At 40.7% G+C, this 229789-nt stretch carries 268 protein-coding genes, 1 tRNA gene, 1 pseudogene and 2 riboswitches (2 of these 272 only partly in view); of the genes and pseudogenes, 226 read left to right on the forward strand and 44 right to left on the reverse strand.

What is annotated here, in order from left to right:
• Window positions 1-1000, forward strand: partial view of an FRG domain-containing protein gene (locus tag MHH23_RS08825; RefSeq protein WP_340959331.1) — the 3' portion only. It extends 146 nt beyond the left edge of the window; 1000 of the gene's 1146 nt are visible here — the last part of the coding sequence; the start codon falls outside the window, past its left edge; its stop codon occupies window positions 998-1000.
• Window positions 1001-1180: 180 nt separating this feature from the next.
• Here MHH23_RS08825 and MHH23_RS08830 read toward each other — a convergent pair.
• Window positions 1181-1585, reverse strand: a pseudogene (locus MHH23_RS08830) (sigma-70 family RNA polymerase sigma factor); the annotation flags it as partial.
• 84 nt (window positions 1586-1669) lie between these two features.
• Here MHH23_RS08830 and MHH23_RS08835 point away from each other — a divergent pair.
• On the forward strand, window positions 1670-3121 hold the full coding sequence (locus MHH23_RS08835) for a PIN domain-containing protein (protein WP_340959332.1): 1452 nt from the start codon (window positions 1670-1672) through the stop codon (window positions 3119-3121).
• 59 nt (window positions 3122-3180) lie between these two features.
• Here MHH23_RS08835 and MHH23_RS08840 read toward each other — a convergent pair whose 3' ends face one another.
• From MHH23_RS08840 to MHH23_RS08850, 3 genes are all read right to left on the reverse strand, one after another.
• A complete protein-coding gene (locus MHH23_RS08840; RefSeq protein ID WP_340959333.1) occupies window positions 3181-3633 on the reverse strand; it encodes an ImmA/IrrE family metallo-endopeptidase in 453 nt (150 codons plus the stop codon).
• A 72-nt stretch (window positions 3634-3705) separates the two neighbouring features.
• Window positions 3706-4356, reverse strand: a complete 651-nt coding sequence (locus MHH23_RS08845) for a hypothetical protein (RefSeq protein ID WP_340959334.1) — start codon at window positions 4354-4356, stop codon at window positions 3706-3708.
• Between the two features lie 96 nt (window positions 4357-4452).
• Complete coding sequence (locus tag MHH23_RS08850) at window positions 4453-4788, reverse strand: helix-turn-helix domain-containing protein (RefSeq protein WP_340959335.1); 336 nt, start codon at window positions 4786-4788, stop codon at window positions 4453-4455.
• Window positions 4789-4949: 161 nt separating this feature from the next.
• On the opposite strand from MHH23_RS08850, the gene MHH23_RS08855 reads away from it, so the two are divergent.
• From MHH23_RS08855 to MHH23_RS09060, 42 genes are all read left to right on the forward strand, one after another.
• The gene (locus MHH23_RS08855; protein WP_181891708.1) at window positions 4950-5168 is read left to right on the forward strand and encodes a helix-turn-helix domain-containing protein; all 219 of its coding nucleotides are present in this window, start codon (window positions 4950-4952) and stop codon (window positions 5166-5168) included.
• Window positions 5169-5184: 16 nt separating this feature from the next.
• Window positions 5185-5334 carry a hypothetical protein gene (locus tag MHH23_RS08860; RefSeq protein ID WP_181185473.1) on the forward strand — a complete coding sequence of 50 codons (150 nt, stop codon included), beginning with the start codon at window positions 5185-5187 and terminating at the stop codon, window positions 5332-5334.
• A gap of 87 nt (window positions 5335-5421) precedes the next feature.
• Window positions 5422-5664, forward strand: coding sequence for a helix-turn-helix domain-containing protein (locus MHH23_RS08865; RefSeq protein ID WP_223251388.1), 243 nt, complete (start codon window positions 5422-5424; stop codon window positions 5662-5664).
• Window positions 5665-5666: 2 nt separating this feature from the next.
• Window positions 5667-5936, forward strand: coding sequence for a hypothetical protein (locus tag MHH23_RS08870; RefSeq protein WP_340959339.1), 270 nt, complete (start codon window positions 5667-5669; stop codon window positions 5934-5936).
• Window positions 5937-6107, forward strand: coding sequence for a hypothetical protein (locus MHH23_RS08875; protein ID WP_155267116.1), 171 nt, complete (start codon window positions 5937-5939; stop codon window positions 6105-6107).
• A gap of 189 nt (window positions 6108-6296) precedes the next feature.
• Window positions 6297-6488 carry a hypothetical protein gene (locus MHH23_RS08880; protein WP_340959341.1) on the forward strand — a complete coding sequence of 64 codons (192 nt, stop codon included), beginning with the start codon at window positions 6297-6299 and terminating at the stop codon, window positions 6486-6488.
• A gap of 32 nt (window positions 6489-6520) precedes the next feature.
• A complete protein-coding gene (locus tag MHH23_RS08885) occupies window positions 6521-6742 on the forward strand; it encodes a YqaI family protein (RefSeq protein WP_025092875.1) in 222 nt (73 codons plus the stop codon).
• A 107-nt stretch (window positions 6743-6849) separates the two neighbouring features.
• Complete coding sequence (locus MHH23_RS08890; RefSeq protein WP_125586474.1) at window positions 6850-7761, forward strand: hypothetical protein; 912 nt, start codon at window positions 6850-6852, stop codon at window positions 7759-7761.
• Window positions 7721-8521, forward strand: coding sequence for a PD-(D/E)XK nuclease-like domain-containing protein (locus MHH23_RS08895; RefSeq protein ID WP_125586472.1), 801 nt, complete (start codon window positions 7721-7723; stop codon window positions 8519-8521). The genes MHH23_RS08890 and MHH23_RS08895 overlap by 41 nt, the downstream gene beginning before the upstream one ends.
• Before the next feature lie 213 nt (window positions 8522-8734).
• Window positions 8735-9595, forward strand: coding sequence for a hypothetical protein (locus MHH23_RS08900; protein WP_125586468.1), 861 nt, complete (start codon window positions 8735-8737; stop codon window positions 9593-9595).
• 5 nt (window positions 9596-9600) lie between these two features.
• The gene (locus MHH23_RS08905) at window positions 9601-9888 is read left to right on the forward strand and encodes a replicative helicase loader/inhibitor (protein WP_095285472.1); all 288 of its coding nucleotides are present in this window, start codon (window positions 9601-9603) and stop codon (window positions 9886-9888) included.
• A complete protein-coding gene (dnaB, locus tag MHH23_RS08910; protein ID WP_340959344.1) occupies window positions 9860-11152 on the forward strand; it encodes a replicative DNA helicase in 1293 nt (430 codons plus the stop codon). The genes MHH23_RS08905 and dnaB overlap by 29 nt, the downstream gene beginning before the upstream one ends.
• 205 nt (window positions 11153-11357) lie before the next feature.
• Complete coding sequence (locus tag MHH23_RS08915; protein WP_340959345.1) at window positions 11358-11816, forward strand: RusA family crossover junction endodeoxyribonuclease; 459 nt, start codon at window positions 11358-11360, stop codon at window positions 11814-11816.
• Window positions 11795-12175 carry a hypothetical protein gene (locus MHH23_RS08920; RefSeq protein ID WP_046343227.1) on the forward strand — a complete coding sequence of 127 codons (381 nt, stop codon included), beginning with the start codon at window positions 11795-11797 and terminating at the stop codon, window positions 12173-12175. Before MHH23_RS08915 ends, MHH23_RS08920 begins: the two co-directional genes overlap by 22 nt.
• Before the next feature lie 31 nt (window positions 12176-12206).
• Window positions 12207-12914, forward strand: coding sequence for a hypothetical protein (locus MHH23_RS08925; RefSeq protein WP_340959346.1), 708 nt, complete (start codon window positions 12207-12209; stop codon window positions 12912-12914).
• A 285-nt stretch (window positions 12915-13199) separates the two neighbouring features.
• Entirely contained in the window at window positions 13200-13481 is a 282-nt protein-coding gene (locus MHH23_RS08930) for a hypothetical protein (protein ID WP_340959348.1), read from the forward strand.
• Window positions 13482-13552: 71 nt separating this feature from the next.
• Entirely contained in the window at window positions 13553-13756 is a 204-nt protein-coding gene (locus MHH23_RS08935; protein ID WP_340959349.1) for an XtrA/YqaO family protein, read from the forward strand.
• A 341-nt stretch (window positions 13757-14097) separates the two neighbouring features.
• Window positions 14098-14481 carry an ArpU family phage packaging/lysis transcriptional regulator gene (locus MHH23_RS08940; RefSeq protein WP_340959350.1) on the forward strand — a complete coding sequence of 128 codons (384 nt, stop codon included), beginning with the start codon at window positions 14098-14100 and terminating at the stop codon, window positions 14479-14481.
• A 100-nt stretch (window positions 14482-14581) separates the two neighbouring features.
• Window positions 14582-15550, forward strand: a complete 969-nt coding sequence (locus MHH23_RS08945; protein ID WP_180309199.1) for an HNH endonuclease signature motif containing protein — start codon at window positions 14582-14584, stop codon at window positions 15548-15550.
• A 23-nt stretch (window positions 15551-15573) separates the two neighbouring features.
• Window positions 15574-16047: an SMI1/KNR4 family protein gene (locus MHH23_RS08950; protein ID WP_340959352.1), complete on the forward strand. Its 474-nt coding sequence runs from the start codon at window positions 15574-15576 to the stop codon at window positions 16045-16047.
• 219 nt (window positions 16048-16266) lie between these two features.
• Complete coding sequence (locus MHH23_RS08955; RefSeq protein WP_142374251.1) at window positions 16267-16695, forward strand: MarR family winged helix-turn-helix transcriptional regulator; 429 nt, start codon at window positions 16267-16269, stop codon at window positions 16693-16695.
• Between the two features lie 11 nt (window positions 16696-16706).
• On the forward strand, window positions 16707-17276 hold the full coding sequence (locus MHH23_RS08960) for a flavin reductase family protein (RefSeq protein ID WP_101677342.1): 570 nt from the start codon (window positions 16707-16709) through the stop codon (window positions 17274-17276).
• Window positions 17277-17845: 569 nt separating this feature from the next.
• Window positions 17846-18028, forward strand: a complete 183-nt coding sequence (locus MHH23_RS08965; RefSeq protein ID WP_008362098.1) for a hypothetical protein — start codon at window positions 17846-17848, stop codon at window positions 18026-18028.
• 90 nt (window positions 18029-18118) lie between these two features.
• The gene (locus tag MHH23_RS08970) at window positions 18119-18463 is read left to right on the forward strand and encodes a structural protein (protein WP_340959355.1); all 345 of its coding nucleotides are present in this window, start codon (window positions 18119-18121) and stop codon (window positions 18461-18463) included.
• A 66-nt stretch (window positions 18464-18529) separates the two neighbouring features.
• A complete protein-coding gene (locus MHH23_RS08975) occupies window positions 18530-19036 on the forward strand; it encodes a hypothetical protein (RefSeq protein ID WP_340959357.1) in 507 nt (168 codons plus the stop codon).
• A gap of 128 nt (window positions 19037-19164) precedes the next feature.
• On the forward strand, window positions 19165-19560 hold the full coding sequence (locus MHH23_RS08980; protein WP_340959359.1) for a hypothetical protein: 396 nt from the start codon (window positions 19165-19167) through the stop codon (window positions 19558-19560).
• A 90-nt stretch (window positions 19561-19650) separates the two neighbouring features.
• Window positions 19651-20217: a hypothetical protein gene (locus MHH23_RS08985; RefSeq protein WP_129548410.1), complete on the forward strand. Its 567-nt coding sequence runs from the start codon at window positions 19651-19653 to the stop codon at window positions 20215-20217.
• 57 nt (window positions 20218-20274) lie between these two features.
• Window positions 20275-21147, forward strand: a complete 873-nt coding sequence (gene terS / locus MHH23_RS08990; RefSeq protein ID WP_340959361.1) for a phage terminase small subunit — start codon at window positions 20275-20277, stop codon at window positions 21145-21147.
• 8 nt (window positions 21148-21155) lie between these two features.
• Window positions 21156-22460 carry a PBSX family phage terminase large subunit gene (locus MHH23_RS08995; RefSeq protein WP_340960138.1) on the forward strand — a complete coding sequence of 435 codons (1305 nt, stop codon included), beginning with the start codon at window positions 21156-21158 and terminating at the stop codon, window positions 22458-22460.
• A complete protein-coding gene (locus MHH23_RS09000) occupies window positions 22457-23986 on the forward strand; it encodes a phage portal protein (protein WP_340959362.1) in 1530 nt (509 codons plus the stop codon). Before MHH23_RS08995 ends, MHH23_RS09000 begins: the two co-directional genes overlap by 4 nt.
• On the forward strand, window positions 23983-24900 hold the full coding sequence (locus tag MHH23_RS09005; protein ID WP_340959363.1) for a phage minor head protein: 918 nt from the start codon (window positions 23983-23985) through the stop codon (window positions 24898-24900). The genes MHH23_RS09000 and MHH23_RS09005 overlap by 4 nt, the downstream gene beginning before the upstream one ends.
• 42 nt (window positions 24901-24942) lie before the next feature.
• Window positions 24943-25500 carry a hypothetical protein gene (locus MHH23_RS09010; RefSeq protein ID WP_340959364.1) on the forward strand — a complete coding sequence of 186 codons (558 nt, stop codon included), beginning with the start codon at window positions 24943-24945 and terminating at the stop codon, window positions 25498-25500.
• Between the two features lie 5 nt (window positions 25501-25505).
• Entirely contained in the window at window positions 25506-26669 is a 1164-nt protein-coding gene (locus tag MHH23_RS09015; protein WP_340959365.1) for an XkdF-like putative serine protease domain-containing protein, read from the forward strand.
• Window positions 26670-26691: 22 nt separating this feature from the next.
• A complete protein-coding gene (locus tag MHH23_RS09020; RefSeq protein WP_340959366.1) occupies window positions 26692-27615 on the forward strand; it encodes a phage major capsid protein in 924 nt (307 codons plus the stop codon).
• Window positions 27616-27620: 5 nt separating this feature from the next.
• Window positions 27621-27998 carry a YqbF domain-containing protein gene (locus MHH23_RS09025; RefSeq protein WP_340959367.1) on the forward strand — a complete coding sequence of 126 codons (378 nt, stop codon included), beginning with the start codon at window positions 27621-27623 and terminating at the stop codon, window positions 27996-27998.
• Window positions 27999-28003: 5 nt separating this feature from the next.
• Window positions 28004-28396 (forward strand): protein YqbG, encoded by a 393-nt coding sequence (gene yqbG, locus MHH23_RS09030; RefSeq protein WP_340959368.1) that lies wholly within the window; start codon window positions 28004-28006, stop codon window positions 28394-28396.
• Entirely contained in the window at window positions 28393-28749 is a 357-nt protein-coding gene (locus MHH23_RS09035; RefSeq protein WP_148942625.1) for a DUF3599 family protein, read from the forward strand. The genes yqbG and MHH23_RS09035 overlap by 4 nt, the downstream gene beginning before the upstream one ends.
• The gene (locus MHH23_RS09040; protein WP_047946066.1) at window positions 28746-29252 is read left to right on the forward strand and encodes an HK97 gp10 family phage protein; all 507 of its coding nucleotides are present in this window, start codon (window positions 28746-28748) and stop codon (window positions 29250-29252) included. Before MHH23_RS09035 ends, MHH23_RS09040 begins: the two co-directional genes overlap by 4 nt.
• A gap of 4 nt (window positions 29253-29256) precedes the next feature.
• Window positions 29257-29712, forward strand: coding sequence for a phage tail terminator family protein (locus MHH23_RS09045; protein WP_340959369.1), 456 nt, complete (start codon window positions 29257-29259; stop codon window positions 29710-29712).
• On the forward strand, window positions 29699-29923 hold the full coding sequence (locus tag MHH23_RS09050) for a hypothetical protein (protein ID WP_340959370.1): 225 nt from the start codon (window positions 29699-29701) through the stop codon (window positions 29921-29923). Before MHH23_RS09045 ends, MHH23_RS09050 begins: the two co-directional genes overlap by 14 nt.
• 2 nt (window positions 29924-29925) lie before the next feature.
• On the forward strand, window positions 29926-31272 hold the full coding sequence (locus MHH23_RS09055) for a phage tail sheath family protein (protein WP_340959371.1): 1347 nt from the start codon (window positions 29926-29928) through the stop codon (window positions 31270-31272).
• A 1-nt stretch (window position 31273) separates the two neighbouring features.
• Complete coding sequence (locus tag MHH23_RS09060) at window positions 31274-31717, forward strand: phage tail tube protein (protein WP_044139480.1); 444 nt, start codon at window positions 31274-31276, stop codon at window positions 31715-31717.
• Between the two features lie 309 nt (window positions 31718-32026).
• Here MHH23_RS09060 and MHH23_RS09065 read toward each other — a convergent pair whose 3' ends face one another.
• A complete protein-coding gene (locus MHH23_RS09065) occupies window positions 32027-32116 on the reverse strand; it encodes a putative holin-like toxin (protein ID WP_074041930.1) in 90 nt (29 codons plus the stop codon).
• A gap of 151 nt (window positions 32117-32267) precedes the next feature.
• Between MHH23_RS09065 and MHH23_RS09070 the strand changes: the two genes are divergently transcribed.
• The 16 genes from MHH23_RS09070 (at window position 32268) to MHH23_RS09145 (ending at window position 45537) form a co-directional block, all read left to right on the forward strand.
• Entirely contained in the window at window positions 32268-32717 is a 450-nt protein-coding gene (locus MHH23_RS09070; RefSeq protein ID WP_106025143.1) for a phage tail assembly chaperone, read from the forward strand.
• A gap of 23 nt (window positions 32718-32740) precedes the next feature.
• Entirely contained in the window at window positions 32741-32893 is a 153-nt protein-coding gene (locus tag MHH23_RS09075) for a hypothetical protein (protein WP_008361258.1), read from the forward strand.
• A 3-nt stretch (window positions 32894-32896) separates the two neighbouring features.
• Window positions 32897-37876: a transglycosylase SLT domain-containing protein gene (locus MHH23_RS09080; protein ID WP_340959375.1), complete on the forward strand. Its 4980-nt coding sequence runs from the start codon at window positions 32897-32899 to the stop codon at window positions 37874-37876.
• Complete coding sequence (locus MHH23_RS09085) at window positions 37869-38531, forward strand: LysM peptidoglycan-binding domain-containing protein (protein ID WP_340959376.1); 663 nt, start codon at window positions 37869-37871, stop codon at window positions 38529-38531. Before MHH23_RS09080 ends, MHH23_RS09085 begins: the two co-directional genes overlap by 8 nt.
• 11 nt (window positions 38532-38542) lie before the next feature.
• Window positions 38543-39634: an XkdQ/YqbQ family protein gene (locus tag MHH23_RS09090; protein ID WP_340959378.1), complete on the forward strand. Its 1092-nt coding sequence runs from the start codon at window positions 38543-38545 to the stop codon at window positions 39632-39634.
• A complete protein-coding gene (locus MHH23_RS09095; protein WP_191098116.1) occupies window positions 39631-39912 on the forward strand; it encodes a DUF2577 family protein in 282 nt (93 codons plus the stop codon). Before MHH23_RS09090 ends, MHH23_RS09095 begins: the two co-directional genes overlap by 4 nt.
• On the forward strand, window positions 39912-40340 hold the full coding sequence (locus MHH23_RS09100) for a DUF2634 domain-containing protein (protein ID WP_340959380.1): 429 nt from the start codon (window positions 39912-39914) through the stop codon (window positions 40338-40340). The genes MHH23_RS09095 and MHH23_RS09100 overlap by 1 nt, the downstream gene beginning before the upstream one ends.
• On the forward strand, window positions 40333-41379 hold the full coding sequence (locus tag MHH23_RS09105; RefSeq protein ID WP_340959382.1) for a baseplate J/gp47 family protein: 1047 nt from the start codon (window positions 40333-40335) through the stop codon (window positions 41377-41379). The genes MHH23_RS09100 and MHH23_RS09105 overlap by 8 nt, the downstream gene beginning before the upstream one ends.
• Window positions 41366-42289, forward strand: coding sequence for a YmfQ family protein (locus MHH23_RS09110; protein WP_340959383.1), 924 nt, complete (start codon window positions 41366-41368; stop codon window positions 42287-42289). Before MHH23_RS09105 ends, MHH23_RS09110 begins: the two co-directional genes overlap by 14 nt.
• A gap of 12 nt (window positions 42290-42301) precedes the next feature.
• Window positions 42302-42685 (forward strand): phage tail-collar fiber domain-containing protein, encoded by a 384-nt coding sequence (locus MHH23_RS09115; RefSeq protein ID WP_008361274.1) that lies wholly within the window; start codon window positions 42302-42304, stop codon window positions 42683-42685.
• A gap of 17 nt (window positions 42686-42702) precedes the next feature.
• Entirely contained in the window at window positions 42703-43587 is an 885-nt protein-coding gene (locus MHH23_RS09120; RefSeq protein ID WP_340959385.1) for a hypothetical protein, read from the forward strand.
• Window positions 43588-43597: 10 nt separating this feature from the next.
• A complete protein-coding gene (locus MHH23_RS09125; RefSeq protein ID WP_340959386.1) occupies window positions 43598-43945 on the forward strand; it encodes an XkdW family protein in 348 nt (115 codons plus the stop codon).
• Window positions 43935-44123 carry an XkdX family protein gene (locus tag MHH23_RS09130; protein WP_191098110.1) on the forward strand — a complete coding sequence of 63 codons (189 nt, stop codon included), beginning with the start codon at window positions 43935-43937 and terminating at the stop codon, window positions 44121-44123. Before MHH23_RS09125 ends, MHH23_RS09130 begins: the two co-directional genes overlap by 11 nt.
• A gap of 61 nt (window positions 44124-44184) precedes the next feature.
• Window positions 44185-44397 (forward strand): BhlA/UviB family holin-like peptide, encoded by a 213-nt coding sequence (locus MHH23_RS09135; protein ID WP_034620157.1) that lies wholly within the window; start codon window positions 44185-44187, stop codon window positions 44395-44397.
• 11 nt (window positions 44398-44408) lie between these two features.
• The gene (locus MHH23_RS09140) at window positions 44409-44672 is read left to right on the forward strand and encodes a phage holin (protein WP_340959387.1); all 264 of its coding nucleotides are present in this window, start codon (window positions 44409-44411) and stop codon (window positions 44670-44672) included.
• Between the two features lie 52 nt (window positions 44673-44724).
• Window positions 44725-45537: a peptidoglycan recognition protein family protein gene (locus MHH23_RS09145; protein WP_340959389.1), complete on the forward strand. Its 813-nt coding sequence runs from the start codon at window positions 44725-44727 to the stop codon at window positions 45535-45537.
• Between the two features lie 39 nt (window positions 45538-45576).
• Here the strand turns inward: MHH23_RS09145 and MHH23_RS09150 are convergent, their stop codons facing one another.
• The 3 genes from MHH23_RS09150 to MHH23_RS09160 form a co-directional block, all read right to left on the reverse strand.
• A complete protein-coding gene (locus MHH23_RS09150) occupies window positions 45577-45807 on the reverse strand; it encodes a hypothetical protein (protein WP_340959391.1) in 231 nt (76 codons plus the stop codon).
• 286 nt (window positions 45808-46093) lie between these two features.
• Window positions 46094-47470: a M6 family metalloprotease domain-containing protein gene (locus tag MHH23_RS09155; protein ID WP_340959393.1), complete on the reverse strand. Its 1377-nt coding sequence runs from the start codon at window positions 47468-47470 to the stop codon at window positions 46094-46096.
• Window positions 47471-47635: 165 nt separating this feature from the next.
• Complete coding sequence (locus MHH23_RS09160; protein ID WP_340959394.1) at window positions 47636-48340, reverse strand: endonuclease; 705 nt, start codon at window positions 48338-48340, stop codon at window positions 47636-47638.
• Window positions 48341-48834: 494 nt separating this feature from the next.
• On the opposite strand from MHH23_RS09160, the gene MHH23_RS09165 reads away from it, so the two are divergent.
• The 3 genes from MHH23_RS09165 to MHH23_RS09175 all read left to right on the forward strand — a co-directional run bounded on the left by MHH23_RS09165 (window position 48835) and on the right by MHH23_RS09175 (window position 50548).
• Complete coding sequence (locus tag MHH23_RS09165) at window positions 48835-49425, forward strand: hypothetical protein (protein ID WP_257474529.1); 591 nt, start codon at window positions 48835-48837, stop codon at window positions 49423-49425.
• 54 nt (window positions 49426-49479) lie between these two features.
• Complete coding sequence (locus MHH23_RS09170; RefSeq protein WP_135009268.1) at window positions 49480-49674, forward strand: hypothetical protein; 195 nt, start codon at window positions 49480-49482, stop codon at window positions 49672-49674.
• A gap of 187 nt (window positions 49675-49861) precedes the next feature.
• The gene (locus MHH23_RS09175) at window positions 49862-50548 is read left to right on the forward strand and encodes a hypothetical protein (protein WP_106071846.1); all 687 of its coding nucleotides are present in this window, start codon (window positions 49862-49864) and stop codon (window positions 50546-50548) included.
• Between the two features lie 507 nt (window positions 50549-51055).
• On the opposite strand, the gene MHH23_RS09180 is transcribed toward MHH23_RS09175, so the two are convergent.
• Complete coding sequence (locus tag MHH23_RS09180; RefSeq protein WP_340959396.1) at window positions 51056-51646, reverse strand: hypothetical protein; 591 nt, start codon at window positions 51644-51646, stop codon at window positions 51056-51058.
• 252 nt (window positions 51647-51898) lie between these two features.
• On the opposite strand from MHH23_RS09180, the gene MHH23_RS09185 reads away from it, so the two are divergent.
• Together MHH23_RS09185 and MHH23_RS09190 are read left to right on the forward strand one after the other, a co-directional pair.
• Window positions 51899-52066, forward strand: coding sequence for a hypothetical protein (locus tag MHH23_RS09185; RefSeq protein WP_164999010.1), 168 nt, complete (start codon window positions 51899-51901; stop codon window positions 52064-52066).
• Window positions 52008-53495, forward strand: coding sequence for a recombinase family protein (locus tag MHH23_RS09190; protein WP_445285664.1), 1488 nt, complete (start codon window positions 52008-52010; stop codon window positions 53493-53495). The genes MHH23_RS09185 and MHH23_RS09190 overlap by 59 nt, the downstream gene beginning before the upstream one ends.
• 14 nt (window positions 53496-53509) lie before the next feature.
• Here MHH23_RS09190 and MHH23_RS09195 read toward each other — a convergent pair whose 3' ends face one another.
• Window positions 53510-53878, reverse strand: a complete 369-nt coding sequence (locus MHH23_RS09195) for a sigma-70 family RNA polymerase sigma factor (RefSeq protein ID WP_082136008.1) — start codon at window positions 53876-53878, stop codon at window positions 53510-53512.
• A 234-nt stretch (window positions 53879-54112) separates the two neighbouring features.
• On the opposite strand from MHH23_RS09195, the gene MHH23_RS09200 reads away from it, so the two are divergent.
• From MHH23_RS09200 to MHH23_RS09215, 4 genes are all read left to right on the forward strand, one after another.
• Window positions 54113-55234 (forward strand): response regulator aspartate phosphatase, encoded by a 1122-nt coding sequence (locus MHH23_RS09200; protein WP_007501361.1) that lies wholly within the window; start codon window positions 54113-54115, stop codon window positions 55232-55234.
• A gap of 166 nt (window positions 55235-55400) precedes the next feature.
• Window positions 55401-56141 (forward strand): polysaccharide deacetylase family protein, encoded by a 741-nt coding sequence (locus MHH23_RS09205; protein ID WP_024718802.1) that lies wholly within the window; start codon window positions 55401-55403, stop codon window positions 56139-56141.
• A 71-nt stretch (window positions 56142-56212) separates the two neighbouring features.
• Window positions 56213-56941 carry an SGNH/GDSL hydrolase family protein gene (locus tag MHH23_RS09210; protein ID WP_169476094.1) on the forward strand — a complete coding sequence of 243 codons (729 nt, stop codon included), beginning with the start codon at window positions 56213-56215 and terminating at the stop codon, window positions 56939-56941.
• Between the two features lie 78 nt (window positions 56942-57019).
• Window positions 57020-57169: a hypothetical protein gene (locus MHH23_RS09215; RefSeq protein WP_340959399.1), complete on the forward strand. Its 150-nt coding sequence runs from the start codon at window positions 57020-57022 to the stop codon at window positions 57167-57169.
• Between the two features lie 136 nt (window positions 57170-57305).
• On the opposite strand, the gene MHH23_RS09220 is transcribed toward MHH23_RS09215, so the two are convergent.
• Complete coding sequence (locus MHH23_RS09220) at window positions 57306-57446, reverse strand: sporulation histidine kinase inhibitor Sda (protein WP_003217327.1); 141 nt, start codon at window positions 57444-57446, stop codon at window positions 57306-57308.
• Between the two features lie 362 nt (window positions 57447-57808).
• Between MHH23_RS09220 and MHH23_RS09225 the strand changes: the two genes are divergently transcribed.
• The 8 genes from MHH23_RS09225 to MHH23_RS09260 are packed head-to-tail and all read left to right on the forward strand — an operon-like array spanning window position 57809 to window position 62826.
• Window positions 57809-58330, forward strand: coding sequence for a YqeG family HAD IIIA-type phosphatase (locus MHH23_RS09225; RefSeq protein ID WP_008356191.1), 522 nt, complete (start codon window positions 57809-57811; stop codon window positions 58328-58330).
• 2 nt (window positions 58331-58332) lie between these two features.
• A complete protein-coding gene (yqeH, locus tag MHH23_RS09230) occupies window positions 58333-59433 on the forward strand; it encodes a ribosome biogenesis GTPase YqeH (RefSeq protein WP_007501357.1) in 1101 nt (366 codons plus the stop codon).
• Between the two features lie 21 nt (window positions 59434-59454).
• On the forward strand, window positions 59455-60297 hold the full coding sequence (gene aroE, locus MHH23_RS09235) for a shikimate dehydrogenase (protein WP_047945491.1): 843 nt from the start codon (window positions 59455-59457) through the stop codon (window positions 60295-60297).
• Window positions 60291-60581, forward strand: coding sequence for a ribosome assembly RNA-binding protein YhbY (gene yhbY / locus MHH23_RS09240; protein WP_008342507.1), 291 nt, complete (start codon window positions 60291-60293; stop codon window positions 60579-60581). Before aroE ends, yhbY begins: the two co-directional genes overlap by 7 nt.
• Window positions 60582-60594: 13 nt before the next feature.
• Window positions 60595-61164 carry a nicotinate-nucleotide adenylyltransferase gene (locus MHH23_RS09245; protein ID WP_327878409.1) on the forward strand — a complete coding sequence of 190 codons (570 nt, stop codon included), beginning with the start codon at window positions 60595-60597 and terminating at the stop codon, window positions 61162-61164.
• The gene (gene yqeK, locus MHH23_RS09250; protein WP_058336622.1) at window positions 61154-61717 is read left to right on the forward strand and encodes a bis(5'-nucleosyl)-tetraphosphatase (symmetrical) YqeK; all 564 of its coding nucleotides are present in this window, start codon (window positions 61154-61156) and stop codon (window positions 61715-61717) included. The genes MHH23_RS09245 and yqeK overlap by 11 nt, the downstream gene beginning before the upstream one ends.
• A gap of 12 nt (window positions 61718-61729) precedes the next feature.
• Window positions 61730-62086 carry a ribosome silencing factor gene (rsfS, locus tag MHH23_RS09255; protein ID WP_008342502.1) on the forward strand — a complete coding sequence of 119 codons (357 nt, stop codon included), beginning with the start codon at window positions 61730-61732 and terminating at the stop codon, window positions 62084-62086.
• Entirely contained in the window at window positions 62083-62826 is a 744-nt protein-coding gene (locus MHH23_RS09260) for a class I SAM-dependent DNA methyltransferase (protein ID WP_144668045.1), read from the forward strand. Before rsfS ends, MHH23_RS09260 begins: the two co-directional genes overlap by 4 nt.
• A gap of 48 nt (window positions 62827-62874) precedes the next feature.
• Here MHH23_RS09260 and comER read toward each other — a convergent pair whose 3' ends face one another.
• Window positions 62875-63723, reverse strand: coding sequence for a late competence protein ComER (gene comER, locus MHH23_RS09265; protein WP_135009259.1), 849 nt, complete (start codon window positions 63721-63723; stop codon window positions 62875-62877).
• Between the two features lie 90 nt (window positions 63724-63813).
• Here comER and MHH23_RS09270 point away from each other — a divergent pair, with 90 nt between their 5' ends.
• The 3 genes from MHH23_RS09270 to MHH23_RS09280 all read left to right on the forward strand — a co-directional run bounded on the left by MHH23_RS09270 (window position 63814) and on the right by MHH23_RS09280 (window position 67398).
• Window positions 63814-64443 carry a ComEA family DNA-binding protein gene (locus tag MHH23_RS09270; protein ID WP_340959402.1) on the forward strand — a complete coding sequence of 210 codons (630 nt, stop codon included), beginning with the start codon at window positions 63814-63816 and terminating at the stop codon, window positions 64441-64443.
• 65 nt (window positions 64444-64508) lie between these two features.
• Entirely contained in the window at window positions 64509-65078 is a 570-nt protein-coding gene (locus tag MHH23_RS09275; protein ID WP_008356210.1) for a ComE operon protein 2, read from the forward strand.
• Window positions 65071-67398, forward strand: a complete 2328-nt coding sequence (locus MHH23_RS09280; RefSeq protein ID WP_340959404.1) for a DNA internalization-related competence protein ComEC/Rec2 — start codon at window positions 65071-65073, stop codon at window positions 67396-67398. The genes MHH23_RS09275 and MHH23_RS09280 overlap by 8 nt, the downstream gene beginning before the upstream one ends.
• Before the next feature lie 39 nt (window positions 67399-67437).
• Here the strand turns inward: MHH23_RS09280 and MHH23_RS09285 are convergent, their stop codons facing one another.
• The gene (locus MHH23_RS09285) at window positions 67438-67572 is read right to left on the reverse strand and encodes a YqzM family protein (protein WP_008342491.1); all 135 of its coding nucleotides are present in this window, start codon (window positions 67570-67572) and stop codon (window positions 67438-67440) included.
• A 238-nt stretch (window positions 67573-67810) separates the two neighbouring features.
• On the opposite strand from MHH23_RS09285, the gene holA reads away from it, so the two are divergent.
• Window positions 67811-68830: a DNA polymerase III subunit delta gene (holA, locus tag MHH23_RS09290; RefSeq protein ID WP_340959405.1), complete on the forward strand. Its 1020-nt coding sequence runs from the start codon at window positions 67811-67813 to the stop codon at window positions 68828-68830.
• A gap of 134 nt (window positions 68831-68964) precedes the next feature.
• Here the strand turns inward: holA and rpsT are convergent, their stop codons facing one another.
• Entirely contained in the window at window positions 68965-69231 is a 267-nt protein-coding gene (gene rpsT, locus MHH23_RS09295) for a 30S ribosomal protein S20 (protein ID WP_008342485.1), read from the reverse strand.
• Window positions 69232-69429: 198 nt separating this feature from the next.
• Between rpsT and gpr the strand changes: the two genes are divergently transcribed.
• The 12 genes from gpr to mtaB all read left to right on the forward strand — a co-directional run bounded on the left by gpr (window position 69430) and on the right by mtaB (window position 83431).
• Entirely contained in the window at window positions 69430-70545 is a 1116-nt protein-coding gene (gene gpr / locus MHH23_RS09300; RefSeq protein WP_008342483.1) for a GPR endopeptidase, read from the forward strand.
• 66 nt (window positions 70546-70611) lie between these two features.
• Window positions 70612-71820, forward strand: coding sequence for a stage II sporulation protein P (locus MHH23_RS09305; RefSeq protein ID WP_007501337.1), 1209 nt, complete (start codon window positions 70612-70614; stop codon window positions 71818-71820).
• Window positions 71821-71833: 13 nt separating this feature from the next.
• Window positions 71834-72166, forward strand: coding sequence for a YqxA family protein (locus tag MHH23_RS09310; protein WP_017358024.1), 333 nt, complete (start codon window positions 71834-71836; stop codon window positions 72164-72166).
• 165 nt (window positions 72167-72331) lie between these two features.
• Window positions 72332-74170, forward strand: a complete 1839-nt coding sequence (gene lepA, locus MHH23_RS09315) for a translation elongation factor 4 (RefSeq protein ID WP_008342476.1) — start codon at window positions 72332-72334, stop codon at window positions 74168-74170.
• A 114-nt stretch (window positions 74171-74284) separates the two neighbouring features.
• Window positions 74285-75424 (forward strand): radical SAM family heme chaperone HemW, encoded by a 1140-nt coding sequence (gene hemW / locus MHH23_RS09320; RefSeq protein ID WP_335352634.1) that lies wholly within the window; start codon window positions 74285-74287, stop codon window positions 75422-75424.
• An 81-nt stretch (window positions 75425-75505) separates the two neighbouring features.
• A complete protein-coding gene (hrcA, locus tag MHH23_RS09325; protein WP_008342473.1) occupies window positions 75506-76537 on the forward strand; it encodes a heat-inducible transcriptional repressor HrcA in 1032 nt (343 codons plus the stop codon).
• A 64-nt stretch (window positions 76538-76601) separates the two neighbouring features.
• Window positions 76602-77159: a nucleotide exchange factor GrpE gene (gene grpE, locus MHH23_RS09330; protein WP_008342471.1), complete on the forward strand. Its 558-nt coding sequence runs from the start codon at window positions 76602-76604 to the stop codon at window positions 77157-77159.
• 24 nt (window positions 77160-77183) lie between these two features.
• Window positions 77184-79022: a molecular chaperone DnaK gene (gene dnaK, locus MHH23_RS09335; protein ID WP_327878413.1), complete on the forward strand. Its 1839-nt coding sequence runs from the start codon at window positions 77184-77186 to the stop codon at window positions 79020-79022.
• Window positions 79023-79187: 165 nt separating this feature from the next.
• Window positions 79188-80321: a molecular chaperone DnaJ gene (gene dnaJ, locus MHH23_RS09340; protein ID WP_017367628.1), complete on the forward strand. Its 1134-nt coding sequence runs from the start codon at window positions 79188-79190 to the stop codon at window positions 80319-80321.
• 22 nt (window positions 80322-80343) lie between these two features.
• Window positions 80344-81279, forward strand: a complete 936-nt coding sequence (gene prmA, locus MHH23_RS09345; protein ID WP_340959406.1) for a 50S ribosomal protein L11 methyltransferase — start codon at window positions 80344-80346, stop codon at window positions 81277-81279.
• A 23-nt stretch (window positions 81280-81302) separates the two neighbouring features.
• Window positions 81303-82073 (forward strand): 16S rRNA (uracil(1498)-N(3))-methyltransferase, encoded by a 771-nt coding sequence (locus MHH23_RS09350; RefSeq protein WP_024718812.1) that lies wholly within the window; start codon window positions 81303-81305, stop codon window positions 82071-82073.
• The gene (gene mtaB / locus MHH23_RS09355) at window positions 82073-83431 is read left to right on the forward strand and encodes a tRNA (N(6)-L-threonylcarbamoyladenosine(37)-C(2))-methylthiotransferase MtaB (protein WP_017367626.1); all 1359 of its coding nucleotides are present in this window, start codon (window positions 82073-82075) and stop codon (window positions 83429-83431) included. Before MHH23_RS09350 ends, mtaB begins: the two co-directional genes overlap by 1 nt.
• 40 nt (window positions 83432-83471) lie before the next feature.
• On the opposite strand, the gene MHH23_RS09360 is transcribed toward mtaB, so the two are convergent.
• Complete coding sequence (locus tag MHH23_RS09360; protein ID WP_024718813.1) at window positions 83472-84401, reverse strand: Na/Pi symporter; 930 nt, start codon at window positions 84399-84401, stop codon at window positions 83472-83474.
• Between the two features lie 182 nt (window positions 84402-84583).
• Between MHH23_RS09360 and rpsU the strand changes: the two genes are divergently transcribed.
• The 25 genes from rpsU to MHH23_RS09485 all read left to right on the forward strand — a co-directional run bounded on the left by rpsU (window position 84584) and on the right by MHH23_RS09485 (window position 107931).
• A complete protein-coding gene (gene rpsU / locus MHH23_RS09365; RefSeq protein WP_003152957.1) occupies window positions 84584-84757 on the forward strand; it encodes a 30S ribosomal protein S21 in 174 nt (57 codons plus the stop codon).
• A gap of 14 nt (window positions 84758-84771) precedes the next feature.
• Entirely contained in the window at window positions 84772-85221 is a 450-nt protein-coding gene (locus MHH23_RS09370) for a GatB/YqeY domain-containing protein (protein WP_007501319.1), read from the forward strand.
• Window positions 85222-85362: 141 nt separating this feature from the next.
• Window positions 85363-86676 (forward strand): NfeD family protein, encoded by a 1314-nt coding sequence (locus MHH23_RS09375; protein WP_079919484.1) that lies wholly within the window; start codon window positions 85363-85365, stop codon window positions 86674-86676.
• A 27-nt stretch (window positions 86677-86703) separates the two neighbouring features.
• On the forward strand, window positions 86704-87696 hold the full coding sequence (floA, locus tag MHH23_RS09380) for a flotillin-like protein FloA (RefSeq protein WP_007501317.1): 993 nt from the start codon (window positions 86704-86706) through the stop codon (window positions 87694-87696).
• Between the two features lie 31 nt (window positions 87697-87727).
• Window positions 87728-88225, forward strand: a complete 498-nt coding sequence (locus tag MHH23_RS09385; RefSeq protein ID WP_024718815.1) for a hypothetical protein — start codon at window positions 87728-87730, stop codon at window positions 88223-88225.
• A 206-nt stretch (window positions 88226-88431) separates the two neighbouring features.
• The gene (gene yqfC / locus MHH23_RS09390; RefSeq protein ID WP_012010618.1) at window positions 88432-88713 is read left to right on the forward strand and encodes a sporulation protein YqfC; all 282 of its coding nucleotides are present in this window, start codon (window positions 88432-88434) and stop codon (window positions 88711-88713) included.
• Window positions 88714-88731: 18 nt separating this feature from the next.
• Entirely contained in the window at window positions 88732-89922 is a 1191-nt protein-coding gene (gene yqfD / locus MHH23_RS09395; protein WP_041506935.1) for a sporulation protein YqfD, read from the forward strand.
• A gap of 3 nt (window positions 89923-89925) precedes the next feature.
• A complete protein-coding gene (locus MHH23_RS09400; protein ID WP_008342419.1) occupies window positions 89926-90885 on the forward strand; it encodes a PhoH family protein in 960 nt (319 codons plus the stop codon).
• 114 nt (window positions 90886-90999) lie between these two features.
• Window positions 91000-93114 carry an HD family phosphohydrolase gene (locus MHH23_RS09405; protein WP_411231252.1) on the forward strand — a complete coding sequence of 705 codons (2115 nt, stop codon included), beginning with the start codon at window positions 91000-91002 and terminating at the stop codon, window positions 93112-93114.
• Window positions 93115-93594 carry an rRNA maturation RNase YbeY gene (gene ybeY, locus MHH23_RS09410; protein WP_007501310.1) on the forward strand — a complete coding sequence of 160 codons (480 nt, stop codon included), beginning with the start codon at window positions 93115-93117 and terminating at the stop codon, window positions 93592-93594. It begins immediately after the preceding gene.
• Window positions 93572-93958, forward strand: a complete 387-nt coding sequence (locus MHH23_RS09415; RefSeq protein ID WP_024718818.1) for a diacylglycerol kinase family protein — start codon at window positions 93572-93574, stop codon at window positions 93956-93958. The genes ybeY and MHH23_RS09415 overlap by 23 nt, the downstream gene beginning before the upstream one ends.
• 112 nt (window positions 93959-94070) lie before the next feature.
• Window positions 94071-94469, forward strand: coding sequence for a cytidine deaminase (locus tag MHH23_RS09420; protein WP_008342410.1), 399 nt, complete (start codon window positions 94071-94073; stop codon window positions 94467-94469).
• Complete coding sequence (gene era, locus MHH23_RS09425) at window positions 94462-95367, forward strand: GTPase Era (protein ID WP_007501305.1); 906 nt, start codon at window positions 94462-94464, stop codon at window positions 95365-95367. Before MHH23_RS09420 ends, era begins: the two co-directional genes overlap by 8 nt.
• 147 nt (window positions 95368-95514) lie before the next feature.
• Entirely contained in the window at window positions 95515-95658 is a 144-nt protein-coding gene (locus MHH23_RS09430; RefSeq protein ID WP_008342408.1) for a YqzL family protein, read from the forward strand.
• Between the two features lie 35 nt (window positions 95659-95693).
• Window positions 95694-96464, forward strand: a complete 771-nt coding sequence (gene recO / locus MHH23_RS09435; RefSeq protein ID WP_008342406.1) for a DNA repair protein RecO — start codon at window positions 95694-95696, stop codon at window positions 96462-96464.
• A gap of 329 nt (window positions 96465-96793) precedes the next feature.
• Window positions 96794-97681 (forward strand): glycine--tRNA ligase subunit alpha, encoded by an 888-nt coding sequence (gene glyQ, locus MHH23_RS09440; RefSeq protein WP_003217487.1) that lies wholly within the window; start codon window positions 96794-96796, stop codon window positions 97679-97681.
• Complete coding sequence (glyS, locus tag MHH23_RS09445) at window positions 97674-99719, forward strand: glycine--tRNA ligase subunit beta (protein ID WP_340959410.1); 2046 nt, start codon at window positions 97674-97676, stop codon at window positions 99717-99719. Before glyQ ends, glyS begins: the two co-directional genes overlap by 8 nt.
• A gap of 166 nt (window positions 99720-99885) precedes the next feature.
• On the forward strand, window positions 99886-100524 hold the full coding sequence (locus MHH23_RS09450) for a helix-turn-helix transcriptional regulator (RefSeq protein WP_024423017.1): 639 nt from the start codon (window positions 99886-99888) through the stop codon (window positions 100522-100524).
• A 25-nt stretch (window positions 100525-100549) separates the two neighbouring features.
• Window positions 100550-101371: a pyruvate, water dikinase regulatory protein gene (locus MHH23_RS09455; RefSeq protein ID WP_008342399.1), complete on the forward strand. Its 822-nt coding sequence runs from the start codon at window positions 100550-100552 to the stop codon at window positions 101369-101371.
• Window positions 101372-101632: 261 nt separating this feature from the next.
• Window positions 101633-102133 carry a YaiI/YqxD family protein gene (locus tag MHH23_RS09460; RefSeq protein ID WP_008342395.1) on the forward strand — a complete coding sequence of 167 codons (501 nt, stop codon included), beginning with the start codon at window positions 101633-101635 and terminating at the stop codon, window positions 102131-102133.
• Between the two features lie 33 nt (window positions 102134-102166).
• On the forward strand, window positions 102167-103996 hold the full coding sequence (gene dnaG / locus MHH23_RS09465) for a DNA primase (RefSeq protein WP_008342393.1): 1830 nt from the start codon (window positions 102167-102169) through the stop codon (window positions 103994-103996).
• A 201-nt stretch (window positions 103997-104197) separates the two neighbouring features.
• Window positions 104198-105319, forward strand: a complete 1122-nt coding sequence (rpoD, locus tag MHH23_RS09470; RefSeq protein ID WP_008342392.1) for an RNA polymerase sigma factor RpoD — start codon at window positions 104198-104200, stop codon at window positions 105317-105319.
• Window positions 105320-105620: 301 nt separating this feature from the next.
• Window positions 105621-105980, forward strand: coding sequence for a cytochrome c550 (cccA, locus tag MHH23_RS09475; protein ID WP_008342390.1), 360 nt, complete (start codon window positions 105621-105623; stop codon window positions 105978-105980).
• 120 nt (window positions 105981-106100) lie between these two features.
• Window positions 106101-106817, forward strand: coding sequence for a tRNA (adenine(22)-N(1))-methyltransferase (locus tag MHH23_RS09480; protein WP_047945475.1), 717 nt, complete (start codon window positions 106101-106103; stop codon window positions 106815-106817).
• Entirely contained in the window at window positions 106810-107931 is a 1122-nt protein-coding gene (locus MHH23_RS09485) for a Nif3-like dinuclear metal center hexameric protein (protein WP_340959411.1), read from the forward strand. Before MHH23_RS09480 ends, MHH23_RS09485 begins: the two co-directional genes overlap by 8 nt.
• A 36-nt stretch (window positions 107932-107967) precedes the next feature.
• On the opposite strand, the gene MHH23_RS09490 is transcribed toward MHH23_RS09485, so the two are convergent.
• The gene (locus MHH23_RS09490; RefSeq protein ID WP_007501283.1) at window positions 107968-108912 is read right to left on the reverse strand and encodes a 4-hydroxy-3-methylbut-2-enyl diphosphate reductase; all 945 of its coding nucleotides are present in this window, start codon (window positions 108910-108912) and stop codon (window positions 107968-107970) included.
• 156 nt (window positions 108913-109068) lie between these two features.
• Window positions 109069-109791: a VrrA/YqfQ family protein gene (gene vrrA, locus MHH23_RS09495; protein ID WP_073413909.1), complete on the reverse strand. Its 723-nt coding sequence runs from the start codon at window positions 109789-109791 to the stop codon at window positions 109069-109071.
• 155 nt (window positions 109792-109946) lie between these two features.
• Here vrrA and MHH23_RS09500 point away from each other — a divergent pair, with 155 nt between their 5' ends.
• Both MHH23_RS09500 and MHH23_RS09505 read left to right on the forward strand, forming a co-directional pair.
• Window positions 109947-111266, forward strand: coding sequence for a DEAD/DEAH box helicase (locus MHH23_RS09500; RefSeq protein WP_024718822.1), 1320 nt, complete (start codon window positions 109947-109949; stop codon window positions 111264-111266).
• Window positions 111267-111275: 9 nt separating this feature from the next.
• On the forward strand, window positions 111276-112169 hold the full coding sequence (locus MHH23_RS09505; RefSeq protein WP_017358005.1) for a deoxyribonuclease IV: 894 nt from the start codon (window positions 111276-111278) through the stop codon (window positions 112167-112169).
• A 49-nt stretch (window positions 112170-112218) separates the two neighbouring features.
• Here MHH23_RS09505 and MHH23_RS09510 read toward each other — a convergent pair whose 3' ends face one another.
• The gene (locus tag MHH23_RS09510) at window positions 112219-112473 is read right to left on the reverse strand and encodes a DUF2624 domain-containing protein (protein ID WP_008342377.1); all 255 of its coding nucleotides are present in this window, start codon (window positions 112471-112473) and stop codon (window positions 112219-112221) included.
• 140 nt (window positions 112474-112613) lie between these two features.
• Between MHH23_RS09510 and MHH23_RS09515 the strand changes: the two genes are divergently transcribed.
• The 5 genes from MHH23_RS09515 to MHH23_RS09535 all read left to right on the forward strand — a co-directional run bounded on the left by MHH23_RS09515 (window position 112614) and on the right by MHH23_RS09535 (window position 116732).
• Entirely contained in the window at window positions 112614-113495 is an 882-nt protein-coding gene (locus MHH23_RS09515; protein ID WP_017367617.1) for a YitT family protein, read from the forward strand.
• A gap of 135 nt (window positions 113496-113630) precedes the next feature.
• The gene (locus tag MHH23_RS09520; protein ID WP_008342368.1) at window positions 113631-114407 is read left to right on the forward strand and encodes a metal ABC transporter ATP-binding protein; all 777 of its coding nucleotides are present in this window, start codon (window positions 113631-113633) and stop codon (window positions 114405-114407) included.
• Entirely contained in the window at window positions 114407-115267 is an 861-nt protein-coding gene (locus MHH23_RS09525; RefSeq protein ID WP_007501274.1) for a metal ABC transporter permease, read from the forward strand. Before MHH23_RS09520 ends, MHH23_RS09525 begins: the two co-directional genes overlap by 1 nt.
• Window positions 115245-115673: a Fur family transcriptional regulator gene (locus MHH23_RS09530; RefSeq protein WP_003217433.1), complete on the forward strand. Its 429-nt coding sequence runs from the start codon at window positions 115245-115247 to the stop codon at window positions 115671-115673. The genes MHH23_RS09525 and MHH23_RS09530 overlap by 23 nt, the downstream gene beginning before the upstream one ends.
• 141 nt (window positions 115674-115814) lie before the next feature.
• Window positions 115815-116732 carry an ROK family protein gene (locus MHH23_RS09535; protein WP_268430305.1) on the forward strand — a complete coding sequence of 306 codons (918 nt, stop codon included), beginning with the start codon at window positions 115815-115817 and terminating at the stop codon, window positions 116730-116732.
• Between the two features lie 22 nt (window positions 116733-116754).
• Here MHH23_RS09535 and MHH23_RS09540 read toward each other — a convergent pair whose 3' ends face one another.
• Entirely contained in the window at window positions 116755-117333 is a 579-nt protein-coding gene (locus MHH23_RS09540; RefSeq protein WP_008342361.1) for a 5' nucleotidase, NT5C type, read from the reverse strand.
• A 139-nt stretch (window positions 117334-117472) separates the two neighbouring features.
• On the opposite strand from MHH23_RS09540, the gene MHH23_RS09545 reads away from it, so the two are divergent.
• The gene (locus tag MHH23_RS09545; protein WP_159145808.1) at window positions 117473-117835 is read left to right on the forward strand and encodes a DUF308 domain-containing protein; all 363 of its coding nucleotides are present in this window, start codon (window positions 117473-117475) and stop codon (window positions 117833-117835) included.
• A gap of 47 nt (window positions 117836-117882) precedes the next feature.
• Here MHH23_RS09545 and ispG read toward each other — a convergent pair whose 3' ends face one another.
• The gene (ispG, locus tag MHH23_RS09550; protein WP_008342357.1) at window positions 117883-118998 is read right to left on the reverse strand and encodes a flavodoxin-dependent (E)-4-hydroxy-3-methylbut-2-enyl-diphosphate synthase; all 1116 of its coding nucleotides are present in this window, start codon (window positions 118996-118998) and stop codon (window positions 117883-117885) included.
• 106 nt (window positions 118999-119104) lie between these two features.
• Complete coding sequence (locus tag MHH23_RS09555; RefSeq protein WP_340959416.1) at window positions 119105-119407, reverse strand: hypothetical protein; 303 nt, start codon at window positions 119405-119407, stop codon at window positions 119105-119107.
• Window positions 119408-119597: 190 nt separating this feature from the next.
• Here MHH23_RS09555 and MHH23_RS09560 point away from each other — a divergent pair, with 190 nt between their 5' ends.
• A complete protein-coding gene (locus MHH23_RS09560) occupies window positions 119598-120143 on the forward strand; it encodes a GNAT family N-acetyltransferase (RefSeq protein ID WP_286068003.1) in 546 nt (181 codons plus the stop codon).
• 235 nt (window positions 120144-120378) lie between these two features.
• Here MHH23_RS09560 and MHH23_RS09565 read toward each other — a convergent pair whose 3' ends face one another.
• Window positions 120379-121131, reverse strand: a complete 753-nt coding sequence (locus MHH23_RS09565; protein WP_007501266.1) for a DUF1189 domain-containing protein — start codon at window positions 121129-121131, stop codon at window positions 120379-120381.
• 143 nt (window positions 121132-121274) lie between these two features.
• Here MHH23_RS09565 and MHH23_RS09570 point away from each other — a divergent pair, with 143 nt between their 5' ends.
• The 9 genes from MHH23_RS09570 (at window position 121275) to pstB (MHH23_RS09610) (ending at window position 130876) form a co-directional block, all read left to right on the forward strand.
• Window positions 121275-121760, forward strand: a complete 486-nt coding sequence (locus MHH23_RS09570) for a DUF456 domain-containing protein (RefSeq protein ID WP_007501265.1) — start codon at window positions 121275-121277, stop codon at window positions 121758-121760.
• Between the two features lie 183 nt (window positions 121761-121943).
• Entirely contained in the window at window positions 121944-122552 is a 609-nt protein-coding gene (gene sodA / locus MHH23_RS09575; RefSeq protein WP_007501264.1) for a superoxide dismutase SodA, read from the forward strand.
• A 123-nt stretch (window positions 122553-122675) separates the two neighbouring features.
• Window positions 122676-123962, forward strand: coding sequence for an MFS transporter (locus MHH23_RS09580; RefSeq protein WP_008342348.1), 1287 nt, complete (start codon window positions 122676-122678; stop codon window positions 123960-123962).
• Window positions 123963-124084: 122 nt separating this feature from the next.
• Entirely contained in the window at window positions 124085-126220 is a 2136-nt protein-coding gene (locus tag MHH23_RS09585; protein ID WP_017358000.1) for a peptidoglycan D,D-transpeptidase FtsI family protein, read from the forward strand.
• A gap of 214 nt (window positions 126221-126434) precedes the next feature.
• Window positions 126435-127352 (forward strand): phosphate ABC transporter substrate-binding protein, encoded by a 918-nt coding sequence (locus MHH23_RS09590; RefSeq protein ID WP_017367609.1) that lies wholly within the window; start codon window positions 126435-126437, stop codon window positions 127350-127352.
• A gap of 79 nt (window positions 127353-127431) precedes the next feature.
• Window positions 127432-128358 carry a phosphate ABC transporter permease subunit PstC gene (gene pstC / locus MHH23_RS09595; RefSeq protein ID WP_017357999.1) on the forward strand — a complete coding sequence of 309 codons (927 nt, stop codon included), beginning with the start codon at window positions 127432-127434 and terminating at the stop codon, window positions 128356-128358.
• Window positions 128358-129242, forward strand: a complete 885-nt coding sequence (pstA, locus tag MHH23_RS09600; protein WP_007501259.1) for a phosphate ABC transporter permease PstA — start codon at window positions 128358-128360, stop codon at window positions 129240-129242. The genes pstC and pstA overlap by 1 nt, the downstream gene beginning before the upstream one ends.
• A gap of 23 nt (window positions 129243-129265) precedes the next feature.
• Window positions 129266-130078: a phosphate ABC transporter ATP-binding protein PstB gene (gene pstB / locus MHH23_RS09605; protein ID WP_007501258.1), complete on the forward strand. Its 813-nt coding sequence runs from the start codon at window positions 129266-129268 to the stop codon at window positions 130076-130078.
• 15 nt (window positions 130079-130093) lie between these two features.
• Window positions 130094-130876, forward strand: coding sequence for a phosphate ABC transporter ATP-binding protein PstB (gene pstB / locus MHH23_RS09610; protein ID WP_017367606.1), 783 nt, complete (start codon window positions 130094-130096; stop codon window positions 130874-130876).
• Window positions 130877-130920: 44 nt separating this feature from the next.
• Here pstB (MHH23_RS09610) and MHH23_RS09615 read toward each other — a convergent pair whose 3' ends face one another.
• Together MHH23_RS09615 and MHH23_RS09620 are read right to left on the reverse strand one after the other, a co-directional pair.
• Window positions 130921-131421, reverse strand: a complete 501-nt coding sequence (locus tag MHH23_RS09615; RefSeq protein ID WP_008342335.1) for an endolytic transglycosylase MltG — start codon at window positions 131419-131421, stop codon at window positions 130921-130923.
• Window positions 131418-131765 (reverse strand): hypothetical protein, encoded by a 348-nt coding sequence (locus MHH23_RS09620; RefSeq protein ID WP_003217285.1) that lies wholly within the window; start codon window positions 131763-131765, stop codon window positions 131418-131420. The genes MHH23_RS09615 and MHH23_RS09620 overlap by 4 nt, the downstream gene beginning before the upstream one ends.
• Before the next feature lie 451 nt (window positions 131766-132216).
• Between MHH23_RS09620 and rpmG the strand changes: the two genes are divergently transcribed.
• From rpmG to MHH23_RS09655, 7 genes are all read left to right on the forward strand, one after another.
• The gene (gene rpmG, locus MHH23_RS09625; protein ID WP_008360061.1) at window positions 132217-132366 is read left to right on the forward strand and encodes a 50S ribosomal protein L33; all 150 of its coding nucleotides are present in this window, start codon (window positions 132217-132219) and stop codon (window positions 132364-132366) included.
• A gap of 49 nt (window positions 132367-132415) precedes the next feature.
• Window positions 132416-132976: a 5-formyltetrahydrofolate cyclo-ligase gene (locus MHH23_RS09630; RefSeq protein WP_340959418.1), complete on the forward strand. Its 561-nt coding sequence runs from the start codon at window positions 132416-132418 to the stop codon at window positions 132974-132976.
• A 452-nt stretch (window positions 132977-133428) separates the two neighbouring features.
• Entirely contained in the window at window positions 133429-133602 is a 174-nt protein-coding gene (locus MHH23_RS09635) for a hypothetical protein (protein WP_017367602.1), read from the forward strand.
• A gap of 86 nt (window positions 133603-133688) precedes the next feature.
• Window positions 133689-135227: a rhomboid family intramembrane serine protease gene (locus MHH23_RS09640; RefSeq protein ID WP_340959419.1), complete on the forward strand. Its 1539-nt coding sequence runs from the start codon at window positions 133689-133691 to the stop codon at window positions 135225-135227.
• 70 nt (window positions 135228-135297) lie between these two features.
• Window positions 135298-135501, forward strand: coding sequence for a YqgQ family protein (locus MHH23_RS09645; protein WP_008342322.1), 204 nt, complete (start codon window positions 135298-135300; stop codon window positions 135499-135501).
• Between the two features lie 13 nt (window positions 135502-135514).
• Window positions 135515-136468, forward strand: a complete 954-nt coding sequence (locus MHH23_RS09650; RefSeq protein WP_024718834.1) for an ROK family glucokinase — start codon at window positions 135515-135517, stop codon at window positions 136466-136468.
• A 212-nt stretch (window positions 136469-136680) separates the two neighbouring features.
• Window positions 136681-138600 carry an LTA synthase family protein gene (locus MHH23_RS09655; protein WP_340959420.1) on the forward strand — a complete coding sequence of 640 codons (1920 nt, stop codon included), beginning with the start codon at window positions 136681-136683 and terminating at the stop codon, window positions 138598-138600.
• Between the two features lie 130 nt (window positions 138601-138730).
• On the opposite strand, the gene MHH23_RS09660 is transcribed toward MHH23_RS09655, so the two are convergent.
• Window positions 138731-140083, reverse strand: a complete 1353-nt coding sequence (locus MHH23_RS09660) for an IS1182 family transposase (protein ID WP_340958755.1) — start codon at window positions 140081-140083, stop codon at window positions 138731-138733.
• 175 nt (window positions 140084-140258) lie between these two features.
• Here MHH23_RS09660 and MHH23_RS09665 point away from each other — a divergent pair, with 175 nt between their 5' ends.
• From MHH23_RS09665 to MHH23_RS09675, 3 genes are all read left to right on the forward strand, one after another.
• On the forward strand, window positions 140259-141380 hold the full coding sequence (locus MHH23_RS09665) for a M14 family metallopeptidase (RefSeq protein ID WP_041506951.1): 1122 nt from the start codon (window positions 140259-140261) through the stop codon (window positions 141378-141380).
• Between the two features lie 330 nt (window positions 141381-141710).
• Window positions 141711-142964, forward strand: coding sequence for an MFS transporter (locus tag MHH23_RS09670; RefSeq protein ID WP_039170371.1), 1254 nt, complete (start codon window positions 141711-141713; stop codon window positions 142962-142964).
• A 77-nt stretch (window positions 142965-143041) separates the two neighbouring features.
• On the forward strand, window positions 143042-143356 hold the full coding sequence (locus MHH23_RS09675; RefSeq protein ID WP_017367597.1) for an MTH1187 family thiamine-binding protein: 315 nt from the start codon (window positions 143042-143044) through the stop codon (window positions 143354-143356).
• Between the two features lie 24 nt (window positions 143357-143380).
• Here MHH23_RS09675 and MHH23_RS09680 read toward each other — a convergent pair whose 3' ends face one another.
• On the reverse strand, window positions 143381-143554 hold the full coding sequence (locus MHH23_RS09680) for a DUF2759 domain-containing protein (RefSeq protein WP_003217333.1): 174 nt from the start codon (window positions 143552-143554) through the stop codon (window positions 143381-143383).
• Window positions 143555-143714: 160 nt separating this feature from the next.
• On the opposite strand from MHH23_RS09680, the gene MHH23_RS09685 reads away from it, so the two are divergent.
• The gene (locus MHH23_RS09685; RefSeq protein WP_017357989.1) at window positions 143715-144353 is read left to right on the forward strand and encodes an MBL fold metallo-hydrolase; all 639 of its coding nucleotides are present in this window, start codon (window positions 143715-143717) and stop codon (window positions 144351-144353) included.
• A gap of 48 nt (window positions 144354-144401) precedes the next feature.
• Here the strand turns inward: MHH23_RS09685 and MHH23_RS09690 are convergent, their stop codons facing one another.
• Entirely contained in the window at window positions 144402-144644 is a 243-nt protein-coding gene (locus tag MHH23_RS09690; protein ID WP_003217440.1) for a DUF2626 domain-containing protein, read from the reverse strand.
• Window positions 144645-144856: 212 nt separating this feature from the next.
• Here MHH23_RS09690 and MHH23_RS09695 point away from each other — a divergent pair, with 212 nt between their 5' ends.
• Window positions 144857-145237 carry a Spx/MgsR family RNA polymerase-binding regulatory protein gene (locus MHH23_RS09695; protein ID WP_007501232.1) on the forward strand — a complete coding sequence of 127 codons (381 nt, stop codon included), beginning with the start codon at window positions 144857-144859 and terminating at the stop codon, window positions 145235-145237.
• Window positions 145238-145292: 55 nt separating this feature from the next.
• On the opposite strand, the gene MHH23_RS09700 is transcribed toward MHH23_RS09695, so the two are convergent.
• A tRNA-Gln gene (locus MHH23_RS09700) sits at window positions 145293-145363 on the reverse strand.
• Window positions 145364-145462: 99 nt separating this feature from the next.
• Between MHH23_RS09700 and MHH23_RS09705 the strand changes: the two genes are divergently transcribed.
• From MHH23_RS09705 to MHH23_RS09745, 9 genes are all read left to right on the forward strand, one after another.
• Window positions 145463-146335 carry an STAS domain-containing protein gene (locus tag MHH23_RS09705; RefSeq protein ID WP_144668079.1) on the forward strand — a complete coding sequence of 291 codons (873 nt, stop codon included), beginning with the start codon at window positions 145463-145465 and terminating at the stop codon, window positions 146333-146335.
• Between the two features lie 458 nt (window positions 146336-146793).
• Window positions 146794-147864 (forward strand): competence type IV pilus ATPase ComGA, encoded by a 1071-nt coding sequence (comGA, locus tag MHH23_RS09710; RefSeq protein WP_024718839.1) that lies wholly within the window; start codon window positions 146794-146796, stop codon window positions 147862-147864.
• Complete coding sequence (gene comGB / locus MHH23_RS09715) at window positions 147845-148885, forward strand: competence type IV pilus assembly protein ComGB (protein ID WP_024718840.1); 1041 nt, start codon at window positions 147845-147847, stop codon at window positions 148883-148885. The genes comGA and comGB overlap by 20 nt, the downstream gene beginning before the upstream one ends.
• Before the next feature lie 16 nt (window positions 148886-148901).
• Window positions 148902-149195: a competence type IV pilus major pilin ComGC gene (gene comGC / locus MHH23_RS09720; protein WP_008342186.1), complete on the forward strand. Its 294-nt coding sequence runs from the start codon at window positions 148902-148904 to the stop codon at window positions 149193-149195.
• On the forward strand, window positions 149188-149634 hold the full coding sequence (gene comGD / locus MHH23_RS09725; protein ID WP_268432011.1) for a competence type IV pilus minor pilin ComGD: 447 nt from the start codon (window positions 149188-149190) through the stop codon (window positions 149632-149634). The genes comGC and comGD overlap by 8 nt, the downstream gene beginning before the upstream one ends.
• Before the next feature lie 19 nt (window positions 149635-149653).
• Window positions 149654-149932 carry a type II secretion system protein gene (locus MHH23_RS09730; RefSeq protein WP_255234198.1) on the forward strand — a complete coding sequence of 93 codons (279 nt, stop codon included), beginning with the start codon at window positions 149654-149656 and terminating at the stop codon, window positions 149930-149932.
• A complete protein-coding gene (gene comGF / locus MHH23_RS09735; RefSeq protein WP_268432012.1) occupies window positions 149874-150371 on the forward strand; it encodes a competence type IV pilus minor pilin ComGF in 498 nt (165 codons plus the stop codon). Before MHH23_RS09730 ends, comGF begins: the two co-directional genes overlap by 59 nt.
• A complete protein-coding gene (locus MHH23_RS09740; RefSeq protein WP_061419580.1) occupies window positions 150368-150751 on the forward strand; it encodes a competence type IV pilus minor pilin ComGG in 384 nt (127 codons plus the stop codon). Before comGF ends, MHH23_RS09740 begins: the two co-directional genes overlap by 4 nt.
• Before the next feature lie 60 nt (window positions 150752-150811).
• Complete coding sequence (locus MHH23_RS09745; protein ID WP_008342191.1) at window positions 150812-151006, forward strand: YqzE family protein; 195 nt, start codon at window positions 150812-150814, stop codon at window positions 151004-151006.
• A 34-nt stretch (window positions 151007-151040) separates the two neighbouring features.
• Here the strand turns inward: MHH23_RS09745 and MHH23_RS09750 are convergent, their stop codons facing one another.
• The gene (locus MHH23_RS09750; protein WP_047945459.1) at window positions 151041-151367 is read right to left on the reverse strand and encodes a DUF3889 domain-containing protein; all 327 of its coding nucleotides are present in this window, start codon (window positions 151365-151367) and stop codon (window positions 151041-151043) included.
• Window positions 151368-151619: 252 nt separating this feature from the next.
• Here MHH23_RS09750 and tapA point away from each other — a divergent pair, with 252 nt between their 5' ends.
• From tapA to tasA, 3 genes are read left to right on the forward strand one after another with little or no spacing between them, the layout of a single operon-like run.
• Window positions 151620-152147, forward strand: a complete 528-nt coding sequence (gene tapA / locus MHH23_RS09755) for an amyloid fiber anchoring/assembly protein TapA (RefSeq protein WP_058336654.1) — start codon at window positions 151620-151622, stop codon at window positions 152145-152147.
• Window positions 152148-152196: 49 nt separating this feature from the next.
• Window positions 152197-152769 carry a signal peptidase I SipW gene (gene sipW / locus MHH23_RS09760; RefSeq protein ID WP_017357979.1) on the forward strand — a complete coding sequence of 191 codons (573 nt, stop codon included), beginning with the start codon at window positions 152197-152199 and terminating at the stop codon, window positions 152767-152769.
• Between the two features lie 58 nt (window positions 152770-152827).
• Window positions 152828-153628, forward strand: coding sequence for a biofilm matrix protein TasA (tasA, locus tag MHH23_RS09765; protein ID WP_008342195.1), 801 nt, complete (start codon window positions 152828-152830; stop codon window positions 153626-153628).
• Between the two features lie 67 nt (window positions 153629-153695).
• Here tasA and sinR read toward each other — a convergent pair whose 3' ends face one another.
• The 4 genes from sinR to MHH23_RS09785 form a co-directional block, all read right to left on the reverse strand.
• The gene (gene sinR, locus MHH23_RS09770) at window positions 153696-154031 is read right to left on the reverse strand and encodes a transcriptional regulator SinR (RefSeq protein WP_017357978.1); all 336 of its coding nucleotides are present in this window, start codon (window positions 154029-154031) and stop codon (window positions 153696-153698) included.
• Between the two features lie 33 nt (window positions 154032-154064).
• Window positions 154065-154229: an anti-repressor SinI family protein gene (locus MHH23_RS09775; protein WP_008342197.1), complete on the reverse strand. Its 165-nt coding sequence runs from the start codon at window positions 154227-154229 to the stop codon at window positions 154065-154067.
• A gap of 184 nt (window positions 154230-154413) precedes the next feature.
• Window positions 154414-155211, reverse strand: coding sequence for a YqhG family protein (locus tag MHH23_RS09780; RefSeq protein ID WP_017367588.1), 798 nt, complete (start codon window positions 155209-155211; stop codon window positions 154414-154416).
• A 14-nt stretch (window positions 155212-155225) separates the two neighbouring features.
• A complete protein-coding gene (locus MHH23_RS09785) occupies window positions 155226-156896 on the reverse strand; it encodes a DEAD/DEAH box helicase (RefSeq protein ID WP_268432014.1) in 1671 nt (556 codons plus the stop codon).
• A gap of 250 nt (window positions 156897-157146) precedes the next feature.
• A riboswitch (glycine riboswitch) is annotated at window positions 157147-157254 on the forward strand.
• Between the two features lie 3 nt (window positions 157255-157257).
• Window positions 157258-157353, forward strand: a riboswitch (glycine riboswitch).
• Between the two features lie 104 nt (window positions 157354-157457).
• Here MHH23_RS09785 and gcvT point away from each other — a divergent pair.
• The 3 genes from gcvT to gcvPB are packed head-to-tail and all read left to right on the forward strand — an operon-like array spanning window position 157458 to window position 161371.
• On the forward strand, window positions 157458-158555 hold the full coding sequence (gene gcvT, locus MHH23_RS09790; RefSeq protein ID WP_340959423.1) for a glycine cleavage system aminomethyltransferase GcvT: 1098 nt from the start codon (window positions 157458-157460) through the stop codon (window positions 158553-158555).
• Window positions 158556-158571: 16 nt separating this feature from the next.
• Entirely contained in the window at window positions 158572-159918 is a 1347-nt protein-coding gene (gcvPA, locus tag MHH23_RS09795; protein ID WP_024718851.1) for an aminomethyl-transferring glycine dehydrogenase subunit GcvPA, read from the forward strand.
• Window positions 159911-161371, forward strand: a complete 1461-nt coding sequence (gcvPB, locus tag MHH23_RS09800) for an aminomethyl-transferring glycine dehydrogenase subunit GcvPB (protein WP_035390797.1) — start codon at window positions 159911-159913, stop codon at window positions 161369-161371. The genes gcvPA and gcvPB overlap by 8 nt, the downstream gene beginning before the upstream one ends.
• A gap of 39 nt (window positions 161372-161410) precedes the next feature.
• On the opposite strand, the gene MHH23_RS09805 is transcribed toward gcvPB, so the two are convergent.
• Window positions 161411-161791, reverse strand: a complete 381-nt coding sequence (locus MHH23_RS09805; protein WP_110487391.1) for a rhodanese-like domain-containing protein — start codon at window positions 161789-161791, stop codon at window positions 161411-161413.
• Window positions 161792-162010: 219 nt separating this feature from the next.
• Between MHH23_RS09805 and MHH23_RS09810 the strand changes: the two genes are divergently transcribed.
• The 3 genes from MHH23_RS09810 (at window position 162011) to MHH23_RS09820 (ending at window position 164543) form a co-directional block, all read left to right on the forward strand.
• Window positions 162011-162847, forward strand: coding sequence for a lipoate--protein ligase family protein (locus MHH23_RS09810; RefSeq protein WP_017357972.1), 837 nt, complete (start codon window positions 162011-162013; stop codon window positions 162845-162847).
• Between the two features lie 85 nt (window positions 162848-162932).
• Complete coding sequence (gene mntR / locus MHH23_RS09815; protein WP_003215946.1) at window positions 162933-163367, forward strand: transcriptional regulator MntR; 435 nt, start codon at window positions 162933-162935, stop codon at window positions 163365-163367.
• Between the two features lie 300 nt (window positions 163368-163667).
• Window positions 163668-164543, forward strand: coding sequence for a patatin-like phospholipase family protein (locus MHH23_RS09820; protein WP_041091753.1), 876 nt, complete (start codon window positions 163668-163670; stop codon window positions 164541-164543).
• Here MHH23_RS09820 and MHH23_RS09825 read toward each other — a convergent pair.
• A complete protein-coding gene (locus MHH23_RS09825; RefSeq protein WP_024422959.1) occupies window positions 164540-164935 on the reverse strand; it encodes an SA1362 family protein in 396 nt (131 codons plus the stop codon). The two genes, MHH23_RS09820 and MHH23_RS09825, sit on opposite strands and share 4 nt — an antisense overlap.
• Window positions 164936-164973: 38 nt before the next feature.
• Window positions 164974-165930 carry a DUF1385 domain-containing protein gene (locus tag MHH23_RS09830; RefSeq protein ID WP_039165998.1) on the reverse strand — a complete coding sequence of 319 codons (957 nt, stop codon included), beginning with the start codon at window positions 165928-165930 and terminating at the stop codon, window positions 164974-164976.
• Between the two features lie 221 nt (window positions 165931-166151).
• Between MHH23_RS09830 and MHH23_RS09835 the strand changes: the two genes are divergently transcribed.
• From MHH23_RS09835 to MHH23_RS09975, 29 genes are all read left to right on the forward strand, one after another.
• Complete coding sequence (locus tag MHH23_RS09835; protein ID WP_035390792.1) at window positions 166152-166679, forward strand: YqhR family membrane protein; 528 nt, start codon at window positions 166152-166154, stop codon at window positions 166677-166679.
• A 109-nt stretch (window positions 166680-166788) separates the two neighbouring features.
• Window positions 166789-167232 carry a type II 3-dehydroquinate dehydratase gene (aroQ, locus tag MHH23_RS09840; RefSeq protein WP_007501195.1) on the forward strand — a complete coding sequence of 148 codons (444 nt, stop codon included), beginning with the start codon at window positions 166789-166791 and terminating at the stop codon, window positions 167230-167232.
• Entirely contained in the window at window positions 167229-168290 is a 1062-nt protein-coding gene (locus MHH23_RS09845; RefSeq protein WP_007501193.1) for a M24 family metallopeptidase, read from the forward strand. The genes aroQ and MHH23_RS09845 overlap by 4 nt, the downstream gene beginning before the upstream one ends.
• A gap of 25 nt (window positions 168291-168315) precedes the next feature.
• Window positions 168316-168873 (forward strand): elongation factor P, encoded by a 558-nt coding sequence (efp, locus tag MHH23_RS09850; RefSeq protein ID WP_007501192.1) that lies wholly within the window; start codon window positions 168316-168318, stop codon window positions 168871-168873.
• 375 nt (window positions 168874-169248) lie between these two features.
• The gene (locus MHH23_RS09855) at window positions 169249-169530 is read left to right on the forward strand and encodes a YqhV family protein (protein WP_017367580.1); all 282 of its coding nucleotides are present in this window, start codon (window positions 169249-169251) and stop codon (window positions 169528-169530) included.
• A gap of 66 nt (window positions 169531-169596) precedes the next feature.
• A complete protein-coding gene (gene spoIIIAA / locus MHH23_RS09860) occupies window positions 169597-170520 on the forward strand; it encodes a stage III sporulation protein AA (RefSeq protein WP_024718857.1) in 924 nt (307 codons plus the stop codon).
• Window positions 170514-171029 (forward strand): stage III sporulation protein SpoIIIAB, encoded by a 516-nt coding sequence (gene spoIIIAB / locus MHH23_RS09865; protein ID WP_340937024.1) that lies wholly within the window; start codon window positions 170514-170516, stop codon window positions 171027-171029. Before spoIIIAA ends, spoIIIAB begins: the two co-directional genes overlap by 7 nt.
• Window positions 171030-171048: 19 nt before the next feature.
• A complete protein-coding gene (spoIIIAC, locus tag MHH23_RS09870) occupies window positions 171049-171255 on the forward strand; it encodes a stage III sporulation protein AC (RefSeq protein WP_003153142.1) in 207 nt (68 codons plus the stop codon).
• On the forward strand, window positions 171252-171665 hold the full coding sequence (gene spoIIIAD, locus MHH23_RS09875; protein WP_087978339.1) for a stage III sporulation protein AD: 414 nt from the start codon (window positions 171252-171254) through the stop codon (window positions 171663-171665). The genes spoIIIAC and spoIIIAD overlap by 4 nt, the downstream gene beginning before the upstream one ends.
• Window positions 171666-171684: 19 nt before the next feature.
• Window positions 171685-172878 (forward strand): stage III sporulation protein AE, encoded by a 1194-nt coding sequence (gene spoIIIAE, locus MHH23_RS09880; protein ID WP_017357967.1) that lies wholly within the window; start codon window positions 171685-171687, stop codon window positions 172876-172878.
• 14 nt (window positions 172879-172892) lie between these two features.
• Window positions 172893-173525: a stage III sporulation protein AF gene (gene spoIIIAF, locus MHH23_RS09885; RefSeq protein WP_024718859.1), complete on the forward strand. Its 633-nt coding sequence runs from the start codon at window positions 172893-172895 to the stop codon at window positions 173523-173525.
• 28 nt (window positions 173526-173553) lie between these two features.
• Window positions 173554-174189: a stage III sporulation protein AG gene (gene spoIIIAG, locus MHH23_RS09890; protein ID WP_370529232.1), complete on the forward strand. Its 636-nt coding sequence runs from the start codon at window positions 173554-173556 to the stop codon at window positions 174187-174189.
• Window positions 174189-174821, forward strand: a complete 633-nt coding sequence (locus MHH23_RS09895; protein ID WP_173408461.1) for a SpoIIIAH-like family protein — start codon at window positions 174189-174191, stop codon at window positions 174819-174821. Before spoIIIAG ends, MHH23_RS09895 begins: the two co-directional genes overlap by 1 nt.
• A 193-nt stretch (window positions 174822-175014) precedes the next feature.
• Window positions 175015-175497 (forward strand): acetyl-CoA carboxylase biotin carboxyl carrier protein, encoded by a 483-nt coding sequence (gene accB / locus MHH23_RS09900; protein WP_019743732.1) that lies wholly within the window; start codon window positions 175015-175017, stop codon window positions 175495-175497.
• Between the two features lie 11 nt (window positions 175498-175508).
• Window positions 175509-176858: an acetyl-CoA carboxylase biotin carboxylase subunit gene (gene accC / locus MHH23_RS09905; protein ID WP_024718863.1), complete on the forward strand. Its 1350-nt coding sequence runs from the start codon at window positions 175509-175511 to the stop codon at window positions 176856-176858.
• Between the two features lie 25 nt (window positions 176859-176883).
• A complete protein-coding gene (locus MHH23_RS09910) occupies window positions 176884-177291 on the forward strand; it encodes an Asp23/Gls24 family envelope stress response protein (RefSeq protein ID WP_017357965.1) in 408 nt (135 codons plus the stop codon).
• A 209-nt stretch (window positions 177292-177500) separates the two neighbouring features.
• Window positions 177501-177896 carry a transcription antitermination factor NusB gene (gene nusB, locus MHH23_RS09915; RefSeq protein ID WP_012010530.1) on the forward strand — a complete coding sequence of 132 codons (396 nt, stop codon included), beginning with the start codon at window positions 177501-177503 and terminating at the stop codon, window positions 177894-177896.
• Between the two features lie 11 nt (window positions 177897-177907).
• Window positions 177908-178759, forward strand: coding sequence for a bifunctional methylenetetrahydrofolate dehydrogenase/methenyltetrahydrofolate cyclohydrolase FolD (folD, locus tag MHH23_RS09920; RefSeq protein WP_007501171.1), 852 nt, complete (start codon window positions 177908-177910; stop codon window positions 178757-178759).
• Window positions 178760-178829: 70 nt separating this feature from the next.
• Window positions 178830-180188, forward strand: a complete 1359-nt coding sequence (gene xseA / locus MHH23_RS09925; protein WP_024718864.1) for an exodeoxyribonuclease VII large subunit — start codon at window positions 178830-178832, stop codon at window positions 180186-180188.
• Window positions 180172-180432 carry an exodeoxyribonuclease VII small subunit gene (locus MHH23_RS09930; protein WP_003215880.1) on the forward strand — a complete coding sequence of 87 codons (261 nt, stop codon included), beginning with the start codon at window positions 180172-180174 and terminating at the stop codon, window positions 180430-180432. The genes xseA and MHH23_RS09930 overlap by 17 nt, the downstream gene beginning before the upstream one ends.
• The gene (locus tag MHH23_RS09935; RefSeq protein ID WP_196760493.1) at window positions 180416-181312 is read left to right on the forward strand and encodes a polyprenyl synthetase family protein; all 897 of its coding nucleotides are present in this window, start codon (window positions 180416-180418) and stop codon (window positions 181310-181312) included. The genes MHH23_RS09930 and MHH23_RS09935 overlap by 17 nt, the downstream gene beginning before the upstream one ends.
• Window positions 181313-181463: 151 nt before the next feature.
• Window positions 181464-183365, forward strand: a complete 1902-nt coding sequence (dxs, locus tag MHH23_RS09940) for a 1-deoxy-D-xylulose-5-phosphate synthase (RefSeq protein ID WP_007501165.1) — start codon at window positions 181464-181466, stop codon at window positions 183363-183365.
• Window positions 183362-184216: a TlyA family RNA methyltransferase gene (locus MHH23_RS09945; protein ID WP_007501164.1), complete on the forward strand. Its 855-nt coding sequence runs from the start codon at window positions 183362-183364 to the stop codon at window positions 184214-184216. The genes dxs and MHH23_RS09945 overlap by 4 nt, the downstream gene beginning before the upstream one ends.
• A 161-nt stretch (window positions 184217-184377) precedes the next feature.
• Window positions 184378-184827 (forward strand): transcriptional regulator AhrC/ArgR, encoded by a 450-nt coding sequence (ahrC, locus tag MHH23_RS09950; RefSeq protein ID WP_007501163.1) that lies wholly within the window; start codon window positions 184378-184380, stop codon window positions 184825-184827.
• 34 nt (window positions 184828-184861) lie between these two features.
• Window positions 184862-186595 carry a DNA repair protein RecN gene (gene recN, locus MHH23_RS09955; RefSeq protein ID WP_008342224.1) on the forward strand — a complete coding sequence of 578 codons (1734 nt, stop codon included), beginning with the start codon at window positions 184862-184864 and terminating at the stop codon, window positions 186593-186595.
• A gap of 198 nt (window positions 186596-186793) precedes the next feature.
• Window positions 186794-188071 (forward strand): SpoIVB peptidase, encoded by a 1278-nt coding sequence (spoIVB, locus tag MHH23_RS09960; RefSeq protein WP_007501161.1) that lies wholly within the window; start codon window positions 186794-186796, stop codon window positions 188069-188071.
• 283 nt (window positions 188072-188354) lie between these two features.
• Window positions 188355-189158, forward strand: a complete 804-nt coding sequence (gene spo0A / locus MHH23_RS09965; protein WP_340959427.1) for a sporulation transcription factor Spo0A — start codon at window positions 188355-188357, stop codon at window positions 189156-189158.
• 449 nt (window positions 189159-189607) lie between these two features.
• Entirely contained in the window at window positions 189608-190708 is a 1101-nt protein-coding gene (locus tag MHH23_RS09970; protein ID WP_024718885.1) for a Rap family tetratricopeptide repeat protein, read from the forward strand.
• A gap of 231 nt (window positions 190709-190939) precedes the next feature.
• Window positions 190940-191677, forward strand: coding sequence for a glycerophosphodiester phosphodiesterase (locus MHH23_RS09975; RefSeq protein WP_024718886.1), 738 nt, complete (start codon window positions 190940-190942; stop codon window positions 191675-191677).
• Window positions 191678-191710: 33 nt separating this feature from the next.
• Here the strand turns inward: MHH23_RS09975 and MHH23_RS09980 are convergent, their stop codons facing one another.
• The gene (locus MHH23_RS09980) at window positions 191711-191947 is read right to left on the reverse strand and encodes a DUF2627 domain-containing protein (protein ID WP_017357960.1); all 237 of its coding nucleotides are present in this window, start codon (window positions 191945-191947) and stop codon (window positions 191711-191713) included.
• Between the two features lie 149 nt (window positions 191948-192096).
• On the opposite strand from MHH23_RS09980, the gene MHH23_RS09985 reads away from it, so the two are divergent.
• The 9 genes from MHH23_RS09985 to MHH23_RS10025 all read left to right on the forward strand — a co-directional run bounded on the left by MHH23_RS09985 (window position 192097) and on the right by MHH23_RS10025 (window position 202521).
• Window positions 192097-194169 (forward strand): sigma-54 interaction domain-containing protein, encoded by a 2073-nt coding sequence (locus tag MHH23_RS09985; protein ID WP_268431846.1) that lies wholly within the window; start codon window positions 192097-192099, stop codon window positions 194167-194169.
• Between the two features lie 125 nt (window positions 194170-194294).
• Window positions 194295-195188 (forward strand): phosphate butyryltransferase, encoded by an 894-nt coding sequence (gene yqiS / locus MHH23_RS09990; protein ID WP_008342231.1) that lies wholly within the window; start codon window positions 194295-194297, stop codon window positions 195186-195188.
• Window positions 195189-195213: 25 nt separating this feature from the next.
• Window positions 195214-196308 carry a branched-chain amino acid dehydrogenase gene (gene bcd, locus MHH23_RS09995; protein WP_268431848.1) on the forward strand — a complete coding sequence of 365 codons (1095 nt, stop codon included), beginning with the start codon at window positions 195214-195216 and terminating at the stop codon, window positions 196306-196308.
• Window positions 196309-196341: 33 nt separating this feature from the next.
• Window positions 196342-197463, forward strand: coding sequence for a butyrate kinase (gene buk, locus MHH23_RS10000; protein WP_017357958.1), 1122 nt, complete (start codon window positions 196342-196344; stop codon window positions 197461-197463).
• On the forward strand, window positions 197453-198877 hold the full coding sequence (gene lpdA / locus MHH23_RS10005; protein ID WP_268431850.1) for a dihydrolipoyl dehydrogenase: 1425 nt from the start codon (window positions 197453-197455) through the stop codon (window positions 198875-198877). The genes buk and lpdA overlap by 11 nt, the downstream gene beginning before the upstream one ends.
• Window positions 198878-198894: 17 nt before the next feature.
• On the forward strand, window positions 198895-199887 hold the full coding sequence (locus tag MHH23_RS10010) for a thiamine pyrophosphate-dependent dehydrogenase E1 component subunit alpha (protein ID WP_039165916.1): 993 nt from the start codon (window positions 198895-198897) through the stop codon (window positions 199885-199887).
• A 12-nt stretch (window positions 199888-199899) separates the two neighbouring features.
• Window positions 199900-200883 carry an alpha-ketoacid dehydrogenase subunit beta gene (locus MHH23_RS10015; protein WP_007501148.1) on the forward strand — a complete coding sequence of 328 codons (984 nt, stop codon included), beginning with the start codon at window positions 199900-199902 and terminating at the stop codon, window positions 200881-200883.
• A gap of 19 nt (window positions 200884-200902) precedes the next feature.
• Window positions 200903-202159, forward strand: coding sequence for a dihydrolipoamide acetyltransferase family protein (locus MHH23_RS10020; protein WP_340959429.1), 1257 nt, complete (start codon window positions 200903-200905; stop codon window positions 202157-202159).
• A 68-nt stretch (window positions 202160-202227) separates the two neighbouring features.
• Window positions 202228-202521, forward strand: a complete 294-nt coding sequence (locus MHH23_RS10025; RefSeq protein ID WP_008342236.1) for a YesK family protein — start codon at window positions 202228-202230, stop codon at window positions 202519-202521.
• A 13-nt stretch (window positions 202522-202534) separates the two neighbouring features.
• Here MHH23_RS10025 and MHH23_RS10030 read toward each other — a convergent pair whose 3' ends face one another.
• Window positions 202535-203428: a YegS/Rv2252/BmrU family lipid kinase gene (locus MHH23_RS10030; RefSeq protein WP_268431852.1), complete on the reverse strand. Its 894-nt coding sequence runs from the start codon at window positions 203426-203428 to the stop codon at window positions 202535-202537.
• Between the two features lie 167 nt (window positions 203429-203595).
• On the opposite strand from MHH23_RS10030, the gene MHH23_RS10035 reads away from it, so the two are divergent.
• The 6 genes from MHH23_RS10035 (at window position 203596) to MHH23_RS10060 (ending at window position 208114) form a co-directional block, all read left to right on the forward strand.
• On the forward strand, window positions 203596-204033 hold the full coding sequence (locus MHH23_RS10035; protein ID WP_024718894.1) for a BrxA/BrxB family bacilliredoxin: 438 nt from the start codon (window positions 203596-203598) through the stop codon (window positions 204031-204033).
• A gap of 195 nt (window positions 204034-204228) precedes the next feature.
• Window positions 204229-204993: a transporter substrate-binding domain-containing protein gene (locus MHH23_RS10040; protein ID WP_008342238.1), complete on the forward strand. Its 765-nt coding sequence runs from the start codon at window positions 204229-204231 to the stop codon at window positions 204991-204993.
• Between the two features lie 125 nt (window positions 204994-205118).
• The gene (locus MHH23_RS10045; protein WP_008342239.1) at window positions 205119-205772 is read left to right on the forward strand and encodes an amino acid ABC transporter permease; all 654 of its coding nucleotides are present in this window, start codon (window positions 205119-205121) and stop codon (window positions 205770-205772) included.
• Complete coding sequence (locus MHH23_RS10050) at window positions 205765-206487, forward strand: amino acid ABC transporter ATP-binding protein (protein WP_008342240.1); 723 nt, start codon at window positions 205765-205767, stop codon at window positions 206485-206487. The genes MHH23_RS10045 and MHH23_RS10050 overlap by 8 nt, the downstream gene beginning before the upstream one ends.
• 111 nt (window positions 206488-206598) lie before the next feature.
• Window positions 206599-207552 (forward strand): aromatic acid exporter family protein, encoded by a 954-nt coding sequence (locus MHH23_RS10055; protein WP_007501130.1) that lies wholly within the window; start codon window positions 206599-206601, stop codon window positions 207550-207552.
• Between the two features lie 52 nt (window positions 207553-207604).
• Window positions 207605-208114 carry a L,D-transpeptidase gene (locus MHH23_RS10060; RefSeq protein ID WP_008342241.1) on the forward strand — a complete coding sequence of 170 codons (510 nt, stop codon included), beginning with the start codon at window positions 207605-207607 and terminating at the stop codon, window positions 208112-208114.
• A gap of 39 nt (window positions 208115-208153) precedes the next feature.
• Here the strand turns inward: MHH23_RS10060 and prli42 are convergent, their stop codons facing one another.
• The gene (prli42, locus tag MHH23_RS10065) at window positions 208154-208246 is read right to left on the reverse strand and encodes a stressosome-associated protein Prli42 (RefSeq protein ID WP_017357951.1); all 93 of its coding nucleotides are present in this window, start codon (window positions 208244-208246) and stop codon (window positions 208154-208156) included.
• A gap of 100 nt (window positions 208247-208346) precedes the next feature.
• Between prli42 and mce the strand changes: the two genes are divergently transcribed.
• The 4 genes from mce to MHH23_RS10085 are packed head-to-tail and all read left to right on the forward strand — an operon-like array spanning window position 208347 to window position 211842.
• On the forward strand, window positions 208347-208769 hold the full coding sequence (gene mce / locus MHH23_RS10070) for a methylmalonyl-CoA epimerase (RefSeq protein ID WP_256688500.1): 423 nt from the start codon (window positions 208347-208349) through the stop codon (window positions 208767-208769).
• Complete coding sequence (locus MHH23_RS10075) at window positions 208762-210225, forward strand: acyl-CoA carboxylase subunit beta (protein ID WP_256688499.1); 1464 nt, start codon at window positions 208762-208764, stop codon at window positions 210223-210225. Before mce ends, MHH23_RS10075 begins: the two co-directional genes overlap by 8 nt.
• Window positions 210226-210241: 16 nt before the next feature.
• On the forward strand, window positions 210242-211363 hold the full coding sequence (locus MHH23_RS10080; protein ID WP_178896864.1) for a tripeptidase T: 1122 nt from the start codon (window positions 210242-210244) through the stop codon (window positions 211361-211363).
• A gap of 14 nt (window positions 211364-211377) precedes the next feature.
• Window positions 211378-211842, forward strand: coding sequence for a chemotaxis protein CheW (locus MHH23_RS10085; protein ID WP_008342245.1), 465 nt, complete (start codon window positions 211378-211380; stop codon window positions 211840-211842).
• Between the two features lie 126 nt (window positions 211843-211968).
• Here MHH23_RS10085 and MHH23_RS10090 read toward each other — a convergent pair whose 3' ends face one another.
• Both MHH23_RS10090 and MHH23_RS10095 read right to left on the reverse strand, forming a co-directional pair.
• Entirely contained in the window at window positions 211969-212787 is an 819-nt protein-coding gene (locus MHH23_RS10090; protein ID WP_178896865.1) for a membrane protein insertase YidC, read from the reverse strand.
• 25 nt (window positions 212788-212812) lie between these two features.
• On the reverse strand, window positions 212813-213094 hold the full coding sequence (locus MHH23_RS10095) for a hypothetical protein (RefSeq protein WP_008342247.1): 282 nt from the start codon (window positions 213092-213094) through the stop codon (window positions 212813-212815).
• Between the two features lie 120 nt (window positions 213095-213214).
• On the opposite strand from MHH23_RS10095, the gene MHH23_RS10100 reads away from it, so the two are divergent.
• The 9 genes from MHH23_RS10100 (at window position 213215) to MHH23_RS10140 (ending at window position 222824) form a co-directional block, all read left to right on the forward strand.
• Complete coding sequence (locus MHH23_RS10100) at window positions 213215-214471, forward strand: DNA polymerase IV (RefSeq protein ID WP_007501120.1); 1257 nt, start codon at window positions 213215-213217, stop codon at window positions 214469-214471.
• A 98-nt stretch (window positions 214472-214569) separates the two neighbouring features.
• On the forward strand, window positions 214570-215979 hold the full coding sequence (gndA, locus tag MHH23_RS10105; RefSeq protein ID WP_025207592.1) for an NADP-dependent phosphogluconate dehydrogenase: 1410 nt from the start codon (window positions 214570-214572) through the stop codon (window positions 215977-215979).
• A gap of 315 nt (window positions 215980-216294) precedes the next feature.
• Entirely contained in the window at window positions 216295-217140 is an 846-nt protein-coding gene (locus MHH23_RS10110; RefSeq protein ID WP_024718904.1) for a GRP family sugar transporter, read from the forward strand.
• A 13-nt stretch (window positions 217141-217153) separates the two neighbouring features.
• Window positions 217154-217939: an SDR family oxidoreductase gene (locus MHH23_RS10115; protein WP_008342255.1), complete on the forward strand. Its 786-nt coding sequence runs from the start codon at window positions 217154-217156 to the stop codon at window positions 217937-217939.
• Window positions 217940-218516: 577 nt separating this feature from the next.
• A complete protein-coding gene (locus MHH23_RS10120) occupies window positions 218517-218828 on the forward strand; it encodes a PTS sugar transporter subunit IIB (protein ID WP_008342261.1) in 312 nt (103 codons plus the stop codon).
• Window positions 218829-218831: 3 nt separating this feature from the next.
• The gene (locus tag MHH23_RS10125) at window positions 218832-219164 is read left to right on the forward strand and encodes a PTS lactose/cellobiose transporter subunit IIA (protein ID WP_017357943.1); all 333 of its coding nucleotides are present in this window, start codon (window positions 218832-218834) and stop codon (window positions 219162-219164) included.
• 25 nt (window positions 219165-219189) lie between these two features.
• Complete coding sequence (celB, locus tag MHH23_RS10130) at window positions 219190-220536, forward strand: PTS cellobiose transporter subunit IIC (RefSeq protein WP_039165893.1); 1347 nt, start codon at window positions 219190-219192, stop codon at window positions 220534-220536.
• On the forward strand, window positions 220520-221926 hold the full coding sequence (locus MHH23_RS10135; protein WP_039165890.1) for a glycoside hydrolase family 1 protein: 1407 nt from the start codon (window positions 220520-220522) through the stop codon (window positions 221924-221926). The genes celB and MHH23_RS10135 overlap by 17 nt, the downstream gene beginning before the upstream one ends.
• A gap of 175 nt (window positions 221927-222101) precedes the next feature.
• On the forward strand, window positions 222102-222824 hold the full coding sequence (locus MHH23_RS10140; RefSeq protein WP_008342268.1) for a GntR family transcriptional regulator: 723 nt from the start codon (window positions 222102-222104) through the stop codon (window positions 222822-222824).
• 50 nt (window positions 222825-222874) lie between these two features.
• Here the strand turns inward: MHH23_RS10140 and zwf are convergent, their stop codons facing one another.
• Window positions 222875-224350, reverse strand: a complete 1476-nt coding sequence (gene zwf / locus MHH23_RS10145; protein WP_058336671.1) for a glucose-6-phosphate dehydrogenase — start codon at window positions 224348-224350, stop codon at window positions 222875-222877.
• 222 nt (window positions 224351-224572) lie between these two features.
• Here zwf and rnz point away from each other — a divergent pair, with 222 nt between their 5' ends.
• Together rnz and MHH23_RS10155 are read left to right on the forward strand one after the other, a co-directional pair.
• Entirely contained in the window at window positions 224573-225502 is a 930-nt protein-coding gene (gene rnz, locus MHH23_RS10150) for a ribonuclease Z (RefSeq protein WP_047945440.1), read from the forward strand.
• Window positions 225503-225641: 139 nt separating this feature from the next.
• Window positions 225642-226949, forward strand: a complete 1308-nt coding sequence (locus MHH23_RS10155; RefSeq protein ID WP_340959435.1) for an aminotransferase class I/II-fold pyridoxal phosphate-dependent enzyme — start codon at window positions 225642-225644, stop codon at window positions 226947-226949.
• A 44-nt stretch (window positions 226950-226993) separates the two neighbouring features.
• Here MHH23_RS10155 and MHH23_RS10160 read toward each other — a convergent pair whose 3' ends face one another.
• The gene (locus MHH23_RS10160) at window positions 226994-227758 is read right to left on the reverse strand and encodes an alpha/beta fold hydrolase (RefSeq protein ID WP_340959437.1); all 765 of its coding nucleotides are present in this window, start codon (window positions 227756-227758) and stop codon (window positions 226994-226996) included.
• A 119-nt stretch (window positions 227759-227877) separates the two neighbouring features.
• Window positions 227878-228894 carry an NADPH dehydrogenase NamA gene (gene namA / locus MHH23_RS10165; protein ID WP_268431860.1) on the reverse strand — a complete coding sequence of 339 codons (1017 nt, stop codon included), beginning with the start codon at window positions 228892-228894 and terminating at the stop codon, window positions 227878-227880.
• Between the two features lie 140 nt (window positions 228895-229034).
• Here namA and MHH23_RS10170 point away from each other — a divergent pair, with 140 nt between their 5' ends.
• Window positions 229035-229789 carry the beginning of a M20/M25/M40 family metallo-hydrolase gene (locus MHH23_RS10170; RefSeq protein ID WP_144668114.1) on the forward strand. 859 nt of this gene lie beyond the right edge of the window, so 755 of the gene's 1614 nt are visible here — the first part of the coding sequence; the start codon lies at window positions 229035-229037; its stop codon lies off the right edge, out of view.

Genomic DNA, 229789 nt, shown 5'->3' on the forward strand with positions numbered 1-229789 from the left:
TAAAATATATTTGGATTCAGTAAAGATAATGCCAAATGAGTTCGAACATTTAAATGAACCTATTGATTATTTAGCTAAAATGCAACACTATAATATTCCTACTCGTTTAATTGATTTAACTGTAGACCCACTAGTAGCATTATTTTTTGCAGTAGAAAACGTCGATGATCCTAATGATGGGCTTGTTTATGTATTTAATACTAAAGGCCTAATGAAAGATAGTAAACATGTCCGTCTTCTTTCATTGTTAGCTAAAATTGTTGATTATAGCCACTCTAATATACAAAAAGAGTATGAAGAACATTATGGAGAAAAAATAACTGTTTTTGAAATAATTGAATATTCAACCAAACCTGCATTTATTAGGTATGGTCAAAGTCAAGACAGCACAAATATTCGAATAAACAAACAAAAAGGTACCTTTGCTATTTGTTGTTCCGAAGTGCTCTCTGATCATACGCTTATGAAGAAGGTTATGCCATTAGAAAGTGGCATTGAGGCATTAACAATTCGAATCCCTTATGAATATAAGAAACTGGTGAAAGAAGAGTTAGATAATATAGAGATAAATAAAGCATTTATATACCCTGAATTACCATCAGTAGGTGATTATGTTCGAGAAAAGTACAAATACAGCAATTATAGTAAAGAAAACCTCTATACTATTGTTAAATCAGACGATGTATCTACTGGTGCGGCCAAACGTGTATCTCTTATGGTTATTTTAGAAAAGCCTTTACAGATAAATCAAATTGAAGAGATTTGTAAATCTATAATAGATGATTATAAAAGAATAAATGACGTAGTGTATCTCTACATAGCCAAAAATGGTAAAGATTATAGAAAGATAAATTGGATATTACAAGTTCAATGGATTAGATCTACATTAAATGATTTATTTAAGCCTCTTCCTATTGGAGAATCAAAAGATGGAGAGACTTATTGGAAATATTCAGATGATTATAGTGTGATATCAGAATTTTATGATACACTTTTATAATTTGAAGATACCGTGTTATTCTATGCTCAATTTCTGACCAGAATTAATAATAAATATTGAAAGGTATAATCAAATTAATAGATGTTTTAAATAAAGGTTTGTAAAGGATAGTAAGTGTTTACTAAGTTGAGGGAAGTGGAATAAAATAGAAGCCGGAATTTTAGACCGGCCTCTACGACATCATTTCCCCTTCTCCTTCTCCTTCTTCCGCTTCTCCTTCTCCGCCCGATAAAACTCATGAAACATCTTCATTAACGCGCGCTTCTCAATCCGGGACACATAGCTCCGCGAAATCCCGAGCTCCTTCGCGATTTCCCGCTGCGTCTTCTCTTTCTTCAAATCAAGACCGAACCGGCCGACGATGACTTCTTTTTCCCGGCCGTCGAGAATGTCGATATACTCTTTTACTTTTTCAAGCTCCATGTTGAGCTGAATGGTATCAATCACGTCTTCATTTTCTGATTTTAAGACGTCAATTAATGAAATTTCATTTCCTTCTTTATCCTGACCGATGGGGTCATGCAGAGAGACGTCTTTTTTTGTTTTTTTGAGTGCGCGTAAATGCATGAGGATTTCATTATTAATGTCAAAAGGGGGGGGCATTTAAAATGTTTCAAATAAGCCGATACTGATAATAAGTCTTATTTTAAGTGAGTGAGGGGAATTAATTTGAAATTTTTAAGTTTAGACACAAATGTTTTAATAAATATGATTGTATCTCGAGATGATGGACATAAGCCTGAGTCATATGAGCAAATGATGAAGTTGTTGTCCTATGGTGAGATCAAGTTAGTACTGCCTGAAATTATAATAAACGAAGTTGAAAGGAATGTGGAAAGAGAGATTGATAAAACATATCAAAAATTAAAAGAAGCTAAAAAAAATATTGATGGTCTATATTGGATAAATAATGCAGAAGAAATGGAAAGCTTCAAGGAATTAAAGAATGCAGCAACCTTTAATATAAATGAACTAATAACACAGTATACAAGAAATAAAGAAAAGTATGTTCAAGGTGCGAAAAAATTATTAGAGAATATCTTTAATCATAGTTCAACGGTTATTATTAAAGAAACAGATGATGTTATTAAAAAAGCATATAAAAGACAACTGTATAAGAAAAAACCTTTTAATGAGAAAGGAAAAGATTCATTGGGTGATGCAGTTATTATTGAATCACTTATTAAGTACATAAGTGATCATAAAAAGAATAATAAACTATTTTTTGTATCAAACAATACTAAGGACTTCTCATCGGAAACTGATAAGGAAATCTTACATCAGCATATTCAGGAGGATATTAAAAAGTTAAATATTGAAGAGGAATTTCATTATAGAGTATATTTTACAAAAACATTAATTGAGGATTTTCAAGATGAAATAAAAAATGCTGGAATCTTAGAACAACTAATTGCAGAAAGTTATTATGAAGACGAACTTAATTCTATTCGTCAAAAACTAGGTATTACATCTTTAAACGCAGATTGGACAAATATATTAGCTAATGATTCTGAAGTAATTGATTTTGCTAGTCAATTACTGAATTGCCACGAGGAAATATCTGAACAATTTAACTCTTTTGAGGATACATATAATAATTTTAAAAAGTATATAGAATCGTTAAATTATGAAAAATTAGAAGAAGTTATGAATTCCTTTAATATTAATACAACGACTTTAAATAAAGATAAATTAGTTTATCAACAGGCTATTTTAGAATGGACTTCAGAGAAAATCGATATTGACATTGATATGGGAGAGCCTTCTGAATATTTGGAAGGATTCCCTTTAAATAAACCAATATTGAAAATAAGAGATTTTCAAGGGAATAATTTTATGATTGAAGTTCAAGGACAGATTTTCCCTGAAAATGATGAGAGTGATATGTTAGATATTACTGTGACGAATTTTATAACAAATAAGAATGCAAAAGGATCTATAGATATATATTATGGGTATAGTGGTTTGAATGATTATGATTCTCCAGAGGGCATTGGTGAACAAATAAATCTTTGTGGTCTAGAGAGTGTTATAGATACAGTGAAAGAGGTATCTGAATTCATAATTGCCCAAATTGAAGAATGTAAAGAAAAGATTAATGAAATAAAAGATACAATTTGATCTAGAAGTATGGGTTGAAAAATGGCGAGGATACTTTAATTCCCTTGCCATTTTTCACTTTAAACCCTATAGAGTAATCTATTACGAGCAAAATTATAAGTCACTTTAAAAGCTAAGGAAATGTCTTTGATTAAATCATTTTCTGTAGTGAGTTTAATTTTTCTAAGCATAAATGTCGGAATACAAAACTTATATGCAAAACGCTTCGCCTGCATTTCCTGCAGCTCTCTAAACAGTGGGGGCATGATTAGTTGGTTTCCCTCATGTCTAAGCGCATGACAAAGTTCATGACCAAAATCTTGCCACTGTTCTTGAGGACTGAGGCGATTATCGATGATAATAGTTCCAGCATAGTACCGGCTGCTGATGTTTAAGAATTCGACTTTTAAATTGGAGCGGTATGCGATATCTAATAGATCAAGTTCAGATGGATTTGTTATGTTGATTTGATGATAGAATGCTTCGATCCAGTCATCTAAGTGTGTTGTGTTTTTTGGTAAAATACGTTCCAACTAAAGCAACTCCTTTTAAATGAGAACATTTGTTCTTTTTGTGAGTAAAAAATAAATACTCTTAATGAGCATTTATTTTAAATCAACTGTTAATTCTTTTTTTTCGGCAACATTATTTAAATGTTCGTCGAATGGTGAATCTAATACAAGTCTGATACTCTTAATTTTGGAAACATCAGATTCAAAAGGAACAGCAACTTGATATTCTCTTTTCGCATTTCCAAAAAGTTTCATATCATATTGCTCAATATCTGTATAAAGATTATTACTGCTCATCTTAATCTGTTCTTTTGTATTTAAAATAACATGACTAATACCAGAGAAATTGATGGTCTCTTTATCTGTATTTTCTACAGAAAATTTTATATCAATAAAATGAAAAGGGTTTGTTAATTGAATATCCGTTAAACTTTGATAGTCGCTTAGGCGGTCATCAGGAATATTTGACAACTTCATTATGTTGACATGTTCAAAATTTATCTTGAGCGGGCCCATTTTCTGTGATTCAATTTTTTCTTGGCTTTTTAAGTAATTAAATAATTCTCCTGTCTCGTCATCTTTGTAACTGTCACTTGTCTGTTCTTCTTTTGTTTCTTTTTCCTTTTTGTCTGAAACATTTTCTTGTGGTTTTGCCGAAGATTCATCAGTTGTTTTAGTTGAATTACATCCAACTAAAAGTACAAATAATGATAAACAAATTGAGAATAAGAATCTTTTCCCCATAGCTTCCCCCTATTTTTCTTTCTGATAACTTGAATATCCCTTCAAATTCATCAAATAATTCATTCTGCATAAAAAGGTTTATATACAAGTATGTGATTATTTTTTGCTCTTAATAAATTCCCAAAACTGTATTAATTCCTCAATCTTATCATCGGGTGCATCTTTCAAATCTTTAAAGAAAAGTTCTGTTTTTGGATCTAAAAGCTCTCTCCACATATCTTCATTTGAGCTATCGAATTCTTTTCCGGTTAATAAAAAATCAAGAGATACATTAAAAATATCAGTTATTTTAATAAGCGTTTCATAGTCAGGGCGGCGTTTATTTATCTCATAATGAGCATATGTTCCTCGTGAAATGCCAATTTTTTTTGCAATTTGTTCTTGAGTCAGATTATGTCTTTCCCTCAGGGATCTAAGTCTATCACCCAACATAGTTATTCCTACTTTCAAATTAAAGGTTGAGTACATTATATCGTAGCAAAAAGCTACAAAGAAAAAATGTAGCAAAAAAGCGCAAAGGGCATTGACTGTATCAAAATGCTACTGTATTATGTGATTTATAGTAGCTAAACGCTACAAAAGGAGGTGTTAGTTTGCAGAAGAGAAAATGGCTCTCTAAAAAACGTAAAGAAATCGGTAAAACACAAGAAGAAATTGCAACAGCTGCAGGTATAAAAAGAGCTTATTACTCTCAAATTGAGCTAGGTTCTAGAAGTCCTAGTGTCGGTGTAGCGAAAAGGATCAGTAAAATTATAGGTTGTGATTGGACATATTTTTTTACAGTCGATTGTAGCGAAAGAGTACAAAAATAAAGAGAGGTGTATCAAATTGAAAATAACCGTCACAAAAGGCCCTCTATTTCATCAAGCAGAAGCCAGAGCTTATAAGTATCTAAGCGGAATCTTAATTAAACGAATGAAAGAGCATCAAGAAAAAGTTGAAAGAGAAAAGAAAGAATTAGTCGCTTCTTCATCATGATACCCATTTAAAAATTTTCTAGCTGTTCTAACTTGGAAAAAGTTCTTAACCAGAACAAAGGGGGTGAGGAAGTTGAGGTTGGGGGTAGTGCTCCGACAAGCAAGGAAAAGAGCTGGGATGTCCCAAGAGAAGCTGGCTGAATTGTTAAGTCGCTCAAGGAGCTGCATATCAAAATTTGAGAACGATCAAAAGATGCTTGATGTTCCTACATATGTACGGTGGATGGAGGCGACAAATGCAAAAGAAGCCATGATCGCAACCTTATGTGGTGTCGATCCACTTGCAGTCACTCAGCAGATTACAGCCATCATGGCTTTGTTTGGAGGATGAAGATGAGAAAAGCGATTTTCAAGAGTATTGATCATGAAGGGATAACAGCTGAAATGATCTGTATTGAACAACTACAAAAAAGATTAATGAAAGCATTAGAGAGTGCTGATATAAATAAGGCATTAGCAGCTCACAAAGATATTGCTAAATCATTAAACCAAATTCAGCGTTACGAAAGCCAAGCCAAGGTTCATTTATTAAAACAGGCTGCGAGGGTTACAAAAATCAAATATCCAAAATCACTAAAAAATAGATTGAGAGGATTGATCTAGTTGAAGTATTTGTTCACAGCAAGTCGCTTAATGAAGGCGAAAGATATCGTGAAACAATGTCAGATGCGTCATACAGAGGAAGGGCTCATTTTATTAGCCGCTCTGGAATTACAGATCAGAACGGAAATAGAAAACAGAAAAAAGCAGCAAGCTCCGACACTTACTGCTTAAATCATTTCAAACCATGAATAACAAAATGATCGATCTCATTATAGCGTTATTTAGAGATCACGACAAGGCTTATTCTTGTCGTCCGGCTTGCGGATGGGTCAGTGCACACCTACCCCCTCAAATCATGCTCCATCCGCGGTCGGACGATGCGAATAAGCATCAAATAATGTGTTAAGGAGGAAAGAAGTCTTGAGAACTAAACCAGTTATTAAACCTTTCAGTGAGAGACAGTCTGATCAGTTCTATCTATCACAAGTGAATGGATCAATTGTGATGACTAACAAAGGTAAGCCAATGTTCCAATTTCCTGATAAACAAGCCTTTGAGAAATTTCAACAGCTAAAGGCAGATGCGATCCGCTCAAAATTAGAGATTATTTGATGCTTACACCAAACAGAAGAGGAGGGAAAAAGATGAATATTGAGCATCCGATCATCACAGAGATTAATAGATATGGCTATCCAAAAGATATGGTGAGGCAAGAAGAACACTTTGGAATTGATTTTTATGGGTCAGAAATTTTGTTAGAAGATGACTATGTTGAGGATAAAAATTCGGGTGAACTGATCTTGCGAGAAAATCTAGAACGCTATCTTGCAGAGGAGCTTGATTTTGAGTTTAAAACAGCAAAATAAAAGAGCTCACTCCCACAAGTGAACTCATCTAAATAACCAGACACAGAATAAGGTGTCAACCACTATTATAAGCAGGTTGTCACCTAAATTCAATGGGGGTTTCTTATATGAATGGATTGTCAAATGTTGATTACTCAAACTATATGGCAGCTTCACAGCCATCAGCGGGAACGTCAGTAACAACAGAAGCTATGGTTAGTCGGCAGGCACAGGAAGTACAAGCAGCTATGGTCATAGCAAAGAAGTTTCCGCGAGACGTATATGCTGCTTTTGAACGAATCAAGAAAGCGTGTGAGCGTAGGCTATTAGCTGAGAATGCTGTCTACGAATATCCACGAGGTGGAACAAAGGTATCAGGTCCTTCTATTCGTCTGGCTGAAGCTCTGGCACAGAATTGGGGAAACATTGATTACGGAATCATGGAACTTGAACAAAAAGCAGGAGAATCTTCTGTTATGGCTTATGCGTGGGATCTTGAAACCAATACTCGTCAGACCAAAATATTTACGGTAAAGCATGAACGAAAAGCAAAAGGCGCCATTACAAAGCTTAATGATCCAAGAGATATTTATGAACTGGTTGCAAACCAAGGGGCACGTCGAGTTCGTGCCTGCATTCTTGGAGTGATTCCAGGAGACATTGTTGATGCTGCAGTTGATATGTGTCAAAGAACGCTGATTAGTGGTCATAAAGAGCCTTTAGAAGACCGGTTAAGAAAAGCATTAACAACATTTAAAACTGATTTTGGTGTTACGAAGGAAATGGTCGAGGAATATGTCGGTAGCAAATTAGATGCCTTTACTGAGCAAGATTATCTCAAAATAGGACGCATCTACACTTCTCTTCGTGATGGTATGGCAAAGAAAGAGGATTATTTCAACGTCAAAGTTTCAGGTGCTACAAAATCAAAAATCGAAGAAGAGTTTCTAAAGCAGCAGGAACAAAAAGAGAGTGATGTAAAGGCTGGTGAGCCAGCAAATGATGATTCCGACAATCAACAAGGAGAATTATTACTCTAACGAGATCGATCAAGTTTATATGTCAAATTCTCAATATAAGAGTTTCTTAGAGTGTGAGGCGGCTACAATGGCAAAACTCAACGGTGAATGGCAGCCGCCGTCCTCTGAAGCTCTACTCTTTGGTCAATATGTTCATGCCTGGCTTGAAGGAGAGCAGGCCTTTGATGAATTTAAGATGAACACACCTGCTCTATTTACACAAAAGGGTCAATTGTATAAACAGTATCAATTGGCTGATCTCATGATTGAAGCTATACAGAATGACGACTTGTGCATGTTTGTTCTTCAAGGAGATAAAGAAGTAATTATCACAGGCGAACTGTTCGGAGTGCCTTGGAAAGGAAAACTCGATGTGTTCAACCCTGCAGGTGGTCGCTTTGCTGATCTTAAAACAACTCGTTCTCTCAGGGAAAGAATATGGGATCAAGAGCTTGGCTATTGTTCATTTGTAGAAGCCTATGGATATATTGCTCAAATGGCTCTCTATGCGGAAATAGAAAGACAGGAAGCAGGACGTAGTAATTGGTTAGAGCCTTTGATTGTGGCCATATCAAAAGAAGATCCACCAGATAAAGCAGTTATCAATATTGATGAGTCAAGGATGGAAATTGAGTTAGAAGATATAGAAAAAAACATGGAGCGGATCGTTCAGGTTAAGCATGGCGGAGAAAGACCGAGAAGATGTGAAAAGTGTAAGTATTGTCGATCTACAAATCGTCTTAACCGCATTATCCATTTTTCCGAACTGGTGAACAGCTAGTGAGGGAGAAGCTAATCATTAAAGTTCCTATTCCGTTTGTGTACCTGTCTTTATCTAAATCAAGTCGTAATCAAGCTGCTTTATTTAGAGCGTATGTGAAGGGTTATATCCAAAGAAATGAGCCAGGTCTTACTTTTATTAGGATCAGTGGAATGTACGCTCTATGTGAGATTAAAATGCCTTAATTGATGATGTTGGAGAGGAGGAAGTTATTTGTCTACTGGATGGGTAAAACTGCATCGAAAAATATTAGAACACGAATTATGGAATGACGTGACTACCTTTAGACTGTTCACTTTATTAGTTATGAGAGCAAGTCATCAAGATGGCTTCAAAATGAATGGAGTTGTTTTAAATAAGGGCCAGTACATAAGATCGTACTCAAAACTATGTGAGGACCTCGCTTATAAAGAAGGAAGAGGGCTAAAAAAGCTGTCTAAAAGTACAATTATGCGTTCAATTAAGAAACTTGTTACGAACAACATCATCACTGTTAGCGAAACGGAACTAGGAACACTATTCACCATTGTGAAATACGAGTCATATCAAGAGTTTTCGAGTGATCACGAAACAGAACCCAGAACGGAAGAAGAACCTATCGCAGAACGAAGACGGAACGAAAGCGGTACGAAGTCGGAACTATATCAAGAATTAAAGAATTTAAGAATTAAAGAAGAAGAGGAAGAAGAAAAGAGAGCCTCAGTAGAAAATGATTTAACTCCTTTCCACCAGATCGAAGAAAAGTACTTATCGCGAAAAGGTGGGTTGATGTTAACACCAAAAGATTCAGCTGCCATTGAAAGGATTCTCAAGGAGCGTATACCACTTGAAGTCATATTGAAGTGGATCGACGAGGTATTCGATCAATATCAACCAAAGCATAGAGCAGACAGTATTAAATCTTTTGTATACCTTGAATCAGCGATTCTTGATCGTTGGCATGCACAGCAGTACCAAGCTCAGCCACTTATAAACAATGTTTCTGAATTTAAACCAAAGCAGCATAGACAAAGTAATTTAGACGCTCTAGCTCAATACGCAAAAGAAAATGGGATTAAATTTGGAGGAGGTTGATGAGCATGAATCAAGAGCAAGCAATGTCTATCCTAACAAGGATTGCAGCTGCCTATCCAAGGTTTGAACTCACTACAGACGCGATCGGAAAAGAAAGAATTAAACTCTGGCTTGACCACTTAAAGGATCAACCCTATGAACAGGTTTTGAAAAAGATCGACCAGCACATTGCTGAAAAGAGATTCCCACCTGCTATCGCAGAAATCAAAATCAAACAACCAGAGCAAAATGAATTCTTAGCGAAACAGAAAGCGTGGGAACAAAATGCAAAATTTGCGAAACGTAGAAGCTGAACAGTTTTTATTAGGTTGTATCATCCTTGAAGGTGATCTGATTAAAGAAACAGCACTAGAGCCCAGACATTTTGCTGAAGAACGGCATAAACGGATTTTCGAAGCGATGAGGGAAGTGGACAAGCTTGGCAAGCCTGTTGAATTGGCCAATACAGCTGCATCTATGGGAGACCTTTTAGATTCAATTGGAGGCTTTGAATACTTAACCAATCTTGCAAGTACTGTTCCCTCAAAACATGCTTTCGAGACCTATGAAACATTAATCTACGAGGCTTTTAGACTCAGAGATTTGCAAAGTGCTGCTTTAGCATTTGCTAGTTCTCCTACTGATGAGGGCATCACTGAGCTTTATCAAAAAACAATTGAAGCTCAAGAGGTTGGTGTAAAAGAGACTCGCACGAAAATGGATGTATTAACCGAGATTTTTATGAGCATGGAAGAAGATCATGGTGATCTTACAGGAGTCGACACTGGTCTTGCGGACCTGAATGCTATGACAGGTGGTTGGCAAAAAAGCGATTTGATAATCGTGGCTGCTCGTCCATCGATGGGAAAGACTGCTTTCGCTCTTAACCTAGGATGTAACAACGCGCTAAAGGGTGGAGTAACTGATATTTTCTCGCTCGAAATGTCAGATACTCAGTTAACTCATCGAATGTTAAGCAGCCTTGGAAGAATTGAAGGCACAAAGTGGAGGAATCCAAAAAAGTACTTTAGCGATCAAGATTATGACAGAGCCAACAAAGCTATGGGTGAATACGAAAAATTAGACATCTACATCCATGATCAGCCCACTCAAACAGTCGCAGACATCAGGTCCCAAATCCGTAAAACGAAAAAGGATCATCCTGATCAAGATCATTTAGTGATCATTGATTATCTTCAGCTCATTACCCCAATCGGTAAGTTTGAGAGCAAAAACTATGAGGTTGGTGCCATCACCAAAGAGCTGAAGAATATGGCGAGAAGCTTTAATGTCCCAATCATTTTGCTATCACAGCTCTCACGTGGAGTTGAACAGCGGCAAGATAAACGTCCAATGATGTCTGATCTGCGTGATTCAGGAAGCATTGAACAAGACGCTGATATCGTTACGTTCCTCTATCGTGATGATTATTACAACAAAGATAGTGAACAGAAAAACATAGTTGAAATCATCTTTGCTAAACAGCGAAATGGTGAAGTTGGGACAATAAATGCTGCTTTTATGAAAGAGTACGGAAGGTTTGTAAACTTGTCGCGGCAAATGGAAGCCGCTTTATGATACGGAGGATGAACATGTCAAATATTAATAGCAAACAGCGTCGTGAGTACCTTTTAAACGAATTAACTCGTATAGGATATTTAGCTAGTTTGGACAAGAACCCTGAAAATTTATCACTCTATGAACTTGAAATGCTTGTCATTTCTCTGAAGAGTCAACGTGGTAGTAGGGTGTTAACATATAACGCGAGGATGGAGGCATCTGAATGAAGATAGCATTCACCGTCTACGGAGAGCCGGTTGCACAGGGACGCCCAAGAGCTACCCATATGAATGGAATGACAAGGTTATACGACCCCAAGAAGTCACGAGACTTCAAGCAATACGTTAAGTTGGCTGCGAGCGATCACCGACCTGATCAACTTCTTACAGGTCCGCTTGAATTGAAAGTGAAAGTCTATAAATCTACATTAAAAAGCTTCAGCAAGAAAAAAGCAGCAGCAGCCGAAAAAGGCGAGTTGAGACCAGCTAAGAAGCCGGATGTTGATAACTACATCAAAGGGATAAAAGATGGCCTGAATAAAGTCATTTGGCAGGATGATAGCCAGATTGTTGATTTACATGTAAGCAAATTCTATAGCAGCTCACCGAGAATCGAAGTCGAAGTCTCAACTCTCACACCAACCCATGAGGAGGAAAAGTTATGTCAACAAACATTAATCTAAATTCTTTTGCAGAAGGTGCATTGAAAGAACAATTCAATATTGAACTTCAGCGTATTTTAGAAAATATTGCTGATCCAAATACAGATCCAAAAGCAAAAAGAAAACTAACTATCCAAGTAGCTCTTTATGGAGATGAAAGCCGAGATGTTGTCTTTACAAACGTAGTAGCAAAATCTCAACTTGCTCCAGGAAGAGAAGTAGAAGCGAAATTATTTATGGACACCGACTTGCAGGGGAATGTCACGGGAGCTGAACTCAAATCTGGAATTCTAGGTCAAACATACATTGATGATGCGGGTGATATAGCAGAACATGATGGCCAAAAAATCATCAATTACCAACAAAAGAAATCAAATTAATTATTAAAAATAAGTACTGGAGGAATGAAAAATGATTAAAGAAGCACTTCAATATATTACAGGATTAGCTAATACAAAGATTTGGAAAGTTGAGGATGTAGTTTATTCAACTGAAACATTATCAAGAATTAAGGAACCTATCCCAAATACAATTCATGTACATTCTTTGTCTGGTTTAGTGGAATATCTACAGTCTAATTTTGATGAGCCAGGACAGCTAATGGTACATGTAGAATCTCCAACATCAATAACTGTGTATTCTCAATTAAACCGAGATGCTGAAAGAAAGGTTTTTATTAAAGCTGAAGCAATGATACCTTCATTCAGGTTTGATAGTTTCTATGATCCTGAAACATTTAACATCAAGCTTCAATCGGTTTTTGTGCAGAATGAGGACAGGGACATCATGCTGAAAGTTGTTGGAAATATTAAAGAGGAAGCGGTGCAAACAATTGGTGATGATGGTGTATCTCAACAAGTTGTCGCAAAAGCAGGTCCCGCTTCAGTAGCAAATGTTCAAGTACCTAACCCAGTAGTTTTGGCTCCATTTAGAACGTTTGTTGAAGTAAAACAGCCAGAATCAAATTTTGTTTTTCGTATGCAGAGCGGTCCTGCTTGTGCCCTTTTTGAAGCAGATGGTGGTGCGTGGAAACTAAAGGCAATGGAATATATTAGAAAATACTTAGTACAAACACTGCAAGAAGAGATTAATAAGAAGAAAATCAAAGTGATTGCGTAATGGCACGTAAACGCTCAAAACGGTGGTTCTTGCTTTATCGCGAAGAGGATGGACAACACGTCCACCTCTATGAACCACTTAAAAAATATGAACTGCAAAGTCGGATCAGGAAAGGATGGAGACTTGTCAGATGATTAATAAAATCAAGTTTTTCTTCAAACATAAGCACTTCTTTTGCTTTAAGTGTAGAAACATAGTTTCAGTGCAGCGTGGTTATTGGCTGGAATTTAATACGCGGGTTTTTAATGGTCCAATCTGCACTAAATGTGGAAGGAGCTTTAGGAAATGAAACAGATTGTAGAAGGCGATTGGGTAGAAGCTTTGGGTGAAGTTAATCGCAGAATGTTTCATATATCTGGTTACGTTGTGAAAATCTCTGAAGATGAACTTTTAGTGAAGCCGCTTAAAGGAAAGTCTACGGCTGTTCCTAAACATTGGGCTAAAAACTTGGATGTAACGATCACTGAAGCTGGCTTAAAGGATCTTATTAACTTGTCCTTAGACATAAAGGACAAGCATCTATTTGAAGCATATGTGCGTGATTTGCAAGCTCTTCAGTGCAAATAAAAAGAACCAAAGCACAAGGCCCCAGTTCTATTGAATCTGCACAATTTATTATAACATAGGAGGTCTTGTGCATGAATAATCCATACAAACTTACGGACTCAAACATCTCCATTGATAGCTTTATGACCAAAGGAGAAGTGAAAGTCATTATCTTAGATGGCCATTCCAACAATGTGGTGTTGGCTGAAACCCCAATGTACGGTAAAACTGAGATTATGACACGTGATGGTCAATTCACAAATTTAAATTACAACAGTTCGTTTAAATTTAAATAAAAGAGATGCTTCTTTGAGTATTAGTTGTAGAGGTTTTGATATAGAGGAAATGAGTCAAGGTAATCAAACGCTCAAGGCGACACCTACTATGATAGATGTTTTAAGGAAATCGAACAGTGTAGTGAATTTCTCTACAAAAGAATAAAAATGATTTTCCATATTATCAGCCCCATTCATGAAATTCATAATAAATAATGTGAACAGTAAAATAATCAATTCCATAGTGGGTATCGCAACTGCGGAGATGCCGCCTTCAGTGTTTGATTTAATAGAATAAGAATATCATTATTTCCATTTGTTTTCAAATTTCCAAATCTTATAGTTATTAAGAGGTGTGAGAGTTGATAGCTGAACAATTGTCCTTACTGCCAGGTATCGATGAGAAACAAGTCCGGAATGCTCTGATCAAGGAGCTGAAGGTCTATAGGGCCCTGAAGGTGAAGGAGGAAAACAGAAAGGAACAGGAGGCAAATGGTGCAACAGGCCTTTTCCCTTCTCTTAGGAACCAGGAAGTTTTAAATGAACTGAAGGTCCGTCAGATAGAAAGAGCGCTTGAAAACAGCCTAGATGAAATTGAACAAGATATCATCCGTATGAAATACCTGACATCACGTGTGGTGAAGGATTTGGAGGTGTGTGAAGAACTGGGTCTGAAGAAAGACCGGTATTATAAATTGAAGAAGCAAGCGACGTTTAACCTTTCAACAGCACTCGGAATCATATGAGTGCTGTTTTTGTATATATGGTATTTTAGGATCATTTATAAATAGATACATATATTGTATATTGGATTTGTTGTAAATAATTTGGAAAAGGAGTATCAGAATGAAGAAATTTGCTTATTCGATTTTCTTTATGGTTTTTCTGTTGACGGCATGGTTATGGACAAGTGATGCTGAAGCTAGTCAATCAAAGGATGGTATCACAACATACAAAGAGACACATGTACTGGAAGTTGACGAAAAGGGACATGCAAAAGAAATACAGAGTAAATCTGATATTATTGATCAAGCAAGACAACAATTTAAAAACCAACCTCATGATCCACCTCAAAGAAATATGCCACAGGGTGACACCGTAGTGCTTCAACCATCCACCAAGAATAAGAATAATAATAAGACTCCAGACGCAAATACTAAAGTCGCAAACACAATCGTCATTGATACATTGTTTAAGTTAGATCAATCGAAAAAGTCAATTACTCATAGTTCTACAATTCGTAGCATGATAGGCAAAGCGAAGCCGGTTATTGTAATTGTAGGTAGCACTCTATTTGTAGGAGATGATTATGCGGGGAAATATAACGCAATTTCAACTTATACAAAAGAATTTACGGGTTCTCAGATAAAAGTTGGTGCTACAGCATCTAAAACGTATAAAATGGTGAAAACGAAATTTGTGTACAAATCCGATATACTGACAGCCGGTTGGGTTGGAAGTGCCCCAGGTACTAAACAGAGTACTACTGAAACGTATTTAGTTAATAAAAATGCTTATCAATATCCTCAAATTCATAATAGTCATAGTGGTAAATCATTGCCGGCACCAACAAAAGCAAATATGAAATGGTATAAGCCTGAAGATAGGGTTAAGAGAGATAAGGACATCCGTAATAAATATATCAGATGGTATATTGGCAAATACGGCGATCCTAAATGGGATTGGTCTGGTTTAGACATTCACCATGTTATTCCTTTAGAATATGGTGGAGATAATAAAATGGGTAATTTATATGCACTCACAAGAACACTGCATCAACAAGAGGTTTCTCCTTGGTGGAGAGGATATAGATAGAAGGTGAAAGATTGAGTAGGATCGTGCAGATATTAGAAAAACTTGAAAATCAATTAGATGAGAAAAACATCATCAAATTCTCGGTAGACGGTGAAGTCTATGAAAAGTGCTGTACCTTCAATGCCCCAGCCGATCAAGAAAATATAAAACAATTTGAAAAGAAACATCATACATTGCCTGACGATCTCAAAGAGTTTTTATGTCTACATAATGGCGCAAGAATATTTGAAGACATAGTTTTTGGGAACAAGGTGGGTGGAGGATTACACGTTTTCAGTTTAGAAGAAATCGAATCCGAGTTGTCTAATGATTTTTTTGATCAGGTTGATGGAACAGCTATTGCTGCTCTTTTTGAAGGGTGCTACTTGATGCTAAATAAGGGAAATTCCAACCTTTATCTATTTGAAGATGGTTTAGAATATAGGTTGCTTGATGTAGATTTTGAAACTTTTCTTCAGAAGTATATTAATTCTGAAGGCGATGCGTTTTGGGAATAGTAGAACCAAAGTGTCCATGTTTATGGGCACTTTTTTTATTTGCATTGCCGAGATAAAGCAATCATGAATATTTTATTTTGTTCAGAAAGAAACCTGAGGACGCTGATCATTGAGCACTTTAAGTGCATTAATGGATGTATGTTTTTTTGTTGACATAGATAGAACTATTATGTAGAATAGTCCCATTATGAGACTGAGAGAGGCGATGTGATAAAATTGTTGAACGAGAAAGCAAAGCGTTTTTGCAGTATACGGCAAGATTTAGAAATGATCTATGATTACTATGCCAGATCTGTCGGGATTTCCTATACGACATTATTTGTTTTGAATCTTATTAGTCAGTATGAGGTATGTACACAGAAAGTTATTTGTGAGAGATCAATGCTTCCAAAGCAGACAGTGAATAATGTAATTAAGAAGCTATCAGAGCAGGGTTATCTCGAATTGGGAGATATGCCTAACAATAGCAAATCAAAGCGAATTCTGTTTACTGAAAAAGGAAAAAAATATGTAGAGCCAATGATTCAGCATATACATAATGCTGAAAATACGGCAATGGAGCAATTATCTGACAGTCAGCAGGATGAACTTCTTTATATTATGGAACTATATGAACAAGCATTTAGGAAAGCTATGAAAAATGAGTGAGGAGTTAGATGATGAGAAAAAATATTGGAGCAAAATCTTACGTGTTACCACAACCAGTTTTTATTATTGCAGCGTATGACGAAAATGGAATTCCGAATGCCATGGCTTCTACATGGGGCGGTATTAGTAATGAAAATGAAATTTCAATCTGCATTAGTTCAGAACGAAAGACGTTAAAGAATATCATGCTGCATGGTGCATTTACCGTAAGCATGTCAGATGCGTCTTTTCTTGAGGCGTGTGATTATCTTGGAAATGAAACTGGAAATGAGGTTCCAGATAAATTTGAAAGAGCTGGATTTCATGCAGTTAAGGCGGACTTTGTTGATGCACCACTGATTGAGGAACTTCCATTTGCGTTAGAGTGTAAAGTGAAAAGTTATGATGAAAAAGAATGGCGCATGATTGCTGAAATCGTGAACATCAGTGTTGAGGAAGATATACTAAATGAGAAAGGTAGAGTCAATCTGGATAAATTCAGTCCCCTTGTATTTGATCGGGGGAGCAGAAATTATCATAAAATAGGAGAAAAAGTAGGAGATGCTTTTGAGGATGGACTGTATCTTAAGAAGAACAAGTAAAAAAATATTAAAGACTTATTAATTGAAATTAAAATGAAGATACTGACATGTTTAGTGAATCTGTAGATGAATTAATAAGTAGTATCTAGAGAATGTTTTAAACCTTGATTGGCTTTATGCCTTTTAAGGTTTTTTTATTGGGCTTTAAGCCGAGAAAAAACCGAGAAAAAGCCGATAAAAAGGGGACCTTTTTTCCTAAGTGGATCATCGTATGATAGAGACAAGCAAAACGAATGTGAATATTTTGTCCAGAAGGAAGAACCTGCGGACGCTGATCATTGAGCACTATAAGTGCCTTGATTGGTGTCCGCTTTTTTATTGGGAGACGCGTCTTTCCCTTATCAATGGCGTATCTGGATACGGAACAAAGGTGTTGAGGAATGTGGCCATACGAGAGGGACATTCTGAGCCTGGATAGCAGCTGGTCTGCGGCGGCCGTATCGAGGACAGTTTTTCATTTTACTTGATGATTGACTGTACTTGGCGTCCTCTCGGAGTGTAGTCATCATTGCAAAATTATTTAAGCGAATAGCGTAAGGTGGTGCTTATTCGGCAAGGAGAGTATGAACATGAAGATCAGAGATTCTTTATCAGTAGAAACAACGAAGCAATTAAAGCGCATTGCTCCTGGTTCTAATCGAAAGAAGAAGAGCAATGCTGATCCGATAACAAAGCGAGATTGGGAAGAAATCATGGGAACGAGACGCGAAACATACCAACGACAAGGCGGCCGGGTCCGAAGAAAACGATAAATTTTGGGAACAGTCGTCTTTTGGGTGTATGGCTGCAGGTGCTTTGGTGAGGGATAGGAGCGCAAAAATATAAAAAGGGAGATGATGAGCATGGCATCAAAGTTTGGTGTATCTGCTAATTCAAAAAAAGCGAATCATATTTTAGGAAAGGACAAGGTTGTGGTTGTTGCGATTCAGAATCACAATGATTACATTTGTGGGCCAAACCTTATTCCTCAACGAAAAGTTGAAGGGAAATGGGTTAGAATCAAAACGAATTCACCTAACCCGCTTAACCCAGCAGAGAAACAGTACGATGAATTCGATATCAAGGAATCACTAGGTAACAAAAAAGGTACGTATCGATTCAAGGTGGATGTAGAGCGCTATGACAAAAATGGCAACCATGTTGAAACAGTTGGTACATTCTATACAAAAGAATTTTACGTTAAATAGAACCAATTCACTGAACACCTGAAAATTTCCAAATCACCTCCGATATAAGTTTAGGAGGTGATTCTTTTGAACGAATCTAATGAACATGAAGAACTAATGCTATTTGGTCAGATTAAAGACGTGCCAATGTATTTGCTGCGCTTTGGGAAGAATATACATAAAGCAAATATTAATGAACAAACAGCATTCAAAGAGAAAGTTAAGAAGTATCATAGTAGTGAAAAAATCAACATGCTTTTGAAGAGGCTTGAAGAAGGGCTCGATACTCATAAATCTTTAAGTCATTTTACTACTGCTTTTTTTACAATTTTGGCTGTAATATTAGGTAGTACAATAAATTATGGTCTCAGTTTGTCAGATGCGGAAGGAGCAGAAGGAGCAGCCCCAATGATTATATTAATGACCTTTTATATTGCTATTATAGTTTGGGGTTATCAATCTATAACTCATTCAATAAAGCTAAAAAAAGCGAGCAGATATAAAACATTGCTACTAGAGTGCTTAGATGAAATATCTGAAAAGGAAAGCAAAAGACGTTTCGTAAAATTAACAAACAAGTATCGAACACCTTAGGAGATAAGGTGTTTTTTTGACGGTTTGAGAGCGGCTTCTATTGCGAAGGTCGCTTTTTCGTTCGACAAAGTTTCCAAAATAATTTCAAATCCTCCTGTCCTGTCGATATAAAGGTGGGAGGTGAAAAAATGGAAATGAAAGAACATTTTAAAATGTATGTAACCGATTCAGCATCTCATTTACATTATGAGAAACTAGAAATATTAATTGATGAATTTATCAACATGGATAAGATCAAGTTTATTTATTCGAAAAGTCCCTTCGATCCTGAAAATGCTGAACACTATATCTTCTTGGATCCGGAAGAATTAGTCGTTCTTAAAATAGAAGGGGAACATAATACTATCGAATTCTCTAATAATAAAATTGTTGGAAAGAAATTAGAATATAGCGGATTAAGAAAAGCTTCTCTTACAATCACTTTTGAAAATGGTCGAGAAATTGAATTTCTATCAGATGATTGTAATGCAGCACATGAAGAGCGTTACGTTGAATCTATCAAAAAAATTTACAAAACAGTATAGCATCCTACGGGGTGCTTTTTTTGTTCGACAAATTTTGCAATATATTCTAAAGTCCTTTTTCCTGTCGATATAATTATAGGGTGAATAATTATGTTTTCAAAATATGGAGACCACAAGTATTTTAAAAAATACATAAAAAAAAGATACGGAAATATAAGATGGCTTACTCTAGCGAAAAGAGAGGAAAAAATTAAGCAAATAGTTTTTGATCATAGTAAGTTGGAAATTAAAAGGATGCTAAGAGCAGCGCAGAATAGCATCGATGAAGACAATAATCATCAGCCATTTTTTCTTGTACCATTTACCATAATAACTTCCATGGTTACATTAATATCATCAGTATGGATAAATTATACGAATAATACTGTTAATAACATTAGTCAAGTATCCTTAAAGTTATTTGAAAAAAAGATTGAAAAGGAGATAGAGCCTTCGGACATTAATGAGATTATTGAAAGTTTGAGTATGTATGGTCCCTATCAAGGTAATATCAAAGTATTATTGTGGATTTTTAATATTGTATTAGTAGGCTTCTTTATTTATTTTTTTATTCGAGCATGGAATTCCTCATATCGTTATAATGTAAAGGCTTTGATGGAAGATTGCTTAGATGTTTATGATGAAGTAAAAACAAAACAAATATTAGAAATTAAATAAGAGAAAAATAATTCAAACTCAAACTTAATTGAGCAGCTCGGAGGTGGGTGATATGTAATGGCTAGACCGCGTGACCCAAGAAGAGATGAAGCTTTTCGTCTTTGGAAAGATAGCGATGGAGCCCGCTTGCTTAAAGACATTGCAGATGAGTTGGGTGTGACAAGCAGCACAGTCCGTAAATGGAAAGCGAACGATAAATGGGAAGACAAATTCAAAGGGAGCGCTCCTAAATTAAATAGGAGCGCTCCTTTACGTTCCGGCGCACCTAAAGGGAACAAAAACGCTAAAGGAAATAAAGGTGGTAAAGCGCCAATTGGTAACCAAAATGCTAAAGGTAATAGGGGCGGCGCAGCTCCAAAAGGAAATAAAAATTCTTTGCGTACGGGTGAATATGAATCAATCATGTTTGAATATATGGACGACACAGAAAAGGAGCTCTTTGAACAGATTGAGACCGATCCGCTCTATCAGATTGAATTGACCATACGTGAGCTTAGTATTCGAGAACGTCGCATGATGCACAGGATCATGAAGTATGAAAATGGTTTAACTGATAATCAGCGACGTGTTCTTCAGCAACTTAGAAAAACAAAAGATGTCGCACCTTCGACAACTGAGAATGGTGTTGTCAAATACGTTCCAATTATCAATGAACGTCTTGTAGTCACTGAGGTGGAAGAAACTCAATTACCTGTAATTGACCGCATCCTTGAAATAGAGGAAGCATTGACGCGAGTAACAGACAAGCGTCTTAAAGCCATTAGGCAGAAACACGACATTATGAAAACTATGTCAGAGCATGAATTGAGGCTTCGTGGTCTCGATCTTGCAAACCGAACGAGAGAGGCAGAGCTGGAGCGGATCACCGCTCGACCTGTTGATGATTCTGTACAAATAACAATTAAGCGGAAGAAAAAAGGTGATGGCTGATGCAACTGATGGAAAAAGAGGTCAATCCACATTTTGAGGATTTTCTTTTTGACTGGGATCAGAAGTTTCAGTTCTTGGTGGGTGGTTATGGATCATCTAAAAGCTATCACATTGCGCTGAAACTCATCTTAAAGTTACTAGATGAAAAGAGGACAGCCCTTGTGATTCGTGAAGTCTATGACACACATAGAGATTCCACTTTCTCTTTATTTGAAGAGATCGTGAATGATCTTGGACTTGATCATGTCATTCAATGCCGGACATCACCGCTCATGCTGAAATTCCATAACGGCAGCCGGATCATATTCAAAGGGTTGGATAAACCAGCCAAGTTGAAGTCAATCAACAACATCTCGATCATATGGATTGAAGAGTGTTCAGAGGTTAAATACGAGGGATTCAAGGAGTTACTTGGTCGTTTGCGTCACCCGACTTTGAATTTGCACATGATACTATCAACGAACCCTGTTGGTCAAGATAATTGGACGTACAGACATTTTTTTAAGGACGATCAGAACAACCGATTTATCCTGGATGATGAAAGGTTATATAAAGAGCGAACGATCGCTATCAACGATACGTACTATCATCATTCTACAGCTGAAGACAACTTATTCCTTCCGGTCAGCTATATTAAGCAGCTGGATGAACTGAAAGAATATGATCCCGACCTTTATCGAATTGCGAGAAAAGGTCATTTTGGCATAAACGGAATTCGTGTGCTGCCACAATTCGAGGTGCAGCCGCATGAAGATGTGATGCTGGCCATCTCAAATATTAATCGGCCTTTGCTTAGAGCGGGTATGGACTTTGGTTTCGTTGATTCATATAACGCTGTTGTTAGGTTAGCTGTAGATCACGAGAAGAAGTATCTATATATCTATTGGGAGTATTACAATCGTGGCAAGACTGATGATGTCACGGTTGAGGATTTGAAAGAATTCATAGAAACAAAAGAGCTGATCAAGGCAGACAATGAACAAAAGACAATCGCATATTTCCGCAAGATGGGATACAACATGGTGCCCGCTCATAAGTTCCAAGGATCACGCTTGCAGTACACCAAGAAGATCAAGCGGTTTAAGAAAATCATTTGTTCCGACTCATGCAAAAACACAATCTATGAGCTTCAGCCGCTCACGTACAAGACGGACAAGAATGGCAATATCATAGAGGACGAGTTTAAGATTGATCCTCATACCTTTTCAGCCATCTGGTATGCGCTAGATGATTATGAGGTCACCGATCTAAAAGAGCAGCCTAAAGAGCGTAAGCGTCCGAACAGAGAAAGGGGGTCAATGAGAAGGCAATGACAAAACATGTGAAAGCTACTGTGTTTAAAGCAGACATCTCTCAAACTACGAAACAAATTCATGATGATAGTTTTAACTATGAGGCTGATGGATTGATCGAGCCACCATACAATATCAAAGAGCTCAAACAAATAGCAGAGTATTCTACCATTCTTCAGCAGTGCATTGATGCGTATAAGACCAATATTCTAGGTTTCGGCTTGGGAATTGAATACGTTTTTGACTTCAATGCTGAGAATGCACCAGAAGCAAAGAAATCCGCTGCTGAAAAAGAATGGACAAGGCTTGAGGAGCTTGTGCGATACATGAACTATGATGAATCAGCCGAAGTTGTTCTAGGGTATGTGATAGAAGATCGGGAGCGGACAGGGAATGGCTTTCTTGAAGTGTTACGTAATGGTACAGGGCAACCAGCAGGGATCGAATATTTAGATGCTCAGCACATGCGAATATGTAAGATAGGCGATCCTGTTGAGATTGACTTTAAATATACTGATCATGGTCAAGTCAAATCTCTCAAAAGAATGAAGCGGTTCAGAAAGTATGTGCAACAGGTCAACACAAAAAAAGTTTTCTTTAAGGAATACGGCGATCCAAGAACAATGAATTCTTCTACTGGAGAGTATAACGAAGAAACTCCACCTGAACTTGCAGCAAGCGAAGTCATTCATTTCAAGATCGGCAGCGGTACATATGGTGTTCCTCGTTGGATTGGTAACATCGTCAATATGTATGGAGCCCGCAAAGCTGAGGAGCTGAACTATCTGTACTTTAAACAAGGTCGTCATGTGCCGGCAGCTATTACAGTGGAAAATGGAATGCTGTCTGAGTCTTCCTATCAGCAGCTGCAAGAATACATGAACGGCATCGAGGGTTCAGACAATGCTCATAAGTTTCTTTTGCTTGAAGTCGAAGGGATTCCTAAAAAGAAAAAGGACGAAATAAGCAATGATGAAGACCCTGCACCTGTGAAAGTTGAAATAAAATCATTGGCCGAGATTCTTCAGGAGGATGCGCTATTCCTTGAATATGATGAGAAGACGAGAAACAAGATACGTTCTTCTTTCCGTCTGCCGCCGATCTACACTGGCGAATCACAGGATTATAACAAGGCAACAGCTGACACCGCTCGTAAGACGACTGAGGAACAGGTATTTCAGCCGGAAAGAATGATCATCACTGGCAAGCTCAATACACTCTTTCTTCCTGATCTCGATCTCTGGCATGTGCGGCTCATTTTGAATGGTCCTGATTTTCGTGATCCGCTCGAAATTGCAAAGGTTCTTACACCGTTTATTCAAGCAGGAGCGGTTTCACCGAATGACCTTCGTGATCTGGCTGGCCGTATTCTTGGTAAGACACTTGAAGAATGGCCAGAGGAAGAGTATCACCGACCAATCGAAGCAAAGCCAAAGGCATCAACTAGCTTGCTTGATACGGTTTTTCAGAAGTCAGCAGGTTCTCAGAATGAATTGGTATCGATCCTCAAAGACCTTAGGGATGAACTAGAGGAGATCCGCAAATGAGTAAGATTGATCAGCTGATAAAAAACATCAATACCTTTGTGCAAAAAGCGGAGGAAGATGAGGTCAAAGAACTTGAAGCAGCTGTAGCAGATTTCCCTGAACTGAAAGACATTCCCTCTTTGGTAGACGAATACGAGAAAACCATCGCTAGATTGTTCAGATTGCAACGTAGGATGTTTTTGAACGCACTGAATGGTTTTATATCCAAGGACGATTCAGACACCTTAGAATCAATTCTAGCGTTTTTTAATAATGATCTATTCACTTCAGATGAATTTGCAGAGCTATTCGGAAAAGAAACGGCCATATTTTTGACGCTAACCGTCACGCAGTTGGCTGAGAAGATCATGCATTCCATCGATGCAGATATTCCATTCAAGGTGCTTTCTGAGAAAACTGAACAGTGGATTGAATCATGGTCGACAGAGTTGGCGCAGCTGATGAAGTTGAATACTCATACAGCCATTGAGCAAACGCTGAAAGATGGCATAAAAGAAGGCCGCTCTATCCAGGAGATTGAACTGGAGCTGAAGGACCTTCCTGAATTCAGTCGCAAACGTGCACGTGTAACAGCCATTACAGAGGTGTTGACCGCTTCTTCCGTCGCTCAACATGAATCCTATGTCCAATCCCCGGCAGTAACGGGGAAGAAGTGGAAGCACAGCGGCGGGAAAAAGAATCAGTCCAGAGAAAGTCATGTGCAGCTTGACGGCACAATCATTCCTTTGGATGAGAAATTCGAGATACCAGGCAGCGGAGAGCGGTGCATGTTTCCGAGAGATACCAAGCTTTCTCCTAAAGAGCGTGTGAACTGTCATTGTGCGGTGGGTCCTGTGGTTGATCCTGTTATTCTAGGATTGTCAGCTGAGGAAAAAGAAGAGATTAGAAGGAGAGTCTTACAAAACATGGAATGAAATAGTATAATATCCTCATTACTTTGGGAATGAGGGGAATATATGAATGTTTTGGAATTCATTTCATCAATTATTAACACGATCATTTGGCCAATATTTATTTTTGTTGCAATTCTAATATTGAAAACTCCTATTGCTGAACTTATTAAAAACATAGCAAGGATAAAGTATGGAAGTTTTGAGCTGGAATTGATTGATAAAAAATTAAGTGAGGTCACAATTAATTCAGTACAATCAAATGCAGATGTGAGTTTAGATTATCAAAGTCCTGTGATAAATGAATTTAATATAATAAGAGAACAAATTTCTTCATTAGGTCCTAGAGTTGCAGTTGTGACGGCCTTTCGAGTTGTCAAAAGTAGAATGTATGATTTATGTGTAAAGCACGATATCTCTTCCAAGAATAATCGAAATGCAATTGATATTCTTTATGATTTGAAAATTATCGACTTGAATATTAGAGATTCATATAAAAACTTAAATGAATTGTTTTATATATTATCAAATTATGACCAAATATCTGAATCTCAAGCCAATAAGTTCATTGATGCAAGTGAACTATTGGCTATAAATCTAGACAAACTCTCTGAAAGGAGGTGAATGAATTGCCACGGGAATTGATTAATGCAAAAATCACACACGTTTCATACGTGGACAAGGCTGCTAATCAAAAGCAGTTCTTTTTTATGAAATCAGAAAAACATCCAGACTTTCAAAAAGAGATCAAGGTCATTGCCAAAGCTGATGATGCACAACGTCTTGTGTACGGTATTGTATACGAACCCAACGTAGCTGATGCACATGGGGATTACATGACGCCGGCAGAAATCGAAAAAGCCGCTCATGGGTTCCTGAAGGATGCACGTGAGATCGATAAGCAGCATGATTTCCAAGGTGGTGTCGGAGAAGTCGTTGAATCGTACATTGCTCCGTCTGACTTTGAAATGGGCGAGGAGATTATCAAGAAAGGATCGTGGGTCCTTGTTACAAAGGCTTCCGAAGATATTTGGAACCAGATTCAAAAGGGTGAGATCACCGGATATTCAATGGCCGGAACAGCAGACATAGGAAAACAAGAGTGTGAGCCAGCTTCTGAAGAGAAGGGGCTTTTTTCTTTGCTCAAAAACTTCTTTTTATCAAAAGGAGAAGTTAAGAATCGATACGACAAAGGCCGCATGCGTCGTGAGTTTTGGGCGGCACAAGATGCACTGAATTCCGTTTTGTATAAATGGAATTCTTACGACGATGAAGACTTGGAGACTGATCCTGACAAGGTTAGGTCAGCACTGCAAGACTTTGTGGAAATTACACAAGAGATTTTGCTTACTGATGACTTGGCTGGGATCCAAACTGATCCACCTGAAGCTGTCGCAAAAGCTGGCCGAAAGTTTTCAACTGCTAACTTAACTGAATTGAAAAATGCAAGAGCCGCTATCGACAATCTGTTGAGTCAAGCGGAAGAGAAGGAGGAGAACGAAGAAGTGAAAAAAGAAGATCTGCAAAAGATGCTAGATGACACAATTGCACCGGTTGTAAAACGACTGGAAGACCTTGAAAAAGGAGAAGGCGAGCAGCAAACTGATCCGCAAGAAAATCAACCAGATGAAGCTGTTGCAAAAGAAATGGCCGCAGCTGTAGAAAAGGCACTGGCTCCAGTAGTTGAAAGAGTCGAAGCGCTTGAAAAAGCACGTCCGCAAGGTAATGGAGTAGGGGATGCACAACAACAAGACTTACAAAAATCTGAAACGGTATGGGGCGGCTTGCTTTAAGCCGAGAAAAGGAGGAACTAGAGTGAGAAATCAAGAGGTAATTAACAAAGCGGAAGTGACGCTTGGTACATTAAAGACAGGCGGTCTCATGAATCCGACCCAATCTAGCACATTTATTCGTATGGTGCAAAATGCACCAACACTGCTACAAGATGCACGTGTTATTCCAATGGATAGTGATGCACAAAAAATCGAAAAAATCGGTTTTGGTCAGCGGATTCTTCGTCCTGGTCAAGAAGGTGTAGGTTTAACTAATGAGCAAAAGACTGCGCCAACTACAAGCACTGTGGAGCTTAATGCAAAAGAAGTCATCGCTGAAGTAAATATCACATATGACACGCTTGAAAATAACATCGAGGGTGATAATTTACAAAATACTATCATGCAAATGCTTGCTGAGCGTGCAGCCGTTGATATTGAAGAATTGATTTTGAATGGTGATACGAAATCTAGTGATGCATATCTAGCGCAACTTGATGGTATTCGTAAGCAAGCAACATCTCATATCGTAGATGTAGCTGGTGAACCACTTACACGCCAAGTGTTTAAACAGGGATACAAAGCTGTTCCCTCTAAGTATTTGCGTATTCCACAAGAGTTCCGATTCTATACGTCCCCAGGGCAAGAGGTCGAATGGAAAGACAAAGTAGCGGATCGTCAGACGAATTTAGGGGATGCAGCTGTACAAGGTGGACTGTCCTCCGCATTCGGTGTTCCAGTCAAAGGTATTGCAAACATGCAGCCATATGATGAAGACGGCACAGATGTTTCTGACATCTTGTTGACTCATCCGAAAAACATCATCTTGGGCTTCTCTCGCAATATTCGTATTGAGGTTGATAAGGACATCCGTAGACGTAAATTCATCATTGTGTTGACTGCGAAGCTCGACAGCAAATTTGAGGAAGAGGATGCTGTTGCTAAGATCATCAAGGTCAAGGAGTGATCAATATGTATACAGCTGAATTGATCAAGGGAAAGACATACTCTGTGATGGGGCATGTCTTTCTTTTAAATCAGGAGAAAGAGATTGAGAAAAAGGTATTTCAATATCTCGATGGCAATGAGTTTTTCAATTGTACAGAAGTGAAAGCTCCTGTTGATGATCCAAAAACGGATGATCAACCAAAAGAAGATGATAAGCCTGTGAAAGAGGAAGAAAAACCACAACAAGAACAAAAAATCTACACTGAAACTGAATTGAAGGAAATGAAAAAAGATGGACAAGAAGCCGTTATTGTTGATCTTGGCGGCGATCCGTCTGAGTTCAAGAATGAAAGTGAAAGAATTGCCTTCATCCTCAAGCAACAAGAAAAAACAGGAGAGTAAGGCCGATGCTGATCTCTCCTGAAGATGTTAGGGCATATACAGTATTCGAGAGCGTGAAAAACCGCTCAGATGAATTATTGGAAAGTGACATCATTGAGGCTGAAGCTGAGGTGTTTAAGATCGTAGGTCATGATTTCACAAGTGAAAAATATCAGCCGCTTCCCGAAAAGGTAAAGATCGCATTGATTAAAATGGCGCAGTTCTTCGCACTGATCAACGGGGATGAATCAATCATCAAAGGGTACAAGTCAGAAAAGATTGGCGACTATTCATACACGTTGGCAGACGGAAACGCCGTTTCAAAGCCAGATGTGTATAACCTGTTGATAGATTATATCGAGCCAGGAGAAGCGCCAGAAGATCCAGGCAGCGTTAAATTAAGGTTGAGATCGCTATGAGCTATCAATCATTATTAACGGATCGATGCGATATATATCACTTGCAAACAGAGCAGCTGTCAAAAGATCGCTATGGAATACCTGTCCAAGATGCGCAGCCGCTCTTTTCATATCCTGATGAGCCTGATCAAGTTGATCAAGCATGTTACTTCACAGAGAGAAATCAGAACATCACACAGCAGGAGCCAAACGCAACCATTCATCAATCATATCTCGTTCATTTTCCTATTACCGCTGATGTCCGAATAAATGACAAAGTGGTATGGGAAGGTGTGACATTGAAACTGCAAAAGCCTAGACGGATCAAAAACCATCATATTGAGGTGGTAGCAATGAGGAGTGAAAGCCTATGAGAATTGATGGTCTTGATCAGTTCATAGAGGATTTGGATGCAGCTATCAATGGCGACTTGAGAGCGGAATATGAGGAATGGCTGGAAGCGATGGGGTATCAGTTTCTCGATATTGTTCAGGATGAAATTATTCGCACAAAAACGGTTGATGCTCGGCGTCTTCTGAATTCATTTCAAAAAGGTGATCGAGAGAACGTCTTTTCTATGGATAGTGGCGGTCTTACACTAGATGTCGGTACGAATTTAGAGTATGCGTCATACACGAACGACGGACACTTTACCATTGATCCATCAAAGAATCAGGACAGGCGATGGGTTCCAGGACGTTGGGTAGGAGATCGCTTTGAATATGATCCGAACGCAGAAACAGGGATGCTCCTTAAATTCCAATGGGTCGAGGGTACAGGCTATTGGGATAATGCTCTAACGATATTTGAACGAATGTTTGAAAGAGCTCTGGACAACAGGCTCCAACGGTGGATCAATCAGCAGTTTGGGCGGTGATTAGATGAATCAAGAAGTCGGCGCCATCATGAATTATTGTTATAAGCAGTTTCCGGTGAAAGTATATGAAAAAGAGATTCCCGAACAATTTCAGATTCCTTCAATGTACTTTCCTGCAGCATGGACAAACACAAAAAACGATACTGTTTCAACGTTTCTCAAAACATACACGCTGCATATAAAAGTGTTTCACAAGGACTCTGAGCAGGCTCATGATGCGGCAGAAACAATCGTTGATGCCTTGTCAGCTGATCGGAATATTATTCAGATGGTCAATGTAGAAGGTGAACCGCTCGATCAATATGTTCGCATTAAGAGGGCAGAAACTAGGAATGGTGATCAAGGCGTGGCAACAATTGTCCTCACATGGGATAGTGCCTATTGGTACAACCGAGATGAGCAGCCAAGCCTTGACGACATAAATTTTTCAGACGGGGTGATCAAACGTGAGCAAGACTAAAAATGAATCACAGGTGAAAGAAGAAAAAGCCGCTCCGGTTCTTCCTAAAGAAGCAGCATTTTCATTTGAAGCCTTGAAAGAGCACAGCAAGGAATTGTTTGGCGTAAAGCCTGAAATCCTTGAAGGTGCTCTTTTTTATATCAAAGATAAACCAATTACAAAAACAGAAGCAAAGAAGCAGATTGATGCTTTTTTGTCTAAGGAGGTTTAAGCATGAATGGAGGTACTTTCACACCAGGTACAGAAAAGAAGCGTCCTGGTATCTACTTCAATTTCAAAACCACAGCACAGCAACGTATCACGTTAGGTGATCGCGGCACCGTTGCACTTCCAATCACGATGAGTTGGGGTGAACCTAAGACGTTTCTCTCTATTTCAGGAATCGAGGACTTAAATAAAAAAGTCGGATTAAACATCGATGATAAGTCACTCCTTCTTTTCCGAGAAGCGAAGAAAAAAGCACAGACGGTTCTTTTATATCGCTTGAATGAGGGTGAACCTGCAAAGGCTCAGATCAGCGAGAATTTCAACGTTCTTGCCAATTATGGCGGACAGAAAGGGAATGAGGTGACAATCCAAGTCACTGAAAACGTATTGGATAGCTCCAAGCGTGATGTGGTGACTTACGTGGGTACAGACATTGTTGATAAGCAGATTGTCACTGATGTCAAAGAGCTGAAGCAAAATAAATACGTTCAATTTTCAGGTGAAGGTGAAGTGACGATCACTGCTGGTGTAACACTAAGCGGTGGGAAAAACGGTGTGCCAAGCGTGGCAGATTACACAGCATTCCTTGAAGAAGCTGAAACAGAATACTTTGACGTAATTGCGCTACCTAATAACACTAGCGAGCAGTTAAAAGCGACATTTGTGGCCTTCGTCAAGCGTTTGCGTGATGACCAAGGACGTAAGGTCCAAGGTGTTTTACCGAACTATGCAGCTGATCATGAAGGAATTATTAATGTCACAAGCGGCGTCTTGCTAGAAGACGGCACAGAGATCACACCAGCCAAAGCTACCGCATGGGTGGCCGGTGCATCTGCAGGAGCCAACTTCAACCAGTCACTGACCTTTGTGGAATATGAAGGGGCTGTTGATACCTTAGAGCGTCTTGATAATGATCAAGTGGAATACCGCCTATCACAAGGGGAATTTCTTTTCACCTTTGATGCGCGTGATCGCACAGTAAGCGTTGAGAAGGACATTAACTCTTTAACGACTTACACAACAGAGAAGAACAAGACATTTGCTAAAAACAAGATCATTCGTGTGCTTGATGCGATCAACAATGATCTCACACGTGAATTGAAGGATTTAATTAAATTACGCAAAGCAAATGGCAATGACATTCCGGCATCTGATGACGGGTTGCAGCTGGTGAAAACACTCATTACGCAATATCTAACTCAGTTGCAAGACGGATCTGGAATCACTGGCTTTGACTCTGAAACTGATATTACGATCGCTTTGAATGAAGATCGTGACGGTTTCTTGATTGATCTAGCTGTTCAACCTGTTGATGCAGCTGAAAAATTCTATTTCAATGTAGAGGTGAAATAAGATGGCTTTTAAAGCGCAGAATACCATTTCAGGTAAGGAAGGGCGTCTTTTTCTCGACGGTGAGGAAATGGCGTTCATCAAAACGTTTGAAGCGAACGTGGAGAAAAACAAATCAGAGGTCAATGTCATGGGCCGTCGTATGACCGGTCACAAGACAACCGGTGCGAATGGTACTGGCACAGCGACTTTCTATAAAGTCACATCACGTTTCGTTCAACTCATGCTCAACTATGTAAAAAAAGGACAAGACCCGTACTTCACTATTCAGGCAGTTTTGGATGACAAATCATCTGGCCGCGGCACCGAGCGTGTCACATTGTTTGATGTGAACTTTGATTCTGCAAAGATCGCAGGGCTTGATGTGGATTCAGAAGCACTGGAAGAAGAGGTTCCTTTCACGTTTGAGGACTTTGATCTTCCTGAGAAGCTGAAAGATTCCTTTTAAAATTTAATCACCATAGAAAATGTAACAAAAGAACTGACTAGTGAGTGTTTTTAAATAAGGTATTTTCACTTTTTTGTACAAATATGATATACTTTTGATAAATGGGATACATGGGATAATAGTGAACCCACCCTTCACCATTCGAGAAAAAACTTGTTTACATGCAAAGTGATTTGCATACAATAAAAAGAAGCCAGGATGCGTCAACATCCCGGCAATGTACAATGAGGCCCTTCAAGGGGCTGGCTTATCAATTAGATAGTTTTAAGGATAGACTTTCCCTTCAACCGTCCAAAGCTCAAGGGGAGTCTATTTTTTGTTTATATACGTCAACAAAGCAAGGATAAACATCCCGAATAAAAGCATTAGGGAAATCGCTTGGAACGTTGACATGAGCATCACCCCCTTCCTATCGGGGATGAGCCAGACACCCTTGAGCAAGCCGTTCAATTGTACGAATTATATTATACATGAAAAGATTGGAAAGCACATTCAAAAAATGGATGTGCTTTTTTGCATTCAAAAAACAAATCAAAGGGAGTTTTTAAACATGAGCGAAAAACAAACAAACAACGTATATGATCTTTCATTCTTTATGCCAGGACAAACAGCTGAGACAGAAGAAATCAAATCAATCATTTCAAAGCGCTTTGTTGATAAAAAGGGTGAAGTGATTCCATTCGTATTCAAAGCCATTACAACTGAGCGCATCGATGAACTAGAGAAAGAAAACACGACTTTCAAAAATGTTAAAGGTCGTGGACGTGTGAAAGACTTGGATTCTCAACGCTTCTATGCACGTATTGCGGTTGAATCAACTATTTATCCTGACTTTAAGTCAAAAGAATTGCGTGAAGCATACAGCACACAAGATCCAGTCGAAGTGGCAAAGCGTGTCCTATCTGTCGGCGGTGAATATGCGAACTGGTTAAACAAAGCCATTGAGGTCAACGGTTTTGAAGATGAAATTGAGGACCTTGAAACAGAAGCAAAAAACTAATAAAAGACGGGAACAAAGAGGCTGTGTATCTGTATTACTGCATGCATGAGCTTCATTACTCCCCGTCTGAACTCTTAGAGGTCTATGAAGCGCCAAGGCGTTTCAAAGGCTTTTTGTTTGGGTTAATAGCCCATAAATTAGAAGTGCTTGAAAAGGAATCGAAGAAAGGAGGATAAGACATGGCTCGTTTAACCGCTCGGTTTGAATTACAAGACCGGATCACGCGTAAATTGCGTTTGATCAGAGGGGACCTAGAGAGACTTGATAGATTGCGCCGCAGATCAGAGCGGCCAATCACTTTAAGGATCAGGGACAATGCCACGATTGCATTAAGACGTGTGCAGCGGTTTGTATTGCGTGACCTTGCTCGAACTTATCAGCTTACGCTGGATGTAAATGATCTGGCCACAAAAGCACTACGAAAGTTCAATGGCTTCTTACAACGCAAGATGCCGCGTACTCATAGTGTGTTGATGCGCATTAAAGATCAGGCAACACCAGGACTTGTCCGGTTACGTCGTTATATCGATCGAAAGTTTGGCAAAGTAGAACGGTTTGCCATAACGGTTCATGATCGAGCGACTGCGGGGATCAGACGTATTGCATCATATGCAGCGCGTCAGCTTGGCCGGGGCTACAGCTACACTATTAGAGCCGTTGATATGATCCGGCGTACAGTCAGCCGTATAGCGTCTTATACTCGGAACACGTTAGGTACTGAATACAGGGTGGCGATTAATGCGATCGATCGTTTCACCGCTCCAGTACGTGGAGCTGTCTCATTTGCAAATACCCACTTGGGACGGACTTACACAACCACAATCAAGGTTCTTGATCTTATCACAAAGCCATTGAGAGGGATCGTGTCAGCTGTCACCAGCACACTTGGGTTGCTTGGAGTAGGAGCCGGTGCAACAGGTGGTATTGTCGTGCCGCTCAAAATGGTAGCGGATCGACAGAACATGACCACGGCTTTTGAAACACTGCTCGGCAGCAGAGGAAAAGCAGATGCACGTCTGGACGAGCTGACGGCCTTTGCTGGTCAAACGCCATTTACTCGTGATGAGATTTTCGAGTCAAGTCGTGTCCTTCAAGTATTTACAGGCAATGCTCTTTCTACGACTGAAGGTATGAAGCTAGTCGGGGACGTTGCTGCAGGTGTTCAGCGGCCGTTCTCAGAAGTTGCGCTATGGATGGGGCGTTTATATGACGGCATTAAATCGGGGCGTCCTATCGGTGACGCAACGGCAGCGCTTCAGGAAATGGGGGCAATCTCTGGTGATGCTAGAGGTAAGCTCGAAAAACTTGCAAAGAGCGGCAAAGACATAAAGCAAACATGGCCAGAAGTAACAAAAGAGTTTGGCAAATACAACGACATGATGATCAAAATGTCGGACAACTTGGCCAACTTATTTCTGGGTGTGAAATCATTCATCAACAACAGCATCCTGATGCCTTGGGGTAAAGGACTAGCAGCTGCGTTCCAACCTGCGTTAGAAGCGTTCAGGACATGGCGTGGGGAATATTCCTTTGTGCTGACTAATCTATCAAACAAAGCTGAAAAGGCTGGTAAAGCCTTTGCGAAGAGCTTTTTAAATCCGACCAAAAGCGTATTCGGATTTATTGGTGATCAGTTCAAAATTTTGTTCCCAGGAGAAAAACTCTCCAAGAAGCAGACACAAGAACTGAAGGTCAAATTTAAAGACAATCCAAAGTTGAAGAAGCACTTTGAACAGCTAGAAAAATACAGAAAAATGGACTTTGAAACTCGGTGGAAGCTCGTCTTAGATAATACAAAAGACGTCTTTGGCGAATGGTGGGAAAAGACAGGAAAGCCTGGTCTTTTCAAAATGGCCGAGAATGTCGGGAAGACTTACGGTGGCATCATAAACGGCGTGATCAACGGTCTGCTTGGTATTGATGACAAATCATCTGAGGACAGTTTCACTGATGCAGGAGCAAAGGCAGGAAAGATATTCATTGAATCGTTTCTTGAAGCTCTTGATCCTGTGCAATTGGGCATTCGGATCACTAAGAAGATCGGTGAGATCAACTTGAATGCACTTACTGGTGAAGGGTCAATTGCTGGGGCTTTGATTGCCAATGCGTTTGCACTCGCATTCCTTGGAAAAGTGGTCACTTTATTAAAGCCGCTTAAATCCATTCTTTCAGGAGCCTTTGCTGCCTACAAATGGGGCAAAGGTTTAAGAGGAGGAATGGGAGCAGGAACAAGCGGTGGTGTAATCGGTGGAGCTGGAGGAGCAAGACCTCCAAGGAACCCAAGACCTCCTGAATATCGTCAGCCTTGGATCAATAGAGGTGAGCCTGTACGACCACCGACAATGCCAAATCAAGGACGTGGAGGCGGTGGATTTTTAGGCAGTATCGGGAAAGGTGCAAAGAGCATCGGAAAACGTATCCCTATTCTCGGTACACTGATTGCAGCCACTGAACTTATCGGTATGAATAATGATAATAAAGGTGAAAAGATCGGTGGATTCATGGGGAATCTAGGTGGCGGTATCGGTGGAGCGGCAATCGGAACAATGATCGCCCCTGGTATCGGAACAGCGATCGGTGGGGTATTAGGCAGCATCTTTGGCGGCGATCTCGGTAACTGGATCGGTAAGATGTTTGATGACGGAACCATCAAGAAGAAATGGGATGAGCTTGTCAAAGGTGCAGAGAATGCAGTTCAGTGGATTAAAGACACATGGTCCACCGTTTCCGGTTGGTTCAATGATAATGTTCTAACACCTATCACAACGTTCTTCGAAGATACGTGGACATGGATCACAGAGAAATGGGGTCAGCTTTCTTCATGGTTTATGAATAACGTCTGGCTGCCGATTTATAACTTTGCAGTTCCAATCATCAACTTTGTAGTTGGTGTTTTTGTCGTTGCATGGGAAGTGATTAGTACCGTATGGGGAGCTGCATCAACATGGTTCATGGACAATGTATGGAATCCTTACGGACAAGTGGCGGTTACTGCTATCACACTAGTGTGGAACAAGATCGTTGAATTATGGAACTGGATACAAATCACCTGGTCTGTTTTCTCAGCATGGTTTATGACTTATGTCTGGGAACCGTTTGGGTCAGTGGCGATTGAAGCTATCGCATGGGTGTGGAATAAACTAACCGAGTTCTGGAATTGGATTCAATTCGTATGGGGTACATTTGCGGTATGGTTTGATACCTTCGTATGGCAGCCTTTCATCAATGTTGGATTGCCAGCTATCATGTTTATCTGGAACCTGTTTAAAAGCACGTGGAACTGGATTAAAACATCGTGGGTGGTGCTCGCAACATGGTTTGATGAGTATGTGTGGCAACCATATAAAAAGTATGCAGAGCCAGCGATTACCTTCGTGTGGGAGAAATTTCAGGATGCATGGGGAATCATCAAAGGTATCTGGAAGACAGTAAGTGGTTGGTTTGATGAAAAAGTATTTCAACCATTGAAGAGACATGCTGAAAAACTAACAGAAATATGGAATGGTTTTTTCGGTTTAGTTGGTAAAGTGGTTGGTAAAGCAAAAGAGATTACTGGAAAAGGATTTAATTTCTTTGAAAGAAAAGGTGAAGAAAAAACAGGTATGAAAAAAGTCCCTACCAAGGGAAAAAAACCAGATCAGAAAGCCACCGGTGGTTATATCACAAAGCCAACACTTTCATGGATCGGCGAGGCGGGTAAGGAGTTTGTCATCCCGACCGAAAACAACAAAGGGCGAGGAAAGATGCTGCTTGCACAGGCTGCTTCACATCTCGGAATGTCTGTTGTGCCAAACGGCGCTTCACCTACTTCTCCATCAAGCTCATCGTCTCCTATGCGACCGGCTGCTGCTTCATCAGTTTCCACTTCTGCAGGTGGATCGGTATCAATTGGAGATGCGGGCAACGCATCAAAATATGGGGAACAGTTTAGCACTGACTTTGAAAAAGGGTTAAACAGCAAAGTCGTTTCACTGGAGCAGTGGAAGCAAGCCAATATCAAGCAACCATTTACTCAAATTCAGACATCGACTCCGCAGTATGGAGCGCAAACTGTCACCGGCTTTGCTGCAGGTCAAAACATGACACCAACTGGTACAGGTCAATTCTTAGATCAAAATGTAAGACAACCTTTCTTATCCGCTCGCCAAGAGTCACCTACCTGGGGAGCAGGAATGATTGACGCATTTAATAGCGGTATGAGGTCAAAAGGAAGTGAAGTGACACAGGCGGCTAAGGACATGGCCAAGAAGGTAGAACAGGCGTTTAGGGAAGAGCTAGACATTCATTCTCCTTCACGTGTCATGATGAGTCTAGGGAAATTCGCATCGATCGGAGTCGTCAAAGGTCTTGATTCAGTTGACGTGAAGAAATTCGCAGAGAATCAAGCTGGTTCCTTAATCGCTGCATTTAGTGGTATGGGTGCATCTAACCTGAGTGTTCAACAGTGGCTGATGGCTGCTTTAATGGCAACCGGCACATCGATGAGCTGGCTACCTGGTTTGATGACGATCGCGCAGAATGAGTCACGTGGAAACCCGAAAGCGATCAACCTATGGGATTCAAACGCCAAGAGAGGAACGCCGTCTAAAGGATTAATGCAGACCATTGATCCGACCTTTAACTCTAATAAAGTCAACGGCATGAACGACATCTGGAACCCAATCCATAATGCTGCAGCTGCTATCAACTACATCAAAGGCAGATATGGGAATGTGTACAATACTCCTGGATTGAGAAGTATCAGAAACGGTGGACCATATAAGGGGTATGCAAACGGCGGATTGATTACTCAGGAACAGATAGCTAGAGTCGGTGAAGGAAACAAGCGTGAATGGATTATTCCTGAAGAGCGTGGGATTCGTGGCCGCTACTTGTTGGCGCAAGCTGCACAGGCACTTGGAATGGATGTTTATGATCCGGCCACCGCTACACCATCTGAACTTTCACAAGGTCAGGTGCAAACAGTAACAGCTGGCACAGCAAATGCACCGTCTGCTTCTGGTGGATCAAAACAGATCATCATTAATTTTAATGGTGAGCAGCATTATCATAATGGCCAAGACGCAGAAGGCCTTGCAGAGAAGATCAAACAGATGCTCATTGATGAGTTAGAGAATGAAATCAACACAGGAACGAAGGGAGTCGTGATCGATGGCTAAATCAAAATATCAAATGTGGATTTCGCAAGGGAAGGACAAATTACGATTCCCTGTTCTTCCTGAGAAATTAGAACTGAATAACAACGTACAAAATGAATCTATCAAAGTATCAAAATTTGGTGAGCTCACATTCTTGGATGTACCAGGGGCTCGCCAAATTTCATTTACAGCCTTTTTTCCCAAGAAGTATACACCGATCGCTGAATATAAAAGTATTCCATCACCAGAGAATGCGATTGCCAAAATAGAGCGATTCATGAAGTCAAAAAAGCCTGTACGCTTTATTGTCACAGGAACCAAAATCAATATCCAATGCAGCATAGAAAGCTTTAACCACAATGAAGGTACTTATGATGTTGGTGATCGAGAGTTTACTTTGCAACTCAAAGAATACAAAACAGCATCACCAAGAAAAATTAAACGGAAAGCCAAAAAGAGCAGCAAAAAACGCAGCTCAAAAGGCGCACCAAAAGTGTACACCGTTAAAAAGGGCGATACCTTATGGGATATTTCTGGTCGTTTCTATGGTGATAGCACAAAATGGCGGCGTATTTGGAATGCGAATAAAGCTGCGATGATCAAGCGGAGTAGACGCAATATTAGACAACCAGGGCATTGGATTTTCCCTGGTCAAAAATTGAAAATACCACAATAGGGGGGCTGACATTGATTGAGCTTTTTGCCATCAGAAGCGGAACCATGTATGAGCTTGTGACAGAGAGTGTGACACTTCGGGGGCAAAGGTATCAGGCTCCCCGCTCAATACAATCAACAATCGTTACAAAACAAGGAAGTCAAAAGTATTACAGCATCAAAGAAGGAGACACGGTTCTTTTCAAGTGGAAAGGAAAAGAACTCTTTCGAGGAACAGTGTTTGCAAGAACACCGAAGGACGAAAAGCTCACTTTTACTGCTTATGACATGCTTCAGTATTTGGTGAAGAACCAGGATGTGTATGTATTTTCAAATAAGAGAGCTGATCAGATAATGAAGCGGCTTGGTCAAGATTTTCAGATCCCGATGACGTCGATCGCTAACACTGGCCATGTCATTAAATCACTTGTATTCAAAAACGATACAAGCCTTTATGACATCATCCTGCAGGCGTTGAAAGAAACAAAGAAGCAAACAGGGCGTAACTATCAAATCTATTCTGCTAAAGGAAAGATGGGGCTGAGAGCGTGGCCTGATCCGTCCGAAGTATGGGTCATTGAATCAGGCGTGAATCTCATTGATTATCAGTACAGCACCTCGATTGAGGAAACGGCCACACGTGTGAAGATGAGAGCAACACATGTGGAAAAAATAAAAGTGCTGAAGAAGGAAAAAAAGAAATCTAAGTCTACAGATAAAGAAAAAGATAAGAAAACGACCAAACCAACAAAGCCAAAAATGGTCACGCAAAAGAAAGAGATTGAGATGTTGGCTGTGGCGAGTGATAGTGCTGCAAGAAGCAAATACGGCATCTTGCAGCACGTTGAAAGAGTGTCAGGGGAAATCAATCAGGCACAGCTGCAAAAGAGAGCTGATGTCCGACTGGCACAAAAGAAAGGTGTAAAAAAAGAACTGAAAAGCATCCAAGCTCTAGGTATTTCTGGATTAGAAAGCGGGATGCCAGTACGCATAATCATTCCGGACATCGGCATCAAAAAAACGTACTGGATCGATCAAGACAGTCACGAATTCAAAGGGGTTAAACACACCATGACGATTGATGTCGTTGAAAAGAATACAATCCCAACGGGGAATCAGTCATGAAACTAAGCGATGCAATTAAGCGATTGGCTGTCAATGCGGTTGATGCACAATCGCCAACTGAATTGATACTCGGTGATGTTGTGTCTGTTTCTCCTCTAAGCATCCGATTAAATGAAAATGACAAACTCATCATTCCTGAAGATTTGCTTATATGGCCAGCCCGCTTAGATGAGGGGGAAGATGATGAGTTAGAAGAAGGCGATAGTGTCATGGTCCTTGCAATGACAGGCGGCCAGACGTTTTACATCTTAGATAAAGTAGTAGGAGGTGGTTCGTGATGGCACTCTCCCCAGAAGAAGAAATTGAAGATTATGAGGAGGATGAAGATGATATTGTCGAGCCTTCTACCACCTACCGAATCGACTTTGAAACTGGCCGTCTAACCAACGAAAAGATTAATGGTCTTGATGCCATTCGCCAATTCGTTTATATGGCTTTGCGAACTGAACGATATTCACATGCCGTTTATAGCCATGATGTAGGATGTGAGGTTCAAGAAGCTGTGTCTGATGAAGAATCAACGGACGAATACAAGGAGATGGAGATCCCGCGGCTCATTGAAGAAGCACTTCTTGTTGATGAGAGAATCGAAAGTGTTCAAGATTTTGAGATCACTAAAGAGGGGGCAGCCTTTAAGGTGATATTTGAAGTGGTGACAGATGAGGGAACCTTGGAGATCGAGGAGGTGATTGGCGAAGATGTTTGAAGAACAATCGTATGAAGCCATCATGGAACGCATGTTGGAACGTATACCCGATGATATTGATAAACGTGAAAACAGCGTTATATGGAATGCGCTGGCTCCTGCAGCTGCGGAACTTGCTCAATCTTATATATGGCTTGATCAGGTATTCGATCTTGTCTTTGCGGATACAGCGCAGGGAGAATTTTTAGATAGACGAGCTGCTGAAGTGGGGATCACTCGTAAAGCGGCCACAAGTGCTGTATGGTCCGTTGAAGTCGCACCTGAAGGTATCAGAATACCAATTGGCTCAAGGTTCTACATTGACAGTCTATATTTTCAATATCAATCTGACGGCACGCTGAAGTGTGAAACCACTGGTGCTGTAGGCAATGGTAATTTTGCAGAGCTGCCGCTCCTATCGCTCGATAACATACCAGGATTAGAGTCTGTCATTTTTGGAGAATTGAAGATACCGGGGCAAGAGGAAGAAGATGATGAAGCTCTTTATGAGCGGTACTTGATGAGGGCAAGGCGGGAAGCTGTCAGCGCCAACAAAGCGCACTATAAAAAATGGGCTGAAGAAGTAGAAGGAGTCGGCAGGGCAAAGGTATTTCCTCTTTGGAATGGTGAAGGCACAGTAAAAGTTGTCATCACTGACGGGAATTTTGATGTGTCGACGGATCTGCTTGTCAATAAGGTGCAGGAGTACATTGATCCAGTTCCGGGCGAAGGGGAAGGCCAAGCACCGATTGGAGCTACCGCAACCATCGAGAGTGCCAAATGGAAAGATGTAGAGGTGTCCGTATCTGTGGAGCTTAAAATGGATTACTCCATTGAAGATGCACAAGAGGAGATTGAAGAGAAGGTCAAAGCGCTTCTTAAATCACTTGCTTTTGAAGAAAATGTGATCAGAATGTCAGCGATCAACGACATTTTGTATCATGCTGATAGTGTGTCTGATTATGCGGATGTATTGATTAACGGTGAGGCAAAAAACTTACCACTTCAAGACATTGAGATTCCGCGTTTAGGGCAGGTGATCGTCAATGAGCAAGTATGATGATATGAAAGCCTATTTACCTTCCTATCTAACGGAGATCACAGATTTTGATGAGCTCATGAAATCCGAAGCTCCTGAGATGGAAATGCTAGACGATTCTATTTTTGATATGACTGATCAACTGTTTCCGCTCACTGCCACGTGGGGGCTGAATCGATGGGAAAGGATGCTGAAGGTGCAGCGTGAATCAGGTGATTCTATTGAGCTGCGCAGGGCACGTATATTGAATCTCATGTCCAACATTCCACCGATCACTTATGCTTCTTTAGAGAGGGCAGTCAACCGGTTCTTGAAGAACCCTAGCGCAGTGGTTCGTCTAACGACAGGCCGCTATCATTTCTCTTTACGGGTGAATCTGGATGATCTGCAAAACACAAGATACATCGTTGAAACGCTGGAAAATCTCAAACCGGCTCATTTGGCTTACAAATTCACAAGCGTTCATCATACAGATGTAAAAGAAATTAAAGACTATCATAACAGGCTCACACTGCGCAGCAGAGTGGGCTTTTTTGATCACATCCCAATCCTGCTTAATGGGGAGTTTTTACTTAATGGCACTTTTTATTTAAGCGGATCGCGCAATTCAACAGATATTCCAGTACGCTTCAGGCAATCTTTAAAGCTGGCGATGAAGCTCAAAAAAGAAATGAAAGTTCTTGGACGGACAAGATATGTCATGGTTGGAGCCAAACACGAAACGAATCAACAAGCGGCTCTTACACTTCGATCAAGTTTCAAAAATGTACTGAAAGAAAAAAAGAAAATGACATTCCGCATGGCTGCTCATGTATCAAATGATCAGAGCGGAAGTGTAATCATTAAGCAGAAATATTGGACGCTTGATGGATCGGTACCGCTAGACGGTTCAAAATATCTAGCTGCCACGTCCAAACTAATAGATTTATAAAGGAGGATCATAATGGCTGATCAATTAACCGTTACAACGCTTTATGCTCGCCAACAAATGGCGAAGGCTAGAGCAGAAGGAACAAAGCTCACAAAAGTGGTTAAGATGGCTTTTGGGAATGGTGGAACTAAGGACGGAAAGCCAATCTCTCTGGATGGAACAGAACAAGAATTAAAGAGTGAGCTTGTTCAAAAAGAAATTGATTCATATGAATTCATGGAGCCGGCGAAGATCCGGTACACGTGCACCATCGCTGAAGGGGAGCTTGCTGGAGAAGTCATCAACGAATTAGCTCTTGTTGATGAAGATGGAAAGTTTACGGCCATCCGTACCATGACAGACAAGCAAAAAGACGGTGACATTGAATTCATCTTTGAGATTGATGATATTTACTAGGAAAGGAGTGCTCATCGATGGATATTAAATCTCCTAAAGTGTTTGAAACAAGTGACAAGGCTCATGCGGATCTGTTCAATGACATGGTTAATGTGTTGCTTGAAAATGACTCTGGACTCTTAGATCAGATCATAGAACATATTGGCGATACTCAGCCGCATGCATCTGCAGCAGAGAAGAAGAAATGGAATGAATCGCAGCTTTATAAGATCACAGCTGATGACGGCAAATACTTGATATCTGTTCCAGCTGACAAAAATATTTATGATGCAATAAAAGACAAAGGGACCTGTACTTTCATTGCATCCCCTGGTGTAGAAGATTCCCCAGCACCCAGCAATGCCTATTTGAGAGGAATACAGACTGTTGGCCAAAACAATATCGGAACTGGTTTTGCGGTAGATACGTCAGGTAATGCGTATTACTTCTACTATAATTCTAGCCATATATCTATCACATGGAAACAAGTTTTAACAGTTGAGGATATGGTAAAGAGCACTTTTGTTGATACTTATGATCAAGATAATTCATCTGTTTCAGCCGCTGAAAATGTCGCAACAAAGCTTGTTTTTGGGGCGACACGAGCGGACGACCTAGCCGAGTACAATCGAACACGTTCTGAGATTACTTTAAAAAATAACGGACTATATCTAATCAGGCTTTATGTCACTAGCAATAATATTACAGTCGGATCAGATAATATCTTAGCTTGTTATGTCAATGGAAGTGAATACCAGAGGTTTGGAAACTGGAATCCTACAACAGCTTCAAGTACGTGCGTGCTTTATTTATTACAAAAATTTAAAGCTGGCGATAAGGTAACTTTCTACATCACACCTAGAGGGACAAACAAAAAAATATCAATAAACACTGCTTATGTAACGATGTCTCAATTGAGATAGGAGGGATATGATGAATAAGGCACTAGCAATCAAATATTTATACCCGAATGCGGAACTAGGTAAGGATTATTCGGTTCGGGATGATGGAGAGGGACAATTCATAGATACATGGCTCTTAGAAGAACCTGAGCCTTCGGCTGAAGAGTTGGATGCTGCTTGGCAAAAGTATCTGAAATTAGATAATGAACAACCTATGACCCAAGTCGAAAAGCAATTACTTCTTATTGGTGAACAGTTAGCGAAAGAAAAAATCGCTCGTCAACAGGCAGAAAGAGTAAATGCAATGTTAGGACAGCAGCTTGCAGAAATGCGAATAGACATCCTTAAATTGAAGGGAGGGTTTACAGATGAATCTTAATTTTTGGGTGTTAGCTTTATTTTATAAATGGGCCACAACTGCAATGGTTAAACAAGCAATGTCGTTCAAGGATTGTTCAATTGAAGATCTAGAAGAGGGCGTTCAGGAGGAATATGTTACACATGATCAATACAAAGAAATAACTGGTGAAGTATATAAAGAAACGTCAGAAGCCTAGTAGAAAGGCTTTTTATTTTGCCTTCTTTAAGGGGGTGGACAAAGTGAGGTAGGTGAGTATGGTGGAAATGGATTTGGCTCAATATTTGATGACACAAGGACCATTTGCGGTGTTGTTTTGCTGGGTACTGTTTTATGTCCTCAATACAACTAAAGAGCGTGAAAACAAGCTCAATGAACAAATCGAAGCGCAAAATGATGTGTTAGCAAAGTTTAGTGAGAAATATGACGTTGTGATCGACAAGCTCGATAAAATTGAACGAAATTTAAAATAGGAGGAATTATCATGAAAACATTCGACAAAGGCACTGTCATTCGCACAGTGCTTCTTTTTATGGCATTGATCAACCAAACTTTAATTCTTTTTGGTAAACCAGTTTTACCGATTGAAGAAGATCAAATCACATCATTATCTGAAACATTGTACCTTGCCTTCTCAATGATCTTTACTTTAGTGACAACCCTTGTCGCATGGTTCAAAAACAACTATGTGACCGATAAAGGAAAGTTACAGAAAGAAGTCCTAAAACAAAAAGGATTAGCGAAGTAAGGAGCTGCCATGAGGTGGCTCTTTTTAATATACCGAAAAGGAGACGATGAACGTGGTAAAAATCATTAAAGATTTTATTCCAAAGGGTAACCGCAACAGACCAGGCAACTATATGAAGCCTTTGTATATTACGGTTCATAACACCGCTAATACTAAAAAAGGAGCAGATGCAGCTAATCACGCTAGTTTTGTTAAACGATCTAGTACAGCGGTGAGCTGGCACTTTACTGTGGATGATAAAGTCATTTATCAACATCTGCCGTTAAAAGAAAACGGATGGCATGCAGGAGATGGACGAGGAACCGGAAACATGAAGTCAATTGGAATTGAGATTTGTGAAAACGCAGACGGCAATTTTGAAAAAGCGGTTGAAAATGCTCAATGGCTCATTCGGAAGCTGATGACAGAACAAGGCATTCCATTGGCAAACGTTGTGCCTCATAAGAGATGGAGCGGAAAAAATTGTCCTCGCAAGTTGTTGAATCGTTGGGACAGCTTCCAAGCCGGTATTGCGATTGCTCACACAGGAAAAAAGGCAACAGCAAAGCCGACGAAAGCGACACCTGTCAAAAATACGTCATCCAAGCCAAAGAAAAGCACGTCTAAAAAGTCGTTTAACTTACCATCTGGCATTATCAAAGTAACCAAACCTTTGACAAAGGGTGCGGGAGTAAAAGCATTGCAAGAAGCTCTGGCTGCTGTATATTACTACCCCGACAAAGGCGCAAAAAACAACGGGGTTGATGGCTATTACGGACCAAAAACGGCAGATGCGGTCAAGCGGTTCCAGCTCATGCACGGGCTTTCTGCTGATGGCATTTACGGGCCGAAGACAAAAGCGAAACTTGAGGCAGTAATAAATTAAAAAAGGGGGGCTGAAATAATCCGCCCTCCTTTTTTAAACCTATCGAATAATATATCCTGTTATTTTAACTTCTACGGTTTCTGAGTTATAAAATTTAAGTTTGAGTGTCTGTGTTCCTGATAAATCTTGGCCTAAGAAAAATACTTTCTTATTGGCAGGAATATCAAAACCCCAAAACCAAAAAGGTGTTCTGTCGCCGTCTTGTGGAGCTTGAATCGTAAGATAATCAGTAGCACCAGCAGGAAGTATTAGAGGATCCGCTGTAATCAAAGTGTGTGTGGTAGACAATCTCATCCCTCCTTTCTCAAACATAGTATTTATCTCAATTTTTTAAATAAACACGAAAAAAATACCGAATTTACAGACTGAAATCCAACAAAACTATAGGATTATGTATAAAGAAAATGAAAGCACATGAACAAACCCCTGTCCTTAATGGATAGGGGCTTTTTTGTTTATGTTTTATATTTACTAAAAGGAGTAAAGATTTAAAATAGTTTCCATAAAGAGTAAATCATCATGATTTCTGTTAACAAAATAATGGGGGGATCTTATATTATTTAATAATCACATCAAGCTTTATCTGTTTAGTCTCTCGATTAAACAAAATGTTCTTTAATGATACTCCAGATGGTATATCAGAAAAAGAAGTTGATATATTTCCAGTATCTGAAATTGATGAGATGTTACTTGATCCAGGAAATGGATCGCTGGCATCACCGCTATTTCCATCTCGAGGATTGCTTAGATTGTTATTCCCATCTGCTTGAATTAAAAGCATTCCTGGGGAAGCGCTTTTTTCATTCCCGAATGCTTCATCAATTCTCCACACCAATAAGCCTTCCCCTGGTATATAACTGTCGAAATTCTCCTTGATTCTATTTTCAAGTAGTAAGTATTGATCCTTGGTATAGCCAGGACCTTTAATTTTCAATATCTCACCACCTGATCGAGTAATTGGTTCTAGAGTTAATCCTTCTTCACTTTTATTAATTTCTTTTACTTTAACCCATCCATGCTGTAATTTATGAAGTCCAGCTGGATGAACAGGACATAATTCTCTCCCTGCATAAGAACCACTCGCCATTAAGTCCCAAATACCATTACCGTCCCAATAATCTCCATCCGAATCATAATTAGGGTCATAAAAATCATCCCATTGAAAAGCTAAATGACCTAATTCGTGTGCGCATACGCCTAATAAGGCATCCTGAGGTACCATTAAATATGTGACTGCAGTAAGCCCCGGTGCCACTAACTGAGGATTTTTCATTTGCCATTTGTGTGACCAAATATGGTTACCACTAATGTTAGGATTTAATTTTTCAGCACCTTGGCCTGCATGAACAATAAATAATGCAGTTATAGTACCATCCTTAAAATTGTCAAGTTTTGAATTGAAGCTAGTCCCATGTTCAAGAGCAGTTTTTACAGCATCTTCTGCTAATTTTCTTGCATCTCGAGGGTAATTTTCATATAGTCCAGATTTACCATTAGTATAGTATGAATACTTTTCAGGCATTCTAAACCATCCATGAACTTCCCCCTTAACAGTAACCTTTTCTTTGCTAACTTCATTGTAATAGTCGGACATGCTTCCGGTAGGATAGGAACCTTTTGAGAATAGTAGATCTTCATAATGCCCCTTTGGTAATTTGCCTTCTAAGTCTGGGAAATCAACTAATAAGACAAAAACGTTCAAATCTCCAGTTATCGGTACCCGTGGAATAGATATTCTTTGAAAATCGTGTTTATGAATAGAGCCTAAAGTATGATCATCCATGCCAATAATATTGTGTGCTGGATTGGAGTAACCACGTGAAGCAAGAAATTGCCGATAGGTAAAACCTAATCCTTTCCATTTTTTATTGTACTCATTTGTTAAATATGTGATTACTTCCGGAGCTGAGGGGACAGTGCGGAAATTCTTCATATTTTTCCTCCTAACATTACATTACCCTTTAAAACTCCATAATTATCTGCAGGCATAAAAAATTCCTCCTTGAAATTTTATCTTCTAAATTGTTCTACTGCTTTTAGAATTTTATTCACTTAGTTTATCCAGAGAAACCCCTACATTATTGAGAAGGGACGTTTTTTAATTAGTTATCCTGTTTTCAAACAAAAGGTTTTGAAAAAGCTCTGCATCGTCTAATAATTTGACCATTTCCGTTGAATCATCACAAAATGGATTTTTAATTTTGTGTTTTTCATATGCCCATTGGTTAAATTCAATTTCCCAGTGTGTTAATGGGTCGCTCTTTGCCCAATAGATGTAAGTGTTTAAGTGCTCTTGAAAAAGGTCGCGAACCTTGTATGTTAAAGACATATACAACATTGTTCGAGCAACATTTCCTCTACTAATTGTGGGTACTATCCATTCATTTTCATGATCTCTTCCCCAATCAGTATAGTAAGCTGGAGGAGTTAACCTAATTTGTCTAATAATTTTATCGTTTTCTATTTCAAAGGGTAAGTGTCCTCTTTCTTTATTTACCTCTCTATGTTCTGCTGCAAAGTTAAGAGGATTGGTAGTTGCCCCTTTAATAATGTCTTCTTTTTCATTTCTTAGTTTTAAATAATTTTTTAGTGTGCCCTTTGGAAAAATATGTTCTATGCTATGTAATTTCATTTGTTTTAAAGAATTTATGTCCAAGCCACTATAGATTGCTTTTACATATTTATAATCACTTTCAAAGAATGCCCAAAAATTTTCGTATTTGTCTTTTTTACCCCAAGCATCATAGTACTCATTATTTTTGAAAGTTCCTCCAGCTATTTCAATAAACTCTTCTTGTTTCATCGATTTACCTCCTTATTTAATTTGAACACCACCCCTATTAATTTCCAAATAATTGGAAAATAAACATAGAAATAGCCGTTATTTTTATCTTATTAAAAGGATTAATTGTGATGTGGAGAGAAAAGCGATTATGAAAGAAAACGAAAAAATTTAGTTTATAACGACAGCAGAAGTCGAAGAGATACTTGGTATAACACAACAATGCTTAAGTGCGCTTGTGAGTTTTGGGAAGCTCAAATCCGTTAAAAAGATTAGAGCAGTGTTACAACATGTACAAGCTGTTGAAAAAGAACTAAAAGAAGGGTGGAATTATATCATCAACACCAGAAAGATTTCAACAGAATGTTTGTTTTTATTTGGATGGAGATTTGCATTTCTTATTCTTGCTTTCTAACTGTAGAGAACGATTTAGGAAGTGCATTTATAATTAATAGTTAAAATAAACCTTTTGTGTTAATATTATCCTTGTAAAATAGAAAAAAGGATGGGTGGAAGTGGGTCTGGAAAATTTATTATTTATTGGAGATGAAGATCTAGAAAAGCTACTAGTCTCTTTAATTTGTAGTTTAATAGGTTCCCTAATAGGACATTTTAAACTAAACGGGGTAATTTCATTGCCAGTAGTGTACTTTTTTTACGAGTGTAATCTAAAGTATGAAAATGGGGAATGGAAAAAGAATCTAATTAAACTTCCCTTGATTATAATTGATTTTCTTTTGTTTTTAATTGGGTTACGTTTCAAGAATAATTTAAGGCAGGGTGCAATTACTTTAGAACTTGGGTTTCTTGGAGACATGCTCGTTGGAGTTGGTACTGGAATAATTGCATATTCAGCTGTCATGGCTTCAGGAACAACTAGTATGCCTGCACTTATGACGTCATCTTTATTAGCAGGTTATGGAGGATTTACATATCTTCAAAAAATGCAAGGTAAATCTGAACGAGAGCAAAATAAGAATGATGTCATTGAGTTCAAAGAAATAGAGGAAACAGATTTTAGTGAACCTGAAGAGCAGAAGACAGCAGTTATAAAAGAGCTTAGAGAAAGTAAACAGGTAAGTTCGAGTAGAGAAACTCCTAGCTAAAAATGAGTATATTTGGTAAAATTGATATGTGCATTGATAAGGAGGGGGAGACTTATGAAGGTTCTTGTTACGAAAGAAGAGCGGAGATTGTTGGAAACGTGGTTAAATGAAATGTGCAACGAAAATTTGACTATTTCACAACGCCGTGTAGCAAGGATAAGATACCACCATTTGCTGAATGTTGGAAAACAGAGGGCTCTTGATACACAAGAACTCGATGAAAGAAAAACAGATTTAGCGATGGTTTAATCTCTCTAGTTGTGTACCTCACTTCGTGTGAGGTTTTTTATATGAACTCATTTAATATTATATACCTTCTGTAATAAGTCGCTTGGATTGTTAAAGGAAGGATTACTAAGTAAAAATGTATATTGATCAACAAAAAAGTAGTGTCTAAGTTTTAATCAGAAGTGGGATTGAGGGATAAGGAGGACACATGGAGAACTTTGTAGCGGTATTAATCTTCACTTTACCAGGTTTGTTAAGTTATTTTTGGATACAGTTATTTGGTCTAAATCCAACAAGTAAGCATTCAAACTTTGAAATTGCAGCAATTAGTGCTATTTTGTGGTTTCCTGTCGGTATGATCGTTCTTGGGATTTATCAGTTTACAGCAACATTTGTAAACCACCAAATTGCAGATAACTCTTGGCTATCTATTCGTACTTTAAGTGATGTTCTTGAATTATCAAATAATCTAGCGTTTCTTGTTTATTTTGTTTCATTTAGTGTTATTTTCAGTTTCCTATTCTCTTGGGCTGTTTCGGAGTTTGTCTATAAGTGGATGATTAAATTAGTTAACGTGGTTAGAAATAGAAGTGGAACAGCTGGGCTTTCTAGAACCAGTTCAGTATGGAATGAGACTTTTTTGAACAATGATCCTCAAGTTATATCAATTGGAAAAATTGATAATCCAGAAGTAATAATATATGGGGAAATAGAAAAAGTCTCCAGACCTGTTGAATTAGAGAGGAATCTGCTGCTTCGCAATACACAATATTATACTAAACTTTTAAAAGATAACGAAGATGTTAAAATATCAAATGTTTTCGTTGATACTAAGACAGGCTATGTTGTAACTATATATAATAATGATGATGTTGCGGAGGCTGTAAACCATTAATGCTTGAAAAAAGTGAAACCAAAGAAGATTAGTTCTTCTTTGGTTTCGGTGGCTTCATTGTTAGAGACGGTTTATCAGCTGAATTTTGTTCGTGTCTTGGTATGTTCATTGCATTCTCAGCGGGTCTCATATCTGGTCGGATTTCCATTTGCCTGTTAGTTGGTCTTTTCTCCATAAAAATTCCTCCTCATTTAATTAATAGATATTCTATAAGTACCCTTGATTTTAGACTGGCCTTTACTATAGAAAACAAAAGGTGCTATATATGAAAATAATGAATAACCCTCTAAACCAAGTATGATAATACTATATCAAAACTTAGAGATCTTGAATATGCAAAAAAGGGAGAATTTTGGAAAAAAATTTGAATATCCCCTTGTACAAAAATCAGTTATTTAAAGGAGCCTTAGGGTGCATTTAAAGATATAGTCAAGAAAGAGAAGTTAGAGCAAACTTGAAGATAAGTTAAAAAAGCATGAACTCTATTTTTGTTAATAGCGTCAGTGTTTAATCATTATCTGATTTTTTTTCTCCTAATAACATTACAAAAGCTGTTACAAATTCTTGAAAGTTAATATTTAAGTTATCCTTAACTACTGGCATAGAATAAAGAAAAATGAGAATTATAAAATTCACCCATGCATTTACATAGCTTTGAGCATTTTCACTTAGAGTTTCTGCTTCATCTATTACTGTGTTTAGATCATCCGTTGAAATTTCATCATTTTCAAAATGTAATTCTTCTAAAAATCCATCTATTTCTGATTCCTCTTGAGTTGTTAAAATTATAGGGTTTGAGTTGAAGTTTCTTAAGTTAGATTGAATTTTTTCATTTAGTTCTGCAAGATTTATATCTCTTATCGTTATGTAATTTGTCCAATTCAGCATTGATTGTTTTATCTTTTCGTGTTGATCAATTATAGGCTTCAATCTTGCGAAATCCTCCATTGATTTTTTGGTTATTTTAATTTGGTGTTCATATCTTTTATAATCATCAATTGCAGATTGGACCATTTGCTGCTGCTGCATTATTTTATTTGTATTTTCTATAAATTTTCTATGTGGTTTTAAAATGTCATTGTAAGGATTGTTTTTCATACTCTAGCCCCCGTTAAGTTGTTAGTAGTGTAAATACGGATTAAAACTTTAGTTGGTTTCATTTATTTTTAAAAAAATGGGAACAAACGTTTGATTAACGGTGTCAATTTCATTATAATAAGAATAAGATTGACCCCTTCATGAACCTGGCTGACATTCAGTCAGGTCTTTTTTATATCTACTGGTAAACTCATTTTCTTTATGAAATAGGGACAATCCATGTCGGCATAACCTGTCATGAGGTGATCTAAGATGAAGGTCAAAATCATTGAAGGACAGAATGTTGACGCACGTATTAATGATTGTTATCACTATTTGATTAAGTGGTGGAGGAAGGAGATTAATCGTGAAAGCAATTTACGTGAGGGTATCGACCGAGGAACAAGCGATCAAAGGGTCGAGCATAGACAGCCAGATTGAAGCATGTGTGAAGAAAGCAGGAGCCACAAATGTCCTGAAATATGCAGATGAAGGCTTCTCAGGTGAATTATTAGAAAGGCCAGCTTTAAACCGACTGAGAGAGGATGCACGCAAAGGATTAATTACTGAATTGATTTGTTATGATCCTGATCGTTTGTCGCGGAAGCTAATGAATCAATTAATTATAGATGATGAATTACGGAAAAAAGGGATAGTCTTAACCTTCGTAAATGGGGATTATGCAGATTCACCTGAAGGGCAGCTGTTCTTTTCAATGAGAGGAGCCATTTCTGAATTTGAAAAGGCCAAAATTAAAGAGAGAACTTCTACAGGTAGACTTCAAAAAATTAAAAAAGGGATAATAATTAAGGATCCTAGTTTATTAGGATACAGAATGAATAAAGAGAAAAGAACGCTTGAGATAATAGAAGAAGAAGCAAAAGTTGTGAGAATGATTTTTGATTTGTTTACGGATCATTCAAGTCACTTCTTCAACCGAGTAAATGGAATTGCGTTGCATTTAACAAAGCTAGGCATCTCAACGAAAAGAGGAGCAAAAGTCTGGCATAGACAAGTAGTGCGGCAGATCCTTATGAATCCATCTTATAAAGGGAAGTATGAGCAATATAAGTATGATACAGAAGGCAGTTATGTATCAAAGCAGGCTGGTGGTCCCGCAATAATGAAACTGAGGCCTGAAGAGGAACGCTATGTTACTGAAATTCCTTCGGTTGTTTCTGACGAACAATGGGAATATGCTCAAGAGCTACTTGGTAAAAGCAGAAGGAAGCAATTGCAATATGGCACTCATCCATATTTGCTTTCTGGTCTAGTGCGCTGTGGAAAATGTGGAAATACGATGACTGGAAAAAAGAGAAAATCACATGGGGAAGATTTCTATGTGTATGAATGTAGGAAGAATTATGCTGGAGCCAAAAATAGAGGTTGCGGTAAATCTATGTCAGAAAATAAGCTGAACAGAATCGTATGGGATGAGATATACAAATTCATCACCCATCCAGAGAAGTATAGAGTCTATAAAGAAGAGGAAAAGGCCACACATAAAGCAGATGAACTTGAGCTGATTCAAAAAGAAATTGAGAAGGCGAAAAAAGGCCGTCAGCGTTTAATCACTTTAATTAGTCTTAGTGAAGAAGACGACTTGGATATTGAAGAAGTGAAAACGCAGATTGTTGAGCTACAGAAGAAACAAAATCACCTTATGATCCAACATGATACAATTGAAAAAGAGATTAAAGAAGCTGAAGGATCCGCAGCAGGAGAAAATGCTATGAAAAGGGCACTTGATTATTTAAGTTCAGTCAATGCGGATAATTTGAAGCTGGAAGATAAAAAAGCCATTATTAACTTTATTGTTGAAGAAGTATTGATTGTTGATTCAGAGACTATTCATATTAAAACTCATTAAAAGGGGAGGTGCGTTTATACGCACCCCCCTTTTGTCATTAATATCTCGTTCTCAATACACCGCGCCGCATATGTCGCCAGCTTTGTTCCTTTTCCAGAGGAATAGCTTTCGATGGCTTTAATGAGTCCGATCGTCCCGATGGAGATGAGGTCTTCAGCGTCTTCCCCGGTATTTTCAAATTTCTTGACAATATGGGCGACGAGCCGAAGGTTATGTTCAATCAGCATGTTTCTTGCGTGTTCATCGCCCTCTGCCATAAGGGCTAAGTATTTTTTTTCATCATCTCCCGAAAGGGGTTGTGGAAAGGCATTGTTTTTGACATAGGACACTAAAAACACCAATTCTTTGACCATCAATCCCATCGCTGTAAATACTCCTGCCACGATTTTCACCTCCACCATGTTTAGGCCGTTGCCTATATCCTCAAATGTATGTGAAGGAAGGATTGTCTGTGTCTGTACGATGAAAAAATCATCTTATTTGAAAGAAACGTGCTTGTGTGCGTATGTTTTTGCTGCACCTCTCATATGTTTGCGGTTTCTTTGCGGTGCTTGGCGGTCTAGAAGCGTGCTAAAATATGTAATATTAGACCGAAAAGGAAGGGGTTTTTTCGGAACATGGGGAAGGTTCTTTCTTCACATGTCGGTATGAAAATTAATGAATGGTATCGAATGATACGGCAGTTCAGTGTTCCAGATGCGGAAATCTTGAAAGCGGAAGTAGAAGCGGAAATTGAACGTATGGAAGAGGACCAGCATTTACTGATTTATTATCAGCTCATGTGTTTTCGGCACCAAATTATGCTCGACTATATACACCCTTCAAAATATCAACCTTTCTCAGTATCTAACCTTGTCGATAAAATTGAAAATTCCAATCATGAGTTATCTGATATGCTGCATTATTACCATGCATTTTTTCGTGGCATGCATGAGTTTAGTCAAAAAGAATATTTGGAGGCCGTCAAATATTATCGCATGGCAGAAAAACAGCTGTCTATGGTATTTGATGATATTGAGCAGGCCGAGTTTCATTTTAAAGTAGCAGAAGCCTACTATATAATGAAACAAACGCATGTCTCCATGCACCATATTTTAAAAGCGCTTGAAATATACGATCAGCATGATGCATATTCCATTCGCATTATTCAGTGCCTCTTTGTCATCTCGGGAAATTATCAAGATTTAAAACGTAAAGATCGAGCACTGCCTCACTTGAAAAAGGCGAAACAACTCGCATCCGAAATTGACCACCCGCGCATCTATAGCTCAGCACTCTATAATTTAGGGAAATGTTACGGGGAGTTAGGATATCGAGAAGAAGCAGAACGATATTTAACCGAATCGGCTGACCTCGCCAAAAAAGAACTGCTTCCCACGCTGCCTCATACACTTTATACACTGGCCAAGCTGCTTTTTAGACAAAATGAGCAGACTGAAGCAAGGCGCATATTAGAGGATGGGAAATTGGCCGCAAAGAAGCATGAAGACCAGCTGTTCTGTCATATGTTTGAGTATCTGGATGCTTTATATGTTCAGGAAATCAATGAAGAACAACTGCAAAAAACCATTGATTATTTGGAAAAACTTAGCCTATACTCTTATATAGAGGATATCTCACTAGAAATTGCGACAGCCTTAGAAACCTCTCAACAATACCAGAAGTCCAACCAGTATTATCAAAAATTGCTATGGGCTCAAAATCAAATCCAAGAAGGAGAGTGTCTGTATGAATTCTAAGCAACGTTCGACAGTTGAAGAGAGAAACCAAACGTGAGACAAAAAGCGGGCCTGATGGGCCGGCTTTTTTTATGTGAAAAAGAAGCGTAGACGATCACGAAACTTGAATGAATTCATCAGAAAGCGGGCAATTTAATGTGTAATGATGTTCTGTGGAGGCGGTCTGATGAAAGGGTTGCATATCTTGTTATGTATATTGGTAATATGCGCTTTTGTTCCTGGTAACATAGAGGCGCGTACATTAAAAAGAATCGACCTAGAAAAAACGGGACGAGCCTTTTGGGACATGAGAGAGGAACGGAAAAAGATTGCGTTAACCTTTGATGATGGGCCTCATCCGGTATACACAAATCAAATACTAGACGTACTGAGAGAGCATGAAGTGAATGCCAGCTTTTTTGTCATCGGAAGCCGTATTCATGCATATCCCCTGCTCGCAGAGCGGATTGTGAGCGAAGGAAATGAGCTTGGCAATCACACGATGAACCATACGTATTTTGACCTTTTGTCATCGAAAGAAATCAAGCAAGAATTAAAAGAATCAGCGGCTCATATCGCTTCTCTCCAGCCTGGCGGACCCTTATTATTTCGTCCCCCGGGCGGGCGCTTGACGATGAAGTCATTCCGCATTCTTTCTAAGCAAGGATACGATGTCGTGATGTGGTCCTTTACGCAAGATCCGAAGGACTGGTCTAGGCCAGGTGCACACAAAATTGCCAGCCGTATTATTGAGAATATTCAGGGCGGTGATATCATCCTTTTACATGATGGCGGAGGAAATCGTAAGCAGACAGTAGAAGCGCTGAAACAAGTCGTACCTGAACTAAAGAAAAGGGGCTATGAGTTTGTGAAAGTGAGCGAACTGGTGCACCATAACAGAGATTATCTGCCGGTTCAATTACAATAAGAAACAGTCATTCATTGAAACCAAAAGTCTTGTCGTTTACTATATGAAGAGGGCTTTTGGAGGTGAATGTTGTGAAGAAATTTGTTTTCCTTTTCATCCTGTTATGTGTTGCTGCTGGGTGCTCAAAACCAGTGCAGGAAAGCGTGATTGCATTTGGTGACAGTAACACAAGAGGATCGAACTGGGATTTTCGAGATTATCCCACATCTGAAAAATGGGTGAATCTCATGAAAAACGTCGAGCGCGGCCAAATCAAGGTACAGAATGCCGGGATTGGCGGGCAGACAACAGAAGATGCGAAGCTTCGCTTTGAGCAGGATATTTTAAAACAAAAACCAACTTACGTCCTCATCATGTTCGGTACAAATGATGCGGCGATTCTAGACGGGAAACATCCCCGTGTGACCAAAAAACGATTTAAAGAAAACTTATCCTACTTCATTTCTGAAAGTAGGAAAGAGGGAATTACCCCGATCCTCATGACGTGCGTGCCTGTGGTGGAAGGAGGCAAAAAGGGCTTGTATTATTATTCTAGATATAAGTCATCTTATTTTGCTGAGAGAGGCGGGGCGAGAGCTTGGCAAAACTCATACAATGACATCACAAGACAAGTAGCTGAAAAACAGCAAGTGCCGCTTGTCGACAATTGGAAAGCGTTCATCCGAGAAGCGGGTGAAGATAGTGACAACGCCTTGATTCAGTCTGGCCTCATTGACCCTTCTGGCAATCATATGACACCAAAAGGGGCAAGAATCATTTATAACGAAATCAAAGAGCGTGATGTCATTAAACATTTTTAAATGCAGGCCATCTGCCTAAACAAGACGATCCATCCAGCATAGTCTAACAGTATATCTTCTTAGAAGGAGGTAACTGATATGTGGGGATGTCCTTATCCTTACCCTGCGTGTTCATCTTATCCAGCTCAAGGAGCAGGAATCGGTTACGCTTTTCTTGTTGTGTTCCTTGTCGTCATTTTGGTCGTAGGTGGAGGGTTATGGTTTTGGAATGAACAGCCTTGCAAATAAGACACCTCTTCTTTGATCAGAAGGGGTGTTTTTTACGGAAAATAGTAGTAAGCCTATAGCGCAAGTGATATAATATCAGTCACCTGAGTTTAAAAAAGGAGAGTGCTCGGGAGGCATGGTTCCTGGATATATGGAATTAAGAGGAAACAGAGAGCATATGCCCGAGCGAACGTCTTTTCATTTCTGTCTCAATTAATTCAATGAAGTCGCGATTTAAGTTCATTTCATTTGCTTTATAATACGATTCTATAAGTAAATCATCTGACAGCTTTTTCATACTAGAAACCCATATGATGGGAAAAACACCTCCCCTGAAAAAGTTGGCATAAAACTTGAGGAAAAGACATATCATCATAGGTTGATCGAATGTCTTTGAAGTACCTTTAATCTACCATGAATGGGAAACAAGAACAATCGTTCTGTTATCCACATGGTTAAGTGGATAACTTGTGGGTAGAGTGTTTATAATTGAATGAAAGCGTGATGAAATATAGGTGGATAATGTGTGTAAAATTATCCACACCTGTTGAAGGTCCTCATCATATGTCGAAAACTTTTTCATTGTATTCGATAGACAGACAAATTGTGATTTGATTCGACACAATCGCTGAAAAACCAATGGAAGAAAGGGTGCAAATTGTGCTAAAGAAGTATTTCTTACCGGATGAATTTGTGAAAAGTATTTTCCACATTTCGCCGCAAAAACTAAAAGAACGAAATGTAAAAGGAATTATTACGGATTTAGATAACACACTAGTAGAATGGGATCGTCCAAGTGCGACCCCGCGTTTAATTGAATGGTTTCAAGAGATGAAAGATCACGGGATACAGGTGACGATTGTATCGAACAATAATGAAAAAAGGGTCAAGCTTTTTTCTGAGCCGGTTCATATCCCGTTTATTTATAAAGCGAGAAAACCGATGGGAAGAGCCTTTAATAAGGCCGTCGCTGATATGCAATTGAAGAAAGAAGATGTGGTTGTCATTGGCGATCAGCTTATGACAGATGTGCTTGGCGGAAACAGGCATGGCTTCCATACCATTTTGGTTGTACCTGTTGCGGCATCGGACGGATTTTTCACGAAGTTTAACAGGCAGATTGAACGCAGAATTTTAGGAGCCTTAAAGCGTAAGGGCCACATTCAGTGGGAGGAAGAGTAATAATGGAAAAGGTTGTTTGTATTGGCTGCGGTGTAGCCATTCAGACGGAAGATAAAGATCAATTAGGATATGCGCCGGCAGCATCTCTATTGAAAGAAGATGTGATCTGTCAGCGCTGTTTTAGGTTAAAGAACTACAATGAAATTCAGGATGTATCTTTAACAGAAGACGACTTTTTAAATATTTTACACAGCATTGGCGAGACTGATTCTCTGATCGTCAAGGTCGTTGATATTTTTGATTTTAACGGAAGCTGGATTAATGGACTGAGCCGTATTGTTGGTGGTAATCCCATTTTACTTGTCGGCAACAAGGTAGATATTTTACCGAAATCCGTGAAAAAAGACCGTCTTGTTCAATGGATGAAGCGGGAAGCAAAAGAAAATGGGCTCAATCCGATTGATGTGTTTTTAATCAGTGCGAGCAGAGGACAAGGTGTGCCTGAGGTCATGGAGGCCATTGATCATTACCGTGAGGGCAGAAATGTCTATGTTGTCGGCTGTACAAATGTTGGGAAATCAACATTTATTAACCGCATTATCAAAGAGGTGTCTGGAGAAGAGAATGTGATCACCACATCCCAATACCCAGGGACAACACTTGATGCGATTGAAATCCCGCTTGATGACGGGTCTGCTTTATTCGATACACCGGGGATCATCAACCGCCATCAAATGGCGCACTATGTCGGCAAAAATGACTTAAAGATTTTAACGCCGAAAAAAGAATTGAAACCGAGAACGTTCCAGTTAAATGAAGCTCAAACGCTTTACTTTGGCGGACTGGCTCGATTTGATTATGTAAAAGGCGGCAGAACATCCTTTGTCTGCTACATGCCAAATGAACTCAACATTCATAGGACGAAGATGGAGAATGCAGATGACTTATATGAAAAGCATGCAGGTGAGCTGCTTTCACCGCCATCAAAAGAGGGAATGGAAGATTTCCCGCCGCTCGTTCCGCACACTTTCACCATCGATCAGCCAAAAATGGACATTGTCTTTTCAGGATTAGGCTGGGTGACTGCGAATGATGCTGGGAAACAAATCAAAGTGTATGCGCCAAAAGGCGTGCACGTGTTTATGAGACGTTCGTTAATTTAAATGTTCAGAGGGGGAGAGACCTTGAAACCTTTATACGGAGTAATCGGTAACCCTGTTGGCCATTCAATGTCTCCAGATATTCATAATGCAGCATTAAAGGATGCTGGAATTGATGGACATTATCATGGCTTTCAAGTAGAAGAAAACGACCTGAAAGATGCCATTAACGGTATGAAAGCCTTAGGAATCAGCGGCTTTAACGTCACTGTTCCGCACAAGGTAGACATCATGCAGTACCTTGACAAAATTGATGTGACAGCTGAACGTCTGCGTGCCGTCAATACAGTTCGCCTCGAAAATGGTCAACTCGTTGGGTACAATACAGATGGAGAGGGTTTTCTTCATTCATTGCTTGAAGCGTTGGATCAGCCGTTATCAGAGCTGTCATTTCTCCTGCTTGGTGCTGGTGGAGCAGCAAGAGCGATTTACACGACAATTGCTGAGTATGCACCGAAACAATTTGATATCGCCAACCGCACCATTGAAAAAGCTGAGGCTTTAATTGAAAGTGCCGATGGGAAAATTACATCTCGTGCGATAGCATTAAATACAGCAGAAGAGCGGCTTGGGGAATATGATGTCATCATCCATACGACCTCAATTGGTATGTATCCGAATGTTGAAGAAACCCCCATTTCTTTAGCGAACGCAAAAAAAACAGCGGTCGTTTGTGATATTGTGTATAATCCAATAGAAACAAAGCTGCTAAGCGAAGCAGCCGGGTTAGGTTTGAAAACAGTCGATGGCGTCGGCATGTTTGTTGGTCAGGCGGTAAGAGCCTTTGAACTATGGACGGGCATTACACCTGACGCCCGAAAAATGAAGTCAATTGTCATAGAGAAATTAGGAGGAACACCATGTTAAAAGGTAAGCAAAAACGTTTTTTACGTGCGCAAGCACATCATTTATCACCTATTTTTCAAGTTGGAAAAGGCGGGGTAAATGACAATATGGTCAAGCAAATTTCCGAGGCGCTTGAAGCAAGAGAACTTTTGAAAGTCAGCGTATTGCAAAACTGCGACGAGGACAAAACAGAGGTTGCAAAAGCACTTGTAAAAGGTGCAAAAGCTGAACTCGTTCAAACGATCGGAAATGTGATTGTCCTTTATAAGGAATCAAAGGAAAATAAACAAATTAAGCTGCCGTAAAGGTGGATATGATATGAAAAAAATAGGATTGTTCGGTGGTACGTTTGATCCCCCGCATAATGGGCATTTGCTGATGGCAAGTGAGGTGCGTTTCCAAGTAGGGCTTGATGAAATTTGGTTTATCCCAAATCACAAGCCCCCTCATAAAACGGGCCGAAAACGAGCAGAGAGTCATCACCGCGTAAAAATGGTGGAAAAAGCGATTCAGACAAATCCTCATTTTCGAGTTGAGCTTATTGAAATGGAGCGGGAGGGCCCATCTTATACAGTAGATACGGTTAAGCTGTTAAAGAAGCGCCATCCTGAAGATGAATTCTTTTTTATGATTGGAGCGGACATGGTCGAGTATTTGCCGAAATGGCATAGAATCGATGATTTGCTTCAGATGATCACCTTTATTGGGATGAAAAGACCAGGTTATGAAGGAAATACGGCGTATCCTCTTTTGTTTGCAGATGTTCCGGCTTTTGATGTATCATCGACATTGATTAGGCAGCGAATGAAGCAGGGGAAACCTGTTGATTATTTGATTCCGAAAGCGGTTGAGTGTTATATAAAGGAGCATCATTTATATGAATCGTGAAGAAGCTTTAAACTGTGTCAAACAGCAGTTAACAGAGCATAGATATACACATACAATTGGGGTAATGGAGACGGCCATTTCATTAGCTGAACGTTTTGGTGCAGATGTGAAAAAAGCAGAGGTCGCGGCTATTTTCCACGATTATGCTAAATTTAGACCGAAAGAAGAAATGAAGGGCATCATCCAGCAAGAACAGATGAACCCTCTATTGCTTAAATATTCATCTGAGCTTTGGCATGCCCCAGTTGGTGCCTATTTGGTCAAAAAAGAAGTTGGAATTGACGACCAAGATATTTTAACAGCCATTGAATTCCATACATCCGGCAGACCGAACATGACATTGCTTGAAAAAGTTATTTATGTCGCCGACTATATAGAGCCAGGACGCCATTTTCCTGGTGTGGAGGAAGTAAGAGAGTTAGCAGAGCAGGATTTGGACCTTGCCTTGATTCAATCTTTAAAAAACACCGTCAGCTTTTTAATGAAAAAGAATCAGCCAGTTTTCCCAGATACACTTGCTACTTATAACTCACTTGTGCAAAAGAACAACTAAGGAGGAATTTTGATGGATGCATCATCAATTTTAAACATCGCAGCAGGAGCGTGCGATGATAAACGGGCAGAGGATATTATTGCCCTGAATATGCAAGGGATCTCACTTGTTGCAGATTATTTTCTCATTTGTCACGGGAATTCTGACAAACAAGTACAGGCCATTGCAAGAGAAGTGAAACACCTTGCAGAAGAAGGCGGCATCGAAGTCAAAAAGATGGAAGGCTTTGACGAAGCAAGATGGGTATTGATTGATCTAGGAGATGTCATTGCTCATGTGTTCCACAAAGAGGAAAGAGGATACTATAACTTAGAGAAGCTTTGGGGAGATGCGCCGAGAGAAACGCTTTCACTTGGCATTAACTCATGATTTATCAAGGGTTTGCAGGTGTGTATGATGAGCTCATGACACATGCCCCTTATGATGAATGGGTTCAGTGGATACAGCGGTATATCAAGCCAAATAGTGCGATTATCGATGTAGGTTGTGGAACTGGAGAGATCTCTCTTCGGTTAGCTGCAAAAGGCCACATGGTCACAGGAATTGACCTAAGTGAAGAGATGCTGGCATTTGCGCAGCAAAAAGCACAGGCTCATAAGCAGTCTATTCAATTTTTACATCAAGATATGAGAGAGCTTGAGGGGTTTGAACAAACTTTTCAAGCAGCGGTTATTTGCTGTGATTCTTTGAATTATCTAAAAAACGAAAATGACGTCAAAAAAACCTTTAAAAACATGTTTCAGCTTTTAGAGACAGGTGGGGTTTTATTGTTTGATGTTCATACCCCTTATAAAATGGAAGAGGTATTTCCTGGCTCTACTTATGCCGATCAAGATGAAGAAATCAGCTACATTTGGCAGAGTGATAAAGGGGATGACCCATATTCGGTTATTCATGATTTAAGCTTTTTTGTAAAAGACGGAGACGTGTATGAGCGTTATGATGAAACGCACGAACAACGTACATTTCCTTTTGAGACATATGCAGCGTTCCTTGAGTCCGCTGGCTTTGAACAGATTGAAGTGACCGCTGATTTTACAAATGAAGCACCTCAAGAATGTGCAGAAAGATATTTTATTTCAGCGAAGAAACCAAAAACCATCGTTTAATGGACGATGGTTTTTTTAAAACCCTTTTTTCGCTTGTTGCGAACATGTTTAATTTCTGAGATCATCAGTAAACACACTCGGTGGGTATTGATGCGCAACCGCTTCTACATCCTCATCGAACTTGTCATGAGTGTTCTGAAAAAGCTGATGGAACATATCTTGAACACCTGCTTCAAGTGCTTTAATGCCCTCGCCGGTGACGCCGCCTTTTACACACACCTTCTCTTGCAGTGTCGGCAGGGTATACACCCTTTTTTCAATCAAACGGCCAAGTCCTACAAGCATATCTTCTGATAAGGTGGTGGCTTCTTCTTTTGAAATATCCGTTTCTTCAACAGCGGCTTCAATCATTTTCTGAACAAGAAAGCTAATAAAGGCAGGACCGCAGCTGACAATATCTGAGGCTGCCCGTGTGATTGAATGATCAATTTCTATTGGTGTTGAAATGCGGGAAGCGAGTTGTCTGAGCGCTGCTTTTGTCGCGACATTGCATGATGAACCAAATGTTAAAAGTGATGCGCCTGATAACGCGCGGTTGGTGATGCTTGGGATCAGTCTGGCTGTTTGACAAGGAACAATGTCTTGAAGCTGTTCAGGATGAACCGGACTTGTAATGATGACAATGGTTTGCTGTTCTTTTAAAAGTGGGCTCAGCTCTTTTAAAAGCGGATAAATATCAAGTGGTTTGACACAAACAAAGATGAAATCTTTATCTGTTACAGCTCCTGAAAGCTGTTTCGTCACTTCGACCTCTGGGTGATTCTTTTTTATATTGAACGCTTTTTCGATGGTCCGATTTGTAATGGTGATTGATGAGGGATTGACTGCTTTTGATTCAATAAATGCCTCAGTAAGTATGGTACCCATGTTTCCTGTACCGATTAACCCTATATTCAAACGTTCTCCCTCCTTAGACGCATAGGATCTGTTATCTTCTAAACAGTATGTGAAGCAGCGTGAAAATATGATTGAAAGAAGCGTGAACAAGTGAAGCAGCTCAATTCGTTGAAAAAATACAGTCTTTATCTGATAGCGGGAATTATCATCCTTAACATCATCTGTTTCTGCTTTTTAGTAGGAAAAGAGAAAGGCAGCGCCGAGCCAAGTGTATTGAAAGAACAACATGAAACGCGGGTCACATTAGAAGAAAAACAAGAGAGTGCAGAAAAAGAGCCAACACCCATCGTAGTAGAGGTCAAAGGAGCTGTACGGAAGCCGGGCGTGTATGCATTTATGGCTGAGGACAGAGTTGAAGAAGCAATTAAAAGAGCAGGTGGTTTTACGAGTAAGGCAGATACAGTTGACATCAATCAAGCAGCAAAATTAGAGGACAGTATGATGATTTATGTACGAAAGAAGGGGGAAGGTGACAAGCAGGGACAAACAGCAGCGGCTAATACGCCGCCGGGAAATGAACAGAGTCAAGGGGTGAATGTCAATCAAGCTGATGCAGCGGAATTGCAGACCATTAACGGAATAGGCCCAGCCAAAGCGGAAGCCATCATTGCGTATAGAGAAGAACATGGAGAATTTCAGCAAATTGAAGATTTGCGGAATATTTCGGGTTTTGGAGAGAAGACCATTGAACGGCTGAAAAATCAACTGACGGTTAAGTAGAATTGACGGTATAGAAGAAAGGCATGTACACTTAATACCATACATCATTCTGGAGGGATCAGCTCGTGGAGAGAATTTCATGGAATCAATATTTTATGGCTCAAAGCCATTTGCTTGCTTTGCGAAGCACCTGTGAGCGGCTAGCTGTTGGGGCAACGATCGTAAGAGACAAGCGCATCATTGCAGGTGGATATAATGGATCCATTGCCGGCGACGTACATTGTGCAGATGTAGGATGCTATGTCATAGATCATCACTGCGTTCGTACAATCCATGCGGAGATGAACGCTATTTTACAATGTGCCAAATTTGGTGCACCAACGGCTGATGCTGAAATATATGTGACGCATTTTCCTTGCTTGCAGTGCTGTAAAGCGATTATTCAAGCAGGTATTCGAACAGTGTATTATGCGAAGGATTATAAAAATCATCCATATGCTGTTGATTTATTTGAACAGGCCGGAGTTCAAACAGAACAGGTTGAACTAGATGAGATGATTATTGACTTAAAAAACCAAGAAAAATTAGCCTTTGTTGCGGATTTAATAGGTAAACTAAGTGAATCAGGACTTAGCGAAACAGAAATTCGTCAAATGCATGAAAAGGCGAATCAATTATTTACTTCCTATGTTTAAGTATTTGCCGTTCGGGGCGATTTCAGCAGCTGTTGGAATTGCTCTGGCCGCATATCATCTTCATTCGTATTTTCTCCTTTTTCTTCTTGTATGTCTTCTTTTCAGTCTGCTGAAAAAAACACCCCAGCTCTTTCTAATGGTCAGTTTGTGTGGAATGATCTATATGCTCATTTTTATGGTGCATCAGTCTTTTGAAACGGATCATCCTGTACAAGAAAAAGCATTTTCTGATTCGGTTGTGATTGAAACGATTCCGAAAATAGATGGCAATCGCTTTTCAGCGACTGTTTCATCAGAGAATCGTCGACTAGCGGCATTTTATACGATTCAAACGGAGCGTGAAAAAGAAGCGCTAAAAGATGTTGGGCCAGGTATGAGCTGTCATATGACAGGTGAGATGCGGTTGCCCAAACATGCAACCATACCGAATGGCTTTCAATATGATCAATTTCTAAAAACAAAAGGCATTGATGCTATTTTCCTAACGCAGTCTATGAAAAGCTGCACGAAACATGACAGCCCTTCTCATTACCTTTCATCTATTAGGCAGAAGGGGTTGAAATTTCTAGAAGATCACGTTCCGAAGAGTTCTGTTGGGATTGTGCAGGCACTTATTTTTGGCGATCGTGATTTAATAGACCCTGATACATTAAGAGATTATCAAATGCTTGGCATCATTCATTTATTAGCCATTTCAGGACTTCATGTTCAAACATTGCTCGCTTGTCTATTTTGGTGTCTACTCCGCGCTGGCGTGACAAGAGAGACAGCGCGTATTCTTTTATTATCCTTTTTGCCGGTTTATGCTTGTTTAACAGGTGCTGCACCGTCTGTGTTAAGAGCCTGTCTCATGGCTGGAATTTATTTAGTCATCACAAGCCTGCCAAAAGAAATGAAACAGCCTTCTGCGGTCGTGTTAAGTGCAGCGTTCTTGCTTTTATTAGCCATTCAACCACTTTATATATTTGATGTCGGTTTTCAACTGTCATTTGTGGTGACCTTATTTATTTTGCTATCCACTAGTATTTTATCAAAAGCAAAAAGTTCGGTGATGCAGTTATTCCTCATTTCCTTGATTGCACAGCTTGCTTCGCTTCCTGTTCTTTTATATTATTTTCAGCAATTTTCCTTGCTGAGTGTTCCTTTAAATATGATGTTTGTTCCTTTTTATACAATGGTTGTCATGCCTCTGTCCTTATTCTTTTTTCTTTTATCTATCATTTATCTTCCGCTTGGACAAACACTGTTTCAGCTGCTTGATTGGGTGATCCAGTTTAGTCATCAATTGTCTGCACATATGGCTGCTTACGATAGTCTTACTCTCATTTTTATGAAATCGACATGGTGGCATGTTCTCCTAGAGGTCTCCTCCATTGTTTTTCTATTCATTGTGATGGAATGTAAAACTTCTATCAAATCTTATCTTGTGCCGATTTTGATTCTCGTTTGTGTGCTGGCTGTACACTATTTCACGCCGAATTTTCTTCAAAAAGGAGAGGTCACGATGTTAGATGTAGGACAAGGGGATAGTTTGTTTATTCAGTTACCTTATCGAACCGGGCATATATTAGTCGATACAGGAGGCAGACTTTCTTTTGAAGAAGAGCCATGGAAAAAAAGACGTAAAGTATCTACAATTGGGGATCAAACGCTTATTCCATTTCTGCATTCTAAAGGCATAGCGAAACTTGATGTCCTCATCCTTACCCATGCAGATCAAGATCATATGGGAGAAGCGATGCGGTTAATAAAGCGAAATAAAGTCAAGCGCCTTGCAATCCCAAAAGGCTTTGCTCGAAATCCAGAGGATGCGCAGCTTTTAAAGGAAGCGGTTGATCAAAGGATTCCTGTAGATGAGTTGGAAAGAGGGGATCAGCTGAGAATTGGAGGACAAAAATTTGACGTTCTGCATCCCGCACGTGACCAGGTGACGAGTAAAAATAATGATTCACTGGTCCTCACCTTTACGCTTGGTGGCAAGCGTTTTATGCTGACTGGGGATCTTGAACAAGAAGGGGAACGAGACATCATTCAAGCTTACCCCAAGCTACGAGCGGATGTCTTGAAGGTTGGACATCACGGGAGTAAAGGATCAACAAGTGAAGAATGGCTTCAGCATTTGAACCCGTCATATGCACTGATTTCAGCAGGTGAACGAAATCGGTATCACCATCCTCATCAAGAAGTTTTGAAAAAATTAAATGAGCATCAAACAAAGGTGTATCGTACAGATATCGATGGAAGTGTGACCTATGAATTTCTTGAAGAGGATGGAACATTTTACGCTCATCCTCCATATGATATCTTACAAAAACAATAAAAAAACTGCCAAAACGGCAGTCATCTTGCATTCATGTAGTTAAGATCCAACGAGGTGTATCACTGTTGCCAAAATAAACATTGAGGCGAAAAATCCGAATGTGACGATAAAACCAACAGCTGAGTCGGTCACATCATTCCGCTTGCTTTGAACATTCTTTTCAAATTCATTCATTTTCATCCCTCCTGGCTATTTTTAGTATACTTGAACTCATTTGGAATTGCTAGAAGGTAAAGTAACCGTTTTCCATTTTCATGATCATTTTGTGAATATCGTCTGACTGTAAGCTGACCCGGGAGCTTACGTGAGACGTTTACTATAAATGAGGAGGCGGCACTTTCAGCTTCCTCTTTACTAATGTCTCTACACGCTTTAGGATAGAGGAGGAAGTGAAAGAGAGGGATTTAAGCGAATGGTCTTTGAAGTATGGAACAATTTAAAAAAAGGGGATATCCATCCCGTTTATTGCTTATATGGAAAAGAAACGTATTTACTTCAAGAGACAGCTGCAAAATTGAGACAAGCTGTCGTCGACGAAGAAACAAAGGATTTTAATTACTCTGTCTTCGATATGGAAGAGGTGCCGCTTGAGCAGGCTGTGACGGACGCAGAAACATTTCCGTTTATGGGAGAGCGGCGTCTCGTTGTGATCAAAAACCCTTATTTCCTCACTGCAGAAAAGAAAAAAGAAAAGATCGAGCATCAGCTTTCTGTGTTAGAAGCTTATTTAGAAAAGCCAGCACCCTACACGATTCTCGTGTTATTAGCACCATATGAAAAACTGGACGAACGTAAGAAAATCACCAAATTGTTAAAAAAGAAAGCGGCTGTGGTTGAGGCGAAAGAGTTAAATCCGAAAGAAACAACAGATTTCACCATTACATTAGTGAAAACAGAAGGAAAAACAATCTCGGCTGAAGCGGCAGAACAGCTTGTCATGTTATGTGGCGGGAGCCTGTCCTCACTTTTTCAAGAGGTTCGAAAGCTAAGTACATATATTGGGCAGCGAGAGGAAATTGAGCTGGCGGATGTCAATCAGCTCGTTGCACGAAGTTTGGAGCAGAATATTTTCGAACTGATTAACCAAATCGTGAACAGGCGCCGGTCTGAAGCGATGCAAATGTTTTATGATCTCCTAAAGCAAAATGAGGAACCCATTAAAATATTGGCACTCATTTCAAATCAATTTCGGTTGATATTGCAGACAAAGTACTTTGCTCAACAGGGATACGGGCAAAAACAAATTGCGTCAAACCTGAAAGTCCACCCATTTCGGGTCAAACTCGCGATGGATCAGGCAAGACTGTTTTCAGAAGATGAGCTAAAGTACATCGTCAAAGAGCTCTCCACGATTGATTATGAAATGAAAACGGGTAAAAAGGACAAGCAGCTATTATTAGAATTGTTCCTGCTTCGGTTATTAGGGGCTTGAACATAAAAAAACGACCTTCTCAAAAGAGGGTCGTTTTTGTTTAGATGTATAATTGCCAGTCTGTCCTTATGGCTGAGCCGTTCAGGACGGACGTACAGTTAAACAGGTGCCTCATCACTGAGGCGTTGCAAACATTATGCAGAAAGTCCGTTAACTTGTTTCGCAAGTCTTGATTTGTAACGCGCAGCTGCGTTTTTGTGTACAAGACCAGTTTTAACGGCTTTGTCAATGCGTTTTGCAGCAGAAGAAAGAGCAGCTTTTGCTTGCTCAGCATCGTTGTTAGCTACAGAAACTTCAACTTGTTTAATCGCAGTACGCATCGCAGACTTGATTGTTGCGTTGTGTGCACGGCGTTCGTTATTCGTTTTTGTACGTTTGATCGCTGATTTAATATTTGGCATGTGTTTCACCTCCTAAGATACAACCTAAACACAATTGTCTTAAGGTTAAATCTTCACAATAGAACAAATTGTATTCTATCAAACACACCTTTAGAATGCAATATAAATGTAAAGTATTTTTCATTGATGAAGCGCTCGAATGTTTCTTGAAAGAGATGGAAAGACTACTGTTAATTACTTGATGGAAGGAGCCTTTTCATGAAGAAACAGAAACTCGATTTAAGCGCTTATCAAATCCGGACCGATTTGGCCGTTGAAACAAAAGAGATACTAGAACAAGAGAACGATCCGAATGTGGTCAAAAAGGACGGTATTCAAGGAATTGTTGAGAAGGAGAAGGAAGAGCACGGCATCCGCATCCGCACTGTGGAGATTACGACAGAAGGAGAAGAGTTGACCGGAAAAAAGGCAGGGACATACTTGACGCTTGAGGCGCAAGGAATTCGGGAGAAAGACTCTGAGATGCAAGAAAAAGTGGTTGAAGTTTTTGCCCATCATTTTGCTCAGTTTTTAAAAGATCACGGCATTCAGGCAGATGCGAGCTGTCTTGTCGTAGGACTCGGAAACTGGAATGTCACGCCGGATGCTTTAGGGCCGCTCACAGTTGAGAATTTGCTGGTGACACGCCATTTATTTGAATTACAGCCTGAGAATGTGCAGGAAGGCTATCGCCCAGTGTCTTCACTATCGCCTGGAGTCATGGGGCTGACTGGTATAGAAACAAGTGACATTATACAAGGTGTCATTGAACGATCTAAACCAGATTTTGTGATCGCCATCGATGCACTAGCTGCACGTGCAGTAGAACGGGTGAATACAACGATTCAAATTTCTGATACAGGTATACATCCAGGATCGGGTGTCGGAAATAAACGAAAAGAATTAAGCAAAGAGACCTTGGGGATTCCAGTCATTGCCATTGGTGTACCGACAGTGGTCGATGCAGTGACGATCGCAAGTGACACGATTGATTACGTGTTAAAGCATTTTGGTAGAGAACTGAAAGATGATAGACCTTCCCGATCTTTAGTACCAGCGGGTCTGACATTTGGGAAGAAAAAAGTGCTGAATGAAGAAGATTTGCCAGATGATGAAACGCGTCAATCCTTTTTAGGAATCGTCGGAACGCTTCCTGAAGAAGAAAAAAGACAGTTGATCCATGAAGTGCTTGCACCGCTTGGACAAAATCTAATGGTCACACCGAAGGAAGTGGATACATTCATTGATGACATGGCGAACGTACTCGCCAATGGGTTAAATACAGCACTTCATCAAAAAATCTCTCAAGACAACATGGGTTCCTATAATCATTAATCAGTTCTACTTTCTCTAGCTCGCTCATAGTGTAATTACTAGAAAGCGTGCTGGAGGGAGTAAATCATGAAAAAAAGACCTCGCCGTCCTCGACAATTGGTCGTTGCGATTAATGGAACAAAAGTAGTGAAGAGTATTTTTTTGTTTATTGTCTCTCTGGTGGTTGTGTTTGTCATGTCAGGGGCTTTGACGTCTTTAAAACCTGAGCTTAGGCCTCAAGCATCATTATATGGTGTGGCAGATGAGCTGTCAGGGGCATTCTTTGCAACTCTAATGGGGATGGAAAATCAATATTTTGCCTCAGCAGTCCCTGAAGATCAAAAAGGATTTCATTTCTCTGGGCTGTCACTCAAACTTGCCACAAGTATCAATTTAGAAGACCCCCGCAGTTTTCTAGGAAGAGAGCTGCCAGGCTTTGAACATTTTGATACAAAAATCATCCTAGCAGGTGAAGGTACAGACTATACGAATATGCCAATGGAATCGCCGCCTCCAAGTGAAGTCATCAAAGATGAAAAAGAAGCAAATCTAGCTGAGCTGGACAAGCTTGATGAAGATGAACCGAAAACGCCTGCAAAAGAGCCGGACCAGTCGACAGGAAAACGAAAGGCTGTGTACATTTATCACACACATAATACGGAATCATATTTACCATTTTTAAAAGGAGAAACAAACCCAAACAATGCGCGCCACTCAAAAGTGAACGTCACCCTTGTCGGGGAGATGTTTGGTAAAGCGCTCGATCAGCAAGGAATCGGCAACACAGTGGATAAAACAGAAATTGAAAAAAGACTACTGAAAAAAGGGTTGAAGTACCCACAATCGTATAATGAATCCAGATTGGTTGTAAAAGAAGCTCTCGCTAAAAATGATGACTTAGATTACTTAATCGATATTCACCGGGATTCAAGAAGAAAGAAAGATACGACAGTAGAAATCAAAGGCAAGAAATATGCGAGAATCGCGTTTGTTGTAGGGAAGAAGAATCAAAGTTATGAGAAAAACTTAAAGCTGGCGACAGAGTTCCACCATTTGATGGAGAAAAAATATAAAGGACTTAGTGTCGGTGTGTTTGCCAAAGGAGAAATTGGAGATAATGGAATCTATAATCAAGATTTATCTGACAAAGCCCTCCTATTAGAATTTGGCGGTGTGGATAATAATATGGAAGAACTGAAAAATGCATCCAATGCAGCAGCTGATGTGTTCAGTGAAATTTTCTGGGACGCAGAAAAGGTAGACGGCAAAGCAAAGGATGAGAAAAAACGGTCTTAAGGTGGTGGAGGACATGGGCTCATTTATCGGAAAAACCATTATTTTATCGCTCGTATTGCTATTCGGTGTCTTTTTAGGAATGCAGCAAGCCAATAATGGCATGCTGCAAATGAAAGGGTATCATGATCCGCAATTAAAAGGGGCCTTCACTGTCCAAACGAATGATGATCAAGAAAAAGAAGCTTCTATCCTCGGAACAGCTGTCACACAAAAAGACTTAGCAGAAAAGCAAAAGCAGCTAGAAGAAATGGAGAGCTTTAATGCCTTCTCTAAGGCTGGAAAAGCATTATCAGATGGTATGACACATGCAGCCCGTACACTTTATGATTGGGTGAATGGTAAATAAACTGTTGTAAGCATCATGTTGGATGTTATTTCATAAGATATCACACCTTTTCGTGAAAGCCGCTAACCGATGAGCGGCTTTTCTTGATTTCGATTGAATCTTTACAGCCCTATTGATATAATCTAACCTAGCGCAACCCGCGTTTTATAGTAGGAGTGATAGATTGTGACAGATAAAGAAAAACGATTAGAACGGCAATCAAGAATTCGAAATTTCTCCATTATCGCCCATATTGACCATGGGAAATCCACATTGGCTGACCGTATTTTGGAAAAAACAGCGGCGATTACGCAACGAGAAATGAAAGAACAATTACTTGATTCCATGGACTTAGAGCGTGAACGCGGCATTACGATCAAATTAAACTCTGTCCAGCTGAAATATCAGGCGAAGGATGGAGAAGAATATATTATGCACCTGATTGATACACCAGGGCATGTCGACTTCACCTATGAGGTATCTCGAAGCCTAGCTGCCTGTGAAGGTGCAATTCTTGTGGTGGATGCAGCACAAGGCATTGAAGCACAGACACTAGCGAACGTTTATTTAGCTCTTGATAACAACTTAGAAATCCTGCCGATCATTAACAAAATTGATCTGCCGAGCGCAGAACCTGAACGTGTAAGACAAGAAATTGAAGATGTCATCGGGTTGGATGCATCTGAAGCTGTTCTTACCTCTGCTAAGGCGGGCATCGGGATCGAGGATATTTTAGAACAAATCGTCGAAAAGGTGCCGGCACCAGCTGGAGATCCAGAAGCACCACTTCAAGCCCTCATTTTTGATTCTCTCTACGATGCGTATCGTGGCGTCATTGCTTACATACGAATTGTCGAAGGAACCGTCAAACCGGGTCAAAAAATCAAGATGATGGCGACAGGCAAAGAATTTGAAGTGCTTGAAGTCGGCGTATTTACACCGAAAGCAATGCCAACAGACGAACTCACTGTTGGAGATGTTGGCTATTTAACAGCTGCTATTAAAAATGTTGGCGATACACGTGTAGGGGATACGATCACAAGTGCGGTAAACCCTGCGAAAGAAGCTCTACCTGGATATAGAAAGCTGAACCCAATGGTGTACTGCGGCCTTTATCCAATTGACACAGCGAAATATAACGACTTGCGTGAAGCGTTAGAAAAGCTTGAATTAAACGATTCTTCACTTCAATATGAGGCAGAGACATCCCAAGCACTGGGCTTCGGTTTCCGCTGCGGCTTCCTTGGCATGCTTCATATGGAAATCATCCAAGAACGGATTGAACGTGAATTTAAAATCGACCTTATTACGACAGCGCCAAGTGTTATTTACGATGTGTATATGACAGACGGAGAAAAAATCGTCGTAGATAACCCGTCCAATTTGCCTGATCCGCAAAAGATTGAGCGAATTGAAGAGCCATACGTGAAGGCAACAATGATGGTGCCAAATGATTATGTTGGTTCTGTGATGGAGCTTTGCCAAGGAAAGCGCGGCAATTTCATTGATATGCAATATCTTGATGCAAACCGCGTGAGCATTGTGTACGAAATTCCTCTGGCAGAGATCGTATACGAATTCTTTGATCAATTAAAGTCCAATACAAAAGGGTATGCATCCTTTGATTACGAGCTGATCGGCTATCGCCCATCCACTCTAGTGAAAATGGATATCATGCTTAATGGCGAAAAAATCGACGCACTTTCCTTTATTGTTCACCGCGATTATGCATATGAACGCGGAAAGATCATTGTAGAAAAGCTGAAAGAACTGATTCCGCGCCAGCACTTTGAAGTACCAGTTCAGGCAGCGATCGGTCAAAAGATTGTTGCTCGGTCTACCATTAAAGCAATGCGCAAGAACGTACTAGCGAAGTGTTATGGTGGAGATATTTCCCGGAAAAGAAAGCTTCTTGAGAAGCAAAAAGAAGGGAAAAAGCGCATGAAGCAAGTGGGTTCTGTAGAAGTCCCACAAGAAGCATTTATGGCCGTGCTGAAAATGGACGACAGCACACCGAAAAAATAACATCCTCAAGGCAACCTGCTTTACAATGCTCGCCTTGACGTTTATAGTCGAAAACAAACGAAGAGGCCGCAGCGATAAACTGCGGCTCTTTACCTGTAAAGAAGGTGTCAACAAATGAAAGCAGCATACATTCACATTCCATTTTGTGAGCACATTTGTCACTATTGTGATTTTAATAAATTTTTCATTAAAACCCAGCCGGTCGATGAATACTTAGCCGCTCTTGAAAAAGAAATGCAGCACACGATCGATCAAAAAGGGGAGCAAGAACTAAAGACGATCTTTATTGGCGGAGGAACCCCGACATCACTGACAACCAGCCAGTTAGATCAGCTTATGGACAGCATTCACCGCGTATTAAAACCAACCAAAAACTTAATCGAGTTTGCAGTAGAAGCAAACCCAGACGAACTATCGCTTGAGAAATTGAATGTCTTAAAATCAGCAGGCGTTAATCGGCTGAGCTTTGGTGTTCAAACATTTGAAGATGACCTGCTCAAAAAAATCGGACGGGTTCATCAAAAGAAAGATGTTCTCACATCTTTCGAGCGAGCAAGAGCAGTTGGGTTTGACAACATTAGTCTTGATCTTATGTTTGGTTTGCCTCATCAAGAGAAGCATCATGTCATGCATTCACTAGAGACCGCTTTTTCATTAGGTGCAGAACATTATTCGGTTTATTCGCTGATTGTCGAGCCAAAGACGGTCTTTTACAATTTGATGCAAAAAGGGAAACTGCATTTACCACCGCAAGAACGTGAGGCTGAAATGTATGAGCTCGTCATGGATGAAATGGAGCGGCACGGATTCAAACAATATGAGATTAGCAATTACGCCAAACCAGGTTTTGAAAGCCAACATAACCTCACCTATTGGAGCAACGAAGATTACTTTGGTTTTGGCGCAGGAGCGCACGGGTATGTAGATGGCGTCCGCAATGTGAACGCTGGACCAGTGAAGCATTACTTAGAGCTCATTGAACAAACAGGGTTTCCATATAAGGAAACGCATCAGGTGACAAAAGCAGAACAGATCGAAGAGGAAATGTTCTTAGGTTTGCGGAAAATTGAAGGCGTGAAAAGTGCTCACTTTCAAGCGAAATTTGGAGCATCACCAGAAGAACTCTTTCCCGCCGTTCTTGAAGAATTAGCAGAAAAAGGTCTCATTGAACAGGATGAGATTGGCATTCGTTTAACAAGAAAAGGAAAATTGTTAGGGAATGAAGTATTTCAAGCGTTTCTCGGTGAGTTATAATTGACATTTTAATTTGAGTTTGGTAATTTTGTTTATACAATTAGCACTCGTTGAAAGAGAGTGCTAACAGGGGTGATGATGATGTTAACAAATCGTCAGCTTTTGATTCTACAAGTCATTATTAATGACTTTATTCGTTCGGCGCAGCCAGTTGGATCAAGGACTCTTTCCAAAAAAGAAGACATTACATTCAGCTCTGCGACGATTAGAAACGAAATGGCTGATTTGGAGGAACTCGGTTTTATTGAAAAGACCCATTCTTCATCAGGAAGAATTCCTTCCGAAAAAGGATATCGTTATTATGTAGATCATTTGCTCTCTCCGCGAAAACTGTCATCTAAAGAGCTTGTGCTAATCCAGTCAGTATTTCAGGAGAAAATTTTTGAGCTGGAAAAAACAGTTCAAAAATCGGCGGAAATTTTATCAGATCTCACAAACTACACATCGATTGTCCTTGGTCCAAAGCTAAGTGAAAATCGATTGAAGCAAATTCAGCTTGTCCCTGTCCAGCCTAATAAAGCAGTAGCGATTATGATTACAGACAGCGGGCATGTTGAAAACAAAACCATCACCTTCTCTGAGCATCTTGATGTCTCCGATATTGAGAAGCTGATGAATATTTTAAACAGCCGCTTAGCTGGAGTCCCGATGGATCAGCTGAAGGACAGGATGTATAAAGAAGTAGTGATGCTCCTTCGCACGCATTTAAAAGACTATGATCATATTTTAGATGCGCTTGGTAACACATTCACTTCAACACAAAATGAATCAAAACTTTTCTTTGGCGGGAAGATTAATATGTTGAACCAGCCAGAGTTTCATGACATTGACCGCATTCGTTCACTCATGATGCTGATTGAACAAAAGAACGATGTCATGCAGCTGTTTCATCCAAATCAGCAAGGAATCACCATTAAAATCGGTTCAGAAAACAATTTGGAAGCAATGGAGAACTGCAGTTTAATCACAGCAACTTATGCGATTGATCAAAAATCACTCGGCTCCATCGCTGTCATTGGTCCAACCCGTATGGATTACGGGCGAGTCGTTAGTCTTTTGCATCATGTATCAAAAGACTTGTCAAACGCACTTTCCAATTTGTATGATGAGTAGGGTGATAAAAGGTGGGGGCACAGCCCCTTCGTATAATTGAATCTTTTTGAGGGAGGTGAACACAATGTCAGAAGAAAAACAGACACCTGAGCAAGCAGCAGAGGTTGAAGCACAAGAAGAAGCAGTTCAAGCAGAAACTGAGGAAGTAAAGCACGATGAACAGTCTGCCTTCCAAGAGAAGATTGATGAATTGCAGCAGCTTCTAGATGAAAAAGAAAACAAAATTCTGCGTGTTCAAGCAGATTTTGAAAACTATAAACGCCGTGCTCGAACTGAAGTGGAGACCGTGCAAAAATATCGTTCTCAACATGTTGTCAGCGACCTTCTCCCAGCTCTCGACAACTTTGAAAGAGCGCTTGGAATCGATCCAGACAATGAGCAGACGAAAAGTTTGTTAGAAGGTATGCAAATGGTTTACCGCCAGCTGGTAGAAGCGTTGAAAAATGAAGGCGTTGAACCAATTGAAGCTGTCGGCAAAGAGTTCGATCCAAACCTTCATCAAGCCGTCATGCAAGTTGAAGATGAAAACTACGATTCAAACATCGTTGTAGAAGAATTGCAAAAGGGCTATAAACTCAAAGACCGAGTTATTCGTCCATCAATGGTAAAAGTAAATCAATAACTACATAATGGGAGGTCATCGAATATGAGTAAAATCATTGGTATTGACTTAGGAACAACAAACTCATGCGTTGCAGTACTCGAAGGCGGCGAGCCAAAAGTTATTGCAAACGCTGAAGGAGCACGTACAACACCATCTGTTGTCGCTTTTAAAAATGGAGAGCGCCAAGTAGGTGAAGTAGCGAAACGTCAATCAATTACAAACCCAAACACCATCATGTCTGTTAAAAGACATATGGGTACAGATTATAAAGTAGAAGTTGAGGGCAAGAACTACACGCCGCAGGAAATCTCTGCAATCATCCTTCAACACCTTAAATCTTACGCTGAAGCTTATCTTGGCGAAGAAGTAACAAAAGCGGTTATTACAGTTCCTGCTTACTTCAACGATGCAGAGCGCCAAGCAACAAAAGATGCTGGTAAAATTGCTGGTCTTGAAGTAGAACGTATCATCAACGAACCAACAGCAGCTGCACTTGCTTATGGTTTAGATAAAACAGATGAAGATCAAACGATTCTTGTATATGACCTTGGTGGCGGTACATTTGACGTATCAGTCCTTGAGCTTGGAGACGGCGTCTTTGAAGTACGCTCAACTGCTGGGGACAACCGTCTAGGTGGAGACGATTTTGACCAAGTCATCATCGATCATCTAGTGGCTGAGTTCAAAAAAGAAAACGGCATTGATCTTTCTAAAGATAAAATGGCGCTTCAGCGTTTAAAAGATGCTGCTGAAAAAGCGAAAAAAGATCTTTCTGGTGTATCTTCTACACAAATCTCACTGCCATTTATCACAGCTGGAGATGCAGGTCCTCTTCACCTAGAATTAACGCTAACGCGTGCTAAATTCGAAGAGCTTTCTGCAGACCTTGTAGAGCGTACAATGACACCTGTACGTCAATCACTGAAAGATGCTGGTCTATCTGCTAGCGAGATTGATAAAGTTATCCTTGTTGGTGGATCAACTCGTATTCCTGCAGTACAAGAAGCAATCAAAAAAGAAACAGGTAAAGAGCCTCATAAAGGCGTAAACCCTGATGAAGTGGTTGCACTTGGTGCGGCAATTCAAGGTGGAGTTATCACGGGAGATGTCAAAGATGTTGTTCTTCTTGACGTCACACCACTTTCTTTAGGAATTGAAACAATGGGCGGCGTATTCACAAAGCTGATTGAACGTAATACAACAATTCCAACAAGTAAATCTCAAGTATTCTCAACGGCTGCTGACAACCAAACTGCTGTAGACATTCACGTCTTACAAGGTGAGCGTCCAATGGCAGCAGACAACAAAACATTAGGTCGTTTCCAATTGACTGACATTCCACCAGCACCACGCGGCGTACCACAAATCGAAGTATCTTTTGATATCGATAAAAACGGTATCGTAAACGTACGTGCGAAAGATATGGGTACTGGAAAAGAACAAAACATCACAATCAAATCTTCTTCAGGTCTTTCTGATGATGAGATTGAAAAAATGGTCAAAGAAGCAGAAGAAAATGCTGAAGCAGATGCAAAGAAAAAAGAAGAAATCGAAGTGCGCAATGAAGCAGATCAATTAGTGTTTACAACAGAAAAAACATTAAAAGATCTTGAAGGCAAAATCGATGAAGAGCAAGTGAAAAAAGCGAATGAAGCAAAAGATGCGCTAAAAGCTGCGATCGAAAAAGGCGAGCTTGAAGACATCAAAGCGAAAAAAGATGAGCTACAAACAATCGTTCAAGAATTAACGACAAAGCTCTATGAAGAAGCTGCAAAACAAGCACAAGCTCAGCAAGAAGGCGCTGAAGGTGCTCAAAAAGCAGATGACAATGTAGTGGATGCAGAATACGAAGAAGTAAACGACGATCAAGAGAAAAAATAATCACCTTTACTTTTGAAAAAGACTGCTGAAACGTACTCGTCAGAAAGTCAAAGTCAGGATCTCTTGGCTTTGACTTTTTTCTTTTCAACGATGAAAAGGAATTGAAAAAGATCAATTTAAAATGATACAATCGTATTTATGTGAGAAAATCGGGAGTGTGAAGAGATGAGTAAGCGTGATTACTATGAAGTGCTTGGCGTGAGTAAGAGCGCCTCAAAGGACGAAATCAAAAAGGCATACCGCAAGCTTTCAAAAAAGTATCACCCTGATATTAATAAAGAAGCTGGCTCAGATGAGAAATTTAAAGAAGTAAAAGAAGCCTATGAAACCCTTTCTGACGATCAAAAACGTTCACATTATGACCAGTTCGGTCACACTGATCCAAACCAAGGATTTGGTGGCGGCGGATTTGGCGGTGGAGGAGACTTTGGCGGCTTCGGCGGCTTTGATGACATCTTCTCTAGTATTTTTGGCGGCGGTGCCAGAAGAAGAGATCCAAATGCACCGCGTCAAGGAGCGGACCTTCAATATACAATGACCCTTTCATTTGAAGAAGCGGCATTTGGGAAAGAAGCAACGATCGAGATTCCCCGCGAAGAATCATGTGAAACGTGTCATGGATCAGGTGCAAAACCTGGAACACAGGCGAAGACATGCTCACATTGCGGCGGATCAGGTCAACTAAATGTCGAGCAATCCACGCCATTTGGTAAAGTAGTCAACCGCAGAGTATGTAACTACTGTAGCGGAACTGGTAAACAAATTGAACATAAGTGTTCAACATGTGGTGGATCTGGTAAAGTGCGTAAGCGTAAGAAAATCAATGTGACGATCCCAGCAGGTGTGGACGATGGTCAGCAGCTTAGAGTATCTGGTCAAGGTGAACCAGGTGTAAATGGAGGACCTCCAGGCGATCTATTTGTTGTTTTCCATGTGAGGGCGCATGAATTCTTCGAACGAGATGGAGATGACATCTACTGCGAAATGCCGCTTACCTTTGCGCAGGCTGCACTAGGTGATGAAATTGAAGTGCCGACATTACATGGGAAAGTCAAATTAAAAGTTCCTGCGGGCACACAAACGGGCACGAAGTTTAGACTCAAAGGAAAAGGTGTAAAAAATGTACGCGGTTATGGTCAAGGCGATCAGCATATCGTTGTACGCGTCGTAACACCGACGAATTTAACTGAAAATCAAAAAGATATCATTAGAAAATTTGCTGAAGTGAGCGGAAATAAACCGGACGAACAAGAAATGAGCTTTTTCGATAAGGTGAAACGCGCATTTAAAGGCGAGTAAGACGGATAAGGAGTTGGTAGTATTGAAGTGGTCAGAAATTAGCGTCCATACAACAAATGAAGCGGTGGAACCGATCACCAATATTTTGCATGAAGCAGGTGCAAGTGGTGTCGTGATTGAGGACCCGCTTGATTTAGTCAAGGAACGTGAAAATGTATACGGTGAGATCTACCAGCTCGATCCGAATGATTATCCTGAGGAAGGGGTCATCGTCAAAGCCTATCTTCCGATGAATAGCTTTTTGATGGAAACGGTAGATGAGATCAAAGAAGCCATCAATAATCTTCTTCTATACGATATTGACCTTGGACGAAATACACTGTCAATTTGTGAAGTAAACGAAGAAGAATGGGCGACTGCATGGAAGAAATACTATCATCCTGTGAAAATCTCTGAGAAATTTACCATCGTCCCAACATGGGAAGAGTACACACCCGTTCATTCTGATGAATTGATCATCGAAATGGACCCTGGAATGGCATTTGGAACCGGTACACATCCAACAACGGTTCTTTGCATTCAGGCGCTTGAGCGCTATGTGAAGGAAAACGACACGGTGATTGACGTTGGAACAGGATCTGGCATTTTAAGTGTTGCCGCTGCAATGCTCGGTGCAAAAGACATTCATGCATTTGATCTCGACACCGTTGCAGTGGAAAGTGCAAAGCAGAACATCGAATTAAATGGTGTGAGCGAGCAAGTAACGGTAAAACAAAATAATTTACTTGATGGGATTTCAGGTGAACGCGATGTGATTGTGGCCAACATCCTCGCAGAGGTCATCATGCGCTTTACAGATCAAGCGTATGATCTATTGAAGAAAGACGGTTACTTTATTACATCAGGCATTATCGGACAAAAGAAATTACAAGTCAAAACTGCTTTAGAAGAAGCCGGTTTTGAGATTGTTGAATTGCTGTCAATGGAAGATTGGGTCAGCATCATAGCGAAAAAATAAAGCGAGTAGGTGTCAGGACACGTATGCAACGATATTTTATCGACCTCACAAAAGAAGAAGTGACGGAAAAGGGAAACATCGTCATAAAGGGTGAAGATGTTCATCACCTTGCAAACGTCATGCGGATGAAAGCAGGGGAGGACATCCTTTGCTTAACGACAGACGGCTTTGAAGCGCTCAGTAAAATTGATACAATAACAAAGGAAGAAGTGATTTGTCACTTGGAAGGCTGGACGAATCAGAATCGAGAACTTCCGATCAAGGTGACGATTGCAAGCGGTCTGCCAAAAGGGGATAAGCTTGAATGGATTATCCAAAAAGGCACCGAGCTTGGCGCAAGTGCTTTTATTCCGTTTCAAGCGACTCGTTCGATTACAAAACTTGACCAAAAAAAGTCATTAAAAAAACGAGATCGCTGGGAAAAAATTGCGAAAGAAGCTGCCGAGCAGTCTTACCGGAATATCATTCCGCGCGTTTATCCAGTATCAACATTTAAAGAGCTGATTCAACTGGCCGGTGAATTCGATAAATGTGTCGTTGCATACGAAGAATCATCGAAAGAAGGCGAGCAAAGCCGGTTTCAAACGGTGCTCCAACAGATGAAGGGCGGACAAACCTTATTAGTGGTTTTTGGTCCAGAAGGCGGTTTAGCAGAAAAGGAGATTGAAGAACTTGAAGCGCATGGTGCAGTCATTTGCGGGCTTGGACCACGCATTTTAAGAACAGAAACAGCTCCTCTTTACGCGCTTTCTGCTATATCTTATCAAACAGAGTTATTAAGAGGTGAATCATGATGGGAACAGTAGCGTTCCATACACTTGGCTGTAAGGTCAATCACTACGAAACAGAAGCCATCTGGCAGCTGTTTAAAGAAGCTGGCTATGAAAGAAAAGATTATGAATCAAAAGCAGACGTATATGTCATTAATACATGTACCGTCACCAATACAGGCGATAAAAAAAGCCGCCAAGTCATTAGAAGAGCCATTCGTCATAATCCGGATGGTGTCATTTGTGTAACAGGCTGTTACGCACAAACGTCTCCGGCAGAAATCATGGCGATTCCTGGTGTTGATATTGTGGTTGGCACACAAGACAGACATAAACTGCTTGGTTATATTGAAGAATACAGAAGAGAAAGACAGCCGATCAACGGAGTTGGCAATATCATGAAAGCACGGGTCTTTGAAGAACTAGATGTTCCTGCGTTTACTGACAGAACACGTGCTTCATTAAAAATCCAAGAAGGCTGTAACAATTTCTGTACATTCTGCATTATTCCTTGGGCTCGCGGATTACTGCGTTCTCGCGATCCAGAAGAAGTCATCAATCAAGCGCAGCAGCTTGTCGATGCTGGCTACAAAGAAATTGTATTAACAGGTATTCATACAGGTGGATACGGTGAAGATTTAAAGGATTATAACTTTGCTAAGCTTCTGAAAGAATTAGATGAACGTGTGGCGGGATTAAAACGAATCCGCATTTCATCCATTGAAGCAAGTCAAATTACAGACGAAGTGATTGAAGTGCTCGATCAGTCAGATAAAATTGTGAGACACTTGCACATTCCGCTTCAATCTGGCTCTAATACTGTACTGAAAAGAATGCGCCGTAAATACACAATGGAATTCTTTGCAGAGCGTTTAACGAAGCTCAAAAAAGCATTGCCAGGTCTTGCTGTCACTTCAGATGTGATCGTTGGATTCCCAGGAGAAACAGAAGAAGAATTTATGGAAACATACAATTTTGTCAAAGACCATCAATTCTCTGAGCTCCATGTGTTCCCTTACAGCAAACGGACAGGTACGCCTGCTGCAAGAATGGAAGATCAAGTAGATGAGAATGTGAAAAACGAACGCGTTCACCGCCTCATTGCTCTTTCTGATCAGCTTGCAAAAGAATATGCATCGGCATATGAAGGCGACGTCTTAGAGATTATTCCAGAAGAATCCTTCAAAGAACAAGACGGAACGCACAATCTGTATGTAGGATATACTGATAACTACATGAAGGTCGTATTTGAAGGAACAGAGGACATGATCGGCCGTTTGGTAAAAGTGAAGATTACGAAAGCAGGCTATCCTTATAACGAAGGACAATTCGTCCGTATAAGTGATGACGTGCAGACGGATCAAGTGAGAATGACCTCATAATGAATGAAAAACCGGCAGCCATTAGGCAAGCCGGTTTCTTTTATGTTGACCGATTCGGAAGAAGGAACAAAATCAAGGCGTGAAAAGGGCGGATGAACGGGAAAAAGAGGAGAGAACTTGCAACATTAAACAGCAGACTAAAGTGCGCAATCTGCTGGGCAGGAGAGCTTGCTAAAAGCGCAACAAACTCTGTAATAAAGGCGAGAAAAGGAAGACATAAAAGTACACCTAGAACATTAAACACGACGTGTGCATACGCGGTTTGGCGGGCTGCATAACCACCAGAGATAGCAGCCATCACGGCAGTAATACATGTTCCGATATTGGACCCTAAAACAAAGCTGATGCCTTCTTTTAGAGCGACAGTCCCTTCATTCATAAATCCCATCAAAATACCGATACATACAGAACTTGAATGAACAATCGCCGTGAGCACTGTACCAGAGAGAAGAGCTGTCCAATCTGAGTGCTGCATCATTTCAAGGAAACGCAGTGTCTCTGGCTGACTGGTCATCATACCTGCAATTTTTGAAAAACCTTGAATACAAAAAAAGATCATGCCAAGCCCAAATAAACTTTTTCCTGCATATCGAAAAGACTTCCTGCCCAAAATGATACATAAAAGACCAGCTGCAATCAGAACCCACATAAACACGTCCATCTTAATAGCAATAAATTCTGTCGTAAATGTTGAGCCGATATTCGTTCCAAGAATCATGGGTATGGATTTTTTAAACGTGAGAATGCCTGTACTCACAAAGCCGATAACGATGACCATAAACGCCGAACTGCTTTGAAGAACCCCTGTAAACACAATACTGACCAAGAATGCTTTGACTGGATGATCTGTAAAGAGAAGAAGTGATTTCTCAATACGAGACGACGTGAGTGCCATTAATCCTTTCCTAAGCAAACCCATTGCCCATAAAAAAATGAAAATAAGTGCACAAAAATAAATGATCGCCATCATAGAAAAGTCCTCCTCTTACCAATGAATATATGGACTTGTCTACCTGCTCATGACGAAAATATATTTCCAAATCACTTAGTTGACCTCAACCTAGGCTTATATTATAATGTCTAGGTACATGTTTTGCATGTATATCTTTTTTTAATGCAGTCGATTGGTGTATTCGGAGGGAGGGAAAGAGAATGTCAAAAACGGTCGTTAGAAAAAACGAATCGCTTGAAGATGCTCTTCGTCGCTTTAAACGCAGTGTATCCAAAACTGGAACATTGCAAGAAGCAAGAAAGCGTGAATTTTATGAAAAGCCTAGCGTAAAGCGTAAGAAAAAGTCTGAAGCTGCTAGAAAACGTAAATTCTAAAGAGGGTGGATTTTATGAGTCTTCTTGAGCAATTAAATTCTGATATGAAGCTTTTTATGAAAAACCGAGAGAAAGACAAGCTTATTGTCATTCGTATGGTAAAGGCTTCACTGCAAAATGAAGCAATAAAGCTTAAGAAAGACAGTTTGACCGGAGATGAGGAACTAACCGTCCTTTCCCGCGAGATTAAGCAACGTAAAGACTCCCTCCATGAATTTTCGAAAGCTAATCGCTTAGATTTAGTAGATAAAGTTCAAAAAGAGATTGACATTTTAGACGTTTATTTACCTGAACAGCTTTCTGAAGAAGAACTGCAGGCGGTTGTGAAAGAAACAATCGCTGAAACCGGTGCTTCATCGAAAGCTGATATGGGTAAAGTGATGAGCGCTATTATGCCAAAAGTAAAAGGTAAAGCTGATGGTGCTGTGATTAACAGACTTGTCAGTGAGCAACTGTCTCAATAAAAAAGTATCCTTCTCATGTTAGAAGGGTACTTTTTTTATGCCTCCATAAACCTGTCATATAAAAATGAAACCTATGATACATTTGTAACGTATGTAAAGGAACGGTAAAATGAAAGAAAGAGAGGGGGGATCACCAAATAGATGAAAAAAATGAAAATTTCTATTGCTCTCTTCAGTTGTTTTATAATATGCTTGTTATTAGGGGTTCAATTGACCGCGAAATCAGCAGACCAGAAAGTTCATGTAATCCCAATTGAAGATACAGTAGAAAAAGGACTTTCTAAATTCATTGAACGATCATTTGAGCAGGCAAAGTCGGAACGGGCGAAGCACATCATTCTCGACATCAATACACCAGGTGGTGCAGTCGATGCGGCGCTTGAAATAGCCGATACCATTCGTGCATCCGACATCCCAGTGACAGCGTTTGTGAATCATAGAGCGCTTTCAGCCGGGGCATTCATTGCCCTAAATGCCGATCAAATTTATATGACCCCAAACGGAAAGATGGGGGCTGCTGCGATCATTGACGGTGAAGGCAACGCTGCCGATCAAAAATCTGAATCTCTATGGCTTGCTGAAATGAGTGACGCTGCTGAAAAGCAAGGGCGTGATCCAAAATATGCTCTTGCGATGGCAGATGTAGATATAGACGCAAAAGAAGCTGGTGCACCAAAAGGAGAATTGCTGACCTTTAACACAGATCGGGCGCTTCAGTTCGGTTATGCAGAAGGAGAAGCGAAAAATATGGATGACTTGCTTCAGAAGCTGAACTTAGCAGATGCCTCTGTTCAATACGATGAAGTGAGCTTTGCTGAAAAGGTTGCGCGTTTTCTCACGCATCCGATCGTCATTCCTATCCTTTTATCCATCGCGAGCTTAGGGTTAATTGTTGAATTATATTCTCCCGGCTTTGGGGTCCCAGGCACCATGGGAGTCACAGCGCTTCTTCTATTCTTTTATGGTCATCTCGTGGCAGGTTTTGCAGGATATGAGACATTGTTCCTGTTTTTGGCAGGGATTGTGTTGATCATTCTGGAATTATTTTTGCCAGGGGGAATCGTGGGTGTCATTGGACTAATCTGTGTCGTTGTCAGCTTATTTTTAGCAGCTGGAAGCTTTACAGAAATGGCGATTTCCATCTTGATTGCCACTGCTGTTTCAATCATAGCAGTTATTTTATTGACAAAGGTGTTGGGGAAACGTATGAAATTTTTTAAAAAGTTCATTTTAACCGATTCAACCAATAAAGAAAGTGGTTATGTCTCAAATGAAACAAGAGATGATCTTGTAGGACAAATCGCAGTGACAGCAACAGCACTTCGTCCATCTGGTACGATTGTATTCGGAGACGAGCGCATTGATGTTGTGTCAGAAGGTGCTTTTATCGATAAGGATGTACAAGTAAAAATTGTGAAAGCGGAAGGCTCACGCATTGTCGTGAGGAAAGTATAGATATACTGATTTTATAGGAGGAATAAAATGGATCCATCTACTTTACTATTATTCGTGATTATCGCAGCAGGTTTGATCGTTCTATCGATCTTCTTTACCTTTGTACCGGTGATGCTGTGGATTTCTGCCCTAGCGGCTGGCGTAAGAGTGAGCATTTTTACACTTGTAGGAATGAGACTTCGCCGAGTGATTCCAAACCGAGTGGTCAACCCGCTCATCAAAGCGCATAAAGCAGGTCTTGATGCGACGATTAACCAATTAGAAAGCCACTATCTTGCAGGTGGTAACGTAGACCGAGTTGTCAACGCACTGATCGCAGCTCAGCGTGCGAATATCGAATTGAACTTTGCTCGCTGTGCGGCAATCGACCTAGCAGGCCGTGACGTACTTGAAGCTGTCCAAATGAGTGTAAACCCTAAAGTCATTGAAACACCATTTATCTCAGGTGTTGCGATGGACGGGATTGAAGTAAAAGCAAAAGCACGTATTACAGTTCGTGCAAACATTGACAGGCTTGTCGGTGGTGCAGGGGAAGAAACGATCATTGCTCGTGTAGGTGAAGGGATTGTTTCGACAATCGGTTCATCAGATAATCATAAAAAGGTTCTTGAAAATCCTGATATGATTTCTCAAACGGTTCTTGGTAAAGGATTAGATTCAGGTACAGCATTTGAAATTCTCTCGATTGATATCGCAGATGTTGATATCGGTAAGAACATCGGGGCAATCCTGCAGACAGACCAAGCAGAAGCCGACAAAAATATTGCACAGGCGAAAGCAGAAGAACGCCGGGCAATGGCTGTTGCACAAGAACAAGAAATGCGTGCGAGAGTTGAAGAAATGCGCGCGAAAGTAGTAGAAGCAGAGGCGGAAGTACCACTTGCAATGGCCGAAGCACTACGTGAAGGTAATATTGGAGTTATGGACTACATGAACATTAAGAATATCGATGCTGATACGGATATGAGAGATTCATTTGGCAAAATGACAAAAGGTCCATCTGATAATGAAAACAAATAAGCATCCTCTCACGCTTTAAGGAGGGAGCCCATTGGACATTCTATTTGAAAATCCGTTACTAATAGCGATTATCATCGGTATTATCTCTGCGGTCTTTGGGAAAATCGGTAAACAAGAGGAGAACGAACAAAAGAACCAGCAAAACAAACCGGCTCCTCAGCGTAAACCAGTGCCGCAAAAGCAAACAAAACAAACAAGTCCAGATCCGGTCGTAACGGACCAACTTGACGATTTTGGCGATGTACATGATCATGGCGGGATGAAGAAACAAGGTTCACAATCCTTACAGGATCGTTATACCGCTACACTTGCCGAAATGGAAGAAAGAAAAAGCGAGCTGAATAAAGAGTTTCAATCGCTTGAAAGAGAACTTACAAGGCCAAAAGCAGCATCTGCTGGAATGAAGCCAAAAATGATTGAGAAGCTCAACCAAGATACGGTCGTTCAAGGGATGATCCTTGGTGAAGTATTTGGAGAGCCTCGTGCCAAAAAGCCGCATCGAACGATGAAACGACCATATAAAAGATAAAGAAGTAAGCCCCCTCATCCTTAAGGGGGCTTTTTTGTTGTGTAATGGAGACTTTTCTTAGTCAAAATGATGAAACGGCTGTTTTACGGGATTCATTAGCATGATATGAACCGCTGAGGAATAGGATGATATAGAGGCTTTCTCATCAGTCTCACCATCTTTCAGTTTGATCTCATACACATGAGGTGGGAAGGGGTTCTTATTGAATGGGAAAAAGAAAAAATCGACTTAAAGCATGGCTGACAAGAACACTTGAAATCCCTCCGGACGTGATGATGGATCTTCCCCGTATTACGATGGTTGGCAGACTCCATATTTACATAGAGAACCATAAAGGGCTTTTACTTTTCAGTGATCAAGAGGTAAGGCTGATGCTCAAGCAAGGACAGTGCATTATTTCAGGAAAAGACTTTGTGATTAAAACGATTTTGCCAGAAGAGATCTTATTAGAGGGGAAAATCGATGAGGTCCGTTATATTGATTCTTAACTGACGGAGGGGAGAAACGTGAAGAACAAATGGTTTGCTTATTTTATTGGCAGAGTGGAAGTGGAGATAAGAGGAAGCGGTATTGAGCGGTTAATCAATGAGTGCACGAGACAGGGGATCACAATTTTTCAAGTGAGCCGCCGTCAAGACAGCGTGCGCTTATTTATTCGCCTCTCAGATGTACATGCCTTTAGAAAAGTGCGCAGACATCATGAGGTGAAATGTTCATTTCATCAAAAGAAAGGGTTCCCGTTTCTTCTTTTATGGTCGAGAAGAAATATTGGATTCACCCTCGGGATGGCTTTTTTCCTAGTGACGATATTGGCTCTTTCAAATATGGTGTGGAAAATTGAGATTAAAGGTGCGAATCCAGAAACAGAACACCAAATGAGAAAGCATCTGGACGAAATAGGGGTACAAAAAGGGCGTTTTCAGTTTCTTATGGGGACACCTGAAAAAATACAAAAGTCATTGACGACCAATATTCAGAGCATTACATGGGTCGGAGTTGAACTGAACGGAACGACGTTTCAAATGAAAGTGGTCGAAAAAAATGAACCTGAAAAGGAGAAATATACGAGTCCTCAGCACATCGTTGCCAAGAAAAAGGCGGTCATCACGAGAATGTATGTAGAAAAGGGGGAACCGCTTGCCCAGGTCGATGAACATGTGAAAAAAGGGCAGATGCTCGTCTCAGGTTTAATTGGGAGTGAAGATCAGAAAAAAACGGTCGGAGCCAAAGCGAAAATATATGGTGAAACATGGTACCGATCTGAAGTTTCTGTCCCTCTCCGAACATCTTTTGATGTCTTTACGGGTAAAATGAAGACAAAGCACAAGCTCTCCTTGTTTGGAGGCTCCATCCCATTTTGGGGATTTTCCTTTAAAAAAGATGATTTTCAGCAGCCGAAAACAGAAAAAGAAGTTCACCCGCTTCATTTTTTGAATATGCAACTACCGTTCTCCTATGAAAAGGAAATCACACGAGAAAGTGAAAAAATAAATCGAGAATACACAAATAAAGAAGCGGTTCAAGCAGGGATTAAAATGGGTAAAAAAGAATTAGAAGAAAAGCTAGGTCAAACAGGTGAGGTGAAAAGTGAAAAAGTTTTGCACGAGACAACAGGGAATGGTAAAGTTAAGTTAATCATCCTTTACCAAGTAATAGAAGATATTGTTCAACCAACACCTATTGTTCAGGGAGACTAGAGAATGACAGAACATTTACTTGAGATTCAACAAAAATTGGATAGCCCAAACGAAGCCATTGCTTTATTTGGCAATCAAGATGCTTATCTGAAACTGATGGAAAACGAGCTGAATGTCTCCATTATCACACGTGGAGAGAAAGTGTATGTTTCTGGTCAGGAAGCATCAAGAGATACTGTGAGCCGTTTGATTACATCTCTCTTACATCTCATTCGTAAAGGAATTGAGATTTCTGAACGGGATGTCGTCTATGCCATTAAAATGGCGCAAAAAGACAAGCTCAATTATTTTGAAAATATGTATGAAGATGAAATTACGAAAAATGCCAAAGGAAAGTCGATCAGAGTCAAAACGATCGGCCAGCGTGAATATGCTGCGGCAATGAAAAAAGATGATCTGGTCTTTGGGATTGGACCTGCTGGTACAGGTAAAACGTATTTGGCAGTGGTCAACGCCGTACATGCCCTCAAAAATGGACATGTCAAACGGATTATCCTGACAAGGCCAGCTGTTGAAGCAGGGGAGAGTCTTGGCTTTTTGCCAGGAGATTTAAAAGAAAAAGTCGATCCTTATTTAAGACCGCTATATGATGCTCTGCACGATGTGCTTGGCAGTGATCATACGGAACGTTTAATTGAGCGCGGAGTGATTGAAATTGCCCCTCTTGCCTATATGAGAGGGCGGACGCTTGATGATGCATTTGTGATTTTAGATGAAGCGCAGAATACAACGCCAGCTCAAATGAAAATGTTTTTGACGAGACTAGGCTTTGGTTCTAAAATGGTCATTACAGGAGATATTACACAAATTGATCTGCCTAAAGGTATGCAGTCAGGCCTTGCAGCTGCAAAGGACATGCTTGCTGAGATCAAGGGTATCTCATTCATTGAATTAGATCAGACAGATGTGGTCAGACACCCGCTTGTGGCGAAGATCATTGGAGCATATGAAAAGCAAAAATGAACTGAGTGACCCGATCGCCTTAATCGGGTCATTTTGTTTCGATCGTGGTTTAAAGTAAAAAAGGAGGTACTTTCCTTGAGAAAGAATCAGAAAGGCAGTAAGCGAAAAAGACTGCTGTCTAAAAAAGAACCTCAAAAAATGGAGCGCTCACGCTATTTAAACGTACTGCTATACGCTGGTTTAGCAGCCATCATGTTTGTGGTGCTCTTCTTCCATGTAAAGCCTGAATCGCTCGACCTAGATTTGTTTTCAGTGAGCGAACAGACCATCTATTCTCCGTCTACCGTTGATGATCAAGAAGCAACAGAAGAAAAGAAACAAGAAGCAACGGATCAAGTGGAAGACCAATATACACTCAAAAAAGCGTATTCTGATAATCGTGTTGACCTCATTTCATCCCTCTTTGAAGCCATTAAAGAAGAGAAGAAAGCAGCAGCTGATGACAAAGAGAACCCGCCAACAGATCAAGAGATGGTGAAGCGTGTAAAAGAGAAACTCACAACCGATATGCAGGAAGCTGTTTCGGATCAATCGATTAAAGCACTGCTCCAAGCAAGTGATGAAAACCTTTCTTTTACAAAGGACTCCATCATTACAGTGGTCAATTCTCTCATGGGTAAAGAAATCACAGCTTCTAAGCTGCAAGATGAAAAGAAACAAGTGAAAGCAGAGCTTGAAAACAATTCGATTCCGTCAAAATATTTAAATGCAGCGAAAGAAATTGGTGAATTTGCGATTATTCCAAACTATGTATTTGACCCGGTGGCAACAGAGAAGAAAAGACAAGAAGCAGCTGATAATATCCAGCCAGTTCAAATCAAGCAAGGGCAAATTTTAGTGGAAGAAGGCGAGCTCATTGACCGTGAAGTGTATCGTAAATTAGAACTGACCGGTCTTTTAAACAGCTCCAATTTATTTAAGCCTGTAAGCGGTCTTATCATCTTAATCGGTCTCTTCTTAGCGGCGATTGTCCACTCGCTGGAATCGAGGAAAAAGTCGCTCGTCCATAAGAATAAATCGTTACTGCTGTACTCGCTCATTTTCACCATTATTTTAATCATCATGGAAGTATTCAGTCTCTTTCAGGAAACCAAATATACAACCATCGGCTACGTCGTGCCTGTGGCACTTGGCACGATGCTGATTAAGCTGCTGATCAATGAGCGGCTGGCAATCTTCTCCGGCCTTGTATTTGCCCTTTGCGGCAGTATGATGTTTAATCAAGGAGTAACAGGTGTCTTTAACTATGTCATCTGTGCTTATTATCTAATAAGCGGGATGGCAGGAATTTTATTTTTGAGAAAACATAATGCGAGATCGAAAATTTTGCAGGCGGGGCTTTGGGTAGCTTTGGTGAATGTACTTGTCGTGCTGTCCATTACGCTGATTCAAAATTCTTCTCCATCAGGGCTTGAAATAGGTGTAAACCTCATCATGGCGATTGTGTCAGGGTTTGCATCGGCTATTTTGGTTATCGGGTTAATGCCAGTCTTTGAGAGCATGTTTGGCATTCTTTCGACCATGAAGCTTATTGAATTATCGAACCCGAATCATCCGCTGCTGAAAAAGATCTTAACAGAGACGCCAGGTACATATCATCATAGTGTCATGGTGGCGAATTTAGCGGATGCTGCATGTGAAGCAGTCGGTGCAAATGGATTGTTAGCGAGGGTTGGAGCTTATTATCATGACATTGGAAAAACGAAAAGACCCCAATACTTTATTGAAAACCAAATGAACATTGATAATCCGCACGACAAGCTTTCTCCTCAGCTGAGCAAGAATATTATTATTGCCCATACGACAGATGGTGCTGAAATGCTGAGAGAAAAGAAGTTTCCAGAGGAACTTGTGGACATTGCAGAACAGCATCACGGAAAGTCCCTGCTGAAGTTCTTTTACTATAAGGCAAAAGAACGGGATGATCAGGTGACAGAAGAAGAATTTCGCTATCCTGGTCCAAAACCGCAATCAAAAGAAGCGGCCATTATTTCTGTAGCTGACAGCGTGGAGGCGGCGGTTCGTTCGATGCATAATCCAAACCCTGAGCGGATTGAAAAGCTTGTGAAGGGCATTATTTCAGATAAGATGCAGGATGGACAATTTAGTGAATGTGATCTGACATTTAAAGAATTAAATATTATTAGCCAAACAATTTGTACAACATTAAAGGGGATTTTCCATTCTCGGATTGAATATCCAGATGCCCCGAAGCAGAAGGTGAAGTAAATGACATTGTTAATCGATTTAATAGATGAAACAGGACAAGTATCGAAAGAGCAGCTTGAAGAAGTGGAAAAGCTTCTTCAATTTGCTGCGGATGCTCTTGAAGTAAAAGATCAAGCAGAAGTATCAGTATCGATCGTTTCAAATGAAGAAATTCATCAAATTAATAAAGAATACCGAGGAAAAGATGCACCAACAGATGTGATTTCATTTGCACTTGAGGAAGAAGGCGAAGGGGAAATTGAAATCATTGGAGCTGATGACATTCCGCCTGTACTTGGTGACATTATCATTAGTGTTGATCGTACGAAAGAGCAAGCAGAGGAATATGGACATTCCTTCATGAGAGAGCTAGGATTTTTAACGATTCATGGTTTTCTTCATTTGCTTGGTTATGATCATATGACAGAAGAAGATGAAAAAGAAATGTTCGCCAAACAGACAAAAATCTTGGATGATTATGGCCTTTCGAGATCATCGTAAGAAGCGAACGCCGCTTGTCCGTTTTTTTCGGAGTTTTTATTATGCATTTAGAGGAATATGGCGAACATTCTTGAATGAACGGAATTTTCGGTTTCACACAGTCGCAGCCATCATCGTGGTGATTTGCGGCTTTTGGTTTCACATTCATCCGGTTGAATGGATGATCATTCTGCTTTTATGCGGCGGGATGTTTGCGTTAGAACTTGTGAATACAGCGATTGAACATACAGTAGATCTTTTCACAGAAGAGAAGCATCCTCTTGCTGAGAGAGCGAAGGACGCGGCAGCAGGCGCTGTTTGCGTTTACGCCGCCATTTCGGTTATGATTGGGTTGATGATCTTCTTACCGAAGATCATGCAATAGAACAATATTACTATTTATTAACATTTTTAGAAATGGGCGTGAAAATGTCACGTGAATTATGTAAAATATAAATGTGACAGTGGTACCATTTCTTCTGAAAGTGGGAACTAGAATGAACAAACAAGAGTTGATTTCAGAAGCAGTCAAAGCAAGAGATTTTGCATATGTACCCTATTCTAAATTCAAAGTCGGTGCAGCATTATTATCGCATGACGGAAAAGTGTATGGCGGCTGCAATATTGAAAATGCAGCATACGGTATGTGTAATTGTGCGGAAAGAACAGCACTTTTTAAAGCTTACTCAGAGGGCATCACATCTTTTCAAATGCTTGCAGTAGTGGCTGATACAGATCGACCTGTTTCACCATGCGGCGCATGCAGACAGGTCATTTCAGAGCTATGTGCACCTGATATGCCAGTGATTCTAACGAACTTAAAAGGACATATATACGAAACGACAGTAAACGAACTATTGCCAGGCGCATTTTCACCGGAGGATTTAAATGACTAACGAAAGCTTCAAATCAGGATTTGTATCAATTATTGGAAGACCAAATGTAGGGAAATCGACCTTTCTTAATCGTGTGATTGGGCAAAAGATTGCGATTATGAGTGATAAGCCCCAAACGACTCGAAACAAAGTGCAAGGTGTTCTGACAACGAACACGTCACAAACGATTTTTATCGATACACCAGGAATTCATAAACCGAAGCACAAACTTGGCGATTTTATGATGAGGGTGGCTCAAAATACACTCAAGGAAGTCGACCTGATCTTGTTTATGATCAACGCACAGGAAGGCTATGGAAAAGGTGATGAATTCATCATTGAACGACTAAAGCAAACATCGACACCGGTGTTCCTTGTCGTCAATAAAATTGACCAAATTCATCCGGATGAACTGTTCCTTTTAATTGATGAATACCGCACACGTTACCCATTTAAGGAAATTGTGCCAATTTCAGCACTTGAAGGCAACAACATTGATACGCTTCTTCAGCAAATTGAAGGTTATCTTCCAGAAGGCCCTCAATTTTATCCGGCAGATCAAGTAACAGATCACCCAGAGCGATTTATTATTTCTGAGTTAATTCGTGAAAAAGTGCTGCATTTAACGAGAGAAGAGATCCCTCACAGTATTGCGGTTGCGATTGAATCGATCAAGCCAGATGAAAACGGCAAGATTCATGTTGCAGCGACCATCGTCGTAGAACGTGATTCACAAAAAGGGATTGTGATTGGTAAGCGCGGCAGCTTATTAAAAGAAGTGGGACAAAAAGCGCGCAGAGACATTGAAGCACTTTTAGGCTCAAAGGTGTATTTAGAGCTTTGGGTAAAAGTGCAGAAGGATTGGCGTAATAAATCCACACATCTTCGTGATTTCGGATTTAGAGAAGACGAATATTAAAAACCGATACAGTTGTTAGTAGATCTGACAATGGTGCGGTTCGATTAGTAAAAATTGTTTATCATGAAATGGAGGTAGCCTGGTCAAGATAAAGTTAATATGTTGGATGTAGCGTTGCTGCTTCTAATAAAGAAAGGTGGGGTTTTTATGTTGAATTTTACATGGAACGTATTTTCACAAACAGGAAGCGTTGACACGTATCTGCTTTTCAAAGAGTTAGAAAAGGAGAACCTGGAAAGACCCGATGTACTTGAAGAAGAAATAGCACGACTTGATTTTCCAATCTTATAATTCTTGACCCCCTCCAACGCTCGGAGTGTAGACAAATGCTCATTAAAAGTGAAGGAATCGTCCTTAGAACAACAGATTATGGCGAAACAAACAAAATTGTCACGCTGCTCACTAGAGAACATGGGAAAATTGGTGTGATGGCAAGGGGCGCTAAGAAATCAAACAGCCGCCTGTCAGCCATAAGCCAGCCGTTTTTATACGGAACCTTCCTGATCCAATCATCAACAGGACTTGGAACGCTCCAGCAAGGTGAAATGATGGAAAGCATGCGAACCATTCGGGAAGATTTATTTCTGACCGCATATGCCGCATATATGACAGAATTACTTGATAAAGGAACAGAAGAAAAGAAGCCAAACCCTTACTTGTTTGAACTTCTTCTTCAATCTTTACGCCATCTCAATGAAGGCACAGATGCTGATATTATTTTATTTATCGTAGAGGTTAAAATGCTGTCAGTGATGGGGTTGAAGCCTGAACTGGACCAATGTGTACACTGCGGTCAAAAAGAAGGGCAGTTCCACTTCTCAATTAGAGATAACGGATTCATCTGTAAGCAATGCTTTTCTAAAGATCCATATAAACTGCCCTTATCCCCAGCAGCAGCAAGACTGCTCCGTTTGTTTCATTATTTTGATTTATCAAGGCTTGGTCAGGTTGACGTGAAACCACAAACGAAACAAGAAATTCGTCAAGTGCTCGATCATTATTATGAAGAGTATTCAGGTCTTTATTTAAAATCAAAAAAATTCATGAATCAAATGGAATCCATGAAAAAGCTAATGGACGGTGAAAACAAAAGTTGACATCTCTCGTGACTTTTTGTAAGATCATCTAAGATCAAATATGTTGCATTGACAGAAAGAAGTACTTACGTATCAGCCATAAAAGCGACCTTAGGGCGGTGTGAGCTAAGGATGGACACGTAACGAAAGGCATTCTTGAGCAACGTAAAACAAAGCGGCTGGGTGCTACGACACCAGCAAATAGGGTGGAACCGCGGGAAAAACTCTCGTCCCTATGTTTGCAAGGAACCTTGTGAGCATAGAGACGGGAGTTTTTGTGTTTTGCAAAAAGGTTCTAGGCCCCACCGCCATACATAGCGGATGGTGTAAAAAAGATGGAGGTGCGATCATTGAATATTCAAGACATGATTTTGACACTGCAAAAGCATTGGTCAAATGAAGGCTGCGTATTAATGCAGGCATATGACACAGAAAAAGGTGCTGGAACGATGAGTCCATACACGTTCCTCAGAAGCATTGGGCCAGAGCCATGGAAGGTAGCCTATGTAGAACCTTCAAGACGCCCGGCTGACGGCAGATATGGAGAAAACCCAAACAGATTGTATCAACATCATCAATTTCAAGTGATCATTAAGCCATCACCTGACAATATTCAAGAACTGTATCTAGAATCATTGAAGGCGCTTGGCATTGACCCGCTGAAACATGATATTCGTTTTGTTGAAGACAACTGGGAAAACCCATCTCTTGGCTGCGCAGGACTTGGCTGGGAAGTTTGGCTTGATGGAATGGAAATTACGCAATTTACGTATTTCCAGCAAGTCGGCGGTTTAGAATGTAAGCCAGTTTCTGTTGAAATCACATACGGAATTGAGCGTCTTGCTTCTTACATCCAGGACAAAGAAAATGTATTTGACCTTGAATGGACAGATGGCTTTACTGTAAGAGATTTATTCTTAATGGCTGAATACGAGCATTCTGTGTATACGTTTGAAACATCTAATACGGATATGCTGTTCGATTTATTTACAACATATGAAAAAGAAGCACATAGCCAAATGGACAAAGGGCTTGTTCACCCGGCATATGATTATGTACTCAAATGTTCTCACACATTTAACCTGCTTGATGCCAAAGGCGCGATTTCTGTGACTGAGCGAACAGGTTATATCGGAAGAGTACGTCAGTTAGCGAGAAAAGTAGCCAAAACATATTACGAAGAACGAGAAAAACTAGGATTCCCTATGCTAAAAGAGGAGGCGGCCTCTCATGAATAAACAAGATGTATTACTTGAAATCGGCTTAGAAGAGATGCCGGCTCGTTTCATGCCAGAAAGCACAAAGCAGCTAGGTGACAAAGTAAAAGCTTGGTTCGTAGCGCAAAATATTTCATTCGAAGACGTTGCTTTATTTAATTCACCAAGACGTCTAGCTGTACTCGTCAAAGGTGTTGCAGAAAAACAAGAGGACATCAAAGAAGAAGCAAAAGGACCGGCTAAAAAGATTGCTCAAGATGCTGAAGGCAATTGGACAAAAGCTGCCGAAGGTTTTGCCCGCGGACAAGGCGCTTCAACTGATGATCTGTATTTCAAAGACATCAAAGGTGTGGATTATGTCCATGTCCAAAAGTTTCAAGAAGGAAAACAAGTCAAAGACCTTCTTCCAGCATTGGGGGACATTGCCGCTTCATTGAGTTTTCCAAAGAACATGAGATGGGGAAGCGAGGATTTACGCTATATCCGTCCAATTAAATGGATTGTTTGTTTATTTGGTCAAGAGATCATTCCTGTCGAAATTGCAGGAGTGAAAAGCGGACGGGAGACTAGAGGACATCGTTTCCTAGGGACGACAGCCAGCATTAACACACCAGCTTCTTATGAGCAAACATTAAGAGATCAATTTGTCATTGTAGATTCAGATAAAAGAAAACAATTAATTACTGAGCAATTACATGCCCTTTCTTCCGAAAAAGGCTGGGTCATTCCAGTTGATCCTGAGCTTCTAGAAGAAGTGAACGATCTCGTTGAATATCCAACCGTTCTATTTGGTTCTTTTGAAGAAGAATTTCTTGCGCTGCCAGAAGAAGTGCTTGTCACGACAATGAAAGAGCATCAGCGTTATTTCCCAGTGAAAAATGAACAAGGGGAATTACTGCCGCATTTTATTACGGTCAGAAACGGGAACAGTGAGGCACTTGAAAATGTGGCAAGAGGGAACGAAAAGGTCCTTCGTGCACGTTTATCAGATGCGGCATTTTTCTATAAAGAAGACGAAAAACTCGTCATTGAAGACAACATTCAAAAACTTGATAAAGTCGTATTCCATGAGAAACTTGGCACGATTGGCGACAAGCTGAAAAGAGTAACAGACATTGCTGTCCGCCTTGCTAGTCATGTGGGTGCAGATGAAGAAACGTCTAAACGCGCTGCAAGAGCAGCCAGTATTTCTAAATTTGACCTTGTGACTCAGATGGTCTATGAATTCCCAGAACTGCAAGGAATCATGGGTGAAAAATATGCTAGAGCACTTGGCGAACATGAAGAAGTGGCAAAGAGTATCAACGAGCACTATATGCCGCGTTTTGCCGGTGACGATGCGCCGTCAACACTTATTGGGGCGATTGTTGCAGTGGCGGATAAGTTAGATTCTATTTGTTCATTCTTCTCAATTGATGTCATTCCAACGGGCTCTCAAGATCCTTATGGATTAAGAAGACAAGCGAGCGGTATCGTTCAAATCCTGCTCGACCGCCAATGGAATCTTTCATTTAAAGAGCTTTTAGCACTAGCTCAAGTAGAGACAAAACATGAAGCGGCTCTCATTGAATTTTTAACACACCGTTTGAAATATGTCCTTCAAGCAGAACATATCCGTCATGACGTGGTGGAAGCAGTCCTTGATGTTGAAAATATTGAACCATATGCGGTTGTGAAAAAAGCGGCTGTTCTTGAAGAGAGCGTGAAACAGGAGAGTTTCAAAGAAACGGCTGAGGCACTAGGCCGCGTCATTTCAATCAGTAAAAAAGGGGAAGACGCACAGATTCAGCCTGAACTGTTTGAAAATGAACACGAACAAAAGCTATTTGAAGCGTATCAGCAAGCGGAAAAAGCCGTCAACGGGTATATGGCAAGAGGACAGTACCATTCAGCACTTGAAGCGTTAGATACGTTAAAAGCACCAATTGTTCATTATTTCGACCATACCATGGTTCATGCGGATGATGAAAAACTGAAACAAAATCGTTTGGCACAAATGGTCAAACTTGCAAAAGTCATTCAATCATTTGCGAATATGAACAATTTAATTGTAAAATAAATACCTAAGAACGGTTGCCTTTTTCGAAGGGCAATCGTTTTTTACTCATTTAATTCACGGTTTTTGAGTGGATTTTTGTTTCATTCGGACGAAGATGCGCTATAATATGATGAGTTATGAAATTGATATACATAAAGTAAAGATTCGCTCTCTCTATTTAAAGGTGGTGAGTACAATCGAGTTAAATAAACGGCAAGAGCAGATTTTACAGATTGTCAAAGAGAATGGTCCGATCACTGGAGAGCATATCGCCGATCGGCTGAACTTAACAAGGGCTACCCTCAGACCGGATTTAGCCATTTTAACGATGTCTGGCTTTTTAGAAGCAAGACCAAGGGTCGGCTACTTTTTTACAGGCAAAACAGGCACGCAGCTTCTGGCAGATAAGCTGAAAAAACTTCAAGTGAAAGATTTTCAGTCCATTCCGGTCGTGATACACGAAAATGTTTCGGTTTATGATGCGATTTGTACGATGTTTTTAGAGGATGTGGGCACATTATTCGTTGTGGACGATCACTCTATTTTAACAGGCGTGTTATCAAGAAAAGACCTCCTTCGAGCAAGTATTGGGAAACAAGAGCTTCCATCTATACCTGTCCATATTATTATGACAAGAATGCCGAACATTACCGTTTGCCGCAAAGAAGATTTTATTATGGATGTGGCCAAGCACTTGATTGAAAAGCAAATAGATGCACTTCCTGTTATAAAAGATACGGATAAAGGCTTTGAAGTGGTCGGCAGAATTACGAAAACAAACATGACGAAAATACTTGTTAGCTTATCAGAGAACGAAATTATCTAATTACAGAAGACTGCGAGGGGATGTTATGAGTAATCGCGTAATTTTTGTTGTATCAGATTCAGTAGGAGAAACGGCAGAGCTCGTGGTCAAAGCGGCACTTAGCCAATTTGATGGCGGCTCATCCGACCATTCAAATATTAGAAGAATCCCATATGTAGAGGATGTCGGTACGATTAAAGAAGTGATTTCATTGGCTAAAGCAGATAATGGGATCGTTTGCTTTACTCTTGTTGTGCCAGAAATGCGCCAATTCTTAATAGAAGAAGCAGAAGCGAATGGCGTCGTGTACTATGACATTATCGGTCCACTTATTGATAAAATGGAGACGGCATATGGAAATGAAGCGAAACATGAGCCAGGTCGTGTACGTCAATTAGATGAGGACTATTTTAAAAAGGTAGAAGCCATTGAGTTCGCTGTGAAATATGATGATGGCCGGGACCCAAGAGGTATTCTAAAGGCTGATATTGTGCTGATTGGTGTATCGCGTACGTCTAAGACACCACTTTCTCAATACTTAGCACATAAACGCTTGAAGGTAGCAAACGTTCCGATTGTTCCTGAAGTTGATCCGCCAGAGGAGTTATTCTCAGTTGATCCAAAAAAATGCATCGGCCTGAAAATTAGTCCAGACAAACTAAATCATATCCGTAAAGAACGTTTAAAATCACTCGGTTTAAATGACCGTGCCATTTATGCGAATATCGAGCGGATTAAAGAGGAACTAGAATATTTTGAAAAAGTGGTTGACCGCATTAACTGTCAAGTTGTTGATGTATCGAATAAAGCAGTTGAGGAGACAGCAAATGTCATTCATCAAATGCTGACCAAAAGAGGTTCCGAATAAACTCAGGATGCTCCTCCTGGGTTTTTCCTATGGTGGGAATCGGGTAAACAAAAACAATGGCATATTTGCTGCATTTGTATTATAATAAAAAATTGTGATAAAATGATTGATTTTAGGTTTAAGTTAAGTCAAGAACGAATAAACTAATATTGGCAGAAGTCAAGTGATTCTGAACATAACTTTTCGACAAAATGAGTTTTACTGTTGATTGCTTTATGGGGGAAAAGTATGGTCTTTTTGCTTCTCTAAAGCAGGAATAAGGTGGAGGGATGGAGAATTAGTCACCTGAATGAACGTAAAAAAGAAAGGACGATTTATGTCGATGCAGATGCTTGTCCTGTAAAAGACGAAATCCTTTCTGTCGCATCTCAATTTCAAGTACCTGTGACTTTCATTGCTTCATATGAGCATTTTCAAACCAAACGATCACCACTTGAAGATTGGCGGTTTGTTGATACACATAAGGAAGCAGCAGATTTAGTCATTGCGAACTTAGCTGTCAAGCACGATATTGTTGTCACCCAGGATATTGGTCTGGCCTCCTTACTGCTTCCAAGACAAGTCATTGTTCTGTCTGAAAGAGGACGAATGTACACAAACGAAACAATTGATTTTGATTTGGAACGCAGGCATGTTTCCAGTAAACAGCGAAGAAAAGGTGTATACGGAAAAGGTCCCAAAAAGCTTTTAGAAGAGGATAAAAAGCGATTTATTGCCCAACTACAAAAAATCCTGTCGAATCATGAAGGATTTTTGAATTAAAAGGCGAATAATGTACGACGGAGTGTTATTAGGATGAGCAAACGTATACCAGATGAACTTTTGGAGCAAATCCAAAAAAACGCAGACATTGTCGAAGTGATTGGAGAATACGTACAGCTTAGAAAACAAGGTCGGAATTACTTCGGTCTTTGTCCATTCCATGGTGAAAATACTCCTTCATTCTCTGTTTCAGCAGATAAGCAAATCTTCCATTGTTTTGGCTGTGGTGCAGGAGGCAATGTATTTTCGTTCCTCAGACAAATGGAAGGCTACTCATTTATTGAAGCCGTTTCACATGTTGCTGATAAGTACCATATTGATTTGCCGGATCATGTAGCGAATGCGCAGATCAGTTCCTCACAACAAGAGGATACAGCAGATCATAAAATGATTGAGGCGCATGAGCTTCTTAAGAAATTTTACCACCATTTGCTGGTAAATACAAAGGAAGGTCAAAACGCACTCGATTATTTAAGGTCCAGGGGCTTTACGGATGAAACAATTGCCAAGTTTGAGATCGGGTATGCTCTCGACTCGTGGGATTTCGTGACCAAGTTTTTAGAAAAACGAGGGTTTGATCCTGCGATGATGGAGAAGGCTGGTCTTTTGATTCAACGAGAAAACGGCACAGGTTTTTTTGACCGCTTTAGAGATCGTGTCATGTTTCCAATTCATGATCATCACGGGACGGTCGTCGCTTTTTCTGGAAGATCACTTGGTGATCAGCAGCCAAAGTATATGAATAGTCCTGAAACGCCACTTTTTCATAAAAGTAAGCTGCTTTATCACTTTCATGACGCGCGTATGCATATTAGAAAACGCGAACGTGCAGTCCTTTTCGAAGGATTTGCTGACGTCATCTCGGCTGTCACAAGTGGTGTTGGCGAAAGTGTTGCAACAATGGGTACGTCTTTAACAGAAGAGCACGTAAAGCTTCTTAGGCGGAACGTTGAAGAGATCATTTTATGTTATGACTCTGACACGGCCGGGTATGAAGCGACCATGAAAGCATCAGATTTGCTTGGAAAAAGAGGATGTAAAGTTCGCGTTGCCATGATACCAGATGGACTTGATCCAGATGATTACATTCGTAAATATGGCGGCGAGAAATTTAGGAATGACATCATAGATGCAAGTGTGACATTAATGACATTTAAGATGAATTTTTTCCGAAGAGGAAAGAATTTGTCTGACGAAGGAGACCGCCTGACTTATATGAAGCAGGTTCTCCGAGAAATTAGCCGATTAAACGGTTCCTTGGAACAAGAGATTTACATGAAGCAGCTGGCTGGGGAGTTCTCCATTTCACTTGACTCATTAAAGGAGCAATTGGAGCTTTTTGAAAAGCAGCAGCGACAAGAGGCCAAGAGCTCGCAAGAAGAAAATGGACTTGAAAAGCGGCGTGCACATCTGTCAACACAGGTAAGACGAAAACGTCTAAGGCCGGCATATGAAAACGCAGAGCGAATGCTCCTTGCACATATGTTGAAAAATGATGACGTGATCCGAAAAGTGCTTGATAGGATAGGGTTTGAATTTAATATAGATTCGCACAGAGCGCTGGCAACATACATTTATGCATTGTATGAAGAAGGCAAGGAGCCGACCCCGCAGCATCTGATGAACCGTATAGAAGATGATGTGATCAATCAGCTCCTGACGGATATATTCATGATTCAAGTTGGAGACGAACTAAGTGAAGCTGAATTAAGTGATTATGTAAAAAAAGTGTTGAATCATCGGAATTTGTCAATGATAAAGGAAAAAGAACTAGAACGTGCAGAGGCGGAGAGGCAAAAAGATTTCTTCAAAGCGGCAACACTTGCAAAAGAAATTATTCAGTTGAACCGTTCGCTGAAGTAATACGTCTACTATTTATGACAAGACTTACGGCTGGCAATGAATCCTTTAATGGGAGGAGCATAAGACCGCAAGCATCTTGCCTTCATCATTATTTATTTTATTCCTATTTGCTCATTCTGTTTGATAGAGAGAAAGGCAGAGCAGAAGCAAATCGCAAGTTACTTTAGAATTCGTTGCAAGCTTTGGAAGGAGGGATCCATAATGGCTGATAAACAAGCCCACGAAACTGAAACTGAATTAACCTTTGAACAGGTGAGAGATAAGCTCACTGAAACGGGTAAAAAACGGGGCGTTTTAACATACGAAGAAATTGCAGAGCGTATGTCTAGCTTTGAAATTGAATCAGACCAGATGGATGAATACTATGAATACTTAGGCGAACAGGGTGTAGAACTCATCAGTGAAAATGAAGAGACTGAAGACCCAAATGTTCAGCAGCTGGCTAAGGCAGAAGAGGAATTTGACCTGAATGATTTAAGCGTACCACCAGGTGTCAAAATTAATGATCCTGTTCGTATGTACTTAAAAGAGATCGGGCGCGTCAATTTGCTATCTGCTAAAGAAGAGATTACGTATGCTCAAAAGATTGAAGAAGGCGATGAGGAATCAAAAAGAAGATTAGCGGAAGCGAACCTTCGTCTCGTTGTCAGCATTGCGAAACGTTATGTTGGTCGTGGTATGCTGTTTCTTGACTTGATTCAAGAAGGAAACATGGGGCTCATGAAGGCGGTTGAGAAGTTTGATTACCGCAAAGGATACAAATTCTCAACATATGCGACTTGGTGGATTAGACAGGCGATCACACGTGCGATTGCCGATCAGGCGAGAACAATCCGGATCCCGGTTCATATGGTGGAAACCATTAATAAATTAATCCGTGTTCAAAGACAGCTTCTACAAGATCTAGGTAGAGAACCAACGCCAGAAGAAATTGCGGAAGACATGGATTTAACACCAGAGAAAGTAAGAGAAATTCTTAAAATTGCGCAAGAGCCAGTATCTTTAGAAACACCTATTGGTGAGGAAGATGACTCGCATCTTGGTGATTTTATCGAAGACCAAGAGGCGACTTCTCCATCAGACCATGCTGCCTATGAGCTCTTAAAAGAGCAGCTTGAAGATGTATTAGATACGCTAACGGACCGTGAAGAAAATGTGCTGAGACTGCGTTTCGGACTAGATGACGGAAGAACACGCACATTAGAAGAGGTAGGAAAGGTGTTTGGCGTAACAAGAGAGCGTATTCGCCAAATTGAAGCGAAAGCTCTTCGTAAATTAAGACACCCAAGCAGAAGTAAACGATTAAAAGACTTCTTAGAATAGAAACCGGACGGATCTTGAGAGAGATCCGTTCTTTCTTCATCAAAATGAAAACGCTTTTTTGATCTGATTATATTTTACTGAATAACAAATGAATTTGCAACGTTCTTAGAGAAAAGATGTATAAAAAATACATCTAAATGTGCTGAAGGCTTCTTTTCTCATTTTGAATCATTTTTGTCTAATCTGTGAACTTGACCAAAGTTTTGTATCATAATTCGTTTACTTTTTGTAAAATTAAAGTAGAATTAGAATTGTTTGCATAGTCTCAAAGGGGTTTTTCACAAAGGGGAGGATGAAAGAAATGAAACGGAATCCACTTATACCATTCTTATTGATTGCCATTTTAGGTATTGGACTCACTTTTTTCTTATCAATGAAGGGGCTGAAAGATGAAGACAAAATTGCCTCTGGGGGCAAAGAGCAAAAGCAAGAAGAGACCGCAAATGCGACGCCGGAAGAATTGTATAAGCAGAACTGTATTAGCTGTCATGGGGAAAACTACGAAGGTGGCGCTGGTCCTGCATTAAAAGGTGTTGGCGACAAGCTTGAAGTAGCAGACATCAAGAAGAAAATTCAAGAAGGCGGAAATGGGATGCCGGGCGGGCTAATCCCGAATGAAAAGCTCGATGAAATGTCAGAATGGGTATCCAAAATTAAATAATAAAGCGCAAAAAGCTCTTTTTCATCAGAAGAGCTTTTTTCATTTGAAAACGACTTTTAAAAAGTCCATAATTTATATAAGATAGACAAGTATGAACATTAAAGAAAAGTAGTGATATGGATGAATGAAATGAATTTGTCAAAACGATTAAAAAGAGTCGCAGACTTTTTACCAAAAGAGGCGGTCTTTGCTGATATTGGCTCAGATCATGCCTATTTGCCATGTTATGCGATATTACATCATAAAGCATTGAAAGCCATTGCTGGTGAAATTACTGATGGACCGCTTCAATCTGCGAAGCAGCAAGTACATAGGCTTGAATTAGATGAGCAGATTTCAGTCAGAAAAGGAAATGGCCTTGAAGTGATTGAAAAAGGCGAGGTGAATGCTGTTACAATTGCAGGAATGGGCGGGGCACTCATTGCAAGCATTCTAAATGAAGGTAAACACAAGCTCACAGGGCAGGAGCGGCTTATTCTTCAGCCTAATATTCATGCCCACCATATTCGTTTATGGCTCTATCAAGAGGGGTATGAACTGATGGATGAAGTGATTTTAGAAGAGGATGGCAAAATATACGAAATCATCATTGCCGAAACTGGCGACAAAGATAAAGCTTATGAAGGCATGTCGATTGAAACAGGCATGCTCGTTGGTCCGTTTCTTGCCAAAGAGCAAAATGATGTCTTCCGGCGCAAATGGATGAATGAGCTACAGCACATGGAGCATATAGAAAGCCAGATTCAACAAGCAGCGCCGACGGAAGAGAACAAAGAACGTCTGAAAGAGCTGAATGCGAAAATAAAAATTCTAAAGGAGGTTTTGACTGTTGGCTAAAACAGTGAACGGGCATGAAATCATCCAATTATTTGAGCAATTTTCACCAAAGGCATATGCGGTGGAAGGTGATAAAATCGGGCTCCAGATTGGAACGCTGAATAAAAAAGTGACCAATGTCATGATCACCTTAGATGTATTAGAAAATGTGGTAGATGAGGCAATTGAGCGGAAGGTGGATCTCATTATTGCCCACCATCCGCCAATTTTCCGTCCATTAAAACATGTGGCGACAGATCAGCCGGCAGGACGGATCATTGAGAAATGCATCAAACATGATATTGCGGTGTATGTAGCACATACAAACCTGGATGTGGCTGATGGAGGAGTCAATGACTTGCTTGCAGACGCTTTAGAGCTCGGGGAAACAAAAGTGCTAGTTCCAACATACGAAGATCCAATTAAGCAGCTAGCCTTGTATGTCCCAGTGGAATTTGAAGAGGCCATCAGGACGGCTTTAGGAAATGCGGGAGCTGGCCATATTGGAAACTACAGTCATTGCGCTTTTTCAAATGAAGGGACAGGCAGTTTTCTGCCATCAGAAGAAGCTGTGCCATTTATTGGTGAGACGGGTAAATTGGAATTTGTGAAAGAAGTACGAATCGAAACCATTTTCCCAGCAAGTATTGAAAAACAAGTGATTCGTGAAATGATCAAAGCACACCCTTATGAAGAAGTGGCTTACAGTGTACACACGACAGATCTTCCTCCTATTCAAAAAGGCCTTGGCTGTATTGGAGAATTAAAAGAACCTATGACACTTAAAGACTTCACTCAATTTGTGAAAACGAAGTTAGATGTGAATGGAGCGCGTTTTGTAGGAGATCAGGAAGCGGTCGTGAAAAAAGTAGCTGTGCTTGGAGGAGACGGAAATAAATATATCCATCAAGCGAAAAGAATGGGGGCAGATGTGTACGTGACTGGCGACCTTTATTTCCATGTCGCTCACGATGCCATGATGCTCGGACTGAATGTAGTGGACCCAGGTCATTACGCAGAAAAGATCATGAAAGAGGGAGTGAAGACAAAGCTAGAATCGCTATGTACAGATAAAAAATATGATGTGCAATTCTTTGTATCAGAATCAAACACAAACCCGTTTCAATTTGTGTAAGCAAAAACGTCAGAGCATAGCAGCTCTGACGTTTTTTTATTTCTTTGTTTTCACACGAGGTAATATCTTAGAAAGAGGAACCGTCCGTTCAATTTTCCATGTCGATTCATCATCAGGTTCGTAGTTTTCTAAGAAACGAATGACTTCTTTTGTAATAGGTGTTGGTGTGGAAGCACCTGCAGTAACCGCAACTGTTTTTACCCCTTGGAGCCATTCAAGCTTTAACTCACTGAGATCACCAATTCGGTAAGCCTGCGTTCCTGCAATCTCCATTGACACTTGCGCCAGACGATTTGAGTTATTGCTTTTTGGATCGCCGACCACAATGGTCAGATCGGCTTGGCCTGCTTGCTGTGACACAGCTTCCTGACGTACCTGTGTCGCAAGGCAGATCTCTTGATGGTACTCGACGTGAGGATATTTTTCTTTAATGAGCTCCATCAGATCATGAACATCCCACTGAGACATTGTCGTCTGATTGGTGATGAGCAGTTTATCTGACGTTAAATCGAGCGCTTTAATATCAGCTTCTGTTTCGACAAGGTGCACTTTGTCAGGTGCAACACCGACGGCTCCTTCTGGCTCAGGGTGACCCTTTTTCCCGATATAAATAATGTCATATCCATCAGCTGTTTTTTCTGAAATGAGTTCATGTGTTTTCGTGACATCTGGACAGGTCGCATCAATGGCGACAAGGCCTTTTTCTTCTGCAATTTGACGGACTTCAGGAGATACGCCGTGAGCGGTGAAAATCACTGTGCCACTTTCAACCTGTTTTAAAATATCCAGACGGTTTGGTCCGTCCAGTGTGTAAATTCCATCTTCTTCGAAGGCATCTGTGACATGTTTGTTGTGCACAATCATACCTAATATATAAATTGGGCGTGGCAAGTTTTTATCAAGTGCGGCATTTTTAGCAATGACCATTGCATCTACAACGCCATAGCAATAGCCACGCGGCGAAATTTTAATTACATTCATTTATTCGTCCTCCTGTAGGGAAGTGCTGCTAGAGAAGAACAATATAAAAAGCCGTGAAAAACGGCTTTTGATCATTCTCTTCCTTCATTATAGCCAAAGTAAGCGCATATATCAAAGATTGTTATACATGGGAAACACTTCGCCTTTAAAAGATCACTAGACATATAGTTTCGGAATGGAACTACCCGATCTTTTTTTCGGTTTTGCTTCAGGAGCAGCTGATGTGTGTACAGTGGTTTTTTTGACAAGGATGTCCTCTGGTTCTTCTTCTTTTCCTTCTTCTATTTCATCATCAACCGGTGCTGTTTGTTCGTGCGGAACGTCTGTTTCTGCAGTGATTTCTTTTGGTTCTTCGTCTGCATCATTCGTATTTGTTTCATCGTCATCCGCACTGCCAAGCTGGCTATAGAGTTTAATCATGGCAGGCAAATTTCTGACTAAAGGACCGTATTGCTGAATCATAGGCGTGAATTGCTGCGCCATTCCGAGTACTTTTTGAACATTTCCTAACATGCTTGAAAGGTTCGCAGGGTTTGCGAAGCTCTGGATTCCTTGTAATCCCGCACCACCTCCAGCTCCAGAGATCCCTGCTCCTCCAGCTCCAGGAAGAAATTTTGCCAGCATGCCCTTAATTCCGGCTCCGCCGCCTAGTGCACGGCTTTCGCCTCCAGGAATGCCACCCATCCCGCGTAGACCGCCGCCTTGTACAGACGGAGAGCGAGGCATCATTTGTTGAAATTGGTTGCCTTGCCCTTGAAAAGGCTGTTCGATCGGAGCTTGCTGTCTCCGTTGAAAAATCCCGGGCTGTCCGCCATTTCCAAGGTGCCGGCGTGAGGGGCGATGCGGCTGAAAATCGCCCATAGGCCTTTGCCCTAACATACTTGTACCTCCCTTACTGCATTCTCTTTCTCTTCATAGGTTATGCAGGGAAGTATCATTTGGTTTCCTGTGAGAAAAGCGGACATGGTTTTTTTGCTGAAAATCAGCTATAATGAGGAGATGAGCAAAAAGGCATTGCCTTAAGGAGTGAAAACATGAAAGAAACGAAATTTACGACATATGAATTAAAGTCTTTTATTATAGATGCTATTCATGAACTGGGTTTTTATGAGCCGACTGATATTCAAAAAAGAATCATACCTGCTGTTTTAAAAGGTGAAAGCGTGATTGGACAGTCTCAAACAGGAACAGGGAAAACCCATGCGTATTTATTGCCGCTTATTCATTCAATTGATCCAAGCAAAGAGCAAGTACAAGTGGTCATTACTGCACCAACACGAGAATTAGCGAATCAAATTTTTAAAGAAGCACAAACGATCTTAAAAAATACGCCTCCAGAAGAAGAAATCAAGGCAAAGCTTTACATTGGCGGAACGGACAAGCAGAAATCGATTCAAAAGCTAAAGAATCAGCCGCACTTAGTGGTCGGCACTCCTGGACGTATTGCTGATCTTATTCATGAGCAAGCGCTGAATGTGTACAAAGCAACATCTCTTGTCATTGATGAAGCAGACCTTATGCTAGATATGGGCTTTTTAGAAGATGTGGATCGTATTGGTTCACAAATGCCAGAACAGTTGCAAATGCTCGTGTTCTCAGCAACTATTCCAGAAAAATTAAAACCTTTCCTCAAAAAATATATGGATAATCCGAAATATGCACATGTTGAACCGAAACGCATTACGGCTGAAAACATTCAGCATATTTTAGTTCCATCTAAACAACGAGATAAATTAAAATTACTTCATGAAATGGTGACGAATGTACAGCCTTATTTAGGGATCATCTTTGCCAATACGAAATCAACTGTTGATGAAATTGCCTCATTCCTACAGGAAAAAGGAATGAAAATTGGGGTCCTTCATGGTGGTTTAACGCCTCGTGAACGTAAAAAAGTGATGAAACAAATTGAAGATTTGGAGTTCACATATATTGTGGCATCTGATCTTGCTGCCCGCGGGATTGATATTAAGGGCGTCAGCCACGTGATTAACTATGAGCTCCCATCCGATCTTGATTTTTATGTTCACCGTGTGGGAAGAACGGCTCGCGCTGGTTCATCTGGCATTGCGATGACCATTTATGATCTCGCAGATGAGGATGCACTCGTTCAAATTGAAAAAATGGGTGTTGTGTTTGAAAACAAAACGATTGTTCATGGCGAATGGCGAGATGCAGATGATCGTTTGAAGCGTCAAAGACGTAAAAAAGCACCAAATGAAATTGAAGAAAAAGCAAAACGTCTTGTCAGAAAACCGAAAGCCGTCAAACCTGGATATAAAAAGAAAATGACACGTGAGATGGATAAGATCAAAAGACAAGAACGTAGAAAGTCAAAGCGTAACGGAAAGTAGGGGGACACATTGTTGAAAATTGGATCACATGTATCCATGAGCGGAAAACATATGCTACTTGCAGCGAGTGAGGAAGCTGCCTCTTATGGTTCAAATACTTTTATGATTTATACAGGCGCACCACAAAATACGCGCCGTAAAAAAATTGAAGATCTCAATATTGAAGCTGGACAAGCGCATATGAAAGAGCATGGTATGACAGATATCGTCGTTCATGCACCGTATATTATCAATATTGGGAACACAGTGAATCCAGCGACATTTGAGCTTGGAGTGGACTTCCTTCGCTCTGAGATAGAGCGTACAGAAGCGCTAGGTGCAAGACAAATTGTTCTTCATCCAGGTGCACATGTCGGAGCAGGTGCAGATGCTGGAATTCAAAAAATCATTGAAGGTCTCAATGAAGTCATTGTGAAGGGGCAGGAGGTTCAAATTGCGCTGGAAACAATGGCGGGAAAAGGATCAGAGTGCGGGAGAAGCTTTGAAGAGCTTGCCCAAATTATTGACGGTGTGACACATAACGAAGCACTTTCTGTTTGCTTTGATACGTGTCACACGCACGATGCAGGTTATCCCATTGTGAGTGATTTTGATGGAGTTTTAGAAGAATTTGATCGAATTGTCGGGATCGACCGAATCAAAGTTCTTCATATTAATGACAGTAAAAATGTACAAGGCGCAAGAAAAGACCGACATGAAAATATCGGTTTTGGAGAAATTGGTTTTGATGCCCTGAGCTATATCGTTCATCATCCACAGCTTCAAGATGTGCCGAAGATTCTAGAAACGCCTTATGTAGGTGAAGATAAAAAGAACAAGAAACCACCTTATAAATTCGAAATTGCGATGCTGAAAGAAAAGCAATTTGATGAAGGTTTACTAGATAAGATTACGGGTCAATAAAAAGTGCATGCAATGTGATGAGGTGCCGCTAAATGCGGCCCTTTTTTGCCTAATTTGTGAATTGATTAAACAGATCATTGACGGTCTGTGCTGTCTGTTTAGACGTAATCGCTTCCACTTGCTTAAGCAGCCGGTTGCGCTCTGCATCATTAAAAATATTGACGTTTTTCCCATTCATGAGTTTGGCGACCTCTGCAGCCTGATTGGATGTTAAGCTGACCCCATACTGTTTCGCATACCTTAACAAGTCATTTGCTGTGATCTGATTCAGACGCTGCAACACAATTTTTTGAATTAAAATCAATTCCATTCCTCCCTTCTGTATCAATGTATGGGCGAAAACGGAAAATGTGCAAAAAATTTTATTTTACTCTGTGAAATGATAAAATAGTAAAGTGAATAAAATGTTCATTGAAAACTAAACATGTGTAGAAGGGAGAACGTATGGCAAATAGTAAACAGCATAAAAAGGAATCAGTGCCTCATTTTATTTTGAGAATTTTTCTGATTCTAGTAGGAGCTGCATGTGCAGCAGTCAGCATTGAATTATTTTTAGTGCCAAACAATATTATTGATGGAGGCATCATCGGTATTTCGCTTATTTTGGATTATCTTTTTACGGATAACCCATTCATTAATTTCGCGACGATTGTTGTCATTTTAAATATTCCATTTATGATATCAGGATACAAACATATTGGGAAAACCTTTTTGGTTTCCACTGTGATTGGGATTGTCAGCTTGGCCGTGATTGAATCTTCACTTCATCATGTAGAAGCATTTACGACGCAGCCGATTTTAGCTACTGTATTTGGAGGGCTGTTACTCGGGTTTGGCGTTGGGCTTGTGATACGGAATGGAGGCTCAATGGACGGAACGGAAATCTTAGGAATTCTTCTGACGAAAAAAATTCCTTTCTCCGTCGGTGAGTTTGTCATGATCGTCAATGTGTTCATTTTTATTTGGGCGGGCTTTGTCTTCGGACCGGAGCAAGCTATGTATTCTGTCATGACATATTATTTGGCAATGAAAACAATTGATGCTGTCATTCAAGGACTAGATGAAACAAAAGCGGTCATTATCGTTTCGGATTATTATGATGAAATTTCAGATGCGATCCTTCATCGTCTCGGCAGGGGAACCACCAAGCTTAGAGGAAAAGGCGGTTATACCGATGAAGAAAAAGATGTCATTTACGCCGTCGTGACAAGACTTGAAATTACGAAGCTGAAATCTATCGTGTTTGAAATTGATGGTCAAGCCTTTATTACGATTATGGATACGCATGAAACAAAAGGCGGTAAATTCAAAACAGCCATTCATTAGCTTTTATTTTACTTTTTTATCTTTCTTTTATATAATGAAATGTATGTATGGACAAAGAAAATGGCTTTTGCCATTTTCTTTTTGTTGTATAAATCGTAATCATTCTTTTTATATTGGATTAAAGGTGGAAGATTTATGGCAAAGCCAATTATTGAAATGAAGGACATTTCGTATTCATATGGACAGCGAAATGTCATTGATCACATTCATTTAACGGTAGAGGAAGGAAACTTTCTAGCACTTGTTGGACCGAATGGATCTGGTAAAACAACCTTATTAAAATGCCTGCTTGGCTTGATTAAACCCCAGCAGGGAGAATTGAAGCTCTTTGGCACACCTGCTCAAAAATTTAAAGACTGGGATCAAATTGGATTTGTTTCTCAAAAGGCGAATAGCTTTAATACAGGGTTTCCTGCTTCTGTATACGAGGTCGTGGCAAGTGGTTTAACGGCGAAGATTGGTTTATTCAAACGCATGAGTAAGCAGGATAAGCTTCAAGTAGATGAGGCCATACGCTCAGTTGGCATACAAGACTTAAAACATCAAAACATTGGTGAGCTTTCAGGCGGTCAGCAGCAGCGTACATTTATTGCCCGTGCACTCGTCAGTCAGCCGAAGCTGCTTATTTTAGATGAGCCGACTGTGGGTGTAGACCAAAGAACAGTAGAGGGCTTTTATCAGCTGTTAGAAACATTGAACAAAGAAAAAGGAATGTCTTTAATTCTCGTTACACATGATGTAGGAACCGTTTCTGACAAAGTCACACATGTGGCTTGTTTAAATCAGACACTTCATTTTCATGGAGATGCGGAAACGTTTGATTCGATGGATGATCAGGCGCTTTCTCAGTTTTACGGGCATGACATTCAAGTGATTCATCACGATCATCACCATCATGGGGGACATGAATAATGCTATTTCCATTTTTTCATTATGAATTTTTACAAAATGCGTTTATCGCAGGTATGCTGATCGGCTTTATTGCGCCCTTACTTGGTGTATTTATTGTCGTGAGAAGGCTCTCTCTCATCGCAGATGCACTTAGTCACGTGTCACTTGCTGGGATAGCGGCAAGTTTATTCCTTGATAAAAAGTTTGGACTTTTGACAGGGGTTAGCCCGCTTTACTTAGGAATGGCTTTTTCTGTGGCTGGCTCGTTGTTTATCGAACGTCTGCGCTCTGTGTATAAACATTATCAGGAGCTGGCGATTCCCATTATTTTATCAGGTGGTATTGGGATCTCTGTTATTTTCATTTCACTTGCAAATGGTTTTAATACAGATTTGTTCAGTTATTTGTTCGGAAGTGTCAGTGCGGTTTCAAGGCTTGATCTTTGGATTATTGTTGGGATCTCACTTGTCGTTGTATTAGTGGTTGTGCTCTTATATAAAGAATTGTTTTTGCTTTCTTTTGATGAAGAACATGCAAAGGCTTCTGGTATTTCAGCTAAGTGGATTCATTTTATTTTTATTTTAGTCGTTGCACTTGTCATCGCAGCATCGATGCGTATTGTCGGTACACTCCTAGTGTCCGCACTCATGACACTGCCAGTTGCGGCAAGTATTCGGATTGCCAAAGGGTTTAAACAGGCAATTTTCCTTTCCATCTTATTTGGGGAATTGTCTGTTATGGTCGGCTTGATTTTAAGTTATTATCTTGATTTAGCGCCGGGTGGAACCATTGTGATGCTGTCTATCTTGATTTTAATCGGGTGTATTAGTATTGGGAAATTCAGAAGGGGGAATCATCATGAACGTACAAGAAGCGCTTGATTTATTAAAGGAAAAAGGCTATAAATATACAAGCAAACGTGAAGATATGCTTCAATTGTTTTCTGATTCTGATAAATACTTGACCGCTAAAAATGTATTAACAGCATTAAGTGAAGATTACCCAGGGCTTAGTTTTGATACGATTTATCGAAACCTGTCTTTATATGAAGATCTTGGGATATTAGAGACAACGGAATTATCAGGGGAGAAACTGTTCCGTTTTAAATGTTCGTTTTCCCACCATCATCATCACTTTATTTGTTTGACGTGTGGTAAAACAAAGGAAATCGACGCTTGCCCTATGGACAAGCTTGATGCTGATCTAGAGGATTATCACATTAGCGGACATAAATTTGAAATTTACGGAACGTGTCCTTCTTGCGAACCGAAAGAAGTTCATTCATGAAAGAAGCCAGCCGATGGGCTGGCTTTTTGTTTTGTTATATTGAAAACGTTTTACAAAGGATAGCTGTTTCATTAAAATGAGAACAATAGATCATCTATAGAAGCAGATTTGAGTCTTTAGAAATAGGGGGAGTGGTCAAAGGTGGCACATTATGTTGTTTTCGATGTAGGCGGAACAAAAACAAAGCATGGGGTCATGGATCGAAATGGTGAGCTGATCACGAGCGGCGACTACGAAACAAACTGCCGACAGCTTGAGCCGTTTTTAGAGGACATGGAGAACGTGGTGAAAGAGTATCAAAGGACTTGGGATATCAAAGGGATTGCGATGAGTCTTCCAGGTTTTGTTGACAGTCAAACGGGTTATACGGAATTTGCAGGAGCGATTATTGCTTTAAATGGCCAAAATGTCAAAACGCTTTTGGAAGAAAAAACATCACTTCGTGTAGAAGTAGAAAATGATGCGAACTGTGCAGCGCTGGCTGAAAAATTTAGTGGTCATGCGAAAGAGTGTGACAGCTTTATATGTATGACGCTAGGGACTGGTGTCGGCGGCGGTATTTTTGCTGGTGGCGAGCTTGTTCGCGGTGCCTCTTTTCGCGGCGGTGAATTTGGTATGATGCTGACAGAAACAGAAAATGGTCAGTTTACCACACTCAACAGCAGTGCTTCGACAGCTGGATTGATACGAAGTTACAAAGAGCAGCAGGGCATTCCACAAAGTCAGCAAATCGACGGTCAAGAAATCTTTGAAAAAGCCAAGCATGATCCGGCCATTGAGAAGATGATCGATCAGTGGTACAAACGAATCGCAATTGGTATTTACAATGTGGCAACAGTTCTCAATCCAGAGAAAATCCTCATTGGCGGGGGCGTGAGTGCAAGGCCCGATTTGATTCCAAACATTGAGAAACATTTACATACTTTGCATGCATGGAAAAACATACAGGTGACACTGGAAACGTGCTATTACTTCAATCAGGCAGGTATGATGGGTGCACTTTATCATTTTTTAATAAAAGAAGGACATCATCGTACAATCAAAAAGCCGATACATTAAACGTATCGGCTTTTGATCTGTTTTAGTAAGCAGTTTGCAGACGCTTTTCATACTGTTTGATCCATTGGGATGCTTCTTGCCAGTTATTAACGCGAATGATCCGTTCATCAATTGGCATTTGATTATACGGTGAGTTAAACAGAATCACTGGAATGTCAGCTTCTTTTGCAATCATTGTGGCATTGCCATGGTGATCTTCAAAAAACACATCGATCTTATGTTTTTGAACAGCTTCCACCTTATGATGTCCGCCAACAAGCTCGATATCGTCGTAATGGACATGATTCTCCTCAAACCATTTGTAGGTGATGTCTGAGTGATGCTGCCTTCTGGCTGTGATATAAATCAATTGATGATGATGTTTCATTTGATTGAGGATTTCTTTTGCACCCTCGGCAGGCTTTGCCTGTTTATAAATAAGAGGCTCATACTCATTCATCCAGCCCCAAAATTCTTCATTTGAAATCTTTAAAAGCTTCGTCAAATCATATTCCGTCATATCATCTAGTGTGATGTCACATTGAAACGACTCATTTAAGTAGGGGACAAAGGTGTCCTGCGCCGTGACTGTGCCATCGATATCAATTCCTAAACGTAACATGCCCACACTCCTCATATTTATCCTCTTAAAGTGTAACATAATCAATTCACAATTCCAGCAAGTTTTAGCAAACATGAAACAGACATTTTTGCTCATACTAAAAAAGCTCCTTTCTATTAACCAAAAGGGGGAATTGATCATGGAAAGAGACGAAGATTTCAGAAGAAATGATCGTGAAATCGACACACACTTTAGTAATGATGATGGCTATTTAGAGGAAACAGCTGCTGAATTAGCAGAGCCATATCAAGCATCAAGAGATCGTGAAGACAGAAGAGAACGTGACCATGTAGGTGACGATTCAGGCAGTAAGGGGATAGGCTATACAGCACTCGCGATTGCGATTATCTCACTATTTGTCTTGCCGGTGCTATTAGGGGTAGCGGCAATCGTCGTTGGTTATATTGCAAGAAGAAAAGGAGCACATGCGCTTGGCGCGTGGTCAATCGGGATCGGAATCGTTTCCGTCATCCTAGGCATCTTTATCACCCCGTTCTTTTAACAGGACAGGAACAGAAAACGCCTGACAGTGATGTCAGGCGTTCTTTGTTATGCGTTCGCTTGTTTTGCTTTTTCAGCTTCCATTTTTGCATAATGTTCTTCAGCGATTTTATCGATTTCTTTTTTCAGTTCTTCGACCATTGTTTCTTCTGGCACTTTCCGAACGATTTCACCTTTGCGGAATAAGAGGCCTTCACCTCTAGCGCCAGCGATGCCGATATCAGCTTCACGCGCTTCACCTGGACCGTTTACAGCACATCCGAGAACAGCTACTTTGATCGGTGCTTTAATTTTAGAAATATATTCTTCGACTTCATTTGCAATGCTAATGAGGTCAATTTCAATTCGTCCACAAGTTGGACATGAGATGAGTGTTGCTGCATTAGATGCAAGGCCAAATGATTTTAATAATTCACGTGCCACTTTGACCTCTTCGACCGGGTCAGCACTTAATGAAATACGGAGTGTGTTACCAATCCCCATATTCAAGATTGCGCCAAGACCAGCTGCACTTTTGACCGTACCTGCAAATAACGTACCTGATTCTGTAATCCCAAGATGAAGAGGATAATCAAAGGCTTTTGCTGCTTTTTCGTATGCCTCAATCGCAAGGTTTACATCAGATGCTTTCATACTGACAATGATGTCATGAAAGTCTAGGTCTTCTAAAATTTTAATGTGATGCAGTGCACTTTCAACCATACCATCTGCTGTTGGATAGCCGTATTTATCAAGAATCTTTTTCTCGAGCGAACCGGCGTTTACCCCAATACGAATTGGAATGCCTTTTTCTTTTGCCGCTTTCACAACAGCTTCGACTTTTTCTCGTCTTCCGATGTTTCCTGGGTTGATACGAATTTTGTCTGCACCTGCCTCAATGGCTTTCAGTGCAAGCTTGTAGTCAAAATGAATGTCGACAACAAGGGGGATGTTGATTTGTTTTTTTATGTCCGCAATCGCATTTGCTGCACGCTCATCTGGGCATGCGACACGCACGATTTGACAGCCAGCTTCTTCTAAACGTTTAATTTCAGCTACTGTCGCTTCGACATCATGTGTTTTGGTTGTCGCCATACTTTGAATGACGACTTCATTGTTTCCACCTATAGTTAAAGGTCCCACTTTGACGGGACGCGTTTTTGTACGATGTGTGACTTCACTCACTTGTCAATCGCTCCTTAGTGTACATGCAATTCGTTTGCAGTGTACGACGTGTTTTACATCTCATATTGTAACAGTCTCTTTGTATGAATGACAAGGAAATAACGTTTTATCTATTATAGACCGGAAACTTGTATGTGCTGCCTGCCCGAATTTCGTTCGCTTTGACGCCTTGATTCAGTGCTTCAAAGTCTTCGATCACTTCATCTAATGGCTTACTTGTATGCACGATAGAGACGACGGTTTGTCCTTGTTTAACAGTGACAGTTTTATATGCCTGTTTTTCAGCTGTTTGAAAGGCGCTGGCGGAAACAGCAGGGCCTTCCTGAACGGGGATCGTTCCATTTTTTAAATCAAAAAAGATAATAAAGAGGACAAACAAACTGACTAGTAAAAAAATAATTCGCCGCATTTTACTCACCGCTTTTAAGAGTTTACTTCAGATTATGCATGTCCCTGAGTTGATAGAACAAAAAAGAGTGAAAAAGCTAGGAAGGGTGGTTCTAGTGAGTTCTAGTATGACTTGTAAGTAAAAAAAGTTTGGAAAAAGCAATCCTAAGCCCTTACTTTATTATGATAAAATCAAAACAGGGGGAGAGTATATGAAGAAAATCAGTCAGCATATATATGTAAGAACACTAACAGAAAGTGATGCAGAAGCACTATTAACACTTGAACGAGAAAACCGCACTTATTTTCAGCAATTTACACCTTTGGTTCAGGATGATTTTTTTACTGTACCTCGTCAAAAGGAACGGATTAACCGCAGTATGCAAAGGCGTGCAAAAGATGAAGCCTATATGCAGGGTATTTTCTTAAATGAAACAGATGCATTAATTGGAACGATCTCACTCAATTCTGTTGAAAGAGGACCGATTCAAGGAGCTTTACTTGGATATGTACTTGATGAAAAGCAAGGCGGGAAGGGGTATATGACAGAGGCGATTCGTTTGATTATCGATTATGCCTTTTATGAACTGTACCTTCACCGTATTGAGGCTGGCGTAAAACCATCTAACATTGGTTCCATTCGTGTGCTTGAGAAGACAGGGTTTGAAAAAGAGGGACTTCATCGTAAAAAAGTAAAGATCAATGATAAGTGGGAAGATCACTATTGGTTTGCGATCATCCATCCAGATGAGTCATAGGGTCAAACAAAAAAGCTCCCCAAAATGAGGGAGCTTACAGCGTGTAGACAAACCCACGCATTCTTTGTCAGTCCTGTGCGCTGGTACTCACGAATGACAAATTCGCTCCGTAAAAGTAGCTGTCCTTCCTAGACTGCAAAGGTTTTCTATCACGCTGAAAAGAAGACAAAGGGCTAAAATCAACAATATTTTAGCCCTTTGTCAACAATCTGAAAGCTCCCCAAAATGAGGGAGCTTATTTTTTTGCAGGTATTTCTTTAACGACAAGATATAAGAAAATAAAGTTAATCACCCAATTTAATAAAAATGAGTTTGCAACCGGCGTGTTTAATGCACTCATGATGGCGAAAAAGACGGTTGTTAATGTGAGTGAATAGGCAGAGAGCTTCCAAAGCATTTGAAAGGACAGCTCTTTTTGCTGCATTCGTTTAATAAATGTGCCAAGCATGGCTAGGAATGTTGCGCTGATGAACATGAGAGCAGCAGTAGATAGGTACAGCAGGACACAAATGACAGGGATAATGATCGCTTGATTCTGGTTTGTGACGCTGGCAAGTTCATCTTTTGTGAGTGTTCCGCCAAGCAGCTGGTATGGAATATCTGTCATTTGTCCGTCAATGGCAATCACTGCTTTTTCTTTCAATAACGCAATGGCTGTTTGTTTTGATTCAAGCTCACTTGATTTTATTTTTTCAGCGGGATCAAAGATAATCGTGATGCCATTTTCTTCTTTTTCGATCGGCGTGCTTTGATCCGCTTGAAGCGTTCCTTTTTCAATGGAAAAGTCGGGTAAATCTTTTTTAATCACATGTTGAAATCCTGACATCGCATTTGAAATCTCTTGGCTCATATGATAGCCCTGGGGGACAGCTGCGATGATCGAAAGGATAAAGATGAATAAAATGGCCTTTCCAATCCCAGTAAAACGAGCTCTGGCAATATCTTTTGGTGAATAAATTCCTTTTAACAATAAACTAAATACGTTCAACCGATTCACTTCCTACATTCTTTTCTATTTCTCACATTGTATCAATGTCTATCCATCCAGTACAAGTACGGCCTTCATTACTGGTTAAGATAGAAGGAATGAGGCATAATGTATACAGCATATAAAAAGGAGGCGGCAGCGGATTGGACGTGCTGTATTGGATTTTGATCGGCTGTGCATTTATCATTGCGTTTGTGGGACTTGTCTATCCAATCATTCCTAGTGTGGTTTTCATGGTTCTTGGGTTTATTTTATATGGGCTCTTTTTTAGCTTTGAGAAATTGACGCTCACCTTTTGGCTCATTCAAGCCATGTTTACAGCTGTGTTATTTGCTGCGGATTATGTCTCCAATCTGATTGGGGTGAAACGCTTTGGCGGCAGCCGGGCGGCCATTTGGGGAAGTACCATTGGGCTTTTAGCCGGTCCTTTTGTGATTCCGATTGCTGGAATTATCATTGGTCCATTTATCGGCAGTGTCATCGCAGAGCTGCTCGTTCATCAAAAAGATCTGAAGACAAGTGTGAAAGTTGGGCTTGGCTCATTAATTGGTTTTGTGTCAGGCGTATTTGCAAAAGGGTTGATTCAAGCACTGATGCTGGGAATCTTTTTGTTTTATGTGCTTCGCTAAATGGAAAATCGGTGTTTAACACTCTTTCTGAAGGGTTAAATACAAAATAAACACTGAAATGTTTCAGATCATGAGCAATAACGTTGAAACAAGCCGTTTCTTTTGATACTCTTTGATTAGGGTGAATTGCTTGCTTACTAAGGAAGCATTTCAGTACATACATTTCTAAGGAGGAATTTAACCATGGCTTTTAAACTTCCAGAATTACCATATGCTTACGATGCATTAGAACCACATATCGACAAGGAAACAATGACGATTCACCACACAAAACACCACAACACTTATGTAACAAACTTAAACAAAGCAATCGAAGGTGTATCAGCTCTTGAAGATCAATCAATTGAAGAGCTAGTGGCTAACTTGAACTCTGTGCCTGAAAACATTCGTACAGCTGTACGTAACAATGGCGGAGGACATGCAAACCACTCATTATTCTGGACGCTTCTTTCACCAAACGGTGGCGGCGCACCAACTGGTGAACTTGCAGATGCGATCGAAAAAGAATTAGGCGGATTTGAAAAATTCAAATCTGATTTCGCTGCAGCAGCTGCAGGACGCTTTGGTTCTGGTTGGGCATGGCTTGTTGTGAACAATGGCAAACTTGAAATCACAAGCACACCAAACCAAGATTCTCCTTTAACTGAAGGAAAAACACCAATCCTAGGACTAGACGTTTGGGAGCATGCTTACTACCTAAACTACCAAAACCGTCGTCCTGATTACATTTCAGCATTCTGGAATGTTGTGAACTGGGATGAAGTGGCTCGCCTTTACAGCGAAGCTAAATAAATGATTTGATTTGAAAAGACCTGCTTCTCTCTGAGAGCGGGTCTTTTTATATTTTCCCTCCTTTTTTTACATATCTGCCTTTTGATGAGACAGACTATTGTGTAGAAAAGGAGAATGAATGATATGAGCAGATTAAAGAAAATGTTCGGGGACATGGATGTCACAAGAGATTTATTGCTCCTCCTCACGATTGGCGGATTATACGCACTTGCGATTGCGCTTTCGAATACGTTTGTGAACGTGTATTTATGGAAACAGTCTGGGCGATTTACAGACCTTGCGATTTATAACTTGGCGATAGTTGTCCTTCAGCCCATTACCTTTTTATTTGCTGGTCGGCTCGCTAAAAAAATAGATCGTGCATTTGTCCTTCGTTTCGGTGTCATCTTCTTAGCCGCTTTTTACTTAATTGTTCTCATGGCAGGAGAGCAAGCGGCAGCTCGGCTCGTGTTATTAGGCAGTGTGCTTGGAATCGGCTATGGTTTTTACTGGCTTGCCTTTAACGTGCTCACTTTTGAGATCACTGAACCTGAAACAAGGGATTTCTTTAATGGATTTTTAGGAGTGCTTACCTCTACAGCTGGTATGATTGGGCCGCTCATTGCAGGAATTGTGATTTCTCAATTAACGGATGATACAGGCTATACAGTGATTTTCACTTTATCGCTTTTTTTGTTTTCACTAGCGGTGGTGATGAGTTTTTTCCTCAAGAGGAGACAATCTAAAGGAAAATTTATCATTAAGCAAATTTGGAAAGAGCGCCATGCGGACGAGAATTGGCGTAAGATCACAACTGCTCACTTTTTTCAGGGGCTCCGTGAAGGCGTGTTTGTCTTTTTAATCAGTGTCTTTGTGTTTATTGCAACAAACAGTGAGCTTGCTTTAGGCACATTTGGTCTAGTCAATTCAGGTGTTGCCTTTTTCGCCTATTTTTTTGCTACCCGTTTGATTAAGAAAAAATGGCGCAAAAAAGCGATTATGTTTGGCGGGCTTATTTTATACGGCGCTTTATTTTTAATCGTCTTTCACTTGTCCTATGTATCACTGCTTATGTACGCTGTAGCCATTGCGATCGGCTACCCGCTTCTGCTTGTTCCGTATGTCTCTTTAACTTACGATGTCATCGGTCATGCCAGATATGCAAGAAAAGCCCGAATTGAATATATTGTCGTCAGAGAACTATTTTTAAATGCAGGGCGTATTTGTTCGATTGTCTTTTTTCTTTTATCTGTCACCTTACTGGGCGATCGGCTTGGGATTCCTGCTTCACTTGTCGTACTCGGAGCGGGGCACACCCTTATTTATTATTTTGTAAAGGACATTCATTTAAAAGAGAAAACAGCTGATATAGAAGAGGCTGACGGTCAAAAGCCTGTTTCTCAAACGAACCTTATGAAGGGAGAAAGGTAAAATTTCTTACCAATGGAACATCAAATTTCTAGATAAATGATAGAAAAACCGCTAAAATGATGATGGCACCTTTTATACACAAAAAGGGGTGCCATTTCTTTCTTGATAGAAAAGGTGATGTGATGAGAAACAAGAAAAACAAAAAAGACGCGAAGGAAGGGCGCAAAACACTTCCGATCCGGCTGAATTTATTATTTTTAGCTGCGTTTATTATTTTTACCGGTGTTGTGGTCAGACTCGGTTTTGTGCAGATTGTGAATGGAGAAGATTATAAAAAGCAGGCAGAAAAACAAGAAGACGTAAATGTCAGCTCATCTGCTCCGCGCGGAAAAATTTATGATCGAAACTATAACACGATTGTCAGCAATAAAGCGCTAAATGCCATTACATATACGAGAACCTCGACGACTTCACAAGAAGAGCGGCTCAAAGTGGCAACAAAATTAGCAGATATGATTCACGTAAGTACGAAGAAAATCACAGATCGTGATAAAAAAGATTTCTGGATCTTAACCCATCCGAATGAAGCGAAAAAGCTTGTTCAAAAAGAAGCCGATTTAAAGGGTGACGATAAGGTCTCTGATGATAAACTATACGAGCTCCAGCTGAAACGCATCACAGACAAGGAATTAAATCAACTGACGAAAAAAGATTTGCAAGTGCTTGCGATTAAAAGACAAATGGATGCAGGCTATGCACTTACGCCTCAATTCATTAAAAACGAAGATGTTAAACCAAGTGAAATTGCTTACGTCTCTGAGCATTTGGACGAGCTGCCAGGTGTAGATGTCACAACAGACTGGTCACGCAGCTATCCTTATAAAGGACTGCTCCGCAGTATGCTCGGCAGTGTGTCTTCAAGTGATGAAGGTCTTCCGTCGTCACTGCTTGAACATTATCTATCACTCGGCTACAGCCGAAATGATCGTGTAGGAAAAAGCTATCTTGAATATCAATATGAAGATGTCCTGCAAGGTCAAAAAGAAAAAGAACAAAGTACAACAGATAAAGAAGGCAATGTCACAAGCTCTAAAGTGTTAACAGAAGGAAAGAGCGGGAAAGACCTTGTGCTGACGATTGATATTCAGCTGCAAAAAGCGGTGGAAAAAATCATCGAAAAGAACTTGAAAAGTGCGAAGCAAAGAGGCGGCACAGAACTTCTTGATCGTGCGTTTGTTGTCATGATGGACCCGAGAAATGGGGAAGTGCTCTCGATTGCGGGTAAACAGATTACCAATAAGAATGGGACATACAAATTTGATGACTATGCACTAGGAACGATGACATCATCATATGCGATGGGATCAGCAGTAAAAGGGGCAACTGTGCTGACAGGTTATAAAACAGGCGTCCTTCATATTGGAAGCACCCAATATGATGAACCGCTCTATATCGCTCAGTCACCGCCGAAAAAATCCTATCAAAATATGGGACTCATTAATGATTTAACCGCACTAGAACGTTCATCAAACGTGTATATGTTTAAAACAGCGATTGCAATTGGGAAAGGGGAATATCGTAAGAATCAGCCGCTCCCAATTGATACAAAGGCGTTTGATACGTTCCGTTACAATTTTAGTAAATTTGGTCTTGGAGTGGAGACAGGTATTGACCTGCCAAACGAAGCAACTGGCTATCGTGGAACGTCTACACAATCCGGTCTTTTACTTGACTATGCGATTGGACAATATGACACGTTTACACCGCTGCAAATGGCGCAATACGTTTCAACGATTGCCAATGGCGGCTATCGTTTACGTCCTCAGCTCGTAAAAGAAGTGAGAGAGCCAGATCCGCAAAGAGGCATTGGGGCTGTAACAGAGTCCGTCAAGCCGGATGTACTGAATAAGCTCGATATGACAAGTGATGAGATCAAACGCGTACAGCAAGGATTCAAGCTTGTGATGCAGAACCCAAGAGGGACAGCATATTCGAACTTTGGCAACAAAAAATACAATCCAGCTGGCAAAACAGGGACCGCTCAATCATTCTATGACGGCCCGATTAAAAGCAAACGCGGCACACCAACGTATAACACAACACTTGTTGCGTATGCGCCTGCTGATAATCCAGAAGTAGCGATTTCAGTTGTCGTGCCTTGGGTGTATCAAGATTACAACCAGCGCTATCCGATTACAAATGATATTGGTGAACAAGTATTAGACAAGTACTTTGAACTGAAATCAAAACAGGAAAGCAATGATACACAAGCGAAGAACAAAAACAAAATTGAAAATGAAGCAGAAACAAATAACTAGACCTTTTCTAGGTAAAAACGCTCACTTTTTGTGGGCGTTTTTTTATATTTTCTTCAAACTTTTCGATATAAATTGACAAAAATCATAAAAAACCCCGCAATTTCTCTACAAATCTTCGACATTTACAAAACCTTAACATTCCATTTAAACGAAATTAATAAAGAACCTTTAATGTATTACTCGTAGGACAAATTATTCAGGGGGTATTCTTGAAATGAAAAAGAACAAATTATGGCTGCTTACTTTCCTTACTATCGCATTGTTAGCATTCGTCACAGCATGCGGAAACAGCAGCTCAAGCGGAGATTCAAAAGACAGTAAAGGAAATGCTTCAAACAAAGATGAGGCATCAGGTTCCATTACCATCTCAGGATCATCTGCGATGCAGCCTTTAGTTCTTGCGGCAGCAGAAAAATTCATGGATAAACATCCAAAAGCCGATATTCAAGTACAAGCCGGCGGTTCAGGAACAGGACTTTCTCAAGTATCAGAAGGATCTGTACAAATTGGGAACTCAGATGTATTCGCAGAAGAGAAAGACGGAATCGACGCAAAAGCTTTAAAAGACCACAAAGTAGCAGTTGTTGGAATGGCGGCAGCTGTTAACCCTGAAGTTGGTGTCAAAGACATCACAAAGGACGAATTGAAAAAAATCTTCACTGGTAAAATCAAAAACTGGAAAGAGCTTGGCGGGAAAGACCAAAAAATCACACTTGTGAACAGACCAGACTCATCAGGAACTCGTGCAACATTTGTGAAATATGCACTTGACGGCGCGACACCTGCAGAAGGAATCACAGAGGATTCTTCAAACACAGTGAAAAAGTTGATTGCAGAAACACCAGGTGCGATTGGGTACCTAGCATTCTCCTATTTAACAGATGACAAAATTACACCGCTTAGCATTGATGGTGTGAAACCAGAAGAAAGCAATGTAGAAAGCGGTAAATATACAATTTGGGCATACGAGCACTCTTATACAAAAGGTGAGCCAGAAGGTTTAGCAAAACAATTTTTAGATTACTTGATGAGTGACGAAGTACAAAAAGAAATCGTTAAAGACCAAGGCTACATCTCAGTCTCTAATATGAAAGTAGAAAGAGACGCAACAGGCAAACAAACAGATAAGTAAAAGGTCTTGAATTGATGATGAAGGAAAAGTGGAGCTTTTCACTTTTCCTTTTATGACATTCATAGGAGTGTAGAAAAAGATGAAACAGATAGAACATACAGAAGCGAGCGATCGACTGATCAGCTCGAAAAAAAATAGGCAAATGGATGAAGTAAGAGGAAGTATTTTGGTGAAATTTTGCGCATTCTTAATGATTGCTGTATCAATTGCCATCACAATCTTCCTTGGCATTAAGGGTTTACAATCTTTCATCGTAAATGGTGTAAGCCCAATTGAGTTCTTAACCAGTATCAATTGGAACCCTACAGCGGAAAATCCGCAATACGGCGCATTTCCATTTATCTTTGGATCAATCGCTGTCACGCTTCTATCAGCACTCATAGCAGCACCGCTAGGCATCGCAGGAGCGATCTTCATGACAGAAATTGCACCTGCATGGGGACGGAAAATTCTCCAGCCAGTGATTGAACTGCTTGTAGGGATTCCATCCGTTGTTTACGGATTCATAGGTCTTACAGTATTGGTGCCGTTTATTGGACACTTTAAGTCAAGCGGTTCAGGGCACAGTGTTTTAGCAGGAACGATTGTCCTTTCTATTATGATTTTGCCGACTGTTACATCCATTGCAACTGACGCAATGGCTTCACTTCCAAAAAGTTTACGTGAGGGATCGTATGCATTAGGCGCAACAAGATGGCAAACGATCAGACGTGTTCTTGTACCTGCAGCGCTTCCGACATTAATGACAGCAGTCGTGCTTGGAATGGCAAGAGCATTTGGAGAAGCCCTTGCCGTTCAGATGGTCATTGGAAACACGCGTAATCTACCAGAAAGTATTATGGACACAGCTGGTACATTAACAACCATTATTACGTTAAACATGGGACATACAACGTATGGAAGTGTTGAAAACAATACACTTTGGTCAATGGGACTTGTCCTTCTAGTTGTATCATTTATGTTCATACTCATTATCAGATACTTGTCATCTAGGAGGAAGATTTAATGAATAGCAAAATGACCGATCGTTTTGCCACAATCGTTTTTGGATTATGTGCCGCCATTATCACGGCGATACTTGTTGGCTTGTTTTCTTATATCATCTTCAACGGTGCCAAAGAATTAAATTTTGACTTTTTGACTACCCGCTCAAGTGCGATTGGCTCTGGTGGCGGTATTAGGGATCAGCTGTTTAACTCGTTTTACATTCTATTTATTACGATGCTGTTTACCGTGCCTCTTGGCGTGGGCGGCGGGGTGTACATGGCAGAATATGCACCTCAAAACAAAGTAACCGATTTTATTCGTACATGTATTGAAGTGTTATCCTCTCTGCCATCGATCGTCATCGGTATGTTTGGTTTGCTGATGTTTGTTAATTTAACAGGATGGGGCTATACGATTATCGGAGGAGCCCTTGCGCTGACTGTCTTTAACCTGCCAGTGATGGTCAGGGTGACAGAAGATGCACTTCGATCTGTACCGAAGGATCAAAAGGAAGCATCGCTTGCGCTCGGTGTGACAAAGTGGCATACGGTGAAGACGGTTCTGATCCCAGGTGCGATTCCATCCATTATAACTGGAGCAATTTTAGCATCGGGAAGAGTTTTCGGTGAGGCGGCTGCTCTTCTTTTCACAGCAGGTCTTTCAACACCGCGTCTTGATTTTACAAACTGGAGTCCTTTCTCCGATACGTCACCACTCAATATTTTTAGACCGGCAGAAACATTAGCCGTTCATATATGGAACGTCAATACACAGGGGATTATTCCAGATGCAGAGGCCATTGCAAATGGTGCATCAGCCGTACTTGTGCTCTCTGTATTAGTATTCAACTTAGCAGCTAGATGGCTTGGTTCATTTATTCATAAGAAGCTTACGTCAAAATAAATAGTGAGAGGTGTGAAGGGGATATGGTTCAAATGCTAGCAGAAAAAAAAGAGATTGCAGCAAAAAAGGCTCCACTTCAAGCGGAACAGATTCTACAGGTGCAGGATTTAAGTATTTATTATGGTGAAAAAAGAGCAGTCAATCAAATTTCATTTGAAATTGAAAAAAATGCAATTACGGCATTAATCGGCCCATCAGGGTGCGGAAAATCGACTTTTTTACGCAGCATTAACCGCATGAACGACCTAATTCCAGGTGCACGAAGTGAAGGGGCGATCATGTACGAAGGGTTAAATATTTTGGATGACCGTATTAATGTGGTGAATTTAAGAAGAGAAATCGGGATGGTCTTCCAAAAGCCAAATCCATTTCCTAAATCCATCTACAACAACATTACGCATGCGCTAAAATATGCGGGTGAAAAAAGGAAATCAGTGCTTGATGATGCGGTAGAAGAAAGCTTAACAAAGGCAGCGCTATGGGATGAGGTCAAAGATCGCTTGCACCGCTCTGCCTTATCATTATCAGGCGGCCAGCAGCAGCGCCTCTGTATTGCACGTACCCTTGCGATGAAACCTAGCGTGCTTTTATTAGACGAACCGGCTTCTGCTTTAGACCCGATCTCAAATGCAAAAATTGAAGAACTATTATCGGAATTAAAACATGATTATTCGATTGTCATTGTCACACACAATATGCAGCAAGCGTTACGTGTATCTGATCATACAGCCTTTTTCCTGAACGGTGATCTAGTGGAATACGATGCGACTGAACGTATCTTTACACGTCCTGCGCAGCAAAAAACAGAAGACTATATTAATGGTCGATTCGGATAAGGCGGGTGGATTTTGATGAATGCAGTAGCAACTGAAACAGCCAAAAAAGAAGTGTTTCGTGTGAATGATATGAACCTTTGGTATGGACAGCATCACGCACTGAAGCATATTGATTTAGACATTAAAGAGCATGAGGTCACAGCGATTATCGGTCCGTCCGGCTGCGGAAAGTCAACATTTATAAAGACCTTAAATCTCATGGTCAAAACAGTGCCAGGTGTGAAAATCACTGGGGATATGATGTATAACGGTGACAATATTTTAAAAGGCCGTGTCGATCTAGTGGAACTGCGTAAAAACGTCGGGATGGTCTTTCAAAAAGGAAACCCATTCCCTCAATCTATCTTTGATAATGTCGTCTACGGGCCAAGAATTCACGGGGTGAAGAGCAAGCAGCAATTGAAAGAAATCGCTGAAAAAGCGCTTCGTGATGTTGCCCTTTGGGATGAAGTGAAAGATCGATTAAGTGCACCTGCATTAGGTCTTTCCGGCGGTCAGCAGCAGCGTCTTTGTATCGCAAGAGCCATTGCCACAAGCCCGGATATTCTATTAATGGATGAACCAACATCTGCGCTTGATCCTGTTTCAACATTAAAGATTGAAGAATTAATCATGAAACTGAAAGAGAAATATACGATTGCCATTGTGACGCATAATATGCAGCAAGCGGCAAGGGTATCAGACCGAACAGCGTTCTTCTTAATGGGCGAGCTTGTTGAGGTCAATGATACGAATGTGATGTTCTCAGAGCCAAATGATCAAAGAACAAATGATTATATATCAGGACGATTTGGATAATCAAAAACCCCCTGGAGGTCAATGCCGCCAGGGGGTTTTTGATGTTATTTTGTTAAGGCTTTGACAATTTGTTTGAATGTCATACCTGTTTTTAAATTGAATTTGCCGGCACGAATTTCTTTATGGTAGCCTGCGTCTATCACGTAATCATTAAAATCTTTAGACGAGTTGATGATTCCGTCCTTTTCAAGCATGTCTGAAACATCACTTGTGCTCATACCGTTTTTAATCACGAATTTAACCGTTTTGCCTTTTGGCTTGTCCGTTGTTTGTTTATCGTTCTGAGAATCGCCGTCTTCATTTGCTTTCAGCGCTTTTTCTTTATAATCAAGAAGTTGTTGATATGTTTCACGGCTGACGGAGACTTCTTTTTTAGAGTCTAAGTAATTTTTCACGTCAGTGTCTGTCACTTTCGCTGCGAGGGTTTCTTTTGTTGTAGAATCAGCTGCCGCTTCATCTTTTCCAGTAAGGAAAAAGACGATCGCCAGAACACCAGTTGCAAGAATCATACCTGCTGCAAACGTTTGGATGCTTTTTTTCGTCATACAAGCACCCTCTCGTTGTCTTTAATGATCATGTTCACATCTTCTACAGATACATGCTCAGCGCGCGCAATCGCCTCAGGAGACATGCCATTTTGATGCTTTGAAATGATTTGTCTTGCAATAGATGGATCAATTTCTGAATGCTTGCGGACAACGATGTTTGTTTCAAGCAATTCTTCTTCAAGAACCTTCATTTTCTTTTTCAGTTTATAGATTTCTTGCATTGCAGATAGTTGAAGTGTTTCAAGTTCCTGTTCGACTTCTTTAATCGGCTCTCTTTGAAAATATGAGAATGCGATCAGTACAATACTGACAACAAGCAATCCGATAATTGCAATTTCCATGTTTCATCACCTTTTATTCATATTTTAATGCTGAAAGCCAAAAAAGGCTCTCATGATTGTTTCAGACAGTTTTCGACCCTTCTTTTTTATACCATAAAAAAGCTAGTTTCAAAAGGAATTGCTGAAAAAATCACCTTTTTTTCATCATTTTTCTTTTTATAGGGAAACCAAGTATGAAAACCTTGCCCGCTGTTAAAATAAAAGAAGACGGATCAGATGAAAAAAAGCTGTGGAACAAAGAGGGGGTTCTCATGTATACAGTACGACAAAGAACGTGTTTTTATAGGGGAGAAGGCGATTTTTCATCACATGACCAGACAATATGGATCAGGATGTAGGTGGAATGCATTGAAAAATGAAATTGGTGAAAAAACATTCTAGCATTCCTTAGCTAGAAGTGGTATTATAGTTAGGTCTGAATGTGAATTGATTTTAGTTTGGAGGGAAAAACATGCGCGTAAATATTACTCTAGCTTGCACTGAATGCGGTGAGCGTAACTATATTACTAAAAAGAATAAGCGAAACAATCCAGATCGCGTTGAATTCAAAAAGTATTGCTCACGTGATAAAAAACAAACTTTACATCGTGAAACAAAGTAAGCAGCAGGGAATTTTCCTGCTGTTTTTTTATGATGGGAGATGAACCTGTATGAAAAAGGAGCTCCGCCTTCAAACATTGGCCATGCTTGATCAGATAAGCGCTGGAGAGTTCAATCGCCACGCTTCTCTACTTCATGAACACGTGCTGCAGCTGTCAGAATGGAAACAGGCGAAAACGATTGCTTTGACTATGTCTAGGGGAAAAGAAATACCGACAATGCCTCTGATTGAAAAAGCGTGGGAAGAAGGAAAAACAGTTTGTATTCCCACCTGTTTTCCGAAAACAAAAGAGATGGTGTTTTATGAATATACACCTGAAACAAAGATGACATCCAGCTACTTTGGACTATTGGAGCCAGACCCTCTTGAGGCTACAGTTGTACATAAAGAAGCCATTGATTTGATCATTGTCCCTGGGGTGTGCTTCGATCAGCGTGGTTACCGGATTGGGTTTGGTGGGGGCTATTATGATCGCTACTTAGCGGACTACCACGGCGTAACCATTGCCCTTTGTTTGTCTTTACAGCAGACGAGGCATATTCCGGCTGAAGCGCACGACATACCGGTATCTATGATTGTCAGTGAAAAAGGTACGTTATATCAAAAGTGAAAGCCCGCTCATTGTCCAAAAACGGGCTTTTTGTGTTGAGATCGTTTCATTAGCTCAGGGCATTTTAGCTAGTAGGAGTCATATATTGAAAAAATTTCGAGGAAAGAAAAGATACTTCCGTAATTTGTGGTAGGAAGTGAATACTTTTGACTTACAACTTGATCATGATTCATGGGTTTATTTTTGGCATACGCACCTTGATTTTTTTTGTAGTCGGAAAAATAAGAAGAGAGCATATCAAAGCGTTCAAAGATTTAATCGTCCTTCATCAATTTGACGTTTCTTATGATTAATCTGAGTGTGAAGAGGTCTATTATATTCAATCAAAAGAACAAGGGATTAGGCTGTGAAAACTGATTAATAAAAGACGCGCCATTGTCAGCGATAAAAATAATGGTTCATGCATAAACAAATCCTATTTAAGCCACGATACGAACATAGGAGGGAATATGATGAATAAAATGATTTGGAGCATTGTGTTCACACTGTTTGCATTCGTTCTTGTGCAAAATCGTTATCGGCTCATGAATTTGATCTTAGGTCAAAACCAAGTGCGTCACTTTTTTATTAAATGGCTGATGAAAATCCCATATTTTCGGACGAAATTTATTCGCCAAGCATTCTAATCCCGCAAAAGCCGGGATTTTTTTGTTGAGAAATGCGTATAAGAGTAATTCTTGCTATAATAATGTAAAAAATGGAGCGCGAATGAATGAATGTCATAGATAGTCTATTTTGGCGAGTGATTGATGAACTCAGACAAAAAGGATACGAGATGATTCAAAGTCCGTACCCAGAAGATGAAATCTTTTTTGAAGCACCACGAAACTCAGGATATGATCTCATCCGTCTCTATAGAAGAGATGTGAATTTTAGACAGGAGATCGTTCGAGATATGGAAGAGCAGGTCTTTCGGATGAATCAGTTGAGAGAAGCCATGCGTAAACGTTCTCTCCATCTCCTTCAGCTACAATTTACAGCTGATCATCCAGTAGATGATTGGGAAGACATAAACGGTCAACCGCAAAAACAACAAAAGGTGATGGTGACACCTGTTTTACTGAATGAAGAAACCCTTCAAAACGATGGACACGAGCTGCAAAAATGGCTGAATACATCACTCTCGATTGATGTAGAAGAGGCGAAGGCAGATACAGCCGAAAATGTGATGCAGCTTAAAATGAACGTGCTTCAGGCATTTCAAGATCAGGAAAAGCAACGTGAACGAGAACGGGCCGTTTTTCAAAATGGCAGACCGATTTTTACCTACTTGTTAATCGCAGTTCAAGTGGTGATGTTTCTTTTACTTGAATTATCTGGTGGAAGTACAAATACAGCCACTTTAACAGCATTCGGTGCGAAAAATAATGTGCTGATACTAGAGGGTGAATGGTGGCGTTTTGTGACACCTATGTTTTTACACATTGGTTTGACGCATTTACTCTTTAATACATTTGCTCTTTGGTCCGTTGGAGCAGCTGTTGAGAGAATTTATGGTTCAGGAAGATTTTTGCTGATTTATTTAGTTTCCGGCATCTTTGGCTCCATAGCGAGCTTTGTGTTTAATACAGCCATCGCAGCAGGAGCATCAGGTGCGATCTTTGGCTGTTTAGGCGCATTGTTATATTTAGCGATCTCTAACCGGAAGCTCTTCTTTCGTACGATGGGGACAAATATTATCGTGATTATCCTCATCAACTTAGGGATAGGTTTCACTGTATCAGGGATTGATAATGCAGGGCATCTTGGGGGGCTCGCTGGGGGATTTTTAGCCGCTTTAGCGGTCCGTCTTCCTAAACAGTTTCAGCCTGTCAAAATGCTTCTTGCTAGTCTTCTTCTCCTCCTTATTGGCGGCTTTGGATTGTATACAGGGTTTCATTCAGACGATCAAAAAGAAGCGGCGGCAACTAGCGAGGCAGCGAGTTTATTTGATGAAAAGAACTATAGCGAAGCAAGTCAGCGTCTAGAGGAATATGTAAAGCAAAAGGATGCCTCAGCTGAAGCACTTCATATATATGCGCTTTCCGAAGCGCAGCTTGGACATCTTGACAAGGCCATTGAGTATTTGCAAAAGTCGCTTGAAAAAGATCCAAATGAGCCGAATAAATTGTATCACTTATCGTTGTTGTATGTAGAAAAAGGCGAGACAGCGGAAGCAGACGACTTCATCGAAAAAGCATTAAAACAAGATCCGCAAAATGACCAATTTTTAAAGTTGAAACAATATATTGAAAACACTCAAACACGTTGAATGACTTGACTGAAAGCGTATTTATGAATACGCTTATCCTATCTGTTGATTTAGAGAAATGGTGAAAATAATGAAAACGTTATATGATGTACAGCAGCTGCTCATGAGATTTGGAAATTACGTGTATTTCGGAGATCGTGAAGTGGAATTAGAATTTATGGCAGATGAATTGAAGGAAATGTACACATCGGGCATCATCGATCGAACTGAATGGTCAAACGCAATGACCATCCTTCAAATGGAACTAGCCAAATTAAATCGAAAAACAATGTGAAGGTGGAGGACATATGACAGGGGATTGGTTTGTAGGAGTTGATCTTGGCGGTACGACAATTAAGCTTGCGTTTATTAATCTTTATGGTGAAATTCAGCATAAGTGGGAGATTCCTACGGATAAATCTGGGCAGACAATTACAGTCGACATTGCCAAGTCAATTGATCATAAACTAGTTGAGATCAGCATGCCGAAATCAGCCCTAATTGGGATCGGTATGGGGGCACCTGGACCAGTGGATAAAGTATCCGGAATTGTCTATAAAACAACGAATCTGGGCTGGACAAACTATCCCTTGAAAGACCATTTAGAGGCAGAGACAGGACTTCCATCTGTCATCGAAAATGATGCGAACATTGCTGCACTCGGTGAAATGTGGAAGGGTGCAGGTGATGGCGCCAAAAACATCCTGATGGTTACACTGGGCACAGGGGTTGGCGGTGGTATTATTGTCAATGGAGAAGTGGTTCAAGGCGAAACAGGTGCTGGTGGAGAAATTGGTCATATTTGTGCCGTTCCATATCAAGGAGCACCATGTAACTGCGGGAGAACAGGCTGTATTGAAACCATTGCGTCTGCCACAGGTATCGTCCGAATCGCAAAAGATACATTACAAACAAAGAGCCATACATCATCACTTGGCTCACTTACTTCGCTGTCTGCAAAGGATGTATTTGAGGCAGCAGAAAACGGAGACGAACTTGGGATGCATGTCGTAGATGAAGTAACAACCCATCTTGGTCTTGTCCTTGCGAATCTAGCCAGTGCCTTAAACCCAACAAAAATCGTCATTGGCGGCGGTGTATCTAAAGCGGGCGAGCTTCTTCGCAGTAAAGTAGAGCGTGTCGTCAAACATCATGCCTTCCCGCCCTGTGCTGAGGATGTTGAAGTGGTGATTGCCTCACTAGGAAACGATGCAGGCGTGATCGGCGGTGCATGGATGGCAAAAAACAAGTGGCTGTCTTGAACAAAAATGTCATAATGATGTCATTTTTATTAAAATCAGCGATAGATAGGCATGAAATTGAATGTTTAGCATATTCATAAGTTTGTCATGGGGAAAAAGACATTGATTTTCCAGCATAGACAGGATAAGATATACTTTAGTTATTTTTGAAGAAGCACCAATAATTGGGGATGTCCCTAACCTGAGTGCGTTTTTAGCATAAGGAGGTTACAATGCGAAAGAAAAGATTAAAGGCGATTTCATTTTTACTGATTGCGACTTTGTTAATGTGGGTGAAAACCTATGTTATCTATAAATCTAGTTTTAATATCAAAATTGAAAATTTCATGCAGGAATTTATCCTGTTTATTAATCCGCTTAGCTTTCTCTTGTTTATCTTCGGTATCGGTTTATTCTTTAAAGAAAAAAATCGCAATCGATATATCATCGTGACGAGTTTTGTTCTGACATTTATTTTGTTAGCTAACATTGTATTTTATCGATTCTACAGTGATTTTCTAACCATCCCCGTCCTATTTCAAACAAACAATATGGGTGACCTCGGGTCAAGTATTACCTCTTTAATTGAACCAGTTGATTTTCTGATGTTTGTTGATATCATCATTTTAATTTGGCTCTATAAAAAACAGCCTTCCTTTAGAACAGATGTAACGATTTCACGTAAGGGACGTGCAGCTTATTATTTATTTGTGGCAGCCACTTTCTTTTTTAACCTTGGTTTGGCTGAAACAGAAAGACCAGAGCTGTTAACTCGTTCATTTGACCGTGAGATGCTAGTGAAAAACATCAGCTTATATAACTTCCATATTTATGATGGGGTTCTGCAATCGAAGCAATCCGCTCAGCGAGCACTTGCCGACAGCAATAGCTTAACTGAAATTGAAAACTATGTAAGTGCAAATCAAACAGACCGTAATGAAAAGACGTTTGGTCAAGCAAAAGGACGAAATGTCATTCTAGTATCGCTTGAGTCTACCCAGAGCTTTGTGATCAATGAAAAATTGAATGGGAAAGAGATCACGCCGTTCTTAAACAAATTGATCAAGAAAAGCTACAATTTCAGTAATTTCTATCATCAAACGGGTCAAGGGAAAACATCCGACTCCGAGTTTATTGTTGATAATTCACTCTATCCACTTGGAAGAGGAGCTGTATTTTTCACAAATCCAAGCAACGAGTTCAAAGCCGCACCTGAGTTGTTAAAAGAGGAAGGCTATCATTCTTCTGTTATTCATGCGAATAACAAAAGTTTCTGGAACCGTGACCTGATCTATGACAGCTTTGGCTACGACAAATTTTTTGATATTAAATCATTCGATGTAAATGAAGAAAATTCAGTTGGCTGGGGGCTGAAAGATGGTCCATTTTTTGAGCAGTCAGTAGATTTAATGAAAACGATCCCGCAGCCGTTCTATACGAGATTGATTACATTAACGAACCATTTTCCATTTGACCTAGATGAAGAAGATAAGCTCATTGATGAATATGACTCAAAGAGCAAAACGTTGAACAAATACTTCCCTACAGTGCGTTATCAAGATGAGGCACTAAAGCTTTTCTTTAAAAAAATGAAAGAAGCAGGGTTATACGATAACTCCATTTTTGTGTTATATGGTGATCACTACGGGATTTCTGAAAACCATAACGAAGCAATGGGACAATTCTTAAATAAAGACATTACACCTTTTGAAGAAGTTCAGCTGCAAAAAGTACCATTTGTTGTACACATTCCTGGTATCACGGATAAACATCCAAAAGAGATTGATACAGTTGGCGGGCAAGTAGATATCCGTCCAACAGTCATGAACCTTCTAGGAATTGATACAAGCAAGCAAATTCAATTTGGTCATGACCTATTATCAAAAGATACAAATGACTTCACAGTGCTTCGAGATGGAAGTTTTATTACGAAGGACAGTGTTTTCACAGCTGGTGTGTGCTACAACAAAAAAACGGGTGAGCCGAGAGAAGATGAGTCTGGTTGTCAGTCTTATGAAGAAAAGGCAAAACAAGAGCTTCAATTCTCTGATCAAATTATCTATGGAGATCTCCTTAGATTTTATGACCGAAACAACTCGGACCATTCACCATCTAAAAAAGAAGATGACACTGAGCTAAAAAAGGCGTCTTAATATAAAAGAAAACCTCTGCTATTTACATGCAGAGGTCAGATTGTAGAGAAACTCATGTTTTTCTACAATCTTTTTTATTTTCATCGTAATGATGATGGATGAGATTGAATGAAAAAGGCCTCCCACACACCTAACCTAGCTTCGCTAGATGTGTGGCAATCTTCTTCATGTTCTGACAGGCAGCTGTGAGAAGCACTTGCTCACTCACATTTTGTTTTCCCCTCAACCGGCAGTAGCGAAGCCCGTGCAGTTGTTTTGAATCTGCAAAGCTTCGCTCTATTTTTTCTTTTCTTTTTTTATATAGCTCTTTTCCAGAGACAGATAGACGATTTTGTCTGATCCTTTCTTTATGTTCTTCCCATATGTGTCTTGAGATGACTTTTTGATGATTTTTCGACCTTGTGCATCTTTCAAGGAAAGGACACGATGTACATTTTTTAGGATCTGATTTGTAGAACCTATAACCTTTTCGATCAGTTGTTGTATATAATAGCTTCTCACCATTTGGGCATATGTAATGATCATGTTCAGAGTCATACTTGAATTTCCACTTCTCAAATAAACCTCTTGTTGGATGAAAGCGTCTATGTGCGATGACACCAAAAATACGGCGATCTGATAAACCTTTACAGATTGGGGTTGTCAAATAACCAGAATCAAGGGCAACAGCTTCTACTTGAAAACCAAATCGTGCGATTTGGTGATCCAACCGATCAAGATACGGAACAGAATCATGGACATTACCGGGCGTGATGTGGGCATCCGTGATGATATTGTACTTCATATCCGTTGTACGGTGGTCTAGGTAGAAAAAGCCTTCTGGCTTGTTTTCACGATAAAGATAGCCACTTTCAGGATCAGTCGTACTTTGACGAATGTCTTTTTCCGTTTTCACCTCCTCTTTTACCTTTAAGGGCTTTTTTCCGTGTGCCACCCGATCTTCTTGGATCGCTTCTTCTAAATCATTTATATAGTTCTGGGTATCCTGCTCAATCGTTTTTCTCATATATTTATGTTTATTGGCATTGGCTTTAAGATGAGTGGAGTCAGTAAAAAGAACGCGGCCTCCTACCATATCATGATTGATAGCTTGAAGCACGATCTCGTCGAAAATGTCTTGAAAAATCGTTGTATCTTTGAATCGAGTACGACGATTCCAGCTAATGGTCGAGTGATGAGGAACGGGGTCATTGATGTTCAAACCTAAAAACCATCTATACGCCATGTTATAGTAAATTTCTTTTTCAAGTTGTCTTTCAGAACGGATACCATACAGGTATCCGATGAACATCATTTTGAACAAAATGAGTGGATCGAGAGAAGGACGACCTTTATTCTCACTATAATATGGTTTTACTTTGTCTATGATAAATGAAAAATCAATGTATTGATCAATTTTACGAAGTAGGTGATCCTCTTCGACCAGTTGATCTAGTAATACAAATTCGGCTTCGTGCTGAGAAGAATTTCTAGTGTGGAACATGAGAAAAACACCTTCCTTTAGTATGCTTTTCTCTATTATAAAATGGGGTAGTGGAAAATTTAAGGGGAAAAATAAAGCTGTCGAGATTTTCTCGACAGCCTGACCTCTGCTATTTACATGCAGAGGTTTTCTTTTTTTACTTACTGGTTCATATAGTGTAAGAGGAGGGATGTAAATGAAAAAGTCGTTTGGCACAATTGAATGGCATCTGGATGAGGCAAGGAAGGAGGATGTGGCAAAGCAGCTTGGTATAGGGAAAGAAGCTTTCCGTTTGTCCAATCAGTCAAATACGGAGCACCTCCTTTTACCGGGGTATAGACTTCCAGAAGGGACCCATTCATTTCAATCGGTAGGTGATGTGCAAAGCTTCATTGCGCCTTACCGGCTCCAGCAATCAGATGATTGGATCAGCGGCACATTTGAATATGATAGCGCTCACTTAGAACGAGAGCTTCAATATTTGAAAGCTGTTTTTCCTTTTCTTCAGATGAGTGTGATTGGTCAATCAGTGCTTGATACGCCCATTTATGAAATCCGTACGGAGCCTGTACAACATTTACATTCCATACATGTTAATGCCTCTTTTCATGCAAATGAATGGATCACGACCTCTGTTTTATTAAAATGGCTTAAATCACTTTGTTTAGCGGCCTCTGACCCAGTACAAGCAAGACATCATGAAGCAGTTCGTATATTGCAGACCACTGCTTTGTCTATTGTCCCGATGGTAAATCCAGACGGTGTTGATTTGGTTCGCAATGGTCCAGAATCTTTAGGGTTGTGCCGTGAGGAGTTCGCACCGCTAAATGGTGGATTTTCCGATTATCGAGAATGGAAGGCGAATATTCGAGGAATTGATTTAAACAATCAATTTCCTGCTTATTGGGAAATCGAATATTATCGTAATAAGCCGAAGGCACCGTCTTATAGGGATTTCCCAGGGCATCAGCCGTTAACAGAACCAGAAGCGAAAGCAATGGCACATCTCGCCTTACGAAAACGCTTTGACCGGTTAATTGCCCTTCATACACAAGGAGAAGAGATATACTGGGGTTTTCTTGGCCACGAACCGGCCATTTCAAAAGAGACGGTCGAACGGTTAGAACGGGTGAGCGGTTACAAAGCGATTCAATATCTTGATAGCTATGCAGGTTATCGAGATTGGTTTATTTATCAATGTAAAAGTGAGGGCTATACGGTGGAACTTGGGCGAGGAAAGAACCCACTTTCTATGAGTCAATTTGATTCGATCTATGAAAAAACAAAGCGGTTATTGTGGGAAGCATGTAAGTATTAAAAGCACCTAATCGGTGCTTTCAGCGTGTAGACAAACCCTCGCATTCTTTGTCAGTCCTGCGTGCCGGTGCTCACGAATGTGAAATTCACTCCGCGCCAGTACTCGTCCTTCCTAGGGCTGCAAAGGTTTTCTATCACGCTGAAAAGAAGACAAAGGGCTAAAATCAAGTTCATTTTCGCCCTTTGTCAACAATCTTTTAATACGTTCAAACCAATCAATTTCTTATGGTCAATAAAAACCGTGCTGATGTGATTGACGAGAGCATCCCTGTAAGCTATTGTGAAAGAGTGGATGTAAAAAAAAGGATATGAATTAGGGAGATGTCGATGATTGAATGCTCAAAGCCTGTGGAAACGGAATTTTACTTATCTATTTGTTTCTAAAATGTGTAAAATTACTGCTGATAGTTTATCTTTTAACACCATTTTGTGGCTTTTAGTGCTAGGGGGAAAAGGAGCAATTGGAACAGCATTTTTTATTGCCGTTAGTTTTGTCCCTCAAGCCATTATTGGGCCGTTTATTACCCCAATGATGAAGCCGCATCAATTGAAATTTTGGATGTGCTTTGCTGATTTAACTCGGGCAGCGATTATACTTGTGATTGTGGTGAGTTACTTTTATGATTTTTCTCCTTTGGCACTCATCATTGGCGGTATGCTGCTGCATTCAGCGACTGGTGGTTCCTATGAACCAGCTTCGGTGTCCATTATTCCAAAGCTTGTGCATGAAGATGTGATACAAAAGGCGAATGCAACCATTCAATCAGCCAGTCATGTGGTCAGGCTTGTGACTGTGACGATTTGTGGTGTCATGATTGCATTTGTAGGGGTAGGATATACAATGCTTGTCATTATTCCTCTTTACCTCATGTCCGCTTTGCTGGTTTTGCTGATTACATATAAAACGGAAGCGATCATGGATAAAGGAAAAAAAGGATTATCATACGGAAAACGATTAATAAGAGGATTTTCACTTGTGAAAAGTCATCATATTTTGTTTCCATTAGCCATTTTTTGTGTCTGCTCCAATTTTGCTGCGGCACCGTGGGAGGCATTGTCGGTTATTTATTTAACAGAAGATTTACATAGTGGACCAGTAGTATATTCATTCATCAAAGTGACCACGGCATTAGGTGCATTTTTGATGGGATTCGTTTTAACAAAGGTGAAAGTGAATCGATACGGTCTGTTGTTTATCGGGGCAGGGATCGTTGATGGAATTGCATTTTTCATTACAGGGATGAATGCCTTATTACCACTTGTGTTTATATCTGCATTTGCCTTAGGTGCAGCCATCAGTGCAGTCAATGTACCTGAACATACGATGATTCAATTGTCAGTAAAAGCGGAGGATCAGCCACAAGTGTATGCGATTATTAACATGATCTCTTATTTAATGATACCGTTAGGCGCTCTCATTGGTGGTTATATGGCGACGTTATTCGGTTCAGGTTATGTCATTGCAGCAGGAGGACTGATAGAGGCTATTTCAGGTATATGCTTGCTCCTTTTCACAAATATTGGGAAGGTAGAGAGAGCAGATTTGACGATAGAACGGGACAAACCAAGCTTAAACGCCACATGATCATGGCATTTTTGAATCACGATGGGTTACAATGAGAACGAGAAAGAAATAGGATGTCATTGAAAGGAGCAAGAACCATGGCGATAGCAGATGTCACCATCATTCCAATAGGCACTGAGACACCAAGCGTGAGTGCATATGTAGCAGACGTACAAAGATTGTTAGAGGGCTTTCAACAAGAAGGGAAAATCAAATATCAGCTCACACCAATGAATACATTAATTGAAGGGGAGCTATCCGTTTTATTTGAGGTCATTCAGCGTATTCATGAAGCTCCGTTTGAAAAGGGTTTACACCGAGTAGCAACCAATATCCGCATAGATGACAGAAGAGATCAAACGACCACCCTTTCAAGCAAATTAGAAAGCGTGAATAAACATTTGAATCAATAGAAAAAGCCTGCTTATTGCAGGCTTTTAATGTGCAGTTGGATAACCGCTATAGATGATGGTCATGACGGTAAACCATCCAAAAACCAAAAACGTGGCGCCAGCGAAAGCAATGGCCAATACGTTCACTTTTTTGAGTGAGCGATAGATGCCGAGAGCGGCTAAAATCGTGACTAGACCAAAAATAATGACGAGCATCATATGAAAGTCCCCCTTTGTCATCAATCCCCTTGATTTCCTTTCTTTTCATTTTAACCGTTTTCATAAAGCTTGTCGAGTACATTCAAGTTGACGATTGTTTGAATTTTTATTGAATAGCCTTCATAATAAAAAAGAATCAAAAAAGTAGTAGGTGATGAAAATGAATTGGAGAAGAATGCCGCTAGGCTATGTGCAAGCGAACGCATATATTTGGAAAAATGAACAGGGAGAATGTTTAATTTTTGATCCAGGTGGCGAAGCGCAAAAGCTAATTTCTTATGTGAAAGAAAAACAGCTGAAACCACTTGCTGTCTTATTGACACATGCCCATTTTGATCATATTGGTGCAGCAGATGAGGTGCGTCAAGAATGGGGAATTCCGCTTTATGTCCATGAAAAGGAAAAAGAATGGCTGACAAATGCTCAGTTAAACGGTTCAGCTCGACTAATTGGTAACGGAATTACGGTCAAAGAAGCTGAACAATTGATTACGTCAGAAGGACCTCTTCAAATTGGATCGTTTACATTAGAAATGTTCCACACACCAGGTCATTCACCTGGCAGTGTGTCTTACTATTCAGCAGAAGAGGGATTTGTGATTTCTGGTGATACTTTATTCCAAGGCGGTATCGGGAGAACTGATTTAACTGGCGGTAATCAAGACGTGCTGCTTCAATCGATACATGACAAATTGTTGTCATTGCCCGAATCAACTCTTGTGTTAAGTGGACATGGAGAGGAAACAACTGTGCTTACAGAACAGGAGCAAAATCCGTTTATCAATGGGTTTTCTTTATAATAGCACGCACGAAAAAAGCATCTCTTTCAAAGGAGATGCTTTTTTCTATTAATGTCCGGTACCGGGAACCATGATGAAAATCGAATAATATGTAAATCCGGCAAAGAAAATCGTCAAGTACGCTCCGAAAATGTAAATATACATTCTTTCGGATAAATTCAAGTAGGATAAAAATACAAAAAGAACGGTTTGACCGAAGAACAGCAAGGATGCATCTTTCATATGTCCTAAATAGAACATGACAGCAAAAATACCCGTCCAAAACCCAAGAACGCGGAACATGCGATTCATTTCTTTCCCTCCCCTTAAAAAACCCCTTTGATTCATATTATAGCTGATGATCACTTGTTATGTAAACATTTACATTTTTGACAACGTGTGAACATTCATTCTTTCGTTAGAAAAAATTTTTTTGAAAAAGTGATGAAAAAGTGTTTATGCCTAAATGCATGAGGGTACTTAGTCCATAAGAGAAAAGGTTAACGACCTAAGGAGGAAGACTAATGAGTGACATTACTTTTTATTCATACCCAAGCTGCACGTCTTGCCGCAAAACAAAGCATTGGTTAAAGGCGAATCAAATTGATTTTAAAGAGCGTCACCTTTTCAGAGAAACGCCAACACTTGACGAATTGAAAAAAATCCTGTCCTTAACAACAGAAGGAATGGATGAAATTTTAGCTACTCGAAGCCAAGCTTTTAAAAGCTTAAATTTAAATATTAATGATTTAAAAGTAAATGAGGTACTTCAGCTTCTCATTGAAAAACCAAAGCTGCTCCGGAGACCTATTATCATTGATGGAAATAAATTAGTGGTTGGCTATAATCCAGGGGAACTCATGAAAATTTCAAAAAAGAAAGCGATTCATCAATCGGTTTCCTAATCAAAAACGAAGATCAGCTGAATGATGTTTCAGCCGTCTTCGTTTTTGTGCTGAACTGGGCTAGCTGGGTTCGAACCAACGATCACGGAGTCAAAGTCCATTGCCTTACCACTTGGCTATAGCCCAATATGAAACGTGTAATGCTATTGTTCACCATCTGCGGTCATTTATACATAAAAAGTTGGTTGTCACTAGTTGTAAGTGAAAAAGGAGCGAACGACAGAAATGAAAAATGAAAAATCTGAGCAATTATATGAATTTATTCTTAAAGAAGCCCCTGTCATGACCGAAGAATGGCTGAAAACAAGAACAGAAGAAGGCTCATTATATTCCAAACATGCTTCAGAGGAGACAGAAAAGAAGCTGAAAGAACAAAACACAGCATTTATCCAAACCATTGCAGCAACGTTAGTCACGATATCAGATAAAGTAGAAGATCATCTAAAAAAGTGGTCAGTTGATATTGCCCGCGATCGAGCTGTTCATGAAGTACCTTTATATGAAATCATCGGACAATTTAAGGTGTTCCGCCACATTTTTTGTTCCAGAATTGAGACCTTTACACAACAAACGGAGCTTGAAGTGACACTCAAAGATGTGTGCGATTGGAATCAGCATTTTCACGCCACATTTGATGACATGATTGCGCGTTTATCAGAAGAGTATGACCGCGTGACGATCAATCAGCTTAATGCACAAAGAGAAATGATTCAAGAGCTTAGTGCGCCTGTTATTCCAGTTTCAAAAGAGATCGGTATTTTGCCGCTGATTGGTGAAATTGATACGTACCGGGCGAAAATCATTTTGGAATCAGTACTAGAACAGGCATCTAGACTGCGTCTAACCCATTTATTTATTGATATATCTGGCGTTCCCGTTGTTGATACGATGGTTGCTTATCAGCTGTTTAAAGTGGTTGATAGTGCGAAGTTGCTAGGAATTGAGACGATTATATCAGGTATTCGTCCAGAAATCGCTCAAACTGTAGTGAAACTCGGCATTGATTTCTCAAAAGTAAATACTGAACACAGCCTTGCAAAAGCTTTAGAAAAAAGAGGCTTTCGTATCTTTGAAGAGCAGCAGCAAGAAGCAACGTAAACCAAAAAATGTTACTAGTAAAAGTAACAGGTTCGTTCACAAGGAGAAACAATATAATGAGCATATGAATGAGATGACCAATTCGCATACAGATTTGGTCTCTTTTTTTATCCATAAATCAGACACGAAAGGATATTCTTTATCTTCAAATCAGTAATCTATTAAGGAGGAATAAATTTGGAGACACCTCCTTGTAACAGATCATCCATAATAAAAGAACCAAATGAAATGATCATCAAAAAAGAGGTGCCAATAGCACTTCTTTTTTATTTTCTCCTCTGAATGGAACCCGCTGTTGTAAAAGTCAAATTTTTTGATATGTCCTTCTGTTATTTATAGATGAAATACACCTCTAATTGAATATTTTCAACCCTTTTCAGTCATGAAAATCATGAAATGCGTTTTTGTCAGGCACGTTCCGCCATCATACAATATGGTCACTGAAAGGAGTGAACCACTTGTATGGTATTGAATATTTGGGGCAAGAGCTGCTAGAAGAGGCGTGCCGCATGAGAGCATCTGATGTGCATATTGTTCCGAGAGAAAAGGAAGCTTCAGTCTCTTTTCGTGTAGACGCTGACCTCATTCAGCAGCGGATCATTGACAAAAAGAGCGGAGAGCGGCTCATTGCTCATTTCAAATTTTTATCTTCTATGGATATTGGTGAAAGAAGGAGACCACAAAATGGATCATTGGCTGTGATGTTAAGACGCGGTCAAGTGTTTGTTCGGCTCTCTACACTACCAACTGTCAATGATGAAAGTCTAGTGATTCGGATTTTACCGCAGGATCATGTGCCGAAAACAAAGTATTTGTCACTGTTCCCGAAGGCTTCAGCGAGATTATTATCGTTTCTGAATCATTCGCATGGGCTCATTTTATTTACAGGACCAACAAATTCAGGGAAAACGACAACACTTTATTCATTGATTCAGTTTGCCAAAAAACATTTTAATCGAAATATTATTACCCTTGAAGATCCTGTGGAAACAAGAAATGAAGAAGTGCTGCAGGTTCAAGTAAATGAAAAAGCTGGTATCACGTATGCGGCAGGTTTACGCGCTATTTTAAGACATGATCCAGATATGATTGTGCTTGGAGAAATAAGAGATGCGGAAACAGCCAGAACAGCTATTAGAGCAGCTTTGACAGGTCATTTAGTCATGAGCACATTGCACGCAAAGAATGCAAAAGGAGCTCTTTATCGAATGCTCGAATTTGGTGTGACAATGAATGAACTCGAACAAACAATGGTTGCTATTGCTGCTCAGCGGTTAATCGAACTCGCATGTCCATTTTGCGGCGAAACGTGTGAGCTTTATTGCAAACTAAATCGGCCAGTCAGACGAACAAATGTATTTGAATTGCTTTACGGAAAGGAGCTTGGTGAGTGTATCAAAGAGGCAAAAGGAGAATACGCTCATTCGTCATACGAAACACTGCAAAGATTAATTCGGAAAGGAGTGGCACTCGGCTATTTATCAAAAAGCACATATCATCGCTGGGTTTATGAAGAAGCGAACCTCTAAACCCTGGTCTAAAAAAGAACAAGCTGAATTCTTATCGAAACTGGCTCAGTTGATTCAAGCTGGATATACATTGGTTGACGCACTAACGATGGTGAATATTCAGTTATCAAAAAAACAGCAGCAGCGATTAACGCCAGGCATTCAGTGGCTGCTTGAAGGGGAGCCTTTTTACGTTGTACTTGAGCGACTTCATTTTCAGCGGGAAGCCGTCGCTATTCTTTGTTTTTCAGAGAAACATGGCAGCCTAGCGCGAGCTCTTGAACAAAGCGCCCGTTTTCTAGAGAAAAAAATCATGCAGGTTGACACATTCAAGCGTATGTTACGATATCCGATTTTTCTTATGTTTACGGTTTTTGTTGTGCTCATCATTGTTCAGCAAATGATCGTCCCTCAATTTTCTTTATTATATTCATCTATGAATACAAGCATGACATGGCTGATTCAAGGGATGTTTGGCCTCTTCCAATTCCTACACGCTTTGTTGCTTATGATCGGTTGTATATGTATCTGTCTTTTTGGATATTATGAGCTCTTTTTTAAGAAAAAATCGACCCTTGAGAAACTGAAAGTCATCAGCAGGCTGCCGGTGGTATTTAAAGGGGTGCAGCTGATGCATACGTATCTTTTTTCCCTTCAGCTAAGCGGACTTCTTCAAGCTGGGTTATCGATTTACGAAAGTTTGCAAGCTTTTAAACAGCAGACCTATTTACCCTTCCTTCAAGAAATGTCTGAACAAATGATAGGGGAGTTAAGAAAAGGTGAGAGTATGGAACATCAAATAAGCCGGTCTCCTTTTTTCGAAAGGCATTTTGCGGCTGTCATTAAGCATGGGGAAGCAAGTGGGATGCTAGCAAGAGAGATGTACACATATAGTCAATTTCTTTTAGAGAATGCAGAATTAAAAATTGAAAAATGGGTTTCATGGCTGCAACCTGTCATCTATGGCTTAACAGCATTTCTTATACTCATTGTGTATTTATCTATTCTTTTACCAATGTATCAACTAATGGAACAAGTGTGAAAAGGAGGACTAAGGCATGAATGATAAAGGATTTACACTGTTAGAAATGTTAATTGTCATGCTTGTGATCTCCATTCTTTTATTGATCACCATTCCAAATATCACTCGGCATCATCAAAGCATTCAAGCAAAGGGCTGTGAAGGGCTGAAATCAATGGTGAGTACACAGGTAATGGCATATGAATTAGAACATGACGGCAAGACGCCATCTTTAGCTGAATTAGAAAAAGAAGGCTATGTCAAAAAAGGATTAACTTGTCCAAATGGAAAGGCAATTTTCATTCAAAACGGGGATGTGAAAAATGAATAAATCGCTTTTCCAGGAGAAAGGATTTACACTCATTGAGCAGCTCTTGATCGTCATGATTTTCTCTATCTTATTATCGATAATAGGTGGAAAAGTGCCCAATATATTAGAAAGTGCTGAAGCAAAAAAGCAAGTGAACTTGCTAAAACAAGATCTTCAATTGGCATCTTATACTGCATTTATTAAAAAAACACGAGTAACTGTTGAGTTTCACCCGCCCAATGTATCTTATCAAGTCATCGAACAGAATAGTGAGCAGATCATTGCTTCTAATCCACACAAAAAAGGCACCATCAAGCAATCCACATTTCAACAAGGCCTTCACTTTAATAAAAACGGACATCCAAATAGTGGCGGTTCTCTCATTATTCAATTTGGTAGTCAAATATATAAACTCACGATTTACTTAGGGAGCGGGCGGATTCATGTTCAGCAACAATAAAGGATTTAGTACGTTTGAGATGCTCTTTTCTTGCCACCTCTTTCTATTTGCTGCTCTTGTGCTCGTGCCATCCTTTGAAAAACTGACAATTGGGAAAGAAGAATTAAGGGCTAAACTGGAAGCTTATCAAATCTTACATGAGTATATGAATAAAGCTTTTATAGAAGGTCAAAATGAATCAAGTACAAAGAAACGAGGCGAGATCACATATGAATTCATTTGGGGTCAGGAGAAGGGATGTGTTTCATACAAAGTACAAAAAAAGAAGACGATTTGCTTTCGACATTTGGAGCGATGAACAAGGCTTTACACTCGCTCAAGCAATATGGCAATTGCAGCTATTTTTGCTGCTTTCTTTTGGCTGCATGCTGTTTTTATCAATTGCTGAAAAAGCTCATCCGTTTGCAGAAATCAACAAATTTTCGCAAATGGAGTGGAAACAAACGGTCCTGCAATTAGAGGAGGAGCTAAATTGTGCTGTCGCTGTAAGAGCGGTGAAAAATGGAACAGCACTGGAGTATATTTCAAATCAAGGGCGAGTGGTGACGATTGAGCCGTATCAAGAGATGCTTCGTAAACGAATGGATCAGGCAGGCCATCTCCCTTTATTACAAAAGGTGAAACAATTCTATGTAAGAACAAAAGAGCAAACCACCACTCTCCAAGTCACAGATGTATTTGGTCAAGTACATGAAGCTGTTTTTTTCACTTACAAAGGAGTGATTCCTAAAACGTGAAAAGAGAAGACGGGTTTATTTATCCACACGTATTTGCTGTCATTCTTTTATTTTTATTGATTCTAGGATCGATGACCATTGGGTTTCAAAAAGAGTTGAAAAGTGCAGAGCTCGCGATTTCTTTTTATCAAAAACACCAGTTATTTCGTTTAGGTCTAAGTGAAGCTGCAAACAAATTAAATCGTATTTGTGATCAGCCATTGAGCCCAATTGTCACAGAAGAAGGTCGAGTGACGTTGAAGCGAATTGGGTGCGATGACAGAAAAAAGCTAGTCCGCCTCTTGGTTAACATCGAAACAAAGGGTGGTGTAACTGACGAGCGGGAACTAGAGATGAATAAGGAGACAGGAGAAATCAATCAATGGATCAGCACTTATTAGCGAGTGTATAAAACGATACTCTTCTTGGTAACACTTTAAGGAAGAAGAGGTGAGTGTTCGATGAAGACAAATGATTATGTAAAATATATGACGCAGGAAATTATTAAATATATGAATACACCACGTGACGAGCGGAAAGAACATAAACAGGAAAAAATGGAGACAAAACCACCATTTTCTCAGCGTTTATTCGGTGTTCTGCCTTTTGGCTTCTCAATGATGCTAAAAAAACGTCAACGTCATCGACAAAAGTAAAAAGCCGCCAGCAGGCGGTTTTTTTCATGCCATTTTAGCTGTATTCTTCCACAACAATGACTTTATTGACCTTGTTCGAGTAAGGGTTATAGGAAATGGTGACATATACCCCAAATTCTTTGGCCTGATCTTTCAACGTAATATGATATTGCTTCACGGATTCTTTCTCCCGGTGCCGATCCCACACTTTTTGTTTGAATAAAACATGTGCTAACGGATACCGTTTTTTTGCTTCTTTGACTGCCCTTGTTTCCCATTGATCTGCGGCAGCAGTGATTCCTTGTGCCTCAGCTAGATGGGCGCTTTGGATCAAAGGGCTTAACAGTAAACTGAGCATGATCATGATTCTTCCATATTTCAACTAACATCACCTCACCAATTATTATCCTGACCAAATCCTGCACTTTTATGTAAATTTTTAAGAAGTACAAATGTCACAGAAAAAAATATTGAATATGGCGAAAGAATGAGAAAATGGAAGAATTTTCTCGGTAATGTTCTTGTTTAAGAACAAAATGGACTAATTTGACGTTTTGGATTTTATAGGTAATTCCTTATACTGAGTGTAATCGTTCTTTTTAAAGAACAATTGTTCAAGGAGTTGAAAGATTCAATGAAACAGCCGCTCTTTGTACTATTTTGTGCTATTTGTTTGATTTTCACTTCTTTTTTTATTACGTCTACTAACGCTTCTTTTAACGATGTTGAGCATTCGAATTTTGTCATGAAAACATGTGAAAATTTCGAAGAGACAGATCAGCATTGCCAGCCAAAGAAATGGGATAGAAGCCATTTGAAACTGATCGATCAAACGATCATTGAGGGGACAGTCTGTGCGCCTCAAAAGCTGAGCATGTCACTAAAAAATATTGGACAACCCATTGCGCACTCTGAATGGAAGTGGGAACTACATAAAGTAGAGAGTGTTCAGATGCCATTACAAGATGGCCATGTTATTGAAAAAGGTGCTATACAGTCCCTCTCATCAGAAGAAACGACGACTGTCACGGCAGTTAAAGCAAAAACAAATGGAATCTATGTGTTTAAAATCTATTATCCTAAAGGGTTTGGTGGTTCTGAAAAGCCATTCTTTACGTCTCAACATATGCAGCTTTCGAATTGTCAAGAAAAGGCGTCCTAAATAGGGTTTGCCTGCTGAATGAAACATGATATGTAAAGGGGAGAAAGGTATGAAAAAGTGGATGAAAATGTCTGGGAGTATTCTTTACGCGCTGGTCTTCACGATGATGATTGTGTGTATTATTGTCGTGTTGTCATCAAGGACAACAGGCGGAGATCCTCAGATTTTTGGTTATGAGTTCAAGCAAGTATTATCTGGATCAATGGAACCGGAATTTTCGACTGGTTCATTGATTGTTGTGAAACATGTCACCTCACCTGAAACACTCAAAAAAGGGGATATTATTACGTTTCAAACGAAGCAAGACCAATCCTTTGTGACTCACCGCATTGTTGGGGTGAAAGGAAAAGGAGTAAATAAAGCCTTTGAGACAAAAGGAGACCACAATATGTATCAAGACGGCACGCTCGTCAAAGCGAATCAAGTGACTGCGCAGTATACGGGCGTGAACATTCCTTATGCAGGAAAGCTTCTTTCGTATGCAGGAACGTCTGCTGGGACCGCTCTTTTGCTCATTATTCCAGGGGTGATGCTGCTTGTTTATTCAACCATTCATTTTGTTGGTGCTGCCAAACATCGAAGACATACGGCTGAGTTACACATGTCAGAGGAACAAGCATAAATTTTCGTTTGTAACCTAAATCAGGTTTCAATAAAACAATTTATTAGGGGGTTCAATCATGGCAATGAAAAAATCAATTCGTTTAGGTGTTTTATCGGGAGCGTTAGGTCTTGCTTTAATTGGCGGGGGAACGTGGGCTGCATTTAATGATGTTGAGACGGCAAACGCGGTCTACTCTACAGGAGAGCTGAATCTATCTGCAAAAGAGAATTCCGGCGCCATCAACCTTGCGAACATAAAACCCGGTGACCGTATAAAGAAGGAATTTAATTTTGAAAATAAAGGGTCTCTTGCAATTAATCAAGTGCTGATGAGTCTTGATTATAGCCAGTTTCAAGATGGAACATCAGCGAAAAATGGCGGGAAGAATACAGCTGAAGAATTCCTCAGCCAATTTCAGGTGAGTGTTCTAACGGTTGGAGCCGAAGGTGGGAATGGATACCCGAAAAATATTATTTTAGACCATGCAAACCTGCTTGACCTGCATCTATTAACGTCAAAGCAGGATCAGACCGCATTTGAAAAGCTTCGTCATGCCGTCGATGAGAAGTTTTTACATGAAAGTGGTAAAATTAATGTTGCCACCGTTGATGGATCAACAGCTCCAGAGTATGACGGCATTCCAAAGAATCCGTTTGATTACGATAAAATGGAAATGATCATTGAATTTGTCAATGACCAGACGAAGGATAAAGCGGGTAACTATATCCAAAATAAATACCAAGGCGATGCGATTCAAGTTGATCTTTCCTTCGAAGCGACTCAGTGGAATGGTTTAACGATCAATCCAAAAAAGCATACGGATGAAAAAGGCTACGTGAAAGAAAACGAAAAAGCACACAGCGAAGATAAAAAATAAAGTCAGTCTTTAGACTGATAACAAGATCTGCATAGCAATTGGAGGAGTATGCGCTAAAATATGCGCATTACTCCTCTTCTTGCTTTTTTTTCCAGATTTGATAATCTAAAAATTCACGAAATTGCTTTTTCGAAACCCCTGATGTCATTGCATCTCGAACTAGTTTTTCCCATTCACTATCTAATTGACCATCGTATTCGGTTTCATCATTTTCGTTTAACAGTGTATGAACCGAGACGTCCAGAACAGCGGAGACTTTTTCAAGAAATTGAATGGAGGGGTTTGTTTGCAAGTTTCTTTCTATTGAACTTAAATAAGACTTCGCTACCCCAGCCTTTTCGGCCAGTTCTGATAGTGAGTAGCCTTTTTCATTGCGGTATTGTTTAATACGCTGGCCAATCAATGTCATCACCTTCCTTTCGATATTATAGCACATTCAGAAAGGTTTGATAGAATGACTTCTTGCCATAGGGGGAGACTCAGAGGACTTTTCGCGTGATTTGAGAAAATGACGGACTTCTTCAACTGTTAGTCCTGCTTTGCGCGCTTCGCGTAATAATTGAACCCATTCACTGTCTAATAACTTCGTTTTCTTTTCCATACAAATACCCTCCTAAAATACTGAATCGTGTATTTCAGGCACTTAACGCATGAAATGGAAAAACACAGGTGATAAGACCTCATAGATTGCTTGCGTCATGTTTCCGCCCAATACAAACAGACAAACGTTGCTTTTGATTGATCGAAAATTTGATATCACATGAAAGGGAGGGAGACTCGCTAAGTCAGCCTCCTCTTTTTTGCTGTAAGTAAAAAAGTCCGCCATTTTCAATCGTAAGACTGATTTTTGGTTCGTATAAAGTTTTAAGTGCTTGTCTTTCTATTTCATATTCTACAGATGTGTCTGAAGTCCCTTCATAAAATTGGTTTAAAAGTTCCGAGTCTTCTTTCCACTTTTGAACAGCTCTTACCGCCCAATCATCCGGCTCTTCATTGGCATAACGTTCCATCAGGCTGTAAAGCCGTTTGACGCCGCTCTCTGGCTTAATCATCGTACTCATTGTGAAGCAATAATCAGGAATTTGAGACGATAGCTCACGCGCTTCCAGCTTCTCTTGAAATTGTTCGATGACTTCTCCGCGTATTAGATGAAGTCCAAGAGACAGCAGTTTGTCTTTTTTACGGTCTGCCAGATAGGATATTTTGACATTGAGACCAAGCCACGGCTCCAGTGCGATCTGGCTGTTTGTGAGCGGTCTGACTTTTTCGTACAGCCGAATAAAACGGCCTTGCTGTTTCACAACCTCGAATATTTGGAATAAACGAGGGGAGCCGAAGTGGACAAATTCTCCTTCGACCGAGTCATCAGCTTTTTTTTGATCAGTGATCAAAGTCAATTGCCGCGGCTCAGGTACGCCTCCCGTTTTTTCGAGCCAATGCCAATAAAAAGGACGGTTCATGATCAATTTATCCATTTCGATTGTCAGCTGTACGGTCATGTGCCCTGCACTTTCTTCAAGTATGTCGCATTGATTTGCCTGAAAGAAACGGAGAAGAAATGTGTGAATCTCGCGCTGCTCCATTGGTCAACTCTCCTTTATGAACCTTGCTGTCTTTCTTCTAAAAGCGGTGTTTGTGCTTCTGTTAAATAGGAAGCAAATTGGGTTAATTTCTTTTTCATGTCTACGTCAGACTCGTGCTGGAAGAGAATTTGATGCAATTCTGTTTCAGCATCTTGGATATCAATTCGGGTTAAAATATCATCTAGATCACCAATGACGTTTTCAAACAGCTGAATTTTTTCATATAAAAGTTTTAAAATATGTTCTTCGACTGTCCCGCTAGTTGCCATATTGTAAATGTGGACATCCCGCTCTTGACCGAGCCGGTGAATACGTCCAATTCTTTGTTCCAAGCGCATTGGGTTCCACGGAAGGTCGTAGTTGATGATTTGGTTGCAAAACTGAAGGTTGATCCCTTCGCCGCCTGCTTCTGTCGCAATGAGCACTTGCGCCCGCTCTCTAAATAAATCTTTCATCCAGTCTTTTTTACTCCGTTTAAACCCGCCTCGAAAAGGAACCGAACTGATGCCGTTTTGTTGGAGAAACCATTGTAAATAAATTTGTGTCGCACGGTATTCAGTGAAGATAATGACTTTTTCATTTAATTGTTGAATGAGTTTAACGACTTCAAGTGCTTTAGAATTTTGTTCTACCTGGTTGATTTTCTCCATGATGTGCATCATCGCAGAAGCACCTAGAATGTGTTTTTCCTCTTCTTGCATTTTTTTAATGGTCATATAGACGGCCTCACGACTCGAACAGCATTCTCGTTCTAAGGTCATAATTGAAAACATGTGCTTCGTATAGGAAGGGTTTTCTTTTAACTTACAAATTTCATCATATAGTGCTTGTTCTGTCGGGGAGAAATCAATAGAAATCGTCTTTACATGCCGCTTTGACCATTCGATGCCAGTGTCTTGTCGCCGGTTCCGAATCATGACTTTATTGACTAACTGTTTTAGCTGGTCATGGTCCTCAAGTTGAAGGTCTTTTTTGGCAAAGAGGTCTTTAAACTGTGTTTCATTACCTAAATGGCCTGGCTTCAACAGAGAAACGAGATTAAAAATTTCTCCTATTCGATTTTGGATAGGTGTGGCTGTGAGCAGTAAGCAGAACTTTTTATTCAAATTTCTCACAAACTCATAGTTTTTCGTTTTATTGTTTTTCAGTTTGTGTGCTTCATCAATAATGACCATATCGTAGGAGATGGATAAGATCGTATCTCGATGTGGCTGTCTTTTGGCTGTATCAATTGAGGAAACCACAACATCGCACTGCTCCCACACATAGCTCTTCTTTTGCTCGACAGCATCTATGTAAAATTTCGTCCGCAGTTCTTGTACCCATTGGGACACAAGGGAGGCGGGTACGAGAATGAGAATCTTCTTGGCAAGTCCGCGAATCATGTATTCTTTGATAATCAGTCCTGCTTCAACGGTTTTTCCAAGACCCACTTCATCTGCTAAAATGGCTTTCCCATTCATCTCTTCTACGACTCTTCTAGCGACTTCGAGCTGGTGTTTTAAAGGAGTAAATGCAGGCAGGTGCGCAGGTGCTTGCAGTCCTTCAAATGAATCAATGGCTGTCACTTTTTGTACTTGTGCTGCTAAACGGTACATATCCCAATTCGCCCAGGGACCGTCTGCTGTAAGCCGCTTTTGAAATTCACTTGCCCATTTTTGATCAAATATCGTTTGAATATTCAATGTGACCGCCTGCCTTTCTGGTAGAGTGATGATAAAATCGTTCTGTTTTTAAACGCTTCATTTTTTCATAGCGATTTAAAAGATGTTATATATCAATAAAAGCGAACGATAATGAATGATTATTTTAAAAATGTTAATGATTTTTCTGTTGCTCTTCATCCATTTCTAATGGTAGGATGTTGGTAAGTGATCTAGAGAATAAGTCACCCATTTTGATAGTATGTCCAGTAAAGGTGAAGAATATGAGCGGATGATGGTATGGGGAGAGACCTAGCGGTTATTTTGCACTGACAGGCGCCGAAGGAGCAAGCTGAATTGGTTCAGTGAATCTCTCAGGCAAAAGTACTCTTACCGGACGCAACTCTGGAGAGTGTTTGCGCAGCGATTTTTAGCAAACCACCAAAGGGGAAAACGCACAATGATGTTGTGCTGTAAACTTTCAGGTGCAAGGACAGAGACTTCTTTTTGATAAAAGGGAGCGCTCTGTCCTTTTTTGCTGTGATTTTTTTCTGAAAATTCAGCTTGTGATGTGCACTGTAAGAAAAAAGGGGGAAACGATTGATGTTGAAACGAACACCGCTTTTTCATGCGTATGAAACGTTTGGCGCAAAAACCATTGACTTCGGGGGCTGGGAATTACCTGTCCAATTTTCTTCCATTAAAGAAGAACATGAAGCTGTTCGAACAAAAGCAGGGCTGTTTGACGTGTCTCACATGGGTGAGGTGGAAGTCACAGGTCAGGGAGCCCTTCCTTTTTTACAAAGGTTATTAACCAATGATCTGTCAAAGCTGACAGACGGTAAGGCACTATATACAGCCATGTGTTATGAGGATGGCGGAACGGTGGATGATCTGCTTGTCTACCAAAAAGAAAAGAACAACTATTTACTTGTGATCAATGCTTCAAATATTGAAAAAGATGTGGATTGGCTGCTGAAATATCAAGGTGAGGAAGACGTTTTCATTAAAAATGTCTCTGATCAAACCGCCTTGTTAGCCCTTCAAGGACCTCTTGCTGTTGACATCATCAAAGATGTTGCGGATGAAGAGGTAACATCACTGAAGCCATTTACGTTTTTATCAAAAGCAATAATTGCGCAAAAAGAGGTGCTTGTCTCAAGAACTGGCTATACAGGAGAAGATGGCTTTGAAATCTACTGCCAGTCAGAAGATGCTGTTCACCTTTGGACCGCTTTATTAGAAGCTGGACAGCCGAAAGGACTGATCCCATGTGGACTCGGTGCACGTGACACCTTAAGATTTGAAGCAAGACTCCCGCTTTATGGCCAAGAGCTCACGAAGGATATTTCTCCTTTAGAAGGCGGCATTGGTTTTGCTGTAAAAACGGATAAAGAAGCAGATTTTATCGGAAAAGATGCACTTAAAAAACAAAAAGAAGAAGGACCGAAGCGAAAGCTTGTCGGGATTGAAATGATAGATAAGGGGATTCCGCGGACAGACTATCCGGTCTTCTCAGGAGATAAGCAGATTGGTGTAGTCACAACCGGTACACAATCTCCAACATTAAAGAAAAATATTGGGCTTGCCTTGATTGAAACATCAGAGGCGCAGCTTGGGACAGAAGTGGAAGTGCAAGTTCGTAAAAAACGTCTAAAAGCCAAAATCGTCGCTACACCATTTTATAAAAGAGCCAAATAACGAGGAGGAATAGAGGATGAAGCACAGGTATTTGCCGCAAACAGAGCAAGATCAAAAAGAAATGCTGGATGTCATCGGTGTTCAGTCAATTGATGAGCTTTTCTCAGATATCCCAGAGAAAGTCAGATTCAAAGGTGCGTACAACATCAAAGAAGCCGCATCTGAAACAGAGCTAGTGCGGGAATTGTCTCGTCTTGCTGCAAAAAATAAAGATACAGTGGCTTATGCCTCGTTTTTAGGTGCTGGTGTGTATGATCATTACCAGCCTGTGATTGTCGACCATGTGATTTCACGTTCTGAATTTTATACAGCGTACACACCTTATCAGCCTGAAATTTCTCAAGGTGAATTGCAGGCAATTTTTGAATTCCAAACAATGATTGCTGAGCTGACTGGCATGGATCTTGCCAACTCCTCGATGTATGATGGCGGAACGGCATTAGCTGAAGCGGCGATGCTGGCAGCAGGACATACAAAGAAGAAAAAGATTGTGGTATCTGAGACGGTTCATCCTGAATCAAGAGCGGTGCTGAAAACATATGCGAAAGGACAGCATATTGAAGTCGTCGAGGTACCTGCGCGAAAAGGTCAGACCGATCTAGCTGCATTAGAAGAAGCCGTCTGCGACGAAACAGCAGCGGTCCTTGTACAATACCCAAACTTCTTCGGTGTTGTTGAACCATTAAAGGACATTGAACCGATTGCACATAAAGGGAAAAGTTTATTCATCGTCTCAAGTAACCCGCTTGCACTTGGTTTACTGACACCACCAGGAAAGCTTGGGGCAGATATTGTCGTTGGTGATGCGCAGCCATTTGGCATTCCAGCTGCATTTGGCGGACCTCATTGTGGATATTTCGCTGTGACGAAAAAATTAATGCGGAAAGTGCCGGGGCGTTTAGTAGGGCAAACAGAAGACGAGAACGGTGTGCGAGGATTTGTGCTGACCCTTCAAGCGCGCGAGCAGCATATCCGAAGAGACAAAGCGACTTCAAATATTTGTTCAAACCAAGCATTAAATGCGTTAGCCGCTTCTGTTGCGATGACGGCGCTTGGGAAAACAGGTATCAAAGACATTGCCTATCAAAACGTACAAAAGGCCCATTATGCCAAGACGCAGGCAGAAAAACATGGGTTACAGGCTGAAATAGAGGGTGCTCATTTTAATGAATTTGTGTTGAAACTGAATGAACCTGTGAAAGAAGCGAATGAGCGATTGCTTAAAAAAGGAATCATCGGCGGATATGACTTGGGACGGGATTATCCAGAGCTTCAGCAGCATATGCTCGTCGCTGTGACAGAACTAAGAACAAAAGAAGAAATTGATACGTTCATCAAGGAATTGGGGGATCGTCATGAATAAACAAGATCAGCCGCTTATTTTTGAATTATCCAAAGAAGGAAGAATTGGTTACAGCCTGCCTGATTTAGACGTACCTGAGGAGAAGCTCCCAGATTTATTTGATGAAGCGTATATCCGCCATGAAGATGCTAAGCTGCCAGAGGTTTCTGAACTGGATATTATGCGTCACTACACAGCATTATCTAGGCGTAATCACGGGGTCGATTCTGGCTTTTATCCTCTAGGCTCTTGTACGATGAAATATAATCCAAAGATTAACGAAAAGGTGGCACGTCTTGCAGGTTTCTCGCATGTGCATCCACTTCAAGAGGCAGACACTGTGCAAGGTGCATTAGAGTTACTTTATGATTTAGGTGACCATTTAGAAGAAATTACAGGAATGGACGCCGTGACATTACAGCCTGCGGCAGGAGCACATGGCGAATGGACGGGGCTCATGATGATTCGTGCATACCATGAAGCAAGAGGAGATCTTAAACGAACAAAAGTCATCGTGCCTGATTCTGCTCATGGAACAAATCCCGCATCTGCAACAGTAGCAGGATTTGAAACGATTACGGTGGCATCTAATGAACATGGGCTTGTCGATTTAGACGACCTGCGCCGTGTTGTCAATGAAGAAACGGCGGCTCTCATGCTCACAAATCCAAATACACTCGGCCTTTTTGAAGAAAATATTTTAGAAATGGCTGAAATCGTTCACGGAGCAGGCGGGAAGCTTTATTATGATGGAGCGAACTTAAATGCTGTATTAAGCAGAGCAAGACCGGGGGATATGGGATTTGATGTGGTTCACTTAAATCTTCATAAAACCTTTACAGGTCCACACGGAGGAGGAGGCCCTGGTTCAGGTCCAGTTGGTGTGAAAAAGGATTTGATTCCATATTTGCCAAAGCCAGTGCTTGTGAAGAAAGAAGGTCGTTATTTCTTTGATTACGATCGTCCAGAATCTATTGGCCGTGTGAAACCGTTCTATGGGAACTTTGGTATCAATGTCAGAGCGTATGCGTATATCCGCTCTATGGGACCAGACGGCTTAAAAGCTGTAACTGATCATGCGGTGTTGAATGCAAACTATATGATGCGCCGCTTATGTGCTCATTATGATTTGCCATTTGACCGCCACTGTAAGCATGAATTTGTCCTTTCAGGTAAACGTCAAAAGAAACTAGGTGTGCGGACACTTGATATTGCCAAACGATTACTTGATTTTGGCTATCATCCGCCAACGATTTACTTCCCACTAAATGTAGAGGAATGTATCATGATTGAACCAACTGAAACAGAATCAAAAGAAACCCTTGATGCATTTATTGAAGCGATGATTCAAATTGCAAAAGAAGCGGAAGAGAACCCAGAAATCGTACAGGAAGCACCACATACAACCGTTGTGAAACGAATGGATGAAACAAAGGCTGCACGGAATCCAGTGCTGGTTTTTGAAAGAAAATAAAAAGACTCATGGGGGCAATAGCTCCCAGAGTCTTTTTTGTTAGTTCTTTGTTTTAATGCGGCCGCCCCATTTTTTAAAGCCGCCCTTTAAATTATAAATCTCACGACAGCCATTTTTACGTAACGTTTGAGCAGCTTTTCCGCTTCTCAAATTATTTTGGCAATAGAGATAAACAGGCTTGTCAGGGCGTATTTCATTTTTGCGCTGCTTTAATTGTGAAAGGGGAATGTTTCTTGCGCCTAAAATATGTCCACCTTCAAACTCATTTGGTTCTCTCACATCAATGAGTTGGGCTTTGCGGTAACCTTTGATAAATTCTGCTTCCGTCAGCGTTTTCATTATGCGCTGCTGATAAATGTAACTGCCGATGGAATAAAGAACGAAAAGTCCACAAAGTGCGAGGACGATATAGTTGAATATTGGCAATACGACTCGACTCCTTCTTGAGCATCAGCACAGTCACCTGTCTGATGGTACGTTTTAGACAAATACTATTATAGTAAAGCAAAAGAAACTTGTCATCATAAATGGTAAGAATTATTTTCAATTCCTTCCCTATTTGATAGACTGATGAAGAGAGAAAATCGGTGGTCACCACCATTATCTAACATTGACTACGTAAAAGAGAAGGGATTTTATATGCAAAAAGAGAAATGGTGTTTCATTGATACAGGAAACCAAGACCCTGCCTTTAACATGGCCATGGACGAAGCCTTGCTTTATTGGCATAGCGAGAAGCTGATCCCGCCTGTGATCCGTTTTTATGGTTGGAATCCAGCGACATTATCTGTTGGATATTTTCAACATGTTGAAAAAGAAATCAACATGGAAGCGGTTGAGCGCTATGGTCTTGGATTTGTCCGCAGGCCTACAGGAGGTCGCGGTGTTCTTCATGATCAGGAATTGACCTACAGTGTGATCGTGTCAGAAGAGCACCCAGAGATGCCAGCGACGGTGACAGAGGCATACCGCGTCATTTCAGAAGGGATTTTAGAGGGCTTTAAAGAACTGGGACTCGATGCGTATTTTGCCATTCCTCGTACAGAAAAAGAAAAAGAAAGCTTAAAAAATCCAAGATCGTCTGTATGTTTTGATGCGCCTTCATGGTACGAACTTGTTGTAGAAGGCAGAAAAGTAGCAGGCAGTGCGCAAACAAGACAAAAAGGTGTGATCCTCCAGCATGGCTCGATTTTAATTGATCTTGATGAGGACAAATTGTTTGATTTATTTCTGTATCCAAACGACCGGGTGAGAGAGCGGATGCAGCGCAGCTTTAAAAACAAAGCGGTGGCGATCAATGAAATTTCAGATCGAACATGTACGATAGACGATGCGCGTGTTGCATTTAAACGAGGGTTTGAAAAAGGATTAAATATCGAGCTTGTGCCTTATGAGCTGACAGATGAAGAGTTGGCATTTGTTCATCACCTCGCCAAAACGAAATACGCCACAGATGATTGGAATTACAAGCGTTAAGACGAAGGACTCTTCTTGTTTTTTAATGGGCGATGGTGTAGAATTGTTATGATTATTAAGTAAAGGTGCATTTTGGAGGGGTTTTATGACTACACCTAGTATGGAAGATTATATTGAACAAATTTATATGCTGATAGAAGAAAAAGGATATGCAAGAGTATCTGATATTGCAGAAGCCCTCGCTGTCCATCCCTCCTCTGTAACAAAAATGGTTCAGAAGCTAGATAAAGATGAATACCTCATTTATGAGAAATATCGTGGTCTAATTTTAACCCCGAAAGGCAAAAAAATTGGAAAACGTCTCGTATACAGACATGAACTGCTAGAGCAATTTTTAAGAATCATTGGTGTAGATGAAGAGAAAATTTATGATGATGTAGAAGGTATTGAGCATCATCTCAGCTGGAACAGCATTGACCGCATCGGCGACCTCGTCCAATTCTTTGAAGAAAACGATGAGCGATCCGTTCAGCTGAAAGCGATTCAAAAGAAAAACGAACAAACAAATCAAGAATCTTAAGAAAAAGGACACCTGGCGAAGGGTGTCCTTTTAAATTGTAGACAAAGGGGTAAAATGTACTTTATTTTAGCTCTTTGTCTTCTTTTCAGCGTGAAAGAAAACCTTTGCAGTCTAGGAAGGACGAGCATCGGAGCGAATTTGACATTCGTGAGCACCGGAGCGCAAGACTGACACCGAATGCGAGGGTTTGTCTACACGCTGAAAGGACACCTGGCGAAGGGTGTCCTTTTTGAATATAGTTCTAATGAAAGGCAAATGCTCCTACACTATTAATAGTGTGACAGAAAAGGGGGCTCCTTGATGAAGATAGATGGTGTGTTCTCAGGTGGAGGCATTAAGGGTGCAGCACTTGCAGGCGCCTATGAAGCGCTTGAAGCAAGAGGATTTCAATTTGTCCGTCTCGCTGGAACAAGTGCGGGAGCGATCATTGCTTCACTCATCGCAGCGGGTTTTACGAGTCAGGAGATTCGGGAGCTGTTAGACGAAATGGATGAGCATCAATTGCTTGATCGAAGGTGTCAATTCATCCCGTTTAAAATGCTCAGGTGGGTGTCTATTTATTGGCGTCTTGGCCTTTACAAAGGTGACCGTCTAGAAAAATGGCTGACGGACGTGTTAAAACGAAAAGGCGTCACCGTATTCGGTGATCTGAAAAAAGATACGCTCAAAATCGTCGCTTCTGATTTAACAAATGGCAAAATCCTTGTCCTTCCAGATGACCTTCCTTCCTATGGGTTAAATCCAGAACGGTTTTCTGTCGCCAGAGCCATTCGGATGAGCTGCAGTCTGCCGTATTTTTTCGAACCTGTCAAACTGAGGTCTTCAAAAGGAATTTGTACCATCGTGGATGGCGGCGTGCTCAGCAACTTTCCGATTTGGCTTTTTGCTGAAGAGAAAAAAAGACCGTTTGTCGGTGTCACATTAACGCCAAACGAAAAAGAACGCCCTCAACATTCCATCCGCAATGCGTTTGAACTGTTTGGCGCTCTATTTGAAACGATGCGTGGTGCTCATGACGAAAGACATATTGCCACAAAACACGAACGTCATATTATTTTTATCCCTGTAGAACACGTCATTGCCACTGATTTTCATCTCATGACAGAAAAGAAAAAGGCGCTCGTCGATCTAGGCAGACAGAAGGCCGAGCAATTTTTAAAGAGCTGGACATTTTAAAATAAGGCGCGATTTTTCTTTTTGTTTTTCTTGCCTTCAATGACTGTCAAATGTGTTTGGCTTTTCTTTTTGAGAAGGACGGGCTTAGACTTGTGGTCAGTCGGCACGCTTCGCAAATGAGTGACCCGATTTTTCATCTGGCTTTTCGTTTTTGGTTTAGGCTGCTGGTAGCGACGTTTTGATTGTTTGACTGCTTTACGATAAAGATTTCCTTCTGTTCCAGTTCTTCGATTCATCAGCCATCTAAATAAGAAAAATAGAACCGCTCCAATGATCACAACTGATAGCAGCATCGTAAAGAGTCTGCCTGGATTCGTTGTGAGTAAATACACAAATCCCAAAACACCTAAAGCGAAAATAATGGTAAAAGCAGGATGTACTCGGCGATTCATAACTGTCCACCTCCGAAAGAATTTACCGGATTTATAAACTAGATCACTTGATGAGCAGAATCTGATGCTTGTTTCGCAGATGCTTCCTCTAAACGAAGAAGTTCATTAAAACTTGCAATGGCTACCTCGACTTGATCATCAGAGGGTTCTTTTGTTGTGAGCAATTGCAGCCAAAGGCCAGGATAGCCAAGCACTTTAAGCACTGGCACGTCACGGAGTTTGTTTGTGAGCTGAAGCACTTCAAATGAAATGCCCAGAACAACCGGAATAAGCGCCAAGCGATTCAGAACTCTCACCCATAAAGGATCTGTCGGTACGAGTAAATAGACGAACATGCCGACAATGACAGTGAATAAAATAAAGCTGCTGCCGCATCGATAATGCAGGCGAGATTGGCTTTGGACATTTTCCACTGTGATGTCAAGATTCTGTTCATAGCAGTTTATGACTTTATGTTCTGCCCCATGATATTGAAATACCCTTTTAATTAAAGGGGTCATGGAAATAAAGTAAATATAGCCTAATAACAGGATCAATTTAAAGAATGTTTCCACTGCAATTTGTGCGAAGTTTCCAGAAAACACCGGACGCACAAGTTCGGCTAAAAAGACAGGCACTAAAGTAAAGACAAATTTACTAAAAAGAAGAGAGAGAACTCCGATCACAGCAATGCCAAAGATCATTGATAATTTCGAGCTTTTTTGTTCTTTTTCAAGAGAATGATCTTCAGAAGGATCTAAGTCATAGCGCTCGCTGGAGAAGTTTAAGTGCTTACTGCCGTTTGCGCTTGCTTCAACAAGTGCAGCAACACCCCTGACAAAAGGGATTTTCTTAAGAAAGGCGGTTCGTTTATTGGAGGTCCGGGGAAGCTTTAAAAACTCAATCGACTCATCCTTACGCCGAATCGCTGTCACATAGTTCTTTTTACCTCCGAACATGACACCTTCCACAACTGCCTGCCCTCCATATGCTGGAGGTTTTGTTTGATTGGACATATTTCATCAACCTGCCTGTTTCCTGTAATTTACATGCATTTCCTTATACCTTTATTGTACAGGAAAAGAGGGGAAATCACTAGCTCACAGGTCGATTATCTACTAGAATTCTATCTACCTCTTTTTAGCCAGTATACCCTGTTATAAAAATTTTACACTCTCGCACGGAAATCCTTTTTTTTCATGACATTTTGGACATACTACTTGCTGGAGGTGTTCATATGAAACGTGATGAAAAGAAAAACCAAGAAGAAAAAAATCAATCAGTACAAACGTCTTCAATGGTGGCAAGGGCAGCAGCCACAGGTTTTGTCGGCGGAGTTTTTTGGGGCTTTATCGGATTTCTGACCCATATGTTTCATTTTTCAGAGGTGAGTCCAAATATGCTGTTGCAGCCATTTGTGCTTGGTGAATGGAAAAAAGGCGGACTTGGTACATTTATGAGTATTGTACTTTTAGGGATTTTATCTATTGGAGCAGCCTTTATTTATTATGGACTGCTCAAACGGATCAAAGGTTTTTGGATGGGGCTGATCTATGGCGCGATTTTATGGCTGCTTGTTTTTTATGTATTTAATCCTATATTCCCCGATGTGAAGCAAGTGCAAGATTTGCAGCAAAGCACCATTGTGACGACATTTTGCCTATATATTTTATATGGCATGTTTGTCGGATACAGTATTTCATTTGAATACAATGAATTAACGAGTCAGAAGCTTGCAAGGGCACTCGGGAAAAAGACAGAATAAAGTGTAAATCCACCATTCATATGATAAAATTATTTTTGGAAACGAAAGGTTTCTAAGGAAAAAGAAACAGACATCGATATAGAGTGAATTAGGGTGAAGGAGTGGTCATATGCCTCATTTTCTAGTGCTGAATGGGCCCAACTTAAATAGGCTCGGCAAGAGAGAGCCAGGAGTTTATGGAAGTAAAACATTAACAGATTTAGAAACGGATTTGTTTCAGTTTGCAGAAAGAGCAAATATTCAATTGACGTTCTTTCAATCGAATCACGAGGGAGATTTGGTCGATGCGCTCCATGAAGCAGAAGATCAGTACGATGGCGTCGTGTTTAACCCGGGTGCTTTTACCCACTATAGCTATGCACTGAGAGATGCCATTGCAAGTATTACGTTACCTGTCATCGAAGTACATATCACAAATGTTCATAAGAGAGAGGAATTCCGCCATCATTCGGTTCTTGCTCCAGTATGCCAAGGTCAAATCGTTGGACTTGGTTTAGAAGGATATAAATTGGCGATTCGTTATTTAGTCAGTGAAGGGGGAGCAGTATCATGAAACTTGAAAAACTAAGAAAACTTTTAGCCGAATTAGACATAGATGGTTTAGTGATTACAAGCAGCTTTAATTTACATTATATGACGAGTTTTACTGGATCAGCCGGTCTTGCCATCGTTTCAAAGGATCGAGCCGCCTTTATTACGGATTTCCGTTACACGGAGCAAGCCAAGGATCAAGTAAAGGGCTATGACATCATTGAACATAAAGGAAACATTGTGGAAACTGCTGTCCAAACGGCAAACGAATTTGGGGTGAAACGTCTTGGTTTTGAACAAAACCATATGACATTTGCCACCTACCAGCAGTACTCGGGGAAAGCAAGCGGTATCGAGCTTGTTCCAGTCTCGGAATCAGTTGAAAAGTTGCGCTTGATTAAGTCTAATGAAGAGATTAAGATATTAGAGGAAGCTGCGAAGATTGCAGATCATGCCTTTGATCATATTCTCACGTACATCAAGCCGGGCCTGACAGAAATTGCGGTCATGAACGAGCTTGAATTTTTCATGAGAAAAGAAGGGGCAGAAGGATCTTCATTCGATATGATTGTTGCCTCTGGCGTTCGTTCAAGCCTGCCACACGGGAGAGCGAGCGAAAAGGTGATTGAATCTGGCGACTTGGTGACACTGGATTTCGGTGCCTACTATAAAGGCTATTGTTCAGACATGACAAGAACCATTGCTGTAGGAACACCAAGCGACAAATTAAAGGAAATTTATCATATCGTATTAGAAGCAGAAAACGCTGGTGTGGATAAAATCAAGCCAGGCTTAACAGGAAAAGAAGCTGATCGCATCACACGAGACATCATTGAAAAGTATGGCTACGGTCAATACTTCGGGCATTCGACTGGACATGGTCTTGGTATGGAAGTACATGAAGCACCTGGCCTTTCCTCACGCTCAGATGTCGTGTTAGAAGAGGGAATGGTTGTGACAGTTGAACCAGGCATTTACTTGCCGGATGTCGGCGGCGTGAGAATTGAGGATGATATTGTCCTGACAGCTGACGGCAATAAACGATTGACCCACTCACCGAAAGAACTTATCATATTATGATGGTGAAATGTAGGAGGATGACAAAATGATTTCAGTAAACGATTTTCGTACAGGCCTGACAATTGAAGTGGACGGCGGTATTTGGCGTGTAGTGGATTTCCAACACGTAAAACCAGGAAAAGGCGCAGCGTTTGTCCGTTCGAAACTGCGTAACCTGCGTACAGGTGCGATTCAAGAGAAAACATTCCGTGCAGGTGAAAAAGTAGCGAAAGCTCAAATTGAAACAAAAACAATGCAATATTTATATGCAAATGGCGATCAGCATGTATTCATGGATACAAGCTCATACGAACAACTTGAACTAAGCGAAGCGCAAATCAAAGATGAGCTGAAATATTTGCTTGAAAATATGTCTGTTCAAATCGTCATGTACGGTGATGAAACACTTGGAGTAGAACTTCCAAACACTGTAGAACTAGAAGTAGTAGAAACAGAGCCTGGTATTAAAGGTGATACGACATCAGGTGGATCAAAACCTGCAAAAACAGAAACTGGTTTAATCGTGAACGTTCCTTTCTTTGTGAACCAAGGTGATAAACTAGTGATCAATACATCTGACGGTTCATACGTTTCAAGAGCGTAATGAACGGAGAGAGACTGTAAACCTCGTGTTTACAGTCTCAGCGTGTAGGCAAACCCTCGCATTCTTTGTCAGTCCTGCGTGCTGGTGCTCACGAATGTGAAATTCGCTCCGCGCCAGTACTCGTCCTTCCTAGACTTCAAAGGTTTTCTATCACGCTGAAAAGAAGACAAAGGGCTAAAATCAAGTTCATTTTAGCCCTTTGTCAACTATCTGAGACTGTAAACTTCGTGTTTACAGTCTTTTTTTATTTGAAAAATAGGACGCCTCGTTATGACACCCCTTACTCTATTCTCTCATCCATCTCTCTTCCTTTTGAAAAACAAGACTACTTCTAGCTAGTGAAGCATATAGTGTAAAAAAAGCTGGAGGTTCTATATGAAACAATTTCTCCCGGGTATACACCCATCAGTCGCTGCCATGGCAGGGATGAGGTTTTTATCTGCCGCGATTGAACTGACGGCCGCCATCCTCATTTTAGTGACAAATGATGTGCGTAAAGCGGTTGTCATCAATAGTATATTAGCGATCATCGGGCCGCTCATTTTTATTATTACGATGACGATTGGAATCTACCAAATTGCAGGGCAGTTATCCTATGCGAAGCTTGTGTTTATTTTCATTGGTGTCGTATTTATTCTTGTTGGAATTTATAAGTGAAATGGCTTGGCATAATTAACGGCATGCATCATACATTTTAGAGAAGAAAAAAAGGAGGGGAATTCGTTGCGGAGTTTGTTGGATATTCTCCCGCACTCAATTGGACAAGAACTCAGCATGTTAAAAGAAGCAGAGTGGGCGCAAATAGAAGAAATCCGCATTCGCACCGATCGCCCAATTGAGCTGATGCAAGGAGGAAAACCCCGCTTTCTTTCCTATTATACAACAGGTGAAGATGCGGCTCAGCTATTAGGCAGGCTCAGTAATTACAGCATGTACACACTGGAGGAAGAGTTAAAACAGGGCTATATCACCATATCTGGCGGACATCGGGTTGGGCTTGCTGGAAAGGTCATCGTCGAAAATGGATTCGTCAAAGGCTTAAGAGATATTTCTTCATTTAATATTCGTATCGCAAAAGAGAAGATCGGAATTGCTCTGCCGTTTCTCCCTTATTTATATGAAAAACATTGGTGTAACACACTGATTATAGGTCCGCCGCAAACCGGGAAAACGACATTGCTGCGTGATCTAGCCCGTCTTGTCAGTACAGGAACAACAGCCATTTCTCCTAGAAAAACAGGGATTGTAGATGAACGCTCTGAAATCGCAGGTTGTATAAGAGGAGTGCCGCAGCATTCTTTTGGGCACCGGATTGATGTACTTGATGCGTGCCCAAAGGCTGAAGGGTTAATGATGATGATCAGATCCATGAGCCCAGAAGTCATCATTGTCGATGAAATCGGAAAAAGTGAAGATGTACAGGCACTGTTAGAAGCAATCCATGCTGGAGTCACCATTATCGTCTCAGCTCATGGGTATTCTCTTGAAGACTTATCTAAACGGCCATCATTTGAACCGTTATGGCAGCTTCGTGTGTTTGATCGATATGTGGAATTAAATAGAGAAAAAGGGCCTGGCACGATCGGACGGATATTTGACCAAGAGGGACAAGAGCTGAAGCGGAGGCGGGGAGTGGACGTATGTTAAAGCTTATTGGTGCTATTTTCATTGTTGCGGCTACGACATGGGGAGGATTCGAGTTTGCGAAGCGGTACAGTGATCGGCCAAAGCAAATCCGCCAGCTCCGGTTTGCACTCCAATCTCTTGAAGCTGAAATTATGTATGGTCAAACACCTTTAGCTAGAGCTGCTGAGCAAATTGCGTCCCAAGTAGGACCGCCTGTGAATCGGCTATTTGAACAATTTGCAGAAAAACTCAACGTCGGAACCTTTTCTGCGAGGCATGCATGGAATGAAAGTCTAGAGGATGTATGGAAAAAAACCGTATTAAAAAAAGGCGAATATGAGGCGCTGAAGCACTTTGGAGAAACCCTTGGTCAGCATGATGTGACGGCTCAACAAAAATATATCAAGCTAGCTTTAGGCCATTTGGAATCAGAGGAAAAAGAAGCTGAAGTTGCCCAAGCGAAAAATGAAAAAATGGTGAGAAGTCTTGGTTTTCTAAGTGGGTTACTACTGATTCTGTTATTGATGTGAGAGGAAGGGAGTCGAGAGCATGGGCGTTGATGTAAACGTCATTTTCCAAATTGCGGGAGTGGGTATCGTCGTGGCTTTTCTCCATACGATTTTAGATCAAATGGGGAAAAAAGAGTACGCACAGTGGGTCACACTGCTTGGATTTATCTACATTTTATTTATGGTTGCTACCATTGTGGATGATTTGTTTAAGAAGATTAAAGCCGTATTTCTATTTCAAGGATAGGGGAGGGCTTACAAATCGAAATTATTCAAATTGTTGGACTTGGTTTAATCGCTACTTTTCTAGCATTAATCGTCAAAGAACAAAAGCCAACCTTCGCCTTTATGCTTGTTGTGTTTACTGGGTGTGTCATTTTCCTTTATTTAATCGATCAAATCTATGCCATTATCTCCATGATTGAAAAAATTGCAGCAAGTGCAGGCGTCAATATGAAATACGTGGAAACCATTTTGAAAATCATTGGCATTGCCTATATTGCAGAATTTGGTGCCCAGCTCACAAAGGATGCTGGACAAGGCGCCATCGCTTCAAAAATAGAGCTTGGCGGCAAGATTCTTATTTTGGTCATGGCGGTACCGATTTTAACGGTCATCATTGAGACGATCCTAGGTATGATCCCGTCCATGACTTGATGGAAAAGAGGTGATGATGATGAAACGGGTGACAGCTGTGCTGGGGTTTATGATGTTCTTTTGGATGATCGTTCCGTATGCAGGTGCAGAAGAAAGTGTGCCTTTATCAAGTGAAGAACCGGTCGCAGAAGAAGTTGCGGGTGGACAGGCTGATGCCTTGGAGCTTCATTCTATCAGTGACTTTTGGGAAACGATATTGGACGAGTATGGCGGCTTTCTGCCTGAAAGCCAAAAAGGTACAGTGAAGGAAATGATCGATGGCGATAAAGAGCTGTCTCCCCAAACGTGGCTGAAGGCTTTTGTTCATTATCTGTTTCATGAGCTGATTGCCAATGGAAAGCTCTTAGGCACACTTATATTACTCACCATCTTTTGTTCGCTTTTGCAGCTTTTGCAAAATGCGTTTGAGCAAAGCACTGTTAGTAAAGTTGCATACGCTCTTGTTTATATGGTGCTTATCATTATTGCATTAAACAGTTTTCATGTTGCGATCTCTTATGCAACAGAAGCCATTCAAACGATGACTAGTTTTATTCTTGCTCTTATTCCTCTTTTATTAGCACTTATTGCCTCATCAGGCGGGCTTGTCTCAGCCGGATTCTTTCATCCTGTGATTTTGTTTTTAATGAACACGAGCGGTGTTTTTATTCAATATGTCGTTCTTCCGCTCATCTTTTTATCAGCGATCTTGAGCATAGTTAGTACATTGACCGAACAATACAAAGTGACCCAGCTTGCCCAGCTGTTAAGAAATGTCGCCATTGGCGGGCTCGCTGTTTTTTTAACTGTATTCCTCGGCGTCATTTCTGTACAGGGGGCATCTGCTGCTATCACTGATGGAATCGCTCTTCGTACAGCCAAGTTTATTACCGGAAATTTCATCCCTGTCCTTGGCAGAATGTTTACTGATGCGACAGATACCGTTATCAGCGCCTCTGTGCTGCTGAAAAATACGGTTGGCCTTGTAGGCGTCGCCATTTTGATTTCAATTGCGGCTTTCCCAGCGATTAAAGTGCTGTCGCTCGCTCTGATTTATAAACTGGCCGCTGCGATTCTTCAGCCATTAGGGGGCGGGCCGATTATTAGCTGCCTTGATGTCATTTCAAAAAGTGTTCTTTATATATTTGCTGCATTAGCTGTTGTATCGCTTATGTTCTTTTTAAGCATTACCGTTATCATCACAGCTGGCAACCTCACCATGATGATGAAGTAAGGAGGGGACACCATTTGAGTTTTCTCACAGAATGGATCACAAGTATTATCCTATTTATTTTATTTGCGATTGTGATTGATCTTTTGCTTCCCAATTCAAGCATGCAGAAGTATGCAAAAATGGTCGTCAGCTTATTGTTAATTGTCGTGATGCTCAATCCGATCTTTGCGTTATTCCGGGCAGATCCGGACCAAATTTTCTCAGAAATCATGAAAGGGAAGGACCAAGCGCAATCAGAAGAAATAAAAAATCAGATGAATTTAGAAAAAAAAGAAATACAAGCTTCACAGCGTGCATATATTTTAAAGCAAATGGCTGTCCAACTAGAAAAAAGCGCAAAGGAGCCACTGGAGAAGGAGAGCTATGAAATGAAACACGTAGAAGTGTTGGCAGATGAGGAGCACCTTGATCAGAATATGGAGGCAGATCAATTTCGCATCAAAGCAGTCCTTGTCCCGCTCACAGGTGATGCTGTAGAAACGGTGGCAAAGGTCGACATTGATCTCTCCAGGCAAAAGGAGGAAAGCGCCGAGACATCAGCAAAAGAGATGGCTAGGGTGAAAGAGACGCTTGCAGATGTTTGGAATACACGGCCTGAACACATTGCGCTCAACATTGAGGGAGGTGACGCAGCAGATCATGAATAACAAGGACTGGAGACAAAAACTGAAATCAATGTTCCAAGCACCTGAAAAAGGTGAAGGGAAACCAAAATTAACGAAGCACCATTACTTACTGCTTGTCTTCATCATCGGCGTGTCATTCATGTTAGTCAGTCAAATTTTGTCACCGCCATCAAGCAAACAAGAGGCTGCTGTTCCTGCGTCTAAAAAAACATCCTCAGAAGAGCAGGCGGTGTTCAAACCATCCTCTTCAGGTAAGTCAAACAACTCGATAGAGGATGTTGAACAAGAATACGAAAATCAGCTGAAAGAGATTTTAGAAACGATCATTGGTGTTGAGGATGTATCCATCGTGGTAAATGTAGACGCAACTTCTTTAAAAGTGTTTGAAAAAAACAAATCCAATAAAAGCACTACGACCGAGGAAACAGACAAAGAAGGCGGCGTGCGAAGTGTCACGGATCAAACAAAAGAAGAAGAGGTTGTCATTATTAAAAATGGCAATGAAGAAACACCTGTTGTTGTCCAAACGAAAAAGCCAGACATTCGAGGTGTCCTCGTTGTTGCTCAAGGAGTAGACAACGTTCAAATAAAGAAAACCATCATTGAAGCGGTTACACGAGTGCTTGATGTACCGAGCCATAGAGTGGCTGTTGCCCCTAAAAAAATCAAGGAGGATTCGGAATGATGTTAAAAAAACAAACGGTTTGGCTATTAACGATGCTAAGTTTAGTTGTCGTATTAAGTGTGTACTATATCATGTCCCCACAAGGTGAGAATGCTGTGACAGTAGAAGATACAAAATCAAAAGGAATGGAAGAGAAAAAGACTGAGCCAGAAAAAGGGACTGATAAAGGAACCGAAAAGAACGCAGAAGAGAAATCAACTGACAAAGAAACCAATGCGAAACAAGAAGATGTTGAAACAAGTGGAGAAGAAGGAAAGGCTGTATCAGAGCAGACCGACGATGAACTTTTCACAACCTACAGACTTGAACTGGAAGATAAGCGCAGCAAGCAGCGTGAAGAGTATAACGAAATCGTGTCTAGCGATGATGCAACAGCGCAAGAAAAAAGTGAAGCTTATGATCAAATGACAGCGCTTAGTGAGGCAGAAGGAACAGAGCGTCAGCTGGAGACATTAATCAAAACAAAAGGATATAAAGATGCGCTCGTCAGTGCAGAAGGAGATAAAGTGAACATCACGGTTCGTTCTGATAAAAAATCAAAGTCCCAAGCAGCAGATATTATTGATTTGGTCACAAAAGAAATGAGAGGGCTTGATAACGTAGCCGTCACTTTTGAGCCATCGAATCAATAAAAAATGCACAAGCGCCCTTTTCTGAAAAGGGCGTTTTTTCATGCGGGTTGACGCCCTTTTTCAGGTGCTTGCGCGAGGTGTCTCATCACATTAATAGTTGAATTCAACGAAATCCTCCTGTAAGATGGTTATAGTATGTACTTTTAGTACTAGCCTATAAAAAAGATAAATCCATACATAGGGGTGCAAATCCATGTTAAAAATTGAAGAGATTCATGAACTAATTAAATTAATTGACGAATCAACAATTGATGAATTTACGTACGAAAATGAAGGCGCAAAAATCAAGTTAAAGAAAAATAAAGAAGTCGTTCAGCAAGTTGCGGCACAAGCACCAGTGGCTCCTGTCCAAGCAGCTCCAGCTCAACAAGCTCCTAAAGCACAAGCTCCAGCTCAGACCGAAGCCCCTGCACAAGAGGCAACTGCGTCTGAAAACCTGCATAAAATCACATCCCCAATGGTTGGCACATTTTACGCTTCTTCTTCACCAGAAGCAGATCCATATGTGACAACAGGTTCTAAAGTGAAGGAAAACTCAGTTGTATGTATCGTTGAAGCGATGAAACTGTTTAATGAAATCGAAGCAGAAGTAAAAGGCGAAATCGTCGAAGTATTAGCTGAAAACGGTCAGCTTGTAGAATTCGGACAACCCCTCTTTCTAGTGAAAGCAGAGTAAGGAGTACGATCATGATTAAAAAGCTATTAATTGCAAACAGAGGAGAAATCGCAGTTAGAATCATCCGTGCTTGTAAAGAGCTTGGAATTGAAACAGTTGCGGTATTTTCTGAAGCGGATCGTGATGCGCTGCATGTTCAAATGGCTGATGAAGCATATTGCATCGGACCGACTGCTTCAAAAGATAGTTATTTAAATGTGACAAATATTGTCAGTGTCGCAAAACTAACAGGTACAGATGCCATCCATCCAGGATATGGTTTCCTTGCTGAAAATGCAGACTTTGCAGAGCTTTGCGAGGAATGTAATGTCATCTTTGTTGGACCAACTGCGTCAGCAATTTCCAAAATGGGAACGAAAGATGTGGCAAGAGAAACAATGAAGCAAGCTGGAGTTCCAATTGTCCCTGGTTCTCAAGGAATTGTAAAAGATCTTGATGATGCTGTTTCAACAGCAGCTAGTATTGGGTATCCTGTCATTATTAAAGCAACTGCAGGCGGTGGTGGTAAAGGTATCCGTGTGGCTCGCACAGAAGAAGAGCTCATTAACGGTGTCACCATTACGCAGCAGGAAGCAGCACAAAACTTCGGGAACCCAGGTGTCTATTTGGAGAAATTCATTGAAGACTTTAGACACGTTGAAATTCAAGTCCTTGCTGATCAGCATGGAAATACCATTCACTTAGGTGAACGTGATTGTTCTATCCAAAGAAGAATGCAAAAGCTTCTGGAAGAAACGCCATCACCTGCACTAAATGCAGATATACGTGAGCAAATGGGTGAAGCAGCCGTAAAAGCAGCCGAAGCTGTTGAATACACAGGTGCCGGAACGGTTGAATTCATTTACGATTATAATGAAGAGAAGTTTTACTTCATGGAAATGAATACACGTATCCAAGTAGAGCATCCTGTAACGGAAATGGTCACTGGTGTTGATTTGATCAAAGAACAGATCAAAGTAGCTTCAGGTGAAAAGCTTTCCCTTACGCAAGAGGATGTCGTATACGAAGGCTGGGCGATTGAATGTCGTATTAATGCAGAGAACCCTGAGAAAAACTTCATGCCTTCTGCTGGTGAAATTAAAATGTACCTTCCGCCAGGCGGTTTAGGAGTACGTATTGATTCTGCCGCTTATCCTGGTTATGTGATTCCGCCATATTACGATAGTATGATTGCGAAAGTGATCACATATGGTAAAACGAGAGAAGAAGCAATTGCAAGAATGAAACGTGCGCTGCAAGAATTCGTCATTGAAGGAGTCTACACAACGATTCCATTCCACCTCAGATTACTAGAGCACGAAACATTTGTGAGCGGTAATTTTAATACGAAGTTTTTAGAAACGTATCAAATTATGAAATAATAACAGCTTTTGGAGGTGAATGATCGTGTCAGAAAACAATTTGCTTGAAATGAACCTTGATGAAGATCAATTGGGAAAAGTGCAAATTGCGCCAGAAGTGATTGAAGTCATTGCTGGGATCGCTGCATCAGAGGTCGAAGGAATTGCGGAAATGCGCGGCAACTTCGCTGCTGATGTGGCAGAACGCTTTGGGAAGAAAAATCACCGTAAAGGTGTGAAAGTAGATGTCTCTGATGAAGGCATCACAATTGATGTGTATTGTGTGGTTGAATTTGGCCTATCCATTCCAAAGGTATCCACTGCTGTTCAAGAAAATATCCGTCAAACCCTTTTAAACATGACGGCCTTAACGATTAATGAAATTAACATTCATGTCGTTGGCATTCAATTTGATACAAAAACAGCTGAAGCTGAAGTTGATCAAGAAATGTAAAAAGGGTTGAAGTGAAACCAAGGAGGCATTGCCTCTTTGGTTTTTTAAACCCCATTTTTGGGAAAATTCCACATGATGATTACGTCACGCATGGAGTGATTCGTTTTTCGTCACAGCTCGCATGGATCTTGGTGCGACTGCGGTCAAAATATGTTATGATCTCTGTATGGCTTAACGACAAGCGGATAAAGTGGTTAAAGGAGTAAATAATGAAAAGAAGAACTGCAAGAGAAAAGGCGCTACAAACATTATTTCAAATTGATGTCAGCAATATTGATCCGAAAGAGGCCATTACACATGCGCTGGATGAACAAGAATCAGATCCTTTTTTCGAGGAACTGGTTTTCGGTGTGCTCGAACAAAAGGACAAGCTCGATGACATGATTTCACAGCATCTTGTGAATTGGAAACTTGATCGTATTGCGAACGTAGACAGAGCCATTTTAAGGCTGTCTGTGTACGAAATGGTATATCAAGAAGATATCCCGGTGAGTGTTTCAATGAATGAAGCCATTGAACTGGCTAAATTGTTCGGTGACGATAAGGCGCCGAAATTTGTAAATGGTGTACTTTCAAACATTAAAAACGACCTAAAGCAGCAATAGGAGGATTCGACATGACAGCAACAATCATCGATGGGAAAGAAACAGCAAAAGAAAAGCGTGAACAATTAGCAAAAGAAGTAGAAGAGCTAAAACAAAAAGGAGTCACACCTGGTCTTGCCGTTATTCTAATCGGTGATGATCCGGCTTCACTTTCTTACGTACGCGGGAAGAAAAAAGCAGCAGAAGCCATGGGCATGCATTTCCAGCTTGATCATTTAGATGCTTCTTTAACAGAAGAGGAATTGCTAAAGATGATTGATCAGTACAATGCGAATGATCAATTCCACGGAATTCTTGTTCAGCTTCCACTGCCAAAACATATTTCTGAAAAAGCCGTCATTGAACGAATTTCACCAGAGAAAGACGTAGATGGTTTTCATCCGCTGAATATCGGGAAAATGCTACTTGGGGAAGACACATTCCTCCCTTGCACACCAGCAGGTATTGTTGAATTATTGAACAAAACAGGTGTGGATCTCTCTGGCAAAGAAGTGGTCGTTGTAGGACGAAGCAATATCGTCGGCAAACCAGTTGGACAATTGCTATTAAACGAAAATGCAACCGTCACCTACTGTCATTCAAGAACGGCGAACATTTCAGAACATACGTTAAAAGCGGACATTTTAGTTGTTGCCGTCGGTCGAGCAAACTTTATTAAAGCTGACCAAATTAAAGAAGGCGCTATTGTCATTGATGTAGGAGTCAATCGTCTAGAAACAGGGAAACTTGTAGGCGACGTTGACTTTGAAGCAGCAAAAGAAAAAGCTTCTTACATCACACCAGTCCCTGGCGGAGTGGGTCCAATGACAATTACGATGCTTGCACACAATACGGTTAAATCAGCAAAACGTACATTATCATAAGCTTGATCCATTCATCCACCTGCGTGCTGCCGGTGGATGAATGTGCGTTTTTGAAGAGGAGGAATACGTCATGAGTGAAAAAGCCTTTGTGACGGTCACAGCCCTTACAAAATACATAAAAAGAAAATTTGATGTTGACCCTCATTTAGAAGATATTTGGATCAAAGGTGAGTTATCAAATGTGAAGATTCATTCAAGAGGTCATGTTTATTTCACCTTAAAGGACGAAAATGCACGTATGCAAGCTGTTATGTTCCAGCGCTCCGCGTCCAAGCTACCTTTTTCACCAAAGAGCGGAATGAAAGTGTTCGTACGTGGCGGAATTCAAGTCTACGAACCGAGCGGAAGCTATCAATTATATGCAAAAGAAATGCAGCCTGATGGTGTTGGTGCTCTTCATCTTGCCTATGAAGAGCTGAAGAAGAAACTAGCAAGTGAAGGCTTATTTGATGAGCGCTATAAAAAAACAATTCCTGAATATCCAGAGGTTGTTGGTGTCATTACATCCCCAACAGGAGCAGCTGTTCGAGATGTCATTACCACGATCAATCGGCGCTATCAGCAGGCCAAGATCATTGTGCTTCCGGCATTAGTCCAAGGAGAAAATGCTCCGCGTTCGATTGTGGAACGGATTAAAGAAGCCAATGAAAAACAGCTTTGTGATGTCTTGATTGTCGGGAGAGGCGGAGGATCGATTGAAGAACTTTGGGCCTTTAATGAAGAAGCAGTCGCAAGAGCGATCTTCGCATCAGACATTCCAATCATTTCTGCCGTTGGGCACGAAACAGACTTTACCATTAGTGATTTCACTGCAGACATGAGAGCACCCACACCAACAGGAGCAGCAGAACTAGCTGTTCCAAGCACCGCTGATTTAATTGAACGAATCAAATCAATCGACATTCGGTTAACAAGAGCAGTAAAAAATCGAACGTCACAAGCAAAAGACCGTCTTGTGGCACTTCAATCCTCTTATGCTTTCCGATTTCCAAAACGATTACAAGAGCAAAAAGAGCAACAATTCGATATGGTATTTGATCGTTTTCAAAAACAGCTGACAAGACAAATGGAACAAAAACGCAGTCAACTTGACCGCCAAACATATAGACTGAAGCCGCTTCATCCAAAAGAGCAGCTGCTTCAGGCGAAAAAACGCCATGCCAATGAAACCGAACAGCTCGTTCGGAGCATGAATGTGCAAATGAAAACAATTCATTCGCAGTTCCAATCGGTTCTTGGTAAACTAAATGCATTAAATCCGCTTCAAGTCATGGAAAGAGGCTATAGTTTAGCTTATAAAGAAGATGAGCTCATTAAAAGTGTGAATCAAGTAGAAACGAAGGATCAACTGACGATTACAATGAAGGATGGACGTCTGATTTGTGAGGTTATTGAGAAGGAGGGCAATCATCATGACAGAATCAAATAAACAAAAAGAAGAACAAATGACATTTGAAGAGGCCATGAAAGGACTTGAAGAGATTGTGGGAAAGCTCGAAGAAGGCGATGTACCGCTAGAACAAGCTATCCACTATTTCCAAGAGGGTATGACGCTCTCAAAACTTTGCCATGAAAAATTACAGCATGTTGAAAAGCAAATGGATTTCATTTTAAAAGAGGACGGTGAACTGGCTCCTTTTTCTGTGAAGGAGGCAGATGCTGGTGACAAGTAACTTAAACGAATTTTTAACAACACGAAAACAAGCAATTGAAGACTATTTATTTACATATGTGCAGGAATTGTCTATTCCAGAAGAGCTGAAATCTTCTATGCTTTATTCTCTGAAAGCTGGCGGAAAAAGACTGCGTCCTGTGCTTGTTCTTGCTCTTTTAGATGCGTATGGGAAAAAGGAAGAAGACGGTATACCAGTAGGTTGTGCAGTGGAAATGATTCATACGTATTCCTTGATACACGATGATCTTCCTTGTATGGATGATGATGATCTGCGCCGAGGAAAGCCGACCAACCATAAAGTATACGGCGAGGCAACAGCTGTTCTTGCAGGTGATGCGCTGCTCACTGAAAGCTTCCGTCTCATTACATCGCAATTATCTGACGATGTACCTGCTGATCAAAAGCTTCGAATCATCGATGAACTTGTTACATCAGCAGGTGCACTCGGAATGGTTGGCGGGCAATTTGATGATATGGAAGCAGAACAGAAACAAATCCCTCTTTCTGAATTAGAATCGATTCATGCCCGCAAAACAGGAAAGCTACTCACCTTTAGTGTGGTTGCTGGTGCGATACTGGCAGGTGCATCTGATGATGAGATCGAAAAGCTGAGAGAATTCAGCTATCATATTGGCATTGCTTTTCAAATCCGTGACGATATTTTAGATCTTGAAGGCAGCGAAGAGAAAATAGGAAAGCGGATCGGCTCCGATACAGCAAATGAAAAGTCGACATATCCTTCTTTATTAACGCTTTCAGGAGCAAAAGAAAAGCTGGATGAACATATCACTCGTGCGAAAGAAATTGTCTCAAATCTTGAGTTGGAGCAAAACTTGCTGCATGATTTATGCGATCTGATTGCCTCACGAGATCACTAAAAACAGCCTAGATTTGAGGGTCCTCGAGCAATTGTGGTAAACTGTAAACAGTTTATCATGATGAGACAACTCTTATTCCTGAATTGGTTTTCGTAGGAATAAGGCATTATATATGTAGATAGAAATTTTGTTGAAAGCGAGTTGATCCTGATTGGATCTTTTATCAATAAAAAATCCAACGTTTCTAAAAGGAATGTCAAATGCAGAATTAGAGGAGCTTAGTGCGGACATTCGCACGTTTTTAATTGAGTCGTTAGCGAACTCTGGTGGGCACATTGGTCCAAACCTTGGTGTCGTTGAACTTACTGTTGCACTTCACAAAGTATTTGACAGCCCGAAAGACAAATTTCTTTGGGATGTTGGACATCAGTCTTACGTTCACAAGCTGTTAACTGGAAGAGGCGCCGAGTTTGATACGCTTCGTCAATATAAAGGGCTCTGCGGTTTCCCCAAACGAAATGAAAGTGAACATGATGTTTGGGAGACTGGACACAGTTCAACCTCATTATCTGGTGCAATGGGAATGGCGGCAGCGCGTGACATTAAAGGAACAGATGAATACATTCTCCCGATTATCGGCGATGGTGCACTAACCGGCGGTATGGCGTTAGAAGCACTGAACCATATCGGGGATGAAAAAAAAGACATGATTGTGATCTTAAACGACAATGAAATGAGTATTGCGCCAAACGTTGGTGCGATCCATACAATGCTTGGCAGACTACGTACAGCTGGTAAATACCAATGGGTAAAGGACGAGCTTGAATACTTATTCAAGCGTATCCCAGCAGTAGGCGGGAAGCTTGCTGCAACAGCAGAACGTATCAAGGACAGTCTGAAATATTTGCTTGTCTCTGGTATGTTCTTTGAGGAAATGGGCTTTACTTACTTAGGACCAGTAGACGGACATTCCTATGAAGATTTGTTTGAGAATCTTGAATACGCAAAGAAAACAAAAGGCCCGGTTCTCCTTCATGTCATCACGAAAAAAGGAAAAGGCTATAAGCCGGCCGAATCTGATAAGATCGGCACATGGCATGGAACAGGACCATACAAAATCGACACAGGTGACTTTGTAAAACCGACAGCAGCTGCACCGTCATGGAGTGGTCTCGTCAGTGAAACCGTCAGAAAGCTGGCACGGGAAGATGAGCGGATTGTCGCAATTACACCTGCAATGCCCGTTGGCTCAAAGCTTGAAGGATTTGCAAAAGAATTCCCTGAGCGAATGTTTGATGTTGGAATTGCAGAGCAGCACGCTGCAACAATGGCAGCTGGACTTGCTACACAGGACATGAAGCCATTTTTAGCGATTTATTCAACGTTCCTTCAAAGAGCCTATGATCAAGTGCTGCATGATATTTGCCGTCAAAATCTCAATGTGTTCATTGGAATTGACCGTGCAGGTCTTGTCGGTGCAGATGGAGAAACACATCAAGGTGTGTTTGACATTGCTTTCATGCGTCATATGCCGAATATGGTTCTCATGATGCCAAAGGATGAAAATGAAGGACAGCATATGGTCAACACAGCCATTCAATATGATGATGGTCCAATCGCCATGCGCTTCCCGCGTGGAAATGGACTAGGCGTCAAAATGGATGAACAGCTGAAAACCATCCCAATTGGTTCTTGGGAAGTTCTTCGTCCCGGGAAAGATGCTGTCATTTTAACATTCGGTACAACCATTAAAATGGCGCTGCAGGCAGCAGAAGAACTGCAAAAAGAAGGAAAATCAATCCGTGTTGTCAATGCACGTTTCATTAAGCCTCTTGATGAAGGCATGTTAAATGAGATACTGTCTGAAGGTTTGCCAATTTTAACAATAGAAGAAGCGGTGCTTCAGGGTGGATTTGGCAGCAGCGTATTAGAATATATTCACGACAAAAAAGCGTCTCATATAAAAGTAGAACGTATGGGCATTCCAGATGAATTTATTGAGCATGGAAGTGTCGATGCGCTACTTGAGGAAATTGGACTGACGAAAACACAGGTTGCTGAAACATTACGTGACCTGCTTCCCGCAGCACCAAGAAAAGGAATTGGATCATGACATCAAAGAAAGAACGACTTGACGTTTTATTAGTCGAACAAGGACTAATGGAAACGAGAGAGAAAGCAAAACGCGCCATTATGGCAGGGATCGTTTACTCAAATGAAAACCGTTTGGATAAGCCAGGAGAAAAAATCGCTCGTGATACCCCGCTGACTGTGAAGGGGAATCCGCTGAAATATGTCAGCCGAGGTGGGCTAAAGCTCGAAAAGGCACTTCAGGAATTTGATTTAACCGTTGAAGGAAAGCTTTTAATTGATATCGGCTCATCAACAGGGGGATTTACAGATTGCGCACTCCAAAATGGAGCAGTCAAATCCTATGCTGTGGATGTTGGTTACAATCAGCTTGCGTGGAAATTACGACAGGATGATCGGGTGATCGTCATGGAACGCACCAACTTCCGCCATTCTGTTCCGGCAGATTTCACCGAAGGATTACCAGAGGTTGCATCTATTGATGTATCATTTATCTCGCTCAAACTTATTCTTCCCGCATTAAAGCATATTCTTATCCCAGGCGGCGACTGTATTGCGCTAGTGAAGCCGCAGTTTGAAGCGGGCAGAGAGCTTGTTGGAAAAAAAGGCATTGTGCGAGAACCTTCTGTACATCTTGGTGTGCTAGAAGAAATGAATCAATTTGCTGCAAAAGAAGGCTATGATGTAAAGGATGTTTCGTTTTCACCGATTACAGGCGGAGATGGAAATATCGAATTTCTCCTCCACTTGGTCCTGCATCCCGATCAAGAAGAGAATACGGCACTTCCAGTATCTGAACTTGAAAAAGTCGTCAAAGAAGCCCATGCCGTATTGAAAGAAAAGAAAAACAGTCCTGAGCCGGCTGACACATGAATTATTGAAACAAAAGGAATAATAGCTCGCTATTATTCCTTTTTACATGGTCAAAAGATCAGAATTGACCGTTTCTCACGTAATGCTTGTTTTTTGAAGTGTGCATCATATAACATAGAACGTAAAGACAAACTGAGATTCTAACGCCTAGGGGGGTCAAAATGAACAAAGGTCAAAGACATATTAAGATTAGAGAAATTATCGCAAGCCAAGAAATTGAAACACAAGACGAATTAGTCGATATTTTGAAAGCGGATGGATATAACATCACACAGGCGACCGTATCAAGAGATATCAAAGAACTGCATTTAGTCAAAGTGCCAACAAATAACGGAACATATAAATACAGCCTTCCTGCAGATCAGCGGTTTAACCCGCTATCAAAATTAAAGCGTTCCTTAATGGACGCATTTATTAAAATGGATGCTGCCAGTCATTTAATCGTTTTAAAAACAATGCCTGGGAACGCTCAAGCCATCGGTGCTTTAATGGATAATTTAGATTGGGAAGAAATTATGGGAACCATTTGTGGGGATGATACCATCTTAATCATTTGCCGCACGCCAGACGATACGGATACCGTTTCGTCCAAAATTTTAGAGCTTCTATAAAGAGATCAGGTTTACAAAAAGAGGTGTCAAATGAGTGTTAGCAGAACTAACCATTAAAAACTTTGCAATCATTGAGGAGTTAACGGTTTCGTTTGAAAAAGGACTCACAGTTCTAACAGGGGAAACAGGTGCCGGAAAATCAATCATGATTGACGCTGTCTCACTTCTCGTAGGGGGAAGAGGATCATCCGAATTTGTCCGTTATGGCGAAAAAAAAGCAGAGCTGGAAGGCCTTTTTCTTGTACCAGCAGATCATCCTGTATTTGCCCTTTGCGAGGAGCAAGGAATTGATGCATCTGATGAAATGATGATTCTTCGCCGTGATATCAATCAAAGCGGGAAAAGCATTTGCCGCATTAATGGGAAGCTTGTCACCATCTCGCTTTTAAGAGAAGTTGGCCGGCTTTTGCTTGATATACATGGACAGCACGATAATCAGCTGTTAATGGAGGATGAAAATCATTTACATTTGCTTGATCAATTTGGAGCAGAAGAAATTGCACCTGCTCTCTCACAGTATCAAGAAGCGTATGATCAATATATGAAGACGGCGCAAAAACTCAAACAGCTGTCTGAAAATGAACAAGAAATGGTTCACCGGTTAGACTTATTGCAATTTCAGCTGGAAGAGATTGAAGCGGCACAATTAGAGCCTGGGGAAGATGAGAAGCTTCAAGAGGAACGTCATCAAATCAGCAATTTTGAAAAAATCTTTTCCTCGCTTCAAAACGCGTATAATGCTCTGCGTAATGAGCAGGGAGGACTTGATTGGGTTGGGATGGCTTCAAGCGAGCTTGAGCAAGTTTCTGAGATCAATGACGATCTGAAAAAGCTCTCTGAGCAAGTGTCAAACTCCTATTATTTATTAGAAGATTCTACTTTTCAAATGCGCAGCATGCTTGATCAATTAGAATTTGACCCAGCCCGTCTTGATTTTATTGAGTCTAGGCTAAATGAGATGAAGCAGCTGAAGCGAAAGTACGGCACAACCGTTGAGGAAATTTTAGAATATGCGGCTAAGATTGAAGAGGAGATAGACCAAATCCAAAATCGAGACAGCCATTTGCAGACACTTAAAAACAAACTTGATGCGATAAGCCGGGATGCATTGCTTGAAGCGCTTAACGTGTCAGAGCTCCGTAAAAAATGGGCGAAAAAACTGGCGAAGCACATTCAAGCTGAATTGAAGGATTTATATATGGAGAAGTCTTCTTTTGATACCGCTTTTACGATTCGATATGCACCTTTTGGCAGTACGGACTGCCCGCTTTTAGATGGAAAACCCGTACAGCTCGGGAAAAATGGCATAGATCAAGCGCAATTTGTCATTTCTACAAATCCGGGTGAACCGATGAAATCTTTGTCAAAAGTAGCATCTGGAGGAGAAATTTCACGTGTCATGCTGGCAGTGAAAAGTATTTTCTCAGCGAAACAAGAAGTGACGTCCATTATATTTGATGAAGTGGATACGGGTGTTAGCGGCAGAGTCGCACAAGCCATTGCTGAAAAAATTTATAAAGTAGCAGCAGGCTCACAAGTACTCTGTATTACCCATCTGCCGCAAGTTGCAGCAATGGCTGATACACATCTTTTTATTTCTAAACGCGCTAAAGCTGGTAGAACAATGACGAACGTCAAACCACTCAGTGATGATGAAAAAGTGAGTGAAATTGGCCGAATGATTGCTGGTGTAGAAGTCACTGAGCTCACAAAACAGCATGCAAAAGAATTACTGCACCAAGCAAATGATGTCAAAACGACAGGGTAGCTGAAACAACAGCTGCCTTTTTTATATTGTCTCATATTCGCCGTATATACGCATGAAATCGTCTTTTTCTTTTATCAATTTATCCAATCATTTTCTAAAGGTGTCGGTTATAAATCCTCGCTAAGAAGGCAAAAGTAAAGATGTAGCCAAAACATTAATGTTCTGGTGTGGGTAAGGAGCGAGGAGAGTGAAAAATGAATGCCCGAAAAGATGAGAAAAGCCATTGGTGTGATTCTCCTTGTTTCTTTAATAAGTACAGGGTTTATGAGCATAGTGAAGGAATATATCAGCATTCCAACAACTGTCGCAGTATTTGAACACGAGAAGCATTCGATTGATACATCCATTGAAGCGTCAGCCAATGCTTCTTCACCAGCCTTTAGTCTTTCAGAGAAAAAAAATCAACTTGAAGTAACGGGACAAAAGGCGGGAAAAGCCGAAATTGTTTATGATTTTAAAGGATTTCCTATTAAGAAAACAAAAGTCGATGTTCTTCCCGAATTAAAAGTCATTCCTGGAGGACAATCCATTGGCGTCAAACTCCATTCTGTCGGAGTTCTCGTTGTCGGTTTTCATCAAATCACAACAGCAGACGGCAAAAAATCACCAGGTGAAGCTGCAGGCATTCAATCAGGGGATATGATCATTGAGATCAATGGTCAGAAAATGGAGAAGATGAATGACCTCACCCCATTTATTCAGAAAGCCGGAAAAACGGGGGAAACCCTTCATTTACTCATAAAAAGAGACCATAAAACCTTTCAAACGACATTAACACCCGCTAAAGATGCAAGTGAAGGTACTTATCGAATCGGTCTTTATATTCGTGATTCCGCAGCAGGAATCGGGACGATGACCTTCTTTGAACCATCTTCTAAAAAATATGGTGCCCTTGGGCATGTGATTTCTGACATGGATACAAAAAAACCAATCGTGGTCGACAATGGTGAAATTGTCAGATCAACTGTCACATCCATTGAAAAAGGGACAGGAGGCAACCCTGGAGAAAAATTGGCCAGGTTTTCTTCCGAAAGAAAAACGATAGGTGATATTTCACGTAACAGTCCATTCGGTATATTTGGTACGTTAACCGAAAAACTTGAAAATCATGTAGCAGACAAACCACTTCCAGTCGCATTATCAAATGAAGTAAAAGAAGGTCCAGCCGAAATATTAACGGTTGTGGACCATGATAAAGTAGAGAAATTTGATATTAAAATCGTCAGCACAACACCACAAAAATTCCCAGCAACAAAAGGAATGGTGCTTAAAGTAACAGATGAACGCTTATTAAGCAAAACGGGCGGGATCGTTCAAGGAATGAGCGGAAGTCCGATCATCCAAAATGGCAAAGTCATTGGAGCGGTCACTCACGTGTTCGTCAATGACCCTACAAGCGGATACGGCGTACACATTGAATGGATGCTGTCAGAAGCAGGAATTGATCTTTATCAAAAAAACAAAAAAGCAAGCTGATGAAAAACTGCCGCGAATCTTCCGGCAGTTTTTTTCTACCCTTTCTTTCTCTTCCATCATGTTATAAAATAAGGAAAAAGAGATTTTTCGACAAAATGGAAAACAGTTTGTTGTCAAATTGCAATAATCGTCGATTCATTAAGAAAAACGTAGAAAAAGCTAGATAATGCTCTATTATTCGGAAAATTAAACTTTTTTAAAGGGGATAGCATGGTTTTGTCGAATTGAACACTCAGAAGAGAAATGCAAAAGACTAAGGAATCGACATTGGGGAGGAAAGAACGTGGAGAAAATTAAAGTGTGTGTAGCTGATGACAATCGAGAACTTGTTGGCCTTTTGACAGAGTATATTGAGGGACAGGAAGATATGGAAGTACTTGGCGTGGCGTATAATGGTCAGGAATGTCTGACATTATTTAAAGATAAAGAGCCCGACGTTCTCCTCTTAGATATTATCATGCCTCATTTAAACGGTCTTGCTGTACTGGAACGCCTCCGTGAAAACAATGAAATGACGAAACAGCCAAGTGTCATTATGCTGACGGCTTTCGGACAAGAAGACGTAACGAAAAAAGCAGTCGATTTGGGCGCATCCTATTTCATTTTGAAACCATTCGATATGGAAAACCTCGTAGGTCATATTCGTCAAGTCAGTGGAAACGGCACACAAGTCAGCCATCGATCTTCATCTATCCAAAACAGTGTCCTTCGCAGCAAACCTGAACCGAAACGTAAGAACTTAGATGCGAGCATTACGACGATTATTCATGAGATTGGCGTGCCAGCTCATATTAAAGGCTATTTATACTTAAGAGAAGCCATTTCAATGGTGTACAATGATATTGAACTACTCGGCAGTATTACAAAAGTGTTGTACCCAGACATTGCAAAGAAATTTAACACGACAGCCAGCAGGGTAGAACGAGCGATTCGTCATGCCATTGAAGTGGCTTGGAGCAGAGGGAATATTGACTCCATTTCGTCACTCTTTGGTTACACAGTCAGCATGTCAAAAGCCAAACCGACCAATTCCGAATTTATTGCCATGGTGGCTGATCGTCTGCGTTTAGAGCATAGAGCAAGCTAAGTCACCTTCCATAAAAAAACGTTTCTTCAATGAGGCGTTTTTTTATTTTTGTAAAATATTGCTAAAAAATGGTTATGTTGATAAAATCATCTTTAATGTTTAAATTGGACAAACGGGTCGCTTTATTTTCAGAATAAAATGAAAAATAAAGCATGAAAGAAATGAATAGGACATAAAATAGTGGTAATCAGCTACGCTAATCAATTGGCTTATAGAAGAAGAAAACGCTCATTCGTAAGAAAAAGGATGAGAGGAAAAGGTCTTATGTAATTAGTAAATAAAGTAAATGAGATCGAAAGTTCTATTTCTATTGACCTGATTGGTTGGCGTTTTAAAGTCACTGGCTTCTTAGAGATTGTGCCATTTGAACTGAATATTCCCATTGTCGAATTTAATAATTTTCACATTCTTTTACTATGCTATAATAATGAAAAGAAGAGGGTGAGGTTATGGGAAAGCTGAAAATCCACTCTGCTGAGGTTGCGAACGAAATTAGCAAGTGGACGAGGGTCATTTCTCAGAATGACCTAGAAAAATCTGCTGTCTATAAAGAGAAAATTCAGAATTTGCTAAAAAATACAGATGAGGATCGAGAAGTTCTTCTTTATTATCAGCTAGTCGACGGCAGACATGAAATGTTACTTGGAAATATTGAAAAAGCCAATCAGATTATGAAAAGTGTCGGAACGCTGGATGAAAAAGCAGATGACATTATTAATTTTTATTTTTACTTTTATAAAGGCCAATATGCTGCCTATGTCAAAAAATATGATGAGGCGATTAGTTTTTATAAGATTGCTGAGCAGCGTCTAAAACGTGTGAATGAAGATCTTGAAGTCGGAACTTTTCATCATAAAGTCGCTTCCATTTATTACGAACTGAAGCAAAATTTCATTTCCATTAATCATATTAAAAAAGCCATTGATACGTTTAAAGCGCATGAGGAATATACCGCACAGGCGATTGACAGCTTAATCTTACATGCGAGCAACTGTATAGATTTACTACAATTTGATGAAGCTGAGGAAAAGTACCAAGAGGCACTTGAGAAAAGTAAGCGCATTAACAATGAAGTGCTGATTGGGAAGTGCTATCACAATTTAGCGGTTCTTTATTACGCAAAACCTGATTATGAAAAAAGCGCGCAATACGCCAAAAAAGGGATGGGCATTCAAATTCATCGCGACAATAGCCATTATTTCATCCAATCTTTATATGTTCTCGCAAATGCCTTAGTTCATTTAGGAGATCATGAGGCGAAAGAATATATTAAAGAGGGGATTCAATATAGCTGTGATATCCAAAATAATGAATATATAGTAAAATTTGAAATTTTGGATTTGATGTGCGAAAATAGTGGAGCAGCAGACGTATTCTCTGAAAAATTAGACTACATAGAAAAAAATAGATTATATGTGGAGCTTGAGGATTTGTCTGAACAAATATCGAAATACTTCAAGGAACGAAATGATTATCAAAATGCCATTCGTTTTCTTGAAAAGAAATTCGATGCACAAATACTTCAAAAGAAAGTGGAGGTTATCTTATGAAAAAGTTGTTGTTAGGTGTAACAATCGTTACAGCAGTCGCAGTTGTTTCTTCCCTTTTTGCTCTTGACGCAGAGACGACAGAGCAAGCCATCAGAGCGATTACGTGATCGAATTTACCTGTCAACCTCTTCTCTCTTATTAGAAGAGGTTTTTTTATGTGCTCAAACTGGCAAAACGAAAAAAGACACGTCATAATATAATATAGGTAATCTTCATATTTAGAGGTGGCATATGACGAAAATTTTTGCACATAGAGGCTTTAAAGGAAACTATCCAGAGAACACCATGATTGCCTTTGAGCACGCACTCCATTCTGGAGCGGATGGGATTGAGCTTGATGTTCAGCTCACCAAAGATGGCAGACTAGCTGTCATTCACGATGAAAAGCTGAACCGAACGACCAATATGAAAGGGTTAGTGAAAGACTATACATATGAAGAGTTAAAAAGAGGAGATGCCAGTCATTCTTTCTATGAAGAAACGGGTGCGGTCTCCATTCCTCTTTTAGAAGAAGTATTAGAGCTAGTGACGCAGAGATCATCCTTTATGATCAACATTGAATTAAAAAACTCTATTTATCGATATCCAGGGATTGAAGAAAAAGTAAAAGAGCAAATTGAGCACTTTCAAATAGAGGATCGAGTACTTGTCTCATCATTTCATCACGGCAGTTTAGCTCTTTTTCACAAGCTGATGCCGCACATTGAACTGGCGGTCCTCACGATGGATGTGATTCATCAGCCGGACATGTATTTAAAAACAATCCCAGCTAAGGGCTACCATCCGAATATAAAGGGCGCTGGGGTGACAAAAGAAGTAGTAGCCGCTCTCCATGCGGACCAACAAGTGATTAGACCGTTTACTGTAAACAGTGAGAAGCAAATAAAAAATATGTTGAGATTGGGTGTTGATGGAATCTTTACTGATTTTCCTGATCGAGCCGTCAAAATAAGAGAAGAAATGAAATAAAGACCCGCTATCAACAGCGGGTCTTTTTCATGATTACCTTTGCTTAAAACGAGTTGTTACTTTATTTCGTTTACGGTCCCTATATAAAATAAATCCTGCAACAACATAAAGACCTCCCCCTAAAAATAACAACCCTGCAATTCCTTGCAGCCATAAATATGGAAATGGTGCAATGATGATGCCGAAAACAGTGTCACGCAGCAGCTTAATGCCAAGTGCTGCAAAGGCTCCAGGTATTAAAATAATCACTAATGCCAGTATTCTCCCCATCAAATGTCCCCTTAAACGTCATTTACTTCCATTGTCTAATTCAAAAAATATTTTGTCAAGAAAGGAAAACGTGGTAATATAGGTGTTGTGCAATTTTTTGCAACGGAAAAATATGGTGTGCAAAATTTTTCATATAAAGGGGTAACGGGATGCAGAGAATCTTGATTGTCGGTGCAGGACAAGGTGGATCAGCACTGCTTGAAACATTGCTGAAAACAAATACGGTTCAAATCATTGCGATCGCCGACCTTGATCTCGAGGCACCGGGGATGGATGAAGCGAAAAAGAATGGAATTGAGACGACGACGGATTGGAAAGAATACATAAAAGATGACATTGATATCATCATTGAAACCACAGGCAGTTCTGCTGTACTGAAGGAACTAATTGAACAAAAACCAGAGCATGCTGTGATTGTGCCTAGCTCGATGGCATACGTCATTTCAGAATTAATGGCAGAGAAACAACAGCTTATTCAAATATTGAAGGAACAAACCTATAAACATGACCGCATTTTTAATGCAACGAATGATGGCATGATTTTTATTAATATGGATGAAGAAGTGGTCCTGTTTAATCGATCGGCTGCCAAAATGGTGGGGTGTTCGCAAAAGGATGCGATTGGCCGTCACATTCGAGAAGTGATTCCGAACACGAAACTTCCCGATATATTAAGGTCAAGGGAGCCAGAATTTAACCAAAAGCAATTTTTGAATCAGCAAATTCAAATTGTGACCACCCGTCTGCCGATTATTGATGACGCGGGGAGAATGTTAGGTGCTTTATCCATCTTTAAAGACATTACAGATGCGGTGGAGCTTGCGGAGGAAGTAACGAACCTCAAAGAAGTAAGAACGATGCTTGAGGCCATTATTCAATCATCAGATGAAGCCATATCGGTTGTCGATGAGCAGGGAAAAGGTATTTTGATCAACCGTGCTTATACGAAAATGACCGGTTTAACGGATAAAGAGGTCGTGGGGAAACCGGCAGGCGCTGATATTTCCGAAGGGGAAAGCATGCACTTAAAGGTGCTTGAAACAAGAAGACCAGTTCGAGGCGTCAGAATGAAGGTTGGTCCAAATAAAAAAGATGTCATCGTCAATGTAGCACCTGTTATTGTGGACGGCATTCTAAAAGGCAGTGTCGGGGTCATTCACGATGTATCCGAAATTCAATCATTGACGAATGAATTAAATAAAGCAAGACAGCTCATTCGAACACTTGAAGCAAAGTACACATTTGAAGACATTATTGGAGAAAGTGAACAAATGCTTGTCGCACTTGAGCAGGCAAAGCTGGGTGCAAAAACGCCGGCAACCATTTTACTTCGCGGAGAATCAGGTACTGGGAAAGAGCTGTTTGCGCATGCCATTCACAATGAAAGTGATCGCAAGTACAACCGCTTTGTCCGTGTCAACTGTGCTGCCTTATCAGAAACTCTTTTAGAGTCAGAACTGTTTGGCTACGAGGAAGGAGCGTTTTCTGGTGCAAGGCGTGGCGGGAAAAAAGGGCTGTTTGAAGAAGCCAATCACGGCAGTATCTTTTTAGATGAAATCGGTGAAATGACGCCAAGTACACAAGCGAAATTGCTGCGTGTCATGCAGGAAAAAGAAATTGTTCGGGTAGGCGGAACGAAAGCGATACCGGTCGATGTGCGTGTGATCACAGCGACAAATGTCAATATTGAAAAGGCGATGGCAGAAGGGAAGTTCAGAGAGGATTTATATTATCGAATGAACAGATACCCGATATCGATCCCACCGCTCAGACAGCGTCTCGAAGATATTGAATCATTAAGTAAACGCCTCATCCAAAAGATCAATTTAGACTATGGGCGAAACGTCAGCGGCTTAACAGATCGTGCGCTTAAAAGACTTCGATCATATAGCTGGCCAGGCAACGTGAGAGAGCTTGAAAATGTGCTTGGACGAGCGATGATCTTTTTGAATCCGCAAGAAGAATGGATCGATGAAGCGCATATCGCCTTCATGGAGTCAGACGAGCATGAGGAAAAAGAGCAGCAGGAACTGGCTGTTAGTCAATTTGAGGGGGAGACGCTCTCAGATGCTGTAGAAGCATTTGAAGCGCAGCTGATCAAACAAACCCTTGAAAAACATCAATTCAATCGCACAAAAACAGCGAAAACGTTAGGGATCAGCATTCGAAATCTTTACTATAAAATGGATAAGTATCAGCTTGCAAAAGATAGCATGCAGTAACATGCACGTAACCTGCAAGAAATTGCATGATTTCTTTGCGAAAAGGCTAATTTTTCACACATTTCAAGCTGGCACGGAACTTGCATATAAAAAGAGGAACCGAGCACAAGGAAAGGTGGGCAAGTATGAAGCTTGACGATCTGATTATCAAAGCCTCGCAGCTGCAGAATAAAACAGCGGCTGTGGCTCATGCAGAAGACGAAGAAGTGCTTCATGCCATCAAAATGGCAATCGAACGAAAAGTCGCTCGCTTCCTGCTGGTTGGAAACAAACGCAACCTAAAGGAGCTAGTCAAACAGCATGAGATCAACGAAGACTGGATAGATATTATTCATTCAGATTCACCCGAAGAATCTGCCAAAATTGCCGTTCAGGCAGTAAGTGAAAATCATGCAGATATTCTCATGAAGGGTCATGTCCCGACAGCCGTACTGTTAAAAGCTGTCTTAAATAAAGAATATGGACTTCGGACAGCGAGTGTCCTTTCACATGTTGCTGCCTTCGAAGTACCGGGCTTTGACCGTTTTATCTATGTGACGGACTCTGCGATGAACATTGCGCCTGATTTAAATATGCTGAAAGAAATTACGGTGAATTCCGTTCAAGTCGCACAAGCTGTCGGAAATGATATGCCCAAAGTGGCGGTATTATCAGCGGTAGAAGTCGTAAACCCAGCGATGGATTCGACGCTCACAGCTGCAAGCCTTGCGCAAATGAATCGAAGAGGTCAAATTTCTGGCTGTCTGATTGATGGGCCGCTTGCTTTAGATAATGCCATTTCTCAAACGGCAGCTTCTCATAAAAATATTACGAGTGATGTGGCTGGTCATGCAGATATTTTGCTTGTGCCAACCATTGAAGCAGGCAACATTCTTTATAAATCTCTCATCTACTTTGCTCATGCAAAAGTGGGAGCTGTGGTGGCAGGAGCGAAAGCACCGATTGCTTTAACAAGCCGGTCTGATTCAGCTGAAAGCAAGCTCTATTCAATTGCACTTGCCATCTGTACATCTAATTAAGCGAAAGTATTAGGAGGAATAGAAAATGGAACTTTTTAAATATATGGAACGATACGATTATGAACAGCTTGTATTTTGTCAGGATGAACAGTCTGGTTTAAAAGCCATCATTGCCATTCATGATACAACACTTGGGCCGGCACTCGGCGGAACAAGAATGTGGACATATGAAAATGAAGAAGCAGCTATCGAAGATGCCTTGCGTCTTGCAAGAGGTATGACTTATAAAAATGCGGCGGCAGGGCTTAACCTTGGCGGCGGTAAAACGGTCATCATTGGTGATCCGAGAAAAGAAAAAAATGAAGAAATGTTCCGTGCTTTTGGCCGTTACATTCAAGGATTAAATGGCCGTTATATCACCGCTGAAGATGTCGGTACAACGGTAGAAGATATGGATCTTATCCATGAAGAAACAGACTTTGTCACAGGCATCTCTCCTGCATTTGGTTCTTCAGGAAATCCATCTCCAGTGACTGCTTACGGTGTATATAAAGGAATGAAAGCAGCTACAAAAGCAGCATTCGGTACAGATTCATTAGAAGGAAAAACAATTGCCGTTCAAGGTGTTGGAAACGTGGCTTACAACCTATGTAAACACCTGCATGAAGAAGGCGCACAGCTCATCGTCACTGATATCAACAAAGACTCAGTTCAGCGAGCTGTAGAAGACTTCGGTGCAAAAGCGGTAGACCCTGATGATATTTATGATCAAGAATGTGATATTTACGCACCATGTGCACTCGGTGCAACCATTAACGATGTGACGATTCCTAAATTAAAGGCAAAAGTCATCGCAGGTGCAGCGAATAACCAGCTGAGAGAAACTCATCATGGAGATCTTATTCATGAAATGGGCATTGTGTACGCACCGGATTATGTGATCAATGCAGGCGGTGTGATTAACGTTGCAGATGAGCTTTATGGCTATAATGCAGATCGTGCAATGAAAAAAGTAGAAGGCATTTACCAAAACATTGAGCGAGTGATTGAAATCTCTAACCGTGATGCCATTCCAACTTATAAAGCGGCAGACCGATTGGCTGAAGAGCGAATTGAAAGAATGCGCAAATCAAGAAGCCAATTCCTGCAAAATGGTCAACATATTTTAAGTCGTCGCTAAATGGATGAATGAGTTGAAACGGAGGTTTTGTTTTTGCTGACAAAAGAATGGCGTATTCTCACTATTAATCCTGGCTCTACTTCAACAAAAATCGGTGTGTTTCATAATGAACGATCTATTTTTGAAACGACATTAAGACATACAGATGAGGAAATCAAGCAGTTTCCTCATATCATTGATCAATTTTCATTCCGCAAAGAAACCATTTTGAAAACACTGCATGAACAGGGGATGAACATCTCAAAGTTTGATGCAGTTTGCGCACGCGGTGGTCTTCTTCGTCCGATTGAAGGTGGCACATATGAAGTAAATGAGCAAATGGTTGAAGACCTAAAAGAAGGGTATGCTGGCCAGCACGCCTCTAATCTAGGCGGAATTATTGCCCGAGAAATTGCACTTGGCCTTAACATCCCAGCTTTTATTGTTGATCCCGTAGTCGTAGATGAACTGCAGCCGATTGCTCGTATTTCAGGACTGCCAACAATTGAGCGGAAAAGCATTTTTCATGCGTTAAATCAAAAAGCAGTCGCAAGAAAAACGGCTGCTTCGTTTGGAAAGCGTTACGAAGATTTGAACATGATCATTACCCATATGGGCGGCGGAATTACGATTGGTGTACATCAAAAAGGAAAAGTCATTGATGTGAATAACGGTCTTCATGGCGAGGGTCCTTTCAGCCCAGAGCGGGCAGGTACTCTTCCAACAGGTGACCTTGTTAATTTATGCTTTTCTGGTGAATATTCACAAGAAGAAATGCTCAAACGCATTATTGGCGAAGGCGGTCTTGCGGGCTATCTTGGTACGACAGATGCAGTAAAAGTAGAGCGCATGATTGAAGCAGGCGATGAGCGTGCGGCGCTTATTTATGAAGCGATGTGCTATCAAATTGCCAAAGAAATTGGTGCGGCTAGTGCGGTTTTAAAAGGAGCTGTTGACGTCATTGTGTTAACAGGAGGCCTTGCGTACAGCAAACAAATTACGTCAAGCATTAGAGGATACATTGACTGGATTTCAGATGTTGTTGTGTACCCAGGTGAAAATGAATTGCAATCCTTAGCAGAAGGGGCGCTTCGCATTTTAAAAGAAGAAGAATCACCAAAAGAATACCCAAATGATCAAAAGGCGGAGAAAGGAGTGACAAGTCATGGCAACTGAATATGACCTCGTCATTCTTGGTGGAGGCACAGGCGGCTATGTAGCGGCCATTCGTGCCTCTCAACTTGGATTGAAAACAGCAGTCGTAGAAAAATCAAAGCTCGGTGGAACATGTCTTCATAAAGGCTGTATCCCATCTAAAGCGCTTCTTAGAAGTGCAGAAGTCTATCAAACGGTCAAACGTGCCGCTGATTTTGGCGTTGAAGCAAGCGGAATTGCCTTACAATTTGCCAACGTACAAAAAAGAAAAACAGAGATTGTCGACAAATTAGCAGGCGGCGTCAAACACTTAATGAAACAAGGGAAAATTGATGTATACGAAGGAATAGGCCGTATCCTAGGCCCTTCGATCTTTTCGCCAATGCCAGGCACCATCTCGGTAGAAATGGCGAATGGCGATGAAAATGAAATGCTGATTCCAAAGCAGGTCATCATTGCGACTGGGTCAAGACCGCGCGTCCTGCCCGGACTTGAAGCGGATGGAAGACACATCCTTACATCAGACGAAGCACTTGAACTGCAAGAACTCCCGCAGTCCATGCTGATTGTCGGCGGAGGCGTGATTGGGATCGAATGGGCTTCCATGCTTAACGATTTTGGCGTAAAAGTCACAGTGATCGAATTTGCAGATCGCATTTTGCCAACAGAGGATCAAGATATTTCTAAAGAAATGGAAAAGCTTTTAACGAAAAAGGGCATCACCTTAGTGACAAACGCGAAGGTTCTGCCAGATACTGCCGAAAAGCACGAGAATCTCGTCAAGATCCAAGTGGAACAAGGTGGAGACACTCAGTCGTTTGAAGCAGAGAAACTGCTTCTTTCAGTTGGCCGAGTGCCAAACGTGGAAGGCATAGGACTTGAAAACACGGACATCCAGACAGAAAAGCAAGGCATTGTCGTGAATGAGCATTATCAAACGAAAGAGTCACATATTTACGCAATAGGTGATGTCATTGGCGGTCTTCAGCTGGCGCATGTCGCATCACATGAAGGCATGATTGCAGTGGAACATATGGCTGGTCAAGATCCAAAGCCGCTTGATGAAACGCTCGTGTCTAAATGTGTGTACTCTCACCCAGAAACCGCTAGTGTTGGACTGACTGAACAGGCGGCAAAAGAGCAAGGCTACGAAGTCAAGATTGGGAAGTTTCCCTTCATGGCCATCGGAAAAGCGCTTGTATTTGGAGAGTCTGATGGATTTGTCAAAATCATTGCTGACCAAAAGACAGATGATATCTTAGGGATTCATATGATTGGTCCTCATGTAACAGATATGATATCTGAAGCTGGATTAGCCAAAGTACTAGATGCAACTCCGTGGGAAGTGGGGCAGACGATCCACCCGCACCCAACCTTGTCAGAAGCAATTGGCGAGGCAGCACTGGCTGTTGACGGAAAGGCGATCCATTTTTAATCAAGGAGGGAAACATGATGAGTAACATGCGTCATCAGGAATTAGGATTATCAGATGAACAAGCGATTGACATATATAGAACCATGCTTTTAGCAAGAAAAATTGATGAACGGATGTGGCTGTTAAACCGTTCTGGAAAAATTCCATTCGTCATCTCTTGTCAAGGACAGGAAGCGCAGCAAGTCGGTGCCGCTTTTGCCCTCAATAGGGAAGAGGATTACGTTTTACCTTATTACCGTGATATGGGGGTTGTCCTTGCATTCGGGATGACGGCGAAAGATTTAATGATGTCTGGTTTTGCGAAAAAAGACGATCCAAGCTCAGGCGGGAGACAGATGCCAGGTCATTTTGGGCAAAGATCAAACCGAATTGTGACTGGATCATCACCGGTGACAACACAGGTTCCTCATGCAGTTGGCATCGCACTTGCCGGGCGTCTAGAGCAAAAGAATTTTGTTAGCTTTGTCACGTTCGGTGAAGGCTCTTCAAACCAAGGAGACTTCCACGAAGGCGCCAACTTTGCTGCGGTGCATAAGCTGCCTGTTATTTTCATGTGTGAAAACAATAAGTATGCGATTTCTGTCCCGTATGACAAACAAGTGGCATGTGAGCGTATTTCAGATCGTGCAATAGGGTACGGAATGCCTGGTGTGACGGTTGATGGAAATGATCCGCTTGAAGTGTATGCAGCGGTCAAAGAAGCGAGAGACCGTGCGGCAAGAGGCGAAGGCCCAACATTGATCGAAACCATTTCTTACCGGTTAACTGCGCATTCAAGTGATGACGATGATTCTAGCTATCGAGAAAAGGAAGAAGTGCTCGAAGCAAGAAAGAAAGATCCGCTCATTCAATATGAAACGTACTTAATCGAAGGAAATGTCATGACTTCTGAAATGAAAGAAGAGATGACAAAAGAAATCATGCAAATCGTAAACGAAGCCACTGATGAAGCGGAAAACGCAGCTTATGCCGATGCAGAAAGCGCACTTCGTTACGTGTATGCGGAGTAAGGGGGAAGAAAAATGCCTGTTATGTCATATATAGACGCTATTACACTAGCGATGAAAGAAGAAATGGAGCGAGATCCGAAAGTGTTTGTGCTCGGAGAGGATGTCGGGAAAAAAGGCGGCGTATTTAAAGCAACAGCGGGTCTTTACGAGCAATTTGGAGAAGCGCGCGTCATGGATACACCTCTTGCCGAATCAGCGATTGCAGGTGTAGGTATTGGGGCTGCTATGTATGGAATGCGTCCGATCGCAGAGATGCAATTTGCGGATTTTATTATGCCAGCCATCAACCAAATCATTTCAGAGGCTGCAAAAATTAGATATCGTTCCAATAATGATTGGAGCTGCCCAATGGTCATTCGTGCTCCTTACGGGGGCGGCGTACACGGGGCGCTTTATCATTCACAATCGGTCGAAGCCATTTTTGCCAATCAGCCAGGCTTAAAGATTGTGATGCCTTCTACACCTTATGATGTCAAAGGGTTGTTAAAAGCCGCAGTGCGTGATCCAGATCCTGTATTGTTCTTTGAACACAAACGTGCATACCGTCTCATTAAAGGAGAAGTGCCTGAAGAGGATTATACGCTCCCTATTGGAAAAGCGGATGTGAAACGAGAAGGCGATGACATTACGGTCATTACATATGGCCTTTGTGTTCATTTTGCCCTCCAAGCAGCAGAGCGCCTTGCGAAGGACGGAATTTCTGCTCATATTCTCGATTTACGTACAGTGTACCCGCTTGATCAAGAAGCGATTATTGAAGCGGCATCAAAAACAGGGAAAGTACTCTTGTTAACAGAAGATACAAAAGAAGGAAGCATCATGAGTGAAGTAGCTGCCATCATTTCAGAGCACTGCTTGTTTGATTTAGATGCGCCAATTAAACGTCTAGCAGGACCTGATATCCCTGCAATGCCATATGCACCGACAATGGAGAAATTCTTCATGGTTAATCCGGATAAGGTAGAAGCTGAAATGAGAGAACTAGCGGCGTTTTAAGAAAGAGGAGGGTTTCAAAGTGGCAACTGAACAAATGAAAATGCCTCAGCTTGGTGAAAGTGTAACAGAAGGAACCATTAGCAAATGGCTCGTTTCACCTGGCGATCATGTGAATAAATACGATCCGATTGCGGAAGTCATGACAGATAAAGTAAATGCAGAGGTTCCATCATCCTTTACAGGAACAATCACTAAACTAGCGGCTGCAGAGGGTGATACACTTCAAGTAGGAGAAGTGTTTTGTGAAATTGAAGTAGAAGGCAGTGCGCAGCAGAGTGCGAAAATAGAAGAGGCGCCTGCGCAAGATGAAGCACCAGAACCTGACCAAACAAATGTGGATCAGAGTCAAAAGAAACGATACTCTCCGGCAGTCCTGCGTTTAGCAGATGAGCACGGAATTGATTTAACGGCTGTTCAAGGAACGGGAGCTGGCGGCAGAATCACAAGAAAAGATTTGCTGAAGCTTATCGAAAGTGGAGGCGCAAAAGAAACAGCAGCACCTGTGAGTGAAGGTGCGGGTCAAACAGAACCTTCGCAACCGTCACAAGCAAAAGCGGCTCCTTCCATCTCTTCAATGCCTGGAGATGTTGAACTGCCGGTCACTCCGATTAGACAGGCGATTGCCGCAAACATGCTAAGAAGCAAGCATGAAATTCCACATGCCTGGACGATGATGGAAGTGGATGTGACAAACCTTGTGACAAGAAGAAATCAGCTAAAAGATCAATTCAAAGCAAAAGAAGGCTTTAATTTGACGTTCTTTGCGTTCTTTGTCAAAGCAGTGGCTCAGGCCTTAAAGGAATTCCCTGAAATGAACAGCATGTGGGCTGGTGATAAAATTGTTCAAAAGAAAGCGATCAATGTCTCCATTGCTGTTGCGACAGATGATGCTCTTTTTGTCCCAGTGATCAAAGATGCGGATGAGAAAACGATTAAGGGAATTGCTAAAGAAATACATGAACTTGCTTTCAAGGTCAGACAAGGCAAACTAAAGCAAAGTGACATGGAAGGCGGCACTTTCACTGTGAACAACACAGGATCATTTGGTTCGGTTCAATCAATGGGGATTATTAACTATCCGCAAGCAGCCATTTTACAAGTAGAATCTATTGTAAAGCGCCCGATGATTGTAAATGGAATGATTGCCGCAAGAGATATGGTGAATCTTTGTCTTTCATTAGATCATAGAGTACTCGATGGTCTTGTATGCGGTAGATTCCTGCAAAGAATCAAACAAATTCTTGAAGGCATTGACGAAGAGACGTCCGTCTATTAAGCTCATTTATATGTCCCCTTCTCACAATGAGAGGGGGATTTCCATATCAATCAGAAAGGAGCGATGAGATGTCTGGACTAGATTTTTTTGCTTTTCTTACGATCGGTCTGATGTTTATCACAGCCATTGCGTTCGCTTTTCTTCGGTATATTTCCAAATCACGCAATCATCCTGAACGCTTACTGCTCATCATATCGATCGTTTCAATCATTCAAATCGCCTATTGCTTGTTGATGATAGGAGGATTTAAAGGAGTCGCCAATAGTTTATTAGGCATTTCCCTTCTGATAGGTACACTGCTAGGGTATGCACTTGAATATTTATACAGACGTTATATCAAAAAAACGCCCGCATCGAAATGATGCAGGCGCTTTTTTATTCTTCTGGAACAATAAAGGTCAAATGCTGTTTTAATACTTCAAGGGAAGAAGGAGCGGTCATGTATACTTCACCATCTGTATCTGCATCCATTTCCTCTTTAGTATGAATATGAATGCGGGATGCTTGTATAAGAGACAGGTCACCTTTAAAATCTTCTAGCTCTTCGCGGTTCATTGAAAAAATCTCTTTTAAAGCAGAGAAGCTCGTATTTCTGCAAATTAAAATTTCGGCTTTTCCATCATCAATTGAAGCATTTGGCAGATCTAATTTATTTGTACCGATAAAGTGCCCATTCATGACAAGGACAATCACAGCCTCTTCTTCCCAGTTTTCCTCTTCAGTTTCAATGCGTACGTAGAAAGGTTCTGTCTGCTGAAGGGTTCGAAGAGCGCTCGTGAAGTAGCTGATTTTTCCGAGGACAGCTTTTTCTTTATCATTAATATTGTTTGAGGTATCTGCGATGAGACCAATCCCCCAAAAATTTAAAAGGTATCGATCCTCTGCTTTGATTAAATCGACCTTTTTTTCAGTGCCATCTATCACCATTTGAGCGGCCTTTGGCATCTGCTGGGGGATGCCCAGCGTTCTAGAAAAGTCATTGCACGTCCCGCCAGGTAAGATCGCTACAGTCGGCCTTTTTTCTAAACCGCCAATTCCATTCATACATTCATGGACGGTTCCGTCTCCGCCTAGTATAATCAGCAATTCAACCGACTCATCCATCTCACGGCAGAAATGATAGGCATCATTCGGCTGTTTTGTAGGCTTAAGGATGAGTTCATCAATATGTAAAGAAAGAAGAGGCACTGTTTGACCTAGTGTTTTTTCCATGTTTTTTTGTCCAGCATTTCCGTTATAAATGAGTATCGCTTTTTTGAATTGTGCCATCACGCAGTTCTCCCTTTCATCACTTTACTATCACTTTTCCCCAATTCCACAGGTCATAAACGACGTTTGAAAAAAGTGAAGGGGGCGAAACAAGACATTTGCCCGCCGGCGTTTTCCTTGATATGATGTAGTTAAAATGGTTTGGTACGTAGAAGGAGTGGACGGTTATGAATATTGATTTTAATTTATTTATGAATGATATTGTGAAACAAGCACGAGAAGAGATTAAACAGGCAGGTTATACGGAACTGACAACAGCTGAAGAAGTCGATGAAGCGCTGACGAAAAAAGGAACGACACTTGTCATGGTGAATTCAGTGTGCGGCTGTGCAGGCGGTATTGCTAGACCAGCGGCTGGTTATTCTGTTCATTACGATAAGCGTCCAGATCAATTGCTCACAGTGTTTGCTGGACAGGACAAAGAAGCAACCGCAAGAGCACGTGAATACTTTGAAGGCTTCCCGCCATCTTCACCATCATTTGCTCTATTAAAAGACGGGAAAATCATGAAAATGGTCGAACGTCACGAAATCGAAGGACATGAACCGATGGAAGTGGTGTCAAAACTTCAAGCCGCTTTCGATGAGTATTGCGAAGAAGTGTAACATGTTACTTTTGAATGAATCATTTAGAGGCAGTCCGGTCTTTTGATCGGTCTGTTTTTTGTTTTATATGACATAAGAATCAAAATAATTTTAGCAAAATACTATTGCATATCAAAAAGAAAGTGTTTAAAATACATTATAGTGAATAAATATTCAAATCTACTCATGATTTTAAATACTAGGAGGCATTATCATATGAAAAAGTGGTTATTATTACTTATGACAGCTGGTCTTGCAGCTGCACTAGCAGCATGCGGAACTTCTTCTAATAATTCAAACGCATCAGGAGACGACAAAACACTCATTATGGCGACTTCTGCAGATTATCCGCCATTTGAATCAAAAGACGGTGATAAAATTATCGGTTTTGATGTCGACCTTGCTACAGCTCTAGCGAAAAAGAACGGCTACAAGCTAGAAATTCAAGATATGGACTTTGCAAGCCTCGTGTCAGCTCTTAAAACAAATAAAGCTGATATTGTGCTTGCAGGCATGACACCTACTGAAAAGCGTAAAAAACAAGTTGATTTCTCAGATGTTTACTACAATGCTGAAAACTTGGTTGTATCAAAAAAATCTAGCGGTATAAAAACAGAGAAAGATTTAAAAGACAAAACGGTTGGCGTTCAATTAGGTTCTATCCAGCAAGATGAAGCAAACGGATTGCAAAAGAAATATAACTTAACGGTTGAAGATCGTAATAAAATCTCTGATATCATTCAAGAAATTAAAGCAGGCCGTTTTGATGCAGCCATTATTGAAGATAAAGTAGCGGCTGGCTACTTGAAAAAGGAAAAGGATTTCCAAGCATTTGGATTGAATAGCTCAAACGAAGGTTCAGCCATTGCATTCAAAAAAAATAGCGACTTAACAGCGAAATTCAATAAATCATTAAAAGAAATGAAGGATAATGGCGAACTTGATAAACTCATTAAAAAATGGTTTGCTGATGAAAAGTAAGTCAGGAAAAGGATCAGCGTCATTCATGAAAATCAAGTAGAAAGCGCTGAAAAGTTCAACATGTGTTGAACTTTTTTCCTGTTTATTCTTTGATTTTATCTGAAGGAAAAAAGGAGAATATCATGATGGATTTTAAAGATGTAATACCTCAGATGCCCTTTATTTTAGAAGGTCTTAAAGTAACGCTTTCTATTGTTGTGGTATCACTGTTCCTTGGTTTTATTTTAGGAATCTTATTAACGCTCTGTAAAATTAGTGTATTTAAGCCGCTTATCTGGCTAGCCGATTTTTATACGTCAATCTTCCGAGGCACACCGCTTGTGCTTCAGCTTTTGATTATTTATTTTGGTCTTCCCCAGCTGCTTGGCTTTCAAATTGATCAATACTGGGCAGCTGTAGCCGCCTTTTCACTAAACTCGGCGGCGTACGTTTCTGAGATCATTCGTGCGGGAATCAATGCCATTGATAAAGGGCAAAAAGAAGCAGCCGTTGCTTTAGGTATCCCGTATGCTAAAATGATGAAGGACTTATTGCTTCCGCAAGCATTCAAAAATATTTCCCCAGCACTAGTGAACGAAACGATTACACTGACAAAAGAATCCGCGATTGTCACAGTCATTGGACTGGGCGATGTCATGAGACGAGCCTATCAAGCAGGTGCCGTCACCTATAACTATCTTGAACCGCTTATTTTTGCGGGTCTCATCTATTATGTCATCGTGCTTATTCTTACCTTCGTCGGCAAATCGGTGGAAAGGAAGTTAAAATCAAATGATTAAAATAGAGAAACTCACAAAATCTTTCGGTAAAAATGAAGTGTTGAAAGGGATTGATACCACGATTAAAGAAGGCGAAGTGGTAGCTGTCATCGGGCCGTCTGGTTCAGGAAAATCAACATTTCTTCGCTGTATTAACTTACTTGAAAAACCGACTTCTGGAGTGATTACGATTCAGGGGACGGAAATTACCAATCCAAAAACAAATGCACTAAAAGTGCGCGAGAATATTGGTATGGTGTTTCAACATTTTCACTTATTCCCGCACAAAACAGTGCTAGAAAATATTACGTATGCGCCAATGAATGTGAAGAACCAATCGAAGGAAGACAGCATCAAGCAGGCAGAGGATCTTTTAAAAAAGGTAGGACTTTTAGAGAAAAAAGATGATTATCCGAATCGGTTGTCAGGTGGTCAAAAGCAACGTGTCGCCATTGCACGTGCCCTTGCGATGACACCAGACATCATGCTTTTTGACGAGCCGACGTCTGCTCTTGATCCAGAAATGGTAAAGGAAGTATTAGAGGTCATGAAAGAGCTCGCTCAATCTGGGATGACGCTGATGATCGTCACACATGAAATGGGCTTTGCAAAAGAAGTGGCAGACCGTGTGATCTTTATGGATGATGGGAAAATTGTAGAGGATGCAAATCCTGTAGAATTCTTTGAATCTCCGTCTTCACAGCGTGCTCAAGATTTCTTGCAAAAAATATTATAATGAAAAAAACGAGGGGGAGACTTAACATCTCCTTCTTTTTTTGATTATAATGGGGAAAGTAAAAAAAGTTCATCATTTCACAAAAGTAGACAGAAAAGAGTGAATCACATCATGTTTAAAATCGGCTACCGAACGCTGAAAACAGCATTAGGAACAGCTCTAGCCATTTATATTGCACAAATGCTCGGTCTGCAAAACTATTCAGCTGCCGGCATTATTACGATCCTTTGTATTCAGGTGACGAAAAAAAGGTCACTCCTCGCATCTGGGGCCCGCTTTGCCGCATGCAGTCTTGCCATCTTATTTTCTTATTTGTTTTTTGATCTAATTGGTTATCATCCTTTCGTCATTGGACTGATGCTGCTCGTCTTTATTCCAACAACGGTCTTGCTTCGGATTAAAGAAGGGATTGTCACAAGTTCAGTGATTATCCTTCATTTGTATATGTCTGGAGGCATTACGCTTCATCTCATCTGGAATGAGCTTTTACTCATCACCATTGGTGTAGGGGTCGCACTCATTATGAACCTGTATATGCCTAGCGTTGATAAAAAGCTGAAACAATACAGTGAACAAATTGAAGCGAATTTTGCGAAAATCTTTGAAGAAATCGAGCAATATTTAATGACCGGAAAACAAGACTGGACAGGAAAAGAAATTCCAGAGACGCATCAATTGATTAAAGAAGCGAAAGCTCTTGCATACCGTGATGTTGAAAATCATGTCTTAAGACATGAAAATCTGTATTATCATTATTTCAACATGAGACAAAAGCAATTTGAAATCATTGAGCGGGTGCTTCCGAAAATTACGTCCATTTCTGTTACAACGGAGCATGGGCAAATCATTGCAGAATATATTAGAGATTTACGAGAACATATTCACCCAGGGAACACGGCGCATAAGTTCTTAAGACGCCTGATTGATATGAAAGAAGAGTTCGATGCACTGCCGCTTCCACAAACACGTGAAGAATTTGAAGCTAGAGCCGCACTCTTTCATTTTCTCGGGGAAATGGAACAATATTTGGTACTGAAAAGCTATTTTAAAGGGATGAAAGAATAAAGACGCATGAGTTCCTCCTTCATTGGTCAATCTAATGAAAAAGGAGGAGCCTATGCGTCTTTTATTTTATACTGTGCTGACCATGTCCCTTTCACCCATCTGGCCGCTCGGGCAAAACCCGCTTCCAGGAGATCCGTATGTCATTATTAATAAACAAACGAACGAGCTTGCGTATATTGATCATGGTAAAATTCAAAAAGTCTACCCGGCTTCTACTGGCAAAACAGCTGATTTAACGCCAGAAGGTGAATTTACGATTATGATCAAAGCGAAAGATCCTTATTACAGAAGAAAAAATATTGAAGGCGGCGCAAAGAATAATCCACTCGGCCGAAGGTGGATTGGATTTGATGCGCGAGGAACCGACGGGAGAACCTATGGCATTCATGGAACAAGTGATGAGACATCGATAGGGAAATTTATTACGGCAGGCTGTGTACGTCTTCATAATCAAGATGTAGAACGGCTATTTGATCAGCTTCCAGTTGGTACAAAGGTATGGATCACGACATCAAGCGATGCATTTGAAAAGCTGGCCAAAGACAAACAGGCCATTCGTTAAAAAACGAATCACCTGCTTGTCTGCTTTTTTATCAACACTTTATAAAAAGGCTGCCGCTCCTGCTAAAAGTGAAGAAATTAACAGTAAGCTAATCATGAGCAATACCATAAATTTCATGAATTTCTGAGACATATCGCACCCCTATAATCAATGTTTTTGCGACGAGCGCACCTTTCTTTATTCTAGCTCGTTTTTACGCAGGCGACAAGTGATGTACAAAGGAAGTGAACGGATGAATCAAATCGATCATATTGCCATTGCCGTTTTTTCAATTCGAAAAACAGCACGTACGTTCTCTAGACTGTTTAACTGGGAATTTTCAGACATAGAAGTACTTCCGAATCAAGGGGTCAAGGTATCTTTTACTTCCCTAGGTGATCTGCACATTGAGTTGATTGAACCGATGTCGGATCACAGCACATTACATACCTTTTTAATAAAAAGAGGAGAGGGGCTTCATCATATTGCATTAAAGTCAGGTGACATTCAGGCTGATCTCAGTCAACTTGACGAGCTCGGTGTACAGCTCATTCAAAAGGGCGCACAAAATGGTGCGAACGGAAAGCGCATTGCGTTTATTTCACCAAAAGAAACGTCAGGTGTGCTAATTGAATTGTGTGAGCCTTTGAAAGGAGAGAAACAGGAAGATGCATGAATCGTTCAATGACTTGACTGAATGGCGCAAGAAAGCTTTATGGGGCGGCGGTGAAAAACGAGCAGCGGCTCACCGAAACAAAGGAAAGCTGACTGTTCGTCAGCGGCTTCATGAACTTCTTGATGAAGGCAGCTTTATGGAAATCCAGCCATTTGCTAAAGGCTGCCGCTCAGAACATTTAGGGGATGGTGTTGTCACTGGGACGGGACTGATTCATGGGAGACAAGTAGGCGTATATGCACAAGATGCCACCGTGTACGGGGGTTCGCTAGGGGACATGCATGCGAAAAAAATAGCAGCTTTAATGGATTTGGCTGCTAAAAATCAAATGCCTGTTATCGGTCTAAAAGACTCAGGTGGTGCGAGAATTCAAGAGGGTGTGGTATCATTAGAGGGATACGGTCAGATTTTTAAACGGAATGTGCTGTACTCTGGTCAAATTCCTCAAATATCCGTTATTTTAGGCTCCTGTGCGGGAGGTGCAGTTTATTCACCTGCATTGACGGATTTTGTATTCATGACGGAGCAAACAGCTCATATGTTTTTAACTGGTCCGAAAGTGATAGAAAAAGCAACAGGAGAGACGGTCTGTCCTGACCGGCTTGGAGGTGCAGCGGTTCAGCATCAAACAAGCGGGAATGTGCACTATACAGGGAAAGATGAGAAAGACGTGTTAAAAGCAGTTCGAACGCTTTTAACGTACATACCAACGAAACGACGGCCTGTCATTCATCGTAAGGTGCAAAAGCATGATGCGAGCGATCTTGGGAACATCTTGCCAAAGGAGCCATCACGTACTTATGATGTCAAACAAGTGGTGACAGCGATCACCGACCAAGGCTCATTTTTTGAAACGCAGCGTTGTTTCTCCAAAAATATCGTCACAGGTTTTGCCAGATTACAAGGGTCTTCCATTGGTCTTGTAGCCAATCAGCCTAAGGTGCTGGCAGGAAGCCTTGACCTCAATGCTGCTGATAAAGCGGCTCGGTTTATTCGATTTTGCGATGCATTTCATATTCCCATTTTAACCCTTGTGGACGTTCCTGGTTTTTTGCCAGGTGAGAAAGCTGAGCATGCAGGCATTATCCGCCACGGCGCAAAGCTTCTGTATGCGTACGCTGAGGCGACCGTTCCAAAGATCACTGTGATTTTGCGAAAGGCGTTTGGCGGTGCATACGTTGCGATGAATAGTAAGGGCTTAGGTGCTGACTTTGTGTATGCATGGCCAGAGGCAGAAATTGATGTCATGGGAAAATCGTTTGCAGACGAAATTGTTCATCCTGCTTTGCGTGAGGTGGACAATGAACCTAGTGTCATGAAGGCAGCACAATTAGGATTAATCGACGATATTTTAATGCCAGATGAAACGAGAGAGCGGCTCATTCGCTCATTTGACCTGCTTCGCAGTAAGGAAGAAGATAGACCGTTAAAAAAGCATGGAAACATGCCGCTATAAGAGGAGGAACATCATCATGATCAATGAGAAACGCTTATTAGACGAATTTTTAGAACTTGTTCAAATCGATTCAGAAACGAAACATGAAGAAAAAATTGTTGAAGTCCTAAAAGAGAAATTTACTGGTTTAGGGCTTAATGTAGTTGAAGATGATTCAAAAGAGACAACCGGCCATGGAGCAGGCAATCTTATTTGCACACTTGAAGGGAATCAAGAGGCAGATACGATTTATTTTACTTCTCATATGGATACAGTTGTACCAGGTAATGGTGTCAAGCCAGTCATTGAAGACGGCTATGTCAAGACAGATGGCACAACCATTCTTGGTGCTGACGATAAAACAGGGCTTGCCGCGATGTTTGAAGCGATCCGTGTCCTAAAAGAGAAAAATGTACCGCATGGCAAGATTGAATTTGTCATTACAGCTGGTGAAGAATCAGGACTTGTAGGAGCAAAAGCGTTAGATCCGAAACTGATGACAGCAAAATATGGTTATGCGCTTGATTCAGATGGCAAGGTCGGTACCATCATCGTGGCTGCGCCAACACAGGCGAAAGTACGTGCAACCATTTACGGAAAAACAGCTCACGCAGGTGTGGCACCTGAAAAAGGCGTCTCTGCGATTACGATTGCATCAAAAGCGATCGCGAGCATGCCGCTTGGCCGTATTGATGAAGAAACAACGGCGAATATCGGCCGCTTTGAAGGCGGAACACAAACGAATATTGTCTGTGATCAAGTGGATATTCTGGCAGAGGCACGTTCTTTAGAACCGGCAAAAATGGAAGCGCAAGTAGCGAAAATGAAAGAAGCCTTTGAAAAAACTGCTAAAGAAATGGGCGGAAGTGCCGATGTACAAATTGACATCATGTATCCAGGCTTTAAATTCTCACACGGCGATCAAGTCGTTGAAGTGGCGAAAAAAGCGGCCGCGAAAATTGGCCGAACTTCAGAACTACAGACAAGCGGGGGAGGCAGTGATGCAAACGTCATTGCTGGAAACGGCATCCCGACCGTCAACCTAGCTGTTGGATATGAAGATATTCATACGAAAAATGAGAAAATGCCGATTGAAGAATTAGTCAAGACAGCTGAAATGGTTCTCGCCATTATCGAAGAAACGACAAATCCATCGTAAAGGCAGGAGACTCTGTGAGCACGCAAAAGATCATTATTTTCCAGGTGGGACAAGAGGATTTTGGTATCAGCGTAGAACATATACGCTCAATTGAGAAGGTCCCTTATTTACAAGAAGTATCGAACCTTCCAAAAGAGATTAAAGGACTCATGTCGTTAAGAGGAGAGGTCATTCCAGTCAGTGACACAGGTGTCATGTTGCACGGAAAACCTCTGGATGTAACCGAACAGTCTAAGGTTCTACTATTTGAATTAAACGATCAAATGATTGGCTGCCTTGTTTCTGATGCAAAAGATATCATTGATATCGAGCTAAGTGAGATCAAGCCATTTCATATGAACACAAAAGCATCTGAATATTTCTTCGGCGTCGTTGAGAGAGAGAACAAGATGATTTTACAAGTGGACCCTAATAAGTTTCTAGGGAAAATTGAGGATCTTGATCAATTGCCTGAGCGATTGAAAGAGGAATTGGCATAAACAAAGGCCCCTTATCCATGGATAAGGGGTCATTTTGCGTGCTGGAGCTTACGCATCTTTTATTTGTTGCGCTCTACAGAAGACAAATAAAGCCTCCTTACCATGTTCGGGTAAGGAGGCTATCATTTATTCAGCTGCTGGGTTAATTGAATCGTTTGCCGCAGCTTTTGTTTTTGATTTTTGGTACATCACATTTAATATAATCGTTTGAATGGTGAGTAAAAGTCCGCTTGTCATCCAATATAAAGGAAGAGCAGCGGGAGCATTAATTGATAGAAACAGCATCATGACTGGGAAAATCATGCCCATGATTTTTGCTTGTTTCAGTGCAGCTTCTGTTTGGGTGCCTGATTGCTTTGCGAATTTTTGTGTGACATAAAATTGTAAGAAATACATGGCCCCTGCAAGGATCGCCACCAAAAGATCAGTTTGTCCTAAGTTAAACCATAAGAACGAATGTGTTGCGATCTCAGGTGTTGAGCGGATTGCTGAGTAAAAGCCAAGAACAATTGGGATTTGAATCAGCATCGGCAGACAGCCCATTGCCAGCGGGTTCACATTGTTGTCTTTATATACTTTCATCATTTCCATTTGCAGTTCTTTTTGTTTTTCAGGTTCTTTCGTTTTTTTCAATTTGCTTTGTATTTGGTCAATCTGAGGCTTAACGAGTGCCATTTTCTCTTGCATCACTCTCTGCTTTTTAAATTGGTTTGCAAAAAGCGGGAAAATAAGCAACCGGACAATCAATGTCACGAACATAATAGATAAACCGTAGTCATCATGGAAAAAGTTCGCAAGCCAGATAATCAACTCAGAAAAAGGCTGAACAAAATAATGATGGAAAAACCCATCAGAGCTTGTATTTGTTTGCGCACTTGCAGCAAATGCAGGTGACGCTACCATCATCAAAAATAAAGTCGTACAAATTGTCAATAAACGTTTCAATTCGTTTCCTCCTCAATAATAAAATCTAATAAGAGAGAGGAAGCGAATGGTCTTCATCATCATTTGATGATCTTTTCATTCGAATGACTTTACTAATCCAAGTTGTAATGCGATCATATATGATAAACAGAAAGTCTGTTCGATTCAAACAAGATGCATCCAACTCTTCTAAACGATGTCCTCCGAGGTGCTCGTTCATTCGGCAGTCTTTTAATAAGAAAGCAATACCGATGGCGGTCAGCGCTGGAAGAATAATCGTAAAGAATTCAACAAGGAAAAAGACTTCATTGAATGTATCAATAATCATGATTATCACATCCATTTCATTACTCACAGTGTACTATACACCATATGAAATGTCTAATGGAACAAACAGGTGAAATCACGGTGAAGTGAAGGAAAGTAGATCACCTAAGGAGGCAAGCAAATGGCTGATTCTCAAAAGAAGGGGCGAATCATTTTTCATATTGATATGAATAGTTTTTATGCATCGGTAGAAATGGCGTATGATCCTTCTTTGAGAGGGAAACCTTTAGCCATAAGCGGAAATGCAAAAGAGCGCAAAGGGATAGTTGTGACCTGCAGCTACGAGGCAAGAGCACTCGGGGTGAAGCCGCCGATGCCACTCTGGGAAGCGAAGCGGCTATGTCCGGGACTGATTGTGCGTACACCCAACTTCGACCGGTACCGCAGCTCCTCACAAGAAATGTTTACCATACTAAGAGAATATAGTGACTTAGTTGAACCCGTTTCAATTGATGAAGGCTATATTGATTTAACCGATACACCTTATGCTGAGCATGCCGTGAAAACCGCTCATGATATTCAAACGAGGCTCGTAGAAGAGCTCATGCTTCCTTCGAGTATTGGCATTGCACCAAATAAATTTCTAGCGAAGATGGCGTCTAATTGGAAAAAGCCAATGGGCATTACCATTTTGCGTAAACGAGATGTCCCGACAATGCTCTGGCCGCTCCCTGCAGGTGACATGCATGGGGTTGGACAGAAAACGGCAGATAAGCTGAAAACCATCGGAATTCATACAATTGAAGATTTAGCGAAAGCGAATGAATATGCGCTGAAAGAGTTATTAGGCATCAATGGACCGAGGTTAAAGCAAAAGGCAAACGGAGAGCATGACGGCATTGTCGATCCAGAAAGAATATACGAATTTAAATCTGTCGGCAATTCTTCCACTCTTCCTCACGATTCTGATGATACAGATGAACTCGTCTCATTAATAGAGAAACTGTCGCAATCGGTGAGTGCTAGATTACGAAGAAAAGAAGTGATGGCAAACCGGCTGCTCATTATGATTCGGTATGCAAGCTGGAAAAATATCACACGGAGCGTCACACTCACGAATCCTACTGATCGAAAGGAAGATCTATTTGAGGCGGCAAAGCAGCTATTCCTAAAGCATTGGAATGACCAACCAGTAAGACTTTTAGGCGTGACGGGGACCGATCTTGTGGAACGAAAATCAGCCGTCAAGCAGCTTGATTTATTCTCTTATACAGAAGATGCAAAAGACGAACCGCTCCAATCTCTTTTAGACGGACTGAAAGAAAAATACGGTAAACCACTCATTCAAAGAGGAGTGACCATTAAGGAAAAAGAGAGCAAAACAAGTGGTACAAGTTTTAATAAAGACTTTTTTCAAGACGAAAGAGGAAATGACTAGCCTGAAAACTTGATAAAAGAGGTGATGTTGTGGTAATTTCAAAGGGTACATCATTTCAGCAGTAATCAATATAGTGTGTTAGAAGGGACGTCAGAATTATGTCAAAACAACAAATCGGTGTCGTTGGACTAGCCGTTATGGGAAAAAACCTTGCCCTAAATATTGAAAGCCGCGGTTTCTCCGTGTCCGTTTATAACAGATCTAGCAGCAAAACAGAAGAGTTTCTTCAAGAATCACAAGGGAAAAACGTTGTAGGCACATACAGCATTGAAGAATTTGTTCAATCGCTTGAAACGCCGCGTAAAATTCTTTTAATGGTAAAAGCAGGCGCAGCAACAGATGCAACCATTCAATCATTACTTCCTCACCTAGAGAAAGGTGACATTTTAATTGATGGTGGAAATACATATTACAAGGATACACAAAGACGTAACCAAGAGCTTGCGGAAAGTGGTATTCACTTCATTGGTACAGGTGTTTCTGGCGGTGAAGAAGGCGCACTTAAAGGTCCTTCTATCATGCCTGGCGGTCAAAAAGAAGCGCACGAGCTAGTGAAACCAATTTTAGAAGCCATCTCTGCGAAAGTAGATGGTGAGCCTTGTACAACGTATATCGGTCCAGATGGAGCAGGACATTATGTCAAAATGGTTCATAACGGTATCGAGTACGGAGATATGCAATTGATCTCTGAATCATACTTTATCTTGAAGCATGTCGCTGGTTTATCAGCAGGGGAGCTTCATGAAGTATTCTCAGAGTGGAATAAAGGCGAACTTGACAGCTACTTAATCGAAATCACAGCTGACATTTTCACAAAAGTGGACGAAGAAACGAATCAGCCGCTAGTAGATGTCATCTTAGATAAAGCTGGCCAAAAAGGAACTGGAAAATGGACAAGCCAAAGCTCACTTGATTTAGGTGTTCCGCTTCCGATCATTACGGAGTCTGTTTTCGCGCGTTTTATTTCTGCAATGAAAGATGAGCGTGTGGAAGCAAGTCAATTAATTCAAGGGCCTGAGCCAACTCAATCAGCTGAAGATAAACAAGCGTTAATCGAAGCTGTTAGAAAAGCTCTCTTCATGAGTAAAATCTGCTCATATGCACAAGGTTTTGCGCAAATGAAAGCAGCGTCTGATGAGTATAACTGGGATTTGAAATACGGTGAAATTGCGATGATCTTCCGTGGTGGATGTATCATTCGTGCAGCCTTCCTGCAGCAAATCAAAGAAGCATATGACCGTAACCCTGAATTGAAAAACCTATTGCTTGATCCTTACTTCAAGGATATCGTAGAAAGCTATCAATCATCACTTCGTAAAGTGATTTCACTTGCAGTAGAACAAGGTGTTCCTGTTCCTTCATTCTCAAGTGCACTTGCTTACTTTGATAGCTATCGTACAGCTGTCCTTCCAGCTAACTTAATTCAAGCACAGCGTGACTACTTCGGCGCACATACGTATGAGCGCACAGATAAAGAAGGCGTCTTCCATACTGAATGGATGAAATAAGTATAAAACCTCAAAAGACCTTACCTTGGTAAGGTCTTAGATTGTTGACAAAGGGCTAAATTGAACTTGATTTTAGCCCTTTGTCTTCTTTTTAGCGTGATAGAAAACCTTTGCGGGCTAGGAAGGCCGAGTACTGGAGCGAAGCGAATTTGACATTCGTGAGCACCAGCACGCAGGACTGACACCGAATGCGAGGGTTTGTCTACACGCTGTGACCTTACCTTTGGTAAGGTCTTTTTTGTGTTTACATCTATTCGGCTAAAAATCCGAAAAAGAGGGATGCTAAGTAAAAAAGAACAGAAAGTAGGGATAGAAGTGGGCATTTTATATGCACTTCTCCCAGCGATATTTTGGGGAAGTATTGTTCTCATCAGTGTCAAACTTGGCGGGAATGCCTATCAGCAAACACTCGGCATTACCCTCGGCGCTTTTTTGTTTTCAATCGGCGCCTATTTGATCAAAATGCCGGAACTGACACCGCTTATTTTTGCGGTTTCCGTTATTTCTGGGATCTTTTGGAGTATTGGGCAAATGAATCAGCTTTCAAGTGTCGCCTTTCTAGGGGTGTCAAAGGCTGTTCCTTTATCAACGGGTATGCAGCTTGTGAGCACGACATTATTTGGTGTCATCGTCTTCAAAGAATGGCAGACCATGACGGTCATACTTATTGGTTCTTGTGCCATTTTATTTATTATTGCTGGCGTTGTCATGACATCCCTCGGTCAAAAAAAGAGTGGCGGGAACGAAGGCGGCAATTTTAAAAAGGGAATCATCATTTTGCTCATCTCAACCGTAGGCTACGTCGGATACGTCGTCATTTTAAGATGGTTTCATATAGATGGCTGGTCTGCGCTCGTTCCGCAATCTGTCGGCATGCTGCTTTCATCGTTAGCGATTAGTCTAAAACAAGACCCGTTTAGCAAATATACGTTCAGAAATATCATTGCTGGTCTTGTGTGGTCGACAGGAAATCTAGGGCTTCTTTTGGCGATTCCACTCATTGGCGTAGCAGTAAGTTTTTCCATGTCTCAAACAGGAATTGTCATCTCAACTTTAGGCGGTATTTATTTATTAAAAGAGAAAGCATCTAAAACAAGCTTTGTCATTGCAGGCTGCTTGATGATTATCGCAGGCGGTGTGTTGCTAGGTTTTACAAAATAGGAGGTTTAAGCGAATGTATCCAGATTTGGAAGGAAAAACAGTTCTCATCACAGGAGCAGGTACAGGGATAGGTCAGGCGATGGCACGCCGGTTTGGACAAGAAAAAGCCAATGTAGTGATCAATTATTTCTCAGATAAAGAAAACCCGGACGACACGATTGCTGAGATTCAAAAAAGTGGCGGACAGGCTGTCAAAATTCAAGGGGATGTATCAAAAGAAGAGGATATGAAGGCGATGATTGATCAAGCTGTTGATACATATGGCAGTCTTGATGTCATGATCAATAATGCAGGAATTGAAAATGAAGTTCCTTCAACTGAAATGACGCTAGATAACTGGAACAAAGTGATGTCCACCAATTTAACAGGTATGTTTTTAGGGTGCCGTGATGCATTGAAGTATATGACAGAACACGGGATCGAGGGGTCGATTATTAATATGTCGTCGGTACATCAGCAAATTCCGTGGCCTCATTTTGTCCATTATGCAGCAAGTAAAGGAGGCGCCAAGCTTTTGACGGAAACGCTGGCACTAGAATATGCCCCTAAAAAAATTCGCGTAAACAGCATTGCACCAGGCGCAATTGATACCCCGATCAATGCCGAAAAATTTGATGATCCAGCATTGAAAAAGGGCGTCATTGAGCTGATACCGATTGGTTATATCGGAAAACCGGAAGAAGTGGCAGCATGTGCTGTCTGGCTTGCATCAAAAGAGGCGAGCTATGTGACAGGGTTGACGTTATATGTAGACGGCGGTATGACCAAGTACCCTGGATTCCAAGCAGGAAAAGGATAATCGTGATGATCACGGGCTGGGTCCAGAGGATGACACAACATCAAATTATGATCTAGTATGTGCATGTGAAGACTAGTGAAAAGCGTGTGTATAAACATTCACACGCTTTTATCCGTTTATACGCCTTATTCAAATATGCTTGTTTCTTTTACAGGCTTTACCCAAATTTTGATTACAAAGATATGAATAGATTCGAAAAGTAGCAGCAAAAGACGTTTACCTATCCATCAAATTGAGTGGGAATAGCATCTATTTCCATCTCGGGCAGTTACTTCTCATGATTTATGGGTTTTTGAATGAGCTAAGTCATTAGCACTTATTTTAACAAAGTTCTCAAAGACTGTCTTCTGAAGAAGAAGCTACTTTATGGTTCATTCGGAGAGTATTTTTTAAAAGAAAAGGGGTCTCGTTCATATCTGGATGAGATCTCTTTCGTTCTGAAAGCTTGATGTGAGTATTGATACTGTCATTTATAAAATAAAATACATACATATAAAATTAAATGTCTAGACATTTAAAAATAAAAATATATAATATTAACTGGAAGCGCTTTTATTACAACAATGGGGTGAGAGAAATGAAACGTATTTTATTAGCATGCAGTTCAGGTATGTCTACGAGTTTACTAGTCACAAAGATGAAGGCACATGCTGAGTCTATAGGGGAAGAAGCAGAGATTTGGGCAGTCGGACAAGACCAAGCGAGAAAAGAAATGGCACATGCCGATGTTGTATTAATTGGACCGCAAATGAGCTTTTTAAAAGGGGATCTTCAAAAAGAAGCTCAAAAATATGGGATTGAAGTAGAGGTCATCGATATGCAGGCGTATGGGCTAGCAGATGGTCAAAAAGCGTATGAACAAGCGGTTTCATTGATGGGGGAATCTTAAAGGATGGAAAAGAAAACGCTCGAAGGACTCACGGAAGAACAAATCAGTTTTCAATTGATCTTACACAGCGGAAATGCACGAAGCAAATTGCTTCAATCTCTTAAACAATTTAGAGAAGGTCATGAAACAGTAGCATCTGACCTTCTCAAAGAAGCGGAAGATGATTTGCGGAATGCACATGATATCCATTTTCAAATGGTACAGCAAGAGGCAAGCGGAGAAACGATTTCATTCTCCTTGCTGCTCATGCATGCCGAAGATCATTTCATGTCAACGATGACAATAAAAGAGCTTGTGGGAGAGCTCTTACCGATATTGCAATCACTGAAACAATAAAGGGTGTAAACAAGGGGGGAAACCAATGTTTGATAAAATAAGTGCGATTTTGGTTCCGATTGCTGGGAGATTGAACAACAATCGCTATCTAGGGGTATTAAGGGATGCCTTTATGCTTGCGTTCCCATTAACAATTTTTGGTTCCATCATGGTCGTATTAATGAATTTGCCATTTTTAGATAAGATCATGAGTCAAACAGCACTGGAAGGTGTTCAGTCTGCACTAAATATTGCACCTAGTGCGACCATCAGCATTATGAGTGTGTTTGTTGTATTTGGGATTGGCTACTATTTATCGAAAAGCTATGATGTGGAAGCTGTCTTTGGCGGTGTGATCGCTTTAGCCTCTTTCCTGCTCCTTACGCCATTTTTACTAGAACAAGAGGGCGGTGCATCCATTGCAGGCGTCATCCCAGTCGATCGTTTAGGCGCAAAGGGAATGTTCCTTGGAATGATCACAGGCTTTTTGTCAGCTGAAATTTATCGCTATTTTGTCCAAAAGAAATTTGTCATCAATATGCCGCAAGGGGTTCCGCCAGCTGTTTCTAAGTCTTTTGCTGCACTTATCCCGGCTACTTTGACACTTACAACCTTTTTACTGATCAATATCATCATTACACAAGGGTTCAAAACCAACATGCATGACTTGATTTACAATGCGATTCAGGCGCCGCTTGTCGGACTTGGGAGCGGTATCATTCCGACCTTGATCGCTATTTTCTTTATACAAATTCTTTGGTTCTTTGGGCTCCACGGCCAAATTATTATCAACTCTGTCATGGACCCGATTTGGAATACATTGTCCATTCAAAATCTAGAAAGCTACACAAAAACAGGTGAGGTTCCGAACATCATCAGCAAGCAGTTTATCGAAATCTATACAGTGGGTATGGGTGGAACCGGTATGACGCTAGCTGTTGTGTTTACGATTTTAATTTTTCTTAAAAGTAAGCAATTGAAACAAGTAGCAAAGCTCGGCTTAGGACCAGGTTTATTTAACGTCAATGAACCCATTATCTTCGGTTTACCGATTGTGATGAACCCGCTTATTCTCATTCCGTGGATTTTGGCGCCAATGGTGATTACTTGTATTTCTTATTTTGCGATGGCCGCAGGTATTGTGCCGCCTCCGACAGGCGTGAATATTCCTTGGACAGTCCCGATCTTTATTAGCGGAGTCATGGCAACAAATTCATTAGCGGGCGGTCTGCTTCAGCTGTTTAATTTAATGATTGTGTTTGTCATTTGGTTCCCGTTCCTAAAATTTATTGATCGTATGAATGTGAAAAATGAAAAAATAGTCCCGACAGAAAAAACGAAACAAACAAACATCAAAGGTGAAGGAGACTCAATACATGTCGATGGAAACTAACAGTCAATCATATACATTTCCAGAAGGTTTCTGGTGGGGATCTTCTGCCTCTGCTACGCAAACAGAAGGCAGTTATCCAGGTGATGGAAAGGGACCGAACATTTGGGATCACTGGTTTGAAAAAGAGCCGAATCGTTTTTTTCAGGGCGTCGGTCCAGGTGTAACCTCGCAATTTTATCGTAAATACAAAGAGGATATCCGCCTCATGAAGGAGATTGGGCACAACTCGTTTCGTCTATCTATTTCATGGTCACGCCTTTTACCTGAGGGAAAAGGGGCTGTTAATGAAGAAGCTGTAGCTTTTTACAATGATGTGATCAATGAACTGATAGCGAGTGACATTGAACCGTTTGTGAACTTGTATCATTTTGATATGCCAATGGCGTTGCAGGAGACGGGAGGATGGGTAAACAGGCAGGTTGTAGACGATTATGTCAGCTATGCGACATTGTGTTTTCAGCTATTTGGCGACCGGGTGAAAAAATGGTTTACCCATAATGAGCCGATTGTCCCTGTAGAGGGTGGATATATGTATAGCTTCCATTATCCAAACGAAGTTGATTTCCAAAAGGCAGTGCAAGTTGGATTTCATGAGATTTTATCAAATGCTAAAGCCATTGCGGCTTATAAAGAGATGAAGCAGGATGGGAAAATAGGCATTATCCTGAACCTTACTCCTTCGTATCCACGAAGCCAGAATCCGCGGGATGTCGAAGCAGCTGAGATGGCTGACGCCTTCTTTAACCGGTCCTTCCTAGATCCAGCAGTGAAAGGACATTTCCCTGAGAAGCTAGTGGACGTGTTAAAGAAAGAAGGATTGATGCCGGCTATGGAGGAAGGAGACCTTGAACTCATTCAAGAGAACACGATCGACCTTCTCGGCATCAACTATTATCAGCCAAGAAGAGTGAAAGCAAAGGAACATATGCCTCACCCTGATGCACCATTTATGCCAGATCATTATTTTGATTCTTTTGAAATGCCGGGCAGAAAAATGAATGTGTACCGCGGCTGGGAAATCTATGAAAAGGGTATTTACGATATATTGAAAAAAGTCCAGACAGACTATGGGAATATTGAATGCTTTATTTCTGAAAATGGAATGGGTGTTGAAGGAGAAGAGCGGTTTCAGGATGAAGAAGGAATGATTCATGACGATTACCGCATTGATTTTATTTCTGAGCATCTTAAATGGGTGCATCAAGCCATTCAAGAAGGAAGTCATGTAAAAGGCTATCATCTGTGGACGTTTATGGATAATTGGTCATGGTCGAATGCCTATAAAAATCGCTATGGATTTGTCTCAGTGGACCTTGAGGAAGACGGGAAACGTACCATCAAAAAAAGTGGCTATTGGTTTCAATCGGTTTCAGAGAATAATGGTTTCTAATCAAGATACTTGCTCTTTCCTTGAAAAGGGCAAGTATTTTTCTTATGTAAAGATGAAAGGGGTGAAATGAAAGTGGCTCGAACCTTTTAAGCGCACTAGGCTTAGTGTAGAATGAGAGGAAGGCTAGAAAGCGCTATAATAGGATATGAAAAAACAAGTCAGTTGGTGGTGTGAGATGACAAAGTACGAACTCATTTCAGAAGAAATTAGAAAAAGAATAGGAACAGCATATTATCCAGAAGATCAACCCATTCCAGATGAAAACTCGCTTGCCGCTGAATTTAAATGCAGCAGAATGACGATGAAGCGTGCGCTCGATCTTTTAGTGGCGGAAGGTCTGCTCTTTAGAAAAAGAGGTCATGGCACATTTATTGTGAAGGCAGCACTAAATCAAGGTGCGATCAACGTATCAGGTCATGAAAATAAAGGGTTCACGAAAGTGATGGCAGATAAAAACGTGACGAGCCAAATCATTCGCTTCGATGTGCATTTTCCAAGTGAAGAGGTGGCAGCTCATTTATCCATTGACTCAAGCACACCCGTCTATGACATTATTCGGCTCCGTTTGGTAGAAGAAGAGCCATATGTATTAGAAAAAACCTTTATGCCTGTCAATGTCATTAAGGGAATAGATGAAGAGGTTTTATTGGGTTCCATCTATAGCTACATTACAAACACACTGCAATTAAAAGTAGCAGGAGCGCACAAAAAAATTAGAGCGGCTAAATCAGATCAGCTTGATCAGCAATATTTAGGCTGTGACCCTACGGATCCGGTGCTAGAAGTGGAGCAGGTGGCTTATTTAAACACAGGTCGGCCGTTTGAATATTCCTTTAGCCATCATCGCTATGATAAATTTGATTTTTCAACGGTTGAAATTACGAAAACACGACTTTAAAAAAAGAGCAGAACCCCCTCAATCGGGAGACTGCTCTTTTTTTGTTGATTTTATATATTCCACCAGTGATATCCATCTTTTTCAAGAAGCTGATCTGCTTCTTTTGGTCCCATAGAACCAGCAGGATAATTTGGTTTTAACGTTTTGGTTTCAGCCCATTTTTCTGAAATTGGATCAACAAAGTTCCAAGACAGTGCCACTTCATCCCAGTGGGCAAAGTTTGTTGCATCACCTAGCAAACAGTCATGAATTAGCTTTTCATACGCTTCTGGTGTATTCATGATGTCGTTGTAATTTGTTTGATAGTCAAGCTTAATTGGTTTAGCATACGTTCCGCCATCAAGTTTGCGAGCATTCAGGTGAAGGGTGATGCCTTCGTCTGGCTGAATGTGAATCACAAGTAAGTTTGGATGCATGGAATTCCCGTTTCCGTAGTACAGGTTCATCGGAATGTCTTTAAATTGCACCACGATTTGAGTGGATTTCTTTTCTAGACGTTTTCCTGTACGAATGTAAAATGGTACCCCGGCCCATCTGAAGTTATCGATGAGAAGTTTCCCTGCAACAAATGTTTCTGTGTTGGAGTTTGGGTCCACATTATGCTCTTCAAGATAGGAAGGAACCATATTGCCATCAATCGTTCCTGCATCATACTGTCCGCGGACAAAGAATTGATCCACTTCATCTTTCGAGAATGGACGAAGCGCACGCAATGCTTTCCGTTTTTCGCTACGGATTTCCTCTGTATTGAGCTTAATCGGTGGCTCCATGGCTAGTAGTGCAACCATTTGAAGCATATGGTTTTGTACCATATCTCTCAGTGCACCAGAACTCTCGTAATATCTCGCACGGTCTTCGACACCTAATGATTCACTCGATGTGATTTGAATGTTTGAAATATAGCGGTTTGTCCAAAGCGGTTCAAAGATCGCATTCGCAAAACGAATTACCTCAATGTTTTGCACCATCTGTTTACCGAGGTAGTGGTCAATACGATAAATTTGATCCTCTGTAAATGCATCTCGGATCTCTTCATTTAATGTTTTGGCACTAGGCAGGTCATGACCAAACGGTTTTTCAATGACAAGTCGAGACCATCCAGTCGTTTCTGATACGCCTTCACTTTTTAAAAACTTCGCAATGGTTCCGAAGAATTCTGGTGCCATCGCTAAATAGAACATCCGGTTATTCGGGATACTGTATGTATCTTCAAGACCAGAAAGAAGCGTGTTCAGTGCTTGATAGGAAGCAGGGCTTGAGACATCAAAATCATGGTAATAGAAATGAGAAATAAATTCCTCTGCTTTTGCTTCTGCATCATCAGAAGAGACCGACTCTTTTACCACAGCTCTTAGGTCTTCATGAGACCAAGGACGACGTCCAACACCTACAACGGCGAATTGATCTCCAAGCTTTCCGCTATGATAAAGTCTATGTATAGAAGGGTAGAGCTTGCGTTTTGCAAGGTCTCCTGTTGCGCCAAAAATGACAATGACTGCTTTTGGATAGTTAGTTTCTGTATTCACGAAAAGTACCTCACTTTATTCGTAGCATTGTTGTAAAAACCGAGAATGTATGTACATTTTCTTTATTTTAAAGGTTCATTGTTCGTAAAGCAAACATTTGATTCGACTTTTTCTGCCCGAGTTTGACTTTTTTCAAAAATTCCGCTGAATTCACATTTATCCTGTCTTCATGTATTCTATATGAATGAAGAGATTGTATACCGGCTGTAGGAGGAAATCGTAATGGAACTGCTCTTTTTAGGAACAGGTGCAGGCATTCCTGCAAAAACAAGAAACGTCACTTGCACTGCGCTGAAGCTTTTAGAAGAGAGAAAAGCCGTGTGGCTTTTTGATTGCGGAGAAGCGACGCAGCATCAAATATTACATACAACGATTAAACCAAGAAAAATTGAGAAGATCTTTATCACGCATATGCACGGTGATCATGTATATGGTCTCCCGGGTCTGCTTGGCAGCAGGTCCTTTCAAGGCGGAGAAGATGAATTGACGATATATGGTCCAAGCGGCATTAAAGCTTTTGTAAACGCGGCACTTTCAGCGACACAAACGCATTTGACTTATCCGCTGCATATCATAGAAATAGAGGAAGGGATCGTTTTTGAAGATGAGACCTTTCAAGTAGAAGCAAGACGAGTGTCTCATGGGATCCCAGCTTTCGGTTATCGGGTCGTGGAAAAAGATGTACCGGGTGCACTAAAAGCCGAAGACCTAAAAAAAATCGGTGTAAAACCTGGACCTTTGTATCAGAAGTTGAAAAATGGGGAAACCGTTACACTCGAAGATGGAAGAATGATTGATGGAACCGATTATTTGGAACCCCCTAAAAAAGGGAGAATCGTTGCATTTTCAGGAGATACCCGTTTGTGCGAGAATATAACAAGGCTTGCCAAGAATGCGGATGTGTTAGTCCATGAAGCAACATTTGGGAAAGAAGATGCAGAACTAGCCTATAATTATTATCACAGTACGACAGAACAGGCAGCAAAAACAGCGCAGGAAGCAGGCGCAAAAAGACTGATTTTGACCCATATTAGTGCACGGTACCAAGGGGAAGAGTCACTGAAACAATTACTCAAAGAAGCCCGCGATATATTCCCGCTGACTGAAGCTGCACATGATTTCTTTTCTTTTCCTATTGACCGTACCCTGTAAAAATTGGATGAATCGTCAAAAAAAGTTGTGTGATTTTTTTGATATTTATGATGACGCTCTTTTTCAGGTAGTGGTAAAATGGTGAAGAAAAAACAAATGACGAATTACACTATGAAGAATACGGGAGGCACAATCAAAGATGAGCGGTTTTACAGCGTTAAGTGAAGCAGAATTAAATGACCTATATGCAGCACGACAAAAAGAATATGAAACGTACAAAAGTAAAAACTTACACTTAGACATGTCTAGAGGGAAACCTTCACCAAAACAGCTCGATTTATCTATGGGCATGCTCGATGTCGTGACATCAAAGGATGCAATGACAGCTGAGGATGGTTCAGATGTGCGAAACTATGGCGGCTTGACAGGCCTTCCTGAAACAAAGAAATTTTTTGCAAGTGTGCTCAATCTGAAGCCAGAACAAATCATCATTGGCGGTAATTCTAGTCTGAATATGATGCATGACACAATTGCACGTGCTATGACTCACGGCGTATATGGCAGCAAAACACCTTGGGGAGAGCTTCCAAAGGTAAAATTCCTTGCACCAAGCCCAGGATATGATCGTCATTTTGCCATTTGTGAGCATTTTAACATAGAGATGATTACGGTAGATATGAAGTCGGATGGACCAGACATGGATCAGGTGGAAAAATTGGTTGCAGAAGATGAAGCCATCAAAGGGATTTGGTGTGTACCGAAATATAGTAACCCTGACGGCATTACGTATTCAGATGAGGTTGTTGACCGTCTTGCTTCTATGCAGACAAAAGCAGACGACTTCCGTATTTTTTGGGATGATGCCTATGCAGTCCACCATCTAACAGATACGCCTGATACGTTAAAAGATATTTTTCAAGCAGTAGACAAAGCAGGACATGCAAACCGTGTGTTTATGTTCGCCTCTACTTCTAAAATTACGTTCCCAGGCTCAGGTGTTGCACTGATGGCATCTAGTCAGGACAACGTCAGCTTTATTCAAAAACAGCTATCAGTTCAAACCATTGGGCCAGATAAAATCAATCAATTAAGACACCTTCGTTTCTTCAAGAATCCAGAAGGATTGAAGGAACATATGAAAAAGCATGCAGCGATTATTAAGCCGAAATTTGACCTCGTTCTTTCGATCCTTGATGAAAAGCTTGGTGGAACAGGCATCGCTGAGTGGCACAAACCAAATGGCGGATATTTTATCAGCTTAAATACACTCGATCATTGTGCAAAAGCTGTTGTGCAAAAAGCGAAAGAAGCCGGTGTGACACTAACAGGTGCAGGGGCGACATATCCTTATGGAAACGATCCGCTTGATCGTAACATCCGTATTGCGCCAACGTTCCCAACACTTGAAGAACTAGAGCAGGCGATTGACATCTTTACGTTATGCGTTCAGCTTGTCAGCATTGAAAAATTGCTGTCTGAGAAAAGTCAATCAGCACCAACGGTATAATGAAAAAACTCCTTGACTGATGTCCGGTCAAGGAGTTTTTGTTTTTAGTTAGCTGTTTGATAATAAGAGACAGGCTGTTTTGCTGCACACCATACATCATAAATCGCAAGCTGTACAATATGTGGTTCATCGTGATGAATATAGTGCGAGCTGTTCTGCGCCTGAATCCATCCGCTTTGGGATGATAATGTGAGCATTCGTTTATGAAGCCTGAGCCAAGCTTCATGTGCTGGATGAAACAAGCGGCTTTTGCCTGATGAAATGACAAGAAGGGGCATCATCCCATAATGCGTTTGCTCCTCTTTGATCGTACGCAGCATTTGCTCAAAGTCCTCATGTGTACATTCTGCTGTGAATTGCGCCATATATGAAGTGCGTTCTTCCTTTGATAAGAGTGGCAGAATGACCTGCTCTTGCTCCTCACTTGCTGGGTCTAGAAGGACCATACCGATAACATCTTCTTTTCTGCGGCTTGCCCATAAGCGGCTGACAAGAGAGCCAAATGAGTGCGCCACAATGAGAAATGGCGGCTGAATATTGGCTTGATGTAAGAGTGTATCTAAATCATCCGCAAGATCATGCAAAGTTCTTCCTTCTTTGCTTTCACTGCTTTTTCCATTGCCTAAACGGTCATATAAGAAAACACCAAGCTCTGGGTCAATATCAAGAGCGATATTCGTCCACGTATCGCCTGAAATTCCATATCCTGCTTCAAAAATAATGGTGGCTTGCTTTTTTCCTTGACGATGCCTTGTATAAAAGTGATGTCCATCTATATGATACGTTCTTTCAATCAATGCCGAGTTCATTCTTCCATCTCCTCTAAGTGGTTCTTTAGCTAAAAGACGGCACAAAAGGCAAAGATGTTTCTCTTAAAAACAAAAAAGATGCCTATTTCAAAAAATAGACACCTTTTTGCTTAAAGATGTTACCAAGCGCGATCGTATTGGCGCGGGCTTTCGATGGATGTACGAAGCTCTTTAGCGGCTGTTTTTGGGAAATACGGATCCCGTAAAAATTCTCTGCCGATAAAGATCAAGTCAGCACGCTGATTTTGTAAAATTTCTTCGGCCTGTACACCAGATGTGATCATACCAACAGCGGCTGTTTGGATGCCGGCACCTTCTCTTATTTTCTCAGCAAAGTTGACTTGGTAGCCGGGGAATGTTTTAATACTGGCTTGCACCACAGCGCCTGAGCTCACATCAATTAGATCGACTCCTTGCTCTTTCAGCCATGCGGCAATGCCAATATAATCTGCAATATCTAGTCCTTTTGTTGTGTAATCAGAAGCGGATACACGGACAAATAATGGTCCATCCCACACTTCATTGACTGCATCAACAACTTCTCTCAAGAAGCGATAACGATTTTCTGGTGAACCGCCATATTCATCTGTCCGGTGATTGGCAAGCGGTGAGAGAAATTCGTTAATCAAATAGCCATGCGCACCATGAATCTCAATGATGTCAAATCCAGCTTTCTTGGCGCGGACAGCGGCATCTTGAAACGCCTGAACGGTGTCTTTTATTTGATCGATAGACATCTCAAGAGGTGTTTTAGATTGTTCGTCAAATGGAATGCTGGATGGAGCAAGAATGTCACCATCTAGCTCAGCCTTGCGTCCTGCATGGGCTAGCTGGATGGCCGTTTTTGTTCCGTACGCTTTGATTTGTTCGTTTAATGAGGCAAATCCTTCAATGTGCTCATCACTCCAAATTCCGAGGTCCTGATCACTAATTCTTCCCTCAGGTGAAACAGCACTTGCCTCGACCATAATTAATCCGGCCTGACCTTGCGCACGGGAAATATAATGTGCAAAGTGGAAAGGCTGTAATTTTCCATCACGGTCATAGGATGAATACATACACATCGGGGACATGACGATGCGGTTTTTGAGTGTGACACCTTTTAATGTCCAAGGTGAAAAAAGCTTTGTTTCCAATTACCTTCGCCTCCTCATAGAATGGTATAGCCGATTATAACAGTCATTCAAACATTCGTCATAAAAGGTGCTCAAATCATATAGCTTTTGAACATGATTTTGTATAATGAAAGATATGGACATCAAAGGGGGATAAACGGATGAAATGGCAAACGGAAAGTGAACTAAAGGAGCTACTCACAGCTCTGATGCAGTATGAAAGCATATCTGGTACAACGGGAGAAGTCGCATTAGCGGAATATTTATATTACTTGCTGAGGGAGCGGCCATATTTTGAGCAGCATCCTGATCACTTGGCTTTGCATCCAATGAAAGATGGCCGGTATTTTTTAACGGCACTTGTCAAACGCAGTACGCTGCCACGTACTGTTTTACTCCTGAGCCATTTTGATGTCGTCGATACAGAGGATTACGGAGAATTTCAAAATATGGCGTGTAAGCCCGAAGAGTTAATGGCGTCCTTTTCTCAAAAAAGTGCACTTCTTCCAAAAAGGGCAAGAGAGGATTTAGCTTCAGGTGACTGGCTGTTTGGACGAGGGTCCATGGATATGAAAGCAGGCCTGACTGTCCAGCTTTCCATGCTGGAAAGAGCGATGGCAGGGAGGTTTGAAGGAAATATTCTGCTCGTCACAGTGCCAGATGAAGAAGTGAATTCACAGGGGATGCTGGAGGCTGTTCCGAAACTAAAGGAACTCAAGGAGACGTATGACCTTGAGTATACCGCGTGTTTAAACAGTGAGCCGATGTTTGAAAAGTATCCCGGGGATGCGCACCAATACATCTATACAGGTAGTATAGGGAAGGTACTTGCGGGATTTTTCTGCAAAGGAATTGAAACACATGTAGGTGAGCCCTTCTCAGGATTAAATGCAAATTTTATGGTATCTGAATTAAA

It is taken from the genome of Bacillus sp. FSL K6-3458 (assembly GCF_038005045.1).
Classification (GTDB): Bacteria; Bacillota; Bacilli; order Bacillales; family Bacillaceae; genus Bacillus; species Bacillus altitudinis.

Coding starts and splice junctions, on each gene's coding strand:
- MHH23_RS09095 (WP_191098116.1), top strand. CDS start 39,631: ATGAAACTAAGCGATGCAATTAAGCGATTGGCTGTCAATGCGGTTGAT.
- MHH23_RS09685 (WP_017357989.1), top strand. CDS start 143,715: ATGAATTGGAGAAGAATGCCGCTAGGCTATGTGCAAGCGAACGCATAT.
- MHH23_RS09615 (WP_008342335.1), bottom strand. CDS start 131,421: ATGACGAAAAAAAGCATCCAAACGTTTGCAGCAGGTATGATTCTTGCA.
- MHH23_RS10125 (WP_017357943.1), top strand. CDS start 218,832: ATGGAAAAGAAAACGCTCGAAGGACTCACGGAAGAACAAATCAGTTTT.
- MHH23_RS09285 (WP_008342491.1), bottom strand. CDS start 67,572: ATGAATGAATTTGAAAAGAATGTTCAAAGCAAGCGGAATGATGTGACC.
- MHH23_RS08925 (WP_340959346.1), top strand. CDS start 12,207: ATGATTAAAGAAGCACTTCAATATATTACAGGATTAGCTAATACAAAG.
- MHH23_RS10120 (WP_008342261.1), top strand. CDS start 218,517: ATGAAACGTATTTTATTAGCATGCAGTTCAGGTATGTCTACGAGTTTA.
- MHH23_RS09775 (WP_008342197.1), bottom strand. CDS start 154,229: ATGGAAAAGAAAACGAAGTTATTAGACAGTGAATGGGTTCAATTATTA.
- MHH23_RS09675 (WP_017367597.1), top strand. CDS start 143,042: ATGGCGATAGCAGATGTCACCATCATTCCAATAGGCACTGAGACACCA.
- MHH23_RS09045 (WP_340959369.1), top strand. CDS start 29,257: ATGAATCAAGAAGTCGGCGCCATCATGAATTATTGTTATAAGCAGTTT.
- dnaJ (WP_017367628.1), top strand. CDS start 79,188: ATGAGTAAGCGTGATTACTATGAAGTGCTTGGCGTGAGTAAGAGCGCC.
- MHH23_RS09085 (WP_340959376.1), top strand. CDS start 37,869: ATGGCTAAATCAAAATATCAAATGTGGATTTCGCAAGGGAAGGACAAA.
- sodA (WP_007501264.1), top strand. CDS start 121,944: ATGGCTTTTAAACTTCCAGAATTACCATATGCTTACGATGCATTAGAA.
- MHH23_RS09820 (WP_041091753.1), top strand. CDS start 163,668: ATGAAGATAGATGGTGTGTTCTCAGGTGGAGGCATTAAGGGTGCAGCA.
- MHH23_RS10095 (WP_008342247.1), bottom strand. CDS start 213,094: ATGATTATTGATACATTCAATGAAGTCTTTTTCCTTGTTGAATTCTTT.
- MHH23_RS10045 (WP_008342239.1), top strand. CDS start 205,119: ATGGATTTTAAAGATGTAATACCTCAGATGCCCTTTATTTTAGAAGGT.
- efp (WP_007501192.1), top strand. CDS start 168,316: ATGATTTCAGTAAACGATTTTCGTACAGGCCTGACAATTGAAGTGGAC.
- MHH23_RS10080 (WP_178896864.1), top strand. CDS start 210,242: ATGATCAATGAGAAACGCTTATTAGACGAATTTTTAGAACTTGTTCAA.
- MHH23_RS09620 (WP_003217285.1), bottom strand. CDS start 131,765: ATGGAAATTGCAATTATCGGATTGCTTGTTGTCAGTATTGTACTGATC.
- MHH23_RS09500 (WP_024718822.1), top strand. CDS start 109,947: ATGAAAGAAACGAAATTTACGACATATGAATTAAAGTCTTTTATTATA.
- pstC (WP_017357999.1), top strand. CDS start 127,432: ATGAAACAGATAGAACATACAGAAGCGAGCGATCGACTGATCAGCTCG.
- yqfC (WP_012010618.1), top strand. CDS start 88,432: ATGGGAAAAAGAAAAAATCGACTTAAAGCATGGCTGACAAGAACACTT.
- rpsT (WP_008342485.1), bottom strand. CDS start 69,231: ATGCCAAATATTAAATCAGCGATCAAACGTACAAAAACGAATAACGAA.
- MHH23_RS10160 (WP_340959437.1), bottom strand. CDS start 227,758: ATGAACTCGGCATTGATTGAAAGAACGTATCATATAGATGGACATCAC.
- MHH23_RS09845 (WP_007501193.1), top strand. CDS start 167,229: ATGAAACTTGAAAAACTAAGAAAACTTTTAGCCGAATTAGACATAGAT.
- MHH23_RS09560 (WP_286068003.1), top strand. CDS start 119,598: ATGAAGAAAATCAGTCAGCATATATATGTAAGAACACTAACAGAAAGT.
- MHH23_RS09055 (WP_340959371.1), top strand. CDS start 29,926: ATGAATGGAGGTACTTTCACACCAGGTACAGAAAAGAAGCGTCCTGGT.
- spoIIIAB (WP_340937024.1), top strand. CDS start 170,514: ATGTTAAAGCTTATTGGTGCTATTTTCATTGTTGCGGCTACGACATGG.
- MHH23_RS10115 (WP_008342255.1), top strand. CDS start 217,154: ATGTATCCAGATTTGGAAGGAAAAACAGTTCTCATCACAGGAGCAGGT.
- MHH23_RS09035 (WP_148942625.1), top strand. CDS start 28,393: ATGAGCTATCAATCATTATTAACGGATCGATGCGATATATATCACTTG.
- MHH23_RS09835 (WP_035390792.1), top strand. CDS start 166,152: ATGAAACGTGATGAAAAGAAAAACCAAGAAGAAAAAAATCAATCAGTA.
- MHH23_RS10050 (WP_008342240.1), top strand. CDS start 205,765: ATGATTAAAATAGAGAAACTCACAAAATCTTTCGGTAAAAATGAAGTG.
- MHH23_RS10040 (WP_008342238.1), top strand. CDS start 204,229: ATGAAAAAGTGGTTATTATTACTTATGACAGCTGGTCTTGCAGCTGCA.
- MHH23_RS09895 (WP_173408461.1), top strand. CDS start 174,189: ATGTTAAAAAAACAAACGGTTTGGCTATTAACGATGCTAAGTTTAGTT.
- ybeY (WP_007501310.1), top strand. CDS start 93,115: ATGACATTGTTAATCGATTTAATAGATGAAACAGGACAAGTATCGAAA.
- MHH23_RS09970 (WP_024718885.1), top strand. CDS start 189,608: ATGGGAAAGCTGAAAATCCACTCTGCTGAGGTTGCGAACGAAATTAGC.
- MHH23_RS09310 (WP_017358024.1), top strand. CDS start 71,834: ATGGGCTCATTTATCGGAAAAACCATTATTTTATCGCTCGTATTGCTA.
- MHH23_RS09175 (WP_106071846.1), top strand. CDS start 49,862: ATGGAGAACTTTGTAGCGGTATTAATCTTCACTTTACCAGGTTTGTTA.
- MHH23_RS09125 (WP_340959386.1), top strand. CDS start 43,598: ATGAATAAGGCACTAGCAATCAAATATTTATACCCGAATGCGGAACTA.
- yqiS (WP_008342231.1), top strand. CDS start 194,295: ATGAAGCTTGACGATCTGATTATCAAAGCCTCGCAGCTGCAGAATAAA.
- mntR (WP_003215946.1), top strand. CDS start 162,933: ATGACTACACCTAGTATGGAAGATTATATTGAACAAATTTATATGCTG.
- rpoD (WP_008342392.1), top strand. CDS start 104,198: ATGGCTGATAAACAAGCCCACGAAACTGAAACTGAATTAACCTTTGAA.
- gcvPA (WP_024718851.1), top strand. CDS start 158,572: ATGAAGCACAGGTATTTGCCGCAAACAGAGCAAGATCAAAAAGAAATG.
- MHH23_RS09655 (WP_340959420.1), top strand. CDS start 136,681: ATGCGAAAGAAAAGATTAAAGGCGATTTCATTTTTACTGATTGCGACT.
- gndA (WP_025207592.1), top strand. CDS start 214,570: ATGTCAAAACAACAAATCGGTGTCGTTGGACTAGCCGTTATGGGAAAA.
- MHH23_RS09635 (WP_017367602.1), top strand. CDS start 133,429: ATGAATAAAATGATTTGGAGCATTGTGTTCACACTGTTTGCATTCGTT.
- recO (WP_008342406.1), top strand. CDS start 95,694: ATGCTCATTAAAAGTGAAGGAATCGTCCTTAGAACAACAGATTATGGC.
- MHH23_RS09005 (WP_340959363.1), top strand. CDS start 23,983: ATGAGTAAGATTGATCAGCTGATAAAAAACATCAATACCTTTGTGCAA.
- MHH23_RS09220 (WP_003217327.1), bottom strand. CDS start 57,446: ATGAAAAAGCTGTCAGATGATTTACTTATAGAATCGTATTATAAAGCA.
- MHH23_RS08845 (WP_340959334.1), bottom strand. CDS start 4,356: ATGGGGAAAAGATTCTTATTCTCAATTTGTTTATCATTATTTGTACTT.
- pstB (WP_007501258.1), top strand. CDS start 129,266: ATGGTTCAAATGCTAGCAGAAAAAAAAGAGATTGCAGCAAAAAAGGCT.
- MHH23_RS08970 (WP_340959355.1), top strand. CDS start 18,119: ATGGCATCAAAGTTTGGTGTATCTGCTAATTCAAAAAAAGCGAATCAT.
- MHH23_RS10035 (WP_024718894.1), top strand. CDS start 203,596: ATGAATATTGATTTTAATTTATTTATGAATGATATTGTGAAACAAGCA.
- spoIIIAC (WP_003153142.1), top strand. CDS start 171,049: ATGGGCGTTGATGTAAACGTCATTTTCCAAATTGCGGGAGTGGGTATC.
- MHH23_RS09215 (WP_340959399.1), top strand. CDS start 57,020: ATGTGGGGATGTCCTTATCCTTACCCTGCGTGTTCATCTTATCCAGCT.
- hemW (WP_335352634.1), top strand. CDS start 74,285: ATGAAAGCAGCATACATTCACATTCCATTTTGTGAGCACATTTGTCAC.
- MHH23_RS09930 (WP_003215880.1), top strand. CDS start 180,172: ATGACAGAATCAAATAAACAAAAAGAAGAACAAATGACATTTGAAGAG.
- MHH23_RS08935 (WP_340959349.1), top strand. CDS start 13,553: ATGAATAATCCATACAAACTTACGGACTCAAACATCTCCATTGATAGC.
- MHH23_RS09540 (WP_008342361.1), bottom strand. CDS start 117,333: ATGTTACGTTTAGGAATTGATATCGATGGCACAGTCACGGCGCAGGAC.
- MHH23_RS09430 (WP_008342408.1), top strand. CDS start 95,515: ATGTTGAATTTTACATGGAACGTATTTTCACAAACAGGAAGCGTTGAC.
- MHH23_RS09680 (WP_003217333.1), bottom strand. CDS start 143,554: ATGATGCTCGTCATTATTTTTGGTCTAGTCACGATTTTAGCCGCTCTC.
- MHH23_RS09065 (WP_074041930.1), bottom strand. CDS start 32,116: ATGCTCATGTCAACGTTCCAAGCGATTTCCCTAATGCTTTTATTCGGG.
- MHH23_RS09645 (WP_008342322.1), top strand. CDS start 135,298: ATGAAAACGTTATATGATGTACAGCAGCTGCTCATGAGATTTGGAAAT.
- MHH23_RS10100 (WP_007501120.1), top strand. CDS start 213,215: ATGGCTGATTCTCAAAAGAAGGGGCGAATCATTTTTCATATTGATATG.
- spoIVB (WP_007501161.1), top strand. CDS start 186,794: ATGCCCGAAAAGATGAGAAAAGCCATTGGTGTGATTCTCCTTGTTTCT.
- MHH23_RS09400 (WP_008342419.1), top strand. CDS start 89,926: ATGACAGAACATTTACTTGAGATTCAACAAAAATTGGATAGCCCAAAC.
- MHH23_RS09100 (WP_340959380.1), top strand. CDS start 39,912: ATGGCACTCTCCCCAGAAGAAGAAATTGAAGATTATGAGGAGGATGAA.
- MHH23_RS09590 (WP_017367609.1), top strand. CDS start 126,435: ATGAAAAAGAACAAATTATGGCTGCTTACTTTCCTTACTATCGCATTG.
- MHH23_RS09745 (WP_008342191.1), top strand. CDS start 150,812: ATGAAGACAAATGATTATGTAAAATATATGACGCAGGAAATTATTAAA.
- MHH23_RS09690 (WP_003217440.1), bottom strand. CDS start 144,644: ATGAATCGCATGTTCCGCGTTCTTGGGTTTTGGACGGGTATTTTTGCT.
- MHH23_RS09555 (WP_340959416.1), bottom strand. CDS start 119,407: ATGCGGCGAATTATTTTTTTACTAGTCAGTTTGTTTGTCCTCTTTATT.
- MHH23_RS09695 (WP_007501232.1), top strand. CDS start 144,857: ATGAGTGACATTACTTTTTATTCATACCCAAGCTGCACGTCTTGCCGC.
- comGC (WP_008342186.1), top strand. CDS start 148,902: ATGAATGATAAAGGATTTACACTGTTAGAAATGTTAATTGTCATGCTT.
- MHH23_RS09360 (WP_024718813.1), bottom strand. CDS start 84,401: ATGATGGCGATCATTTATTTTTGTGCACTTATTTTCATTTTTTTATGG.
- MHH23_RS09160 (WP_340959394.1), bottom strand. CDS start 48,340: ATGAAACAAGAAGAGTTTATTGAAATAGCTGGAGGAACTTTCAAAAAT.
- MHH23_RS09515 (WP_017367617.1), top strand. CDS start 112,614: ATGGCAAATAGTAAACAGCATAAAAAGGAATCAGTGCCTCATTTTATT.
- MHH23_RS09025 (WP_340959367.1), top strand. CDS start 27,621: ATGTATACAGCTGAATTGATCAAGGGAAAGACATACTCTGTGATGGGG.
- MHH23_RS09010 (WP_340959364.1), top strand. CDS start 24,943: ATGAATGTTTTGGAATTCATTTCATCAATTATTAACACGATCATTTGG.
- MHH23_RS09350 (WP_024718812.1), top strand. CDS start 81,303: ATGCAACGATATTTTATCGACCTCACAAAAGAAGAAGTGACGGAAAAG.
- bcd (WP_268431848.1), top strand. CDS start 195,214: ATGGAACTTTTTAAATATATGGAACGATACGATTATGAACAGCTTGTA.
- MHH23_RS09480 (WP_047945475.1), top strand. CDS start 106,101: ATGAATGAAATGAATTTGTCAAAACGATTAAAAAGAGTCGCAGACTTT.
- rpsU (WP_003152957.1), top strand. CDS start 84,584: ATGTCAAAAACGGTCGTTAGAAAAAACGAATCGCTTGAAGATGCTCTT.
- pstA (WP_007501259.1), top strand. CDS start 128,358: ATGAATAGCAAAATGACCGATCGTTTTGCCACAATCGTTTTTGGATTA.
- mce (WP_256688500.1), top strand. CDS start 208,347: ATGAATCAAATCGATCATATTGCCATTGCCGTTTTTTCAATTCGAAAA.
- MHH23_RS08915 (WP_340959345.1), top strand. CDS start 11,358: ATGAAGATAGCATTCACCGTCTACGGAGAGCCGGTTGCACAGGGACGC.
- MHH23_RS09630 (WP_340959418.1), top strand. CDS start 132,416: ATGAAAAAGGAGCTCCGCCTTCAAACATTGGCCATGCTTGATCAGATA.
- accB (WP_019743732.1), top strand. CDS start 175,015: ATGTTAAAAATTGAAGAGATTCATGAACTAATTAAATTAATTGACGAA.
- MHH23_RS08890 (WP_125586474.1), top strand. CDS start 6,850: ATGAATGGATTGTCAAATGTTGATTACTCAAACTATATGGCAGCTTCA.
- accC (WP_024718863.1), top strand. CDS start 175,509: ATGATTAAAAAGCTATTAATTGCAAACAGAGGAGAAATCGCAGTTAGA.
- dnaG (WP_008342393.1), top strand. CDS start 102,167: ATGAGCAAACGTATACCAGATGAACTTTTGGAGCAAATCCAAAAAAAC.
- MHH23_RS09640 (WP_340959419.1), top strand. CDS start 133,689: ATGAATGTCATAGATAGTCTATTTTGGCGAGTGATTGATGAACTCAGA.
- MHH23_RS10155 (WP_340959435.1), top strand. CDS start 225,642: ATGAGCGGTTTTACAGCGTTAAGTGAAGCAGAATTAAATGACCTATAT.
- MHH23_RS09115 (WP_008361274.1), top strand. CDS start 42,302: ATGGCTGATCAATTAACCGTTACAACGCTTTATGCTCGCCAACAAATG.
- nusB (WP_012010530.1), top strand. CDS start 177,501: ATGAAAAGAAGAACTGCAAGAGAAAAGGCGCTACAAACATTATTTCAA.
- MHH23_RS08905 (WP_095285472.1), top strand. CDS start 9,601: ATGAATCAAGAGCAAGCAATGTCTATCCTAACAAGGATTGCAGCTGCC.
- MHH23_RS09975 (WP_024718886.1), top strand. CDS start 190,940: ATGACGAAAATTTTTGCACATAGAGGCTTTAAAGGAAACTATCCAGAG.
- MHH23_RS08885 (WP_025092875.1), top strand. CDS start 6,521: ATGAATATTGAGCATCCGATCATCACAGAGATTAATAGATATGGCTAT.
- MHH23_RS09525 (WP_007501274.1), top strand. CDS start 114,407: ATGCTATTTCCATTTTTTCATTATGAATTTTTACAAAATGCGTTTATC.
- lpdA (WP_268431850.1), top strand. CDS start 197,453: ATGGCAACTGAATATGACCTCGTCATTCTTGGTGGAGGCACAGGCGGC.
- MHH23_RS09730 (WP_255234198.1), top strand. CDS start 149,654: ATGCTCTTTTCTTGCCACCTCTTTCTATTTGCTGCTCTTGTGCTCGTG.
- MHH23_RS09305 (WP_007501337.1), top strand. CDS start 70,612: ATGAAAAAAAGACCTCGCCGTCCTCGACAATTGGTCGTTGCGATTAAT.
- MHH23_RS09180 (WP_340959396.1), bottom strand. CDS start 51,646: ATGAAAAACAATCCTTACAATGACATTTTAAAACCACATAGAAAATTT.
- MHH23_RS09000 (WP_340959362.1), top strand. CDS start 22,457: ATGACAAAACATGTGAAAGCTACTGTGTTTAAAGCAGACATCTCTCAA.
- MHH23_RS09985 (WP_268431846.1), top strand. CDS start 192,097: ATGCAGAGAATCTTGATTGTCGGTGCAGGACAAGGTGGATCAGCACTG.
- spoIIIAE (WP_017357967.1), top strand. CDS start 171,685: ATGAAACGGGTGACAGCTGTGCTGGGGTTTATGATGTTCTTTTGGATG.
- MHH23_RS09810 (WP_017357972.1), top strand. CDS start 162,011: ATGCAAAAAGAGAAATGGTGTTTCATTGATACAGGAAACCAAGACCCT.
- MHH23_RS08960 (WP_101677342.1), top strand. CDS start 16,707: ATGAGAAAAAATATTGGAGCAAAATCTTACGTGTTACCACAACCAGTT.
- MHH23_RS09855 (WP_017367580.1), top strand. CDS start 169,249: ATGAAACAATTTCTCCCGGGTATACACCCATCAGTCGCTGCCATGGCA.
- ahrC (WP_007501163.1), top strand. CDS start 184,378: ATGAACAAAGGTCAAAGACATATTAAGATTAGAGAAATTATCGCAAGC.
- MHH23_RS09375 (WP_079919484.1), top strand. CDS start 85,363: ATGAAAAAAATGAAAATTTCTATTGCTCTCTTCAGTTGTTTTATAATA.
- MHH23_RS10010 (WP_039165916.1), top strand. CDS start 198,895: ATGAGTAACATGCGTCATCAGGAATTAGGATTATCAGATGAACAAGCG.
- MHH23_RS09980 (WP_017357960.1), bottom strand. CDS start 191,947: ATGGGGAGAATACTGGCATTAGTGATTATTTTAATACCTGGAGCCTTT.
- yqeH (WP_007501357.1), top strand. CDS start 58,333: ATGGAAAAGGTTGTTTGTATTGGCTGCGGTGTAGCCATTCAGACGGAA.
- MHH23_RS09080 (WP_340959375.1), top strand. CDS start 32,897: ATGGCTCGTTTAACCGCTCGGTTTGAATTACAAGACCGGATCACGCGT.
- comGD (WP_268432011.1), top strand. CDS start 149,188: ATGAATAAATCGCTTTTCCAGGAGAAAGGATTTACACTCATTGAGCAG.
- aroQ (WP_007501195.1), top strand. CDS start 166,789: ATGCCTCATTTTCTAGTGCTGAATGGGCCCAACTTAAATAGGCTCGGC.
- prli42 (WP_017357951.1), bottom strand. CDS start 208,246: ATGTCTCAGAAATTCATGAAATTTATGGTATTGCTCATGATTAGCTTA.
- vrrA (WP_073413909.1), bottom strand. CDS start 109,791: ATGTTAGGGCAAAGGCCTATGGGCGATTTTCAGCCGCATCGCCCCTCA.
- MHH23_RS09825 (WP_024422959.1), bottom strand. CDS start 164,935: ATGAATCGCCGAGTACATCCTGCTTTTACCATTATTTTCGCTTTAGGT.
- MHH23_RS09705 (WP_144668079.1), top strand. CDS start 145,463: ATGAAAAATGAAAAATCTGAGCAATTATATGAATTTATTCTTAAAGAA.
- MHH23_RS09945 (WP_007501164.1), top strand. CDS start 183,362: ATGACATCAAAGAAAGAACGACTTGACGTTTTATTAGTCGAACAAGGA.
- floA (WP_007501317.1), top strand. CDS start 86,704: ATGGATCCATCTACTTTACTATTATTCGTGATTATCGCAGCAGGTTTG.
- MHH23_RS08985 (WP_129548410.1), top strand. CDS start 19,651: ATGTTTTCAAAATATGGAGACCACAAGTATTTTAAAAAATACATAAAA.
- MHH23_RS09580 (WP_008342348.1), top strand. CDS start 122,676: ATGAGCAGATTAAAGAAAATGTTCGGGGACATGGATGTCACAAGAGAT.
- MHH23_RS09780 (WP_017367588.1), bottom strand. CDS start 155,211: ATGGAGCAGCGCGAGATTCACACATTTCTTCTCCGTTTCTTTCAGGCA.
- MHH23_RS09585 (WP_017358000.1), top strand. CDS start 124,085: ATGAGAAACAAGAAAAACAAAAAAGACGCGAAGGAAGGGCGCAAAACA.
- MHH23_RS10135 (WP_039165890.1), top strand. CDS start 220,520: ATGTCGATGGAAACTAACAGTCAATCATATACATTTCCAGAAGGTTTC.
- yqbG (WP_340959368.1), top strand. CDS start 28,004: ATGCTGATCTCTCCTGAAGATGTTAGGGCATATACAGTATTCGAGAGC.
- mtaB (WP_017367626.1), top strand. CDS start 82,073: ATGGGAACAGTAGCGTTCCATACACTTGGCTGTAAGGTCAATCACTAC.
- MHH23_RS08930 (WP_340959348.1), top strand. CDS start 13,200: ATGAAACAGATTGTAGAAGGCGATTGGGTAGAAGCTTTGGGTGAAGTT.
- tapA (WP_058336654.1), top strand. CDS start 151,620: ATGAAACAGCCGCTCTTTGTACTATTTTGTGCTATTTGTTTGATTTTC.
- spoIIIAG (WP_370529232.1), top strand. CDS start 173,554: ATGTTCCAAGCACCTGAAAAAGGTGAAGGGAAACCAAAATTAACGAAG.
- MHH23_RS09205 (WP_024718802.1), top strand. CDS start 55,401: ATGAAAGGGTTGCATATCTTGTTATGTATATTGGTAATATGCGCTTTT.
- gcvT (WP_340959423.1), top strand. CDS start 157,458: ATGTTGAAACGAACACCGCTTTTTCATGCGTATGAAACGTTTGGCGCA.
- MHH23_RS09130 (WP_191098110.1), top strand. CDS start 43,935: ATGAATCTTAATTTTTGGGTGTTAGCTTTATTTTATAAATGGGCCACA.
- MHH23_RS09040 (WP_047946066.1), top strand. CDS start 28,746: ATGAGAATTGATGGTCTTGATCAGTTCATAGAGGATTTGGATGCAGCT.
- tasA (WP_008342195.1), top strand. CDS start 152,828: ATGGCAATGAAAAAATCAATTCGTTTAGGTGTTTTATCGGGAGCGTTA.
- MHH23_RS09060 (WP_044139480.1), top strand. CDS start 31,274: ATGGCTTTTAAAGCGCAGAATACCATTTCAGGTAAGGAAGGGCGTCTT.
- dnaB (WP_340959344.1), top strand. CDS start 9,860: ATGCAAAATTTGCGAAACGTAGAAGCTGAACAGTTTTTATTAGGTTGT.
- folD (WP_007501171.1), top strand. CDS start 177,908: ATGACAGCAACAATCATCGATGGGAAAGAAACAGCAAAAGAAAAGCGT.
- MHH23_RS09105 (WP_340959382.1), top strand. CDS start 40,333: ATGTTTGAAGAACAATCGTATGAAGCCATCATGGAACGCATGTTGGAA.
- MHH23_RS08980 (WP_340959359.1), top strand. CDS start 19,165: ATGGAAATGAAAGAACATTTTAAAATGTATGTAACCGATTCAGCATCT.
- MHH23_RS09830 (WP_039165998.1), bottom strand. CDS start 165,930: ATGTCCAATCAAACAAAACCTCCAGCATATGGAGGGCAGGCAGTTGTG.
- MHH23_RS09660 (WP_340958755.1), bottom strand. CDS start 140,083: ATGTTCCACACTAGAAATTCTTCTCAGCACGAAGCCGAATTTGTATTA.
- MHH23_RS09650 (WP_024718834.1), top strand. CDS start 135,515: ATGACAGGGGATTGGTTTGTAGGAGTTGATCTTGGCGGTACGACAATT.
- MHH23_RS09665 (WP_041506951.1), top strand. CDS start 140,259: ATGAAAAAGTCGTTTGGCACAATTGAATGGCATCTGGATGAGGCAAGG.
- MHH23_RS09140 (WP_340959387.1), top strand. CDS start 44,409: ATGAAAACATTCGACAAAGGCACTGTCATTCGCACAGTGCTTCTTTTT.
- MHH23_RS10060 (WP_008342241.1), top strand. CDS start 207,605: ATGCGTCTTTTATTTTATACTGTGCTGACCATGTCCCTTTCACCCATC.
- yqeK (WP_058336622.1), top strand. CDS start 61,154: ATGAATCGTGAAGAAGCTTTAAACTGTGTCAAACAGCAGTTAACAGAG.
- MHH23_RS08965 (WP_008362098.1), top strand. CDS start 17,846: ATGAAGATCAGAGATTCTTTATCAGTAGAAACAACGAAGCAATTAAAG.
- MHH23_RS09170 (WP_135009268.1), top strand. CDS start 49,480: ATGAAGGTTCTTGTTACGAAAGAAGAGCGGAGATTGTTGGAAACGTGG.
- MHH23_RS09935 (WP_196760493.1), top strand. CDS start 180,416: ATGCTGGTGACAAGTAACTTAAACGAATTTTTAACAACACGAAAACAA.
- MHH23_RS10055 (WP_007501130.1), top strand. CDS start 206,599: ATGTTTAAAATCGGCTACCGAACGCTGAAAACAGCATTAGGAACAGCT.
- MHH23_RS10030 (WP_268431852.1), bottom strand. CDS start 203,428: ATGGCACAATTCAAAAAAGCGATACTCATTTATAACGGAAATGCTGGA.
- era (WP_007501305.1), top strand. CDS start 94,462: ATGACTAACGAAAGCTTCAAATCAGGATTTGTATCAATTATTGGAAGA.
- MHH23_RS09530 (WP_003217433.1), top strand. CDS start 115,245: ATGAACGTACAAGAAGCGCTTGATTTATTAAAGGAAAAAGGCTATAAA.
- MHH23_RS09155 (WP_340959393.1), bottom strand. CDS start 47,470: ATGAAGAATTTCCGCACTGTCCCCTCAGCTCCGGAAGTAATCACATAT.
- MHH23_RS09545 (WP_159145808.1), top strand. CDS start 117,473: ATGGAAAGAGACGAAGATTTCAGAAGAAATGATCGTGAAATCGACACA.
- hrcA (WP_008342473.1), top strand. CDS start 75,506: ATGTTAACAAATCGTCAGCTTTTGATTCTACAAGTCATTATTAATGAC.
- MHH23_RS10015 (WP_007501148.1), top strand. CDS start 199,900: ATGCCTGTTATGTCATATATAGACGCTATTACACTAGCGATGAAAGAA.
- rpmG (WP_008360061.1), top strand. CDS start 132,217: ATGCGCGTAAATATTACTCTAGCTTGCACTGAATGCGGTGAGCGTAAC.
- MHH23_RS09415 (WP_024718818.1), top strand. CDS start 93,572: ATGGCCTTTCGAGATCATCGTAAGAAGCGAACGCCGCTTGTCCGTTTT.
- MHH23_RS09120 (WP_340959385.1), top strand. CDS start 42,703: ATGGATATTAAATCTCCTAAAGTGTTTGAAACAAGTGACAAGGCTCAT.
- gcvPB (WP_035390797.1), top strand. CDS start 159,911: ATGAATAAACAAGATCAGCCGCTTATTTTTGAATTATCCAAAGAAGGA.
- celB (WP_039165893.1), top strand. CDS start 219,190: ATGTTTGATAAAATAAGTGCGATTTTGGTTCCGATTGCTGGGAGATTG.
- rnz (WP_047945440.1), top strand. CDS start 224,573: ATGGAACTGCTCTTTTTAGGAACAGGTGCAGGCATTCCTGCAAAAACA.
- MHH23_RS09260 (WP_144668045.1), top strand. CDS start 62,083: ATGATTTATCAAGGGTTTGCAGGTGTGTATGATGAGCTCATGACACAT.
- MHH23_RS08945 (WP_180309199.1), top strand. CDS start 14,582: ATGAAGAAATTTGCTTATTCGATTTTCTTTATGGTTTTTCTGTTGACG.
- MHH23_RS09280 (WP_340959404.1), top strand. CDS start 65,071: ATGTTTAAGTATTTGCCGTTCGGGGCGATTTCAGCAGCTGTTGGAATT.
- xseA (WP_024718864.1), top strand. CDS start 178,830: ATGAGTGAAAAAGCCTTTGTGACGGTCACAGCCCTTACAAAATACATA.
- glyS (WP_340959410.1), top strand. CDS start 97,674: ATGAATAAACAAGATGTATTACTTGAAATCGGCTTAGAAGAGATGCCG.
- yhbY (WP_008342507.1), top strand. CDS start 60,291: ATGTTAAAAGGTAAGCAAAAACGTTTTTTACGTGCGCAAGCACATCAT.
- MHH23_RS09455 (WP_008342399.1), top strand. CDS start 100,550: ATGAGTAATCGCGTAATTTTTGTTGTATCAGATTCAGTAGGAGAAACG.
- MHH23_RS10140 (WP_008342268.1), top strand. CDS start 222,102: ATGACAAAGTACGAACTCATTTCAGAAGAAATTAGAAAAAGAATAGGA.
- sipW (WP_017357979.1), top strand. CDS start 152,197: ATGAAAAAGTGGATGAAAATGTCTGGGAGTATTCTTTACGCGCTGGTC.
- MHH23_RS09185 (WP_164999010.1), top strand. CDS start 51,899: ATGAAGGTCAAAATCATTGAAGGACAGAATGTTGACGCACGTATTAAT.
- MHH23_RS10075 (WP_256688499.1), top strand. CDS start 208,762: ATGCATGAATCGTTCAATGACTTGACTGAATGGCGCAAGAAAGCTTTA.
- MHH23_RS09490 (WP_007501283.1), bottom strand. CDS start 108,912: ATGAATGTAATTAAAATTTCGCCGCGTGGCTATTGCTATGGCGTTGTA.
- MHH23_RS09200 (WP_007501361.1), top strand. CDS start 54,113: ATGGGGAAGGTTCTTTCTTCACATGTCGGTATGAAAATTAATGAATGG.
- MHH23_RS09110 (WP_340959383.1), top strand. CDS start 41,366: ATGAGCAAGTATGATGATATGAAAGCCTATTTACCTTCCTATCTAACG.
- MHH23_RS09245 (WP_327878409.1), top strand. CDS start 60,595: ATGAAAAAAATAGGATTGTTCGGTGGTACGTTTGATCCCCCGCATAAT.
- dnaK (WP_327878413.1), top strand. CDS start 77,184: ATGAGTAAAATCATTGGTATTGACTTAGGAACAACAAACTCATGCGTT.
- holA (WP_340959405.1), top strand. CDS start 67,811: ATGGTCTTTGAAGTATGGAACAATTTAAAAAAAGGGGATATCCATCCC.
- pstB (WP_017367606.1), top strand. CDS start 130,094: ATGAATGCAGTAGCAACTGAAACAGCCAAAAAAGAAGTGTTTCGTGTG.
- MHH23_RS08870 (WP_340959339.1), top strand. CDS start 5,667: ATGAGAAAAGCGATTTTCAAGAGTATTGATCATGAAGGGATAACAGCT.
- MHH23_RS09370 (WP_007501319.1), top strand. CDS start 84,772: ATGAGTCTTCTTGAGCAATTAAATTCTGATATGAAGCTTTTTATGAAA.
- MHH23_RS08920 (WP_046343227.1), top strand. CDS start 11,795: ATGTCAACAAACATTAATCTAAATTCTTTTGCAGAAGGTGCATTGAAA.
- MHH23_RS09520 (WP_008342368.1), top strand. CDS start 113,631: ATGGCAAAGCCAATTATTGAAATGAAGGACATTTCGTATTCATATGGA.
- rsfS (WP_008342502.1), top strand. CDS start 61,730: ATGGATGCATCATCAATTTTAAACATCGCAGCAGGAGCGTGCGATGAT.
- comGB (WP_024718840.1), top strand. CDS start 147,845: ATGAAGAAGCGAACCTCTAAACCCTGGTCTAAAAAAGAACAAGCTGAA.
- MHH23_RS08895 (WP_125586472.1), top strand. CDS start 7,721: ATGATGATTCCGACAATCAACAAGGAGAATTATTACTCTAACGAGATC.
- MHH23_RS08850 (WP_340959335.1), bottom strand. CDS start 4,788: ATGTTGGGTGATAGACTTAGATCCCTGAGGGAAAGACATAATCTGACT.
- MHH23_RS09420 (WP_008342410.1), top strand. CDS start 94,071: ATGAACAAACAAGAGTTGATTTCAGAAGCAGTCAAAGCAAGAGATTTT.
- terS (WP_340959361.1), top strand. CDS start 20,275: ATGGCTAGACCGCGTGACCCAAGAAGAGATGAAGCTTTTCGTCTTTGG.
- MHH23_RS10025 (WP_008342236.1), top strand. CDS start 202,228: ATGTCTGGACTAGATTTTTTTGCTTTTCTTACGATCGGTCTGATGTTT.
- gpr (WP_008342483.1), top strand. CDS start 69,430: ATGAAGAAACAGAAACTCGATTTAAGCGCTTATCAAATCCGGACCGAT.
- grpE (WP_008342471.1), top strand. CDS start 76,602: ATGTCAGAAGAAAAACAGACACCTGAGCAAGCAGCAGAGGTTGAAGCA.
- MHH23_RS08995 (WP_340960138.1), top strand. CDS start 21,156: ATGGAAAAAGAGGTCAATCCACATTTTGAGGATTTTCTTTTTGACTGG.
- cccA (WP_008342390.1), top strand. CDS start 105,621: ATGAAACGGAATCCACTTATACCATTCTTATTGATTGCCATTTTAGGT.
- MHH23_RS09070 (WP_106025143.1), top strand. CDS start 32,268: ATGAGCGAAAAACAAACAAACAACGTATATGATCTTTCATTCTTTATG.